This is a genomic window from Streptomyces sp. NPDC059850 (genome assembly GCF_042731515.1).
GTDB lineage: Bacteria > Actinomycetota > Actinomycetes > Streptomycetales > Streptomycetaceae > Streptomyces.
The window spans coordinates 1-224,274 of the sequence record NZ_JBHWJI010000007.1; the positions used below are offsets into that span (position 1 = coordinate 1).

Below are 224,274 nucleotides of genomic sequence, written 5' to 3' on the forward strand. Positions count from 1 at the left end.
CCCGCGCGGTACGCGGCGTCGGCGAGATGCGCGTCGGCCTCCTTGAGCCGCCGCGCGGCGGCCTCGGCGTCGCGTACCGCCTCGGCCGTCCGTGCCAGCAGCGCGGCCTGGCGCTCCAGCCGCGCCGCGCGGTCGGCCACCGTGGCGTCCCCGCCGCGGGCCTCTTCCAGCTCGGCCAGCAGCGCGGCCCGCTCCCGGGCCAGCGCCTCGCGGTGCGACGTACGGGCCGCAGAGCGCCGCTCGGCCTCCTGCCGCTGGGCCAGCCGCCGGGCGTGCTCGCCCTCGGCCCGGTCGAGGGCCGCGCGGGCGTCGCGCCCGTCGGCGGCCGCGGTGCGGGCCCCGGCGTACGCGGTGCGCAACTCGGCCAGGGCGCGGTCCAGTTCGCGCACCGCGCCGCCGTCCGCCCCGGCCTCGGCGCCCGCCAGCGCCTCCTTCAGCCGCTGCGACCGGCTCTCGGCCTCCTCGCGGCCCGCCTCGGCCCGCTGGTACGCCTCCAGCGCGGCCTCCTCCGCCGTACGGTCCACATGCCCGGTCCCGGGGCGCGCCGGGCTCGGGTGCTCACAGCCCCCGCACACCGCGCACGGCTCGCCGGGGCGCAGCCCGGCCGCCAGCTCGGCGGCGATCCCGCGCAGCCGCCGGTCCTTGAGGTCCAGCCAGCCCTCCCGGGCGGCGCCCGACCGCTCCCGGCACCGCAACGCCTCCTCCCGGGCCCGCTCCGCCTGGGCGGCGAGCCGGTCGCGCTCGCGGGCGGCGTCGAGCCGCCGCTCGGCGGGCTCGATGCTCGCGCCGAGCTGTTCGGCCCGGGTGGCGGCCTCGTGCGCGGCCTCGATACGCGCCTGATGCGCGAGCCGCGCGGGCTCCCACCCGGCGAGCCATTCGGCGGCCTCCTCGACGGCCTCGTCATCGGCCCGCGCCTCACGGTCCAGCTCGGCGATCTCCGCGACCACGGCCCGGACCCGAGCCTCCCCCCGCCGAGCCGCCGCCAACGCCCCCAACTCCCCCCGCACCCACTGCTCCACCCGAGCCAGCCACTCAACCCCGGCCTCGGCGAGCGCCCGGCCGCGGCCGCCTGCGGCGTGCGGCACCACGCAGCCCGCCCCGACACCCTCCGGTCCCGCCTGCCCGACGGGCCGGGCTGACGCCCCATCGCCGGAAGCCTGCGGCGGCAGCTCCGCCGCGACGGCCCCTGCCGTACCTTCCCCGCCGAGCGGCTGGGCCTCTCCCCCGTGGGCACGCGGCTCGCCGGACGCACGCCCGTGCGGCACCGCATCGCCCGCCTGCCCGGCAGCGGGCCCGGTCGACGGGCCGTCGCCGGACACCTGCGGCGACACGGCATCTCGCCCGCCCCGCGCGGCGTTGCCGGACCCCGCGACGCCACGCGCGTGCGACACCGCACCACCCGCCTCGGCAGGCGCAGCCCCCCGTTGCCCGACCGACAACCCGTCGCCGGGTTCCTGTTCCGCAGCACCCCGCTCCGGGGGCACAGCCCCCGTGTCGCCGAACGACCTGCCGTCGCCCTGAGCGCCGCCTGCGGCGTGCTCGTGTGCTCCGGTTGTGTCCGCGTGGACCGCGGCCCCGTCACCACGCGACGCGCCGCACGGCTGAGCACCACGGCCCTGCGGCATCGCACCGCCCGAATCGGCAGCCTCCGGTCCCGCCTGCCCGGCGGCGGTCCCGCGCCCGGCGGACCGGGCTGACGCCCCATGGCCGGACGGATGAGCCGCACGCCCGTGCGGCACCGCATCGCCCGCCTCGGCGGCTTGCGGCACCGCCTGCCCGGCGGCCGGGCCGTCCGGCGTGGTGTCGCCGGACCCCGCGACGCCCCGCGCGTGCGGCACCGCGCCGCCCGCCTCGGCAGGCGGCGCGTCATCCGCGCTGGGCTGCGGCCTCGCCTGCCCCGTGGCGTGCTCGGGCGGCGGCTGTCCGGCGGCGTCGCCGTCCGGGCCGGGGGCCTCGTGGCCAGTCGCCGTACGGCCGTCAGGGGCGGGGCGCTGGGGTGGGACGTGGGTCGGGAGGGTGGGGTCGGTGGACAGGTGGGTGCGGGCCTGGCGTTCGGCGGCGGTCGCGCGGTGGTGCGCTTCGGCGGCGGCGGTGCGCAGGTCCAGGGCCGGGGTCACGGCGTCGGCGGCGCGGGCGCGGTCCAACAGGGCGTGGAGGCGGTCGCGTTCGGCGCGGCGCTGCTCCAAGTCGTCGGCGCGGCGGCGCGCCTCGGCGTGGCGGTGCTGCAGCTCGGCGCGCGAACTCTCCGCGTCGGCCGCCCGCCGGGCGGCCTCGTGCACGGTTTCGGCTCCGCGCAGCGCGGACGCAGTGATGTCGCGCCGTTCGCGCGCGCCCGCGCGGGCGATGGCGGCCCACTCCAGGACGGCTCCGGCCAGCCCCGGTTCCCCGGCGGTGGCGTCCGGGAGCGGGTGGGCGTCCAGTTCGGCGGAGCGGCCCGCGGCCTGGGCCATGCGGTGGGCCAGGGCGAGGAGCCGTTCGTCGCCGCCGAGGACCCGCTTCTCGGCGGCCCGCCGCAGCTCGGCGAGGCGTTCCTCGACGGCGGCGAAGCGGCTGGTGTCGAAGAGCCGTCCCAGCAGCTTGGCCCGGGCCGGTTCGTCCGCGCGGAGGAAGCGGGCGAAGTCGCCCTGCGGCAACAGCACCACCTGGCAGAACTGATCCCGGCTCATGCCCAGCAGCTGTTCGATCTCCGCGCCGATCTCCTGGTGCGAGCGGCTGAGCGCCTTCCAGGTGCGGGAGTCGGGGTCGTAGGCGCGCAGCAGGCTCTGCGCCTTCTCGCGGGTCACGCCGGTGCCCCGCTTCTTGGGCCGGGGCTGCTCGGGCCGCCGGGTGATCTCCAGGCGCCGTCCGCCGACGGTGAGTTCGAGGACGACCTCGGTCGGGGTCAGCGGCTCGGCGTGGTCGCTGCGCAGGGAGAGGCCGCTGCCCTGCCGGGCGCCGGGCACCTGCCCGTACAGGCCGTAGCAGACGGCGTCGAGGACGGACGTCTTGCCCGCGCCCGTGGGCCCGTGCAGCAGGAAGAGCCCGGCGGCGGACAGGTCGTCGAAGTCGACCCGCTGCGTGGCCCCGAAGGGGCCGAAGGCGGTGACGGTCAGCTGGTGGAGCCTCATCGCGGGTCGTCCTCCCCCTCCACGCGGACGGTTTCGAGGGCGTCGCCGAGCAGCACGGACTCCCCCGCGTCGGGGCCCCGCCCGCCCCGTACGTGGGCCACGAAGTCCTCGGCGATCTCCCGGTCCGTACGGCCGCGCAGCCGCTGCGCGTAGGAGGCGAGCGGATCCTCGGGCGGCCGCTCCGGGTCGAAGACCAGGGTCAGGACCTGCGGAAAGCGCTCCGCGAGCCGGGCCATCGGCTCGTACGGCCGCGCCGGATCGGTCAGCGTCACCTCGACCCACGCCGACTCGTGCCGGGCGAGATCCGGGTCGGCGAGCAGGTCGTCCAGCCGCCCCCGGAGGCGGGCCAGGGGGCGCGGTACGGGGCAGTCGACGCGCTCGGCGGCGCCGATCGCGCCCTCCGCGTTCAGCTCGACGAGCCACATCGACTTGCGCTGCGTGGCCTCGGAGAAGGAGTACGCGAGCGGCGAGCCCGAGTAGCGGACGCGCTCGGTGAGGGTCTGACAGCCGTGCAGATGACCGAGCGCCACATAGTCGACGCCGTCGAAGACCTCGGCAGGGACGGAGGCGACGCCGCCGACCGTGATGTCCCGTTCGCTGTCGCTGACCGCGCCGCCGGTGACGAAGGCGTGCGCGAGGACGACGGACCGGGTGCCGGGCGGCCGGGCGGCGAGGTCGGCGCGCACCCGGTCCATGGCGGCGCCGAGGACGGCCGGGTGCCCGGCGTCGCGGGCGCCCAACTCCTCGCGTACGAGGCGGGGTTCGAGGTACGGCAGACCGTAGAACGCCACGTCGCCGTGGCGGTCGGCGAGGACGACGGGGGTGCCGCATCCGGCGGGGTCGGTGCGCAGATGGATCCCGGCCCGCTCGATGAGCCCGGCGCCGACGCCCAGCCGGCGCGGGGAGTCATGGTTGCCGGAGATCATGACGGTCGGCACGCCGAGGTCGGCGAGCCGGTGCAGCGCGTCGTCGAAGAGTTCGACGGCGGCCAGCGGCGGTACGGCCCGGTCGTAGACGTCCCCCGCGACGAGAACGGCGTCCACCTCCCGCTCCCGCACGGTCGCCACGAGGTGGTCGAGGAACTCCCGCTGCGCCGCGAGCAGGCTGACGCGGTGGAAGGACCGCCCGAGGTGCCAGTCGGAGGTGTGCAGAATTCTCAACGATCGACTCCGACCCGCACGCTTGTCCTTCCTCCACCCCGGTGATCAGCAACGCGCCCGTACCGGATCAGCGCTACGGGCACCGACCACGTTAACCGCGATCGGTGCCCGGGTCCGCACGGACCTCGCTTTTGTACCCGTGTGTACCTGTGTTACCTGCGCGTCTCACCCCACCGGTGGTCGTCGAAGAGGTCGACGCCCTCGGGGTAGGCGGTGCCGTTGCCGGTGCTGAACCCAGTGCCGTAGCCCCCGCCGACGCCGGTGCCGTAGCCCGTGTCGTACCCGTGGTGGGAGCCGTCGTGAGAACCGGGGTAGGGGCCCTCCCGGTGGCCGTCCACCGGGCGCGGGTCGAGGTAGTACCACTCGGCGGTGGGGCCGGGACCGGCGGCCGCGTCGGCCATCGACTCGGCCATCGGTTCGGGCGCGGGGTCCGGCTCCTTGGCCGCCTTCGGCGCGTTCAGCTCATTCGGCATCAGCAGCTCCACCCGCACACCGGGGGTGGCCCGCTTCTGCGCGACGAACTCCTCGACCTGGTTGCGGCAGGCGTGGTCCAGATGGGTGACGCCCATCAGGTCGAGCCGGATCCGCTCCGTCCCGGCGGCGCCGACGGCTTCGAGCGCGTCGATCAGTTTCGGCAGCCGCAGGAAGGTGGCGTTCCCCTTCATGACCACCTTGGCGGTGTCGCCCTCGACGGAGTGCTCGACGGAGGTCTGCGACATCCGCAGCGCGGCCAGCACGATCCCGGCCGCGAGCCCGATCAGCACCCCTTCGAGCAGCGCGGTGACGACGATGGCGAGCGTGGTGGCGGACATCACGAAGAACTCGCCGCGGTCCTGGTGCCACATCTTCGGGAACTGCTCGGGGGCGAGCAGCTTCCAGCCGCTGTGCACGAGGACACCGGCCAGCACCGAGATCGGGATCAGGGCGAGGACGCTGGGCAGCAGCAGCGCGAAGGCCAGCAGCCACAGGCCGTGCAGCGTACGGGAGAGCCGGGTCTTGGCGCCGGACTGGACGTTGGCCGAGCTGCGGGCCACGACGGCGGTCATGGGGAGCGAGCCGAGGAAGCCGCAGATGGTATTGCCCGCGCCCTGGGCGATCAGCTCCTTGTTGTACTGGGTGCGCTTGCCGTCGTGCATCCGGTCGACAGCGGCGGCCGTGAACAGGCTCTCCGCCGAGGCGATGACGGTGAAGGTGACGATGGCGGTGAGGATCGCGGGATCGGCGAGCCCGGCGAACTGTTCGGGGCCCGGGACCTGGATCGCGGCCAGCAGATTGCCGACCTGGAGCGTCTTCACCTCGACGCCGGGCAGCGCGGCGACACCGATGCCGATGGCGACGGCGACCAGCGCGGCCGGGACCTTGTTGAGCGGCCCCGGCACCTTCTTCCAGACGAAGCTGAGGACGACCGTGGCGATGCCGAGCCCGGCCGCGATGGCCGCCTGCGGGTTCGCCAGGGTGTCGGCGATGAGGCCGGGGACGCCGAGCATGTTCTCGATGGCCGTGCCGGGGGCCGCGTTGTCGGCCAGCGGATACGCCTGGCTGAACATCAGCGGCAGGCCGATTCCCGCGAGCATGCCCTGCACGACGGCGACGGACGTGGCCTGGAACATCCGGCCGAGGCGGACCAGCCCCAGCACGATCTGCAGGATTCCGGAGCCCAGCACGATCACGCCCAGCATGGAGATGCCCTGCGCCTCCACCGTCTCGGCGACGAGCGCGGCGAGCCCGGCGGCGGGCCCGCTCACCTGGAGGGTGGAGCCCGGGGTCATGCCGACGACGAGGCCGCCGATCACGCCGGTGATGATGCCGAGTTCGGCGGGGGCGCCCGAGGCGACGGCGACGCCGATGCACAGGGGCAGGGCCACCAGGAAGACGACGAGCGAGGCGCTGATCTCGGTGCCGAGGTTGGCCCCGGCGAAGGGGCCGCGCCCCTGGGGGCCGTGCCCCTTGGGGGCACGCCCCTTGGGATCACGCCCCTTGGGATCGCGCCCGGCGCCGTCTTCCGTACCGGCGCCGGTACGGCCACCGGGTTCGGCCCCGGTGACGGGGCCAGCACCGGCCCCGCCACCGGGAGTCTTAACCATCCCTTTTAACGGCTCGAAGGTTTGCGTTGCCGGACCGGTTCCGTCATCCGGGGCATATGCGGGGGTATGGGCGGGCCAGTCGTCGACGTATAGCGGCGGCCCGGTCGCTTCCGTGGACGCCCGGCCCCGCGCATGGCGTCCGGTCGTCATGAGTGCACCCGGAAATCGCCGTCCGCTTCGAGTTCCCACAACTCGGCACTGTCGACCTGGTAGAACCAGCCGTGCAGCCGCAGTTGACCATTCTCCAGGCGCCGCCGGGCGGCCGGGTATTCCTTGAGGGTGTCGAGCTGATTACGGACATTCAGCTGGGCCAATTCCGTTACACACGGAGCCCCTTCGGTGGAACCGAGCTTCGGGGTCAGCCCCGGCCGGGCGACGTCGAGCCAGGCGCCCACGCCGGGCATGAGGGACAGATCGGCCCCGGAGGCCAGCGCCCCCATCGCGCCGCAGTGCGAATGGCCGCAGACGATCACGTCCCGGACGCCCAGCACCTCCAGCGCGTATTCGATGGTGGCCACCTCGCCGGACACCACCTGCTTGCCGTGCGGGGGAACGATGTTCCCCGCGTTGCGCAGCTCGAATATCTCACCGGGCCGGGCCCCCGTGATGAGCGCCGGAATAACCCGGGAATCCGCGCAGGTGATGAAAAGGGCTTGCGGAGATTGCCCGTCGGCCAGTTTCCGGTATGCGCCGCTGTCGAAATCTTCCCGGTGCCGGAACGAGCGGGCATGTTCGAGCAGAGTCTGCATCGTGCCTCCCTGACGGGTGATTGTCACCAGATGCCATTCACCGTAGGGAGGCGTGTGTCAGACGAGGGCTAAACGGACACTAGAGCATTGCAAGTTCTTCCCCAATATTCGGGTCCGCACTCGCAACATTACAAAAACCGGGACGCGCATCCGGCGCTGCGGTAGACAGGACCCATGACCGTACGAGCACTGCTGATCGAGGACGACGAGACGATCGCCGAGCCCCTCGTCGAGGGGTTACGGCGATACGGGCTCACCGCCAGTCATGTCGGTACGGGTGCCGCCGGGCTGGAAGGGCCGTACGGGGACATCGTTCTGCTCGACCTGGGACTGCCGGACATGGACGGCATCGACGTCTGCCGTGGCATCCGCCAGGTCTCCGACGTACCCATCATCATGCTCACCGCGCGCGGTGAGGAGGCCGACCGGGTACTCGGGCTGGAGCTGGGAGCGGACGACTACTTGGCGAAACCATTCAGCATGCGGGAGCTGATCGCCCGCATCCGCGCCGTGACCCGCCGCACCCAGCGCGCCGAGACCGCGCCCGGCGCCCCCATGGCGACCGCGGCCAGGCCCACCGTCGCGCCTCCCCCGCCGGTCTTCGAACCGGAACCGGCCCCCGGCCGGCCCCCGGCCCCGGCACCGGCCACCCACCAGACCCTGGAGGGCCAGGAGCCGCTGATCGTGGACCGCAGGACCCGGCAGGTGTGGGTGGGCGGCACCCCGGTGGCCCTCACGCCGAAGGAGTTCGAGCTGCTGGCCCTGCTCACCGAGGACCCCGGCGCCGTGTACTCGCGTCAGCAGATCCTCGATCGGGTGTGGGACCCGCATTTCCACGGGCCGACCAAGACCCTGGACGTGCACGTCGCCACTCTGCGCCGCAAGCTCGGCGATCCGGCGTGGATCCAGACCCTGCGCGGCGTCGGCTTCCGGCTCGCCGTGCACACCGGAGTTCCGGAGGCCGCCCGGCCGTGACCCGTCGTCTGCTGCTCGGCTATCTGAGCCTCGCCGTCCTGGTACTGCTGTGCTTCGAGATCCCGCTCGGCTACATCTACAGCCGGTCCGAGAAGGAGCGGGTCATCTCCGCGGCCGAGGACGAGGCCGAGTCGGTGTCCGCGTACGCGTCCCTGTCCATCATGGCGGGCCGGGAGGAGCGGGAACTGCCGACGCGGGTCATCCACTGCGCCGAGCGCATCGGCGGGGAGGTGCTCATCGTGGCCGCCGACGGCAGAGTGCTCGCCGCCTCCCATCCGCTCCCCGCCGACCAGGCGCGGGACGTGACGTCCCGGCCCGAGATCGCGGCCGCGCTGGGCGGCCGTGACGCGGTCGACGTACGGACCTCCACCATCGGCGGCGTCAGCTACCTCTCCGTCGCCCTTCCCGTGGTCCACGGGAATCAGCTCCAGGGCGCGGTCCGGCTCACCGTTCCCACCGACGCGGTGCACTCCAAGGTGCACCGCGCGTGGCTGCTGCTGGCCCTGGCCGGGCTCGCGATCCTGACCGGGGCCGCCGTGGTGGCGCTGGTCTTCGCCCGCTGGACCAGCCGTCCCATCGTGGAGCTGGAGCGCTTCGCGCACCGGCTGGCCGACGGCAAGGCCCCCACACCCGCCCCGGTGACCTCGGGACCGCCGGAGGTACGCAGCCTGGCGGCCACCTTCAACCAGACCGCCGCCCGGCTGGCCCATCTGCTGGAGGCCCAGCGCGCGTTCGCGGCCGAGGCGTCCCACCAGCTCAAGACGCCGCTCGCGGCGCTGCGGCTGCGCCTGGACAACATGGAACCCGATCTCGCCGAGCACGCCCGCCCCCAGCTCACCGCCGCGACGACCGAGACGGACCGGCTGGCCCGGATGGTCGGGGGGCTGCTGGCGATGGCGCGGATGGAAGAGGGCGCCGTGACCCCGGAGCTGGTCGACCTGGACGAGCTGTGCGCGGAGCGGCTGCGCACCTGGACCCCGATGTTCCAGAAGCACCACGCCCATCTCGTCCTGCGCGGCACCCGGGTCGGGCACGCCCTCGCGGTGCCCGGGGCCGTCGAACAGATCCTGGACAACCTGATCTCCAACGCGCTGCGTTCTTCGCCGCTGGGCAGCACCGTCACCCTCGATCTGCGCGTCCCCGCGCCGGACCGCCGCCATCTGCACCGGGACGGCCGCGCCACGTGGGTCGAGGTGCATGTCATCGACCAGGGCCCGGGCATGACCGCCGAACAGCGCCGCCGGGCCTTCGACCGCTTCTGGCGGGCGCCCGACTCCCCCAAGGGCGGCACCGGCCTCGGTCTGTCGCTGGTCCAGCGGCTGGCCCACGCCAGCGGCGGCGAAGCCACGCTGAACGCGGCCCCCGGCGGCGGGCTGGACGCCGCGGTCCGGCTGCGGTCCCCGGTCAAGTCCGGTGGCCCGGGGCGCCCGGCCAGAATGCAGCTGCGCCGTAAATCCGTCCCGGAGCCCACCGCCGCCGCCCAGGCCCCGGTCTAGCCCCGGATCAGCCTCCGCCGGGGGGTGTCTTCGTATGCCTGGAGGCCTGCTCGCAGGCCTCAGGGGGCCTCTTCGTAAGCCTCGCCGCCCAGTTCCAGACCGGCCGCCCCCGCCGTGGCGTCCGCCAGCCAGCCGCGGAAGGCCGCCACGTCCGCCTCGGGCAGCCCCACCTCGATGGTCACCGCCTCCGCGTACCGGACGTCCCGCACCACCCGGCCCGTCGTGCGCAGATCGTTCTCCAGCTTCCCGGCCCGCTGGTGGTCGACGGTGACCGTGGCCAGCCGGAACCGCCTCCGGGTGACGGTGCCCAGCGCGTCCAGCGCCTCGCCGACCGCGCCGCCGTACGCGCGGATCAGCCCGCCCGCGCCGAGCTTCACCCCGCCGAAGTAGCGGGTGACCACGGCCACCACGTACCGCGTCTCCCGGCGCAGCAGCATCTGCAGCATCGGTACGCCCGCGGTGCCGCCCGGCTCGCCGTCGTCGCCCGCCTTCTGTACGTCGCCGTCGGCGCCGATGACGTAGGCGAAGCAGTTGTGGTTGGCGGTGGGGTGTTCCTTGCGGATCCGCTGGATGACCTCCTGGGCCTCCTGCTCGGTCGCGGCGGGCGCGAGCGTGCAGAGGAAGCGGGACTTGTTGATCTCGACCTCGTGCACGCCCTCGCGCGCGACCGTCCGGTACTGCTCCTGCATCCGGCCACCCTACGCCGCGGCTCCTTCGCGGGAGGTGGCCAGGAGGGCGGCGTGGGCCGCCGCGGTGAGCACCACCGCGGCGAGTGTCCAGGAGATCCAGTCGCCCGGGTTGGGCAGCCACTGCCTGCCCAGCGCGATGGGGTAGATGAGCGCCGCGTAGACGGCGGGGACGGTGTGCCGGACGATCCCCTTCCGGGCGGCGCCGAGGAACAGCGGTGGCGCCAGCAGCCCGGCGGAGAACACCACGGCCACGACCCAGAGCGCGCGGTGCCGCCGACTGGTGTACATGGGGGTGCTGGAGGACGCGGCGGCGGAAATCGGGTTCACGTTCACCTCTCGACAGTCGGTGTACGGGTCATGGGTGTACGGGTCATGGACAGGGGCACGGATCGATCATTTGGCCGATTTCTCACTCCCCGAACTCCAGTTCCGATGAAATGTTCGAGGGCGTCGCTAACCGCCCGGTTCGGCGCGGAGACAGCTGAGTGCGCGCCGCGCGCTCGCGGCTCCGATTCCGTCCAGATCGCGCAACTGCCGGGCGGAGAGACTGGACAGCCGTTCGATACTGTCGACACCGGCCCGCAACAAGGTGTTGGCCAGCCGATGCCCGAATCTGTCGTGTCCCAGAACGTCGAAGAGTTCGCCGCCCTCGCATGAGCAACCGGCCTCCCGGTCCAGCGTTTCCGGCACCTTTTCCCGTACGCGGCACGCGGAGCACACATCGATCACCTGGCCATCCCGGAGCGTCCTGGCCCAGCTCAGCGGGACCATGGCGGCTCGTGCCGCGCTCACGCTGTCGGCCGCGTCGGATGTACAAGTGGCGCCACAAATGTCACAGCGAATGGTGATCAAATGGCTCATGTGAGCATGATGGCAGACCCTCCGCCAACCGGCTTTGCTCCCGGACACTTTGCGGCCGCCGGGCCTCCCTCAGCATTCCCCGGATGTCACGCGTCCCACCCCTGAAACCGTGGTACTCGGCGAAAAGCTGCCCACCGGCACATGCGTTTCTCACGGTGCCTTCATTACAAATGCGACTGTTACCGCGCCCGGAGGGGTGAAAACGTGAGCCGACAGTGGACAGCGCAGAGTCCGGGGGGATGCGCGCGCTGGGCGTAGAAGCGTGAAGAAGCGTCTCGATTCATGCGGATGAGCCGCATGAGACGGCTGAGACGGCGAACGCACGCCCCAGCGGTCACACCCCTTGATGCCTGCCGGTGCTGTCACTGAGCCCTGCCCGGGGCTCACTTGACCGACAACGGGAACGGCTGGGTGATGACGATCAACGCCACTGGGGACGGTTCGGCCGACGAGAGCGGCCACCGGAAACGGGGATGGCGCATATCCGCGGCCGTGGGCCTGGCCGCGGTGCTGACCGGCGGGGGGCTGGTGGCGCTGCAGGCGACCGGAACACCCGCGCCCGGCCAGTCGGAACCGGCCGCCAACGTCGCCTCGCACACCGGGCCGCTGACGTCGGACGAGACCCGGGAGGCGTCCCGGATCGCCGTCGCGGCCGCCACCGAGCGGCAGCCCACACCCCAGGGCGGGAAGAACACCGACAAGACCTCCCAGGACGGGGAGAAGAACGCCGCGGGCGGTTCCGGCGCCGAGGTGCTGGACACCCGCCGTCCGCCGCGCGCCAAGACGGCCGCCTCCGGCCCGGACAGCGAGGCCGAGGTCCAGCTCTACGACTACGCCTCCGACAGCCTGATCACCCGGGTCGTCGACCTGCGCTCCGGAAAGGTCCTCCGCTCGGACCGGCAGCAGAAGGTCCAGCCCGCGCCCACCCTGGCCGAGGTCCGGCAGGCAGTGAAAATCATCCTTGCCGACCCCCGTCTCGGGGACGGGATGCGCGCCGCCTATAAGGCGGAGACGAAGAAGCGGCTGACCTCGCCCTCGCAGCTGAAGATCCAGGGCATGGCGTTCCTCGGGTCCCGTGCCGAGGGCGTCAAGGGCGCCGAGCAGGTGTCGCGGTGCGGCGCCCACCGCTGCGTACAGCTCTTCGTGCGCGTACCGGGCGGCAAGTGGATCGACACCAGCAGGATCGTCATCGATCTCTCGGCCGGGCGCACCGCCGTCATCGGCCTGTGAGGGGAGCTTCGTTCGTGTTCAGTTCGTTTCGGCGTGCCCGTGTGCTCATGGCCGTGGTGGGTCTGCTGACGCTGTGGGTGCCGGGCCCGGCGTCCGCCGCTCCCCGGAAGGCCTCGGCGGAGCCCTCCTGCCCCAAGGCCGACCGCATCGACCAGACGCTCAAGAACGGCGCCCGCTGGCAGATGTGCTGGAACATCGACCGCAGCACCGGCGTGGAGCTGAGCGATGTGACGTACACGCCCAACCGGGGTACCCCGACCCGCGTGCTCAAGAAGGCATCACTCGCCGAGGTGCACGTGCCCTACGACAGCGGTCAGCCGCGCTTCTACGACGTCTCGTCCATCGGCTTCGGCGACCTCGAACAGGGCACGCTCACCAAGCTGTCGAAGGACGACTGCCCCACCGGCAAGCTCGGGAACTACCAGGACACCCCCGTGATGTGCAGCCAGGAGCAGCCGCGGCCGTTCGCGTACAAGAGCTCGGTGGAGAAGGCCGTGCGGCACGGAACCGATCTGACCGTGTTCTCGGTGTCCGAGATCGGCTGGTACGACTACATCATGGAGTGGCACTTCTCCGACGACGGTGCCATCACCCCGCGCGCGGGCGCCACCGGCTCCCTCTCGCCGTTCGCGTTCTCCGACGCCACCAGCGGCTGGCCGACCGGCGTGGGCTCCACCCGGTTCAGCGAGAACCACTCGCACAACATCTTCTGGCGGCTGGACTTCGATGTGAACGGCCAGTCGCAGAACGTCGTCGAGCAGTACGACTTCGAGGGCAGCGGCACACCCAAGCGCACCACCAAGCGCACCGTGCTGTCCAAGGAGACGGGCGCGGACCTGGCGCCCGCCCGCTTCTGGCGGGTGATGAACCCGAAGGCCGAGAACGACGACGGCCACCCCATGTCCTGGGAGATCGACAACGGCGACAGCGACCAGTACCGGGGCCCGGCCGACACCGAGAAGTTCACGCACCACGACGTGTACTTCTCGCAGTACCGGGAGTGCGAGCGGCTGGCCTACGGCAACACCGCGAAGGGCTGCGCCGCCTCGGTGGACAAGTACACCAACGGCGAGAAGATCACCGACCCGGTCGCCTGGGTCAGCGTCGACTACCACCACGTGCCCCGGGACGAGGACGAGGACCCGATGCCCACGCACTGGCAGAGCTTCCGGATCGTCCCCCGGGACGTCACGTCCATGAGCAGGCTGCCGTGACCGGCCGGGCCTGTCCGTGTCCTTCCCCTTCCCTCCCGTCTCTTCCATCCTCGGCAAGGAGTGCACCGTGTTACACCGGCCCATGAGGACGTCCGGAGACGAACGGCGGACCACCACGGCCCGCCACCGCCTCGAGGACCGTCTCCACGCCCTGGCGCGTGCCCATCAGGTGCCCGGAGCCCAACTCGCCGTCCACAGCGGCGGATCCACCCGCGCCCTGCACACCGGGGTGCTGGACTCGATAACCGGGGAGCCGTTCACCGCCGACGCGGCGGTCCCCATCGGCTCCCTCACCAAGTGCTACACCGCCACCGTCGTCATGCTCCTGGTCGCCGACGGCGATGTGGAGCTGGACGACCAGCTCGGCGACCATGTGCCGGAGCTGCGGCGGGCCGGGCCGCCGTGCACCGTACGGCAGGTGCTCAGCCACACCGCCGGGCTCGCGTCCGGGCCCGACTCCGACCATGTCGCGGCGCTCACCACGGCGCGCTATCTCCAGGCCCACTGCAATGACCGCCAGCTGGTGATGGAGCCGGGGACCGACTTCTCGTACTCCAACGCGGGCTATGTCGCGGCGGGTCGGTTGATCGAGACGGTCACCGGGATGAGCTGGCAGGAGGCCGTACGGTCCATCCTGCTGGAGCCGCTGGGCACCGTGCCGTCCTTCATCGGCGCGACCGGTGCGCCACGGCGGCAGGCCGCCCGGGGCCACTCGGCCAACAAGGCGTCGGGCCGGACCCGGCCGGTGCGGCAGAACCTCGCCCCGGCGGAAGCCGCGGCCGGGGCGCTGATGACCAGCGCCCTGGACCTGGTGGCGCTGGCTCTGGCCCATGTCCCCGGCGGCGCGGCCGAGTTGCTGCCGCCGCAGCTGGCCGAGGAGATGCGGCGGCCGGTGCCCGGTGCCGACCCCGGGGTCCTCGCCGACGGCTGGGGGCTGGGGTTCGCGCTCTTCGGGCGGGGCGGGGACACCTGGTTCGGCCACGACGGGAACGCCCAGGGCACGTCCTGCTATCTGCGGGCCGATCCGCGCACCGGCTCCGTGGTCGCCTTCACCAGCAACTCCAACAGCGGCGCCGACATGTGGCACGAACTCTCCGCCGAACTGGAGGAGTTGACCGGCATACGGGTTCCCGGGGCCCCGGCCCGGCCACGTCCCGCCACCCCGCCTCCGGCGTCCCCCATGGCCGCGACGGCGCAGTGTGCCGGGACCTATCTCAACGGCGATGTCGAGTACCAGGTGACGATGAGCGACAGCGGCGCCCTCGCCCTGTCCGTGGACGGTGACGTCCCCGCGCCACTGGTCTGCCACGAGGACCTGACCTGCGACCTGGTGGACCCGTCCTCCGGGCGCCGGATTCCCGGTGGCCGGTTCGTCCGCGATCCGCACACCGGCGCGGTCGACCGCATTCAGCTCTCGGGCCGGATGGCCCGCAAGAGCGCGCTCGTCTGAGATTCCCCACCGAGGTTCCCCACCGCGCTCCCCACCACGGCCGTCTCCCCCATGCCACGGCCGTGCGCGGCGCCTCATCACCCGTGTCCCACCCCTTTCAACCGCTCTGAAGGGCCGCACCGACATGATGGACGACTACGACAACGCATCGGGTCCGGCGTCCGCGCCCCAGGGCGCCCCGGGCCTGCCTCCCTCGGCGTGGAACGCCACGTCCCGGGCCGCTTCCCGCGCGCCGCTGGGCGAGCTGTTCGCGTCCTGGGCGTCCCGTACCCCCGGGGCCGCGGCGCTGGTGGCCGGGGACCGGACGTGGTCGTTCGGTGAGGTCGACGCCTGGGCGAACCGGCTGGCCCACCACCTCATCGGGCGCGGTGTGGGGCCCGAGCGCGTGGTGGCCCTGGTCCTGCCGCGCTCGGCCGAACTGGTCGTGGCCGAGCTGGCCGTCGCCAAGGCCGGGGCCGCGTTCCTGCCGGTGGATCCCGCGCACCCGGAGGAGCGCCGGGCCATGATGCTGGCCGACGCCCGGCCGGTGGTGGTGCTCGACGATCCGGCGCACATCCGGGATGTGACGGGCCCCGAGCACACGCCCGGCGAGGCGGAGCTGCTCGGCCCGCTGCTGCCGGAGCATCCGGCGTACGTCATCTACACCTCGGGCTCCACCGGGGTGCCCAAGGGTGTGCTGGTGCCGCACGCCGGGCTGGGCAACTTCTCGGCCGCGACCGCGGAGCACTACGAGGTCCGGCCGGGCGACCGGGTGCTGCAGTTCTCCTCGCCGAGCTTCGACGCCTCCGTACTGGAGCTGTGCTCCTCCCTGCTCGCCGGGGCGGCCCTGGTGGTGCCCCCGGAGGGTCCGCTGCTCGGCGCCGAACTGGCCGCCGTGCTGCGCGAACACCGGGTGACCCATGCCCTGATCCCCCCGGCGGCGCTGGCGACGGTGCCCGCCGAGGAACCGCACGACGGGCTGCCGGAGTTCCGCACCCTGATCGTGGGCGCGGAGGCGTGCCCCGCGCCGCTGGTGGACCTGTGGGCGCCGGGTCGGCGGATGGTGAACTCGTACGGCCCGACCGAGGCCACCGTCGTGGCCACCTGGACGGACGCCCTGGCGGCGGGCTCCGGCAACCCGCCGATCGGCCGCCCGCTGCCCAACACCCGGGTGTTCGTACTGGACGAGGCGATGCGGCCGGTGCCGGTGGGCTCAGTCGGGGAGCTGTACATCAGCGGCGCGGGAGTGGCCCGGGGCTACCTCGACCGCCCGGGGCTGACGGCCGACCGCTTCGTCGCGGTCCCCTTCGGGCCGCCCGGCGCCCGGATGTACCGCACCGGCGACCTGGCCCGCTGGAACGCCGACGGTGAGGTGGAGTTCCTGGGCCGGACCGACCACCAGGTCAAGGTCCGTGGCTTCCGTATCGAACTGGGCGAGATCGAGGCCGCGCTCGCCCGCCACCCGGACGTCCGGGCCGCGGTGGTCACCGTCCGGGAGGACGAGCCGGGGCTGAAGCGGCTGGTCGCCTATGTGGTGCCCACCAGCGGCGACAAGCGGCCGCAAGGGCCGGAGCTGCGGGCCGCGACGGCCCGGCTGCTGCCCGCCCATATGGTGCCGTCCGCCTATGTCGTCCTGGACGCGTTCCCCCTCACCCCGCACCGCAAGATCGACCGGCAGGCGCTGCCCGCCCCGTCCCCCACCGCTGAGGGGCACTCCCGCCACATCGCGCCGCGCACCCCCGCCGAGGCCGCCCTCGTCCGCGTCTGGACCGAGGTGCTTCCGGTGGACACCGTGGGCGTCGAGGACGACTTCCTGGGGCTGGGCGGCGACTCCATCCTCGGCGTCCGGCTGCTGTCCCGGCTCCGGGCCGAGCTGGGCGTCGAACTGACGCTGCGTGAGCTGCTGGACGCCCGGACCGTGGCCCGGCTGGCCGCCCGGCTGCCGGAGGAGCCCGCCGAGGCGCCGGAGGCGCCGATCCCGCCCGCCCCGCGCGACAAGCCGCTGCCGCTGTCGGCCGCCCAGCGGCGGCTGTGGTTCCTGGACGATCTGACGTCCGGTGGCACCGAGTACAACACCGGGGCCGGGCTGCGGCTGAGCGGTCCGCTCGACCAGGACGCGCTGCGCCGCGCGCTCGGCACCCTGGCCGCCCGCCACGACGCGCTGCGCACCACGTTCGTCACCGTGGACGGGCACGGTGTGCAGCGCATCACCGACCACGGGACCGTCCCGCTCGACCACGCCGACCTCGGCGGGCGGCCCGCGGCCGATCGGGAGGCGGCCGTCGACCGGCTGCTGACCGACGAGCTGAACCGCCCCTACGACCTCGCCGAGGGCCCGCTGACCCGGGCGCTGCTCATCCGGCTCGCCGACGACGACCACGTCCTGCTGCTGGCCCAGCACCACATCGTCACCGACGGCTGGTCGGTCGGCCTCCTGGTGCGCGAACTGACCGCGCTGTACGAGGCGGAGGCCACCGGCAGCGGCCCGGATCTCGCCGAACCCGCCCTGCAGTACCCGGACTTCGCCGTCTGGGAGGAGAACTGCCCCGCCCCGCCCGGGCAGGACGCCGACCTCACGTACTGGCGGACCCGGCTCGCCGGGATGCAGACCCTGGAGCTGCCCACCGACCGCCCCCGCCCCCCGGTGCGCACCACCGCCGGGGCGGTGCACCGGCGCGAGCTGCCCGCTGATCTGGTGGCCGCCCTCGGACGGCTCGGCCGGGAGCGGAACACCACGCTGTTCACCCTGCTCGCGTCGTCCGTCGCGGTCCTGTTCTCCCGCTACTCGGGCCAGCGGGACGTGGCCTTCGGCACCGTGACCAGCGGACGCCACCGCAAGGAGCTGGAGTCAGTCGCCGGGTTCTTCGTCAACACGCTGGTGCTGCGCGCCGACGTCGACGGGGACAGCACCGTCGAGCAGTTCGTGGACGCGATGCGCGAGACGGTGCTGGACGCCTTCAGCCACGACCGGCTGCCGTTCGAGCGGGTCGTCGAGGAACTGGGCGTCAAGCGCGACGCCAGCCGCAACCCGCTGGTGCAGGCGCTGGTCGTGCAGCAGAACGCCATGGTGCCCGCCCGGGAGGCCGGGGGTCTGGGGATCGCCGAGCACTCCCTGCCACGGCCCGCCGCGCGGTTCGACCTGGTGCTGGAATTCCTGCCCCGGGACGACGGCTCGCTCGGCCTCACCGTCGAATACAACTCGGATCTGTTCGACGCCCGGACGATGGAACAGATGGCCGGGCATCTGCTCCGGCTGCTGACCCGCATGGTGGCCGACCCCGGCAGCACCCTGATCGAGCTGCAGATGCTGAGCGACGCCGAGTGGCACAAGCTGCTCGACTCCTGGAACGGCACCGGCCAGCCCGCGACGGACGCCACCCTGCCCGAACTCTTCGCCGCGCAGGCCGCGCGACAGCCCGAGGCCACCGCCGTGACCTGCGGCGGCACCCGGCTCTCCTACGACGAGGTGAACCGGCGCGCCAACCGGCTCGCCCGGCTGCTGATCGACCGGGGCGTCGGCCCCGAGCGGCTGGTGGCGCTGGCCCTGCCGCGCTCGGCCGACCTCGTCGTCGTCCTGCTGGCGGTGCTCAAGGCGGGCGCCGGATATCTGCCGGTGGACCCCGGCTACCCGGCCGAGCGCATCGCGTTCATGCTGGACGACGCCGCGCCCTCGACCATCCTCACCACCGGTGACATCGCGGGCGGCCTGCCCGGCGGAGTCGAGCCGCTGGTGCTGGACGACCCCGGCGTCCGTGCCGAGCTGGAGCGGCGGGCGGACGGCGACATCACCGACGCCGAGCGCACCGGGCCGCTGGACCGCGCCCACCCCGCGTACGTCATCTACACCTCCGGGTCCACCGGCACGCCCAAGGGCGTCGTGGTCACCCACCAGAGCGTGGCGGGCCTGGCCGCCTGGGCCGGGGCCGAGCTGGGCCGGGAGCGGCTGACCGGGGTGGTGGCCTCCACCTCGCTCAACTTCGACGTGTCCGTGTTCGAGATCCTGTGCCCGCTGCTGGCGGGCGGCAGCATCGAGATCGTCCAGGATCTGCTGGCCCTCGCCGACCCCGCCAACCGGCCGAGCGCGACCGGGCTGATCAGCGGCGTCCCCTCGGTGTTCGCCCGGCTCCTCGGCGGGGAGGCCGAGGCAGGACACATCGCCGCCGGGACCGTCGTCCTGGCGGGCGAGGCGCTGCCCGCCCAGACCGTACGGGACATCCGCGCGGCGCTGCCCTCGTGCCGCATCGTCAACATGTACGGGCCGACCGAGGCGACCGTGTACGCCACCGCCTGGTTCTCCCCGGGCGACGACCCCCGGCAGGCGCCGCCCATCGGCAGGCCCGTCGCCGACACCCGCGCCTATGTCCTGGACCCGACGCTGCGGCTGGTGCCGCCCGGGGTGACCGGCGAGCTGTACCTCGGCGGCCACGGCCTCGCCCGGGGCTACCTCAACCGGTCCGGGCTGACCGCCGACCGCTTTCTCGCGGACCCGTTCGGCACGCCGGGCAGCCGCATGTACCGCACCGGCGACCTGGTGCGCTGGGGCAGCGACGGCCAGCTGGAATACATGGGCCGGGCGGACGACCAGGTGAAGATCCGCGGCTTCCGCATCGAACTGGGCGAGGTCGAGACGGCGTTGCTGCGCCACCCCGATGTCGCCGAGGCCGCCGCCGTGGCGAAGGAGACCGGCGGCCACAAGCGGCTGGTCGCCTACGTCGTGCCCGCGCCGGGCGCCACCCCGGACCCGGCCGCGCTGCGCACGTTCCTCCAGGGCAGCCTGCCCGACTACATGGTGCCCGCCTCCGTCCTGGCCATGGAGCGGATGCCGCTCAACCCCAACGGCAAGCTGGACCGAAGCCGTCTCCCCGACCCGGACTGGGGTCAGGCGGCGGCACCGGGCTATGTCGCGCCGCGCACCGCGACCGAGCGGACCCTCGCCTCGGTCTGGGCGCGGATCCTCCATGTGGAACGCATCGGGGTGGAGGACAACTTCTTCTCCCTCGGCGGCGACTCCATCCTCAGCATCCAGGTGGTCTCCCAGGCGCGGCAGGCCGGGCTCTCCGTCACCTCGCGCGATGTCTACCGCCACCAGACCATCGCCGCCCTCGCCCTGCACCTGGACAGCACGGCCGCCCAGCCGCAGCCCGGCGCGGTTCTGGAGACGGCCACCGGGGATCTGCCGCTGACGCCGATCCAGCACTGGCTGTTCGAGGCCGACCCCGAGCGGGCCGGACACTTCAACCAGACGATCTCCCTCATCCTGCCCGAGGACGTGGACGAGGACGCGCTGCGCGGCGCCCTGGAGGCGGTCGTACGCCACCACGACGCGCTGCGCTCCCGCTTCCCCCACGAGGGCGATGTCCGCTACCAGCGGATCGACGACGGCGGGACGACGGAACTGCTGCTCCGCCACACCGGCGACGGCGAACCCCACCTCGGCGCCTTCGACCTGACGGCCGGGCCCCTGCTGCGCGCGGTGCTGGAGAACAACGCCGGTGCGGAGAACGCCGGTGCGGAGGGCACCGCCGCCGGGGGGCGGCCGGTGCTCCACCTCACCGTGCACCACGCCGTGGTGGACGGGGTCTCCTGGCGCATCCTGCTGGAGGACCTGGACAGCGCCTATCGCGCGCTGACCGGTGGCACGGCAGCCGCGCTGCCCGCCGCCTCTTCCCCGCTGCGCCGCTGGGCCCGGCGGCTCAACGACCACGCGCGGGCCGGGGGGTTCGAGGCCGAGGCCGCGTACTGGACGGACCTGGCCGAGCGGTGCGATCCGTCGCTGCCGCTGGACCTGAACGGGGCGAACACCTACGCCTCGGCCCGGTCGGTCACCGTCACGCTCGACCGGGACGAGACCGCCGCGCTGCTCCAGACGCTGCCCGAGGTCTACCGGACGCAGGTCAACGATGTGCTGCTGAGCGCGCTGGCCCGGGTGCTGGGCCGGTGGACCGGGCGCACCGGTGTGCCGGTGGACCTGGAGGGCCACGGCCGCGAGGAGATCTTCGAGGAGGTGGATCTGTCCCGTACGGTCGGCTGGTTCACCACCCGCTTCCCGGTGGCGCTGGACCTTCCCGAGGGTGACTGGGGCGACGTCCTCAAGTCCGTCAAGGAGCAGCTGCGGGCCGTACCGCAGCGCGGCCTCGGGTACGGGGCGCTCGCCCATCTCGCCCGCACCGAGGGGCTTTTGGCCGGTCCCGCCGCCGGGGTCAGCTTCAACTACCTCGGCCAGTTCGAGCTGCCGGGCGACGGCGACGGGCTCTTCCGCGGCCTCCACCGCGAACTGGCCCTGGACTCCGACCCGGAGGCGCTGCGGCCGCATCCGCTGGAGGTCGTCGGCCTGGTCGAGGACCAGACGCTCGCGTTCACCTGGTTCTACTCCGCGAACCTGCACACGGAGGAGACCGTCGCGGGGCTCGCCGGGGAGTTCCTGCGGGCGCTGCGCGCCATCGCCCGGCACGCCGCCGCGCCCGGCGCGGGCGGCCGCACCCCGTCCGACTTCCCGCTCGCCGCCCTCGACCAGGGCACGGTGGACCGGCTGGTGGGCGACGGCAGCGGGGTGGAGGACATCTACCCGCTGACCCCCACCCAGGCGGGCATGCTGTTCCACGGGCTGTCCGAGGACGACCGGCGCGCCTACTTCCAGCAGCTGACCTTCGTCCTCGACGGGGTGCCCGACCCGCGGCGGCTGGCCGCCGCCTGGCAGCGGGTCGCCGACCGTACGCCGGTGCTGCGCAGCCGCGCCGAGTGGGACGGGGTGCCCGAGCCGGTGCAGGTGGTGGAGCGCGGGGCGCGGGTGCCGGTGACCCATCTCGACTGGCGCGGGCTGTCCGCGTCCGAGCGCCGGGAGGAGTCGCGGCGGTTCCTCGCCGAGGACCGGGAGCGGGGTCTCGACCTGGCCGCCGCGCCGCTGATGCGGCTGGCGCTCGCCCGGCTTTCCGACACCGAGGTCCAGGTGGTGTGGACGTTCCACCATCTGATCCTGGACGGCTGGAGCCTGTTCCAGGTGCTGTCGGACGTCTTCGCCTGCCACGCCTCCGGGGCGGGGGCCGCGCTGCCCAGCCGCCGACCGTTCCGTGACTATGTGGCCTGGCTGCGGGAGCCTGACTGGGCGGAAGCCGAGGAGCACTGGCGCTCGCGGCTCGGCGGTCTGGCGGAGCCCACTCCGCTGCCCTTCGACCGGGAGCCCACCGGGACCCATCACGCGGAGTCCACCGGCGAGGTGCGGGTCACGCTGCCCGCCGAGGCTTCCGGACGGCTGGCTGAGCTGGCCAGGGGCGCGGGGCTCACCATGAACACCCTGCTCCAGGGCGCCTGGACGCTGCTGCTCGCCCGGTACACGGGCCGCGAGGACGTCGTCTTCGGGACCACGGTCTCCGGTCGCCCGCCGGAGCTGGCCGGTGTCGAGGCGATGACCGGACTCTTCATCACGACCGTGCCCACCCGGCTGGAGGTGCCCGCCGACGGCACCCTGCTGTCGTGGCTGCGGGAGGTGCAGGAGCGGCAGACCGAGGACCGGCGGTTCGACTTCGTACCGCTCACCCGGCTGCGGTCCATGACCGGGCTCGCCGAGCGGGTGAACCTCTTCGACAGCATCGTGGTGTTCGAGAACTATCCGGTCGGCGGCGATCTCGCCGCCGCGCACGGGCTGGCCCTGCGGGACCTCGAAGGCGTCGAGACGACGAACTACCCGCTGAGCCTGGTGGTCTACCCCGGCGAGGAGATGGCGCTGCGGCTCGGCTACGACCCGTCGCTGTTCGACGCCGCCACGATTCAGCGCATGGCCGAGTACCTGTCGGTGCTGCTGACGAACATGGCCACCGGCCCGGACCGGGCGCCCGCGCGCCTGTCCGTGCTCAGCGACGCCCGACGCGCCCAGGTGCTCCGGGAGTGGAACGACACCGCGACCGCGCTGCCCGAGGGCTCGGTGGCCGCTCTCTTCGCCGAGCAGGCGCGCCGTACGCCGGACGCGCCCGCGCTGGACGGCGACGGCGGCCCGGTGAGCTACCGGGAGCTGGACGCGCGCGCCAACCGGCTGGCCCACCGGCTCGCCGCGCTCGGTACCGGGCCGGAGCGGCCGGTGGCCGTGCTGATGGACCGGTCCGTGGAACTGGTGGTCGCCCAGCTGGCCATCGTCAAGGCGGGCGGGGTGTACGTACCGCTGGACACCCGCGCGCCCGGGGACCGGCTCCGGCTGGTGCTGGCCGAGGCGGCGGCGGACGTCCTGCTGACCGACCGGGCCTGGGAGCGGACGGCGGCGGACCTCGGGCACGACGGGCGGACGCTGCTGGTCGGCCCCGGTGCCGAGAGCGGCGAAGCGCCATCGGGACCGCCCTCGGTGGAGATCTTCCCCGACAACACGGCCTATCTGATGTTCACTTCGGGCTCCACCGGGCGGCCCAAGGGCGTCGCGGTCCGGCACCGCGATGTGGCCGCCCTCGTCCATGACCGCGCCTTCGCGGGCCACGACCGGGTGCTGGTGCACTCCCCGCAGGCGTTCGACGCGTCCACCTACGAGGTGTGGGTGCCGCTGCTGCGCGGCGGCACCGCCGTCCTCGCCCCGGTGGGCGACGTGGACGCGGACGCCGTACGCCACGCGATCACCGGCCACGGGGTGAGCTGCCTGTGGCTGACCGCCGGACTCTTCCGGCTCCTGGCGCAGGAGGCGCCGGAGTGCCTGCGCGGCGCCCGGGAGGTGTGGACCGGCGGCGAGGCGGTGCCGCCCGCGGCGGTGCGCCGGGTGCTCGGCGCCTGCCCGGAGCTGACGGTGGTCGACGGTTACGGGCCCACCGAGACCACGACGTTCGCCACCCGGCGCCCCTTCCGCACCGGTGAGGTGCTGCCCGGGACGCTGCCCATCGGGCGGCCGCTGGACAACACCCGCGCGTACGTCCTGGACGGCGCGCTCCAGCCGCAACCCCCGGGTATTCCGGGCGAGTTGTACATCGCGGGCGCCGGGCTCGCCCGTGGCTACCGGAACCGGCCCGGTCCGACGGCCGAGCGCTATGTCGCCGACCCGTTCGGGCCGCCCGGCTCGCGGATGTACCGCACCGGGGACCTGGTGTCCTGGACCGCGGAGGGCGAACTCGCCTTCGTGGGCCGCTCCGACGACCAGATGAAGGTGCGGGGCTTCCGCATCGAACCGGGCGAGATCGAGGCCGCGCTCACCCGCCATCCGGACATCGCCGAGGCGGTCGTCGCCCTCGCGCGGGACGGGGAGCGGAAGCTGCTGGCCGCCTATCTGGTCCCGGCGCGCGGCGCCGTGGTGCCGGAGCCGGAGGAGCTGCGGTCCCGGCTGGGCCAGGGGCTGCCCGACTACATGGTGCCCTCGGTCTTCATCGCCCTGGCCGAACTGCCGCTCACCGGCAACGGCAAGGTGGACCGGCGCCGCCTCCCGGCACCCGACTGGTCGGCGGCCACGACGGGCGCCGAGTACGTGGCGCCCCGCACCGACGCCGAGCGGATCCTCGCGGAGATCATGGCTCCGCTGCTGGGCCGGGAGCGGATCGGCGTCGAGGACAACTTCTTCATGCTCGGCGGGGACTCGATCCTCAGCATCCAGGTCGCCTCGCGCGCCCGGCAGGCCGGCCTGTCGGTGACGCCCAGGGAACTCTTCAAGCACCCCACCATCGCCGCGCTCGCCACCGTCGCCACCGCCGCCGCCACCGCCCGGCCCGCCGCCGACACGGGCCCGGTGAGCGGCGAACTGCCGCTCACCCCGATCCAGCACTGGTTCCTCGGGACGGACAGCCCCCGGCCCGAGCACTTCAACCAGTCCGTCGTGGTCGAACTCGACCGGGACCCGGACTCCTCGGCGCTGCGTCAGGCCCTGCGGGCGCTGCTGGTCCACCACGACGCGCTGCGGATGCGGTACGAGCGCCGCGCGGACGGCACCGTACGGCAGTACTGCCCGCCGCCGGACGAGACCGGCCCCGACCCGCTGCGCGAGGTGGACCTGTCGGGACTCGGGGAGGACGAGCGGCAGGCCGCCGAGGAGGCCGCCATGGCCGAGGCGAACACCGGTTTCGTCCTGGACCGGGGGCCGCTGCTGGCCGCCCGGCTGCTGCGCCCGGGCACCGGGGCTCCGCCGTCGCTCTTCCTGACCGTGCACCACCTGGTGGTCGACGGCGTCTCCTGGCGCGTGCTGCTGGAGGACCTGGAGACCGCCTACCGCCAGCTGCTCGGCGGCGGCCCCGCCGACCTCGGCGCGCGCACCACCTCCGTACGGGACTGGTCGCGGCGGCTCACCGAGCACACCGCGGCCGGTGGCTTCGACGCCGAACTCCCGCACTGGCAGGCGGTGGCCGCCGACTGCGCCGCCGGGATTCCCATCGACACCGAAGGCGAGGGCGGCAACACCGTCGCGGCCATGCGGTCGGTCACCGTGACGCTGGACCGGGAGCGGACCACCGCGCTGCTCCAGCAGGTGCCCGAGGTCTACCGCACCCGCGTGGACGATGTGCTGCTGTCGGCGCTGGGCCGGGTGCTGGCCGAGTGGACCGGGCGGCGGCGGGTCGCCGTCGACCTGGAGGGGCACGGCCGCGAGGAACACCTGCTGGACGGGGTGGACCTGTCCCGCACCGTCGGCTGGTTCACCACCATGTTCCCGGTCGCCCTCGACATTCCGGGCGGCATTCCTGGCGGCGGCTGGGGCGAGACGCTGAAGTCCGTCAAGGAGCAGCTACGCGCGGTGCCCGCCCAGGGCATCGGCTACGGCGCGCTGCGCCATCTGGCCCCGGGCTCACCGCTCGCGGACGCGGCGGAGCCCCGGATCAGCTTCAACTACCTCGGCCAGTTCGACTGGTCGGACACGTCCGGTTCCACTGGCGACGACGCCCTGGTCCGTACCGTACGCGGCGGTCTGGGCGGGGACGCGGCTCCGGAGTCGGCGCGGGCGCATCTGCTGGACATCGTGGGCCGGGTCGAGCGGCGGTGCCTGGAGATCACCTGGTACTACGGCTCCGGGACGCACTCCGAGGAGACGGTGTCCCGGCTGGCCGAGGAGATGCTGCGCGCCCTGGAGGGCATCGTCGCGCACTGCGCCGACCCCGCCTCGGGCGGCCGTACCCCCTCCGACTTCCCGCTGGCCCGGCTGGACCAGGCCGCGGTGGACCGGGTGGCCGCCGACGGGCGGTCGGTGGAGGACCTCTACCCGCTGACCCCGATGCAGGCCGGGATGCTGTTCCACAGCCTCGTGGACCCGGCGTCCGACGCCTACTTCAACCAGGTGCAGCTGCGGCTGACCGGGGTGACGGACCCGCGGGCGCTGGCCACGGCGTGGCAGCGGACCGCGGACGCCAACCCGATCCTGCGCACCCATCTGGTCTGGGCGGACACCCCGGAGCCGCTTCAGGTCGTCCGGCGCCGGGCCACCCTGCGGATCGCCCACCACGACTGGACCGGACGGTCCGACGCGTGGCGCGAGGCCGAGCTGAGCAGGCTGCTCACCGACGACCGGGCCGAGGGCATCGACCTCGGCAGCGCGCCCCTGATGCGGCTGGCCATGATCCGGCTGTCGGCCGACGAGGTGCGGCTGGTCTGGACGTTCCACCATGTGCTGCTCGACGGCTGGAGCGCGGCGCAGGTCTTCGACGAGGTCTGCGAGCGGTACGCGGCGCTCACCACCGGGCGCGGTGCCGTCGTGCCGACCCGGCGGCCCTTCCGGGAGTACCTGGGCTGGCTCGGTGAGCAGGACACGGCGGAGGCCGAGCGGTTCTGGCGCGGCGCTTTGGAGGGCTTCACCGCCCCGACCGAACTGCCCCGCGACCGGCCGGCGGCCGAGGCGCACCGTACGGCGTCCTCGGGCACGTACCGGGTCTCCCTCGGCGCCGAGGAGTCGGCGCGGCTGCGCAAGGTCGCCCAGCGGGGCGGGCTGACCATGAACACGGTGGTGCAGGGCGCCTGGGGGCTGCTGCTGTCCCGCTACAGCGGGGCGGACGACGTGGCGTTCGGGACCACCGTCTCGGGCCGCCCGGCCGCGCTGCCGGGTGTGGAGTCGATGGTCGGCGTGTTCATCAACACCATCCCGACCCGGGTCCGGGTGGACGGCCGGAGCCCGCTGATGAGCTGGCTGCGGGAACTCCAGACGGCGCAGTCGGAGTCCCGGCGCTTCGAGTTCGTGTCCCTGGCGCAGCTGCAGGGCTGGAGCGAGGTGCCCGGCGGAGTCGGCCTCTTCGACAGCATCGTGGTCTTCGAGAACTACCCCTTCGACAGCGAGGCCATCGCGGCCCACGGCCTCCGCATCCATCAGGAGCGGGACCTGGAGCCGACGAACTACGCGCTCAGCGTCGTGGTGGCGCCCGAGGAGCGGCTTACGATCTCGCTGGACTACGACCCGGCCGCCTTCGACGCCGCAACGGTCGAGCGGCTGGGCGACTGCCTGCACGGGCTGCTGGACCAGATGGCGGCCGACCCGGAACGGCGGCTGGAGGAGCTGCCGCTGATCGGCGAGAGCGAAACCCGCCGCATCCTGGACGAGTTCAGCGGCCGCGTCTCCCCGGCGCCGCGCGCGGTCCTGCCGGAGCTGTTCGAGGCGCGGGCGGCCCGTATGCCGGACGCGGTGGCCGTGCGGGGAGCGGAGACGGAGCTGACGTACCGGGAGCTGAACGAGCGCGCCAACCGGCTCGCCCGGCTGCTGATCGGCGCGGGAGCCGGTCCCGAGCGCTTCGTGGCGCTCTCCCTGCCGCGCACGCCGGAGCTGGTGGTGGCGGTGCTGGCGGTGCTCAAGAGCGGCGCCGGATACCTCCCGGTCGACCCCGCGTACCCGGCGGAGCGCATCGCGTATCTGATCGCCGACATCGCCCCGGACATCGTCCTGACCACCAAGGAGACGGCTCCCCGGATCCCGGACGGACCGGGCCACCGGATCCTGCTGGACGACGCGGAGTCGGAGCGGGCGCTGTGCGCACTGGACGCGCGGGACGTCGTTGACGCCGAGCGCACCGCGCCGCTGGTGCCCGGCCATCCGGCGTACGTCATCCACACCTCCGGGTCGACCGGCACGCCCAAGGGCGTCGTGGCCACCCACCAGGGTGTGGCGGCGCTGGCCGACTGGGCGGGGAAGGAGTTCGGCGCGGACGGGCTGTCCCATGTCGTGGCGTCGACCTCGCTCAACTTCGACGTGTCGGTCTTCGAGATCATCTGCCCGCTGCTGGTGGGCGGTTCGCTGGAGATCGTCCGCGATCTGCTCACCCTGGCCGAGCGTGCCGAGCCGTGGACGGCGTCCCTGATCAGCGCCGTGCCCTCGGCCCTCGGGCAGGTGCTCGGCAAGGGCGGCGTCTCCGTCACGGCCGACGCCGTGGTGCTGGCGGGCGAGGGGCTCGCCGCCCGTACGGTCCAGGAGGTCCGTACGGCCATCCCGGGCTGCCGGGTGGCCAACATCTACGGCCCCACCGAGGCCACCGTCTACGCCACCGCCTGGCACTGCGACCCCGCCGACCCCGGCCGCACCCCGCCGATCGGCTCCCCCATCGCCGCCACCCGGGCGTACGCGCTGGACGCGCGGCTGCGGCCGGTGCCGGTCGGGGTGCCCGGAGAGCTGTACTTGGCCGGAGCGGGCCTGGCCCGGGGGTACTTCGGCCGCCCCGGGCTGACCGCGGACCGCTTCACGGCCGATCCGTTCGGCCCCGCGGGCAGCCGGATGTACCGCACCGGCGACCTGGTGCGGTGGGACGCGGACGGGCAGCTGGAGTACCTCGGCAGGACCGACGACCAGGTCAAGGTGCGGGGTTTCCGCATCGAGCTGGGCGAGGTGGAGGCCGCGCTGGCGCGCCACCCGGAGGTCGCCGAGGCGGCCGCGGCCGTCATCGACACCTCGGGCCACAAGCGGCTGGTGGGTTACGTCGTCCCGGCCCACGGGACCGGGCCGGTCGACGCCGCCGCGATGCGCGCGTTCCTCGCGACGAGCGTGCCGGACCACCTGGTGCCCGCGGCCGTCGTCACGCTGGAGCGGCTGCCGCTGAACCCCAGCGGCAAGCTCGACCGGCGGGCGCTTCCCGCCCCGGACTGGGCCGCCCCCGCCACGGGTCATGTCGCGCCCCGTACGGAGACCGAGAAGGCCCTCGCCGGGATCTGGGCCGAGGTGCTGGGCGTGGAGCGGGTCGGCGTCGACGACAACTACTTCACGCTCGGCGGCGACTCCATCCTCAGCATCCAGATCGTCTCCTCGGCCCGCCGCGCGGGCATCGAGCTGACCCCGCGCCATCTCTTCGTCCACCAGACCGTCGCGGACCTGGCCGCCGCCGCGCGGGACGTCCCCGCCACGGCCGTCGCGGCCGAACAGGGGCCGGTGGTCGGCGAGGTGCCGCTCACCCCCGTACAGCACTGGATGTTCGACACCCTCCCGGACAGCCCCGGCCACTTCACCCAGTCGGTGTCGGCCGAGCTGACCGGGCCGGTGGACGAGCCCGCGCTGCGCGCCGCCCTGGACACCCTGGTCGACCACCACGACGCGCTGCGGCTGCGGTACGAGACCACCGGGCACGATCACTGGCAGCAGCACAGCGTCCCGCCGGGCGGCACCGAGCCGGTGCTCGACGTCCACGACCTGTCCGCGACCGACCCCGCGCTGCGGGAGGCGGCGATGCGGGAGGCGACGCGCCGCGTACGGGCCGGATTCGACCTGGAACAGGGGCCGTTGTTCAAGGCGGTGCTGTTCGTCCTCGGCGACGGGGAGCGCCCGGTGCTCAGCCTGATCGCCCACCATCTGGTCGTGGACGCGGTCTCCTGGCGGATCCTGCTGGAGGATCTGGACACCGCCTACCGGCTGCTCGACGACGGGCAGCCGGGGCGCCTCGGCCGGAAGACCACCTCGTTCCGCGCGTGGTCGCGGCGCCTGAGCGAACACACCGTCGCCGGGGGCTTCGACGCGGAGCGGGACCACTGGACCGCCGCGCACGGCACCCCGGACCTCCCCACGGACGGCGAGGGGCCCAACACCGCCGCCAGCGAGGAGACGGTGACGGTCCGGCTCGGCGCCGAGGAGACCAGGGTCCTGCTCCAGGACGTGCCGGGCGCCTATCTGACCCGGATCAACGACGTCCTGCTGTGCGCGCTGGGACGGGTGCTCGGCCGCTGGACCGGCCAGGACCGGGTGCTGGTCGCCCTGGAGGGACACGGCCGCGAGGAGATCTTCGACGGAGTCGATCTCTCCCGTACGGTCGGCTGGTTCACCAGCATGTTCCCCGTCGCCCTGGACGGCGGCACCGGAACCGGCCTTGAGGAGGCCCTGAAGACCGTCAAGGAGCGGCTGCGGGCCGTCCCCGGGAACGGGCTGAGCTACGGGGCGCTGCGCCATCTCGCCCCGGACGCGCCGCTCGCGGACGCGGCGCGGCCGCAGATCAGCTTCAACTACCTCGGCCAGCTCGACTGGGAACTGCCCGGCGACGGGCTGCTGCACGCCCTGCGCAGCGGGCTGGAGGGCGATATGAGCCCCGAGGCGCCCCGGCCGCATCTCCTCGATGTGGTCGGCCGGGTCGAGCACAAGACGCTCGAACTGACCTGGTCCTACTCGCGGGACCGGCACCATCGCGACACGGTGCTCCGGCTCGCCGAGGAGACCTTGCGTGAGCTGCGCGCGATCATGCGGCTGTGCGCGGAGCCGGAGGCGGGCGGACGCACGCCCTCGGACTTCCCACTGGCCGCCCTGGACCAGGCGACCGTCGACCGGCTGGCGGGCGACGGCCGCGATGTGGCCGACATCTATCCGCTGACGCCCACCCAGAACGGCCTGGTCTTCCATGGGCTGGCCCAGCGCGGCCAGGGACTCTATGTGGAACAGGCGAGCTTCATCCTGGACGGGGTCAGGGACTCCCGGGTCCTCGCCGCCGCCTGGCAGCACGTCGTCGACCGCACGCCGGTGCTGCGCAGCGAGGTGGTGGTCCAGGAGGTGCCCGAGCCGCTGCAGATCGTGCGCCGCAACGCCGCCGTACCGGTCGAGGAGCTGGACTGGAGCGCGTTCACGGAGGACGAGCGCCGGGCCGCGCTGGAGCGGCTGCTCGACCAGGACCGCGCCCGGGGGCTCGACCTCGACGCGGCACCACTGCTGCGCCTCACCCTGGCCCGGCTCTCGCCGACCGAGGTGCAGGTGCTGTGGACCTTCCACCATGTGCTGCTCGACGGCTGGAGTGTCTTCCAGGTGCTGACGGACGTCTTCGCGGCGCATGGCGCCCTGGCCGTGGGGGAACAGCCACGGCTTCAGGCCCGCAGGCCGTTCGCGGACTACGTGGCATGGCTCGGCCGCCAGGACCGCGCGCAGGCCGAAGCGCACTGGCGCCGGACGCTTGCCGGGTTCACCGCACCCACTCCCCTCCCCTACGACCGCAAGCCGACGGCGGACGCCGCCACCCGGTCCTCGAAGTGGCTGTCGCAGCGGCTCGGTGAGCAGGAGACCGCAGCCCTGGAGGACTTCGCCCGGCGGCACCGGCTCACTCTCAATACGATCGTCCAGGGCGCTTGGGGCTTGCTCGTGTCTCGCTTGAGCGGAGACGCGGACGTCTGCTTCGGGGCGACCGTCTCGGGACGGCCGACCGAACTGCCCGGCGCCGACAGCATCACCGGCATCTTCATCAACACCCTGCCGGTGCGCGTCGCCGTGGACGAAGGCGCCGCCACGGTCGACTGGCTGCGCGGCCTCCAGGCCGACCAGGCGGACGCGCGCGGCTTCGGCCATGTCCCGCTCGCCCGGCTCCAGGGCTGGAGCGACGTACCGGGCGGCGCGGACCTCTTCGAGAGCCTGGTGGTGTTCGAGAACTACCCGATCAACAGCTCCGCCGCCGCAGAGCACGGGCTGCGGGTGCGTGAACTCCAGGCCCTGGAGAGCACCAACTACGCGCTGACCGTGGTCGTCTCGCCCGGCTCCGAGATGGCCGTCGAACTCGGCTACGACCCCCGGCACTTCGAGGAGTCCACCGCCGAGGGGCTGGCCGCCCAGCTGACGCAGGTCCTCAGCGCCCTCGCCGAGGCGCCCGACGACCTGCCGCTGGACCGGATCGACACCCTGCCCGCCGCCCTGCGCAAGCGGCTCCTGGAGGACTGGAACGACACCGACCGGCCCGCCGAACAGACCACCCTGGCGCGGCTCTTCGAGGCCGCCGCGGACCGTCACCCCGACGCGCCCGCGGTGCTCGCGCCCAGTGTCCAGCTGACCTACGCGGAGCTGGACACCCGGGCCAACCGCCTCGCCCACCGGCTCATCGCCCAGGGCGTGGGCCCCGGCCGGATCGTGGCCCTGGTGCTGCCCCGGTCGGTGGAGATCGTCGTCGCCCAGCTCGCGGTGGCCAAGGCGGGCGGCGCCCATCTGCCCGTCGACCCCGGCTATCCCGCCGAGCGCGTCGCGCTGATGCTGGAGGACGCCGCGCCACACCTCACCCTCGACAGCCTCGACGAGGCCGAAGCCTTTGATGGCCCCGCGCACCGGCCCACCGACCGGGACCGATCACGCCCTGTCGACCCCGACGACCCGGCCTATGTGATCTACACATCCGGGTCCACCGGCACCCCCAAGGGGGTGGTCGTCACCCACCGGGGGATCGGGAACTTCGCCGCCGCCGAGGCCGAGCACTACGAGGTGCGGGAGGGCGACCGCGTCCTGCAGTTCGCCTCGCCCAGCTTCGACGCCTCCGTCCTGGAGCTGTGCATGGCGCTGCCGCACGGCGCCGCGCTGGTGGTGCCGGAGCCCGGGCCGCTGCTGGGCGAGCACCTGGCGCGCGTCCTGCGCGAGCAGCGCGTCACCCACACCCTCATCCCGCCCGCCGCGCTGGCCACGCTGCCCGACGGGACCGAGAAGGAGCTGCCCGAGCTGCGCACGCTGATCGTGGGCGGGGACGCCTGCGGTCCGGAGCTGACGACCCGGTGGGCCCCGCACCACCGCATGATCAACTCATACGGGCCCACCGAGGCCACCGTCGTCGCCACCTGGTCCGATCCGCTCATCGCGGACGGCGCCCCACCGCCCATCGGGCGGCCCGTCCCCAACACCCGGGTCCGGCTGCTCGACGCGCGGCTGCGCCCGGTGCCCCCGGGGGTGCCCGGCGAGCTGTGGATCAGCGGCCCGTCGCTGGCCCGCGGCTATCTGAACCGCCCCGGGCTGACCGCGGCCCGCTTCGTCGCGGACCCCTTCGGGCCCGTGGGCAGCAGGATGTACCGCACCGGCGACCTCGCCCGCTACGACGCCGAGGGCCGCATCCACCATCTGGGCCGCACCGACCACCAGATCAAGCTGCACGGCTACCGCATCGAGGCCGGTGAGGTGGAGACCGCCCTGACCGGCCACCCCTCGGTCGCCGAGGCCGTGGTGACGGTCCGGGAGGACGAGCCCGGCGTCCGCAGGCTGGTGGCGCACCTGGTGCCCGCGCCCGGTGCGACCGCCCCGGCCGACGCCGAGCTGCGCGCCGAGCTGGGACGTACGCTGCCCGGCTACATGGTGCCGTCCGCGTTCGCCGTCCTGGACCGCCTCCCGCTCACCGAGAACGGCAAGACGGACCGTGCGGCGCTGCCAGCGCCAGGACCGGTCACCACGGCCCCGGCCGTGGGCCACATCGAGCCGAGGACCCCCACCGAGGAGGTCATCGCGGAGATCTGGTCCGAGGTGCTGGGGGTGGAACCGGTCGGCGCCGAGGACGACTTCTTCGCCCTGGGCGGTGACTCCGTCCGCAGCCTGCTAATCGCCTCCCGCGCGGGTGAGGCCTTCGGCCTCGACCTGACGCCACGGGACATCATGACCGCCCACACGGTCTCCGCCCTCGCCGATCTGGTCGAGGAATACATCCTGCGCGAACTCGAAGACGCCGTTTCCGGCGGCAGCGACCACGACGAACGGTGAGGAACGAGAACATGACGTCTTCGAGGAACAGCCGCGCCTCCGCCCTGCCCGAGGACATGCGGGAAGCCCTCCGCCGCCGTCTCGCGGGCAAGGCCGGACGCACCGCGGCGATCCCCCGCGCGGACCGCGCGCAGGCCCTTCCGCTGTCCTTCGCCCAGCAGCGGCTGTGGTTCCTGCACACCCTCCAGCCGGACGAGGCGGGCTACAACAGCGCCGTCGCCCTGCGGCTGACCGGCGCCCTGGACGTGGCCGCGCTCTCCCGGGCGCTCGACGCCCTGGTGGCGCGGCACGAGGCGCTGCGGACCGTCTTCGAGGACGGGGACGGGCAGCCGTCGCAGGTGGTGCGCGAAGCCACCGAGGTTCCGCTGCCGGTCACCGACCTGACGAGCGAGCCCGGGGCGCTGGACGACACGCTGCTCGCCGAGTACTCCCGCCCGTTCGACCTGCGCACCGGGCCCCTGCTGCGGGCGCTGCTGATACGGCTGGCGGACGCGGAACACGTACTCCTGCTGACCGCCCATCACATCGTCACCGACGGCTGGTCCATGGGCATCCTGCTGGACGAGCTGTGCGCCCTGTACGGGGCCGATGGGACCGCGCGGGCCTCGCTGCCGCCGGTGCCGGTGCAGTACCCGGACTTCGCGGTGTGGCAGCGCAACCGGCTCTCCGGGGCCGCGCTGGACAAGCAGCTCGATCACTGGAAGGACCGGCTCACCGGCGCCGTCCCGCTGGAGCTGCCCACCGACCGGCCCCGGCCCTCGGTGCGCACGTCGGCGGGCGCGGTGTACGAGTTCACCGTGGGCCGGGACGTCGCGGCGCGGCTGAAGGAGCTGGCGGCGGAGCGGCGCACCACCCTGTTCACGGTGCTGGTCGCCGCGTGCCAGGGGCTGTTCGCCCGCTGGTCGGGGCAGGACGACATCGCGCTCGGCACGGTCACCTCCGGCCGTGGCCGCACCGAGCTGGAGCGCGCCGTGGGGTTCTTCGTGAACACCGTGGTGCTGCGCTCCGGGGTCGATGTGGCGCGTTCGTACCGCGAGCTGATCGATGAGGCCGGTGCGACGGTCCTCGACGCGTTCGCGCATGACGAGACGCCGTTCGAGCGGCTGGTGGAGGCCGTGGGGGCGCGCCGGGAGGCCGGGCGCAACCCGCTGTTCGACGTCATGGTGCTGCTCCACAGCAACCCCCGGGGCGCGCCGCGTCCGGCCGGGCTGACGGCGGAGTCCGTCGATGTGCCCCGGCAGTCCTCCACCTTCGACCTCAGCGTGGAATTCGTCGAGGAAGATGAGGAGTTGCGGGGGCTGCTGGAGTACAGCACCGAGCTGTTCGACGCGGAGACCGCCGAGCGCATGGCGGGCCATCTGCTGGTGCTGCTGGAGGGGGCGAGCGCCGCGCCGGACCGGCCGCTGCGGGAACTCCCGCTGCTGACGGCGGAGGAGCGGCGGCAGGTGGCGGCGTGGGAGCGGGGTCCCGCTCTGGCCGCCCCGGCGATGACCTTCCCGGCCGTGTTCGAGGCGCAGGCGGCCCGTACCCCGGCGGCCACGGCTCTGGTGGCCGGGGCGGAGACGTACGACTTCGCGGGGCTCAACGCGGCCGCCAACCGGCTGGCGCACCAGCTGATCGGGCAGGGTGTCGGCCCCGAGCGGACCGTGGGGGTGAAGCTGCCGCGCACCGCCGACATGGTCGTGGCGATCCTCGGCGTCCTCAAGGCGGGCGGCGTGTATCTGCCCATCGATCCCGAACTCCCCGAGGAGCGCGTCGCGTTCCTGCTGTCCGACGCCGAACCGATGCTGGTGCTGGACGAGGCGGCGCTGCGCGCGGTCCCCGCCACGCTGCCCGCGACCGACCCCACCGACGCCGACCGGGTCGCCGCGCTGCACCGGGACGGCGCGGCGTACGTCATCTACACCTCGGGCTCCACCGGCCGCCCCAAGGGTGTCGCGGTCTCGCACCGGGCCATGGTGAACCTGCTGGTGGGCCACCGCCACGGCTTCGTGGCGGAGGCGGGCGGCGGTCCGCTGCGGGTCGCGCTGACCGCGTCGTTCTCCTTCGACACCTCGCTGGAGGGGCTGCTGCTGCTGGCGGACGGCCATGAGCTGCACCTCATCGACGAGACCACCCGGCTCGACCCGGCCGCGCTGGTCGACCACATCGCGGCGCACCGGATCGACTTCCTCGACCTCACCCCGTCGTATCTGCGGCAGCTCCTCCCGGCCGGGCTGCTCACCGACGCCCGGCACCGCCCCCGGGTGCTGATGCTGGGCGGCGAGGCCATCGGCCAGACGCTGTGGCGGCAGCTGGCGGAGGTGTCCGGCACCACGGCGTACAACTTCTACGGTCCGACCGAGTGCACCGTCGACGCGCTCGCCGCCCGGATCGGCGGCGCCGGGCGCCCGGTGGTGGGGCGGCCGCTGGGCAATCTGCGCGCCTACGTACTCGACGCCCGGCTCCGGCCGGTGCCCGCCGGAGTCGCGGGCGAGCTGTATCTCGCCGGGGACCAGCTGGCGCGCGGCTATCCGCACCGCCCGGGGCTGACCGCCGAGCGTTTCCTGGCCGATCCGTTCGGGCCCCCGGGCGGCCGGATGTACCGCACCGGCGATGTGGCCCGCTGGACCGCCACCGGGGAGCTGGACTACCTCGGGCGCGCGGATGACCAGGTGAAGATCCGGGGCCACCGGGTCGAACCGGGTGAGATCGAGGCCGCGTTGCTCGATCTGCCGTCCGTCGCCGAGGCGGCCGTGATCGCCGTGACCGACGAACGCGACCACGCGCGGCTGGCCGCCTACTACGTACCGGCCGCCACCGCCACGCCGCCCACCACGCAGGACCTGCGGGCGGCCCTCGGGCGCACTCTGCCGGGCCATATGATTCCGGGCGCCTTCCTCGCCCTCGACGCCATGCCGCTCACCACGAGCGGCAAGCTCGACCGGCGCGCGCTGCCCGCCCCGCACCCCGACACGGACCGGCGGGAGAACGCCTACACGGCGCCGCGCACCCCGGCGGAAGAGGAGCTGGCGCGGATCTGGGCCGAGGTGCTGGGCGCCGAGCAGGTCGGGGTGACGGACAACTTCTTCGAGCTGGGCGGCGACTCGATCCTCAGCATCCAGGCCGTCTCACGGGCGCGCCAGGCCGGGCTGCGGCTCAGCTCCCGGGACATCTTCCTCCACCAGACCATCGCCGACCTGGCCGCCGCCATCGCCCCGCGCGGCGCCGCTGATACGGAGGACACGGCCGCCGAGCCGATGGGCCCGGCCCCGCTGACCCCGATCCAGCACTGGTTCTTCGCCACCCACGGCCCGCTGCGCCACTTCACCATGTCGATGGTGGTGGACCTGCCGTACGACCTGGACGAGACCGCGCTGCACACCGCCCTGGAGGCGGTGGCCGCCCACCACCCGGCGCTACGGACCCGGTTCGTACGGGAGGGCGGCGAGTGGCGCCAGCACGCCGACGCTTCGGTGACGGGGCCGCTGATCCGCCGCCACGATCTGGCGGAGCTGGAAGGGGACGCCGCGCACACCGCGGCCGAGGCGGCCGCCGAGGCCGCGCGCGCCGAACTCGACCTGGCCACAGGCGCATTGCTGCGCGCAGCGCTGATCCTGCGCGGCGCGAAGTCCCGGCCGCGGCTCTTCCTGGCCGTCCACCACCTGGCCGTGGACAGCGTGTCATGGCGCATCCTGCTGGGCGACCTGGAGGCCGCGTACCGGCAGGCCGTGGCCGGGGAGCCGGTGCGGCTCGACCCGGTCGGCACGTCGTTCACCCACTGGGCCCACCGGCTCAGCGGCCACGTCCTCGCCGGGGAGCTGGACGGCGACCTGCCGTACTGGGAGGACGTGGCGCGGGCGGACGGCGCGGGGCTGCCCGTCGACCATCCCGGCCGCGCCACCGCCGGAACCACCCGCACGGTCCGGGTGCGGCTCGACCGCGACACGACGGACGCGCTGCTGCGCCGGGTGCCGGGGGTGTACCGGACGCAGATCAACGACGTGCTGATGAGCGCGCTCGGCCGGGTGCTCGCCGACTGGACCCACACCGACCGGGTGCTGGTGGCCATGGAGGGCCACGGCCGCGAGGAGATCGACGAGAGCGTCGAACTGTCCCGTACCGTCGGCTGGTTCACCACCCAGTACCCGGTGGCGCTCACCGTGCCCGGCGGCGGCTGGGGCGCGGTGCTGAAGTCCGTGAAGGAGCAGCTGCGGGCGCTGCCCCGCCGGGGGCTGAGCTACGAGGCGCTGGCCCATCTGAGCCCGCCGGACTCCCCCGCCCGCGCGCTGCGCGACGCCCCGCTGCCGGGCATCTGCTTCAACTACCACGGCCAGTGGGACTCCGTACCGGGCGACGACGCGTTCACCCTCACCGGTCAGACCCTGGGCCAGGATCTCGACCCCGCTGAGCCCTCGACGTATCCGCTCGATGTGTCGGGCGTGGTGTCCGCCGGGGAGCTGGAGCTGACCTGGCTCTACTCCGACCGCGTCCACGACGAGGGCACGGTGCGCGGGCTCGCGGACGCGATGCTGGCGGCGCTGCGGGAGATCGTCGGCCACTGCGCCGAGCCGGACGCCGGTGGCCGTACGCCATCCGACTTCCCGCTCGCCCGGCTGGACCAGGCGGGCGTGGACCGGCTGGTCGGCGACGGGCGCGGCACCGAGGACGTCTATCCGCTGACCCCGCTCCAGGAGGGCATGCTCTTCCACCGTCTGGTGGGCGACGGACAGGACGTGTATCTCGACCAGGCCACGCTGACCCTGGCCGGGGTGAGCGATCCGCACGCGTTCGCGCTCGCGTGGCAGCAGACGGTCGACCGCACCCCGGTGCTGCGCAGTGGCGTGGTGTGGGAGGACGTCGAGCGGCCGGTGCAGTTCGTACGCCAGCGGGCCGCCGTGCCCGTCACGCATGTGGACGCGCGCGAGCTGCCGGAGGGGCGGCGCGCGGCCGAGCTGGACCGGCTCCGCGCCGACGATCTGGCGCGCGGGCTGGATCTGACGGCACCGCCGCTGATGCGGCTCACCCTGGTCCAACTCCCCGATGACCAGGTGGCGTTGATCTGGACCTCGCACCATCTGATCCTGGACGGCTGGAGCCTGGCCCAGGTCTTCACCGAGGTGTGCGAGCGATACGCGGCGGCGGCCCGGGGAGAGCGCCCGGCGCTGACCGCCCGGCGGCCGTTCCGCGACTATCTGCACTGGCTGGACCGGCAGGACGGGCGGGAGGCCGAGGAGCACTGGCGGGCCCTGCTCGCGGGGGTCACCGCGCCCACGCCGCTGCCGTACGACCGCAAGCCCCTGGAGTCGCATCGGGCCGGTTCCTCGGCGACCGTGGCGGTGGCGCTCGGGGCCGGGGTGTCGGCGGAGCTGCGCGAGGCGGCCCGGCGGCACGGCCTGACCGTCAACACCATCGTGCAGGGCGCCTGGGCGCTGCTGCTGTCCCGGTACTGCGGCGAGAGTGACGTGGTCTTCGGCACCACCGTCTCGGGTCGCCCGGCGGAGCTGGCCGGGGTCGAGTCGATGGTGGGCATGTTCATCAACACCCTGCCCACCCGGGTAGCCGTCGACGGCGCCCGGAACACCGCCGCGTGGCTGCGGGACCTCCAGGTGGCGCAGTCGGAGGCGCGGCGCTTCGAATCCGCGTCGCTGGCCCAGCTGTCGGCCTGGAGCGAGGTCCCGGCCGGTACGCCGCTCTTCGACAGCATGGTGGCGTTCGAGAACTACCCCTTCGACGACTCGTCGGCGCGTGAGGCGGGGCTGCGCATCCTCGACGTCCAGTCGACCGATGCCACGAACTTCCCGCTGAGCCTGCGGGCCCATCTCTCCGACCGGCTCGGCTTCGACCTCGGCTACGACCCGGAGCTGTTCGACGCCGGGACCGCGACCGCCCTCGCCGACCGGCTGTGCCAGCTGCTGACCGGGATCGCGGCCGACCCCGACCGCCCGCTGCGGGCGCTGCCGTGGACGACGGCCGAGGAGCGGCGACGCATCCTGGTGGAGTGGAACGGCTCGGAGCAGGGCACACCGGAGCACACCGTGGTGGACCTGTTCGAGGAGCAGGCCGCCCGGACCCCGGATCTGATCGCCGTCACCTACGGGGCGGAATCGCTGTCGTACGCCGAACTCGACGCGCGTGCGGGCCAGTTGGCCCACCGGCTCATCGCCGGAGGCGCGGCGCGGGAGCGGTATGTGGCGCTGGCCCTGCCCCGCTCGCTGGACATGATCGTGGCGGTCGTGGCCGTGCTGAAGACCGGTGCGGCCTATCTGCCGATCGATCCGGACCAGCCCGCCGGGCGGATCGCCCATATGCTCGCCGACACCGAACCCGTGCTGCTGCTGACCACCGCCGACCTGGCCGAGCGGATCGCGGCGGACACCGCCGTGCCCCGGCTGTGCCTGGACGATCCGGCGGTGGCCGCCGATCTGCGGGACCGCCCGGCCACTCTCCCGGCCGCCGCCCGGCCGCTGCCGGACAGCCCGGCGTACGCCATCTACACCTCGGGCTCGACCGGTAGCCCCAAGGGCGTGGTCATTCCGCACGCCAATGTGGTCCGGCTGTTCTCGCGGACCCGCCAGTGGTTCTCGTTCGACGAGAGCGATGTGTGGACGCTGTTCCACTCCTACGCCTTCGACTTCTCCGTCTGGGAGATCTGGGGGCCGCTGCTGCACGGCGGGCGGCTCGTGGTGGTCCCGTACGCGGTCTCGCGCTCCCCGCAGGAGTTCCTGCGGCTGCTGGCGGACGAGCGGGTGACGGTCCTCAACCAGACGCCGTCGGCGTTCTACGCCCTGATGCGCGCCGACGAAGAGAATCCCGGAGCGCGGCTTTCGCTGCGCCGGGTGATCTTCGGCGGTGAGGCACTGGACCCGCGCCGTCTGGAGGACTGGTACGCGCGACACGCGAACACCGACACCGCGCCCGTGCTGGTCAACATGTACGGGATCACCGAGACCACCGTGCACGTCACCCACACCGCCCTCGACCGCGCCACCGCCGCCCGCGCCACCGGAAGTGGCATCGGCACCGGCATCCCCGACCTGCGGATCTACGTCCTCGACGGCGCGCTCCAGCCGGTGCCGCCGGGTGCGGTCGGCGAGCTGTACGTGGCGGGCGCCGGGCTGGCCCGTGGCTATCTGCGGCGGCCGGGGCTGACCGCGTCCCGGTTCGTCGCCGACCCGTTCGGCCCGCCGGGACACCGGATGTACCGCACCGGCGACCGGGCCCGGTGGAGCGCGGACGGCGAGCTGGAGTATCTGGGCCGCGCCGACGACCAGGTGAAGATCCGTGGCTTCCGGATCGAACCCGGTGAGATCGAGGCCGCCCTGACCGCGCATCCGGCGGTGGCACATGCCGTGGTGATCGCCCGCGAGGACACGCCCGGGGTGCGGCGGCTGGTCGCCTACACCGTGGCGGCTCGCCAGGAGGCCTCGCCACCCGCCGCCGAACTGCGGGAATTCCTGGGGCGGAACCTGCCCGAGCACATGATCCCGGCCGCCTACATCGCCCTGGACACCCTGCCGCTGACCGCCAACGGCAAGCTGGACCGGGCGGCGCTGCCCGCCCCGGGCGCGGACGGCTTCGCCACGAGCGCCGAGCGGATCGCCCCGCGCACCGAGGCGGAGGCCACGGTGGCCAGGGTGTGGGCCGAGGTCCTGGGCGTCGAGGAGGCCGGGGCCGAGGACAACTTCTTCGCCCTGGGCGGCGATTCGATCCTCGCCATCCGGGTGGCGTCCCGGCTGCGTACCGCCTTCGGCACGGACGTCTCGCCACGGTCGCTGTTCACCCATGCCACCGTGGCCGCCCTCGCCACCGCGCTGAGCGCGGCACCGGACGGCGGCGGCGCGCCGCGCGAGGTGATCCCGGCGGTGGCGCGGGGCGGTGACCTGCCGCTGTCGTACGCACAGCAGCGGCTGTGGTTCCTGGACGGCTTCGACGACCGCGACACCGAGTATGTGACCCCGTTCGCGCTGCGGCTGCGCGGGCGGATCGACACCGGCGCCCTGCACACCGCCCTCGACGGCCTGGTGGCCCGGCACGAGCCGCTGCGCACCACGTTCGCCGAGGTGGACGGCCACGGTGTGCAGCGGATCAACGCCCCGTACCGGGTCGAGCTGCCGCGCCACGACCTCACCGCGTTCCCCGCCGCCGAGCGTGAACGGGAGCTGGAGCGGCTGCTGGAGCGCGAGGGCGCCACCGCGTTCGACCTGGCCACCGGGCCGCTGCTGCGGGCGTCGCTGATCCGGCTGGACGACGAGGAACACGTCCTCACGCTGACGATGCATCACATCGTCACGGATGGCTGGTCCACCGCCGTCATCAGCGAGGATCTGAGCGAGCTGTACGCGGCGGCAGTGGCGGGCCGCAGCCCCGAACTGCCCGCGCTGCCGCTGGGTTACGCCGACTACGCGGCCTGGCAGCGCGATCCGCGTGGCGGCGCCGCCACCGTGGAACCGCAGCTGGACCACTGGCGCAAGACCCTCGCCGAGCTGGCCCCGCTGGAGCTGCCCACCGACCGGCCGCGCCCGGCCGTGCAGACCAAGAACGGGGCGCTGCTGGACTTCACCCTGGACGCGGAGCTGGTGGACCGGCTCCGGGAGACCGGGCGGCACGGCGACGGCACCCTCTTCATGACCCTGCTCGCCACCTGCCAGGTGCTGCTGGCGCGCTGGTCGGGGCAGGAGGACATCGCGGTCGGCACCGTGACCTCCGGCCGGGAGCGGCCCGAGCTGGAGCGGCTCGTCGGGATGTTCGTGAACACGCTCGTACTGCGGAGCCGGGTGCGCGCGGACCTCCCGTTCGGCGAACTGCTCCAGGAGGTGCGCGACACCGTCCTCGACGCCTTCGCCCACCAGGACGTGCCGTTCGAGCGGATCGTGGACACGCTCCAGCCGGAGCGGGACACCAGCCGCACCCCGCTGTTCCAGGTGATGGTGGCGCTGCACAACCTGGGCAGTGAGGTGCCGAGCCTGCCCGGGCTCGCCGTGGAGCCCGTACGGATCCCGAGCCGGACCGCCGCGTTCGACCTCGGCTTCGACTTCGTGGAACACCAGGGCGCCCTGACCGGCTTCGTGGAGTACAACACCGATCTGTTCGACGCGGAGACCGTGCGGCGGATGACCCACCAGCTGCGGCTGCTGCTGGAAGCGGTGGCGGACGACCCAGGCCGTCCGGTGGGCGAACTCCCGCTGCTGACCGCGCGGGAGCGGCACACCGTGCTGGAGGAGTGGAACGCCACCGCGCTGCCGGTGGCGGACACCACGTTCCCGCGCCTCTTCGAGGAGCAGGCCGCCCGCACCCCGCACGCCACCGCGCTGGTGGCCTCGGGTGCCCGTTACGACTTCGCGGAGCTGAACACCCGCGCCAACCGGCTGGCCCACCATCTGATCGCCCTCGGGGCCGGTCCCGAGCAGGTGGTCGCGGTCAGGCTGCCGCGCACCGCCGAGCTGATGGTGGCGCAGCTCGCCGTCCTCAAGGCGGGCGGCACGTATCTGTACGTGGATCCCGAACTGCCCGTAGAGCGCGTGCAGTTCATGCTGGAGGACGCGGCACCCGGGACCGTCCTCACCCCCGAGGCGCTGCGCGACGCGCCCCTCGGCGGTCTGCCCGCCACCGACCCCACCGACCGGGACCGGCGCGCCCCGCTGCGCCCCGCGAACACCGCGTACATCAACTACACCTCGGGGTCCACGGGCCGCCCCAAGGGTGTCGCGGTCGAGCACGGCCAGTTGGTCAACCTGTGCCACGACCATCTGGCCGGGCTCATCGCGCCGCACGCGGCCGAGGCGGGCCGTCCGCTGCGCGCCGCGCTGACCGCCGCGTTCTCCTTCGACACGTCCTGGGAGGGCGCCGTGTTCCTGGCGGCGGGCCAGGAAGTGCACTTGATCGACGACGCGGTACGGCTCGACCCGGACGCCCTGGTCGAGCTGATCCGCGCCCGGGAGCTGGACTTCCTCGACCTCACGCCCTCGTATCTGCAGGAGCTGATGGCCACCGGGCTCTTCAGCGGCAACCACACGCCGCGCATCGTGATGGTGGGCGGCGAGGCGCTGGGGGCGGCGCTGTGGCGGGAGCTGCGCGTGGTGCCGGGCGTGGCGGCGTACAACTTCTACGGGCCCACCGAGTGCGCCGTCGACGCGGTGTACGGGCGCCTCGCCGACCTCGGGGACCGGCCGCTCATCGGGCGCCCCGGGCACAATCTGCGGGCGTACGTCCTGGACGCGGCGCTGCGCCCTGTACCCCCCGGGGTGCCGGGCGAACTGCATCTGGCCGGTGCCCAGGTGGTGCGCGGCTATCTCGGCAGGCCGGGGCTGACCGCGCGCCACTTCACCGCCGATCCGTACGGGCCGCCCGGCTCCCGGATGTACCGCACCGGCGACCGGGCCCGGTGGACGGCGGACGGGGTACTGGAATTCCTCGGCCGCACCGACGAGCAGGTCAAGATCCGTGGCTTCCGCATCGAGCCCGGCGAGATCGAGGCCGCCGTACTGGGCCATCCGGCGATCGAGGACGCCGTGGTGGTGGTCCGGGAGGACACCGGCCACCGGCGGCTGGTGTGCTACCTCGTGGCCACGGGCGCGGACGCCGCGCCCGGTGCGGTGGAGCTGCGTACCCTGCTCAAGCGGACCCTGCCCGACTACATGGTCCCGGCGGCCTTCGTGACGCTGGAGCGGATGCCCCGCACCGACGCCGGAAAGGTCGACCGGCGGGCGCTGCCCGCGCCGCCTGTGCGGCCGGATGCGGAGACCGCGCATCTGGCGCCGCGCACCGAGCCGGAGACCGTGCTCGCGCGGGTGTGGTCCGAGGTGCTCGGCACCCCCCGGATCGGCGTGGAGGACAACTTCTTCGCGCTGGGCGGTGATTCGATCCTCAGCATCCAGATCGTCTCCCGCGCCCGCCAGGCCGGGCTGCGGATCACCTCCAAGGACGTCTTCCGCCACCAGACCATCGCGGAACTCGCGCTGAGCATCGGGTCCGCCCCGGCGCGGGACCACGCCCCGGCCGGTCCGCCGACCGGTCCGGCGCCGCTGACCCCGATCCAGCACTGGTACCTGGACGGGCGGCGGCCCGGCGATCCGCACCACTTCACCATGACCCACCGGCTCCAACTCACTGATGAAGCAGATGAGTTGGCCCTCCGCCGGGCGCTGGACGCGCTCGTGGCCCACCACCCGGCGCTGCGCACCCGGTTCCTGGTCATCGACGGCCGGTGGCGGCAGGAGGTCCTGGCCACCGCGCCGGGGCCGCTGCTGGAGCGGCACGAGCTGTCCGGCCTCGGCGACGAGGCGCGGGCGCGCGCCGTACGCGAGGCCACGGTCGCGGCCCAGACCGGGCTGGACATCGCCGAGGGCGCGGTGCTGCGGGCCCTGCTGTTCACCTACGGTCCGCAGCGGCCGCCCGAGCTGCTGCTCACCGTGCACCACCTGGTGGTCGACGGCGTCTCGTGGCGCGTCCTCCTCGGCGATCTGGAGACCGCGTACGACCAGGCCACCGCCGGTGCCACGCCCGTACTGCCCCCGGCGAGCAGCGCCTACGCGCACTGGGCGGCCCGGCTGGCGGAGCACGTACGCTCCGGCGGGCTCGACGGCGACCTGGCGTACTGGGAGCGGGCCGCGCACACCGCGCCCGCCCCGCTCCCCGTCGACCGCGAGGGCGCCAACACCCAGGAGACGGCGGCCACGGTGACCACGCGCCTGTCCCGCGCCGAGACCGAGGCGCTGCTGCGCGATGTCCCGGAGGTCTACCGCACCCAGATCAACGATGTGCTGCTCAGCGCGCTCGGCCGGAGCCTGGCCCGCTGGACCGGCGGCGACATCGCGCTGATCGGGGTGGAGGGCCACGGCCGCGAAGACCTCTTCGACGAGCTGGATCTCTCCCGTACGGTCGGCTGGTTCACCGCCGAGTTCCCGCTCGCGCTGACCGTGGCGCCGGGCGCGGGCTGGCGGGACACGCTGCGGTCCGTCAAGGAGCAGCTGCACGCCGTCCCGCACCGCGGGCTGAGCTACGGCGCGCTGCGCCACCTCTCCCCCAAGGCGGGCGAGCGGCTGCGTGGCGGCCCGGCGCCGCAGATCGGGTTCAACTACCACGGCCAGTGGGATGTCGCCGCCACGGAGGACGCCTCCGGGCTCATCCGGGGCGCGCTGCCCTCGATGGGTAAGGACGCGCCGGACGGCGAGACCCGTACGTATCTGCTGGAGGTCACCGGGGCCGTCCAGGACGGCCGTCTGGAGCTGGGCTGGACCTACCCGAAGCTGATGTACGACGAGGCGACCGTGCGCCGTCTCGCCGAGGATGTGGTCGCCGCGCTGCGGGAGATCGTGGCGCACTGCGCGGAGCCCGGCGCGGGCGGCCGCAGCCCCTCCGACTTCCCGCTCGCCCGGCTCGACCAGCGCCAGGTGGACCTGATCGCGGGCGACGGCCGGGACGTGGAGGACATCTATCCGCTGACCCCGCTGCAGGCGGGCATGCTCTTCCACGGCCTGGTCGACGCCCAGGGCGCCTACTTCGACCAGATCGCGCTGCGCGTCGGCGGCATCGCCGACCCGGACGCGTTCGCCGCCGCCTGGCAGCGGGTCACCGACCGTACGCCGGTGCTGCGCAGCGCGGTCCGCTGGGAGGGGCTTGAGGAGCCCGTCCAGGTCGTACGCCGCCAGGTCGCGCTGCCCACCGCGCGCCACGACTGGCGAGACCTCTCCCCGGACGAGCGGCAGGCCGCGCTGGAGCGGCTGCTCGCCGAGGACCGGGCGGCCGGGATGGAGCTGACGCGTGCGCCGCTGAGCCGGATCGCGATCGCGCGGCAGAGCGACGACGAGGTCATGCTGGTGTGGACCTCGCACCATCTGATGCTCGACGGCTGGTCCACCGGGCAGATCTTCGCCGAGGTGTGCGAGCACTACGCGGCGCTCACCGAGGGCCACACCCTGAGCCCGCCCGCGCGGCGCCCGTTCCGGGACTTCCTGCACTGGCTGCGGGAGCAGGACCAGGAGCGCGCCGAGCACCACTGGCGGGACGTCCTGGCGGGCTTCGAGGCCCGGACCCCGCTGCCGTACGACCGGCCGCCCCGGGAGGCGCACCGCGCCACCTCCGGCGAGCTGACCCGGCTGGAGCTGTCCCGGGAGGTGTCCGCCCGGCTGCGCGAGATGGCCCGTGGCCGTGGGCTGACCGTGAACACGGTCGTGCAGGGCGCCTGGGCGCTGCTGCTGTCCCGGTACGGCGGCGAGAGCGACGTGGTGTTCGGCACCACCGCCTCGGGCCGCCCGGACGGGCTGCCGGGTGTGGAGACGATGGTCGGCATGTTCATCAACACGGTCCCCACCCGGGCCGTGGCCGATGGCGGCCGCGAGGTGGCGGGGTGGCTGCGGGAACTCCAGGACCAGCAGAGCGAGTCCCGCCGCTTCGACTTCGTCTCCCTCGCCCGGATCCAGGCTCTGAGTGAACTTCCCGCCGCCGAGGGGCTGTTCGACTCCATGGTGGTCTTCGAGAACTATCCGTTCGACGAGGAGTCGGCGTCCGGTGCCGGGATCGCCATCCGGGAGGTGCGGGCCGAGGACGCCACCACCTTCCCGCTGTGCCTGCGCGCCTATCTCGGCGACCGGCTCGGGTTCGACATCGCCTACGATCCCGCGCTGTTCGACGCGGCGACGGCGGAGCGCGCGGCCCGCCACCTGGAGACGCTGCTGACCGGCATCGCCGATGGCGCCGGGCGCACCCTGGACGATCTGCGGCTGCTGACCGGCGACGAGGAGCGCCGGGCGGTGCGGGAGTGGAACGACACCGCGCGGCCGCTGCCGCAGGGTTCGCTCGCGGAGCTGTTCGCCGAGCAGGCCGCGCGTACCCCGGACGCCATCGCCGTCACGGATGGCGCCACCGCCCTCAGCTACCGCGATCTCGACGCGTGGTCCGGCCAACTGGCCGTGTCCCTGGCCGAGTCGGGGGTGCGCCACGAGGGCCGGGTGGCGCTGCTCATGGACCGGTCGGCCGAACTGGTCGTGGCGCAGCTCGCGGTCGTCAGGGCGGGCGGGGTGTACGTACCGGTGGACGCCCGCGCGCCGCGCGCACGGCAGCGGACGCTGCTCGCGGCCACCGGCGCGAAGGTCGTGCTGACGGCGGACGACGTGGCCGCCGTACGCGACGGCGAGCGCGTCCCGCCCGCCGTGCCGGTGTGCCGGGACAACCTGGCGTACGTGATGTTCACCTCCGGGTCGACCGGGGAGCCGAAGGCCGTGGGGGTGCGCCACCGCGATGTGGCGGCGCTCGCCTTCCACCGCGCCTTCGGGGGCGGCGGACACGACCGGGTGCCGCTGCACTCCCCGGTGGCGTTCGACGCCGCCACCTACGAGGTGTGGGTGCCGCTGCTGCGCGGCGGCCAGGTGGTGGTGGCCCCGCCGGGCGAGCTGGACGCGGCGGCGCTGCGGCGGCTGGTGGCCGACCACGGGGTGACGGGCCTGTGGCTGACGGCCGGGCTGTTCCGGCTGCTGGCACAGGACGCCCCGGACGCTTTCGCGGGGCTGCGCGAGGTGTGGACCGGTGGCGATGTGGTGCCAGCGGGCGCGGTGCGCCGGGTGCTGGCGGCGTGCCCCGGGCTGACCGTCGTGGACGGCTACGGGCCGACCGAGACGACGACCTTCGCGACCGCGTTCCCGATGTCCCGGGCCGACGGGGTGCCCGATGTGGTGCCGATCGGCGGGCCGCTGGACAACACGCGGGTATACGTCCTGGACGCGCGGCTGCGGATCGTACCGCCGGGTGTCGTCGGTGAACTCTTCGTCGCCGGTGAGGGCGTGGCCCGTGGCTATCTGGGGCGGCCCGGTGCGACGGCGGCGGCCTTCGTCGCCGATCCGTACGGGCCCGCCGGGGAGCGGATGTACCGCACCGGGGACCTGGCGCGGCGGCGGCCGGACGGCACGGTGGAGTTCGTGGGCCGCGCCGACCACCAGGTGAAGGTCCGGGGCTTCCGGATCGAGCCGGGCGAGGTGGAGACCGTGCTGACCGCGCACCCCGGGGTGGCGGACGCGGCGGTGGTGGCCCGGGAGGACCGGCCCGGGGTGAAGCGGCTGGTGGCGTATGTGGTGTCCGGCGGCGAACCGGCCGTGGACCTCGCGGAGTTGCGCACCCGCACGGCGGCCGCCCTCCCCGACTACATGGTGCCGTCCGTGTTCGTCCCGCTGGACGCGCTGCCGCTGAGCCGCAACGGCAAGCTGGACCGCGCGGCGCTGCCCGCGCCCGGCGCCGCCCCGGACCGCGCGGCCTACGTGGCCCCGCGCGACGAGGCCGAGCGGCGTACGGCGCGGATCCTGGCCGAGGTGCTGGGGGCCGAACGGGTCGGTGCCGAGGACGACTTCTTCGTCCTCGGCGGTGACTCCATCCTCAGCATCCGGCTCACCTCGCGGCTGCGGGAGGCGTTCGGGGCGGAGGTGTCGCCCCGGCTGGTGTTCACCCACTCGACGGTGGCCGCCCTGGCCACGGCCCTCACCGAGGCGAGCGGCGCTGGCGGTGGCGGTGGCGGCGCGGAAGGGATGTCCGCGCCGATCGTCCCGGTGTCCCGGGACGGGGAGCTGCCGCTGTCGTATCCGCAGCAGCGCCTGTGGTTCCTGGACTCCTTCGCACCGGACAGCACCGAGTACCTCACCCCGCTGGCGCTGCGGATGCGCGGCCACCTCGACGTGCGGGCGCTGGAGGAGGCGCTGACCGCGCTGGTGGCCCGGCACGAGTCGCTGCGTACCACCTTCGACGCGGTGGACGGGCGCGGCGTGCAGATCGTGCACGAGCCCTCCCCGGTCCGGCTCACCCGCCACGACCTGTCGGGCCTGCCCGTCGACCGGCGGGAGGCGGAGCTGACGGAGCTGCTGGCGCGGGAGCGGGAGCGCCCCTTCGACCTGCGGCGCGGCCCGCTGCTGCGGGTCGGTCTGATCCGGCTCACCGCCGAGGACCACGCCCTCACGCTGACGCTGCATCACATCATTACGGACGGCTGGTCCAACAGTGTGCTGATGGGCGATCTGCGCGAGCTGTACCGGGCGGCGCTGAGCGGCGAGGCGACGCAGCTGCCACCGCTTCCGGTGGGGTACGCCGACTTCGCGGCCTGGCAGCGGGCCGAAGTGTCCGGCCCGTACGCCGATGAGCAACTGGCTTACTGGAAACGGCAGTTGCGCGACACTGAGCCGCTGGAGCTGCCCACCGACCGGCCCCGTCCGGCGGAGCGCAGCGGACACGGCGCGACGGCCGAGTTCGAGGTGTCCGCCGAGGTGAACCGGCGCCTCAAGGAGTACGGACAGGCCCGTGGCACCACCCTCTTCATGACGCTGGTGGCGGCGGCCCAGGTGCTGCTGGCCCGGCTGTCGGGCCAGGAGGACATCGCCGTGGGCACGGTCACCTCGGGGCGGGAGCGCGCCGAGGCCGAGCACCTGATCGGCTTCTTCGTCAACACGCTGGTGCTGCGCTCCTCGGTCGACGCCGAACGTGGCTTCACCGACTTCCTGGCCGCTGTGCGCGGCACCGTCCTGGACGCCTTCGCCCACCAGAGCGTGCCGTTCGAGCGGGTGGTGGACGAGGTGCAGCCCGTCCGCGACACCAGCCGGACACCGCTGTTCCAGGCGATGGTGGTGCTGCAGAACATCCCCGGCGGGCCGCTGGACCTGCCCGGTCTCGCCCTGGAGGACATCGCCCCGGAGACCAGCACCGCGAGCTTCGACCTCACGCTGGAGTTCGCCGAGGCCGAGGGCGGCGTGCTGCGCGGGCTGATCAGTTACAGCACCGACCTGTTCGACGCGCCGACGGCCGAGCGCATCGGCGCGGCCCTCCGTACGCTCCTCACCGGCATCGCCGACGACCCCGACCGGGCGGTGGGCGCGCTGCCGCTCGCCACCCCGGCCGAACTGCGGCGCACCCTCGTCGAGTGGAACGCCACCGGGCGCCCCGTCCCTGCGGCCACGCTGGCCGAGCTGTTCGAGCGGCAGGCGGCGGTCTCCCCGGACGCCACGGCCGTCACGTACGGGGCGGGCTCGCTCACCTTCGCCGAGCTGGAGGTGGCTGCGAACCGGCTGGCGCACCGGCTGATCGGGCGCGGTGTGGGGCCGGAGCAGCGGGTGGCGCTGGTGCTGCCGCGGTCGGTGGAGATGGTGGTGGCGCAGCTGGCGGTGGTGAAGGCGGGCGGCGCGTTCCTGCCGGTCGACCCCCACTACCCGGCGGAGCGGGTGGCGTTCATGCTGCGCGACGCCGAGCCGCTGGTGGTGCTCGACGACCCGGCGTCCGTGTGGGCCGGGGACGGCCCCGCCGAGGCGCCCGTCGTCCCGGCGCTGACACCGGACCATCCGGCGTACGTCATCTACACCTCCGGGTCCACCGGGGTGCCCAAGGCGGTCGTGGTCACCCACGCGGGGCTGGCGAGCTTCTCGTCCGCCGCCGCCGACCACTACGACGTCCGGGCCGGGGACCGGGTCCTGCAGTTCGCCTCGCCGAGCTTCGACGCCTCCGTGCTGGAGCTGTGCATATCCCTGACCAGGGGCGCGGCGCTCGTGGTCGCGGAGGAGGGGCCGCTGCTCGGCGAGCGGCTGGCCCAGGTGCTGACCGAGCAGCGGATCACCCACACGCTCATTCCCCCGGCGGCACTGGCCACCGTGCCGGAAATGGACATGCCGGAGCTGCGCACACTGATCGTCGGAGGTGACGCGTGCTCCCCCGAACTGGTGGACCGCTGGGCACCCGGACGCCGGATGGTCAACTCGTACGGTCCCACCGAGGCCACCGTGGTGAGCACCTGGTCGGGGCCGCTGGCCGCCGGTTCGGGGGCGCCGCCGATCGGCGGGCCGATCCCCAACACCCGCGCCTATGTGCTGGATTCCGCGCTGCGCCCGGTTCCGGTGGGCGTGGCCGGGGAGCTGTACGTGGCCGGGGCCGCCCTGGCACGCGGCTATCTGGGGCGGCCGGGGCTGACGGCCTCCCGCTTCCTGGCCGATCCGTTCGGCCCCGCGGGGGGCCGGATGTACCGCACGGGCGATGTGGTGCGCTGGACGGCCGAGGGCGAGCTGCGGTTCGTCGGCCGGGCCGACGACCAGGTGAAGGTCCGGGGTTTCCGGATCGAGCTGGGCGAGGTGGAGAGCGCGCTGCGGCGCAGCCCCGAGGTGCGCGAGGCGGTGGTGGCCGTACGGAACACCGGGGCCACGCCCGAGCATCCGTCCGGGCTGAAGCGGCTGGTCGGCTATGTGGTCCCGGCGTCGGACGCGGCACCGACCGCGGGCACGCTGCGCGACTTCCTGGGCGGGATCCTGCCGCCCCACATGGTGCCCTCGGCGTTCGCCACCCTGGCGGAACTGCCGCTCACCCCCAACGGAAAGGTCGACCGCCGCGCCCTGCCCGACCCTGATCCCGCACCGGCCCCGGCTGCGGACCATGTCGCGCCGCGCACCCCGATGGAGAGCCGGATCGCGGCGATCTGGGCGGATGTCCTCGGCCTCGACCGGGTCGGCGTGCACGACAACTTCTTCGACCTCGGCGGGGACTCCATCCTGAGCATCCAGGTCGTCTCCCGCGCCCGCCAGTCGGGGCTGCGGGTGACCACCAAGGATCTGTTCAGCCACCAGTCGGTGGCCGCCCTGGCCGCCGTGGCCACGACGGAAGAGGTGGAGGGCAGCGCGGAGCCGGTGACCGGAGACCTTCCGCTCACCCCGATCCAGCGCTGGTTCTTCGCCACCCACACCGTCAATCCGCACCACTTCAACCAGTCCACGCTGCTGGAGCTGGACCAGGACGTGGACGAGGCCGCACTGGAACAAGCCCTGTCCGCTCTCCTCGTCCACCATGACGCGCTGCGGATGCGGTTCACGCGAGACGGCGGCGAAGACGGCGGCGAGTGGCGGCAGTACAACCCGGAGCCCGAAGCGGGGGCCGTCCTCGCCCGGTACGACCTGTCCGGGCTGCCGCCGGGCGGGGCGGATATGGCCATGGAGGAGACGGCCGACGCCCTCCACGCGGGCTTCGACCTCGGCAGCGGTCCGCTGCTGAAGGCCGCGCTCTTCCGGTTCGGCGACGCCCGGCGGCCGTTCCTCTTCCTGACCGCCCACCACCTCGTCATCGACGGAGTGTCCTGGCGGATCGTGCTGGACGACCTGGACACCGCGTACCAGCAGGGCGTGCGCGGCGAGGCGGTCGACCTCGGCACCAAGTCGACCTCGTTCCGGGACTGGGCCCTGCACCTCGCCGAGCAGGTCGGTGACGGCGCCCTGGACCACGAGGCCGACCACTGGGCCACGGCCCTGGACGCGCGGCCGCTGCCGGTCGACCACGAGACGCCCGCCCCGGGTACGGACACCCGGGCGATTCCCGTGGAGATCGACGAGGCGGACACCGAGGCGCTGCTGCGCGCCGCCCCCACCGCGTACCGCACCCGCATCAACGATGTGCTGCTGGCCGCCCTCGCGCTGGCACTGTCCCGCTGGACCGGACAGGACCGGGTCTCCGTCGAACTGGAGGGCCACGGGCGCGAGGACATCATCGAGGGCGCCGATCTCTCCCGTACGGTGGGCTGGTTCACCACGATGTACCCGGTCTCCTTCGACCTGCCCGCCGCCCGGGACACCGCGTCCATCGACTGGCGCCGCCTGGTCAAATCGGTCAGGCGTCATCTGCGGGCCGTCCCCGGCAATGGCTTCGGCTTCGGCGCGCTGCGGACGTTCGGGTCGCCCGAGGTACGGGAGCGGCTGACCGGCACCGGCGCCGGGCCGCAGGTCGTCTTCAACTACCTGGGCCAGTGGGACGCCCGGTCCGCCTCCGCCGAGGCCAAGGACGGCCTGGTCCACGCCGAGCACGGCTCGTTCGGCCAGGACCACGACCCCCGCGAGGGAGGATCGCATCTGCTGGAGGTCGTGGGCGCGGTGCAGAACGGCCGCCTCGGCTTCACCTGGTACTACCGTCCCGGTGTCCACGAGGAGTCGACCGTGGCGGCGGTGGCCGAGGACTTCGCGGACGCGCTGCGCCGTATCGCCCAGGACTGCCGGGGTGGCGCATGAGCGGGGAGCGTGGCGTGCCGTCGGGCCCGGGCGCCGCGTCGTCGGGCCCGGTGGAGGCGCCGCCGTCCGCGCCCCCGCCGGTGCCCCTGTCGCGCAACCGCGGCTACCGGCTGCTGTGGGGCAGCCAGGCGCTGTCGGAGTTCGGGTTCCACGCGACGATGATCGCGTTCCCGCTGCTGGTGCTGGCGCTCACCGGTTCGGGCGCCGCGTCGGGTCTGGTGATGGGCACGATCGCCGCCGCCCAGATGGTGGCCGGGCTGCCCGCCGGGGTCCTGGTCGACCGGTACGACCGTAAGGCGCTGATGCTGGTCTGCGAGGCGGCCCAGGCGGTGTCCGCCATCAGCCTGGTGGTCGCGGTGTGGGCCGACGCGGCCACCGTGCCGCACATGGTCGCGGTCGCGGCGGTGTTCGGGGCCGCCGCCGCCCTCTTCGAACCGGCGGAGAACGCCGCGCTGCCGCTGCTCGTGGACACCACCCAGCTGCCCGCGGCGGTCTCGATGAACACGGCGCGGGCGTCGATGGGGCAGCTCTCGGGCACCGCGACCGGCGGTTTCCTGTTCGCTGTAGGGCGCTTCGTCCCCTTCCTCGCCGACGCCGTCATGCACACCCTCTCCTTCGTGGCGCTGCTCTTCCTGCGGCTGCCGAAACCGGAGCGGCCCGCCGCCCCGCCGGGCAGGCTCGGCCACGAGATGCTGGCCGGTCTGCGGTGGGTGTGGCAGGAGCGCCGCATCCGGGTCACCATCCTGTGCGCGGTCGTGCTGAACCTGTTCTTCAGCGCCTTCTACCTCGTCGTCATCGTGCTCGCCGGAACCCGGGGGGTGCCCTCCGGGGAGGTCGGGGTGATGGCGGCCATGCTCGGAGTGGGCGGCGTCGCGGGCGCGCTCGCCGCGCCCGCACTCCACAGCCGCCTCGGCCCCTACCGCGCCATCGTGGCGGTGTTCTGGGGGCTGACCGTGCTCACCCCGGTCGCCGCCGTCGTGCACAGCGGCTATCTGACCGGGGTGCTGTTCGCCCTGATGGCGCTGTTCCCGCCCACCGCCAACACCGCGATCATGACGGAGCAGTTGCTGCGCACCCCCGACGAGCTGCGCGGCAGGCTCACCAGCGCCCTCGCCCTGGCCTGCGGCGTCGCGGGCGCGGCGGGCCCCGCGCTGGGCGGTCTGCTCACCCAGGCCCTGCCGGGCGACCAGGCGATCCTGGTGTGCTCGGCCGGAATGGCCGCCGCGGCTGTCCTCGCCACCGCCAGCCCGACCCTGCGCGGGCTGTCCACGAACGCCCCGTCCGGCAACCGGCCGACGGGCGCCTAGGCACCACCAACAGATCCGTACGCAACGACAGGAGAACAGCTCATGGACGACAACGCCCGCTACCAGGTGCTCCGCAACGACGAGGACCAGTACTCCCTGTGGCCCGCCGACCTCGACGTCCCCGACGGCTGGCAGACCGTCGGCAAGGAGGGCACCAAGGACGAGTGCTCCGCCTACGTCGACGAGGTGTGGACCGACATGAGGCCCCGCAGCCTGCGCGAGCGCATGACCTCCTGACCGCTCCCCCTCTCGGGGAATCTCCGGGGCGCGGTGTCCGTTTCCGCCCATGGACACAGGACCATGGACACCGAACCATGGACGCCGGACACCGCACCCGCAGGAGGCCCCCATGTACGGCGACGCAGCGACGGTCCGCACGATCCTGCGCGAGCTGGGCGACACCTGGGCCGTCGTCGGCCTGTCCAACAACCAGGCCCGCGCGGCCTACGGCGTGGCCGGGGTGCTCCAGCGCCACGGCAAGCGCGTCGTCCCCGTGCACCCGAAGGCCGAACCGGTCCTCGGCGAGCCCGGCTATGCCACGCTCGCCGAGATCCCGTTCCCGGTCGACGTGGTCGACGTCTTCGTCAACTCCGACCTGGCCGGGCCCATCGCCGACCAGGCGGTGGAGATCGGCGCCAAGGCGGTGTGGTTCCAGCTCGGCGTCATCGACCCGGCGGCGTACGAGCGCACCCGCGCGGCGGGCCTGGAGATGGTCATGGACCGCTGCCCGGCCATCGAGATCCCACGGCTGGGCGGGTAAACGGTTTGGGCGCGGCACGGCCCGGCGGATAGCTTCGCTCCATGATCCGCATACGGGCCGCCCGCCGCGACGGAGGCGCTGCTCGACTGGTTCGCCGGGCAGGGCGTCACCCGGGTCGATCTGCACGCCACGGACGACGCCGAGCGGCTGTACCGGAGCCTCGGCTTCGCCGAGCACTCCACCGCCCTGTCGCTGGACCTGTCCAACCGCCAAGGCTGACCACCGCTACGCGCCGAGCCCCTCCAGGACGACGGCGCCCGGCAGCCCGGCCAGCACCTTGCCCGGCACGATGAGCTTGCCCCGGCGGCTGCCGCTGCCGATGAGCGCGTACGGGATGTCGGCGACGGCGGCGTCCAGCAGCAGCGGCCAGTCGGCGGGCAGCCCGATCGGGGTGATGCCGCCGAACTCCATGCCGCTCTCGCCGGTCGCCGTCTCGATCGGCGCGAACGACGCCTTACGGGCGCCCAGCTGGCGGCGTACCACACCGTTGACGTCCGCGCGGGTGTGGGCGAGGACCAGGCACGCGGCGAGCGTGACCTCGCCGCCCCGCTTCCCGGCCACCACCACGCAGTTGGCGGACTGCTCCAGCAGCCAGGCGCCGTAGTTCTCGACCAGCACGGCGGTGTCGGCCTTGTCCGGGTCGGTGTCCACGTACAGCACCTGCTCCACCGGCCCGGTACCCCGCCAGTCGCGCAGCGCGCCGGCGACCGGGGCGGTCAGCAGGTCCAGGCATTCCACGGCGGGACGGACCTCGTCGAAGGCGTCCATCGGGGCATTCATACGGCTCAAACTAGCAGGCCGGGAGGGGTGTGCGGGCCCGGGTTTCAGCGGGCGGGCGGCACCGAGACAGCCATGGTCATCTCCACCGGTACCTCGCCGTCATTGCGGTAGGTGTGCGGGGTGTTGGCCTCGAAGGCGGCCGAGGTGCCGGTCGGCACGGTGTGCTCCCGGTCCCCGATGACGAGGGTCAGCTCGCCCGCCGTCACCCGCAGCAGCTCGTACGTCCCGGCCGGGTGCGGATCGGACTCGCTGCCGTCGCCGGGCATCAGCCGCCACTCCCACATCTCCAGCGGCCCCCTCGCCTCGGTACCCACCAGCAGAGCGGTGTAGCTGCCCGCCTCGGTGGACCACATCCGCACGGCCTGGTCGGCGGGGACGAAGGTCACCTGGGGGCCCTGTTCGTAGTCGAGCAGCGTCGTGATGCTCACGCCGAGCGCGTCGGCGAGCTTCACGGTGATGCCGACACTGGGGTTCGTACGGGCCTGCTCAATCTGGATGATCATGCCCCGGCTGACCCCGGCGCGGGCCGCGAGGGCGTCGAGGGTGTAGCCGCGTTCGTTGCGCCAGCGCTTGAGGTTGCGGGCGAGCGACTGCGTGAGCTGATCGAGGTCCGTCACAGAATCCAGTCCAGTCCAATATGGTGAATGGCGAAGTCGAGCATAGTGAACTACGGTGGGGTGTACTCCAGCGTCCATCACACTGTACGGCGAGGTCCCTCCATGTCCGCACTCTTCGCTCTCGCCACCAGCCTGATGTGGGGGCTGGCCGACTTCGGCGGAGGGCTGCTCACCCGGCGCACCCCCGCGCTCACGGTGGTCGTCGTCTCGCAGATCATCGCGGTGACCGTGCTCGGCGCGATCGTGGTGGCCACCGGCGGCTGGTCCGAGGCCGGGCCGCAGCTGTGGTTCGCCGCGGCGGCGGGCGTGGTGGGCCCGGCCGCCATGCTCTGCTTCTACCGCGCGCTCGCGCTCGGCCCGATGGGCGTCGTCTCCCCGCTCGGCGCCCTGGGCGGGGTCATGGTGCCGCTCGCGGTCGCGGTCGTACTCGGCGAGCGGCCCGGGCTGCTCCAGCTGGCCGGGATCGTGGTGGCGGTGGCCGGGGTGGTCCTGGCCGGGGGCCCGCAGACCGGCGGCACGCCCGTCCAGCGGCAGACCCTGCTGCTCACCCTGGTCGCCGCGCTGGGCTTCGGCTCGGTGATGGCGCTGATCGCCGAGGCGTCCACCACCCTGACCGGGCTCTTCCTCGCGCTGTTCACGCAGCGGGTGTGCAACGTGGTGGTCGGCGGCACCGCGCTGCTGATCTCGGTTCGGCGCGGCACCCGCGCGCTGCCCGAGGGCGGCATGCGCGTCGTCGTGGCGTCGCTGCCCGCGCTCGCCTTCGTGGGGCTGGCCGACGTCGCCGCCAACGGCACGTACAACCTGGCCGCCCACTCGGGGCCGGTCACCATCGCCGCCGTCCTCGCCTCGCTGTACCCGGTGGTGACCTCGCTCGCCGCCCGCGTCCTGCTGGGCGAGCGGCTGCGCGCGGTGCAGGCGACCGGCGCCGGGCTCGCCCTGGTGGGCAGCGTGCTGCTGACGACGGGCTAACGTGCCGGGAGACGGCGAGAGTTACGAACCCGGAGGAGACAGCGGTGGCGGAGCGGGCACTGATCGCGGGCGTGGGCGGCAAGGAGCCGAAGGTCGATCCGGAGGCGTTCATCGCCCCGACGTCCGTGGTGATCGGCGATGTGTCGGTGGCCACGGGAGCGAGCGTCTGGTACCACGCGGTGCTACGCGGAGACACCGCGCCGATCAGCGTGGGCACGCAGAGCAACATCCAGGACAACTGCACCGTGCACGCCGACCCCGGCTTCCCGGCCACCGTCGGCGAGCGGGTGACCGTGGGCCACAACGCGGTGCTGCACGGCTGCACCGTCGAGGACGACGTCCTGGTCGGCATGGGCGCCACGGTGCTGAACGGCGCGCACATCGGCGCGGGCTCGCTGATCGCGGCCCAGGCGCTGGTCCCGCAGGGGATGCGGGTGCCGCCGGGCTCGCTGGTCGCGGGCGTTCCGGCGAAGGTCAGGCGCGAGCTGACCGACGAGGAGCGGGAGCACGTCCGGCTCAACGCCGACGGCTATGTGGAGCTGGCCCGCCACCACCGCGCCGCGGCGGAGGAGCGGGCCAGTCAAGAGTGAGCGGTAGCGGCTACTCGGCGGCCGGGACGCGCTCCGGCTCGGCCGCCCCGGCTCCGGCCTTGGCGGTCCCGGCCTGAGATCCGGCCTTGACGGCCTCGGGTCCGGCCTTGACGGCCTCGGGTCCGGCCTCGGCCGCCGCCACCGGCTGCTGGGCCTCCCGGGCCGCGTGGGCCTTCTTCGAGCGCCACTTCATCACCAGCATCGAGCCGAGGCCGAAGCACAGCGCGAGGACGAGCCCGAGCCAGGAGAAGCGCTTGAGCCAGTCCTCGGCGACCTTCCCGACCGAGTAGATGACCGCGGTGGTGCCGCCCGCCCAGACGATGCCGCCGAGCACGTTGGCGATGGCGAACTTCCAGTACGGCATGCGCAGCACCCCGGCGAGCGGACCCGCGAAGATGCGCAGCAGCGCTATGAAGCGGCCCACGAAGACCGCCCACATACCCCACTTCTGGAAGGACCGCTCGGCGGTCGCCACCTGGTCGGCGCCGAAGTGCTTGGGGAATTTACGGGCCAGCCAGGCGAGCAGGGGCTGACCGCCCCTGCGGCCGATCAGATAGCCGATCGAGTCGCCGATCACGGCCCCCGCGATGGCGCAGCCACCGAGGATGTAGGGGTTGATGTGGTCCTGGGAGGCGGCCAGCAGCGAGGCGCTGACGAGGACGATCTCTCCCGGGAGCGGAATGCCCAGGCTTTCGAGGCCGATGACCAGGCCGACGAGCAGATACACACTGATCGCCGGTACGGTCTCAAGCCATTCCTCGATGTGCAACGCCGGTTCCCTCCCGTATGCCGATCCCTTGTCGGCGCACGCCCGATCGAGCGCACCCGGGAAGCGTACTCAATCGGCGCGGTCGCCACATTCCACGATGGATGCTCCCGGCCACGTCGGCTCGCGGGAGGGGCCCGTACGGGCGGCGGGAGAGGCTTGTCAGCCCTGCGGCCGCAGCGTCCAGGTGATGGACATCTCCCCGGTGACCGCTCCGTCCTCGCGCGTGATCTCGATCCGTACGGGGAATTCGGGGCGCTCGCCCGCGTCGAGTCCGGCCACCACCTCGGCCGCCGGGCGGCCGAGCCGGGCGGTCGCGGTGACCGGGCCCTTGGCGAGTTTCTTGTAGTCGATCTCGGCCCGCACGGCCAGCGGCACGGCGCGCTGGAGCTGGTCACCGAAGGCGGCGAGCACGACCGCGCCGGACGCGGATTCGGCCAGCGTGAACATCGCCCCCGCGTGCGGTCCGCCGACGTGGTTGTGGAAGTCGGGCTGGTCGGGCAGGCGCACCACGGCGCGTTCGGGCGACGCCTCGACGAACTCCAGGTTCAGGGTGCGCACCATGGGCACGGTGGCCGCGAGCATGTCGCCGATGGAGGGCAGGGTCTCTGACATACCGGGGAAGTTACCACCGGGTAGCAAATCCGGGGAAGGGGCGGCCGTAGCCGCTGTCGGCGACCCCATCTATCGTTATCGGCCATGTGGCCAGGACAGCAGCCGCCCGGGGGCGAGCAGAACCCGCAGGATCAGAACCCCTATCAGCAACCGGGGTACCAACAGCCCAACCCATACCAGCAGCCGGGTTACGGGCAGCAGGGTTACGGACAGCAGGGCAACCAGCAGCCGGGGTACGGGCAGCAGGGACAGCAGCAGCCGAATCCGTATCAGCAGCCACAGCCGGGCTACCCCGGCCAGCCGGGACAGCAGCCGGGTTACGGGCACCCGCAGAACCAGCCCGCACACGGCTGGAATACGCCCTCCGGACCGGCCGGGGCGCCGCAGCCGCCGCCGGACAAGAAGAAGCGCACGGCGACCATCGCGATCGTCGCCGCGGTGGCGGTCGTCGCCGCGGCCGTGATCACGGGCGTCGTCGTCCTGAACCAGGACGACGGCAAGGACGAACAGGCGAAGGACGACAAGAAGCCCTCCGCCCCCGCGTCCTCGTCCGCCCCGGCCGAGGACCCCTCCGCCGGTGGCGACGAGGACAACCCGCGCGCCGGTGGCGACGCGACCGAGGTGAAGCCGGTCATCCCCGGTTGGCAGACGGTCGTCAGCCCCAAGCGGCACGACGCGTTCGACGTGCCCGCGAACTGGGCGGTGAAGAAGCCGGATCTGAGCATCGGTTTCGAGGACGACGAGGGCAACCCGCTCGTCATCATGTCCGCCCCGGCCAAGTACAAGGAAAACGCCTGCACCGTCAAGGACGAGGACGGCGAGGAGAACATCAGCGGCATCGCCGGAGCCGGCACCAAGGGCGCGCAGGGCGCCAAGACCGAGGCCGACGCCTCCAAGGTCGAGGCCGAGAACTGGGTCTTCGCCGGGTTCGACCAGAAGGAGACCGGCACCCGGAAGGTCACCAAGCCCAAGCCGTTCAAGAGCGCCCACGGGCTCAAGGGCTACACCTCCACGGCGACGGTCACCGGCGTCAAGAAGACCGACAAGTGCGTCACGGACGGCAAGGCGGTCACCGTCACCTACACGGACATCAACGGCGACTTCGCGACCTGGGTGCTCTACTCCGCCAAGGGCGTCAAGGACGAGGTCCCGGACGCCACCATCAAGAAAATCATGAGCAGCCTGCGCCCGGTGGAGTCCGAGGGATAGTCATCAGCTGATGGGCGCGGCCGGAATTGGGTTGGACGCCGGGGCCCGCCCCCGGGAATAGTCCGCTGCGTGACCACTCCCCCGGCCTCGCGTCCCCCATCGCTCCGCCCCGCCTGGGCGGGCCGCAACTACACGCTGCTCACCGCCGCCGCGGTGGTGACGGGCCTCGGAAACGCCGGGGCCCTCATCGCGGCGGCGTTCGCGGTCCTGGACGCGGGCGGGGACAGCGGCGACGTCGGGCTCGTCGCCGCGGCCCGCACCCTCCCGCTCGTCGCCTTCCTGCTGATCGGCGGCGCGCTGGCGGACCGGCTGCCGCGGCACCGGGTGATGGTCGCGGCCAACGCCCTCAACTGCGCCTCGCAGGCCGTCTTCGCGGTGCTCGTGCTCACCGGTGAGGCGCGGCTGTGGCAGATGGCCGTGCTCGCCGCGCTCGGCGGCATCGGGCAGGCGTTCTTCGGCCCCGCCTCCGAGGGCATGCTGCTCTCCAGCGTCACCGCCGAACAGTCCGCCCGCGCCTTCGCGTTGTTCCGCGTCGGCACCCACGGCTCGCAGATCGGCGGTGCCGCGCTGGGCGGCGCGCTGGTGGCGATCGTCGGTCCGGGCTGGGTGCTGGCCATCGACGCCGTCGCCTTCGCCGCGGCCGGAGCGCTGCGCGGGCTGCTCGACGTCAGCCACATCGCACCGCGCGAGCCCGGCGGCGGCATGCTGCGCGATCTGCGCGAGGGCTGGCGGGAGTTCATCGGACGGCCGTGGCTGTGGGCCATCGTGGTGCAGTTCTCGGTCGTCAACGCCGTGGTGGCCGCGGCCGAGGCGGTGTTCGGGCCGCTGATCGCCGAGGAACATCTGGGCGGCGCACGGCCCTGGGGAATCGCGCTCGCGGCGTTCGGCGCGGGAACCGTCGTCGGCGGGCTGACGATGATGCGCTGGAGACCACGGCGGCTGCTGCTCGCGGGCAGCCTGTGCGTCCTGCCGTTCGCCCTGCCGTCGGCCGCGCTCGCCGTCCCGCTGTCCGTGCCCTGGCTGTGCGCGGTGATGTTCGTCGCCGGGGCGTCGGTCGAGGTGTTCGGGGTGTCCTGGATGACCGCGCTGCACCAGGAGATCCCCGAGGACAAGCTGTCCCGGGTGGCGGCGTACGACTGGCTGGGCTCCATCGCCATGGTCCCCCTCGCCACCGCCCTCGCGGGCCCGGCCGAGAGCGCCTTCGGGCGGTCGGCCGCGCTGTGGGGCAGCTCGGCGCTGATCCTGCTGCTGACGCTCGCGGTGCTGTGCGTACCGGACGTACGCCAGCTGCGGCGCCGCGAGCCGGAACCGGTGGCGGAGGGGACGCCCGTCACCGAGCCCTTGGCGGCGCCGGAGAAGCTCTGAGGGCCGCTGTACGTGGCGCCCGCTGCCGTACCGTCAGCCGACGCTGAACGCGCCGCCCGGCGGCTCCGGCGACGGCACCGCATCCTCGTCCCGCACCGGCACCTCGTCGCCGATGAACCGCTCCAGCGCCGCCCCGTACTCCACCCGCGCCGGGAACGCGTCGGCCGCGGTACGCCGCGCCAGCGCCCCCACCGGCAACTCGCCCTGCGACGCCACCAGCACCGCGTTCCCGAACCGGCGGCCGCGCAGCACCGCGGGCTCCGCGATCAGGCACACCTCCACGAACACGGCGCGGAACGTGGCCAGTTGGGAGCGGAGGAAGGTGAACGGCGCGCTGTCGGCGAGGTTGGCCATATAGCAGCCCCCGGGGCGCAGTACCCGGGCCGCGGCGCGCGCGTACGCGACCGACGTGAGGTGCGCGGGCACCCGCGAGCCGCCGAACACATCGGCCACGATGACATCGGCGGACGCCTCGGGCGCGGCCTCCAGCGCGGCGCGGGCGTCCGCCCGGCGCACGGTGATGCCCGCGCCGCCCGGCGGCAGCGGCAGTCGTTCGGCGACCAGTTCCAGCAGCCCGCCGTCGGCCTCGATGACCTGCTGCCGGGAGCCGGGCCGGGTGGCGGCCAGATAGCGGGGCAGGGTCAGCGCCCCGCCGCCCAGGTGCAGGGCGTCGAGGGGCGCGCCGGTCCCGCCCGCCTCGTCGAGGACGTGGCCGAGCCGTCGCGCGTACTCGAACTCCAGATGGCCGGGGTCGTCCAGGTCGACGTACGACTGGGGTGCGCCGTCCACCGTGAGCAGCCAGGCGCGCGAGCGGTCGAGGTCCGGCATCAGCTTGGCGGTGCCGTGGTCCACGGCCCGGGTCACGGGTATCGGCTCGTTCACCGTCCCATTGTGCCGTCCCGGCTTCCGCTCGCCCGCCCCGGGCGGGGTGGGCGAGCGGGTGCCGGTCCCTACGGCTGGACGGTGAGCACCGTGCCCGCGCCCACCGTGCGGCCGCCCTCGCGGATCGCGAAGCCGAGCCCCGGCTCCAGCGGCACCGCGCGGCCCAGCTCCACCGCCAGGGTGACGGTGTCACCGGGTCGGGCCACCCCGGCGGCGCCGAGGTCCACCTCGCCGACCACATCGGCCGTACGGAGGTAGAACTGCGGCCGGTAGCCGGTGACCACCGGGGTACGGCGACCGCCCTCGGCCGCCGACAGCACGTACACACTCGCGGTGAAGCGCCGCCGGGGCACGACGCTGCCGGGCGCCGCGACCACATGGCCGCGGCGCACCGCGTCCCGGGCCACCCCGCGCAGCAGCAGCGCCACGTTGTCGCCCGCCTCGGCGGACTCCATGGGTTTGCCGAACGTCTCGACGCCCGTGACGACGGTCGTCACGTCCGCGCCGAGCACCTCGACGCGGTCGCCGACGCGCACCGTGCCGCGCTCGATGGCTCCGGTGACCACCGTGCCGCGGCCGGTGATGGTGAGTACGTTCTCCACCGGCAGCAGGAACGGGGCGTCGGTGTAGCGCACCGGCGTCGGTACGTAGATGTCGACGGCGTCGAGCAGCGCCTCGATCGCGCCGGTCCACCGCGGGTCGCCGTCCAGCGCGCGCAGCCCGGAGACCCGTACGACGGGCGTGGTCTCGCCGGGGTAGCCGTGCGCGGACAGCAGCTCGCGCACCTCCAGCTCGACCAGGTCGGTGAGTTCGGGGTCGCCCGCGTCGGCCTTGTTGAGGGCGACGACGATGTGGTCGACGCCCACCTGCCGGGCGAGCAGCACGTGTTCGGCGGTCTGCGGCATGACACCGTCGAGCGCGGAGACGACGAGGATGGCGCCGTCGAGCTGGGCCGCGCCGGTCACCATGTTCTTGATGAAGTCGGCGTGGCCGGGCATGTCGACGTGCGCGTAGTGCCGGGTGTCGGTCTCGTACTCGACGTGCGCGATGTTGATGGTGATGCCGCGCGCGGCCTCCTCCGGCGCCCGGTCGATGCGGTCGAACGGCACATAGGTGCCGCCGGAGCCGCGCTCGCTGAGGACCTTGGTGATGGCGGCGGTGAGCGTGGTCTTGCCGTGGTCGACGTGGCCCATGGTGCCGATGTTCAGATGCGGCTTGGTGCGCGCGTAGGCCTGCTTGGGCATCCTGGACGTGGCGGACATGCGGCTGTTCCTCCTCGGAACGACAAGGGAAGCGCGGACCCCGGTGCCTGGCCGACCCTCCCCTGCGGGGTCCGTCGGAGTGGTCCGAGGAGGGTCAGCTTCGGGCGCCGTCGAAGATGGCGGCAGCCTTCGGAGCATCCGCGACCGCGGATGTCGTCATGAGGAAGGCATACCGGAACATGCCGTGATCATTGCGCACTGTTCGGTCACCGTCGAATGGTTTTCGTGACGTGCGGGGCCGGTGTGGTGCGTGCGAACCCCTGGGGCGCGCCCGGGTGTATCGGCCGGGCGACAACCAGCCGACGAGCGAACGACATCACAGCGCACCCGTGGCCCGGTCGGTTACGCTCCCCCCGATGCTCGACGTAGCCGTCCCCGCCCCGAAACCGGCCGTGAGCCGCGCCCGCGCCGTGCTGCTCTCGCCGTGGTCACGGCTGGGGCTGCTCGCCGCGCTGCTGGCCGGTGCCGCGACCGCGGTGTGGGTGTGGCAGCCGCACCGGCTGCTGGCGGACGGCTGGCCGCTGCAACTGTCGGGCCCGGCGGCCGTAGTGCTGTTCGCGGCCGCGTACGGGCTGTGCACCGCCGCACTGGTGCCCCGGCCGCTGCTGAACCTGGCGGCGGGTGTGCTCCTCGGCGCCCAGGTCGGCCTCGCGGCGGCCGTCACCGGTACGGTGCTCGGCGCCGGGATCTCGTTCGGCCTGGGCAGACTGCTGGGGCAGGACGCGCTGCGCCCGCTGCTGCGGGGCCGCTGGCTGGGCGCGGCCGACCGGCAGCTCAGTCGGCACGGCTTCCGCTCGATGCTGGCGATCCGGCTCTTCCCGGGTGTGCCGTTCGCCGCCGCGAACTACTGCGCGGCGGTCTCGCGGATGGGCTGGCCCGCGTTCCTGCTGGCGACCGGGCTCGGCTGTGTGCCGAACACGGCGGCGTACGTGGTGGCGGGCGGCCACGCCGCCACACCCACCTCGCCCGTCTTCCTCATCGCACTGGCCTGCATCGCCATACCCGCTCTCGGCGGGGTGGTCGTGGCCTGGCGCAAGCGCGGCCGCTTGCGGCGGGCGTGAGTTGATGACCCACACGGCTAAACCGGCCTTCGGACCGGGCCCTTGGCAGGCCGTTCGCCCAGGGACGCTACGCTGCCACCACAACCGGTTGCCGAACCCCGGCCACCGACCTTCACCTCGGCCGCCCCGCCTGTTCCGGCATGCCCCGGAGCAGCGCATGATCAGCCTTTGGATAGCGTAGACGCAATGTCGTGGTTTGAATCATTCATCCTCGGGCTGGTCCAGGGGCTGACCGAGTTTCTTCCGATCTCCTCCAGCGCCCATCTGCGCCTCACCGCCGCCTTCGCGGGCTGGAACGACCCTGGTCCCGCCTTCACCGCGATCACCCAGATCGGCACCGAGCTGGCGGTGCTCATCTACTTCCGCAAGGACATAGCCCGGATCGTGAGCGCCTGGTTCCGCTCCTTGTTCAACAAGGAGCGGCGCGGCGATCACGATGCCCAGATGGGCTGGCTGGTGATCGTCGGCTCGATCCCGATCGGTGTGCTCGGCCTCACACTCCAGGACGCCATCGAGGGCCCGTTCCGCGATCTGCGGCTCATCGCCACCACCCTCGTCGTCATGGGTGTCGTACTCGGCTTCGCGGACCGGCTCGCCGCCCGCGACGAGACGGGCGGCAAGCACCGTGTCGCCAAGCAGCGCAAGTCGCTGCAGGAGCTGAGCGTCCGGGACGGACTGATCTTCGGCATATGCCAGGCGATGGCGCTCGTCCCCGGTGTCTCCCGGTCCGGCGCGACCATCAGCGGTGGCCTGCTCATGGGCTACACCCGCGAGGCCGCGGCCCGCTACTCCTTCCTCCTCGCCGTCCCGGCCGTCCTGGCCTCCGGACTCTTCGAGCTGAAGGACGCGTCCGAGGGACACACCGAGTGGGGTCCGACGCTCTTCGCGACCGTCATCGCCTTCGTCGTCGGCTACGCCGTCATCGCCTGGTTCATGAAGTTCATCTCGACCAAGAGCTTCATGCCGTTTGTGATCTACCGCATCCTGCTGGGCCTGCTGCTCTTCGCCCTGATCGGCTTCGACGTGCTGAGCGCGCACGCGGCCGAGTCCGCGGGCTGACGTATGAGGGATGGGCCGCCGGCCGAGGAGGGAGGAGGTCCGGCGGCCCCTTCGCTCAGGTCTGGCGCCCCCTGAGCGGTATGTGATGAGTCAACCGCCACGGGACGCGTGGCGGGAGGGTGTGCGATAGATATATGCAAGCACTCTGTTCACGCGGGGTGTGAATACATCACACTCCGTACGACCTCTCCCCTGAGCTGGAGCCCATCAGCTCGACCAGCTCCCCCAGCTCCGAGATCCGCCAGTCCGCCCGCGCCACGTCATCACTGGCAGCCCACAGGTGCCCCCACGGCCCCCGGCGGAGGTGCGCGGCCCGCAGCCCGGCGGCCCGCGCCGCCCGGACGTCGAACACCGGATGGTCGCCCACATACAGCGTCCGGTCCGGCGCGGCCCCGCCGAGCGCGACGACCCGCTCGAAGAACCCCGGATCGGGCTTGGCCACGCCCCACTCGCCGGACGTCGCGATGGCGTCCGCCGGCAGCTCCAACCCGCGCAGCAGCTCCCCCGTGCGCACCGGCTGGTTCCCGGCCACCACGATCCGTACGCCCAGCGCACGCAGCGCCCCGAGCGCGGGCCGCGCGTCCGGATACAGATCGCGCCCCTCCAGCCAGTCCGCCCGCGCCGACGCGTCCCACGCCCGGCGCTCCGCGTCGACGTCCACCCCCGGCTTCGCCAGCCGGATCGCGTCCGAGTCGTCCCGCCCCTGCGCGACCACGGCCCCCACCAGGGCGGACAGCGTATGCCGAGGCACGCCGAGCCAGTCGGCCCACGCGGCCCAGTACCCGTCCTCCCGGACCAGGGTGGAACCGACGTCGAAGGCCACCACCTCGATCACCGCTACGCCTCCTTCTCCCCCGCCGTCCACTCCGCGTACCGGACCCGCTCGATCTCCAGCACCTCGCCGACCGTCCCCCACTCGTTCTTCCCCAGCCGCGCCAGCGGCCGCAGCCTGCCGACCTCCGGATGCCCGTCGACCATCACCCCGTCGTCGACCGCGGCATGCACCACCCGCCCGAACACCACCGTCGAGTCCCCGAGCAGCACGGTGCTGTGCAGCTCGCACTCCAGCGCCACCGGCGACTCCGCCACCCGCGGCGGCCGCACCCGCACGCTCTCCTCCCGCGCGACCCCGACCGCCTCGAACTCGCTCACCCCGCGCGGAAAGTCCGTAGCCGTCCCATTGATCGTCTCGAACATCCGCTCCGGCGCGAGGTTCACCACGAACTCCCCGGTCTCCTCCACATTGCGCAGCGAGTCCTTCCGCCCGACGGAGGTGAACTGCACGACGGGCGGCGACACGCAGGCGACGGTGAAGAAGGAGTGCGGCGCGAGATTCGCGGACTGCGTGTCCGGGTTGATGGTGGACACCCAGGCGATCGGCCGGGGCACGACGACCGAGGTCAGCAGCTTGTAGAACGGGTTCCGGCCGACGGTCTGAGGATCAAAGTCGATACGCATACGCCCCAGTATCCGCTGGCGCCCGCGACGCCCCCTAACGACGATCTGGATTGGCCTATCCACTTTGGTGGTACCGTGGCGGGCATCGAAACGGATAGGCCTATCCGGATCACATCTCCACGAAAGGACTCGCCGTGACCAGCATCGCCATCGTCGGAGCCGGGCCCCAGCTGGGACTGGCCATCGCCCGCACCTTCGGCTCGCGCGGCTTCGACGTCGCCTTGATCTCCCGTAGCCGCGAGAAGCTCGACGACCTCGTGGGCAAGCTCACCGCCGAGGGCGTCACCGCCGCCGCGTTCCCCGCGGACGTACTCGACCGCGACGCGCTCGGCCGGGCGCTCAAAGACGCCGCCACGCGGTTCGGCGGAATCGATGTCCTGGAGTACTCCCCGGTGGGGACGTTCGGCGTCACCACGCTGACCGCTCCGGCCGAGACCGAGCCGTCTCAGGTGGAGTTCGAGATGAACTTCCAGCTCTACGGGGCCATCGCCGCCACCAAGGCCGTGCTGCCCGCGATGCGCGCATCCGGCGCGGGCACCCTGCTCTACACCACCGGCGCGGGCTCCATCGAGCCCGACCCGCGGGTCGCCAACGTCAACGCCGCCGCGGCGGCCCTGCGCAACTGGGCGATCAATCTGCACAACGAGCTGACCGGCACCGGAATCCAGGCCGCCCACATCGGCATCGACGTGTCGATCGGCACCGCCGTGATCCCCGGCCTGCCGACGGCCCGGCCCGAGCAGATCTCCCCCGTCTACTGGGAGCTGCACACGACCCGACGCGACCAGGCCGAGCGCGTCTTCAGCCTCTGACGCCCCTCCCCCAAGGAGCAGTCCGGCATGACCACGATCACCGATCCGTCCTACGTCGACCCAGCGCTGATCAACCCCCGCGCGGTGCGTCTCGTCGAGGCGTTCAAGAGCGCCCTGGCGCGGATGCGTGACGAGGAGGGGCTGACCTTCGACGACCTCAACGCGGCCACCGACCTGCTACAGCGGATCCAGACGGCCACCGGCGCTCCCCTGGCGCTGGTCGCCATGCCGCTGTTCAGCGAGGTCTTCCAGGGCGGCCGGGACGGCTACACACCCTCCGAGGACGTCAACAGCCCCACCTACCTTCCCGGCTCCCCGCATGTCGGCAACCCCGGCACCCTGCCGATGCGGCCCGATGAACCCGGGATCCCGCTGGTCGCCTCCGGCCGCGTCGTGGACGGCCACGGCCAACCGCTCGCGGGCGCCAAGCTGGACGTCTACCACGCGGCCAACAACGGCGACTACTCCGGGCTTCACGACGACGGAGTGCCCCGGCACAACTTGCGCGGACACCTCTTCACGGACGACGACGGCCGCTACGCCTTCACCACCATCACCCCGGTCGCCTACGCCGATCCCCACGTCACGGCGGTCGACGGGGTCACCGAAGCCGTCGCGGCCCTCGGGCGCAGCCTCTACCGCCCGGCCCACATCCACTACGAGATCCATCACGCCGACCTCATCACGCCCTGGCGGGGCGAGATCTACTTCACGGGCGATCCCGTCATCCCCGTCGACTTCGTCGGCGGCACCCTGGCCCCTCCCGCGCTGCAGGCCGACACCCTCACCCTCCTGCACGAAGACCCCGAGGACATCGCCGGACACGGTTTCCAGGGCCCCTACAGGACCATGCGGTTCGACTTCGTCCTCAAGACCCGCACCAGCCCTGACGCCATCGTCCCGAAGGCCGGTCCGGCCTGAGGTCAGCCGCTCTTGCCCGGCGCCGGGGCGGTGGGGCCTCCCGGACCGGCGCGGAGCATGGCCCGGTAGAGGGCGTCGTGTTCGGGCGAGTCGGGCAGGGCGCCACGGGCAGGGGCCTCGAAGGACTGGATCATCAGGGCGACGACGCGCCGCCACGCATCCGGCGCGGCGTCGCCCGTGGCGTTCACGACACCGGCGTTGGCCATGTGCAGGAGCACCAGATCCGAGGGGTCGAAGTCCTCGCGCAGACGCCCCGTCGCCTTGGCCCGGTCGATGAGTTCCACCATGGCCCCGTACGCCTCGTCGCGGCGCTCCTCCAGCGCCTTGGCGGTGGGAAACGTCATGGTCAGTACGTCGGCGAAGCCGTAGTCGGCGGCCTGCATCGCACAGGCCGCCTCGATGTAGCCGACGAAACCGTGCCACGGGTCGGGGTCGTCCAGGGCGACCGCGACCGCGTCGGCGTACGCGTCCATGCGATCGGAGAAGACGGCGGCGACCAGTTCCTCCTTCGCGGGGAAGCGACGGAACATGGTGGCGATCCCCACCCCCGCCTCTCGGGCCACGGAAGCCATGGAGGCGTTCAGCCCCTCCCGCCCGAACACCGTGCGCGCCGCGGCGATGATCCGCTCCCGGTTGCGCTCGGCGTCGCTCCGCAGCGGCGGGGCGGCGGGATCGTCGGAGGGCTGGGCGCCAGGGTTCATGTCGCCCACCCTAGCAATCGGATTGCCCTATCCAGTTAGGCCGCCGCTCGGGGTGGGCTGGTCGGCCTCGATGCGCGGCAGGGCGACCTCTTCGCGCCGCAGGCCAAGCGGCCCGCACGTGGGGGGGCTCTGTCAGTACCTGTAACAGCAGGCTCTCCCCCGCCGCCTTGAGCTGCGGTTACCTCGATGACGGCAACCACCCCCTCGTGACGACCAAGGAGTCACCCCGCATGCCGACGCAGTCCGCACCCCCGGAGCTGGCCGAGATCGCGCCGAAGCTCGTCGAGCTGACCAACGAGGTCCTTTTCGGTGACGTCTGGCAACAGCCCGGACTGTCGCCGCGCGACCGCAGTCTGGTGACCGTGAGCGTGCTGGCCGCTCTCTACCGCGGCGAGCAGCTCGGCTACCACCTGGGCGTCGCTCTCGACAACGGCCTGAGCGTGCGGGAGTTGTCCGAGGCGATCACGCACCTGGCCTTCTACGCGGGCTGGCCCAACGCCATGACGGCGATCACCCAGCTGAAGAAGATCGCCGACGAGCGCGGCGTCTGACCGCCCGGCGCAGCCACCGGTACCGCATCCGCCCCCTCCCCTCCTGACCCGACCAAGGAAACCTGTCGTGGAACACATCACCGAGACCCCCACCGTCAAGGCCCCGCCCGAGCGCTTCACCGGCGACGTCTACCTCAACCCGATCGAGGCGCCCTCCGACCCGGCCCGTCTGGCCTCCGCCCTGGTGCGGTTCACCCCCGGGGCCCGCACCAACTGGCACTCCCACGCCAAGGGGCAGGTCCTGTACATCACCGACGGCGTCGGTCTGGTGGGCACCCGCGACGGCCATGTGGTGAGCGTGAGCGCGGGCGAGACCGTGAAGTGCCCGGCGGGCGAGGAGCATTGGCACGGCGCCACCGACACCACGCTGCTGGCCCACATCGCCATGGTGGTCGGCGACGAGAGTGGCGACGGCACCAGCTGGCTGGAGCCGGTCACCGACGAGCAGTATGCGGCGGCTCTCGCCGCCGTGGGCCGAGCCAAGGGGGGACAAAACTCTCCCTGCCACGGGCGTGATTCGTGATGCCAGACTTCCCACGGGCCGATCCGTCCGTGATGCGAAGGCTTAGGTATGCCAACCGAATCCCCTGAACCCGCTGTTTCCTCCTCCGCGCCCACCCGGCGTACGTTCGTCACCACCAGTACGGCGGTCGGTGGTGTCGTCGTCGCGGGTGGCGTGATCGGAGGGTCGGCGGTCCTCGTCGGCTCCGGAGACGCGGCCGCCCCGGCACCGGCGCCCTCCAGCCGTGTCTCCCTGACGGTCAACGGGACCCGGCGGACCGTCACGGTGGACAACCGCACCTCGCTGCTGGACCTGCTGCGCGAGCACTTCGGTCTGACCGGATCGAAGAAGGGCTGCGACGCGGGTGCCTGTGGGGCGTGCACGGTCCTGGTCGACGGGCGCCGGGTCAACTCCTGTCTGACGCTGGCCGTGCGGCTGGAGGGCGCCGAGGTCACCACGATCGAGGGCCTGGCCGACGGCGACGAGCTGCATCCCCTGCAGCAGGCGTTCATCGACGAGGACGCCTTCCAGTGCGGCTACTGCACCCCAGGTCAGATCATGTCCGGTGTCGGTTGCGTCCAGGAGGGGCACACCGGTTCGCCGGAGGAGATCCGGGAGTGGATGAGCGGCAACATCTGCCGCTGCGGCTGCTACGTGAACATCGTGCGCGCGGTCCAGCGGACCGCGCGCCGGAAGTGAGGCCGGGCCGTCATGCATCCCTTCTCCTACACCCGCGTCTCCGACACCGGGGAAGCCCTCGCCGCCGGTCATCTCGGTGGGCGTTACATCGCCGGAGGCACCACCCTGGTCGACCTGATGCGGGAGACCGTCGAACGCCCCGGGACGCTGGTCGACATCAGCGGTCTGCCGCTGGACGAGGTCACCGTCACCGAGCGCGGTGGGCTGCGTATCGGTGCCCTGGTGACCATGGCCGGGGCGGCGGCGCATCCCAAGGTGCGGACGTTGTACCCGGTCGTGTCCGAGGCGCTGGAGCTGAGCGCGTCGGCCCAGCTGCGGAACATGGCCACCATCGGCGGCAACATCATGCAGCGCACCCGGTGCACGTACTTCCGTGACGTGACCGCCGACTGCGACAAGCGTGTGCCCGGCTCGGGTTGTGCCGCCCGGGAGGGGGTCAACCGCACTCACGCGATCCTCGGCGCCTCCGACCGCTGCGTGGCCACCCATCCTTCCGACGTCGCCGTGGCGTTCGCGGCCCTGGACGCGCGGGTGCGTCTGACGGGACCGGATGGGGAGCGTCAGGTCCCCTTCGCCGACTTCCTGCTGCGGCCCGGCAACACTCCCCAGCGCGAACACGCCCTGCGCAAGGGTGAGTTGATTACAGCGGTCGAGATCCCGGCGCATCCGCGTCCGCTCAGGTCGGGCTATCTGAAGGTGCGTGACCGGCAGTCCTATGAGTTCGCCCTGACCTCGGCGGCGGTCGCCCTGCACATCCGGGGTGGGGTGATCCGTGAGGCGAGGGTGGCCGCCGGTGGCGTGGGGACCGTGCCGTGGAAACTGCCCGAGGTCGAGCAGCACCTCATCGGTGAGCGCCCCTCCGCGCCACTGTGGGCGGCGGCCGCCGGGCGCGCGGCGGCCGGAGCCCGTCCGCTGAAGCACAACCGGTTCAAGGTCGAGCTGCTGAAACGGACCGTCGAACGCCAGCTGCGCATCGTAGGAGGTACGAAGTGAGCCCCCAGCCGCAGGCAGCCGTGGGTGCGCCGCTGTCCCGGGTGGACGGCAGACTGAAGGTCACCGGCAAGGCGCTGTACGCCGCCGAGCACGAGGTCGACGGTGCCGTGCACGCCGTCATCGTCGACGCCTCCGTGGGTCGCGGCCGCGTCACCTCGATCGACACCGGCGACGCCGAAGCCCACCCGGGCGTACTGCGCGTGCTCCACCACCGCAACGCCCCGACGCTGCCGTACCGCGACAACCCCGGCTCCAACAATCCGCCCGGCGGCCGTCGGCTGCGGGTGTTCCAGGACGACCGGGTGCTCTTTCACGGCCAGCCGGTCGCCGTCGTCGTCGCCACCACTCTGGAGGCCGCGCAGCACGGCGCGAGCCTGGTCAAGGTCGGCTACGACGCCCAGCAGCCCTCGACCGACCTCACCGGGGCCGAACCTGGCGATCCGACGAACTACGCGCGCGGCGACGCGGAAGCCGGTCTGCGCTCCTCCGCCGTGCGGCTGGACCTGACGTACCGGCTGGCGCGCAACAACCACAACCCGATGGAGCCGCACGCCACCATCGCCCGCTGGGACGGCGACCAGCTGACCGTGTGGGACAAGACGCAGTGGGTGGTGGGCACGCAGACCGAACTCTCCACGGTGTTCGGCCTGCCCATGGACTCCGTCCGCGTCATCTCGCCGTTCGTCGGCGGGGCCTTCGGCAGCGGGCTGCGCTGCTGGCCCCACGTGGTCGTCGCCGCGCTGGCCGCCCGGGAGACGGGCCGTCCGGTCAAGCTGGTGCTGAGCCGCGGGCAGATGTACTCCGGGACCGGGTTCCGGCCCTCCTACGCGTACCGGCTGCGGCTGGGCAGCGACCGGCGGGGCCGGCTCTCCGCCGCGGTCCACGACATCGACGCCGAGACCTCCTCGTACGAGACGTTCACCGAGGCGGTCCTGCCCGCCGGACAGATGCTCTACAGCATGCCCAACGTGAGCCAGGCGTACCGGACGGTGCCGCTGGACGTGCACACCCCGATCTGGATGCGCGGGCCCGGCTTCGCCACGGCGTCGTTCGTCATCGAGTCGGCCATGGACGAACTCGCGGACACACTCGGCATCGACCCGATCGAACTGCGCAGGCGCAACGAACCGAACGAGGACGAGTCGTCCGGGCTGCCGTTCTCCACCCGCCGTCTGCGCGAGTGCTACACCACCGGCGCCCGCGAGTTCGGCTGGCACCGCCGCGCCTCCCGGCCGCGCTCCCGCCGTGAGGGCGACTGGCTGATCGGCCTGGGCATGGCCGCGGGCGTCTATGACACCGCGCGCAACACCGCCAAGGCCCGGGTCCGCCTGGACGCGGACGGAACCGCCGTGGTCGAGGCCGCCTCCAGCGACATGGGGCCGGGCACCTACACCTCCCAGACCCAGGTCGCCGCCGACGCCCTCGGTCTGACCATGCGCACCGTCACCTTCCGGCTCGGCGACTCCCGCTACCCGCCGACCCCGCCACACGGCGGCTCGATGACCATGGCCAGCGTCGGCTCCGCCGTCCTCGACGGCTGCGACACGGTGCGACGGCAGGCCATCACACTGGCCGTCGAGGACCGTGAGTCGCCGCTGTACGGGGCGGAAGCGGACGACATCGTGGTCCGTGGCGGCCGGCTGCACATGAAGAACAACCCCACGCGCGGCGAGACCTACCGGGCACTGCTGGCCCGCAACAACCGCACCCACCTCGAAGCTCTCGGCTCCTTCACCGGACCGTCAGGCTCGCAGCGGCACTCCTTCTACGCCTACAACGCGACCTTCGCGGAGGTCGCGGTCGACGCGACGCTCGGGCTGGTGCGGGTGCGGCGGATGCTGGGTGTGTACGACGCGGGCCGTATCATCAGCCCCAAGCTGGCCGAGAGCCAGGCGATCGGCGGCATCGTGGGCGGCATCGGCACGGCCCTGCTGGAGCACACCGTCACCGACCACCGCGACGGACGGATCGTCAACGCCAACCTGGCCGACTACCTCGTCCCCGTCAACGCCGACGTCCCCGACGTCAAGGCGATCTACCTGGACGGCGAGGACCCCGAGGCCGACCCGCTCGGCGTCAAGGGCCTCGGCGAGGTCGTCCACGTCGGTGTGGCACCCGCCATCGCCAACGCGGTCCACAACGCCACCGGCCGCCGCGTCCGCCAACTCCCCATCACCGCCGAGGCGCTGCTCTGACCCCCTGGGTCAGGTCGGGGACGCGGAGGCGGGCAGGTCGTGGTCGGCGGCCCAGGAGGCGAGGATGCGCAGCCGCTCGTGGGTGGGCGAACCGGGCGGGGCCGTCCACACGGTCAGATGCTGGTCGGGGTCGGTGTTGGCGGTCAGGGTGTCCCAGTCCAGCACCAGCTCGCCCACGACCGGATGGTTCAGTGTCTTCGTGCCCACCGTGCGGGCGGCGACGCGGTGATCGCCCCACCACTGGGCGAACTGCTTGTCCCGCATGGACAGTTCACCGACCAGCTCGGTCAACCGGGGATCCTCGGGATACCGCGCGGTCTCCATCCGCAGCTGGGTCACGGCGATGTGGGCGGAGGACTCCCAGTCGGCGTACAGGGTGCGCATCGCCGGATCGGTGAAGATGATCCGCGGGTAGTTGCGGTGCTTTTCCGGGACGCGGGAGAAGTCGGTGACCAGGGCGGCGGCCAGCGCGTTCCAGGCGAGGATGTCGCCGCGCCGCCCCTGCACGATGGCCGGGGTGGCGGTGAGGTCGTCCAGGACCCGCTGCAACTGCGGCTGGACCTGCTGCCTGCCGCGCCGCCGGGTGCGCGTGGTGGGTTTGCCCGCGAGCTGGAAGAGGTAGCCCCGCTCGTCGTCGTCCAGGTGCAGTACCCGGGCCAGGACGTCCAGGACCGGCGCCGATGCCTGCATACGGCCCTGTTCGAGACGGGTGTAGTAGTCGGTGCTGATGCTGGCGAGCTGGGCGACTTCCTCACGGCGCAGCCCCGCCACCCGGCGGGGGCGGCCGCTCTCGGGCAGGCCTACCGTGCGCGGGCTCAGCTCGGAGCGGCGCTTTTTGAGGAATTCTCCCAGCTCATTGAGGGGGATGTTGCCGGTCATGCTTCCCAGCATGACACCGATCCCACCCGGGAAAGGGGGGAGGAATTACTCCCAGGATGTTTCCCTCCCGGGATGGTTTTCTCCTCTTTTCGCGCCTGCCCCCGCCTGTGAGGCTCGACCGCGAGCAGCCGTTCGTCCTCGTGGCGGGCTGCCGCACACACCACCCCCGGCACCGAAAGAAGCACCCTCATGCGCGGAGCAGTCATCCACGCCCCCGGCGACGTGCGTCTCGAAACCCTGGACGACCCGAAGATCGCCCACCCGACCGACGCGGTCATCCGCACGGTCGCCACCTGCGTGTGCGGTTCTGACCTGTGGCCCTACCGAGGTCTGGAGCCGATCGGCGACCCGCATCCGATGGGGCACGAGTACGTCGGCGTCGTCGAGGAGGTCGGAGCCAAGGTCACCTCCGTCAAGCCGGGCCAGTTCGTCGTCGGTTCGTTCGCCACCTCCGACAACACCTGCGCGAACTGCCGTGGCGGCTGGCAGTCCAGCTGTCTCCACCGCGAGTTCATGAGCACCTGCCAGGCCGACTACGTCCGCGTCCCCAACGCCCACGGCACCCTCGTCGCCACCGACGGCCACCCGGACGGCGCGTTCGTACCCGGCCTGCTCGCCGTGTCCGACGTGATGGGCACCGGCTGGTACGCGGCCCTCGCCGCCGAGGTCAGGCCCGGCTCCACCGCCGTGGTGGTCGGCGACGGAGCGGTCGGCCTGTGCGGTGTCATCGCCGCCAGGGAACTCGGCGCCGAGCGGATCATCGCCATGAGCCGCCACGCCTCGCGGCAGAAGCTCGCCCTCGAATTCGGCGCCACCGACATCGTCACCGAACGCGGCGACGATGGTGTCGCGCGCGTCAAGGACCTCACCGAAGGCCTCGGCGCGGACTCGGTCCTGGAGTGCGTCGGCACCCCGGAGGCCATGCGGCAGGCCCTGCACACCGCCCGGCCCGGCGGCAACGTCGGCTTCGTCGGCGTCCCCCACGAGGTGGCGGTCGACGGCCAGGAGCTGTTCTTCTCCCACGTCGGCCTGCGCGGCGGACCCGCTCCCGTGCGCCGTTACCTGCCGGAGCTGATCGATCTGGTCCTCTCCGGCCGGATCGACCCCGGGAAGGTCTTCGACCACACCCTCCCCCTGGAGCAGGTCGCCGAGGGCTACCAGGCGATGGACGAGCGCCGCGCCATCAAAACCCTCCTCAAGCCCTGACCCACACGTCCCAGGACGACTTCATGAACATCCGGCTCGCCACCGCCGACCACGTCGCCATCGAACCGCTGCCCGCGTCGGCTCAGCAGCCCCGCCACCACTTCGGAGAACACGGCATGAACCCCACCTATGACTTCAGCGGGCAGGTCGCCCTCGTCACCGGAGCGGGCTCCGGCATGGGTCTGGCCACCGCCCGCGCCTTCGCCGAAGCGGGCGCCGCCGTCGCCCTCACCGACATCGACGAAGCCGCTCTGAACGCGGGCGCGAGGGGGCTCACCGACGAAGGTCACCGCGTCCTCGCCCTCGCCTGCGACGTCAGCGACGAGGAGCAGGTCGCCGCCGCGGTCGACCGCACCGTGGAGACCTTCGGCCGCCTCGACATGGCCTACAACAACGCCGGTATCCAGATCCCGCCCAGCGACGCCGCCGACGAACCCGCCGAGCGGTTCGACCGCGTCAACGCCATCAACCTCCGCGGCGTCTGGGCCAGCATGAAGCACGAACTGCGCCACATGCGCGCCCAGGGCAGCGGTGCCATCGTCAACTGCTCCTCCCTCGGCGGCCTCGTCGGCATTCCCGGCCGCGCCTCCTACCACGCCTCCAAGCACGGAGTCATCGGCCTGACCACCAGCGCCGCCCTCGAATACGCCCCGCGCGGCATCCGTATCAACGCCGTCTGCCCCGGCACCATCGACACCCCCATGGTCAGCGACATGATCGCCAAGGGGGAGCTGGACCGCGCCGAGGCCGAAGCCAACCAGCCCATCAACCGGCTCGGCACCGCGGACGAGATCGCCCAGGCCGTCCTGTGGCTGTGCAGCCCCGGAGCCGGGTTCGTCCTCGGCGTCGCCCTCCCCGTCGACGGCGGCTACGTCGCCCGGTAGCGACCGCCGACCCGGCGGTGGCTTCAGGCGAACGCGGGCAGCAGGAGGGCCATTCCGAGACCGAGCACGCTCACCAGTGTCCGCACAGCGGTCTGTGTCTTCGCGGCCTGCGTCAGGCTCATGCCGAAGGACTCCTTGACCAGCCAGAATCCGGCGTGGTTGACGTAGTTCAGGCCGAGCGAGCCGGAACCGATGGCGATCACGAGGAGGGACTAGAAGGTCACACAGGGATCGGTCGGCTCTGCAGTTGCTCGACCGCGTGGACGAGGGGCGCGAGTCCGGGCACGGATGTCGCCGCGTCGAGGGCCTCGCGCAGGGCCGCGTTGTTGGTGGGGCGGGCCTCGTCCAGCAGGCGCCTGCCCTCGTCGGTGACGTCGGTGTAGATGCCGCGCCGGTCGGTGGCGCACAGGTAGCGGGAGAGCAGGCCGCGGTTCTCCAGCCGGGTGACCAGGCGGGTGGTCGCGCTCTGGCTGAGGACGACGGATTCGGCGACCTGGCGCATCTGCAGGTGGCCGCCCTCGCCGTCGTGCTGTCGGCTGAGGACATCGAGCAAGGCGTACTCACGCGCGCTCAGGTCGTGTGCCGCCTGGAGCGCGCGTTCGATGCGGCCCTCGATGCGCCCGTGCAGCAGCGAGAGCGCGGACCAGCTGTGGGCGAGAGCGGTCATCGCGGGGTCGGTGGCGGTCATGTCGGCTCCCTCGGTCCGGCCGGTCGACTGGGGCCCATCGCGGAACGGCACCCCTTAGTCACGTACGCCACTATAGCGCGCTTGCATATATAAGGCGTGTGCAATTATTGTCGATGCCCGTAAGGCGCTTGCGCGTCTATTCATCGTCTGCACCGTAAGGACACACGTCATGCCGCTCGCACTGCTGGCCCTGGCCATCGGGGCCTTCGGGATCGGGACCACCGAATTCGTGATCATGGGGTTGCTGCCCCAGGTCGCCGGAGACCTCGGGGTGTCCGTGCCGACGGCCGGGCTGCTCGTCACCGGTTATGCGCTCGGCGTCATGATCGGGGCGCCGATCATGACGGCCCTCGGCACCAGGATCTCCCGCAAGAACATGCTCATGCTGCTCATGGGCCTGTTCATCGTGGGCAACGCCATCTCCGCCGTGGCTCCCGTCTTCGCCGTCATGCTCATCGGCCGGGTCGTGGCCTCGCTGGCCCATGGCGCCTTCTTCGGCATCGGCTCCGTGGTCGCCGCCGAGCTGGTGGCCCCGGAGAAGAAGGCCGGGGCGATCTCGCTGATGTTCACCGGGCTGACCGTGGCGAACGTGGTCGGCGTGCCGCTGGGCACGTTCGTCGGCCAGAGCGCGGGCTGGCGCGTCACCTTCCTCATCGTCGCGGCGCTCGGTGTCGTCGGCCTGGCCGGTGTAGCCAAGCTGGTCCCGGATCTGCCCAAGCCCGAGGGCGTACGGCTGCGGCACGAGGTCGCGGCGTTCAAGAACCCCCAGGTGCTGCTGGCCATGGCGATGACCGTGCTCGGCTTCGGCGGCGTCTTCGCCGCGATCACCTACATCGCGCCGATGATGACCGAGGTCAGCGGCTACGCGGACTCCTCCGTCACCTGGCTGATGGTGCTCTTCGGCCTGGGCATGGTGGCCGGGAACCTCACCGGAGGACGGTTCGCCGACCGCCGGCTCATGCCGATGCTCTTCACGGCCCTGGGCGGTCTCGCCGTCGTCCTGGCGCTGTTCACCGTCGCCGCGCCGAACAAGATCGCGGCGGCCGTGGCCGTCTTCCTCATCGGCGCGCTGGGCTTCGCCACCGTCCCGCCGCTCCAGAAGCGGGTCCTGGACTACGCGCACGGCGCCCCCACGCTGGCGTCGGCCGTCAACATCGGCGCCTTCAACCTGGGCAACGCCCTCTCCGCCTGGCTCGGCGGCATCGTGATCTCCGCCGGGTACGGCTACACCGCCCCCAACGCCGTGGGCGCCGTACTCGCCGCCGCCGCTCTCGTCCTCGCGTTCGTCTCACAGCGCCTGGAGCACCGATCCGGCCCCGTCGCCGCCCCGTCTCGGCGGCCCGCCACCGGGCGGGCGGCCACGCCCGACGCCGAAGCCGTCCCTCACTGACCCCCGGCGCGCCGCCACGGCGAGTCGCCCCGCTGACCACCGAGGACGCGGACGTACTCGGGCCGTGCTGACCTCCGGCGAGACCAGCACCCGTAAGGCCTACACCTCCCTCCAGCTCGACGCCCCGACAGCCGACCTGGTGGACCTGGTCAAGCCCGACGACCACGGCTTCGCCACGGCCGCCCTAAGGCGCTCTGAACCCTCCCAGCCATAGAAAGGACATCCCCCCATGACGTCGATTCCGAAGGTGACACTGAACAACGGTGTCGCGATGCCGCAGCTGGGCTTCGGTGTCTTCCAGGTCCCCGACGACCAGACCACCGCCGCGGTCAGCAGCGCCCTGGAGGCCGGATACCGCAGCATCGACACCGCCGCCATCTACGGCAACGAACGCGGAGTCGGCCGTGCGCTGGCCGCCTCCGGCATCCCCCGCGAGGAGTTGTTCGTCACGACCAAGCTGTGGAACGAGGACCAGGGCTACGACGCGACCCTCGCGGCCTTCGAGACCTCCCTGGAGAAGCTCGGCCTGGACCACGTCGACCTCTACCTGATCCACTGGCCCACCCCGGCCCGTGACCGGTACCTCGACACCTGGCGCGCCTTCGAAAAGCTGCTCGCCGACGGCCGGACCCGCGCCATCGGCGTGTCCAATTTCCAGGTGCCCCACCTCCAGCGCCTGCTGGAGCACACCGGCATCACGCCGGTGATCAACCAGGTCGAGCTGCATCCCGCCCTCCAGCAGAGCGAGCTGCGCGCCTTCCACGCGGAGCACCGGATCGCCACCGAGGCATGGAGCCCGCTGGCCCAGGGTGCCGTCCTCGGTGCCCAGCCCCTCGTGGACATCGCCGACACGTACGGCGTCAGCCCCGCCCAGGTGGTGCTGCGCTGGCACCTCCAGACCGGCAACGTGGTCATCCCCAAGTCGGTCACCCCGGAGCGCATCCGGCAGAACCTCGACGTCTTCGGCTTCGAGCTGAGCGACGACGACCTCGCCGCGATCGCCGGCCTCGACACCGGTACGTGCACGGGCCCGGACCCCGACACCCTCAACTGATAACTGATCGACCGACATCAACCGTTCACCGCTCCAGGAGGGCATAGCACCGTGAACATCGACCTTTCCGGCCGGACCGCGCTCGTCACCGGTTCCACCCAGGGCATCGGTTACGCCATCGCCGCCGGTCTCGCCCGCGCCGGAGCGCGCGTCGCCGTCAACGGCAGGCGCGCCGAGACCGTCGAACAGGCCGTACGGAAGCTGCGTACCGAGACGGGCAACGACGCCATCGTCGCCGCCCCCGGGGACCTGGCGGACGAGGACGGCACCCAGGCCGTCCTGGACGCCGTTCCGCAGGTGGACATCCTCGTCAACAACCTCGGAATCTTCGGCGCGACCCCGCCGCTGGAGATCGACGACGCCGAGTGGCGGCGCTACTTCGAGGTCAACGTGCTCTCCGCCGTGCGCCTGATCCGCGCCTACCTGCCCGGCATGAAGGAGCGGGGCTGGGGCCGTGTGCTCTCCCTCGCGAGCGACTCCGCCGTCGTCGTCCCCGCGGAGATGATCCACTACGGCATGACGAAGACCTCGCTGCTCGCGGTCACCCGCGGCTTCGCCAAGGAGGCCGCCGGTACGGGGGTCACCGTCAACTCCGTGATCGCCGGGCCCACGCACACCGGCGGAGTGGAGGACTTCGTCCGCCAGCTCGTCGGCGACGAGCTGCCCTGGGACGAGGCACAGCACCAGTTCATGGTCGAGCACCGCCCCCAGTCCCTGCTCCAGCGCCTCATCGAGCCCGAGGAGATCGCCAACATGGTGGTCTACCTCAGCTCCCCCTACGCCTCCGCCACCACCGGCGGCGCACTGCGGGTCGACGGCGGCTACATCGACTCGATCCTGCCCTGACACCGCCGCAGAAAGAAAGGTGCTCCTCATGAGCCTCACCACGCTGCTGCCCGGCCGCCTCGGATTCGGTACCGCACCGCTGGGCAACATGTTCCGCGCGATCCCGGAGGAGGAGGCCCAGGCGACGCTGCGGGCCGCCTGGGACCAGGGGATCCGCTACTTCGACAGCGCTCCGTTCTACGGCGCGGGCCTCGCCGAGATCCGCCTCGGGGAGATGCTCGCCCAGCACCCACGGGACTCCTTCGTCCTGTCGACGAAGGTCGGCCGGATCATTCACGACGAGGCCGAGGCCCCCTCCGGCCGCGACCTCGGCGAGAAAGGCGGCCTGTTCGAGCACGGTCGGCCGAACAAGGTGACCGACGACTACTCGGCCGACGCCACCAAGCGCTCGATCGAGGACAGCCTCCGGCGGCTGAACACCGACCGGCTGGACATCGTCTGGGTGCACGACATCGCCCAGGATTTCCACGGCGACCGCTGGCTCGCCCAGTTCGAGACCGCCCGCACAGGCGCCTTCCGCGTCCTGGACGACCTGCGTGACCAGGGTGTCATCAAGGCGTGGGGGCTCGGCGTCAACCGTGTCGAGCCGGTCGAGCTGACCCTCGCCCTGGACGAGCCCCGCCCCGACGGCTTCCTGCTCGCAGGCCGCTACACCCTCCTCGACCACCGCCAGGCACTGCAGCGGCTCCTGCCCGCTGCCCAGGAGCAGGGCGTCGACATGGTCGTCGGCGGCCCCTACAGCTCCGGTGTCCTCGCCGGCGGCACCCACTTCGAGTATCAGAAGGCCCCGGCCGACATCGTGGAGAAGGTCCGGCGGATCAACGGCCTCGCCGAGCGGTACGGCGTGACCGTCAAGGCGGCGGCGCTCCAGTTCTCCCTGGCCCACCCTGCCGCCGCGGCCGTCATCCCCGGCGCCACCCGCCCCTCGCGCATCGCCGAGGACCTGGCAGCCCTTCGGGAAGAGATCCCCACCGACTTCTGGGACGAACTCCGGGCGGCCGGCCTGCTCGATCCTGCCGCGCCGTGAGCCCGTGCGCCCATGAGTTCGGAAGCCGGATTCCAACGAAGGCGGCGCCGATCGTCGACGTACGGAGCTGGACTACCGAAACAGGTTGACCATCATCTGATGAAACAATCCAAGAGCCGCGATCGCGACCAGCCACCACGCAGGATCACGCCACGGGCGCTTGGGCCATTCATCATCCTCCATCTCGGATCCTTCCCCTGTTCAGCTCACTCCTGAGCGACAGTCGTACGCCTTGTGAACGCGGTCAACGGCTGTTCCGTCGTATGCGATGCGCCGCGTTCAGGCGGCCTTCCGCAGGGCTGCCCGGCGAGGGAGTGCTGAGACGGTAGGTGTTGCCGTCCTCGTTCACCGTCCGGCCGGTGAAGAGGCTGGGGGCAGCGGTGGGGAGGACCTGATCGGCCACCTACGCGATTGCCAGGTGTGCGACACCTGGGCGAAGAGATGGCTGTGCCGGTCGAGGTAGGCAATCAGTCACGGTCAGCCACGCCTCGTCCAATAGGTTGCACAAATTGGGCCCCCTCCCAATTCTTCCGTCTAGCGAGGTGTCGATACACTTACACACCCTTCAGGAGCCTAGAAGGCGAAATACGAGAATTCACCACATCGGTGCTGGGCCGCACCAGGGGGCCGCGGGGCGGTCAGTTCGTCAGGAGTCTGCGCAGCCACAGCAGTCGCGCGGCGCGGGCGTCGTGGGAGATGGCGGCGTGCGGGGCCATTCCGCTGAAACCGTGGAAGGCGCCGGGCCAGACGTGCAGTTCGGCCGCTCCCCCGGCCTGCCAGAGGCGGGTGGCGTAGTCGACGTCCTCGTCGCGGAAGGTCTCGGCGGATCCCACGTCGATGAACGCGGGCGGCAGCCCGGACAGGTCGGTCGCGCGGGCGGGTGCGGCGTAGGGCGGCACGGCGTCCGTTCCGCGGGCGGCGCCGAGCAGCGCCGTCCACCCGGCCTCGTTGGAGGCCCTGTCCCACACCCCGACCCCGGTCATCTGGCGGGCGGACGGGGTGTCGTTGCGGTCGTCCAGCATCGGGCACATCAGCAGCTGCCCGAACAGGGCCGGACCACCGAGGTCGCGCGCCAGCAGGGCGACGGCCGCCGCGAGGCCGCCACCGGCACTGCCACCGACGACGACGATGCGCTCCGGGTCGACGCCCAGCTCCTCGGCGTGCTCGGCGGTCCACCTCAGGCCCGCGTAGCAGTCCTCGACCGGGCCCGGATACGGCGTGCCGGGTGCCAGCCGGTATTCGACGGACACCACGGCCAGTCCCAGCTCCTCGGCGAGGTCGAGCATCTCGGGCAGGCCCGTACGGTTGTCGCCGACCATCATGCCGCCACCGTGGATGTGGTACAGCGCCGGTGTGGGGGTGGCCGGGGCGGATGGGCGGCAGATCAGCAGCGAGACGTCCGGCGCGTCCGCCGGGCCGGGAACGGACCGCTCCTCGACCCGGAAGGCCCCGTCGCGCTCCAGGTCCTCGGCCGTCACCGGTTCCATCCCGGGCACGTCCTCAGGGGGCGTCGTGCCCGGATCGGCCCCGGACCCGCCGGGCGGCAGCATCTGCGTGATGACCGCGAGGGCCGCGGCGAGTTCCGGATCGAACGGCGGCGGTGGCCCGAGCGGTGCGGTGGCCGCCGGGTCGGGGGAGGTGTTCTGCATGGCCGGCTCCCAGGGTCGCGGAAGGAGGATCCCCCGCCGTCGGCCGCCCCCAGCGAGAGGTCAGCCGTCGCGTGGCGGATTCTACCGGCCGGGTGCCGCCGACATCCTGCTCAGCCGAGGGCGCGGTGAAGGCGGCCACGGGCAACAGCCTTGTATTGCGGCCGTGTGTACGAGCATGAACATCGCATGAGGGCAGCTCGCCATGTGTTGTCCGGGGCGCCGCCGCCCTCCACCGTTGATCAGCATGAACGATCCCAGGATGTCCCGCCGCCTCTTCCACGGCCTGATGGGTGGCAGCGCGCTGAGCGCGGCGGGCGTGGCCGCCGCCGGACCGGCCACCGCGAACGACAAGCCCGGCGAGGCAACGGAGGAGCGGCCCTTCCGTGCCCGCTCGGGCGGCGCCGGGGGCCACCGGCCCAATCTGCTGGTCATCCTGGGCGACGACCTCGGCTGGGCCGATCTGTCGTCCTATGGCGCGCCGCACATCAAGACCCCGCACCTCGACCGCCTCGCCCGGCAGGGGGTGCGCTTCACCGACGCGTACTCCGGCTCGGCGACCTGCTCCCCCACCCGCTTCAGCCTCTACACCGGCCGCTATCCCGGCCGGACGAAGGGCGGACTGGCCGAGCCGGTCGGCGACCGCTCCGAGGGGCTGGACCCGAACCATCCGACGCTCGCCTCGCTGCTCAAGGGCGTCGGTTACGCCACCGCGCTGATCGGGAAGTGGCACTGCGGCTGGCTGCCCGACTACAGCCCCACGAAGTCCGGCTGGGACGAGTTCTTCGGCAACTTCGGCGGCGTCCTGGAGTACTTCTCCAAGCTCGGGCAGCTCGGCGAGTACGACCTGTACGAGGGCGACGCCGAGTACCAGGATCTGCGCTACTACACGACGGTCCTCACCGAACGGGCCGTCGAGTACGTCAGCCGCGACCACGACCGGCCCTGGCTGCTGAACCTCAACTTCACCACTCCCCACTGGCCGTGGCTCGCCGAGGGCGACGCCGCCACCGGAGCGTCCATCGCCGCGAAGATACGGTCGGCGAAGAGCCATGACGAGGTGGTGAGCGCGCTGAACCACTTCGACGGTGGTTCCGTCGCGAAGTACACGGAAATGGTGGAGAGCCTGGACGCCGCGGTGGGCGAAGTCCTCGAGGCCCTGCGCCGCTCGGGTCAGGAGGACGACACCCTGGTGCTGTTCGCCAGCGACAACGGCGGCGAGCGCTTCTCCTACAACTGGCCGCTCAGCGGAGAGAAGTTCGCCCTGCTGGAGGGCGGCATCCGGGTTCCGGCCATCCTGCGGTGGCCGTCCCGGATCGACCCGCACCAGGTCAGCCACGAGCCGAACTTCTCCCCCGACTGGACCGCCACCCTGCTGGAGGTGGGCGGCGCCCGGCCGGACCCGGCCTATCCGCTGGACGGCACGAGCCTGGCCGGTTACCTGCTGCGCGGCGAAGCGCCGCGTGACCGCGACCTCTTCTGGCGGGTGCGGGACAACCGGGCACTGCGGCGCGGCGACTGGAAGTACTACCAGGACGCCGACGGCAAGGACCAGCTGTTCAATCTCGCCCAGGACGTACGGGAACAGGCCGATCTCGCTCCCGACAAGCCGGAACTCCTCGCGGAACTCAAGACCTCCTGGGAAAGGACGGCCGAGAAACTGCTTCCCTATCCGGCGGCCTGAGGACCGGCCTCGCTACGACACGCTTCTACTACAGCGTTTCTACGACACTCTTCTAGGAGACATTGAAGGAAATCTTCTCCAGGACCGGTCCGGCGCCGGAAACCTGTCCCTCGGCAAGTGCCTCGGAATACTGGCCATTCGCCTGGAGCGCACTGAGGGCTTCCGCGGTGAGATTGACGGTAATGCTGATGCCGCCCTCGGAACCCGGGGCTCGGTCAATGCTGATCTGGTTGCTCATGTCCGGGGACGCTACCCGAACTCCCCACCTTCCGAAGGCTTTTGAGCATTGATGGCAAAAGGCGGGGAAGTGGCTCAGCGGCCGGTCCACCTCGGGGTACGTTTTTCGGCGAATGCGCGCGGTCCCTCCCGCGCGTCGTCGGATGTCAGCATGGCCCGGTATGCGGGCAGGTCGCCGTGGCGCAGGTGGGCGTAGCCTTCCTCGATCGTGGAATTCGCCGTGGTCCGGAGGATTTCCTTGATGGCCGCCACCGCCAGTGGCGCCCCGGCGCGGATGTCGCGGGCCAGCCGCAGCGCCGTCTCCAGGAGGTCGGGGCCGTCGACGACGCGGTTGACCAGGCCCCAGCGTTCCGCCTCGGATGCGGGCATGCGGCGTCCGGTCAGCAGGAGGTCGCCCGCCACCGCCTGCGGGAGGCGCCGGGGGAGCCTCAGCACGCCGCCGGAGTCGGGGATCATGCCGAGGGTCACTTCCGGCAGGGCGAACTCGGCGTGGTCGGCGGCGACGATCAGGTCGGCGGCCAGGGCGAGTTCGAAGCCGCCGCCGAGGGCGAGGCCGTTCACCGCCGCGATGACGGGCTTGTCGAGGTCGAAGAGTTCGGTGAGCCCGGCGAAGCCGCCGGGGCCGTGGTCGGCGTCGATGGCTTCTCCCGACGCCGCGGCCTTGAGGTCCCATCCCGCCGAGAAGAACCGCTGCCCGGCGCCGGTGACCACCGCCACCCGCAGCGTCTCGTCCCGGGCCAGCCTGTCGAAGGCGGCGTGGAGCGCGCGGCTCGTGGCCACGTCGATCGCGTTGGCCTTGGGGCGATCCAGGGTCACCAGCAGGATGCCGCCGTCGGCCTCGATACGTACCGGGTCAGCCATGCGCTTCTCCTCGTTCGTCGGTCCCCAGCCTGATCAGCACATCGGCGGCCACGACGCCACCGTGACCGGGAAGGACCAGCAGGGGGTTGATGTCGAGTTCCACGAGGGTGTGCGCGTGGCCGCGCGCGTAGTCGGCCACGGCCGCCACCGTGTCGATGACGGCGTCGACGTCACCCGGCGGCTGGCCACGGAAGCCGGTCAGCAGCGGCCAGACGCGCAGCCGTCGCAGCGCGGCGCGGATCTCGTCGTGCCGTACGGGCAGCAGCAGGGTGGCCGCGTCGTGGAGGAGTTCGACCATCGTGCCGCCCGCGCCGAGGGTGAGCGCCGGGCCGAACTGCGGGTCCCGGTGGACACCGACGATCAGTTCCGCCACCGCGCCCTCGGCCATGCGCTCCACGAGGAAACGGTCCGAGAGCCCCGCCATGGCGGCCACCGCCTCGCGCACCCGCTGTTCCCCGGTCAGCCCGAGGCGCACCCCGCCGACGTCGCTCTTGTGCGCGATCGTCTCCGACAGCGCCTTCACCACCACGGGGAATCCGATGTCCCGGGCCGCCTCGGCGGCGGTCTTAGCCGACGTGGCCACGGAGCCCGGGGGAACGGGAACGCCCCACTCGGCGAGGGTCCGCTTGCCGCGCCACTCGTCGAGAGAGAACGACCCGGGCGGCGGTGCGGGGGTGGCCGGGTCGAGCGGCAGGGCCGTATCGGCCGTCTCCTGGGCCAGCCCGGTCTGGCGCGCCGCGGCGATCGCCGTCAGGCATTCGGCGATGCCCTGCATCGGGGCGACGCCCTCGTCCAGCAGCAGCGTGCGCACCGGCTCCGGCAGCCCTTCCGGCAGCGTACTGACCACACAGGCGGGCGCGCCGGTGTGCCGGCGCGCGGCCAGGCAGGCGTCCAGGGTGGTCTGCCACGCCTCCGGGGAGCAGCGGTCCGCGCGGGGGAAGTCGAGCACCAGGAGATGCATGTCGAAACCGGTGGTGAGGAAGGCGCGGAAGCAGTCGCGCTGGGCGTCGAAGTCGCCCCAGATGTAGGTGTGGTAGTCCAAGGGGTTGGCGACGGACACCCGGTCGCCGAGCACCTCCCGCAGCCGCCGGGCGGTGTCGTCCGCAAACGGTGGCAGTTCGACGTCGTGGTCGTGGGCGAGGTCGGCCAGCAGAGACGCCTCTCCTCCCGAACAACTCGCGGAGGCGATGCGCGCTCCGGTGCTCGGCCCGTGGACGTGCAGATACTTCAGTGTCTCCAGGAAGGTGGCGACCTGGTGCACCCGGGCCATGCCCAGGCGCCGGAAGAAGGCGTCGCAGAGCACATCGGACCCGGCCAGGGAGCTGGTGTGGCTCAGATTGGCCCGGCCGCCCAGTTCGGACCGGCCCGTTTTCAGCACGACGATCGGCACGCGCCGCTGGAGGGCGCGTACGGCGGCCCGGGACAGCCCTGCGGGGTCGTCGATGCCCTCCAGGTGGAGACCGATCGCGGTGATCCGGGGGTCTTCCAGCAGCGCTTCGACCAGTTCGGCCACCCCGGTCACGGCGGCGTTGCCGACCGTCACCAGCCGGGCGAGCGGCAGCGATCTGCGCTGCATGGTGAGGTTCTGGCCGATGTTGCCGCTCTGGGTGATGATGGCGACGCCACGGTCCACCCGCCGCCCGCCGTGCTGGTCGGCCCAGAGCGCGGCGCCGTCGAGGTAGTCGAGCATCCCGATGCAGTTGGGCCCGATCACCGCCATCCGCCCCGCCGCACGGACGAAGTCGCGCTGCCACCGCGCACCGGTCTCCCCGTCCTCGGCGAAGCCCGCCGCGTGGCAGACCGCGCCGCCCGCGTCGCGTGCGGCGAGTTCCGCCAGCACCTCGACGGTGGCATCCCTCGGTATGGCGAGGAACGAGGCGTCCGGTGGGTCGGGCAGCGCGGCGGCGTTCGGGTAGCAGCGCAGGCCTTCGATGCTCGTACGCCGGGGGTGGACCGGCCAGATCGTCCCGGTGAAGCCCGCGCGGCGGCACTGCCGGATCGCGGCGGCGGCGGTGTCGCCGCCGAACACGGCGATGTGGCGCGGGCTCAGCAGGCGCCGGAGGTTGTCCCTGGTGCCCATCGCCGGGTCACGATCCGAGGGGGCGCAGCAGGGACCGGGAGATGATGTGGCGCTGGATTTCGCTGGTGCCGTCCCAGATGCGCTCCACGCGCGCGTCCCGCCAGAACCGTTCGATCGGCAGTTCCGCCATCAGCCCCATGCCGCCGAAGATCTGCACCGCCCGGTCGGTGATGCGGCCCAGCGCTTCCGAGGCGTACAGCTTCGCCATCGCCGCGTCGCGGTCGGTCATGGTGCCCTGGTCGAGTTTCCACGCCGCCCGCAGGGTGAGGAGTTCCGCGGCCTCCAGTTCGGTGGCCATGTCCGCCAGGGGGAAGCCGACGCCCTGGAAGCGGCCGACCGTCTGGCCGAACTGGCTGCGTTCGGCGGCCCATCCCGTGGCGAGGTCCAGGACGCGCCGGGCGCGGCCGACACTGGTGGCGGCGACGCTGAGCCGACTGGCGCCCAGCCACTCCCCCATCAGGTCGAAGCCACGCCCCTCTTCGCCGAGGCGCTGGCCCACGGGGATACGGCAGTCCGAGAACGACAGCTCGCACTGGTGGTAGCCCCGGTGCGATACGCACGCCGAGCCACGGGTGACGGTGAGCCCGGGGGTGTCCAGGTCCACCAGGAACGCCGTGATCGGGTTCTTCCGCCCGCGCCCTGGTTCCGGCGCCGCGTCGGTGGCGCCGGTGGTGGCGAAGAGGATCACGAAGTCCGCCGCGTCGGCGTGGCTGATGAAGTGTTTGGTGCCGTTGAGGACGTAGTCGTCGCCGTCCGCCACCGCGCGGGTGGTCATCGAGCGTACGTCGGATCCGGCGCCGGGTTCGGTCATGGCGAGGCAGTCGTGGCGTTCCCCGCGAATGGTCGGGAGCAGATAGCGCTCGCGTTGCTCCCCTTCGCATGCCCGCAGGATGTTGCTCGGCCGGGCGACGAGCATCTGCAGGGCGTAACCGGCGCGGCCCAGCTCGCGTTCGACGAGGGTCATGCTGGTGGCGTCCAGGCCGCCGCCACCCAGTTCTTCGGGCATGTTGGCCGCGTAGATCCCGGCGTCGAGGGCTTTTCGGCGGATCCGTTCGGCCAGTTCGGGCGGCACTTCGTCGAGCCGCTCGACCTCGTCCTCGTGCGGCTCCAGCTCGGTCGTGACGAACTTGCGCACCGTCTCCACGATCATGCGCTGCTCGTCGGTGAGTTCGAAATCCATGGCGGCTCCTCAGGACGGCGGGGCGGGAGCGGATGGGCTGACGGGAGCGAAGAGGTGTTTCAGTCGCGGCGGCGGATGCCCATCGGGCGGCCCACGGCCTCGGGGCGGGGCAGGGTGGTGTGGGCCTGCTGGATCGCGGCCAGCCGCTGGAGCAGGGGCGTGGGCAGGGGACACGACCTTCCCTGCTCCATGTCGACGTGCACCAGCATCTGTTCGGCCGTGGCCAGCAGGGTGCCGGTGGTGCCGTGGTGCATTTCGTGGAAGATGTGCACGCGCTTGGTGTCGTGGTCGAGTACGCGGAGGGTCAGCCGGATCGGCTCGCCCTCGGCCACTTCGCGGCGGTGGTGCAGATGGGTTTCCACCGTGTAGAGCGAGTGGCCCTCGGCGCGGTACCGCTCGTCGATGCCGATGTAGCGGAAGAACGCGTCCGCGTTGTCCCCGAAGACCAGCAGGTAGCAGGACTCGCTCATGTGGCCGTTGTAGTCCACCCAGGCCGCGTCGACCGTGGTGTGGTGCAGGGACAACGGTGCGGGGATGTCGTCGCTGTGGGCCATACCCGGCTCCTGTTCCTGAGGTCGCTCAGTTGCGGAGGATCTCGCGTTGCACGAAGTCGTAGAGGGTCCGCCGCATCCGCTCGGCGGTCCGGCCGGGGCGGCCGGTGAGCACCTGGATACCCAGTCCGTCGATCAGGGCCGTCAGGGTCGCCGCCAGTTCCTCGGGATCGGCGTCGGTGAAGACGCCCTGGGCCTGGCCTTCGGCGATCGTGCGGGCGACCGTGTCGTGGTAGCGGGCGTAGGAGTCGGTGTGCAGCACCCGCAGTTCTGGGCGCAGCGCGCTTTCGTTCCACACCTGCAGCCAGATCGACCACTCCCGCTGCAGCGCGCCCGGGGTGGGCAGTTGCAGCTCGACCAGGCGCAGCAGCCGCTGATGGGCGTCCTCGATGCCGTGCAGTTCCGCGACCTGGCGGTCGAACGCCTGCTTCACCGAATGGCGCAGTGCCTCGGTGAGCAGGCCGTCGCGGCCGGGGAAGTGGTAGTGGATGGTGGCGGCGCTCGTGCCGCAGGCCTCCGCGACGTCCGACACCCGCACCGCGTGATAGCCGCGCTCGGCGATGAGGCGCCAGGCCGCGTCGAGGATCTGCCGGTACCGGCCGGTGTCGCCGCTGGGTTCCGGTCGCCGCGCGGTGCGCTGCGGTACGGCGGACACGGTGTCCGCCTCGTCGCTGCCGTTGATCAGCCAGTTCACCGTGACGTTGCCGATCTCGGCGATCCGGGTCAGCTCGGCGGGGGTGAACCGCCGGGCGCCGGTCAGCGACTTGGACAGCTTGGTGGGGTCCAGCCCCATGTCGTCGGCGAACGCGCGCTGGCTGCCCGGGTATCCGCGCAGCACCTCACGTACCCGCTGACGCGTCGCGTCCGCAGTGTGCAGCATGCCGCCGACCCTAGGGGTGCGTTGCGAAACCCGCAATAGTCTGACGCATCAATCGCATCGCAACGCGGCGCCCTGGTCCCCCTCTTCCACGGGAGCCTCTTCCATGGGTGCTTCTTCCATGGGCGGCATGAAGGTGCGCAGCCACCGCTCCGTCTGGGCGACGTGGGCCTCGGCGGCACCGGCGGCGGCGCGCGGATCGCGGTCGGCGATCGCGGTGGCCAGCACGCGGTGGTCCTCGTCGCTCTTACGCCGCATCGTCTCGCCCTCGGGGAGGGTGAAGATCTGGTACTTGCGGGAGCGGGCGCGGAAGACCGCGAGCAGGGAGGCGAGGGCGGGGTTCCCGGCGGCGGTGGCGATCTCGGCGTGGAAGCGGTGGTCGAGGTCCGAGGCCTCGGCCGGGTCATCGGTGGCGTCCATGGCCTCGATGAGCGCGAAGAGCGTCCGTACCGTCTCCGGTGTGCTGCGGGCGGCGGCCTGCGCCGCGACATGGGCCTCCAGGACGCGCCGGATCTCGTACATCTCCAGCAGACCGGAGAGCGGCAGCAGCTCCAGGGTGAGCGAGAGGCTGCCTATCATGTCCTCCGGCCTGAGCTGGGAGACATACGTGCCGGAGCCGTGCCTCGGCTCGATCACGCCCAGGGCCGCGAGCATCCGCACGGCCTCGCGCAACGAGCCCCGGGACACGCCGAGTTCCTCGCACAGCTCGCCCTCGGGCGGAACACGCCCTCCGGCGCCGAGGCGTCCGGTGGCGATCATGTGCCGTAGGCCGTGGAACGCCTTGTCGACTGCGGACATCCGATTTCCTCCCAAAACGCAAGTCATCTGATGACCTACGCCGCAGACCCCTTGATCGCACGGAATCTATCCTGCAAGATGCCGAGTCATCATACGTGTTCTGATCCTGATCCCCCTCGGAACACCCGGACCCCGGCAGATCGGGAGTCATGTGAGCGAGACCGATGTCATCGCGGCGCCACGTCCCCTGTTGCTGACCGACGGCAGGCCCGCCGACCGGGCGTGGTCGCTGGACCCCGCCATGAGACACCTGAACCACGGTTCCTTCGGCGCCGTTCCCCTGGTGGCACAGGAGCGGCAGAGGCAGCTGCGCGCGGAGATGGAGCGCTCCCCGGTGGTGTGGTTCCCGGCGCTGCCGCAGCGGGTCGCCGACACCAGGGTGGAGGTCGCCCGCTTTCTGCGGGTGGCCGCCGACGACCTGGCCCTGGTGCCGAACGCGAGCGCCGGGGTCAGCACCGTGTACGCCGCCCTCGACCGGCACCGTGGCGGGGAGATCGTCGTCACCGACCACGGCTACGGGGCCGTCACCATGGGCGCCGAGCGGCTGGCGCGCGACCGCTGGGAGGGCAGGGTCCGCACCGCGCGGGTGCCCCTCGACGCGGACGAGGAGCGGGCGTACGAGGCCGTGTTCGCCGAGGTGTCCGAGGCGACCGACCTCATCGTGCTGGACCAGATCACCTCGGCGACCGCCCGCCGGATGCCGGTGGAGCGGATCGGCGCGGAGGCGCGGCAGCGCGGGATTCCGCTGCTCGTGGACGGGGCGCACGCACCCGGTCTGCTCCCCGCCCCGCTCTCCGGGCTGACCTGCGATGTCTGGGTCGGGAACCTGCACAAGTGGGGGTGCGCGCCACGCGGTACGGCGGCGCTCGTCGCCCATGGTCCGCTGCGTGAGCGGCTCTACCCGCCGATCGACTCATGGGGCGCCGAGGATCCGTACCCCGACCGCTTCGACCAGCAGGGCACGGTGGACGCCACCTGCTATCTGGCGGCGCCGACGGCGCTCGGCTTCATCGAGCACACCTGGGGCTGGCAGCGCGCCCGCCGCTATATGGACCAGCTGGCGGGCTACGCGGCGCAGGTCATCGGTGCCGCGTTCACCGAGCTGACCGGCGCCGACAGCGCCGTCGACGTCGGCATGCCGGTCCCCGGGATGCGGCTGGTGCGGCTGCCCGACGGGCTGGGCCCCACCCGCCTCGAGGCCGACGCGCTGCGCGACCGGGTCGCCCGGGAGCTGGGCGTGGAGGCGGCCTTCACCAGCTTCGGCGGCATCGGCTATCTGCGGGTGTCCGCCCACGTCTACAACACCGCCGCCGACTACGAGTACTTCGCCGAGGCCTGCGTCCCCGTCCTCGGCGAGTGGGCCCGCGCGGCTCGCGGGCGGCACGGCGCCTCGTAGCGGCTCGACACGTACGCCGTGCGCGCACTCGACAGGTACGCCCCCTCCCCCGGGCCGCTCCCAGCGCGGCCCGCATCCAAGGAAGAGGTCAGCACGATGAGGAGAAGGACGGCAGCCCTCGCCCTCGGCACCGCCGCCGCGATGGTCCTGACCGGCTGTTCCACCATGAACCCGGGCGCGAACGGAACGGTCACGCTCAACATGGTCGAGAGCCTGACCAACCCCGCCCGCACCGATCTGCTCAACGGGCTCATAGCCGACTTCGAGAAGCGGAACCCCAAGATCAAGGTCAATCTGATCTCGCCGCCCACCGAGCAGGCCGACCAGAAGATCCAGCAGATGCTCCAGTCCGGCAGCGGCGTGGACGCCCTGGAGGTACGGGACATCACCGTCGGCCCGTGGTCGAACAACGGCTGGCTCCACGACATGAAGAAGGACCTCAAGGGGTGGCAGGGCTGGCAGGCCATGACGGAGAACGCCGTCAAGGCCGCCGAGGACGCCAAGGGCCACACCTATTTCGTCCCCTACGGCTTCTACGGGCTGAGCCTCTTCTACCGCACCGACCTGATCAAGGACGCCGGGTTCAGCGACCCCCCGGCCACCTGGGAGCAGTTGCTGAAGCAGGCGTCCGCCATCAACGACCCGGCGAAGCGGCGCTACGGCTACGCGTTCCGGGGCGGGGCCAACGCCAACAGCAACGCCACGGCCGTCATCGAGGCGTACGTGGCCGACCAGGTCGACCCGTCCAACGGCTACCAGCTGAAGGACGGCCGCACGATCTTCTCCTCGCCCAAGGCCGTGGACGCCCTCCAGACCTACCTGAAGCTCTTCAAACAGGCCTCCCCCAAGTCGTCCGTCTCCTGGGGCTACCCGGAGATGGTCGAGGCCTTCTCCAACGGCTCCACGGCCTTCCTGCTCCAGGATCCGGAGGTGATCGCCACCGTCTCCGAGTCCAAGTCGGTCTCGAAGGGCCAGTGGGACACCGCTCCCCTGGTGGCAGGGCCGAGCGGGAAGACCGTCCAGCCGCTGGCCACCGCCGGGTGGGGCATCGCGAAGGGCAGCAAGCACAAGGCGGAGACCGTCAAGCTGATCAAGTTCCTGTCGCAGGGCAAGGCGTCGACGGACTTCACCAAGAAGAACAGCCTGGTGCCGATCCTCAAGTCGGCCACCGAGGACCCGTTCTACAAGACCGGCCCCTGGTCGTCGTACGTCACCATGACCAAGCACCCCGACACCTATCTCAACGTCAGCCAGCCGCGCGGGGTGGCCTGGTGGCGCGAGTGGGAGCAGAGGTCCGACACCGATGTGCAGAAGATGGTGAGCGGCAAGATGACGCCGAAGGAGCTGCTGGAGGGCTGGGACGCGTACTGGACCGAGAAGTGGGAGCAGGAGAAGTAGGGATGCCCGCCACCTCCGCAACCACCAGGCCGAAGGCGCCGCGGCCGGTCCGGAAGAAGGCCGATCCGCATCCCCGGAGCGGGCAACAGGGCGGCCGCAGACGGGAGTTCACGACCCGCCGGGGACTGCTCATCGCCGCCTATATGGCGCCGGCCGCGATCTTCGTGGCGGTGTTCACGTACTACCCCGTGATCGCGGGCAGCCAGATGGCCTTCCGCCACTGGGACCTGAACGATCTCACCGACACCTCGTGGGTGGGGCTCAAGAACTTCCACGCGGTCTTCGCCGACCCCAACTGGGACACCGTGCTGGGCAATACGGGTCTCTGGGTCATCGGCTCGATCGTGCCGCAGCTGGTCATCGGCTTCGCGCTGGCGCTGTGGCTGCGCCGCCGGTTCCGTTTCCGGGGCGTCTACCAGGCGCTGGTCTTCTTCCCCTGGGCGATCTCCGGGTTCCTCATCGGCATCCTGTTCCGCTGGATGTTCAACAGTGAGTTCGGCGTCGTGAACGATCTGCTGCAGAAGGCGGGGCTGATCGACGAGCCGGTGGCGTGGCTGGCCGATCCGCACAAGGCGATGATCGCCGTACTGATCGCCAACACCTGGTACGGCGTCACCTTCTTCGCCATCATGATCCTGGCCGCGCTCCAGTCGGTCCCCGACGAGCTGTACGAGGCCTCGGCGCTGGACGGGGCCGGGAAGGTGCGCACGCTCTTCCAGATCACCATCCCCTACATCCGGGTCACGCTGGTGCTCACCGTGCTGCTGCGGATCATCTGGATCTTCAACTTCCCCGATCTGATCTTCGGGATGACCGGTGGCGGGCCCAACAACGAGACCCACATCGTGACCACCTGGATGATCAAGATCACTCAGCAGGGGGACTACGGCAAGGCCTCCGCGCTCGGCCTCCTCGTGGTCGCGGGGCTGCTGGTGTTCACGGTGTTCTTCCTGCTGGCCACGCGTGAGAAGAAGCGAGAGGTGGGGCCGTGACCGGCAAAGAGACCTCGGCGGGCCGGGTCGTCCGCATCGTCTTCCTGGGGCTGTGGCTGGCGTTCACCGTCTTCCCGCTGTACTGGATCACCATCACCTCGCTGAAGGCGCCGGGCGACATCTTCGCGTTCCCCATCGCCTACTGGCCCGAGCACTTCTCGCTGGAGAACTACAGCGAGCTGTTCGACAAGGCCGATTTCGGGACCTATCTCACCAACAGCCTGATCGTCGCGGCCGTCGCGGGCGCCGCCGCCACCGCGATCTCGATGCTGTCGGCGTATGTGCTGGCGCGCTTCGAGTTCCGCACCAAGTCCGCGCTGCTGACGGCCGCGCTGGTCACCCAGATGATCCCCGCGTTCATCGCGCTGGGCCCGCTGTATCTGCTCATGACCGACCTGAGGCTGGTCGACAACCGGCTCGGGCTCATTCTCGTCTACGTCGCCGTGTGCATCCCCTTCTGCACGGTGATGCTCCGCGGCTTCTTCGAGAACATCCCCGACGCGCTGGAGGAGGCCGCGATGATCGACGGTCTCTCCCGGTTCTCGGCGCTGTTCCGGGTGCTGCTGCCGGTGATGCGTCCGGGGATCGTGGCGGCGTTCATCTTCAACTTCGTCAACTGCTGGAACGAGCTGTTCCTGTCGGTGACCCTGATGAACAGCGACGCCAACAAGACCGTCCCGACGGCCCTCAACGGCTTCATCTCCAGCTTCAACATCGACTGGGGTTCGATGTCCGCGGCGGCCGTGTTCACGATCCTGCCGACCATGGTGCTCTTCGCCTTCGCGAGCCGCCACATCGTGCGGGGGCTCACCTCCGGCGCCGTGAAGGGGTGAGGCCGCTCCGCTCCGGACATTGATCATTTTGCTCGGTCGAGGGCGCTTTCACCCCGGTGCGGTGAGCAGATTGCCCAGCCGGAAGAGGACATGTTGCGCAGCAGGTGCGGTCTCTGTCTACTTCTCGCATCACACGGCATTCCTGGACGTCGGATCCAGGCGGTGGAGGTGGTCAATGTGGTCATGGACGCGACCTTCTCGGGCGTCCCGGGCAAGGACCCGGCCGGGAAGGGACACCCCGGGACGCTCGGCACGCTGGAAGCGGTCGAGCGCCGGGTGCTGTGGCTGTCCACGGCCATGATCGACCACGCCAACCGGGTCCGGCCGAACCCCACGGGGCTGAAGGTGGGCGGCCACCAGGCGTCCAGCGCGTCGATGGCCTCGATCATGACGGCGCTGTGGTTCCACACGCTGACCGCCGAGGACCGGGTGTCGGTCAAGCCCCATGCCTCGCCGGTGCTGCACGCCGTCAACTATCTGCTGGGCGAGCTGGACGAGTCGTACCTGACGACGCTTCGCGCGTTCGGCGGGCTGCAGAGCTACCCCAGCCGGTCCAAGGACCCCGACCGGGTCGACTACTCCACCGGCTCGGTCGGCATCGGCGCCACCGCTCCCCTGTGGGGCGCGCTCGCCCGGCGCTATGTGGAGGGCCGCTTCGGCGGCGCCGGGACCGGGCGGCAGTACTCCCTGCTCGGTGACGCGGAGCTGGACGAGGGAGCCATCTGGGAGGCGGTCCAGGACCCGGTGGTGTCCTCGCTGGGCGAGGTGACGTGGATCGTCGACCTGAACCGGCAGTCCCTGGACCGGGTGGTGCCCGGCATCGCCGCCGGGCGGCTGCAGGGCATGTTCACGGCCGCCGGGTGGCAGGTGCTCACGCTCAAGTACGGGCATCTGCTGCGCGAGCTGTTCACCCGGCCCGGCGGCGACGCCCTGCGCACCCGTATCGACGCCATGGGCAACCCCGAATACCAGCGGCTGCTGCGCTGCACCGCCGGACAGCTGCGCGAGCGGCTGCCCGGCAGCGGCTCGACCGCCGCCCCGATCGCCGGGCTCATCGCGCATCTGGACGACGCCACGCTGCTCGCCGCGCTGCGCAACCTGGGCGGCCATGACCTCGGCGCCCTCCTGGAGGCGTACGACACCATCGACGACACCCGGCCGACCGTGATCTTCGCGTACACGGTCAAGGGGCACGGGCTGCCCACCGAGGGCCATCCGCAGAACCACTCCTCACTGCTGACGGCCGACCAGATGGGCCCGCTGGCCGAGCGGCTGGGGGCGGACCTGGACCGCCCCTGGGCCCGCTTCCCCGACGGCTCGGCGGAGGCGTCGCTGTGCGCGGCCGCCGCCGAGCGGCTGCGACGGCCGGAGCGCGCGCCGCGGCAGCCGCCCGCCGTTCCGGCCGACCTCGGCCGCCCGGCGCCCACCGGGACCGGCCACACCCAGCAAGCCCTTGGCAGGACACTGCTGGACCTCACCCGCCGGGCCCCCGAGGCGGCGGGCCGGATCGTCACCGTCAGCCCGGACGTCAGCTCGACCACCAACCTGGGCGGCTGGCTGAACAAGGTCGGCGTGTGGTCGGCCACGGAGGGCACCGACTGGTTCGCCGACGACGCCGAGACGATCCTGCACTGGCGGGAGAAGCCGACCGGGCAGCATGTGGAGCTGGGCATCGCCGAGACCAACCTGGTAGGCCTGCTGGGCGAGTTGGGCGCCACCTGGAGCCGCTGGGAGCAGCCGCTGCTGCCCATCGGCGTGGTGTACGACCCGTTCGTCAACCGGGCGCTGGAGCCGTGGTCCTTCGGGATGTACGCGGGCGGGCAGTCCATCCTGGTGGGCACCCCGTCCGGGGTCACCCTCGCCCCGGAGGGCGGCGCACACCAGTCGATCACCACGCCGTCGCTGGGCATCGAACAGCCGGGGTGTGTGTCGTACGAGCCCGCCTTCGCCCTCGACACCGAGTGGTGTCTGCTCGCCGCCCTGGGTAACCTCGGCCGCCCGCAGGGGAGTTCGGCGTATCTGCGGCTGTCGACCCGGCCGGTGGACCAGTCCCTGGCCGCCGTGCCCACCGACCCCGCCGCGCGTGAGCGGCGGCGCCGCCAGGTGGTGGCGGGCGCGTACCGGCTGCGGCGCCACGCCGAGCCGGTGGTGACCCTCGCGGCGATGGGCGCGCTGATCCCCGAGGCCCTGGCCGCGGCCGAACGGCTCGACGCCCTCGGCCACGGTGCCGATGTGGTGTGCGTGACCAGCCCGGATCTGCTGTTCCGCGCCCTCCAGGCCCGGCGCGGCCTGGCCGAGGACCCGGACTGGATCCTCGACCGCGCCTTCCCCGCCGACCGCGCCACCCCGCTGGTCACCGTGCTCGACGGCCACCCGCACACCCTGGCGTTCCTCGCCACCGTGCACCAGGTGCCCGTCACGACGCTGGGTGTGACCCGGTTCGGCCAGTGCGGCGCCCTCGACGACGTCTACCGGTACCACGGCATCGACAGCGACAGCGTCCTGACCGCCGCCCTCGACCTCATCGACTGAGCGCTGCTCACAGGTGGCGCAGCTTGTCCGGGTTGCGGATGACGCGGATCTCCGTGATCCGGCCGTCGGCGACCTCGACGCAGACGACGGTGTCCGGGCGGCCCGCGGCGGTGATGAGCAGGCCCGGGTGGCCGTTGACGTCGACCGCGTGGACGCGGGGGTCGTCCATCGGCTGGGTGATGACGGCGGCGAGGAAGCGGGCGACCTTGTCCGCGCCGTGCTGTGGGCGGATGGCGGCCTTGACCTTGCCGCCGCCGTCGCTCCACGACGTCACATCGGGGGCGAGCAGCTCCATCATCCGGTTCAGGTCGCCGCCGAGACACGCGGCCAGGAACTCATCGGTGACCCGCCGCCGCACCTCGTCCGGTGTGTCGTAGCGCGGCCGCCGGGCCTGGACGTGTGCCCTGGCCCGGTGGCCGACCTGCCGTACGGCCGCCTCGCCGCGCTCCAGCATTCCGGCGATCTCCTTGAACGAGAAGCCGAAGACCTCCTTGAGCACGAAGACCGCCCGCTCCAGCGGCGAGAGGGTGTCGAGGACGACGAGCATGGCGAGCGAGACGGACTCGGCCAGCTCCGCGTCCTCGGCCGCGTCGGGCTCGGTGACCAGCGGCTCGGGCAGCCAGGGCCCGACGTACTGCTCGCGGGTGGCGGCGGCCGAGGTGAGCCGGTTGAGGGCCAGGTTGGTCACCGTACGGGTCAGATACCCGGCCGGGTTGTCCACGGCGGTGGACACCTGGCTGCAGCGCAGCCAGGTGTCCTGCACCAGGTCCTCGGCGTCGGCGACACTGCCGAGCATGCGGTAGGCGATACCGAACAGCATCCGTCGGTGCTGCTCAAAGGTGGTTGTGTCGATCACATCCGGGACGGTACCGCGCAGGCGTCCGAAAAGCCCTGGCCTACCAGGCCGAAGGCGCTGTTGACGCGCGAGCGGTAGTTCTCCAGGGCGACCATGGCGGTGAGTTCGACGAAGGCGGCCTCCCCGAGCCGTTCGAGCAGGGCGGCGGCCAGCTCGTCGGTGACACGGGGCTCGGTCTCGGTCATGGCCTCGGCGTAGTCCAGGACGAGCAGCTCCAGCTCGGTGAAGTCCTCCCGGTGCTCACGCCACTGCGGGACCTTGCCGACCTTGTCCAGGGGCAGCCCGAGGGAGTGGGCCTCCCAGTGGCCGAAGTCCATGCACCACGAGCAGTTGATCTTGGCCGCCGCGGCCATCACGGCGAGGTGCTTGAGCCCCTGGTCGAGCCGGTTCCACTTGGCGACCCCGCGCTCGTGCCGTACGGAGGTGAGCAGCACCCTCGCGTTGTGGCCGAGGGCCAGCCCGGGGTCGAGCACCTTGCCGTAGGTACGCCGGGAGTACCAGGCGCCGAGGCGGTTGAGCAGGGTGTTGGGCGGGGTGAGCGAGATCCGGGCCATGGGGGTCTCCTGTGTCGCTTCGGAAGGCTTCCGGAGGTGTGACAGGGGAGGCCGCCGGAGTGTGACATCGCGGTGCCGCATTCGGTGCTCCGGCGTGTGTTCACCGTCGGCTCGCTGCTCAATGGAAATACGATTCGAGCGTGCCACGGCGCCGGACGTCGAGTGTCGCGCAGTGGAATGAGCCGCCGAACGGGGCGTAGTGCAGCAGGTCGCAGGGGATCGGTTCGAAGCCCCAGCCTTCGAGCGCGCGCAGCATGTCGGTGTGGTGGCGCTCCGCGATCACTCGTTTTTCGTCGACCATGAGGATGTTCATGCTGAGCCACTTTCCGCACATCGAGGTGAGCCTGAGCAGCCGCTCCTCGATGGGGTTGGGCTCGGGGGCGATCAGGACGTCCCAGGAGTTCAGGATGTCGGGCAGGCGGTCCACGTCGATGTACTCGGGGTTGATGAGCACCTTGCCCGGCGACATCAGGAGGAAGGTGGTGTCGATGTGCATCGGTGTGCGGCAGCGGCTCTCGATCTCGTGGACGCGATATCCGGATCCGAGGTGACGGCGCAGCCAGTCGATGCCCAAGCGGTTGGTGACATTGCTCCGCAGTACGAAGAGGTCGCGCCCCGCGCGGACGAAATCGGCCGCGTCGAACACCGGCTCGAACTCGGTGAGGATGTAGCGCATGGGCTCGCCGTCTTCCGGGGTGCGGAATTCCGGCTCGTACAGGGCGTCGGTGAGCTGCGGCTTGGGGGCCGAGGTCCAGCGTGCGCCACGGCGGAAGTAGTCCTTGAGGATCGCGCGGTAGGAGTGGGTCTCGAAATACCGGCACGGCCACGCCATCGGCGTCTCGATGATCTCGTCGCCGATCACGAGCATGCTGTCGCGCGGACACGTGTTGCAGAAGCCACGGGACGACCAGTCGGGGGTGCCGAAGCGCTGCCGGTGGTCGACGGCGTCGGGGCGGGTGACCGTGACGCCGAGGGAGCGCAGGAGAGCGATGAACTCATCGAGTTCCCGCTGCGCCGGTTCGATGAGCACGCGCGGATACTTGATGCCCGAGGCGAGCCCCTGCCACCGGCCCGCCCACCGTGGGATGTTGCAGGACACGACGGGGTGGCTGGAGGGGATCGTGGCGCCGTCCAGGCGCCCGACGATGATCTCCTCCAGCGGATCCCATTCGTTGTGTGAATTGACCGGCGAAACGAGCTGCTCCGCAGGAAGGTCAGGTCTCTGCACTACCGCCATGGTCCATCGCTTCCGCTCACCGACATACAAACGTAAAGTATTCAATACGTTTCGCACGGTGACCAATCGCACTGCTCCACAGCGGTGAGCAGAATCCTCCATTCAGCCTCACCGCAGCAGGGCCGCCAGGGCCGTGGCCGTCTCCGGGTGGCGACCGGCCAGCGCGGCGCCCGCCGGGCGGGGATCCGCCGCCTCCCATGTGCCGTCGCAGCCCAGCAGGTTCGCCACCGCGTCGCACGTCGCGGGGTGGGCGGCCAGCAGCGCACCGCGGCGGCCGCCCTCCGCGCGCGACGCGGACCGGGGCGCTCGCGGCTCCGGCTGGGCCCGCCACGGCGGCACCCAGGTGTCCAGCGCCCCGAGACGGCCGGGGAAGATCCGCCCCGCCTCGCGGATCAGCAGCGGGGCCAGGTCGGCGCCGTCCGCTCGCAGGGTGGTGATCAGGGTCGGCAGCCAGGGCAGGAGCACCGCGTCCGGCAGCCGTCCGAAGGCGTTCGACACCGCCTCCACGACGAAGTCGGTGAGGCCCGGGACGGGCTCCAGGGCGTGGACGAAGCCGCTGAGGTAGCGCGGATAGGCGGGCACCACCAGGGGGTTGCCCAGCAGTTCGTCGCACCTCGTCCGCAGCTCCGCGCGGGAGAGGTGGCCGAGCTGCTGCTGCGCGGCCCAGAGCAGCGCCGTCTTCGACGGCTCCCGGGGATGCGACTGGGCGACGGCCAGCTCCAGTTGGGTGCGGTCGCAGCCCAGCGACAGCGCCAGGCTCTCCATGCTGAACAGGAACCCCAGCGTCGCCGCCACCTGGCGGACGGTGGCGTCCTCGTCGGCGAAGGCCGTCGGCAGCAGGGTGCAGTAGTGCGCGTATCCGGTCTTGGCGAAGGACTCGATCCACGGCGGCAGCACCGGCTCGCTGGTGCGGTAGTACGCCAGCAGCCGCCGCACCCGGCGCAGCACATCGGGTGCCCCGTCGACGCTGCGCTCGGCCGACAGCACCTCCAGCGCGCGGGTGCCCAGCTCGTCGGCGAGTCGGCGGCTGCCCAGGTACAGCGTGGCGTCCTCGACGGCCTGGAGGACGGTGGCCGCGGTGGCCTTCGGGTCGTACGCCGTGCGGCGAAGGCGCTGCTCCAGGACCTGCTCGATGCTGACGCCCTCGTAGCCCAGCTCGATGAGCGCCCGCTCATGGGTGCCGAGCGCCACGTCCCAGGACTCCTGGATCGGCCGCTCCCCCAGCGTCCGCTCGCCCATGATCGGCCGCGCGGTGCCGTGCGGCATCAGAAAGCGCAGCATCCACAGCACGTCGGAGCACGGCTGAAGCTCCGGCCGGGAGGCGATGTCCAGCAGCGCGCGCTGCACACCACGCTGCTGGAGCCTCAGGTTCAGCGGTGCGAGCCGGTCGTGGACATCGCGGGCCAGCGGTGGCAGCGCGTCGTAGCCGACCTTCCCGATCCGGTCGCCGCCCATCATGATCTCGACGAGACGGCGCACATCGCGCCGACCGGGCACGGTGTCCTTCTCGACGCAGGTGACGGCCGCGTCCTGGAAGTCGTACGGCGTGGGCCTGGTCCGGTCGCGCATCCCGGCCAGCAGGATCGACGTCTCGAACACGGCGATGGCGTCGGCGGTGGAGGCGAGGTAGCCGTTGCGGCGGGCGGCGCGCACGATCTCCACCGACCAGCCGACCAGTTCGGCCTCGTCCAGCCGGTCCAGGACGGGTGGTCGCCGCAGAAAGCCGGTCAGCTTGTCGGAGGGCGGATCCGCCGGTGCCAGGGCCGCCGAGGGGGCCGTCTTCCGGGGCTTCGGCTTCTTCGTCCCCGCCTGTCCCGCCAGGCGGTACGGCTCCACCCGGGTGCGCTTGACGTTCTTCGCCCAGACCGTCGCGGCGATCGACACCGACCCGGCGGCGAGGCCGAACTGCGCCTCGATCGCCGCGTGGCTGGAGGGGATCAGGCCGTACTGCCAGGTGGTGGCGGTACGCGGGCTGATCCGGTACGTGTCGGCGCCGTCGACGCCGAACTCCTCGACGCGGCTGGCCGCGTGGAAGGCGCCGCACACGTAGAGGCAGTCGGCGGGATCGGTGCCGGTCGCGGCCAGGTGCTCGCGCATCCTGGTCCACATGTAACGCTCGCGGTCCTCGTCCACGCGCACCCGGTGCGTATCGCCGGGGGCGAGGCGCCGGAAGAGGCTGCCGATCAGGAACATGGCCTGGCGGTAGGTGTCGTGGTCGCTGTCGCCGAGCGGCAGCTCGACGTACTGATGCCACCACTCCGACCAGTGCCGCACCTTGCCGTGGCGCAGCAGGTGTTCCTCCAGCTCGGCGAAGCGCGGCCGCAGGTCGCCGATCTCCACGCCGACCGCGTCCCCGTGCAGCGCGGCCTCTTCCTCGGTGGCGGGAGCCTCCGGGTCGGCCGATTCCCCGGTGTCGGTGCCGCGCTGGTCCCACTGGAAGACATGGTCCGAGGAGCGGTCGACGAGGACCAGCTCGACGCCCGGGGTGTCCAGCGCGTACGCGATCGCCTGGTACTCGGCCGAGGCCTCGGTGACCGGTGCGACGACCGACAGCGGGGACCATTCGGGCGGGAAGCCGTCGACGTCGGTGGCGAACGCCTGGACCGCCACCGGGAGCCTGCAGTTGCGCAGTTCGGTCAGCAGTGGCGCCATGTCCTCGCACAGCTCCAGGTACACGACCTTCGGCTGCTTCTGGCGCAGACGGCGGGCCATCGCGATCGCCGAGGCGGGCGAGTGGTGGCAGACGGGGAAGATCTCCAGCGGCTCGCCGACCGCGCGGTCTACGTCGTCGACGAGGCCGAGGAGGATGCCTTCCAGGGCGTCCGGGCCGTCGGCGAACGTCGCGGCGGCCTCGCCCAGTCGCGCGCGCAGCGCCTCGAAGGGCCCGTCGTGCGAACCTTCGTGTGTCACCTGGTGTGCCCCCTGGTGCGTGCCGCTCATGACAGGGTGGCGATCGCGTCGCGGCCGCCCTCCAGGAACTCCGGCCAGGATCCCCCCTCGTCCTTGCTGCGCGGCTCCACGACACCGTGCAGGTATTTGTTGAGGATGGCCAGATCCTCGGGCTCGCGCCGGGCCAGCGACCCGACGAGCGAGGTGGCGAGGGTGTGGGCGGTCAGGGCGCGCTCGCCGAAGAAGTTGCTGTGCAGGATCGCGTCCTCGAGCACCCCGATCTGTTCGGCGGTGGACAGCGCGGACTCCAGCTTCTCGTCGTCGCTGCCCGCCGAGGCCGCCGAGGCGCGCAGATCGGCGAAGCTCCGCAGCAGTACGTCGAGCAGTGTCGGCGGCACGTCCAGCTCGATCTGGTGGCGGCGCAGCAGTTCCTCGGTGCGGAAGCGGACGATCTCCGCCTCGCTCTTCTTGTTCGTCATCACCGGGATGCGGACGAAGTTGAACCTGCGCTTGAGGGCCGAGGACAGGTCGTTGACGCCCCGGTCGCGGCTGTTGGCGGTGGCGATGACCGAGAAGCCGGGCTTGGCGAAGACGATGCCGTCGCTGTCCAGTTCGGGGACAGAGATGTACTTCTCGGAGAGGATCGAGATCAGCGCGTCCTGGACGTCGCTGGTCGAGCGGGTGAGTTCCTCGAACCGGCCGATCGCGCCGGTCTCCATCGCGGTCATGATCGGCGAGGGGATCATCGACTCCCGCGACTGGCCCTTGGCGATCACCATGGACACGTTCCAGGAGTATTTGATGTGGTCCTCGGTGGTGCCCGCCGTGCCCTGCACGACCAGCGTGGAGTTGCGGGAGATCGCGGCGGACAGCAGCTCGGCCAGCCAGCTCTTCCCGGTGCCAGGGTCTCCGATGAGCAGCAGGCCCCGGTCGGAGGCGAGCGTGACGATGGAGCGCTCGACGAAGCTGCGGTCGCCGAACCACTTCTGCGCGATCTCCCGGTCCAGGCCGTCGGAGCGCTCGGAGCCCAGGATGAACAGGCGGATCATCTTCGGGGACAGCCGCCAGGAGAAGGGCTTGGGGCTGTCGTCGATGGACTCCAGCCAGTCCAGCTCCTCGGCGTACTTGATCTCGGCGGGGGCGCGCAACAGGTCGGACATCACAGGGCCTTTCTAGGTGAGGAACGTCTTGAGTTCGTGGACGAGCTTGGTGATATGGCCGGACAGCACCGGCGCGCCGAGGTCCTTGAAGCGCTCCCGGAACCACGGGTTGACACTGCCGCGTCCGGAGCTGGTCACCGAGCCGACCGGGATGAATTTGGCTCCCGAGCGGTGAATGGCGGCCATGCTCTCGAAGAGCGGTTCGGTCTGCCATTCGTAGAAGTCGGAGATCCACACGACGACGGTGTTGCGGGGCTCGGCGATCTTCGGCTGCGCCAGGGCCATGGCGACCGTGCCGTCGGTGCCGCCCCCGAGGTTGGTGCGCAGCAGGGTTTCGAAGGGGTCGTGCACCCACGGCGTCAGGTCGAGCGCCTGGGTGTCGTACGCGATGAGGTGGACGTCCACCTTGGGGAGCCCGGCGAAGATGGACGCCAGGATGGTGCAGTTCACCATGGAGTCGACCATCGAGCCCGACTGGTCCACGACGACGATCAGCCGCTGGGGCGTGGTCTTGCGGGCGGTGTGCCGGTAGTAGAGGCGGTCGACGTACAGCCGCTCCTCCTCCGGGCTCCAGTTGGTGAGGTTCTTCCAGATGGTGCGGTCGAGGTCGAGGTTGCGGAACACCCGCTTGGGCGGGACGGAGCGGTCCAGGGCGCCGACCGTGGCCTTCTCGACCTGGGTGCGCAGCACTTCGCCGACCTCGTCGACGAACCGCTTGATCAGCGCCTTGGCGTTGGCCAGGGCCACGCCCGAGAGGTTGCCCTTGTCCCGCAGCAGCTGCTCGATGAGCGACATGCTCGGGGTCAGCCGCGCGGCGAGCTGGGAGTCGGCCAGCACCTCGCGCAGACGCATCCGCTTGACGAGGTCGGCTTCCAGGGCGCCGAGTTCGGGGCCGATGTCCGGGCCGATCTCCGGGATGAGCTTGCCGAGGTCGGGCGTCGTACCCGGGCCGCCGGTGCCGGTCGGGCTGACGCCCGGGCCCGCCGCCCGCCCGCCGGACTTTCCGCCGGACGGTTTCCCGCCGGGGCCCGAGCGCAGCTCGCCGGGCTCGCAGCCGAGGGCGCGCTCCAGCCAGCCCGCGTCGGACTGCCAGCGGGCCAGCTGTCCGGCGGTGACCGTGCCGGAGGCGCGGGCGAACACGTTGAGCAGGACCTTCGAGGTCAGCGCCGCGCGCCGTACTTCGGCGGCCCGGTCGCGTGCTCCGTCATCGCCGGGTTCGGGGGTCATCAGACCGTCGAACTCGGCGGCCAGCTCCGGGTGGCGCTGCACGATCGAGTCGACGGAGGCCTGTGGGTCCAGCAGGGCGGGCGGCAGCCCGATGTCCTCCACGACGGCGAGGCTCGCCGATTCCAGGGTGGCCTGCTCCTCGGGGTCGAAGAGTCGGGCGAGGAGCCGCCAGTACAGGAGCTGACGGCGGTTGCCGTGGGGGTCCTGGAGGTCCTGGAGGTCCGTACCGGGGTCGTGATCGGTGGTGTGCTCCGTCATTTCCGCAGCAGCCTCCCGGCCCGCTCCCGCAGCGCGGTCACGGCGTCGGTGGCGGCCTTCTCGGCCTTGACCCCGGCCTTGTCGGTCGTGCGCCCGGCCCATTGCCCGGCGTGGATGGCGACGGTGTTCTTCCGTACGGTCTTCTCGACGGCCAGGGGCTGGAGGCGGTACGCCCCCGCGTCCCAGCGGAGCAGACCGATGCACGCGCTCGACGCCGCGACGGCCTCGGGTGTGAGCGGACCGGCGGTCGGGATGCGGTCGGTGTCGACGGCCAGCGGGTGCCCGGCGACGGTGAACGTCAGCGTGCCGTCGCCCTTCTGGGCGGCGTAGCCCTCCAGGAAGACGGGGACGGCGATGCGCGCCGGATGCCGGTCCAGGGGCGCGGTCGGCGCGTCGGTGGCGGTGGCCAGGGCGACGCGGGCGCTGGCGAAGGGGTCGGCGGGCTCGCCCGGCTGTGCGTGCTCGTCGCTCCAGATCAGGTCGCCGTCGGCGGTGACCGGCATGTCGGTGAGGTTCACCGACCGGCCCTCGCTGACGGCGTCCAGGAGCGACATGGCGGGCCGGAGCAGCTGCCAGATGCCGACGCCGACGACCGTATCGGGCTTGGGCACCGACACGCTGGCCCGCAGCAGGCGGGGCGCGGCGCCGTCGGCGGGCTCGAACACGGCGTGGACCTGGGCCTGTGCCGCGGTGGCGTGCTCCTGCACATCGACGCCGAGGGGCAGGAGGCGGCCGGTGGCCGTGCCGGTCGCGGACGCGGCGGCCGCACCGGGCAGCGTCAGCAGCAGCGCCCGCGCCCACAGGTCGGCCCATCGGCGCGCCGGGACACGGTCCAGGGAAGCGCCGGGGCAGGAGGCGGCGAGTTCGGTGGCGAAGCCGTCGAGCAGCGTCGCCAGGCGCCGCAGGGCCGGGTCGGGCAGCATCGCGGAGACGATCTGCGCCGAGCCGGACACCACATCGTGGTCGATGCCCTGCCATCCGCATCGTGCCAGGTCGGAGAGGTAGGAGCGGGCGGCGGCGAGCAGGTTCGCCGCTTCCTGCCCGCCGGGCGCGGGCGACGCGGGGGGCTCCGCGCCGCGCGGCCGGGCGGTCGCCTCCCAGGCCCGGGTCATCAGCGCGTCGTGGACGGACCCGAGAAGTGCGGTGCGGGCGGCGGCGAGGGCGACGAAGTGGTCTTCGCCCGCGGCTCCGGCCGCCGCCTTCTCGGCCGCCTCGGCGACCCTGGCGGCCAGCGGCGTCCCGGCGACGGCATCGGCGAGATCCGTCAGCGCGGCGGAACGGTCGGGGTGGGGGCGGAGCAGACCGGCGACGAGTGCCTGGTCGAAGGCGTCGACGGCGGCCAGGGCTGCATCGAGGTCGGCGATGGGTTCGGCGAGCAGATCGGCGCGCATCACGCCACCGCCCTGGTCGACGGGAACCACTGCATCTCCGGCAACGGCGCGGTGGCCGGGGCGAGTTCCAGATAGGCCAGGTGGCGCAGGAACCGGCTGAAGACCACCGCGGCGGCCTGGGTGTCCCCCTGCGGTGGGTGGGTCTCCATCATGGCGACGGCGATGGCCAGCCCGGCGGGCTCCCCGTCCGCGCCCTCCACCCGCAGATAGCGGGCGACGCGCTCGGCGCCGTACTGCAGCACCGCCTCGCTGATCAGGGCCATGATGTGCTTGCAGTACGAGCCGTGCGCACCGCCGCAGGGGCGGTTGTTGTTGGTGCTGCACGCGTACGCGTAGGTGGTGGCCGCGACCGACGAGACGTAGACCCGCCCGATGTCCGAGCCGCTGGACACCACACCCTGCAGACGTCCGTCGGCCAGCTCGACGAACGGGACCTTGGCGAGCTTGCGCGGCCGTGCGGGCGGGATCACCCGTGCCGTGCTCGACCTCTCCCAATCTGACAACGCGCCATCTCCTCTGCGCACAGGGGTATTTCCGCACCCGAGCGGCGCGGCACGAATGAACATACGTGCGCCCACTGACAACGCCCGCTCCGGTACGTTGCTCGGCACCGGCCGGGCAGCCGAGCGGCCGGATCGCCAAGGGATCGGGGAACATCGTGAGCACACAGCAGCCCTGCGTCGTCCTGGTGTACCAGCGGACGACGCTGCCCTGGGTCTTCGAGAGCGCCGAGCGCGCCGGGATCCGCCTCATCCTGGTCCCCCGCCCCGACGAGACCGTGGACCCGGACCGGCTGCCCCCGGCCGTGGCCGACGTACTGCGCCTGGACATCGACGGGGACCGCGCGGGCGCCCTGGCCACGCTGCGGAAGCTGCACGAGACCACCCCGTTCCAGGGCATCTGCACCCTGTACGACCCGGCCGTGCCGTTCGTGGCGGAGGCCGCCGGGACCCTCGGGCTGCCCGGCATCGGACGGGACGCGGCGCTCGGCGCGCAGGACAAGCGGGTGATGCGGGAACGGCTGGCCTCGGCGGGGCTCAATGCGCCCCGCTTCGTCGCCATGAAAGACGCCTCCGCCTGGGAGGACGCCGCCCACCTGGACTTTCCCGTGGTGGTCAAGCCCGCGCACGGCTTCTCCAGCCTCGGTGTCACCAAGGCGGAACGCCCGGACGAGCTGCGGGCCGTGGTCGACGAGGTCTGGCAGGTCTGCCAGGACACGCTGGGCGAGGGCCTGATCGTGGAGGAGTATCTCGACGGGCCCGAGTTCGCCGTGGAATCCCTCGCCCACCACGGGGAGGTGACGGTGTGCGCCATCGGCTACAAGGGCGAGCCCGAGGGCCCGTACTTCGAGGAGAGCGTCTACCGCGCCCCGGCCGTCCTGCCCGAGGCGGTACGGGACGCCATCCGGCGCGAGGTCACCGCCGCGCACACCGCCCTCGGCATCACCGACGGCCCCACCCACACCGAACTGCGGCTGCGCGGCGGACGGCCGTATCTGCTGGAGCTGGGGGCCCGCATCGGCGGTTCCGGGGTCTCCGGGTACATCGTGCGGAACGTCACCGGGCTGGACTTCGCCGCGGACGCGCTGCGGATCGCCACCGGGCAGCCGCCGCGCTCGTTCCGCCCCGGCCACTCCCCCGCCGCCACGGGCGCCGCGGCCAACTACATCGTGCCGTGCGGCGGTTCGGGGCGGATCACCGCCATCCACGGCCTGGACGAGCTGCGCGCCGACCCCCGGGTGGACCACGTCGTGCAGATGCTCTTCCCCGGCGATGTGGTGCGGCCCTACCCGGACTTCACCGGGTACCCGGCGTTCGTCCTGTCCCGGCACGCCACGACCGCCGAGGCCGAGGAGTTCCACCGGGCACTGGAGACCGCCATCCGCGTCGAGTACGCGCCCGTCTGACGCGTCCCTAGGCCTGGGTGACCGGGGCCTGCCACAGGGCGACGATGGCGTCGATGAGGCCGGTGGCGGTGGCGTGCCACGTCGTGCGGGAGGTGGGGGCGGCGTCGGCGAGGGCGCGTTCCCGCTCGGCGGTCATCTGTGTGATGAGGTGGCGCGTCATGGCCGCCCGTTCGGCGTGCACCTCGGCGGGCAGGTCCGGCAGGCAGCGGCTCATTCCGTCCTGCAGCGGGTGCAGCGACGGCGCGGCGGCGAAGGCCTCCGCGGTGGTGACGGCCTGAAGCGCGGGGTCGGCCGTGACCTGGGCGATGAACCGCGCGTACCAGCTTGGGTGGCCCAGAGCGGCCAGGTGCTCGGTGGTCGGGCGGACCACGCAGGCCACCCAGTCCCGCAGCTCGGTGGAGTCGCCGATGTCGGCCAGCATCCCCGCGCGGATCCGCTCCATCTGCTCGGCGTGGCGCCGGACGATCGCGCGGACCAGGTCGGTCTTGGTGCCGAAGTGGTAATTGACCGCGGCGTTGTTGCCCTGTCCGGCGGCCGCGCTGATCTGGCGGTTGGCGACCGCGTGCACGCCGTACTCGGCGAACAGCCGCTCCGCCGCCGTCAGCAGCGCCTCCCGTGTCGCGCTGACCCGCTCGTCCTGCCTCGTTCTCGCTGCCATCATCACCACCGCGTCCCCGCTCCGCACACCACCGCATTAAAGCCAACGCTTTAAAGCATACCCCGTGGCGCGCCGGGCGGCGTCGCGAGCCCCGCCGGAGGCCGCCATACGGCCACCGGCAGGGCTCCTCGCCACCTCAGCGGCAGGTGCGTCCGGTGTTGACGCACCGCACCATCTGGTTCATCACGCGCTCGTCGAAGACGTTGATGAAGTCACCGTGGTCGGTGACCGGCTTGTGCAGCTGCTCGGGGAACCCGTCCACCGCGTAGAACGGCCGGGTCTTGCCGTTGTCCTTCACGCTCGGCGCGTCCACGTCGTACACCAGGCGCTGCACCAGCTGCGGAATCGCCACGAAGCCCTTCGGGCAGCGGCCCTCGGCGTCCGTGAACGCCACGTGGGAGCGGTGGTTGGCGCTATCGGCGTTCTTGCCGTCCCAGCAGCTCTGGAACTTCGACGTACGCACCACATCGCTGCCCTGCGGGCAGATCGGGTACTTGTCCTTCAGCTGCCGGTTCTCGAACCCGGTGCAGCTCCAGGCGGCGTTGGCGTTCGCCGTGCCGTTGCTGAAAGCCTTCGCGTCGCCGGTGATGATGCGCAGGAACTTGGGCATCGCCACGACCTTGCCGCGCGGGTTGCCCGCGTACTCCAGGGTGACCTTCTTGGCGGTCAGGATGCGGCCGGTGTTGCCCTCCGCGCCACCGCCCTGCCGGTCCGCGTCGAACTCACGGGTGCCGTCCTGGAGGCGCAGCACCGGCCAGTAGTACGAGGACTTGTCGCCCTGGTTCTTGCAGCTGGTGCGGCCACGGGCGAAGGCGTTGTTGTCGGCGAACGCGTTGTTGGCCTGGTTGCCGACGTAGTCGTGGGTGTGGTGGGCGCCGTTGGACACGCCCGGCGCGACGATGACGTTGTCGGTGTTGTAGAGCTTGTTGGCGTTGACGCCGCACGCGGTGACGAAGAGGCCCTTGGAGGCGTTCCGCGCCGGGCGCGGTGTGCGCACGTTGGGCTGGACGCTGGTGATGTCCACGAAGTCCGCGGCGGCCGGGCCGTTGCCGTTCTGGCCCTGATCGCCGCCCTGGTTGCCGCCCTGCTCGCCACCCTCGTTGCCGCCCTCGTCGCCGCCCTGGTTATCGCCCTGCCCGCCACCTTGCTGGTTGCCGGTGGCCTTGAGCGTGCAGGGGGCGAGTCCCTTAAGGCCCTGCGGGGTGGCGGCCACTCGGCCGATGGCGATGGAGATGCGGTCGATGGCCGCCGTGCGCTTGTCCTTCAGCGGCCCCATGATCGCGTTCTGCGCGAAGTTGGCGTCCTGCTGGATCGCCCGCTGGGAACCGGCCAGCCGCTGGTACGCCTCGGCCACCTGCTTGTCCAGCAGGGCGAGTTCCCGGTCCACCTCGGCCCTGGCCCGCTGGGGCACCGCGCTCAGGCGCTGGCCGACGTCGGGGCAGTCGATGGTGGAGGCCTGGGCGGATAACGCCCGGTCGCGGTTGCCACTTGGCCGCGAATCGCCCGCGTCGGCCGAGGCGTACAGGTTGACCGTCACCAGGCCGCCCGCCCCCAGGGCCAGTGCGGCGGTGGCGACGATCGCCCGTCTCGCGGTCTTCGACCGTCTACGCGTGTTGCGTCGCATGGAACTCCTCTGTCATGTCGGACGCGTTCGACGGAAGGCTATAGCCATGCGGCCGGGCCGGAGCGCCGGGGTGGATCACGTCATCGATCCGTCATATGTCCCCGAGTTCGGTGGCTCCCCGGGGGTCAGGCGGCCACCTTGGCCAGGAACGCGGCCACGTTGGCCACCATCCGCTCGACCTTCTCCTCCACGGTCAGCGACTCATGGAGTCGCGCGCCCGCGCCCGCGTCCTTCTTGCCGCGCACATACAGCGAGCAGGCGAGGTCGCCGCATATGTACGTACCGACCGAGTTGCCCCGCTGCCGGGCCTTCCCCGCCTTCGGCGCGACCATCAGGGAGACGCCACCGGTGTGGGAGGTCAGACAGAGCGAGCACATGCCGCGCGGCGTCTGCCAGGAGGCGGGGGTGGGGCAGCGCAGCGCCAGGGCCGTCGGGCGGTCGTCCAGCGTGGTGACGAGGTAGGCACGGTCGTAGGCCTGCGGATCGCGCCACCCGAGGTAGTCCAGGTCGTCCCAGGGCCGGTCGGCCAGATCACGGGGTACGGACAGGCGTTTCGCCTCGCCCTTGGTGCAGTTGACGAAGGCGGAACGGATCTCTTGCTCGGTCAGTGGCTTCATGAGCGGGAGGCTAAGTTGCCTAAAGGTCTTAGGCAACTGGATAATGCCTGTGCCACCGCAGGTGACAGGGGCGACGGAGAGGGAGGGCATGGCATACGCAGGGCTGACCGCGGAACGTCTGACCCGGGCCGGGGCGGAGCTGGCCGACGAGGTGGGCTTCGAGCAGGTGACCGTATCGGAGCTGGCCAGGCGGTTCGACGTCAAGGTCGCGAGCCTGTACTCGCACCTGAAGAACTCCCGCGACCTCAAGACCAGGATCGCCCTGCTCGCCCTGGAGGAACTCGCCGACCGGGCCGCCGACGCCCTGGCCGGGCGGGCCGGGAAGGACGCGCTGATCGCCTTCGGCCACGTCTACCGCGACTACGCCCGCGAGCATCCCGGCCGCTACGCCGCCGCCCAGTTCCGGCTCGACCCGGAGGCGGCGGCCGCCAGCGCGGGCGGCAGGCACTCGCAGATGACGCGGGCGATCCTGCGCGGCTACGACCTGACCGAGCCGGACCAGACCCATGCGGTCCGGCTGCTCGGCAGCGTCTTCCACGGCTTCGTCAGCCTGGAGCTGGCGGGCGGGTTCAGCCACAGCGCCCCCGATTCGGCGGAGTCCTGGACCCGGGTCCTGGACTCGCTCGACGCCCTGCTGCGCAACTGGCCCGCGCCCTGATCACCCGCCGAAAGCACACGGGCGCCACTCGCTGAATAGCCCATTCGCTCCCCTGCGCGCTTTCCCGCCGAGCGTCGGCCGTCACTCCGGTGACCTGCGTAAACGATCAAGCGAAGCGGTGGCCGTGGCCTCGTGCGGTCACGCCTCGTGTTGCGGCGGTGGCGGACTGTCGGTTGTCTCATGAGCGGAACACCTCTCAGGTGCCGCGCGATCAGGACGGCCACTGCTCCGTTGGAGGATCTTCATGCGTTACGTACCCGCCGGTGCAGGCATCGGCCTGGTTCTCTGTGCCCTCGCGCTGCAGGGCCCGGCCGCCGCCGCCGATGACTCGGAGCTTCGTATCAGCCCGAAGAAGAGCGCTCCGGGCTCCACGATCACCGTCAGCACGACCGCCTGCGGCTCGGACGTGACCTATGGCAAGGGCTCCGCGGGCGGAGAGGAGTTCCACCTGCTCGGCGAGGGCCACAAGGGTGTGCTCACCGGCCACTTCCGGATTCCGAAGGATGCCGACTCCGGCCGCCACGACGTCATCGTGAAGTGTCCGCCGAGCATCAAGATCACGGACACGGTCAAGGTCAAGCGCAGCCACCCCAGTGGCGGGGTCGACGCCGGATTCGGGCCTGCCGCGATCGGCGAGAACAAGCCGACCCTCCTCGGTGGCACCGTCCTGGCCATCACGGCCGGAAGTGTGCTCATGATGCGCCGCCACCGAAGCGTCCGCCGCTAGTCCCGGGCGGATCAGTCGGAAACCGGTGGTGGCATGGGACGCGGACGTGGCCGTCGTCGGGGCGGGCGCGGCCGGGCTGACGCTGGCCTACCGGCTCGCCGCCCTGCCCGCCCCGCCCCGGGTGCTGCTGGTCGAGGCGCCGGACGGGCCGCTGCGGCCGCCGGAGCGGACGTGGTGCTGGTGGGAGGAGCCGGGCGGTGAGTTCGACGGGGCGCTGGCGGCCCGCTGGAGCCGGGTCAGGGTGCGCGGCGCCGATGGCCACCCGGTGGACCGCGAGATCGCGCCCTTCGTCTACAAGATGCTGCGGTCGCGCGACTTCGAGCGCTGGGTGGCCGCCCGGCTCGCCGCGGCACCCTCGGTGCGGCGGGTCGAGGCGGTGGTGGACGAGGTACGCGACGACGCGGGCGGCGCCGTGGTGCGGGGCGCCCGCGCCGGGCGCCGCCCGGTGGAGTGGCGTACCCGGTGGGCCTTCGACTCCCGCCCGGCGGCCGCCCTGCCACCGGCCCGTACGACGCTGCTCCAGCACTTCCGGGGCTGGTTCATCCGCTGCGCCGCCCCGGCCCTGGACCCCTCGGTGGCCGAGCTGATGGACTTCCGCACCCCACGGCCGGACCGTGGCCTGTCCTTCGGCTATGTGCTGCCGCTGAGCGACCGTGAGGCGCTGGTGGAGTACACCGAGTTCTCGCCCGGGGTGCTGGACGACGCCGCGTACGACGCGGCCCTGCGCCACTACACCGGCACCGTGCTGCGGCTGCCGCCCTTCCGGGTGCTCTCCACGGAGCAGGGCGTCATCCCCATGACAGATGCCCGCTTCCCCCGCCGCGCGGGCGCCGCCGTCTTCCGGATCGGCGCCGCGGGCGGCGCCACCCGCCCGGCCACCGGCTACACGTTCGCCGCGGTGCAGCGCCAGTCCCGCGCGGTGGCGGCGGCCTTCGCCACGGGCCGCCACCCGGCGCCGCCCGCCCCGTATCCGTCCCGCGCGCTCGCCATGGACGCGGCGATGCTGCGCGCCCTGGCCACCGGCCGGGTGGCCGGAGCCGAGGTCTTCACCGGTCTCTTCCGCCACGTCCCCGCCGCCCGTCTGCTGCGTTTCCTCGACGGCCGGACCGGCGTGGCGGAGGACGTCATGGTCGGCGTGCGGACACCGGTGGTTCCCATGCTGCGGACGGTGGCCGAACTGCCCTGGCTACGACGGCGGCCCGACCGGTCAAGGCCGCCCGCGCCACGTCCCACAGCACGGTGACCGGCGTGGCTGGGCGTCGGCGGGGGCGGGACCGGCGGGCCGAGGTGTTGCCGGTGGCGGCGGGGCGGGCCCGGGTCCCGGCCGGGGATGCGCCACGGGTGGCGGTGGTGGGCGGCGGGATCGCGGGACTCGCGGCGGCGACCGGACTGGCCGAGCGCGGGGTCGCGGTGGTGCTGTACGAACGCCACGCGATGCTCGGCGGGCGGCTGGCCGGATGGCCGACGACACTCGCGGACGGGTCGGTGGCGACGATGAGCCGCGGGTTCCACGCCTTCTTCCGGCAGTACTACAACCTGCGCGGGCTGCTGCGCCGGATCGACCCGGCCTTGAGCGTGTTCACCGGGCTGCCGGACTATCCGCTGTGGCACAGCTCGGGCCTGCGGGACGGTTTCGCGGGTGTCCCGCGCACCCCGCCGTGGTCCGCGCTCGGCTTCGTCGCGCGCAGCCCGTCGTTCGGCTGGCGGGACCTGGCGGGCATGGATCCGGTGGCCGCGCTGCCGCTGTTCGACGTCCGGCTGCCACGTGTCCACGAGCGGCTGGACACGCTGAGCGCGGCGGAGTTCCTGGACGCGGTCGGCTTTCCGGCGGCCGCCCGCCACCTGGCGTTCGAGGTGTTCTCCCGCAGCTTCTTCGTGGATCCGGGTGAGCTGTCGGCGGCCGAGCTGGCGGTGATGTTCCACATCTACTTCCTCGGGTCGAGCGAGGGGCTGCTGTTCGACGTGGTGCGCGAGCCGTTTCCGTACGCGCTGTGGGAGCCGCTGCGGCGCTATCTGGAGGGCCACGGCACACGGGTGCGGCTGGGCAGCCGCGTGGAGTCGGTGCGGCCGCTGGACGGCGGGCGGGTGGCGGTGGACGGGGAGGCGTACGACGGGGTCGTGCTCGCCCTGGACACGGCGGGGCTGCGCGGGCTGGTCGCGAACTCCCCGGGCCTCGGCGACCCGGGGTGGCGGGCCCGGATCGCGGCGCTGCGGACGGCGCCGCCGTTCCTGGTCTCCCGGCTGTGGCTCGACACCCCTACGGCCACCGGCCGCCCCGGTTTCCTCGGTACGAGCGGTTACGGCCCGCTCGACAACGTCAGCGTGGTGTCCCGCTGGGAGGGCGAGGCGGCCCGGTGGGCTGGGGCCACGGGTGGATCGGTGCTGGAGCTGCACGCGTACGCGGTCGACCCGGCCGCCGAACGGGCCATCGTGGAACGTGAGTTGAGGGAGGAGCTGGGCCGGGTCTACCCCGAGACCCGGGATGCCGACGTGGTCGACGTACGCCACGAGTGGCACGCCGACTGCCCGGCCTTCCCGGTCGGTGGCTACCGCGACCGGCCCACGGTGCGCACACCCGATCCGGCGGTGGTGCTGGCCGGGGACCTGGTCCGCACCGATCTGCCGGTCGCGCTGATGGAACGGGCCGCCACCACCGGGTTCCTGGCCGCCAACGCGCTGCTCGCCCGCTGGGGCGTGAGCGGCCAGCGGCTGTGGACGGTCCCCCGCCACGGCCGCACGGCGGTGCTGCGCGGGGTGCACCGGCTGACGGAGCTGACGCTGACCGCCCGTCAGCCCGGGAAGCGGCCCGACTCCCGCAGGGCCCAGCGGCGTTCGGCGTAGGCGAGGTCGTCGCGCCACAGACGGCCGGACGCGGCGCGCATCAGGGGGCGCAGCAGGGGCGCGGCCGCGCGGGCGACGGCGAAGCCGGGGCGGTCGGATGTGGCGAGGACGGCCTCGATGACGGCGGTGCGGGGGCGGCCGTGGTGGTCGGCGGTCAGCGGGGTGGCGTGGGTTTCGACGACGGAGCCGCGGCCCTCGCCGTCGGTGATGCGCATGACGACGGTGCGGGGTCCGGGTGCGGAGAAGGCGGCGCGGACGGGGACGACGACGCGGCCCGCGAGTTTGAAGGACACCTGGACGGCGAGGGCGTCTTCTGCCCCGTCCGGCTGCTCGTCCGGCTGCTCGACGGTGAGGTCGACGAAGGAGTACGGGTGGAGCCACGCGCCGTGCCACGGGTCGAGGCGGTTGGCCACGACATCGGCCGGTTCGCAGGTGCCGGTGACGTCGTGGACGGCGGCGACCGTGGACCCCGCCGCCGGGCGGGGCGGCAGCACCGGGCGTTCCAGCGGCTCCTCGCCACCGGCCGCGTCGAGCCGTACCCAGGCGAGGACACCGTCGTCGTGGGCGGGCAGCGGGGACCAGCCCCTGGCGGTGTCCTCGTACGGGGCGAGGCCGTGCCAGTGGCAGATCAGCCTGCCCCGGCTGACCACCGCGTCCTTCAGCGGCGCCCCGAGGTGCGGGCACGCGCCGGGCCCGGCGCGGAGCCGTCCGGTGGCGTCCCGCCACGCGACCACCTCGGTGTGGGCGACGGTCCGGCCGAAGGGGCGGCCGGGGGTGATGGCGGCGGACGCGCCGAGCACGTACCAGTTGCCCGACGGGCGGTCCTGCGCCCGTTTCAGGGCCGCGGCGATCAGGGCGGGCCTGGCCTCCCGCCAGGTGTCCCGCTGCCGGTCCCAGGCGACGGCGCGGCGGCGCAGGGACAGCGGAAGGCGGTGGCGTACGGGTGGCGTCATGCGGCCTCCTCGACGGGGAGCGGGCCGCCGTGCGGGGTGTGTCCCGTACGCGCGGTACGGGTGGCGAGCAGCCGGGCGGCGCCGACCCGCACCAGCCCGTCGAGCGCCACCGCGGCCCGTACCCGCCGCCGCACCGCCGACCGCCGGTGCAGCACCGCGTAGCCGTCGCGCTCCACGGCGGTGACGATGCCTCCGTAGAGCACATACGCGGTACGGATGCAGGGCCGCGCCACCGGGTCGAGCATCGGGATACCGGGCAGCGCCCGGCGGTAGTAACCGCGGGTCAGCGCGGCGAAGTCGCGCAGCGCGGCGGTGATGTGCCGGTCCGTCCGCCCGGTGCGGCGGCTCCACCGCAGCCGTTCCCGGTCCACTCCGTGGGCGGCCAGCAGATCGGCGGGCACATAGATCCGGCCACGGTCCAGGTCCTCCCCCACGTCCCGCAGGAAGTTGGTGAGCTGGAAGGCGATCCCGAGCGCCGCCGCGTGCGGTTCTGCAGCCTCGCGGGGCACGACGTGGCCGAGTACGGGCAGCATCTGGAGGCCGATCACCGCGGCCGAACCGTGGGTGTAGTGGCGCAGGTCCGCGAAGGTGGGGTAGTCGGTGACGGTCAGATCGGCCCGCATCGAGGCCATGAAGTCGGTGAAGTGGCGGTGGTCGATGCGGTAGGTGGCGGCGGTGTGCGCCAGGGCCCGTACGACGGGTTCGTCGGCACGGCCGGTGCGCAGGGCCCGGCGCAACTCGGTGTCGAGCCGGTCCAGGCAGTCCGCGCGCCGGGCTGGGGCTGGTTGGAGATCGTCCACGATGTCGTCGGCCCAGCGGGCGAATCCGTAGAGCGCGTGCACGGCGGGGCGCCGGGCGGCGGGCAGGAGCCGGGTGGCCAGGAAGTACGTCCTGCCGTGGCGGGCGTTGAGCAGGCGGCACCGCAGATAGTCGGCGCGCAGCGCCGGGTCGTGGATTCCGGCGGCGTCGAGTTCGTCTCCGGTCATGGGGTTCCTTGCCGCTGGAGGGCCCTCGGCCGGGTGCGGGTGCGGCGGGGGCCGGGGCGGGAGTGGTGGCCGGTGATGCGGGCGGCGGCCAGCTTTCCGGAGATCAGCACGGTCGGGACGCCCACCCCGGGGGTGGTGCCGCAGCCCGCCAGCACCACGTTGTCGTGGCCGCGTACGAGGTTGGCCGGGCGGAAGGGGCCGGTCTGGCCGAAGGTGTGGGCGAGCGAGAACGGGCTGCCCGCGGCATGCCCCTGGGCAGTCCAGTCGGCCGGGGTGACCAGGCATTCCTCTTCGACGGCCGCGCCGAGCCCGGTCAGGCCGCGGCGCTCCAGTTCGGCGAGGACGCGGTCCCGGTAGCGCGGGCCCAGGGTGCGCCACGCGGTGGCGCCGGGCCCGATGTCGGTGTTGGGGCAGGGCGCGAGGATGTAGTGGACGTGGCGGCCGGGCGGGGCGAGGCCGGGGTCGTGGGTGGTGGGCCGGGTGATGAGGAACGAGGGGTCGCTCATCAGCCGCCCGGACACGGTCAGTTCCTCGAACGTGGCGCGCCACGCGCCACCGAAGGAGAGGGTGTGGTGGGCCAGCTCCGGCCAGGTGCGGTCGGTGCCGGTGTGCAGGACGACGGCCGAGGGCGAGCGCCGCGCTGGCAGCGGGCGGCGCGGGGTGCGACCCAACAGCCGGTAGGCCTCGGTCAGTTCGCAGCTGAGGACGAGGGCGTCGCAGGGAACGCGGCCGTGCGTGGTGATGACGGCGGTGACCCGCCCGGCCCGCCGCTCCAGCCGGGTGACCCGCTGCCCGTAACGCAGGTCGGCACCGGCGTCGGCGGCCGCGGCGGCCAGCGCGCGGGGCACGGCGTGCATGCCGCCACGGGGGAAGTACACGCCCGCGACGGTGTCCATGTACGCGATGACGGCGTACGCGGCGAGCGCGCGGGCCGGTGGCACGCCCGCGTAGAGGGCCTGGAAGGAGAACACCCGGCGCAGCCGTTCGTCGCGGAGGAAACGGCCGATGCCGGGGTCGAGCCGCCCGAAGCCGCCGAGCGCGGCCAGCCGGGCCAGATCGGGGTGGAGCAGCTGGAGCGGCGAGTCGAAGTTGGCGTCGATGAAGCGGGCCATCTGGGCCCGGTGCAGCGCTTCCAGCCAGGCCCGCAGCCGCCGGTATCCGGCCGCTTCACGCGGCCCGGCGAAGGCGCGTACGGACTCCTCCATCGCGTCCGCGCCGGTGTGCACGTCGAGGCTGCTGCCATCGGCGAACCGGGCCCGGTAGGCGGGGTGCAGCCCGACCAGTTCGAGCCGGTCGGACACCTCCTCCCCCACGGCGGCCAGCGCCTCGGCCAGCAGATGCGGCATGGTGAGCACGGTGGGGCCGGTGTCGAAGCGGTAGCCACCCCGCTCCAGGCGTCCGGCCCGCCCACCGGGCCCGGTGTCGCGCTCCACGACCGTCACCCGCCGCCCGGCGCCGAGCAGATGCAGGGTCGCGGCGAGCCCGGACAGCCCCGCCCCGACGACAACGACATGCCCGGTAGCCCCGGCGACACCCCTCATGCTCCACCACCGCTCTTGCCCCCGGCCCGGCGGCCCGCAACTGTGTCGGCGAGCAGTCCGGCCCACGGGGCGGGGCCCGGTCGCGGAGTGACGGCCGGTAGCAGGGCGGGAGCCTGCCGCTGAGCACAGGCCGGGCGTGCGCCGGGCGGCCGGGCCGCGCGGCGGCCCGCGGCGGAGGGGGGCAGATCGCCGCATGCCCGGCTCGAGACACGCGGGGCGCGCCACGTGGCGCGCCCGGCCCCGGCCACCGTGGCGGACGCCATCCGGCCGGGGTCGGCGCGCGGCTCCTCGCCGCCCCCCGGGCAGGCGGCACGGGCGGGAGTCGCCGCACCACGGAGCGGGCCCGGGGCGGGCGGCCGGGCTGCGCGGTGGCCCGCCACGGAGAAACGCAGGGCGCCGCATGCCCGGCCCGGAGCGCGCCACGTGGCGCGGTGGGGTCCGGCCGCCATTCGGCCGGGGTCGGCACACGGCCCCGCGCCGCCACCCGGGCAGGCTGCGTGGGCGGAAGGCGACACACCATGCACCAGGCGAGCGCCGCGCCACCGGGTGGCGCGGTGGGGCCCAGGCGCCATCCGGCCGGGGGCGGCGCACGGCCCCTCGCTGCCACCCGGGCAGGCGGCACGGGCGGGAGTCGCCGCACCACGGACCGGGCCCCGGGCGGGCGGCCGGGCGGCGCGGTGGGGGCCGGGCGGCTTCCGGCACCGGGGGTCGGTGCCGTCCGGGTGGGGTGCGGTGGCCTCTTGTCGCCGGTGCATGGTTTCAGTCTTCTGACGGCCGGGCCGCGCACCCGCGCCCGGGGCCGTACGGCCGAACGAATTCGACCGTGCGGGCCCCTACCGCCTCACCGCCCCGGCTCCGGCAGACCGGGGCCGGTGCAGTGCACATCGGCGGCCGGGAGGTGGCCGTCGACCAGATACGTGGCGGCCGCCCGGTCGACGCAGGGGTTGCCGCGGCTGGCGAACACCCCGTGGGAGTAGTCCTGGTGGAGTGTCACCAGCCGGGAGCCCGGCAGCCGGTGGCGGAGCCGGTGTGCGCCCTCGATGGGGGTGACGGGGTCGTGTGCGGAGGCGATGAGCAGGGCGGGCGGAGCGCCGGGGCCGCCGAGCGGGGTGCGGTGGGCCGGGCGGTGGTGCCAGTAGGCGCAGGTGGACGCCTCGATCCCGGTGAGGACCGGCTGCGGGTCGAGCCGTCGCATACGGCGCACATCGGCCACCACCTGGCGGGGTGCGGGGGCGTGGCCGTCCGCGCACTTCACGATGCGGTTGGCGGCTTCGTAGTTGCGCGATTCCGCGCCGTCGAAGGGGGCGTCCGGGCGGAGGAGCGCGGTGTCGCCGTCGCGCAGGGTCGCCCGGATTCCGTCGGCGAGGTCCGTCCAGCGCTCGGTGCGGCCGAGCGCGTGGTAGACGGCGCGGTCGAACTCGGCCGGGCCGACACCGCCGGTCAGCCGGGCCCGCGCGCGGCGGTAGGCGTCGCGTACCGCGTCCGTACGGTGGCCGAGCCCGAAACGGTCCGCGTGGCGCGCCGCCCAGCCGAAGAACACCTCGCGCTGGCGCAGCAGCGCCCGGGCCTGCGTCAGATCGAAGTCGTACCACTCCTCGGGGCCGACGACGCTGTCGAGCACCATGCGGCCCACCCGGCCGGGGAACCGGGCGGCGTAGGCGGCGCCGAGGTAGCTGCCGTAGCTGACGCCCAGGTAGCCGGTGCGCGGCTCGCCGAGCGCCGCGCGGAGGGCGTCCATGTCGTGTGCGGTCTGCTCCGTCGACAGGTGGCGGAGGGCGTGGCCCGCTCCCCTGGCGCAGTCGTCCGCCATGCGCCGCAGGGCGGCGAGGTGGGCCCGCTCGGCGGCGCGGCCGGTGGGCACGGGGTCGGCGCCGGGGGTGTCGAAGTGGCCGCCCATGGGGCCGCAGTCGGCGGGGGCGCTGTGGCCGACACCGCGCGGATCGAAGCCGATGATGTCGTACGAACGCCGCACGCTCTCGGGCAACTTGGCCCGCTTGGTGACGGCGTACGGCAGGCCGGAGCCGCCGGGTCCGCCGGGGTTGACCATGAGGATGCCGCGCCGCTCGGCCGGGGTTCCGGAGGCCCGTACGCGGGAGACGGCGATCCGGATGTGCTCGCCACCCGGGTGGCGCCAGTCCAGCGGCACGGTCAGCCGCGCGCAGGTGACGCGCGCGGGCGCGGGCGGGTCGGGTACGGAGGCCGGGCAGCCGCCGAAACGCAGTGGCGGGGCGGGAACCCCGGCGCGGGCCGGGGTGGACGGGAGAAGGGCGGCGGCGCTTGCCGCGAGCGCGCACCACAGGACGGTGCGCCGTACAGCCGGATTCATGTGTCTCGCAATCAGCTCAGCTCAGAGGATCCGGTCGGATCATCAGATGACAATGAAAACGATTATCGATATCGTCTAGGCGGTCAAGACGGGTGCCCCTGCCGCCAAGGGCGCGGCCCGGCCTGCCCGGAAACCCAACCGCACGGCGACGAAGGAGAGTTGTGGCTCATCTGCTGATGGTGGAGAGCTGGGTCGGATCGATGAGCAGGCTGCTGCCACGGGCGATCCGCGAGAGCGGGCACGAGTTCACCTTCCTCACCCGTGACCTGCACCACTACCTGCGCTCCGCACCCGAGGGCACCGCCCACCCGCTGCTGGCTGCCCGCCATGTGCTGACCGCCGACACCAACGACCCCGGCACCCTGCTGCCGGAGGCCGAGCGGCTGCACACGGCCCTCGGCTTCGACGGGGTCATCACCTCGTGCGACTACTACCTGCCGGTGGCGGCGCGCATCGCGGACCGCCTGGACCTCCCCGGCCCCTCGGCCGAGGCGGTGGAGACCGCCTGCCGCAAGGACGCCACCCGGCGCGCCCTCGACGCCGCCGGACTGCCCGGACCCCGGTTCGCGGTCCGCTCCGGCTGGGCCGAGGTGGCCGACGCGGCCCGCGACATCGGCTATCCGCTGGTGGTGAAGCCCGTGGACCTGTGCGCCGGGATGTACGTACGGCGCGTCGACGACGAGGCCGCGCTGCGGGACGCGTGGCGCGCGCTCGACGGCTTCCCGGTCAACGCCCGGGGGCAGCGCCGCTCCCCCGCCGTGCTGCTCGAAGAGCTGCTCGACGGCCCGGAGGTCAGCGTCGAGACCGTGTCGTACGACGGCACCACCGAGGTCATCGGGGTGACCGACAAGAGCGTCGGCGGGGCGCCCGCGTTCATCGAGACCGGCCACATGTTCCCCGCCACCCTCGCGCCCGCCGACGACCGGGCGGCGCGCGAGACCGCGCTGTTCGCCCTGAAGGCGCTCGGCCTGGACGGCGTCGTGGCGCACACCGAGATCAAGCTGACCGCCGCCGGGCCACGCGTGGTGGAGGTCAACCCGCGCCCCCCGGGCAACCGCATCACCGAACTCATCCGCCACGTCACCGGGATCGACCTCGCCACCGCATGCGTGGACGTCGCCCTCGGCCACCGCCCCGACCTGCGGGGCTGGGACACCGGGCTGCGCAGCGCCGCCATCGGCTTCCTGGTGCCGGACACCACGGGCACACTGGCCGCGATCGACGGCGGCGACACCGTACGGGAGGCGCCGGACGTCCTGGAGGTCCAGCTCACCGAGCCCGGCGCGGCCGTCACGGCGGCCGGGAACAACAACGCGTACCTCGGCCACGTCATGGCGGGCGACCCCGAGGGGCCCGGCGCCCGCGACCGGGTCGAAGCGCTGCTGTCCGGACTGCGCCCGCGGCTGGTGGCCCGGTGACCGCGCGCCCGGGCCCGCTCACCGCCGCACCGCCGTGTGCCTCGTACGAGGACCTGGTCGACCGGGTGCTGGACGGCGCCTTCGGGCCCGATCCGCGCACCCAGCGGATCGCCGTGGCCTTCACCACGCGCCAGGCCGTACGCCACGACGGCCGCAGCGGCGGCTACCGCAACGAGGTGCTGAGCCTGCGGCTGGGCGAGGCCGTCGGATCGTGCGCGGTCGAGCCGGGCGCGCTGCCCGACGAGGCCATCGACGACTGCGTCGGCGCGGACGTGGCGCGGCTGCTGCGCCACGAGCTGACACCGGTCCGTATCGCCGCCCTCGACGCCTATCTCCTGCGAACGCTGCCGCACACCTCGCCAGCGTCCGGTGCACATCCCCAGCCGCTGGCCGCCGGAAGCTCGCTGGAGAAGTCCCGTGCCCGCGCCGAGGCCGTCACCGGGCTGCTCGGCCCGGCGCCGGGCCAAACCGTGCTGGTCGTCGGGGTCGTCAACTCCCTTCTGGAAGCCTTGCGTTCACGCGGCCTCGGCTATGTGGCGTGCGACCTCAAGGGCGGTACGACGGAATGGGGCGAGCCGGTCGTCACCGACGCGCTGGCCCAGCTGGACCGCTGCGACGCCGTGCTCGCCTCCGGTATGACACTCGGCAACGGCAGCTTCGAGCCGCTGCGCGAACACGCGCTGCGCCACGGGAAGCCGCTGGTGATGTTCGCCCAGACCGGCAGCGCGATCCTGCCGCGGTTCCTGGGCGCCGGGGTCAGCGCGGTGTGCGCCGAGCCGTACCCCTTCTTCTGGCTCGACGGCGGCCCCGGGCTCATTCACTGTTATGGGGGTTCCGCATGACCACGGCCGTCCAGCACACCACCGCAAACCCCGAACTCCTCGCCCTGCTCGGCCGCACCCCGCTCGCCCGGGTCACCACCGATCTGCCCTGCCCCCACCCCGGTTTCTGGGCCAAGCTCGAAGGGCTCGGCGCCGGTGGCATGAAGGCCCGCGCCGCGGTGTCCATGCTGCTCGGCGCCCGGGAGCGCGGGGAACTGCGGCCCGGCGCGCCGGTGGTGGAGTCCACCTCCGGCACCCTGGGCGTCGGCCTCGCCTTCGCGGGCCAGGCGCTCGGCCACCCCATCGTGCTGGTGTGCGACACCGAGCTGGAACCGTCGATGCGGCGGTTGCTGCGTACCTACGGCGCCCAGCTGGAACTCGTCGACCGCCCGGCGCCCGAGGGCGGCTGGCAGGCCGCGCGCCTGGCCCGGCTGCGCGCGCTGCGGACCCTGCTGCCGGACGCGTACTGGCCCGACCAGTACAACAACCCCGACAACACGGCCGGTTACGCCTCCCTCGCCCATGAACTGACCGCCCAGCTCGACCACCTCGACATCCTGGTGTGCAGCGTCGGCACCGGCGGCCACAGCGCGGGCCTCGTCCGCCCGCTGCGCGCTCGCTGGCCCGGGCTGCGGCTCATCGGCGTGGACGCCACCGGCTCGACCATCTTCGGCCAGCCCGCCCGGCCCCGGCTCATGCGGGGTCTGGGCAGCAGCATCCATCCGCGCAACGTGGCGTACGGCGCCTTCGACGAAGTGCACTGGATCGGCCCGGCCGAAGCGGCGGACTCCTGCCGCAGGCTGGCCCGGGGCAGCTTCGTCAGCGGCGGCTGGAGCACCGGCGCGGTCGCGCTGGTGGCCGCCTGGGCCGCCCGTGTCCACCCGGGCGCCGTCGTCGCCACCGTCTTCCCCGACGGGCCGCACCGCTACCTCGGCACCGTCTACGACGACGACTTCACCACCGCCCACGGCGTCGACCTGACCGCCGCCGCCACCCGCCCCGTGCAGATCGCCCACCCGCGCGCCGCCGAGGCCACCGGCTGGGCCCGCTGCACCACCGTCACCGACCCGCTGACCGGCGGGACCCCGACCCGGGAAGAGAGCCCGTGAACGTCAGCCAACGCACCGTGACGCTCCACCTCGCCGAGCCACTGCGCATCTCCCGCTCCACCATGGCCGCGCGCGACGCCGTGTGGCTGCGGATCGAACACGCCGGGCAGCGCGGCCACGGGGAGGCCGTCAGCAGCGCGTACTACGGCCTGGACACCGCCACGCTCCAGCGGCTGCTGCACGAAGCGGCCCTGGAGCTGGGCCGGTTCGCCGACCCGGAGAGCGCGCTGCGGGCCCTGTGGGAGGAGCAACCGGGCCGCCGTCCCGCCGCGGTGACGGCGGCCGTCGAATCCGCCCTCCTCGACCTGTGCGGCAAGCGCGCGGGACACCCCGTCCACCGGCTCGTCGGCGCCACCGCCGAGCCGTACGCCGCCACCGCCCGCACGATCGGCATCGCCTCGGCCGAGCGCGCGGCGGTGCGGGCCCGGTGCCTGGCCGACAGCGGGTTCTCCGTCATCAAGGTCAAAGCCGGTACCCCGGACCCCGAGGACGACCTGGCCCGGATACGGGCCGTACGGGCCGCCGCACCCCACGCCCGGCTGCTGCTCGACCCCAACGGCGCCTGGACCACCGCCCAGGCACGCGAACTGCTGCCCCGCTGCGTCGAGTTGGGCGTCGAGGCCGTCGAGCAGCCCATCGCGCCGGGCGCCCCCGAGGCGCTGGCCCGGCTCGCCGCGCACGCGCCGCTCCCGGTCATCGCCGACGAGGACGCGGTGGCGTACGAGGACGTCCGCCGCCTCGCCGGGCGGGTCCAGGGCGTCAACGTCAAGCTCGCCAAGTGCGGTGGTGTCCACGCCGCGCTGCGGATCGCCTCGCTCATCGAGGGCAGCGGCACCGCGCTGATGCTCGGCTGCCTGACCGCCAGCACCCTCGGGATCGCCCCCGCCGTCCACCTCGCGGGCCACGCCCGCTGGACCGACCTGGACGGACACCTGCTGCTGGCCCGCGACCCGTGGACCGGCATCGGCGGAACCGACGGCGTGGTGCGGGCCAGTGGCCACCCCGGACTCGGCGTACGGCCGCTCGCCACCGCCGAGGAGACGGGAGAGGAGGGCCGCCGTGAAAACGTGGCGTGAGCTGCGCGGCTTCCCGCTCGCCATCCGGTTGCTGCTGGTCAACCAGCTCGGCGTCAACACCGGCTTCTATCTGCTCATCCCGTATCTCGCCACCCACCTCGGCGAGGATCTGGGCATGTCGGCGGCGGTCGTCGGCATCGTCCTGGGGGTGCGCAACCTCAGCCAGCAGGGCCTGTTCCTGATCGGCGGATCGGCCGCGGACCGGCTGGGCGCGCGGAACGTCATCATCGCCGGATGTGCCGTACGCACCGCGGGTTTCGCCCTGTTCGCGCTCGGCGACGGACTGCCGGTGCTGCTGGCCGCGTCCGTGCTCAGCGGCCTCGCGGGGGCGCTGTTCAACCCGGCCGTGCGCGCGTATCTCGCCCGGGAGGCGGGCGGGCGCAGGGCGGAGGCGTTCGCCCTGTTCAACGTGTTCGCCACCACCGGCGCCCTCATCGGGCCACTGCTCGGCAGCGCCCTGCTGCTCGTGGACTTCCGCGCCTCGGCGCTCACCGCCGCCGCCATCTTCGCGGTGCTGACCGTGGCGCAGGCGCTGGTGCTGCCCGCCCGGGAGGTCGAGCCGTCGTCCGGCGGTGTCCTCGCGGACTGGCGGGAAGTGGTGGGAAACCGCGCCTTCCTGGCGTTCGCCCTGGCCATGGTCGGCATGTTCACCCTGGAGAACCAGCTGTATCTGCTGCTGCCCGCCGGGGCGCGCCGGGCCACCGGCTGGGACGGCGCGGCCGGGCTGGTGTTCCTCGTCGGCACGGTGGCCAACCTGGCGCTGCAACTGCGCGTCACCCGCGCCCTGAAGCGGCGTGGAAGCCGGGGCCGGTGGATCGGCGTGGGCCTCGCGCTGATGGGGCTGGCGTTCGTACCGCCGATGCTGGTGGCGGGGGCCTCGCCCGGTGGCCGTGGCACGGCGGTGCTGTACGCGCTGCCGGTGCTGGCGGGTGCGCTGCTGCTCTACCTCGGGGTGATGGCCGCCCAGCCGTTCGTGATGGACCTGATCCCGGGCTTCGGGCGGCCGGAGCTGACCGGCACCTACTTCGGGGTGTTCTACGTGGTGTCCGGCATCGCCGCTGCCGTGGGCAACACGGCGGTCGGCTGGGCCATGGACACCGGGGAGGGCGGCGCCGCGTGGCTGCCGTGGGCCTGCTGCCTGTGCTTCGGCCTCGCCTCGGCGGGCGGCGTCGCCTGGCTGCACCGTACGGGCGCGCTGCCCGCCCGTACCGAGCCCGTGGTGGTGGCGGCGGCGTGAGCGGGGACAGGAGCTGCGACATGGGATCCGGCAATCTGCTCACCGACAGCCCCGCGCTGTACGAGGCCCGGTTCCCGGACCCCGAACGGCTGGCCGGGCGCTGGGCCGAGGACACCCTGCGGCGGTACCGCGCGGGGCCGCGCGTCCTGGACCTCGGCTGCGGCACCGGGCGCGACGCCGCGCATCTGCACCGCGCGGGCCGCACGGTGACCGGCACCGACCTGTCCACCGCCATGCTCGACTACGCGCGCGAGCGGCATCCCGGGCCGGAGTACCGCCGGGCCGATCTGCGCGGCTTCGCACTCGGCACGTTCGACGCCGTCGTGTGCCTGGACAGCGCCCTGCTGTACTGCCACACCAACGACGAACTCGACGGCTTCCTCGCCTCCTGCCACCGCGCTCTGGCACCCGGTGGCCTGCTCGTCGCGGAGATGCGCAACGGCGCCTACTTCCTGGGCCGCACCGACCTCCTGGACACCCCGGCCGTCAACGCGTTCACCTGGCGGGGAACCGGCTACCGGTCCACCACCACCCTCCGCGTCGACCGGACCGCGCAACTGCTGCGCCGCACCCGGGTGTGGACCGCCGACGACGGTTCGCCACCGGTCGAGCAGCGCTCCGCGTGGCGGCTGCTGTTCCCCCAGGAGCTGCGCCACTTCCTGGCCGCACACGGTTTCACCGTCCTCGCCCTGTACGACGGGCCGGGCCCGCGCACCGAACCGCCGTGGCGGGACGGCGACACCCCCGGCGCCACGGCCGACGCCACGGCCGACGCCGACCGGCTGCACCTCATCGCCCGCCGGGAAAACCCCTGACCGCCTCCCCTCAGCCAAGGACACCGCATGCATGACGACCCCGCGCCCCGCCTCCGTCACCCGAGCCTCCGCCACCCGGGCCTCCACCGCCGTGGCTTCCTCGCCGCCTCGGGCGCGGCCTCGCTCGGCGCGCTCGCCCTCACCGGATGTGGCGGCGCCCCCTCCGGCGCGCCCGGACCGGGCGAGGGCAAGCCGAAGCGCGGCGGGCGGCTGCGCGCCGCGTTCGCCGGTGGCGGGGCGAGCGAGAGCCTCGATCCGCATCTGGGCGCCCTGTTCGCCGACGCCGCCCGCGCCAAGGCGCTCTACGACAAGCTCGCCGACTACGACGCGAACCTCGTGGCCCGGCCGCGCCTCGCCGCGTCGTGGGAGCCGAACGCGGGCCTGGACCGCTGGAAGGTCACGCTCAGGGATGCCGCCTTCCACGACGGAAAGCCGGTGACCGCAGGCGATGTCCTCTACAGCTACCGCCGCATCGCCTCCCCGGCGAAGGCCTTCCGCGCCAAGGCGTCGCTGGAGCCCATCGATCTGAAGGCCAGCCGGGCGCTGGACCGGCGGACGGTCGAGTTCGTCCTCAAGCGCCCGACCGCCGAATTCCCCAATGTGCTCGCCGCGTTCGGCGCGTACATCGTCCCCGAGGGCGCCGAGGACTTCGATCGGACGCCGGTCGGCAGCGGGCCCTTCCGCCTCGTCTCGTTCTCCCCCGGCCGCTCCACCGTGCTGCGGCGCAACGACGCCTACTGGGACGGCGCGCCCTACCTCGACCGGCTGGAATTCATCGTCGCGAACGACGAGTCCGCGCGCGTCAACTCCCTCCTCGGCGGCCAGGTGGAATACGCCCACGAGCTGAACCCCGCCACGGCGCGCGCCCACGAGGGGACCGGCCAGATCGAGATCGTCCGGCTGAAGGGCAGCGCCATGCAGGCGTTCGCCATGAAGACCGACCGCCCGCCCTTCGACGACCAGCGGGTCCGCGAGGCGTTCTTCCTCATCGCCGACCGGAAGGAGCTGGTGGACGGCGCCCTGTCCGGGGCGGGCGAGATCGGCAACGACCTCTTCGGCAAGGGTTACGCGTACTACGCCGACGGCCTGCCGCAACGCGAACAGGACCTCGGACGCGCCCGCGAACTGCTCAAGCGGGCGGGCGCGGAAGACCTCAGGGTCACCCTCGACACCTCGGCCGTCGCCGCCGGATTCACCGAGGCCGCCGGGATCTTCCGCGACCAGGCCGCCAAGGCCGGGGTCACCATCACGGTGCGCAACGGCAGCAAGGACTCGTACTGGAACGACATCCTCGACTCCGGCACCCTGTGCAGCTACCGCTCCGGCGCCATGCCCATCGAATCCCATATCTCCCAGCGGCTGCTCACCGGCTCCACCACCAACGCCACCCACTGGCAGCACAAGGACTTCGACGCCCTCTACCAGCAGGCCCAGTCCACCAGGGACGCCAAGCAGCGGGCGGCCGTGTACGCGCGCATGCAGCGCCGTCTGTACGCCGAAGGGGGCTTCCTGGTCTGGGGGTTCGCCGACTGGATCATCGGTACGGCCCGCACGGTCGGCGGCGTGGCGCGCGACGCACCGGCCAACACGCTGGACTGGGCCCGGTTCGACAAGGTCTGGCTGCGGTGACGGGTCTGCGCTCCTGGCTCGCCCGGCGGCTGCTGCTCGGCGCGGCGCAGACCGTGGCCGTGGTGCTGCTGGTGTTCGCGCTCGCCGAGGCACTGCCGGGCGACGCGGCCGTGGCGCTGGCCGGGGACCAGCCCGACCCGGCGCGGATCGCCGCCATCCGGGACGCCATGGACCTGGACCGCCCCGCGTACGCGCGGCTGCTGGACTGGGCGTCCGGGCTGCTCCACGGCGACCTGGGCACCTCGCTGGTCTCCGGCCGCCCCGTCACCTCGTACGTCACCGATGGCATCCCGCCGACACTGCTCCTCGCCGGGCTCACGCTGCTGCTCCTGGTGCCGCTGGGTGTCGGCCTCGGTGTGCTCGCGGCCCGCCACGAGGGGCGCCGTACGGACCGGGTCATCAGCTCGGTGGCGCTCGGGGTGTACGCCGTCCCCGAATTCGCCCTCGGCACACTCCTGGTGACCGTGTTCGCGCTGCGCCTGGGCTGGTTTCCGCCGACCGCCGTGGGCTACGGCACCGATCTGCTCGCCCACCCCGCCACCCTGGTGCTGCCCGTGCTGGTGCTGCTGTCCCGGCCGGTGTGCTCGCTGGCCCGGCTGGTGCGCGCCGGGATGATCGACGCGCTGGCCTCGCCGTACGCCGCCCAGGCCCGCCGGTACGGCGTCTCCGGCGTCCGGGTCCGCTACGCGCACGCGCTGCCGAACGCGGTCGCCCCGGCCGCCCAGCACCTGGCCCGCACCGTGGACTGGCTGCTGTGCGGGGTCATCGTCGTGGAGGGCCTCTTCGTGATCCCGGGGCTGGGAACCGTCCTGCTGAACGCGGTCGCCGAGCGCGACATGCCCGTCGTCCAGGGGCTCGCGGTGGTGTTCGGGCTCATCACCGTCGTCCTCAACACCGGCGCCGATCTGGTGGCCCACCGGTTCGCGCCCCGGGCGGAGGTGGCGGCGTGAGGACCCACCCCGGCAAGCGGGGGCGCTACGCGGTCGCGGTCGTGCTCACCGGTGTGCCGCTCGCCCTGGCCCTGTTCGGGCCGCTCTTCGCGGGCGAGGCCGGGCCGCGCGGCGTGTCCTTCACGCTCGGCGGCGGCCACTGGCTCGGCACCGACTTCACCGGCCGCGATGTGGGGCGGCAGATCCTGCTCGGCGGACGCCCGGTGGTCCTGGTCTCGTTCGCCGCGACGGCCCTCACCTATCTGATCGCCCTGCCGGTCGGGCTGCTGGCCGCGCTGACCCATCGGCGGCGGCTGGACGACCTGCTGATGCGTCCCCTCGATGTGCTGCTCGCGGTGCCGTCGCTGCTGCTGCTCCTGCTGGTGGCCACCGCCGTCCCGCCGGGCGCCGTGGGGCTCGCCCTGCTGGTGGCGCTCGCCACCATCCCGGACGCCGCCCGGACCGTACGCGCCGCCGCGGCCGAGGCCGCCTCGCGCCCCGCCGTGGAGGCGCTGCGCATGCAGGGCGAGACATGGTGGCGGATCGGCTTCGGCTATGTCGGCCGGTCGGTGCTGCGCACCCTCGCCACCGACGCCGGTATCCGGCTCACCGGAGTGCTGTATCTGGTGGCCACGGCCGCGTTCCTGGGCATCGGCGTCGCGCCGGATGCCGCGGACTGGGCCGTCATGGTGGACCGCAACCGCACCGGGCTGTTCGTCCAGCCCTGGGCGGCCGTGGTGCCCGCGCTGCTGATCGTCGCCCTGACCACGGGATGCAACCTGCTGGGCGACGCCGTACTGGAACGCCGTCAACGACCGGAGAAGCCAGAGAAGGGGGAACGGACATGAACGCGGTCGCGGAGATCGAGGACTTGCGCGTCGAGACCGGCGGCCGGGCCATCGTCGACGGGGTGAGCCTGCGGGCACTGCCCGGGAAGGTCATCGCGCTGGTGGGCTCGTCCGGCAGTGGCAAGACCACCACGGGCCTCGCGCTGCTCGGCGAGTACCCGCCGGGGGCGAAGGTCACCGGCCGGGTCCGGGTGGCCGACGGCCTGGCCGGATACGTGCCCCAGCACCCGGCGGCCGTCCTCAACCCGGCCCGCCGGGTCGGCGCGCTGCTCGGTGACATCGCGCGCGGCCAGGTGCGGCAGCTGCCGCGCTCCGAGCGCCGCGCGGGGTCACGCGAACGTGTTCTCACCGCCCTGGCGCAAGCCCAACTCCCGGACGGGGGAGCGATGTTGCGCCGCTATCCGCATCAGCTGTCGGGCGGCCAGCAGCAACGTGTCGTCCTCGCGCAGGCGCTGCTCCTGGGGGCTCGGGTGGTGGTCGCGGACGAACCGACCACCGGGCAGGACCCGGTGGCGAAGCGGCGCATCGTCGAGCGGCTGTCCTCGGTGGCCGCGCAGGGCATCGCGGTGGTGCTGCTCAGCCACGACCTCGACGTGGTGCGGACCCTGGCCGACGAGGTGGCGGTGATGCGCGACGGGAAGGTGGTGGAGGCGGGACCGGCCGAGCGGGTGTGGCACTCCCCCGCCCACGCCTGGACCCGCGAACTCCTCGCGGCACACGGATCCACGACCGTGGCCACGGGACCCGCGACCGTGGCCACGAAGCCCTCGACCGTGGCACACGCGCCCGCGACCGGCGCCACGGCCCCCGCGCCACCCGGCGACGCCGTCCTGCGGGTGCGCGGGCTGACCGCCCGCCACGGCTCGGCCCCTGTGCTCCGTATCGGCGAACTCACCGTGCGCACCGGCACCTGTCTGGCCGTCCTCGGCCCCTCGGGCAGCGGCAAGACCACCCTCGGCCGCTGCCTGGCCGGACTCCACCGGGACCACGACGGGCAGGTGCTGCTCGACGGGACGCCACTGCCGCGCAGCCTGCGCGTCCGCACCCGGGAGCAGACCGCCGCCGTCCAGTACGTGTTCCAGGACCCGCGGGCCGCCTTCGACGAACACCGGCCGGTGCTGGACCAGGTGGCGCGCACGGCGGTACGGCTCAGGGGCGCGGCCCCGGCCGCCGCGCGGGCCGAGGCGCGGGCAGCCCTGGCCCGCCTCGGCCTGGCGGACGAGCTGATACAGCGACTCCCCGGGCAGCTGTCCGGGGGGGAACTCCAGCGCGCGGCGCTGGCCCGCGCCCTGCTCGCCCGGCCCCGGGTGCTGGTGTGCGACGAGATCACCTCGGGCCTGGACACCGTCACCCGGCGCGGCCTCCTCGATCTGCTCGCCGCGCTGCTGCGCGACCGCGACGACCTGGCGCTGATCCTCATCACCCACGACACGGACACCGCTTCGCTCGCCACGCGGACCGTGGTCCTGGACGCGGGCGAGGTGGTCGAGCACTAGTTTTGGTTATCATTTTCATCTAGCTGCTACGGTGGCAGCCACAACCCTGGACACGACCCCGGAGAGGACCCATGTCCGCCCACTGCCAACTCACCGGCCGGAAGCCCGGCTTCGGCAACCATGTCTCGCACTCCCACCGCCGCACCAAGCGCCGGTTCGACCCCAACATCCAGCGCAAGCGCTACTGGCTGGCCAGCGAGGGCCGCCATGTGCGGCTCACCCTCAGCGCCAGGGCCGTCAAGACCGTCGACAGCATCGGCGTCGAGGCCGCCGTGGCCCGCATCCGCGCCCGGGGAGGAAAGGTCTGATGGCCAAGAAGAGCAAGATCGCCAAGAATGAGCAGCGGCGCGCGATCGTCGCCCGCTACGCCAAGCGTCGCGCCCAGCTGAAGGCGCTCATCGCCGCTCCGCACACCCCGGAGGAGGAACGCCTGGCCGCCGAGCGGGAGCTGCGCCGCCAGCCGCGCGACGCCAGCGCCACCCGCGTACGCAACCGGGACTCCGTCGACGGCCGCCCCCGTGGCCATCTGCGCGCCTTCGGTCTGTCCCGCATCCGGCTGCGCGAGATGGCGCACGCGGGCGAGCTGCCCGGGGTGACCAAGAGCAGCTGGTGACGCCGCCCGTACACACGCCGCCACCCCCGGCCGGGCCGGGGGTGGCGGCGTACGCGTGAGCCATCAGCGAGGCATCAGCCCGCACCGGCCGTGGCCTCGGGCTGGGCCTGCGGCGCGGGGCTGGGGCGCCCCGCCGGGCGGGTGGCGGCGGACACGGCCACCATCACCACGGTGTTGAGGACCAGCGCGATGACGCCCACGTTCAGATCCTTGATCGCTTGCGGGAATCCCGGCAGCAGACTGCCGACCGTGGCGCCGGAGAGGGTGACGGCGGCGACCGTGACCACTCCGACGACGATGCCCGCGGCCGCTCCCTGCTTGGTGACCGGATTCCGCTTGGCCAGACTCGCCAGCAGGGCGGGGAAGAGCTGGGTCACCAGGGCGTAGCCCATGAGCAGCAGCGACACGATCGAACTGCCGCCGTTGAAGGTGAAGTAGAGGGACACCAGCGCGAGCGCGGGGACCAGCCACTGCGCCAGGCGGGTCACCTGGCGGTCACTGCTCTGCGGGCGGGCGAGGCGGTAGACGTTCTTCGCCAGGCAGGTCGCGGACGTCATGAGGAGCAGCGATCCGGGGACCAGCGCGGTGAGCAGCCCCGCGCCGCCGACGATGCCCACGAACCACGAGGGGAACGTGGCGGTGGTGATGCGCAGCAGCGAGAGGTCCGCGTCGGCGCCCTTGAGGCCGGGCACGACGAGGATGGCGGTGAAGCCGACGAAGAAGACGAAGAGCAGGATGAGCTGGTAGAGCGGCATGAAGATGGCGTTGCGGCGGAAGACACGTTCGTTCTGCGCGCTGTAGGCGGCGCTGAAGGTGTGCGGCCACATGTAGAAGCCGAGCGCCGAGAGCAGCACGGTGGAGGAGAACCACGAGGTGCTCATGCCGCTGGAGGGCAGCGTGAGGAAGCCCGCCTGGCTCTTGTCGACCGCCTGGAACATGTTCTCGAAGCCGCCGAAGTAGTGGATCGGCAGATAGATGCCCAGGATCAGGACGACCGCGAGGATGGTCACGTCCTTCATGACGGCGGTCCACGCGGAACCGTGGATGCCCGAGATGGTGACGTAGACGGTCAGGGCGACCGTGCCGATCACGATGGCCCAGTGGGAGGGGATGCGGCCGTCGGAGGAGACGGACACGATGATCCCGAGCCCCTTCAGCTGCAGGACGAGGTACGGCACCATCGCGATGACACCGACGAGGGCCACGAGGGCGCCGAGCAGCGGGCTCTCGAACTTGGCCACGAAGAAGTCGGACTGCGAGATCAGCCGGTGCTGCTTGGCGTACCGCCACACGGCCGGGAGCAGCCAGTAGGACAGCACATAGGCGAGTGAGGCGTAACAGAGGATGTAGTACGCCGGGGCGCCCTTGCCGTACGCCCAGCCCGAGGCGCCGAGGAAGGTGAAGGTCGTGTAGATCTCGCCGGCCAGCAGCAGGAAGACGAAGATCGTGCCGAAGCCGCGGCCGCCGACCGACCACTGTTCGAGGTCCATGTCCCTGCCGCGGCGGGCGCGCAGCCCCAGCAGCAGCGAGGCGGCGAGGAAGAGGCCGATGACGGCGAGGGCGATCACGAGGTGGTCTCCTCACGGTTGGCGGGGTCGAGCCGGTAGATGACGGCCATGGTCACCGAGATCAGCACGACCCACAGGACCAGCCAGAAGAGGATGAACGGCATACCGAGGACGTAGGGCGTCACCCGGTTGACGAAGAAGATCCCCCCGAGGATCCCGAGAAACGGGATCGCGCCGAGCAGATGGATGGGTTTCACGTCAAGAACCTCCTGGGGCGGGCCGCACTCCACAGACGGGGCGGGGCTCCTCTGGGGATGACACGAGCGTGGGACGGTCCCGCCGGGGTGCTGGGGGTGCTGCCACCGGGGGACGGCTCGGCCCATGGGAGGGGGTGGTCACCTCTCCCCATCCAGGCCATTCCACTTCGCGGAAAACTTTTTTCAACTTGGGAGATGTATAGGTCCGCCGCGAAGCCATGTCAACGCTTCGCACGGACCGGATGGATCAAACATTTTGTTGAAGCGGGCCCATCGCCATCAACCGCCGCCAGGGGCTTGACGCCAGCACGCCTCGCGGGTTGTTATTCCGCTAAGCAAAAAACACTATCCGCATCGTGGAAGTTGCGGACACTCTCCTTCCTGGGATGTGAGACATGAGCGACCACCGCCTCCCGTACACGGTCAACCTGTCGATCCTGTTCACCGAGCTGCCCCTGCTGGAGCGCCCGGCCGCGGCGAAGGCCGCCGGGTTCGACGCCGTCGAGTTCTGGTGGCCCCACACCGTGGCGGTGCCGGAGGACAAGGACATCGACGCCTTCATCCAGGCGGTGCGGGACGCCGGGGTCCGGCTGACCGGGCTGAACTTCTTCGCCGGGGACATGCCCGGCGGTGACCGCGGCCTGGTGTCCTGGCCCGCCCGCGGCACGGAGTTCCGCGACAACATCGACGTGACCGTCGCCATCGGCGAACAGCTGGGCTGCCGCGCGTTCAACGCCCTCTACGGCAACCGCGTCGAGGGAGCCGACCCGGCCGAGCAGGACGCCCTCGCCACCGAGAACCTGGCGCTCGCCGCCGAGGCCGCCGGGCGCATCGGCGGCACGGTCCTGGTGGAGCCGGTCAGCGGCGCCCCCGCGTATCCGCTGCTCACCGCGGCGGACGCGCTCGGCGTCATCGACCGGGTCGAGCGCGCGTCCGGCGCCCGCAACCTCCGCTTCCTCGCCGACCTCTACCACCTGGCCGTCAACGGCGACGACGTGGCGCGGGTGATCGCCGACCACGCCGGACGCGTCGGCCACGTCCAGATCGCCGACGCGCCCGGCAGGGGCGCCCCGGGCACCGGCGGGCTGGACCTCGACGGGCAGCTGACCGCGCTGGAGAAGGCGGGCTACGACGGCTGGGTGGGTCTGGAGTACAAGGCCCAGGGCCCGACCGCCGACAGCTTCGACTGGCTCCCGCGCGAGCGGCGCGGCAGCTCTACCCACGCCTGACCCGGTGTCCGAACAACCGCCACGATACGAAGGAGCGCCACGATGACCGCCACACCACGGAAGATCGCCTTCATCGGCCTGGGCATCATGGGCGGCCCGATGGCCGCCAACCTGGTCAGGGCCGGGCACACCGTCACCGGCTACAACCGGAGCCGCCCCGCCGTCGACAAGCTCACCGCGGCCGGTGGCCACGGCGCGGACAGCATCGCCCAGGCGGTGCGCGACGCCGAGGTCGTCATCACCATGGTCCCGGCCGACCCGCAGGTGAAGGAGGTCGTCCTCGGCGAGGACGGCGTCCTGGCCCACGCCGCGCCGGGCACCCTGCTGATCGACATGAGCAGCATCACCCCGCAGACCTCCCTGGAGGTCGAGGCCGCCGCCGAGCAGAAGGGCGTCCGCACGCTGGACGCCCCGGTCTCCGGCGGTGAGGCCGGAGCGGTCGAGGGCGTGCTGTCCATCATGGTCGGCGGCGAGCCGGACGACTTCGCCGAGGCGGGGCCCGTGTTCGAGGCGCTGGGCACCACCATCGTGCACGTCGGCCCGCACGGCTCCGGCCAGACGGTCAAGGCCGCCAACCAGCTGATGGTCGCCGTCCACCTCGAGGCGCTGGCCGAGGCCGTGGTGTTCCTGGAGAACGCCGGGGTGGACCTGGGGGCGGCGCTGGAGGTGCTGGGCGGCGGCCTGGCCGGGTCGACCGTGCTGGCCCGCAAGCGGGACGCCGTACTGAACCGTCAGTTCCAGCCCGGTTTCCGCATCGATCTGCACCACAAGGACATGGGCATCGTCACCGACGCCGCCCGGGCGGTCGGCGCACCGCTGCCCGTCGGCTCCGTCGTCGCCCAGCTGGTCGCCTCCGCCCGCGCCTGCGGCGACGGCGGCCTGGACCACTCCGCACTGCTGCGCGGCGTCGAGCGCCTGGCCGGCCGCGACATCCACTGAACCCCCGGAACCACAGGAGCAACCCCATGGCGCGTATGACAGCGGCCCAGGCGGCGGTGGAAATCCTCAAGCGCGAGGGCACCACCCACGTCTTCGGTCTCCCCGGAGCGGCGATCAACCCCTTCTACGCCGCGATGCGCGGCAACGGCGGCCTCACCCACGTCCTGGCCCGGCACGTCGAGGGCGCCTCGCACATGGCCGAGGGCTACACCCGGGCCAAGTCCGGGAACATCGGGGTCTGTGTGGGCACCAGCGGCCCCGCGGGCACCGACATGATCACCGGCCTGTACTCGGCGAGCGCCGATTCGATCCCGATCCTGTGCATCACCGGGCAGGCGGCGGTGGCCAAGCTGCACAAGGAGGACTTCCAGGCGGTCGACATCGCCTCGATCGCGGCGCCGCTGACCAAGATGGCGATGACCGTGCTGGAGCCCGCCCAGGTGCCGGGCGCGTTCCAGCAGGCGTTCCACCTCATGCGGTCCGGCCGCCCCGGACCGGTCCTGATCGACCTGCCCATCGACGTCCAGATGGCCGAGATCGAGTTCGACCCGGACACCTACGAGCCGCTGCCGATCCACAAACCGGCCGCCACCCGGGCGCAGATCGACAAGGCGATCGGGCTGCTCCAGGCCGCCGAGCGGCCGCTGCTGGTGGCGGGCGGCGGCATCATCAACGCCGACGCGGCCGATCTGCTGGTGGAGTTCGCCGAGCTGACCGGGGTGCCCGTGGTGCCCACCCTGATGGGCTGGGGGTCCATCCCCGACGACCATCCGCTGATGGCGGGCATGGTCGGCCTCCAGACCTCCCACCGCTACGGCAACGCCACCCTGCTGGAGTCGGACTTCGTCCTCGGCGTCGGCAACCGCTGGGCCAACCGCCACACCGGCGGCGTCGACACGTACACCAAGGACCGCACCTTCGTCCACGTCGACATCGAGCCCACCCAGATCGGCCGGGTGTTCGCGCCCGACTACGGCATCGTCTCCGACGCCGGGGCCGCCCTGCGGCTGTTCGTCGAGGCCGCCCGGATACTCAAGGCGGCGGGCACCCTCAGGGACCGCGCCGACTGGGCCGACAGCTGCCGCCGCCGCAAGGGCTCGATGCTGCGCAAGACCCACTTCGACCAGGTGCCGGTCAAACCGCAGCGGGTCTACGAGGAGATGAACCGGGCGTTCGGGCCGGACACCCGCTATGTCTCCACGATCGGCCTCTCCCAGATCCAGGCCGCCCAGATGCTGCACGTCTACCGCCCCCGGCACTGGATCAACGCCGGTCAGGCCGGGCCACTGGGCTGGACCGTCCCGGCCGCGCTGGGCGTGGCGACGGCCGACCCGGACGCCACCGTCGTCGCCCTCTCCGGCGACTACGACTTCCAGTTCATGATCGAAGAACTCGCGGTCGGGGCCCAGTTCCAGATCCCGTACCTCCATGTCGTCGTCAACAACGCCTATCTGGGGCTGATCCGCCAGGCCCAGCGCGGTTTCGACATGGACTACTGCGTCCAGCTCTCCTTCGACAACATCAACGCCCCCGAGGTCGGCGGCTACGGCGTCGACCACGTGAAGGTCGCCGAAGGGCTCGGTTGCAAGGCCATCCGGGTCTTCGAACCCGACCGCATCGCGCCCGCCCTGGAAGAGGCCAGGAAGCTCATGGCCGAACACCGGGTGCCGGTCGTCGTCGAGGTCATCCTGGAGCGCGTCACCAACGTGTCCATGGGCACCGAACTCGACAACGTCAACGAGTTCGAGGAGCTGGCCACCAGCCCCGAACACGCCCCCACGGCGGTCCGCACCGCCCTCGGATGACCCCCCGGGCGGCCCCGCCCGGCACCCTCAAGCTCCTCCCGGCGGCGTGATCCACGCGGTCGAAGCCGCGCCGCCGGGAGGCTTCCAGGCAACGGCTCCCGAGCCGGCCCCCGAGCCGAATCGGAGCCGACTCCCGAGCCCAGGAGAGACATGACGGACTTCACCCTGCTGCCCGACCTCGCCGCCCGCGCGCTCGGCGGCGGCGTCATCGCGGCCAACGACGAGTTCTTCGCCGAGAAGGAGAACCTGCTCCGCCCCGCGGCACCGGTCTTCCAGCCCCACACCTTCGGCCACAAGGGCCAGATCATGGACGGCTGGGAGACCCGGCGGCGCCGCCCCGAATTCGAGGACGGGGACCACGACTGGGCGATCGTCCGCCTCGGCACCCCCGGCGTGATCCACGGCGTCGTCGTCGACACGGCCCACTTCACCGGCAACTACCCCGAACACTGCTCTCTCGAGGCGTGCGCGGTCGAAGGCCATCCCACGCCCGAGGAGATCGCGGACGCCGAGTGGGTGAGCATCGTCCCCAAGAGCGCCCTGGGCGGCGACAGCGAGCACCGCTTCGCCGTGGACGTGGAGCAGCGCTTCACCCATGTCCGGCTGAACATCCACCCGGACGGAGGGGTGGCGCGGCTGCGCGTCCACGGACAGGTGGTGCCGGATCCGCGCTTCCTTAACCCCGCCGCCTTCGACCTGGCGGCCGTGGAGAACGGCGGCGAGGTCATCGACGCCAGCAACCGGTTCTACTCCCCGCCCAACAACGTCCTCGCCCCCGGGCTGCCCCGGGTCATGGGCGACGGCTGGGAGACCCGCAGGCGCCGCGACGACGGCAACGACTGGATCGTGGCACAGCTCGCCACCCGCGGCCGTATCACCCACGCGACCATCGACACCTCGTACTTCATCGGCAACTCCCCCGGCTCGGCCCGGCTGCGCGGTATCGACGCCACCGCCGGGGACCTGGACGCCGCCGGCGCGTGGTTCGACCTGCTGCCGCGCACCCGGTTGCAGCGGGACACCCCGCACCGCTTCCGGCTCACCACCACCCAGCCGGTCACCCACGTCCGGCTGGACATCCACCCGGACGGCGGCCTGGCCCGTCTCCGGCTCTTCGGCGCGCCCACCCCGGACGGCCTGGCCGCGCTCGGGCTGCGCTGGTTCGACGCGCTGCCCGCGGACCAGGCGACGGCCGTCCTCGGCGCCGAGTGCGGCGCCCCGGCGGACCGGGCGCGGGAGTTCGCGGCCGCGCGGCCCTTCGCCGACGAGGCCGGGCTGCGGAAGGCGCTGGAGGGTGCCGACCCGCTCTTCGCCGCCCGGGTACGGAGCCTGCTGGGCGTGAACCCGGCCTGAGCCGGACGGGGTTCACCAGGTCACGGGCAGTTCGTAGACGCCGTAGACCGAACCGTCGTGCTTGAAGGGGATCTTCTCCAGATCGGTGGCCAGCCGGAGGGTGGGGATGCGGCGGTAGAGCGTGCTGTAGACGACCTGCAGCTCCATCCGGGCCAGCGGCTGGCCAAGGCACTGGTGCACCCCGAAGCCGAACGCCACATGGCGGCGGGCGTCGCGCTCGATGTCCAGCCGGTCGGGGTCGGGGAAGACCTCGGGGTCCCGGTTGGCGATGTCGTTGGCCAGGATGATCCCCTCCCCGGCCCGGATCACCTGGCCCGCGACCTCGATGTCGTCCAGCGCCACCCGGCGCCGCCCGCTGTGCGTGATGTTGAGGTAGCGCAGCAGCTCCTCCACCGCCGAGGCGATGAGCTTCGGATCGTCCGACTCCCGCAGCAGGGCGAGCTGTCCGGGATTCTCCAGCAGGGCGAGGGTGCCCAGCGCGATCATGTTCGCGGTGGTCTCGTGGCCCGCGAGCAGGAGTAGTACGCCGGTCTGCGCCGCCTGCTCGCGGGTCAGCTCGCCCGCCGTGACCCGTCCGGCCAGCCCGGACAGCAGGTCGTCCACGGGGTGGGCGATCTTCTCGCCCATCAGGCCGTCCAGGTAGCCGAGCAGCGCCGCGTGGGCGGCCGACCGCCTTTCGGGCGTCACCTCACGGTTGATGAGGACGTTGCTGTTCTCCTGGAAGAAGTCGTGGTCGGCGTACGGCACGCCCAGCAGCTCGCAGATCACCAGCGAGGGCACCGGCAGGGCGAACTCCCGTACCAGGTCGGCCGGAGCTGGTCCGGCCAGCAGCTCGTCGATCAGCCCGTCCACGATCTTCTGCACGGCCGGACGCATCGCCGCCACCCGCTTGATGGCGAACGGTGCCGTGACCATCCGCCGGAGCCGGGCGTGTTCGGGGTCGTCCATGAGGATGAAGCTGAAGCCGGTACCGCCCGGGGGCAGCGGGGCCGAGCTGGGATAGCCGGGCCGGGCGGCGTCGGCGCTGACCCGCGCGTCGCCCAGCAGGGCCCGCTGCTCGGCGTGCCGGGTCACCAGCCACGGTGTGCTGCCGTCCCACAGCCGGACTCTCGCGAGCGGCCCCTCCTCCGTCGCCTCCCGCAGCGCGGGAGGCGGGTCGAACGGGCAGCCCGCCGCCCTGGCCATCGGAAATTCCGCAAGCGTCATGCCTGTCCCTTCCTCTGCTGTGTCACAGCCTTCCCGGTCCGGTACATTAAGTCAACCAGCTGATTTAAATTTGTCCCAGACGGAGGCTCCGCCATGTCCGACGCCCTGCCCAGACCCGCCGCCGGAGCCTCCGGACCGCCGCGGGCGAACACCGTCGTGGCGGTCCTGGCCTTCGCCGGGATCGTGGTCTCGCTGATGCAGACCCTGGTGATCCCGCTGATCCCCAAGCTCCCCGGCCTGCTGAACGCCTCGGCCTCGGACGCCACCTGGGCGGTGACCGCCACCCTGCTCGCGGCCGCCGTCGCGACACCGGTGATCGGGCGGCTGGGAGACATGTACGGCAAGCGCCGCATGCTCCTGATCAGCCTGGGCCTGCTGGTGGCCGGGTCGGTCGTCGGCGCCCTCAGCGACTCCCTCGCCCCGATGGTCGTCGGACGCGCCCTGCAGGGCCTGGCGGCCGGGGTCATACCGCTCGGCATCAGCATCATGCGCGACGAACTGCCCGCCGAACGGCTCGGTGCGGCCACCGCCCTGATGAGCGCCTCGCTCGGGGTCGGCGGCGCCCTGGGCCTGCCCGCCGCCGCGCTGCTGGCCGAACGCGCCGACTGGCATGTGCTGTTCTGGACCGCCGCCGGATTCGGCGTCCTCGCCACCGTGCTCGTCGCCAGGCTCGTCCCCGAATCCGCGGTGCGCAGCGGCGGACGGTTCGACGTGGCGGGGGCGGCCGGTCTCTCGGTCGCGCTGGTCTGCCTGCTGCTGGCGATCTCCAAGGGGGCCGCCTGGGGCTGGTCCAGCGGGCTCACCCTCGGTCTTTTCCTCGCCTCGGCGGTCACGCTGGCGCTGTGGGGCCGGTGGGAACTGCGGTCCGCGCGGCCGCTGGTGGACCTGCGCACCACCGCGCGGCGTCAGGTGCTGCTCACCAACCTCGCCTCCGCGGTGTTCGGCTTCTCCATGTTCGCGATGTCCCTGCTGATGCCGCAGCTGCTCCAGATGCCGAAGGCCACCGGTTTCGGCCTCGGGGAGACGATGCTGACCGTCGGCCTCGTCATGGCGCCGTCGGGTCTGGTGATGATGGCCATGGCGCCGCTGTCGGCCCGTATCTCCAAGAACCAGGGACCCAAGGTGACGCTGATGATCGGCGCCGTCGTGGTCTCCTCGGGTTACGCCCTCAACATCGTGCTGATGTCGGCCATCTGGCACCTCGTCCTGGTGTCCTGTGTCATCGGCGCCGGTATCGGGCTCGCCTACGGCTCCATGCCCGCGCTCGTCATGGCGGCCGTGCCGGTGACGGAGACGGCCGCGGCCAACAGCCTCAACACTCTGATGCGGTCCATCGGCACCTCGATCTCCAGCGCGGTGGCGGGCGTCGTCCTGGCCGAGATGACCACCACACTGGGCCCCGTCACCCTCCCTGCCCAGGACGGCTTCCGGGTGGTCATGGCCATCGGTGCCGGAGCGGCCCTGCTCGCCTTCGTCCTCGCCGCTTTCCTGCCCCGGCAGCGCCCTGCGACTCCGGTGGCGGCGGCGCCCGCGACGGCCACGCATGGGGCCACGCGCGCCGGGTAGACGGATCCGCGACCAGCCCCCTGTCCAGCAGTCTCATCACCCGAGGAGAGCCCCCATGCTGATGGCCCACCCCGCCGTGTTGCGCAATCTCGTCGAGCAGTACGAGACCCTGCAGGCCCTGCACGCCGACGTGGGCAGCCCGAAGGTGCGCCAGCGCATGGACGACGTCGCGTACACGCTGTGCGTCTCCACCGGGACCCGGGATGTGGACACCGCCCTGATCGCCGCCCGGCACCAGCTCCCCGGCGCCCGCGTCCAGGACGATTCCGTGCTGACGATGTGACGCCACGTGCGTGACGTGATGCCCCGGGGCGCGATGCGGTACGTCCCGGGGCCGCGTACCGTCAGCGGCCGACGTCGTCCTCGGCGAGGACACGGGACATGGTGCGTTCCGCCAGGGCCGTGATCGTCACAAAGGGATTGACGCCGATGGAGCCCGGGACGAGCGCTCCGTCGGTCACATAGAGCCGCTGGTAACCGGCCACCCGGCCGTAGGTGTCCGTGGCGCGGCCCAGGACGCAGCCGCCCAGCGGGTGGTAGCAGAAGTCACCGGCGAAGGCGCGGGTGTCGCCGAAGAGGTCGTAGCGGTAGATGGTGGCGTTGGCCGCGTTGACCCGGTCGAAGAGGGATTTCGCGGCGGCGATGCCCGGGGCGCTCTGGGCGGCGGTCCAGTTCAGTACGGCGGCGTCCTTGGCGGCGTCGTAGGTGAAGGTGCCGCGCTGCGGGTTCTTGGTGATGGCCAGGTAGAGGCTGGCCCAGGTCTCGGTCCCGGCGGGCAGCGGGGCGATCTCGGCGAAGACCGGGTTGGCCGTGTTGGACCAGTCGTCGATGGCCGTCACCGGGATCGTGGACTGATGGGCCCCGGTGGGGTTCCAGATGTGGTTGGCGCGGCCCAGCATGACGTTGCCGTTGCCGCCCCAGCCCCGGCCGACCTCCGCGTTCAGCGCGGGCAGCGCGCCGGTCTCGCGGGCGCGCAGCAGGAGTTCGGTCGTCCCCAGGCTGCCCGCGCCGAGGAAGAGGGAGCGGCAGGCGATCTCGTCCGTCGCGGTGACGGCGCCGGTGGTGTCGACGCGGTCGACGGTGACGACGTACGTACCGTCGGCGGCCCGCCGCACCGCCCGGGCGCGGCTGAGGGTGTGGATGGTGACGTTCCCGGTGCCCAGCGCCGCCGCCAGGTAGGTCTTGTCGAGGCTGCGCTTGCCGTGGTTGTTGCCGTAGATGACCTCCTGGCCGAGCGCGGACTTGGTGGCGGTCCCGGCGGCCTCGCGCCGCATGTAGTCGAAGTCGTAGACGCTGGGCACGAAGACGGTCTTCAGCCCCGCCGCGCTCGCCTGGGCGCGGGCGACCCGGGCGTACTGGTACCACTCCGTGGTCTCGAACCAGTCGGAGGGGATGGCGGCGGTGCCGAGCATGCGGTTGGCGCGCGGGAAGTACGTGCCGTACATGGCGTCCGCGTCGACGCCCGGCAGCACCTCCTGGAAGTACGCGCGCGGCGGGGTGACCGCGATACCGCCGTTGACCAGCGATCCGCCGCCGACCCCGCGGCCGACGTAGACGGACATGTTCGGGTGCCGGACGCGGTCCAGGACCCCGGGATAGGGGGTGATGTCCTTGTTGATGACGTCCAGCCACAGGAACGTGGACAGCGGCGCCTCGGTCCTGCGCTTGAACCACATGGAGCGGTGGTCGGGGGCGGTCATCGAGCAGAACACCGAACCGCCTGACCCCGGCGCCTCCCAGAGCCGGCCCATCTCGATGACCAGGGTGCGGATGCCCGCCTCGCCCAGCCGGAGGGCGGCGACCGCCGCGCCGTAGCCGGATCCGATGACGAGGGCGGGCGCGTAGTCGGCGCTCCGGGCGGCGGCCGCCGGGGTGAGGCCGATTCTGGTGAGACCGAGGGCGGCGGCCGTCTGGAGGGCCGCCAGCCCCAGAAAGTGACGACGCGTCAGTTTTCCTTCCATGGCCGCATCATGGGCGGAATCGGCCACTCCGCCCATCCTGCGCGCACATGGTCTTTTGACTCTACGTCAGATTTTTTGCGGGTGCTTCCTCGGCCGACTCGGGCGCCTCGGGTGTCCGCTTCCGCCGGACCTCGCGCACCATGGCGACACCGAGCACCACCGCCGCGGCGAGCAGCGACAGAATCATCTGCTCACGGCCGGTCGGATCGGTGAACATGTAGCCGATCACGAAAACGATCATGCCGATGGTGACCCAGGTCAGATACGGGTACGCCCACATCTTCACCGTCAGCCGCTCCGGCGTCTCACGCTCCAGGGTCCTGCGCATCCGCAGCTGCGAGAAACAGATCACCAGCCAGACGAGGAGCGCCACCGCGCCCGAGGAGTTCAGCAGGAACTGGAACACGGTGTCGGGGTAGGCGTAGTTGAAGAACACCGCCACGAAGCCGAAGACGACCGAGGCGAGGATCGCGGTGGCCGGGACACCGCGCCCGGTGGTGCGGCTGAAGCTCTTCGGCGCGTCCCCGCGGCCGCCGAGCGAGAACGCCATCCGGGAGGCCGTGTACAGGCCGGAGTTGAGACAGGAGAGCACGGCGGTCAGCACGATCACGTCCATCAGCTGACCGGCGTGGGCGATGCCGATGTGGTCCAGCACGGCCACGTACGGGCTCTTCTTCACCTCGGGGGAATCCCAGGGCAGCAGTGTCACCACGATGGCGATCGAACCGAGGTAGAAGACCGCGATCCGCCAGATCACACTGTTGGTGGCGCGGGCGACCGCCTTGCGCGGATTGGTGGACTCCGCCGCCGCGAGGGTGACGATCTCACTGCCCATGAAGGAGAACACGACCATCAGCACCCCGGTGAGCACGGCACCGGGGCCATTGGGCAGGAAGCCGCCGTGGCCGGTCAGATTCGCGGCACCGATCGCACCGTCGGGGCCGCCCGGCAGCAGGCCGAACACCGCCAGCCCGCCGATCACGATGAACGCGGCGATCGCGACCACCTTGATGCCCGCGAACCAGAACTCGAACTCTCCGTAGGAACCCACGGAGAACAGGTTCGTCGCGGTCAGCACCACCATCACGATGAGCGCCCACGCCCACTGCGGCACCGCGGGCACCCAGCCGGTGAGGATGGCGGCCCCGGCCGTGGCCTCCACCGCCAGCACCACGACCCAGAAGAACCAGTACAGCCAGCCGATCGTGAACCCCGCCCAGCGGCCGAGCGCCCGGTCCGCGTACGACGAGAACGAACCGGAGACCGGATCGGCGGCGGCCATCTCGCCGAGCATCCGCATCACCAGCACGACGAGGGTGCCGACCAGGGCGTACGACAGCAGAATGCCGGGCCCGGCCGCGGCGATCCCCGCCCCGGAGCCGACGAACAGCCCGGCCCCGATCACCCCGCCGATGGCGATCATCGACAGATGGCGGTTCTTCAGCCCGGCCTGCAGACCGGAGCCGGAATCGGAACCGGAACCGCCGGGCGGGGCCGCGCCCGGCGGCGAGTCGGCGCCGGGGGCGCGGGCGTCCGTGGTGATCGGCTTATGGGCGCTCATGATCGTTCCTCGTCTCTCATGACGGCGGGATCGGCAGCACGAAAAGCGGCCCTGAACAGGGCCGAAGCCTTGATGGAGGCGGATGTGGGGTGGGTTGCGGTTCAGTGAAACCTAGGTGTCCGACCACACCCCGACCATCGACAGGTGTCACGCATCGAGGCCCCCGGTTTCATACACATGTAATAAAGCGCGGCCACCCCGACCTGTGTCTGCGAGACCACCAGTGGACTGGGCGCCAGCATCAGCCACACCGCGGTGGCGAGCAGCCCGATCGCGAAGGTGGTGATCGGACTGCCCGCCGGGGCCTGGGTGGACCGGACGCGGCGGCGCTGTACGCGAGTGTCCCGCCGTACTGGACGAGCGCGATCTGCTGGAGGGAAACGCCAAGCTCCAGGGCAGCGAGGCCGCTACCGGCCTCGGGGAACATCGGCACAGCGGTTATCGGTGAGAACGATCATGGTCCGGGTCGGCGCGAGTGTGCTGACGCGGTTCTCGTACTCGCGGCGGGCCTTGCGCTGTGCCGGGACTGCGGGGACGCCCTGGTCGAGCGCGGCCCGCTCGGCGGGCTCCAGTTCGGTCGTACGGAGGAAGTCGGCGACCTTGCCCGGCATGTCGAGGGTGACCGCGGTCTCGGGCGCCGGGGTGTCCTGGCGGTCGGCGGTGTGCTCGGGCATGAGGTCGGCGACGGCGGTGCGGATGGCGCCGCGGCTGACGTGGTGGTCGCGGGCCAGGGCGGCGATGGACTGGCCGCCCACGTACGCGGGGAGAGGCGGTCGCGGTGGAGGACGTCGAGCACGTCGAGGATGTGCCTTGGTACCGCGCGCGAGGCGGAACATCCCGGAGATGTACACGGTGTCGCCCGGCCGCCGTTGCGGGCGATCTCGCGAGAGACGGTCGATGGCGACCTGCCCAGCCGCCCGGCCAACTGCCGGGCAGACTCTCCGGCGGCGATGCCGCGAGAAGCTGAACGATCCATTCGTTTACCGACATGCGCCGCCAAGTGGAGGCGTCACGGATGTTGACCATTGCGCGCCAGTGTCAACGTTCCGGCTTCGGGTCAGGCCGGCGGGTCGGGGCGTATCTGGCGAGCATGGTCTGGACGGCCTGTTCGACGGCGTCGTGGATGTCGGAGGCTGCGGGGTTCCAGTCGGTCAGCAGCATGCGGGGCCACAGGACGTAGTTGGCGATCATGCCGAGGAACTGGTTCGCGGCGCTCGCCGCGTCCGGGACATCAGCGTTGCCCGCCTCGTGCTCGGATTCCAAGTAGTGCTGAACGGAGGTGAAGTAGGGCAGTTTGCCGAGCTGGAACTGGATCCGTCCCAGTTCGGGGAAACGAGGCAGTTCGGCGATGACGATCCGGAACAGGGCTGTCATGCCGGGCTGGCCGACCAGGTCGGCATAGCGGTGGCCGATGGCTGTCAGTCCGGAGCGCAGATCTCCGGTCTGTGGCCGCGCGGCGGCGTCGCCGGCGTCACGCTGCCAGGACTCGGTGACGATGGCCTCGAAGAGGGCCGCCTTGGTGGGGAACCGCTTGAACAGGGTGGACTTCGAGACCCCGGCAGCTTCGGCGATCCGGGCCAGTGAGGTGCCGTCGTAGCCGCGATCCAAAAACAGTTCTGTGGCTGCGGTGGTGATCGCCTCGCGTTTCTGCTGAGCGAGTCTGCGGTGGTGTGCGGAGAGTTCTGCTGCCATGCGGACAGTATGCCGCAGACCCGAGGCGAGTCACTTGACTCGCCTCGGTAGTCCTGCTTACGGTACGAGAGCAAGGTGAGTCGAGTGACTCGCATCCTGTCTGTGGCGCCGGGTGAATTCCGGTTGCCGCGCGGTGGAGGAGCAGTTCATGACGATCGATAAGATCGCTTTGGTGACCGGTGCGAATCGCGGCCTCGGACGTAGCGCGGCCATCGCCCTGGCCACACGCGGGGCGCGGGTCTTGGTCACCCACCGCGGCGATGCGGCCGGGGCTGAGAAGACGGTGGAACAGGTGCAGGCGGTGGGTGGGACTGCCGCTGTTCTCCGGCTCGACATCAGCGACGTCTCCTCGTTCGCGTCCTTCACCTCCGAACTGAGCGAGCAGCTGGAGCGCTGGGGTACTTCGCGGCTCGACATCTTGGTCAACAACGCGGGAGTGGGGATCTTCGGACCGCTGGAGGACGTCACGATCGACGACTTCGACACGGTGATGGGCACCAACGTCCGGGGCACGTTCTTCCTCATCCAGTCACTTGTGCCGCTGCTGACCGGAGGAGGCCGCGTCATCAACGTCTCGACGTCACTGACCCGCCACACCAGCCCCGCCACCTCGGTCTACTCCGCCTCGAAGGCCGCCGTCGAAGCCTTGAGCCGTACCCTCGCCGCAGAACTCGGCCCGCGTGGAATCCGGGTCAACTCCATCGCCCCGGGACCGACCGCCACCGATTTCAACGGTGGAGCGATGCGGGACGACGCCGAGATGCGCAAGGTTCTGGCCGGACAGACCGCGCTCGGCCGCGTCGGCGAACCTGAGGAGATCGGCGACGCCATCGCCACGCTGGCCTCCGAGGGCCTGCGCTGGGTCACCGCCCAGCGCGTTGAGGTCTCCGGCGGCGCCCTCCTCTGAGTGACCGGGCCGGCCCATGCGGTGAAGCTGTAGCTGGGCGACGGCGGCGTCGATGTACTTCGTCGTCCAGAGCACGATGGCGTTGAGGACCAGGCCGAGCGCGCCGGGCTGGTCCTCCATGCCGTCCCGGTACGCCTGCTGGATGGTGCCGCGCTTGCCGTGGCACACGTCCCGGGCCAGCTTGAGGCGGGATTCCCGCACGGTGAGCTGCCGGTTCATCTGGCAGCGGTAGGTGTCGTCGACCGGGTCGGCCACGCGCAGCAGGTGCTCGGCCTTCGCGATGCGCCCGTACTCCGCAAACGCCGCACCCAGCGGGGACGGGCGCCCCTCGCGGCCGAACATCCGCAGCAGGTCGTAGGCACGCACCTGGTTGGTGACCAGGGAACCGGCGACCTTCACCACCGCTGGTCGTCCAGGTCGCGGAACCGCGGGCTGAAGTGGTAGCCGAGTATCTTGAACAGGCCGAACGCCATATCGGAGTACGAGGCGTTGTCGGTCGCCACCATCTCCGGCCTCACCCCGCCGTCCAGGTTCAGCAGCGCGTCCACCGAGGTGGACAGGTCCTTCAACCGGGTGGTGCCGTCCCCGAGGTGCACGTAGGCGTCCAGGAAGCCGGTCCAGGCGTTCACCTCGAACAGCAGGTCCGGCAGGTCGACCTTCGGCAGGGCATGTCCAGGCTCAGTCCGGCCAGCACGTCCTCCTCCACGGCCTCCGACTCGGCACCGTCCAGCAGACGGGCGCGCAGCGCCCTGCGGCAAGTCCGGGTTGGCGTACACCGCCTTGCGCCACGGGGGCGGCACCAGCTTGTCGTCCACCTCGCGCGGCAGCAGCGGCTTGACGCCCACCTCCGCCGCGCCAGCGCCGGAAGACCGCGGCCTCCGGCCAGGACCCGTTTGCCCGCGCTCGCCGCGTCCAGCGCCTTCGACGCAGCGAGGCTCAGAGCAACCCACGGGACGTCGCACAGAAACGGCCCCGGCGGCCCGCCCAAGCGGCTGGGCTGTGTGGTCGCGACGACGATGATGCTCAACCACAGCACCATGAGGTCCGTGCCGGTGCCGACGGGGACATGAATCGCTTGGCACACTATTTATCCCGGCGGTCACCACGGCCCAGGTGCTCGGAGAGGACGGTGGCCAGCTCAACGCTGTGCAGATAGCTGTAGCCCTGGGTGCGGACGGTGTCCAGGCCCAGCCCCTCGCACTGGATGTTGACCGAGACGCCCTCGAACCGCTCGGTCAGGTCGCGCGGGGCGGCCAGCGGATCGTCGGTGCCCGCGAGGTTCACCCAGCGCCGCACGCCCGGGGGGCGCTGGCCCCGGCCGTCGACGGGCGCGGGTTCCAGCCGGTTGAAGACCAGGTCGAGGCCGAACGGCGCGCCCAGGGTCACCAGCAGGTCCACCGAGAGGTCAGGCCGTTCGCACAGCGCCTCGTAGGCGACCAGGCAGCCCAGGGAGTGGGCGATGACCACGTCCGGCCGCCGCGCGGCGATGGCCTCGGCGACGATGTGCCGCGCCTGGGCCCGCTGCGCGGGGTCGTGCAGATAGACGTACAGCTCCCTGCCCATGCCGGGCAGCAGGGCGTTCGGCATGCCCACGGCCCGTACGAGGGCGTCCGCGAGGCGGCGCAGCCGTCCCCGGCCGTTGCCGTTGCCGTTGCCGCCATTACCGCTGTCGCCGTTGTCGGTCTTCCCGCCCGTGGTGCGCAAGGCGCCGCCGTAGTAGGCGACGCGCACGTCGAAGGGCGCCGAGGATCCGGTGTGGCCGATCCGCTCCGCGCCGTCGCGCAGGGCCAGGAGCCATTGGTGCGACAGCTCCGTGGGGTTGTGCTGACCATGGCCGAAGCCATGGACGCCCAGCACCCGGGGGACGGGGGTGAACGGCTGACCGGCGGGGGTGCGGTCGTCCAGATGCCAGGCCCGGGGAGCGCCCTTCTCGTTCACCGCGACGGCCAGCGGGCGCCCGTCGGCGGTCATGGTGGCGGTGAACGCCTCGATGGGGCCCAGGCCTTCGGGCACGCCGACTTCCACGTGCGCCGAACCGTTCAGCAGCCACACGGTGCAGTACTGCCGGGAGCCGCGCAGCAGGGCCCGTTGGCCTCGCCAGTCGATGAACCGCAGCTGCGGAAGGGGCTGGTACGGCCCCTGCGCGACGGGCACCGCCAAGGGCGCTGCTACGCCCGGGGCCACGGAGGCGCGCATCAGCGGCCGAGTGCCCGATCCCATGAAGTAGAGCGCCGGTGCGGGCCGGGCCTCGGCAGCCATCGCCGTCACCCTGCCCGGGCCCGGGCAGGAGCCCAGAACGACCGGCTTCGACCACAGCCGCCGGGGCGTCGGCTCGCACGCGGGGTCGAGGCCCTGTGCCTCCAGGATCTGTGCCGCGACGGACGAGGCCGCCAGGCGGTACAGCGTCCGGTCCCGGCCGTCGGTGAGGGAGTCCAGCAGTCCGCGTACGGGCGCCAGGGCCTCCCGTACCTCGTAGAGCGAGGGCGGTCCGCAGCGCCGCTGGATCTCGGTGTCCGTCAGCGCGTCGTTCCCGGCCGCCGCCAGCGTGGTGAGCACCGGCACGGTCCAGGGGTTACGGGCATCGGCCAGCAGCAGGGCCACGACGTCGGCGCTGGTGCGGGGCACGCCGGAACCCACCCAGCGCGCGTCCTCGGGGTCCTCCAGCGGTTCGCCGCGCGAGGCGATGAATCCGGCGTATGCGCGGGCGATGAGGACCTGTTCGGCGACCGGGCTCCGCTCGACGAGCACCCTGGCGGCGGCCTCGCCGAACGCCTCGCGCACGGGGGCGGCGGAGGCGGCGCGGTAGGCGGGGGCGGTGGCCAGCACGCGGTCGCACATCTCGCGCAGGGTGCGGTGCTGGAGTTCCGGGGAGGGGGTGAGGGCGATGCGGGTGTGCTGTTCGCTGCCCATCAGGGTGAACATCGCGCGGCCCGATCGGGTGGCGACCACCAGTCGGCAGGCCGCGGAGTCGAGGAGCGGGCGCAGCAGTCCGGCCACGACGGCCTCCGGTTCGCGCGCCTCGTCCAGGGCGTCGACCACGATGACGGGCGGGACCGTGAGCTGCTGTAGCCATGTGACCAGCTGGTCGGGCGTGCCCGGCACCGGGGCGCCGGGCACGGTGATCTCCCGTGCGACGGCCCGCGTCAGCTCGGCGGCGTCGCGTCCGGCCGCGGAGACCGCCACCGGCGTGGGGCGGCCGGGCAAGCGCCGCATCCGGGTGGCCAGCGCGGCCAGCAGGGTCGTCTTACCGCTCCAGGGCTCCCCGGTGACCAGGGCGAGCCCGCCCCCGGACCGGTTGTCGATCCAGTGGGTGAGCTGCCGCAGGGCCGGTGTCTCGGGTGGTTCCGCCGGGCCCTGGTCGAGGAGGGGCAGCAGGGACGGGCGGTAGCGGGGGTTGGGCAGGAAGTCGTCGTTGTCCCGCTGCGACAGCACGACGCTGTTCGAGGTGCGCCCGTCGGTGAGTTCGTGGGCGAGGTCCAGCACGTCCCCGAAGGAGATGAACTGCTCGTAGCGGGCACGCCTGGTGCGACCGGCCGCGAAGTGGCGCAGTGACGCGGCGAGCGCGAGGGTGAGGTCCCAGGCGGGGGCCCGCTCGGGCGGCCCGGAGATGAGGACGGCGTCGAAGCCGAAGACCGGGACGAGGGCGTTCCGTACGGCCGGGCAGTCGTCCGCGATCATCAGGCGCCGCCCCCGCGTCTGATCGGTGGGCAGCGATCTGAACAGCGTCCCGCTTTCCGCCGACTGGCCCGCCACATGGACGATCAGGGCGTCCGCGTCGGTGAGTCCGGCCGAGGTCTCCTCGACCGTACGCCGGAACTCCCGTGCCGTGACGTCCATGGCGAGCCGGGTGCGGCAGCCGAACTCCTCGAAGGCCTCGGCGAGACCTCGGCAGGCGGGCTCCAGCGAGGGGTCGGCGGCGGCGCCGAAGCCGAAGCTGAGCACGTGGCGCCGCCCCGGCGGCCGGGCCGCGCCGGTCGGTGCCTCGCCGCCGCCGACGACCACCTCGGCGGACTCCAGGACCCGGCCGCGCACGACGCCTTCGGTGTCCCCGGTGAGCAGATGGGACCGGCCGCCGTCGGTCAGCAGCGCCAGCGCGCTCACCCGCTCGGCCACCGGCACGGTGGGCAGGAAGGAGGCGCCGCTGTCGAGGTCCAACAGGTTGATCCCGCCCGGGGCGAGGACCGCCACGACCTGCTGGCCCATGAGTTCATGGCAGGCCAGCACGGGCGGCCGGATCTGGGTGATGTCCCCCCGGAAGACCCATTCCCAGACGTTCGGGCCCCCCTCGGGCGCCTGGTCCACGGCGGCGCCGAGGTCGGTGGCGGCCAGTGCGCCGTCGGCGGACAGCGTCACGGCGAGGCTGCGGCCGGAGGCCGTGGTGGCGCAGGCGAGGGCGGTGATGCCGAACGCGCCCCGGTGGGTGACCAGACGGCCGTGGCCGGTGGCCAGGTCCCAGATCCACAGCTCGCCGCCGGAGGTCGTCACGGCCACGTCCCGGCCGCCCACCCGGGCGCACTCCACGAAGACCGGCCCGTCGGCCGCTCCCCCGCTCCCGGCCGGGTGGCCGCCGATCAGCGCCGCGTGGATCCGCGCGGCGTACGGGGCGAGTTCGCCGCCAAGACCGCCCAGCACCGACGCGGCCACGGTGGCGAACGCGCGGCCACCGGCCAGTTCGAGCGGGCCCCTCGGGTCGGCGGCCAGCACCCGGAAGTCGAGGGAGCCGCCGAAGGGCACGGCGAGCGCCTCGGGGGCCTGGATGAGGGTGGTGAGCACCTGGTAGGCGTCGGTGCGGGTGAGCCCGGGGGCCAGTTCGTCGCGTACGCCGTCGCGGAACGCGTACACCACCTGGTCCGGGTCCTCCCCCCGGCGGCGGGCGGCGGCGCGCACCAGCAGGTCGGAGAGGAACACCTCGGCGAGGTGGGCGGGTCCGGTGGCGGGCAGCAGATGCTGCTGGAGCCAGCGCATCAGCGGCAGGGTGAGCGGGGCGGCGGACAGCAGGTACGCCAGGTTCAGCGCCTCGGTGGTGGCCCAGGTGCGGAACTCCTCGACCCGTTCCGGGGCCGCGGTGTCGTCCGGGAGGCGGTGCGCGGCGTCGGCGGCCGCCTCGGGGCGTCCGTACCAGGGCTCCCGGCCGAGGTCGACGGCCGTGCCGGGCCGCCAGGTGGTGCGGCTGCCGGACAGCGCCTGGGCCCAGGGGCGTAACCATTCGGGGTCCAGGGTGACCAGCGGCGCGAGGTCGGCGGCCGCTCCGGCGTGGACGGCGGCGGGGCCCTCGGGCCGTACGGTCAGCCGGGCGGGGCCGGTGGCGCGCAGCTCGGCGCGGACCGGGGGCAGCCAGGTGCGGTGCCACAGGTCGGGCGGCAGCATCTGGACGACGGCCAGGGGCGACCGGCGCGCCCACTCCCGTACGGTCGCGGTCATGTCGGGGGTGCCCCACAGGTCGCCGACTCCGTCGGTGAGGACGAGGATCAGCCTGCGGCCGGAGGGGTCGTGCAGCTCGGCGGGGTTACGGCCCTCCGCCGCCTGGTCGGCGCCGTCCTCACCGGCGGTTCCGTAGCGCAGGACGAGGGCGGGGTCGTCGGCGTCGAACCGCCACAGGCGTACGTCCCGGAAGGCGCCGTGTCCCTCGACGAGTTCGCGGAAGTCGTCCACGGTACGGCGCCACACGGACATCGACACGCTGTCGTCCACCACCAGCGCCAGCTCCAGCCAGCGTTCGCAGGCGTGGCACAGCGCGGGGACCGGGCGGCGGGCACGGGCGGAGCGGTCGGCGGTCAGCGGCTCGTCCAGGATGCGCCGCCCGGGCGCCCGGACCCGCCGCTTGAGCGGGCGCAGCGCGCGGGCCAGCTCCAGCCGCCGGGGCAGCGCGGGCGGGCGGCGCACCGGGAGGGCCTTGGCCCGGGTGCCGGGTTCGCCGCGCCCGCCGGGGGTGCCGCCGCCGTCCCCGGAGCCGTCCGCCGCGGCTGCGTCGGGGGTGTGGAGCGGGGTGGGCGAGTCCGGGGGCGGCGGGGGCGGTTCCGGCGCGGCGGCGGGTTCGCCGGGCGGCTGGGCGCCGGGCGGCGGCGGGGCCGGTGGCGCGGGCGGCGGGGCGGGCTGATCACCGGGCGGCGGGTCCGGGGGCGCGGCGGCGGGCGGCCGGGCGGGGGTGATCTGCCCGGCCAGCCACAGCAGTTCGGCGACCTCGCGCACCGTCAGGTCCTCGTCGCCGCTGCATCGCCTCGCCAGGGCGAGCGCCTCGGTGATGTCCGTCATGCGGTGTCGTTCAGCGGGCGCAGCAGTTCGCGCAGGACCGTGGGCCATTCGGGGTCGCCGGTGTGGTCGGCGGTGTGCTCCAGCCGGAGGGTGTTGAGCAACTGGTCGGTGGCGAGGAGCTTGCGGCCCTCCTCCAGGTCCTTCGCGAAGGCCGTCAGCCGTTCCTCGGAGGCGCGCAGCACCTCCGCGCCGAGGTGGGCTGCGACGATGCGGTCCAGCTTCTGCCGGGACGGCGGCCGGATGTCCAGCCGGACGCAGCGGCGGACGAAGGCGGGCGGGAACTCGCGCTCGCCGTTGCTGGTGAGGACGACGACGGGGAACTCGGCGCAGCGCACCCGCCCGTGCCGGACCGGTTCGCGGCGCAGTCCGTCGTCGGTCATCACGCGGATGTCGCAGGCGGGGTACCGCTGGAGTTCGGGGATGGTGAACTGCCCGTCCTCCAGCACCGAGAGGAGGTCGTTGGGCAGGTCGACGTCGCCCTTGTCGAGTTCGTCGATGAGCAGGACGCGGGGGCGGTCGGACGGGAGCAGCGCGGTGCCGAGGGGGCCGAGCCGCAGATAGGTCCCGATGTCGTGGTCGCGCTTTTGGCCCTGCTCGCCGTGGTCGCGCTTCTCGTCCTGGAGGCGGCCGATGGCGTCGTACGCGTACAGCCCGTCGGCGAGGGTGGTGCGGCTGGTGACGGACCAGTGGAGGACGCGGCCGAGGCCCAGTTCATGGGCGATGCCGTGGGCGAGGGTGGACTTCCCGGTGCCGGGTTTGCCGGTGACCAGGAGCGGGCGGCGCAGATGGATGGCGGCGTTGACCATCCGGGCCTCTTCGGGCTCGGCGCGGTAGGTGGTGGCCACGCCGGTGCGGCCGGTGCCCTCGGCGGTGTGCCCGTCGCAGCAGGGTTCGGCCGCCGCGCCCGGGTCCTCGCCGGTTTCGGGGCGGACGCCGTCGAAGCGGCGCCAGGGCGGGGGTTCGGGCAGGGTCCAGTCGGTGCGGCGGACGCCGTCCCCGTAGTAGATCCACCAGGCGGGCGGCGTGGGCCGTTCGGGATCGGTGGTGACGGGCGGCTGCCGGTCGTCCGCGTTCATCGCTTGCCTCCTTGGTGGGCCCGCGGGCCCCCGAGTCGTCTGAGCCGTTCGGGGTGCCAGCCGGGGTTGTCCCACAGCACCGCGATCCCCGCGCCGTCGTGGGCCTCCTCCGGGCACCGCGCCGCCTGTCGGCGCAGGGCCAGTACGGTGCCGGGCAGCCCGGCCAGGCCCCCGTCCGCGACGACGAGTTTGGCCACCCGCGTGGGCCGCCCGGGCGAGGCGGCGCCGTTCGGGCCGGGCCGCCACCACACGGCGGCGGGCACGCCCTCCTGGATGGCGCACAGCAGGGCGTCCGGGACGGCGGCCAGGTGCGGGTAGGGGTAGGTGAGGAAGAGGCAGCTGATGTCCTCGCGGTCGGCCAGTTGCCCGGCGAGCGCCTGGAGGGCGGCGGCGTCACCGATCAGGGGCGCCTGCTCCGGGTCGGCCGGGCCGCATCGTCCGGTCTCCTCGGGCGGGGTGCCGTCGCCGTGCAGCCAGTGCGGTCCGGGCGGCGGGCCCTCGTCGGCGGGCGGCTCGCCCAGCCGCTCCCAGCGCGCCAGCCACTGGGCGGTGGACCAGCCGTCCCGCAGCCGGTCCAGGGAGCGGACGACGACCGGCACGCAGCGGCCGATGGGGCGGGGCACGGCCAGCTCGCCGCCGCCGCGCAGGTTCCACTCGTCGACCGGCCAGCCCAGCGCCTCCCAGGGCAGCAGGAATTCGAAGAGCAGGCACTCGGGGGCGAGATGCTGGACGAAGGGCTGGAGCCGGGAGATGAGCCGCTCGGCCGCGGCGGGGATCGCCTCCGCCGGGTGCGGGGTGTCGTCCTGGAGCTTGATGCCCAGGCAGCGCTCCCCCCGGTAGAGCCAGGCGGCGAGCCGGTAGCGGTCGCCGCCGGGGTCGCAGCGCTCGGCGCGGACCAGACAGCTGGTGTACGGGGGCGAGGGGGCATCGGCCGCGGACGTGGCGGCGCCGCGCTCCTCGGTGAGCCGGTCGGCGGGCATCCGGCCGGTGCGGCGGCCGGCCGCGGTGTCGATCCAGGCGCGCAGTTCACCGCGTACGGGATCCTCCGCGCGGGCGGCGAGGTGTTCCAGGAAGACCAGCAGCGGCGGGACCCGGGTGTCGGGGCTGTTGCGCGCGTCCAGGTCGTCGACGAGGGCGGTCACGCTGCGGGCCTGCTCGGCGGCGAGCAGACCGTCCTTGGCCACCGGGACGCCGAGGGACGAGGCGGCGGCCCACAGCACCTCGCACAGCTGGTCCGGGTCGGTGGGGCAGCGGGGGTCGTCCAGCAGCGCGTCGAGGTCCCGGCGCTCGTCGGCGCCGAGCAGCCCGGGGACGACGGCGGGCAGCGGGGCCGGGGCGCCACCGGGGAGGGCGTCGTAGGCGTCCCGCAGCGCGGTGACCCAGGGCTGCGCGCCGTAGTCCTGCTCCAGCGCGTCGAACAGCCGCCGCATGACGGCGGGCAGGTGCACCCGGTGCTCGAACACGGCGAACAGCTGCGGCCCCAGCGCGACCCCGTGGTCGGCGGGCCACACGACGTCGATCTGGGCGCGGGCGAGCAGCATCCGGGCGCGGGCGGCGGTCTCCAGGCGTCCGGCCAGCTCCGTCACGAGGACGGGGCACCACTGGAGGCGCGCTCGTTCGGCCAGGATCTCTCGCTCCGGCCCGATCGGAAGTGCCACGCTCATCGTCGCCTCAGGGTGCGAGGGAGGCGATCAGGCCGGTCAGCCACCGCACCGGAACGCCCTCGTTGCTGTAGACGTGCCCGGCGCCGTCCGGGGCCGGGAGGTGGCCGCCCGCGCGGTGCACGGCCACCACCCGCCACCGCTCGTCGAAGGCCGGGGAGCCGGAGGAGCCGGGCAGGGTGTCGGTGAAGTAGAGCAGCCGGTGTTCGTCGGCGTAGCTGACCACGTTGTGGTAGAGCGCGATCTTCTTGGGGGCGCCGCCGGGGTGCTGGACGATGTTGACCCGCTTCGGCGCCGACACCCCGGGCGGGGCGAGGGTGAGCGCGCCCCACCGCTCGGTCAGCGGCTCCCGGGCGCGGACGACGGTGAGGTCGTGGCGCTCGGAGGTGGCGAAGCCGAGGTCCGGGGCGAGGGCGTACGACGTCCCGCCGTCGATCTCGCCGTCCAGCCCCTCCTGGTAGCCGAGGACGAGGCGGGCGCTCTCGGCGGCCGCCTTGTCGGGGAGGACATGGCCCGCGGTGACGACGAGGTCGCCCGCCGCCAGGAAGCCGGTGCCCAGCGCTTCCACGTCGTTCCGCAACAGCCCGACGGCGCCCGCCGCCCGCAGCCCGCTCTCCAGGAACGCCAGTGGCAGCAGGGTGCTCTGAGCGCCCATCAGCTTCTCGGCGCCGTCGGCGGACCCCACCCCGGGCGGGGCGGGGGTGGCGGCGGGCGCCGCCGGGACGTCGAGCGCGCGGGCCAGCGCCCGGCGCAGCAGCTCGTCGTCCGGGAACTCGCCGACCATGACGGTGAGCAGGCCCGCGCGCTTGCCCCGGTTGTCCGCCTCGCGCAGCGTCGCGTGCCACAGGTCCAGCGCGCCGCCCCCGAAGTCCACCATGCCCGTGGGGATTCCGGACATCTGCATCAGCCGCCGGACGGTTCTCGCCTCCGGGTACAGCTCGGTCAGCCGGGCGATCAACGCGGCCTGTTCAGGCCCCCCTTGCACCAACGTGACCTCCCGGAAGTGTCCGATGAGCGGAAAGCTTAGCGCCGCATCGACACCGATATTCCGTTTGTCCACAAGATGGCATCACGACCCGCTCCGCTCCCCCGGGAGCGCTTCGTCCCTGTCCTCAATGTGACATCCCGTGGGCCCGGACGGCGGGCAGCGGTCCGTCGTAGCGTTCGACCTCGACCCGGGCGAGCTGGCCGGTGCAGCCCTGGGCGAGCCGGGAGGTGCCGGTGTCGCGGGTCACCGCGTTGGGGTTGCCGTGGACGCAGGTGGCCACCTCGGGGGCGGAGGGGTCGAACCAGGCGCCGGTGGCCAGTTGGACCACGCCCGGCCGCACCGCGTCGCTGAGCACGGCCCCGGCCAGGCAGCTGCCCACGGCGCTGCGGACGCGCACCACGTCGCCGTCGCGCACCCCGCGCGCCGCCGCGTCGCCGGGGTGCATCCGGGCCGGTTCGCGGCCGCGGACCTTGGAGGAGGCGCTGAGTTCGCCCTGGTCGAGCTGGCTGTGCAGCCGGGTGGGCGGGTTGTTGGCGACCAGGTGCAGGGGGTACGCGCCCGGGGCCGCGGCGCCATCGGGATCGGGTGGCTCCGGCGGCAGCCAGGCGGGGTGGCCCGGGCAGTCGTCGTAGCCGTACGAGGCGATGGTGGCCGAGTACAGCTCGATGCGGCCGCTCGGCGTGGCCAGCGCCGCGCCCTCGGGGTCGGCGCGGAACCCGGCGTACAGGGTGCGCTGTTCGCGCAGGGACCGCAGCGGGACGCGGCCCGCGCGCCAGAAGGTCTTGAAGTCCTCCTCGGGCGCGTACTCCGGCGGCAGGCCCCGGCGCCAGCTCTCGTAGAGGTGTTCCAGCCAGCCGCGCGCGTCGCGGCCCTCGGTGAAGGCGTGGCCGACGCCGAGTTCGGCGGCGAGGTCGCTGAGGATCCGGTAGTCGTCGCGGGCCTCGCCGACCGGGTCGGCGACGCGGTGCATGGCGATGAGCGCGGTGTCCTGTTTGGCGCCGCCGATGTCCTCGCGCTCCAGGGTGGTGGTGGCGGGCAGCACGATGTCGGCGTGGCGGGCGGTGGCCGTCCAGTGCGGCTCGTGGACCACGACCGTGTCCGGGCGGGCGAAGGCGCGGCGCAGCCGTCCGAGGTCCTGGTGGTGGTGGAACGGGTTGCCACCGGCCCAGTGGACGAGCCGGATGTCGGGGTAGGTGTAGCGGCCCCCGTCGTACGCGTACTCCTCGCCCGGGTGCAGCAGCAGATCGGCGATCCGGGCGACGGGGATGAAGTCGGGGACCGGATTGGTGCCCTGGTCCAGGGTGGGCAGCTTGTACGGGAGCGTCCCGGCGCCGGTGCCGCCGGTGGCGCCGTACCCATGGGCGAAACCGCCGCCCGGCAGCCCGATCTGGCCGAGCAGGCAGGCCAGCGCGATGCCCGTCCACAGCGGCTGCTCGCCCCGGTGGGCGCGCTGGAGCGACCAGCTGAGGGAGACCATGGTGCGCCGCTCGGTCAGCTCCCGGGCGAGGGCGGCGATCCGGGCGGCCGGGATGCCGCAGATCTCCTCGGCCCAGCGCGGGGTCTTGGCGGCGGAGCCGTCCCGGCCGAGGACGTAGCGGGCGAAGGCGTCGAAGCCCTCGCAGTGGCGGCGGCAGAAGTCCGCGTCGTACCGGCCCTCCTCGATCAGCACATGGCACAGCGCCAGCATCAGCGCGGTGTCGGTGCCGGGGACGGGGGCCAGCCACTCGGCGTCCAGCTCGTCGGCGAGATCGTCGCGCAGGGGGCTGACCAGGATGAAGCGGGCGCCCCGGCCATGGGCCGCGCGCAGCAGGTCGGCCGTCCGGTGGCGGCTGATGCCGCCCGCGTTGACCTGCGTGTTCTTGGCGGGCATCCCGCCGAAGCAGAGAAAGAGACCGGTGTGCTCGGCCAGCACGGACAGCGGGGTGGGGTTGCTGATCGGGGCGTCGTCGCCCACCACATGGCGCAGCAGGGTGGTGGCGGCGCCGAGGCTGTAGGTGTTGACGGAGCGGGTATAGCCGCCGAGGCAGTTGAGGAACCGGTGGATCTGGCTCTGCGCGTGGTGGAAGCGGCCCGCGCTGCCCCAGCCGTACGAGCCGCCGAAGATCGCCCGGTTTCCGTGGTCTGTGCGGACCCGGCCGAGTTCGCGGGCCAGCAGCGGGATCACCTCGTCCCAGGGGACGGGCACATGGTCGTCGCCGCCACGGGCCGGGTCGGGGCCCGGGCCGTGCTCCAGCCAGCCGCGGCGTACGTAGGGGGTGAGCACCCGGTCGCGGGGGCCGAGCGCGGCGGGCACGTTGCGCAGCAGCGCGGCGGGGTGGGGGTCGCGGGGGTCGGGAGTGACGTCGAGGCCGCCGTCGGGGCGGACGACGGCCTCGAAGGCGCCGTAGTGCGAGCTGTGGGGGTGGCCACGGGGCGTGTGGCCCGGGTGCGGACGTGTGCCGTCGCCGTCTCGTTCGTGGGACGGCTCGCCGCCGTCGTGGGACGTATCGTCGCCGCCCTGGGACGTGTCGTCGGCTCTGCTGCTCGCTGCCGTGCTCATGCGGTGATCTCGCCTTTCGTGTCGGTCCTTCCCTTTCTCCCCTTCCTCTGATCGCCCCGCTCACTCCCCCTCGGCCGGTCCGGGGTCCGCCATCAGCCGGACGGCCCAGGGAAAACGGGGGGGGCGAGCCCGGCGGGCCGACTGCTGAGCGTTATCGTCGATCCCGTTCCGCGTATGCCGATATTCAGCCACCGATGGCATACTTGAACGCGCGACCAAATGGGTTCACTCCCCGCCAGGGGCGCGGCGGTGGAGGCCGTCATCTGCCCATGGCGGAAGTCCGAGGGCAAGGGTGAGATGACCACATGACGCGACCGGACACGCCGCCGTACGAGCAGCCCGTCCGGTCGGACGACCTCATCGACGAGGCGTCCACAGCCAGGGCCACTGTCGACGGGCACGGCATCGTCACCCAGTGGAACGAGGGGGCCGCAGGGCTGCTCGGATACCGGCCCGAGGAGATCGTGGGCAGATCGGCCGCCGTTCTCCTCGCCGACGAGGGAAATCCGCGGCCCGTGGCCGAAACCCTGCGCGACCTGAGTCCGCCCGACCGGTTCCGTGGCCGGGTGGCGCTGCTGCACCGCGACGGCTCCCGGGTGACGGCCGGACTGCTGGCCCACCGCGTCACCGCGCCCGCCGCCACCGACGCCACCGACGCCGCGGCTCACGCCGCTGACGCCCCCGATGACGCTCCCCGTGACGTCACCGAATGGCTCGTCGTCTCCCCGCTCCCCCGGCCGGAACGGCCGCTGGCGGACGAGGAGTTGCTGAGGCACTGCTTCGCCCAGGGGCCGTGCACGATGGCGGTGTACGACACCGGGCTGCGGCTGCGCTGGGCGAACCAGGACATGGAACGGGTGCTCGGCCTCACCCAGGAGGAGATCCGCGGGCTGCGGGTCCCGGAGATCACCCCCGGGCCCGAGGCGGAGGAGACCGAGGAGCGGATGCGCCGGGTGCTGGAGACCGGCGAGGAGCAGCACATCGAGCTGTTCCTGCGGATGCCCGGCCACGACCGCCCGGTCGCCTGGTCGACCTCGCTGGCCCCGCTGCGGGACGCCGAGGGCCGGGTGGCGGCCGTGATGCTGTCCGCGCACGACCGGACCCCGCAGCACACCACCCGGCGCCGTCTGCTGCTGCTCAACGAGGCGAGCAACCGGATCGGCTCCACGCTGGACATCGAGCGGACCGCGCAGGAGCTGGCCGATGTGGCCGTCCCGGAGCTGGCCGACTTCGTGACCCTCGATCTGCTGCCCTCGGTGCACGGCGGCAGCGAACCCCGCCCGGGCCCCCTCACCAGCCATGTCATGCTGCGGCGGGTCGCCGCCCGGTCGGTGTTCGCGGGCACCCCGGAGGCCGTGGTCGAGGTGGGGAAGGTGGCCGCGTACCCGGACTTCTCCCCCGCCGCCGAATGCCTGAAGGCGGAGCGGGGGCTGCTGAACCGGGTGACGGACCCGGCGGTCTCCCGGTGGGCGGCGCAGGCCCCGGACCGGGCCGAGATGATCCATCAGTTCGGCTTCCACTCCACGATGGCCATCCCGCTGCGCGCCCGCGGCACCACCCTCGGCGTGGCCACGTTCTCCCGGCACCAGCGCCCCGAGCCGTTCGAGGAGGACGACCTGCTGCTCGCCGAGGAGATGACGGCCCGGGCGGCGGTCTGCATCGACAACGCCCGCCGCTACACCCGGGAGCGCAACACGGCGCTGGCCCTGCAGCGCAGCCTGCTGCCGAGGACCCTGCCGCACAGCGCGGCCGTCGAGGTCGCCTCCCGCTATCTGCCCGCGGGCCCGCAGGCCGGGGTGGGCGGCGACTGGTTCGATGTGATCCCGCTGTCCGGGGCGCGGGTCGCGCTGGTGGTGGGCGATGTGGTCGGCCACGGGGTGCAGGCGTCGGCGACCATGGGACGGCTGCGTACGGCGGTCCGTACCCTCGCCGATGTCGATCTGGCCCCCGACGAGCTGCTGACCCATCTCGACGACATGGTCAACCATCTGTCCGCGGAGGCGGAGACCGCCCAGGGCCCGGCGGCCGCGGGGGCCATCAGCGGGGACATCGGCGCCACCTGTCTGTACGCGGTCTACGACCCGGTCTCCCGGCGCTGTTCGATCGCCCGCGCGGGCCATCCGCCGCCGGCCGTGGTGTCCCCGGACGGTTCGGTGGACCTGCTCGACCTGCCCGGCGGCCCGCCGCTGGGGCTCGGCAGCCTGCCGTTCGAGACGGTCGAGGTGGAGCTGGCCGAGGGCAGTCTGCTCGCGCTGTACACCGACGGCCTGATCGAGTCCCGCGACCAGGACGTCGACCGGGCGCTGGACACGCTGCGCTCCGCGCTGGCCCAGCCCGCAGACTCGCTGGACGCCCTCTGCGACGTCGTGATCAGCAAGATGCTGCCCAGCCGCCCGGAGGACGACGTGGCGCTGCTACTCGCCCGCACCCGGGCCCTGGACGCCGACCACGTGGCGACCTGGGATCTGCCCGCCGACCCCTCGCTGGTGGCGCAGGCCCGCCGGGACGTCTCCGCGCAGCTGGCGGCGTGGGGGCTGGAGGATGCCGTGTTCACCACCGAGCTGGTGGTCAGCGAGCTGATCACCAACGCCATCCGGCACGCCAAGGCGCCGATCCAGCTGCGGCTGATCCACGACCGCACCCTCATCTGCGAGGTGTCCGACGGCAGCGGCACCGCGCCGCATCTGCGCCGGGCCCGCACCTTCGACGAGGGCGGCCGTGGCCTGCTGCTGGTGGCGCAGCTGACCCAGAGCTGGGGTACCCGGCAGACCGGCAGCGGCAAGACGATCTGGGCGGAGCAGTCCCTCTCCCCCACCGACTGCTGACCGCGACCGGGGCGCCACGTCCGTACACTTCACTACAATCGGGGCAAGCAGCCCTGGTCGTCATGGACTTGAGGCCGCACCATGGCATGCGGCGTCCGGCTTCCGGCGGACGCCGCTGCCCGCCGCCGTGGCGGGGCGGCCTGCATCATTCGCGGCGGAACGAAAGGCCGCAATCCATGCGAACTGAAGCCACGCGCCCGGGCGACCCCCTGGCCGCGCTGAGCCCCGCCGAGTCGGCCCGGCTGATGGCCGTCATACGGGACGCCGCGCTGAGCCGGGGCAGGCTCCCGCTGCCCGCGCGCCCGGTGATCGGCCAGTCCTGGGACCGGATGCTGCGGCTCGGCCTCGACCCGGACCGCGGCGACGACCGGGGGCTGCTCAGCCTGGACGAGCTGGAGCGGCGCAGGCAGGCGACGCGGCTGGCCGATGTGCTGCCGACCCTGCACAGCGGGCTGCTGGAGGCGGCGGAGGCGGCCCAGCACATCATGATCATCGCGGATGCCGACGGCCGGGTGCTGTGGATCGACGGCCACCGGGGCATCCGCCGCCACGCGGAGGGGATCGCCCTCACCGAGGGCGCTCACTGGGCCGAGGAGACGGCGGGGACCAGCGGGATCGGCACCGCGCTCGCCGTGCGGGCCCCGGTGCGGGTGCACTCCGCGGAGCACTTCGTCCGCGCCTTCCACACCTGGAGCTGCGCCGCCGCGCCGGTGCGCGACCCCCGGGACGGGCAGCTGCTCGGCGTCATCGACATCAGCGGGCCCGCGCCGACGGCCCACCCCACCGTGCTCTCCCTGGTCACGGCGACCGCCCGGTGGGCCGAGGGCGAACTGCGGCTGGCCCACAGCCGTGAGCTGGACGCGCTGCGCGCCCTCGCCGCGCCCGTCCTCGCGCGCATCCCGGGCAAGGCCGCCGTGGTGGACCGGCACGGCTGGGTCGCCGCCGTCACCGGCATCAGTCCCCGGGACCACCGGCTGCCGCTGCCCAAGGCGGCGCGGGAGGCGCCGTACGGGCCGGTCTGGCTGCCCGCGCTGGGTACGTGCGCGGTGGAACCGCTGCCCGGCGGCCATCTGCTGCGGGTGCTCGACGGCGAGGACGGCGACCCGGCGGCGCCCGCCGGTCCGGGCCACCTGGTGCTGGACGTACGCGACCGGCACCACTGGTCGCTGACCTTCTCGGGCCCCTCCGGCACCTGGACGCACGGGCTCAGCGCGCGCCACGCCGAACTGCTGCTGGTGCTCGCCGCGCACCCCGAGGGGCGCACCGCGGCGCAGCTCGCCGACGACCTGTTCGGCGATCCGACGCGTACGGTCACGGTGCGGGCGGCGATGTCCCGGCTGCGCGGACGGCTCGGGGCGGTGCTCACGCACCGCCCCTACCGGTTCGCGGACCGGATCCGCGTCGAGGTGCGGGGGCCGGACCGGCGGCAGGATCTCCTGCCGTTCAGCGTGGCCCCGGCGGTCGCCCGGCTGCGGACCGCGCCCGTCTTCTAGCGCGTACGTCCTAGCGGGTGCCTCTAGCGGGTGCCCGCGACCTCCTCCGGGCTCAGCACCTCGGCGAGGCGCTCGGCGGGCAGCAGGCCCTTCTCCAGGACGAGTTCGGCCACGCCGCGCCCGGTGGCCAGGGCCTCCTTGGCGATGCTGGTGGCCGCGTTGTAGCCGATGTACGGGTTGAGGGCGGTGACCAGGCCGATGGAGTTCTCGACGGTGGCGCGCAGCTCGTCGGCGTTGGCGGTGATGCCGGAGACGCACCGGTCGGCGAGGACCAGGCAGGCGGCGCGCAGGTGGGTGACGCTCTCCGAGAGGGAGTGCAGGATGATCGGTTCGAAGGCGTTGAGCTGGAGCTGTCCGGCCTCGGCGGCCATGGTGATGGCCACGTCGTTGCCGATCACCTCGAACGCCACCTGGTTGACGACCTCGGGGATGACCGGGTTGACCTTGCCGGGCATGATGCTCGAACCGGCCTGCACCGGCGGCAGGTTGATCTCATTCAGCCCGGCGCGCGGGCCGGAGGAGAGCAGCCGCAGATCGTTGCAGCTCTTGGAGAGCTTGACCGCGATGCGCTTGAGGACGCCCGACAGATGGACGAACGCCCCGCAGTCCTGGGTGGCCTCCACCAGGTTGGCCGCGGTGATCAGCGGCAGCCCGGTGATGTCCTCCAGATGCCCGCGAGCGGCCTCCGCGTAGCCCTTGGGGGCGTTGAGGCCGGTGCCGATCGCGGTCGCGCCGAGGTTGATCTCGTGCACCAGGCCGGAGGCCTCCAGCAGTCGGCTCTGGTCCTCCTCCAGCATCACCGCGTACGAGGAGAACTCCTGGCCGAGCGTCATCGGCACCGCGTCCTGGAGCTGGGTGCGGCCCATCTTCAGGATGTCGCGGAACTCCTCGGCCTTGGCGGCGAAGGCCAGCCGCAGCGTCTCCATGGCCGAGTGCAGCTCACGGACGGCGATGATCGTGGAGACGTTGACGGCGGTCGGGTAGACGTCGTTGGTGGACTGGCTGAGGTTGACGTCCTCGTTGGGGTGGAGGATGCCGTACTCGCCCTTTTCGTGGCCGAGGATCTCCAGGGCCCGGTTGGCGATGACCTCGTTGGCGTTCATGTTCGTCGAGGTACCGGCGCCGCCCTGGATCACATCCACGGTGAACTGGTCGTGCAGTTCACCTCGGCGTATCTCCTGGCAGGCCGCGGCGATGGCGTCGGCCTTGAGCGAGGAGAGCAGGCCCAGGTCCTCGTTGGCACGGGCCGCTGCCTCCTTGACGGCCGCCAGGGCGCTGATCAGGTGCGGGTAGGCGGCGATGGAGGTACCGGTGATCGGGAAGTTCTCGCAGGCGCGCAGGGTGTGGATGCCCCAGTACGCGTCGGCGGGGACGTCGCGGTCGCCGAGCAGGTCGTGTTCGCGGCGTGAGCCGGGGTCAGCGGTCATGGCTGTGCGTGTTCCTTGGAAGTGAGGGGGAACGGGCGGATCAGGCGGCGGGCAGGGCGAAGGCGTCGGTGGCCTGGAGACGGCCGACCGTGGAGTCGCCGCCGACGACCGGGGCGGTGGCGAACTCGGCGAGGACGTCCGGGTCTATGCCGCAGTGGGCGAGGGCGGCCGCCGCCACCGGCATCCGGGCGCGGTCGGCGCCGTCGGCGATCTTGACGACGACGGCCCGGCCGTCGGACAGCCCGGCCAGCTGCACGCCCTCGAAGCCGTCCTTGGCGAGCAGCCCGGGGACCTTGCGCATCAGCCGGGCGACGTCCCGGTCGTCGCCGGACGCCATCTCGGGGTAGGCGCGCATGGCGTCCGCGACCCGGCCCTCCGGGGTGTCCGGGGCGGCCGAGGCGATGGCGGCGGCGGCGCGGGCGAGGCCGAGCGGGGAGACGGAGAACAGCGGCGCGCCGCAGCCGTCGATGGTCACCTGGGCGACTCGCTGTCCGGTCAGCTCCTCCACGGTCTCGGCGATCACCTGCTGGAGCGGGTGGGCCGGGTCGAGGTAGTCCTCCAGCGACCAGCCGCGCAGCTTCGCCGTGTAGAGCATCGCGGCGTGCTTGCCGGAGCAGTTCTGCGCCAGCCGGGAGGGCTTGCGGTCGGCGCGCAGCCACGCCTCGCGCATGGCGGAGCCGTACGGCAGGTCGGGGGTGTTGCGCAGCTCGTCCTCGGTGAGACCGGCCTCGTCCAGGATGCGCCGGGTCCCGGCCAGATGGGTGTCCTGGCCGGAGTGGCTGGCGGCGGTGAGCGAGAGCAGCGCGCCGTCCAGCGGCAGCCCGGCACGCAGCAGCGCGACGGCCTGTACGGGCTTGAGCGCGGAGCGCGGGTAGAACGCGGCGTCGATGTCGCCGGTCTGGAACGCGACCTTGCCGTCGGCGGCCAGCACGACCGCCGACCCATGGTGCACGCCCTCGATCACACCAGCGCGTACGACATGGGCGACCGGCACATGGCGGGGTTCGCGGATGACGGGGGGCTCGGCCGGGGTGGGGCGAGCGTCGTCGGTGTGCGGCCGGGGGGTGTGATTCATGGTGGTGGTGTTGCTCCGGTCGTCGGGGTGGTTCACGGGTTGGTTCATCGGCCGGGTCCGGGGCCCCGGACCCGGGCCGGTCTATTCCTTGGTCGCCGCCGCCTCGTCGCGGACGGATTGCACCCGGCCCCTGGTACAGAACCAGCCGATGACCAGGGCCAGCGCGATACCGGGGAGCGCCATGACGGTGAGTCGGCTGGGTCCGCCGTCGGCCCACATCAGGACCATGACGGAGAAGAGGAAGCCGAGGGTGACGATCTCGGTGTACGGCGAGCCGGGGAGCCGGTAGCCGGGCCGGGTGACGTGACCGGCCTTGGCGCGGCGCCAGAAGAGCAGATGGCAGATCATGATGATCGCCCAGGTGGAGAGGATGCCGAGCGCCGCGAAGTTGAGCACGATCTCGAACGCTTCCTTGGGCACGACGAAGTTGAGGCCGACGCCCAGCACACAGACCGCGGAGGTGAGGAGGATGCCGCCGTAGGGCACCTGGGTGCGGCTCATCTTGCCGGTGAACTTGGGCGCGGAGCCCGCCATGGCCATCGAGCGCAGGATGCGGCCGGTGGAGTAGAGGCCGGAGTTGAGGCTGGACATCGCGGCGGTCAGCACGACGAGGTTCATCACATCGCTGGCCGCGGGCACCCCGAGCTTGGAGAGCACGGTGACGAAGGGGCTCTCGTCGCCGGAGTAGGCGCCGGAGGGCATCAGCATGGAGAGCAGCACCACGGAGCCGACGTAGAAGACGGCGACGCGCCACATGATGGAGTTGATCGCCTTGGGCATGATCTTCTCCGGCTCCAGGGTCTCGCCCGCGGCGACGCCGACGAGTTCGACGGAGGCGTAGGCGAAGACGACGCCCTGGATGACCAGCAGCATGGGCAGCGCACCGTGCGGGAACAGGCCGCCGTGCTCGGTGATCATGCTGGGCCCGGTGGCCTGACCGTCCACCGGGTGCCGGCTGACCAGCAGGAAGATGCCGATCGCCATGAAGAGGACGAGCGCGCCGACCTTGATGATGGCGAACCAGAACTCCAGCTCACCGAAGATCTTCACGGAGATGAGGTTCACCGTCAGCACGACGGCGAGCGCGATCAGCGCGATCACCCACTGCGGTATGTCGGAGAACATGCCCCAGTAGTGGGTGTACGTCGCGACGGCGGTGATGTCGGCGATGCCGGTGGTGGACCAGTTGAGGAAGTACATCCAGCCCGCGACGTAGGCGCCCTTCTCGCCGAGGAACTCCCGGGCGTAGGAGACGAACGCGCCCGAGGACGGCCGGTGCAGCACCAGCTCGCCGAGTGCCCGCACCACCAGGAAGGCGAAGAGGCCGCAGACCGCGTACGCCAGGGCCAGCGAGGGCCCGGCGTCCTTCAGGCGCCCTCCGGCGCCGAGGAACAGCCCGGTGCCGATGGCACCGCCGATGGCGATCATGTTGACATGCCGGGCCTTGAGGGACTTGCTGTAGCCGGCGTCACCGGCATCGACATGCTGGGGCTGATCGGGCCCTTCGCCGTGGCGTTCTTCCTGCCGGAGGGACTGCTCGCTCACGCCTGCTGTCCGCCTTCCGTTGGTATGCGTCACGCGCCGTCCGCCGAAGCGGGGCGCACGATGGAGGTCAGGGTGGTCTCGACCCGTTCGAGGTGGTGGGTCATCGCCGCCACCGCGTCGTGTTCGGACCCGTCGGCGAGCGCCTCGACGATCGCCCGGTGTTCACGGTTGGACTGCTCCCGGCGGCCGCCGAGTTCGTTGAGGAACGCCGACTGCCGTGCCAGGGCATCGCGGATCTCCTCGATGACCCTGCGGAAGACGGGGTTCTGCGCCGCCTGGGCGACGGCGAGATGGAACGTGGTGTCCATCGCCACCCAGGCGGTGGTGTCGGTCTCCCGCTCCATCCGGTCCAGCAGATGGGAGAGGTGGTCGAGATCCTCGACGGAGCGGCGCAGTGCCGCGTAGCCCGCGACGGGGATCTCGATGTGCCGACGCACCTCCAGCAGATCGCTCGCGGCGTAGTCCCCGAAGGTGGGGTCCTGCACCGGACCGCTGGAGATGACGAACGTGCCCTTGCCGGTGCGCGAGGCGGTGAGCCCCATGGTCTGCAGGGCCCGCAGGGCCTCGCGGAGCACCGGGCGGCTCACCTCCAGGCGACGGCACAGCTCGGCCTCGGAGGGGAGTTTGTCCCCCACCGCGTAGTCGCCGCGCTCGATGGCACCCCGGAGGTGACTGAGGACCGCTTCCATGGCACTCACGCGGCGAGGAAACGATTCAGCGCCTGTCTGGCTGTCTGACAAGTTCACCCGAGGATCCTCAGCTGTGCGCCAAAGCGTTGTCAAGGCTTCTGATGCGGCGAATGATTCGGCCGCGTCGCGAATGAATCCAGCCAGCCTGTGCCCTGTTTGTCCCCATATGGACTTTTCGCCCGCCAGGTCGGAGACTGCGGTTGGAGGACTGCTGATGGCCGCACGCACGGCGACGAGGATGAAGACGACGAGGACACGGATCACGGCGCTCGATACCCATGACATCCGCTTTCCCACGTCGCGCTGGCTCCATGGGTCGGACGCCAGCCACCCCGACCCGGACTACTCGACCGCGTACGTGATCGTCCGCACCGACGCCGGGGACGGGCTGGAGGGGCACGGCTTCTGCTTCACCATCGGCCGCGGCAACGAGGTCGAGGTCGCGGCCATCGACGCGCTGCGCCCCCGGCTGGTCGGCGCCGAGCTGCCCGGTCTGCCCGCCGGTCTGGCCGACGTCTACCGGGCGCTCGCCGACGACGGGCAGCTGCGCTGGCTGGGCCCGGAGAAGGGCGTCACCCACATGGCCGTCGCGGCGGTGATGAACGCCCTGTGGGACCTCACCGCCAAGCGGGCCGGGAAGCCGCTGTGGAAGCTGCTGTCCGATCTGACCCCGGAGGAACTGGTCGCCCTCGCCGACTTCCGCTACCTCGCCGACGCGCTCACCCCCGACGCCGCCCTGCGGATCCTGCGCCGCGCCGCCCCCGGCAAGGCCGGGCGCGAGGCCCGGCTGCGGGCCGAGGGCTATCCGGCGTACCTCACCTCCTGCGGCTGGCTCGGCTACGAAGACGACCGGCTCGCCCGCGCGGCGCGGGCGGCCGTCGCCGACGGCTTCACCCAGATCAAGCTGAAGGTCGGCGCCGACCCCGGCGACGACCTCCGGCGCTGCCGGATCGCCCGCGAGGCCATCGGCCCCGGCATCCGGCTGGCGCTCGACGCCAACCAGCGCTGGGAGGTCGGCGAGGCGGTCGAGCGGACCCGGGCGCTGGCCCCGTTCGACCCGTACTGGATCGAGGAGCCGACCAGCCCGGACGAGATCATCGGGCTGGCCGCGATCCGTCGCGCCGTCGCACCCGTGAAGGTCGCGGCGGGCGAGCACGTGGCGAACCGGGTCATCTTCAAACAGCTGCTGCAGGCGGACGCGCTCGATGTGCTGCAGCTGGACGCCTGCCGGGTCGGTGGCGTCAACGAAAACCTCGCGATCCTGCTGCTGGCGGCGGAGTTCGGGGTGCCGGTGTGGCCGCACGCTGGCGGCGTGGGGCTGTCCGAACTGGTCCGGCACCTGGCCATGTTCGACTACGTCGCGGTCTCGGGTACCCGGCGGGACCGGGCCGTCGAATACACCGACCATTTGCATGAGCACTTCCTCGACCCGGCGATCGTCACCGCGGGCCACTACCGGGCCCCCACGACCCCCGGCTTCAGCTCGGCCCTGCGCCCCGAGGCGCTGCGGACGTACTCGTACCCGGGCGGCGCGGCCTGGGCGTAGCCGCCTCCGCGGTGGCTTGTCCCCTGCCCGCCCCTTCCCGAACCGGGGCGCTGCCCCGTCCCCCGGTCCTCAAGCGCCGGACGGGCTGAGTTCAGCCCGCCCGGCGCTTGAAACCAAGCCCAAAGGCCACCCGGCGCATGACGACCAGGCCCCGGGACGTACCACCCCGCGCCCCCAACCCGCCCGGCCATCGAGAACCAGGCCCGGCGCGGCGCCGTCCCGCACCCCCAGCCCGTCCGGCGTTTGAGGACCGGGGCACGGGGCAGCGCCCCGGATCGGGAAGGGGCGGGGTGGGGGAAAGGCACCGGCCCCGGTGGGGCGGTTGCGCGGCGTGGCCCGCCCGGTGTGCGGGTCCGGCGGTCGTATGGTCACAGCCGGGGAGGTCTTCGCCAGCCGTTCCGCGACCTGGAGCCGGGAGCACGATGCGCACGACGCGCCACCGCCTCGCCACCGCCGCCGTGGCCCTCGTGCTGGTCTGCGGCCCTGCCGCCACCGGCTGCTCGGACGAAGGCGGCGGCGGGCGGCGGGTCGGCGTCGTGGTGCCGTTCCTCACCTCGCCGTTCTGGGAGGCGTACGACCGCGACATCCCCCGGCAGGCCGCCAAGGCGGGCGTCCGCGTGCTGCCGACCGTGAACTCCAACAACGACGCGAGCCGCCAGGTCGGCGACATCCGCAATCTGCTCGCCCAAAACATCGACGGCCTGGTCGTCTCCCCCATCGACTCCGCCGCGATCGTCACCGGTCTGAAGGCCGCGCAGCGGCGCGGCGTCCCGGTCGTGGCCGTCGACGTGGCCCCCGACCGGGGCAAGGTGGCGATCGTGGTGCGGGCCGACAACCGGGCGTACGGCGAGAAGGCGTGCCGGAGCCTCGGCCGGGCCGTAGGCGGACGCGGCAAGGTGGTGCAGATCGAGGGCGACCTGGCGTCGGTCAACGGCCGCGACCGCACCGCCTCGTTCGACCAGTGCATGCGGCGCCACTACCCGCACATCCGGATCCTCGACATCGCCGCCGGATGGCAGGCGGACAAGGCGGCGGCCGGACTGGAGGCGCTCTACAGCGCCAATCGCGACATCAAGGGCATCTATCTGCAGGCCGGGGGCGTATACCTCGCCCCCACGCTGCGTACGCTGCAGCGCCACCGGGCGCTGCACCCGGCGGGCCACCGGGGCCATATCGCGATCGTCTCCAACGACGGGATCCCGCAGGAGCTGGACGCCATCCGCAAGGGGTGGATCGACGCGACCGTCTCGCAGCCCACCGACCTCTACGCCCGGTACGCCATGGTCTACATCAAGCAGGCCATGGCGGGGAGGTCGTTCCGGAAGGGGCGGACCGATCACGGCAGCACCATCGTCGAGGTGCGGCCCGGCATCCTGGAGGATCAGCTTCCGGCGCCGCTGGTGACCCGGGCCAATGTGAACGACCCGGGGCTCTGGGGCAACAGCGAATGACCACTGAACGGCCACCGCTGTGCGAGGCGCGCGGGATCACCAAGCGGTACGGGCCGACGGTGGCCCTGCGGGAGGCGGGGATCACCGTACGGGCAGGCGAGACCCACGCCCTGGTCGGGCGCAACGGCGCGGGCAAGTCCACGCTGGTCGCCGTGGTTACCGGGCTGGAGCGGCCGGACGCGGGCACGGTGTGGTTCGAGGGCGAGCCCGCCCCCGCCGCCGCGGACCGGGCGGCCTGGCAGCGCCGGGTGGCCTGCGTCTACCAGCAGTCCATGATCATCAACGAGCTGACGGTCGCGGAGAACCTGTTCCTGGGCCATCAGCCGGTCCTCCCCCGCACCTCGGTCATCAGCTGGCGGCGGACCCGCCGCCGGGCCCGGGCGCTGCTGGACGCTTGGGGCGTGCCCGTGCACGAGGGCGCGCGGGCCGGGGATCTGAGCGTCGAGGACGCCAAGCTGGTGGAGATCGCGCGGGCGCTCTCCCGGGGCACCCGCTTCGTCATCCTGGACGAGCCCACGGCGCAGCTCGACAGCCGGGCGACGGCGCGGCTGTTCGCGCGGATGCGGCGGCTCCAGGACGCGGGAGTCACGTTCCTGCACATCTCGCACCATCTGCGCGAGGTGTACGAGATCTGCCAGGCCGTCACCGTCTTCCGGGACGCCCGCAGGATCGTCACCGCGCCGGTCGGCGAGTTGCCCACCCGGGCCCTGATCGAGGAGATGACCGGCGAACCGGCCGCCCCCGCCCGGCCGGGCAAGCCTCCCCCACCCGTCCCCGGGGGCGAGGTGGCGGTACGGGTCGAGCGGCTGAGCGGCGCGTACTTCCACGACGTCAGCCTCACCGTCGGGGCCGGTGAGGTGGTGGGGCTGGCCGGGCTCGCGGGCTCCGGCAGCCATCAGCTCGGCGAGGCGCTGGCCGGGCTGCACCGGCCGACCGCCGGGCGGATCGAGGTCTTCGGCCGTCCGCTGCGGCTCGGCAGCGTCACCTCGGCGCTCGCCGCCGGGGTCGGCTGTCTGCCGCGCGACCGGCGTGCGCAGGGGCTGATCCCGCTGCTGTCGGTGGCCGACAACATCACGCTGCCCATCGGCGACCGGCTCGGCCCCCGGGGGCTGATCCGGCCGTCCGCCCGGGACGCGGTGGCCCGCCGCGCCATCGAACGGCTCGGCATCACCACCCGGGGCCCGGCCCAGCGGGTGACCGCGCTGTCCGGCGGCAACCAGCAGAAGGCCGTCATGGCCCGGGCGCTGGCCACGGATCCCCGGGTGCTGGTGCTGATCGATCCGACGGCGGGGGTGGACGTACGGTCCCAGCGCGATCTGCTGGAGACCGCGCTGCGGGCCCGGGCCGAGGGGCGCGCGGTGCTGATCGTCTCCGATCAGCTGGGGGATCTGCGGGCCTGTGACCGGGTGGTGGTGATGGTGGGCGGCTTCATCACCGTCACCCACCGGGCGGGCTGGACGGACCGGGAACTCGTCGCCTCGATCGAAGGGGTCACCCTCGGCCATGAATGACCTCATCCACGAACAACCTCGCTCATGAATGACCTCGCCGCGCCGCAGGCGACCCGCGCCCGGCGCCTCGTCCCGGTCCGGATCCGCGATCTGGCGCTGCTGCCCGCCGTCGTCCTGCTGCTGATCATCGGCGCGGTCGGCAACCCCGACTTCCTCGACCGGGACAACCTGGTCAACATCCTGGGCGCGTCCTCCGCGCTCGGGCTGCTGGTGCTCGCCGAGGCGATGATCCTGATCAGCGGCCGGATGGACCTCTCGCTGGAGTCGATCGCGGGCCTGGCCCCCGCCCTCGGCTTCCTGGTCGTCATCCCGGCCGCCTCCGCGGGCTTCGGCACCGGGCTGCCCACCTGGGTCGGGCTGCTGCTCATCCCGCTGGCGGGGGCGGCCATCGGGGCGGTGAACGGCGCGCTGATCGTGGGGCTCGGGCTCAACGGGTTCATCGTGACCCTGGCGATGAACATCGTGCTGCGCGGCGTCCTCATCGGCCTGGTCTCCGGCAGGACGCTGTTCGACGCGCCGGACGCGTTCTTCGCGCTCGGCGCGCGGGAGTGGCTGGGGGTACCGGTCTCGGCGTGGGTGACCGCGCTGTGCTTCGCGCTGGCCGGGTTCGTCCTGCGCTACCACCGGCTCGGCCGCGCGGTGTACGCGATCGGCGGCAACGCTCCCGCCGCCCGGGCGGCGGGCATCCGCACCGCGCGGGTCGGCTGGACGGTGCTGGTGGTCGGCGGGGCGCTGGCGGGGCTGGCCGGTCTGGTCATCGCGGGGCGGGTCGGCGCGGTGGGCGCCAACCAGGGCAGCGGTCTGATCTTCACGGTGTTCGCGGCCGCGGTGATCGGCGGGATCAGTCTCCGCGGCGGCCGGGGTTCCCTGCTCGGCGCGCTGCTGGGCACCCTGTTGCTGGGGATGCTGGAGAATCTGCTCACCCTCGCCCAGGTGTCGTCCTTCTGGATCCAGGCGATCTACGGCGGGATCATCCTGCTCGCACTGGTCGTCGCACGGCTGACGACCGGGGAGGCCCAGGAGTCATAGTATTAAGGGAAATGTCTCCGCAGATGGGACGGGTGCGATGGCCATCCCCGAGGGAATCGCGCCGACCGAAGCGCATGTCCCGTTCGACATGGCCGATGCGGCGACGGCCCTGCTCGACGCCACGGGGACCGTCGTCGGCTGGACCACGGCCGCGGAACGGCTGCTGGGCTATCCGGCGCCGGAGGTGCTGAAGCGGCCCGCCGCGATGCTGCTGGCCGCGCCGGAGGACGCCGCGAAGGCGGTGTCCATCGCCGAGCAGTGCGGTGAGCACGGCGGCTGGGGCGGGCTGCTGGAGGTCCGGCACAGGTGCGGCCACCGGCTCGCGGTGGGCCTGCGGGTCTCGCCGGTGGCCGGGCTGAGCGACCGCACCTGCTGGCTGATCTCGGCGATCGACGTGGCGACGATCCCGACCTGGGCGGTCAGCGGATCGCTGCTCCAGGCGTTCCTGACCCGCTCCCCCATCGGGATGGCCGTGCTCAGCCCGGACCTGCGGTACGTATGGATGAACGACACCCTGGAGCGCTACGGCGGCGTCCCGCGCGACCAGCGGCTGGGCCGACGGATGGCGGACTCGCTGCCGGGCCTGGACACCGAGGCGCTGGAAGCGAAGATGCGCCAGGTGCTGGAGACCGGCGTCCCGGTGATCGACTACGAGTACCGGGGCTGGACCATGGCCGAGCCGCACCACGAGCACGCGTACTCGACCTCCTTCTTCCGCCTCGACAACGCGGACGGCCATCCGGTCGGCGTCTGCTACATGGGCATCGACGTCACCGACCGCTGGCGGGCCCGGGAGCGCCTCGCCCTGCTCAGCGAGGCCAGCGAGCACATCGGCAGCACCCTGGACGTGATGCGCACCGCGCAGGAGCTGGCCGAGTTCGCGGTGCCCCGGCTCGCCGACTTCGTCACCGTCGACCTGCTGGACTCCGTCCTGCGCGGCGAGGAGCCCCCGGCGCAGCGGACCCGGCACCTCCCCCCGTTCCGGCGGGCGGGCCAGGCCTCCATCCACGAGGGCTGCCCGGAGTCCATCGCGACCCCGGGGGACGCGGTCGCCATCTCCCCGGCGTCGCCGTTCGCGTGCAGCTTCCTGGAGGGCGAGGCGATCCTCGACCCGGAGCTGGACGCCTCGCTGGACGCGTGGACCGGCGACGACCCGGCCCGGACGCGGAAGGTCCACGAGTTCGGGATGCGCTCCCTGATGGTGGTCCCGATCTGCGCGCGCGGCACCATCCTGGGCGTGGCCTCGTTCGTCCGCACCCGGCATCCGGACCCCTTCGAGGAGGACGATCTGGTGCTCGCCGAGGAGCTGGTGACGCGGGCCGCGCTGTGCGTGGACAACGCCCGCCGCTACAGCCGCGAGCACACCGCGGCCCTCGCGCTGCAGCGCAGCCTGCTGCCGCACGACCTGTCCGGCGGGCAGGCCCTGGAGGTGGCCTCGCGCTATCTGCCCACCGACGCGCGCAACGGGGTCGGCGGCGACTGGTTCGACGTCATCCCGCTGTCCGGGGCCCGGGTGGCGCTGGTGGTCGGCGACGTGGTCGGGCACGGCATCACCGCGGCGGCCACGATGGGGCGGCTGCGCACCGCCGTGCACACGCTCGCCGACATGGACCTGCCGCCCGAGGAGCTGCTGGCCCACCTGGACGACCTGGTCATCCGGCTCACCGAGGAGGAGTCGGGGCAGGAGGGGGTGGGCACGGCGGTGCTGGGCGCCACCTGTCTGTACGCGGTGTACGACCCGGTCACCCGGCGGTGCACGATGGCCCGGGCCGGGCATCCGCCGCCCGCGGTGGTGGACCCCGGCGGCTCGGTCTCCTATCCGCCGCTGCCCGCCGGTCCCCCGCTGGGGCTCGGTTCGCTGCCGTTCGAGTCGGCGGAGCTGGAGCTGCCCGCGGGCAGTCTGATCGCGCTGTTCACGGACGGCCTCATCGAGACCTGCGACCAGGACATCGACGTCGGGCTCGGGCGGCTGAGCAACGCCCTGGCGCAGCCCGGGCTGCCGCTGGAGGAGCTGTGCTCGACGGTCGTCGACGCCCTGCTGACCCGTCCGCAGTCGGACGACGTGGCGCTGCTGCTGGCCCGTACGAACGCGCTTGGCGCAGGCCACGTCGTCTCCTGGGACCTGCCCTCCGACCCGGCCGTGGTCGCCAACGCGCGTTCGCTCGCCGTCCACCAGCTCGCCGAATGGGGTCTGGAGGAGCTGGTGATGACGACCGAGCTGATCGTCAGCGAGCTGGTCACCAACGCGATACGGCACGGCACCGGCCCCATCCGGCTGCGGCTGATCCGGCATGACGTGCTGATCTGCGAGGTCGCGGACGCCAGCAACACCTCGCCGCGGCTGCGCCACGCCCGGACCACCGACGAGGGCGGCCGCGGGCTGTTCCTCGTCGCGCAGATGACCCGCCGCTGGGGCACCCGCTACGCCGAGGGCGGCAAGCTCATCTGGGCCGAGCAGGACCTTCCGGGTGCGGCATGAGGCACGCTCCGGCGCGTCCCCGCCCTATCCATGATCGGCTTCCTCGCGCACACTGGTCCCATGCCAACGGGAGGGGGGCATCCGGCGTGCAGGGCGAGGTGCGGAGGCGGTGGCTGGCCTCCCGTTGGGGGCGCGGCGGGGCCGCGGTGGTCGCGGGCGCGCTGCCCGCGCTGGCGTTTCCCGCGCCGTCGCTGTGGTGGTTCGCGTACGTCGCCCTGGTGCCCTGGCTGCTGCTGATCCGCTCGGCGCCCACGCTGCGGCGGGCGGCGTACGACGGCTGGCTGGGCGGGGCCGGGTTCCTGCTCGCGGCGCACCACTGGCTGATGCCGAGTCTGCATGTGTTCATCGTGCTGCTGGCGCTGCTGCTGGGCGTGTTGTGGGTGCCGTTCGGCGCGGTGACGCACCGGCTGCTGCACGGCTCTCCGGGGCCGGGCCGGGCGGGCGCCGCGCTGGTGGTGCTGCCGTCCGCGTGGCTGCTGGCCGAGCTGGTCCGGTCCTGGCAGTACCTCGGCGGGCCGTGGGCGCTGCTGGGGGCGAGCCAGTGGCAGGTTCCCGCCGCGCTGCGGCTGGTGTCGGTGGGCGGGGTGTGGCTGGTCGGCTTTCTGCTGGTCCTGGTGAACGTCGCGCTCGTCCTGCTGGTCGCGCTGCCCCGGGCCCGTACCGTCGCGGTGGCCGGGCTCACCGCGTGCGGTGCGGCGGCGGCCGGGGTGTGGGCGTGGGCGCCGGTGCCGCAGGAGAGCGGGACCGCGCGGATCGCGGTGGTGCAGCCGGGCGTGATCAAGGGGCCGGAGCCGCGTCTTGAGCGCAGCGTCGAGCTGACCCGGCAGCTGGCCGCCCGCCGTCCGGATCTCGTGGTGTGGGGCGAGTCCAGCGTCGGCACGGATCTCGGCGACCGGCCGCGGCTGGCGAGGCGGCTGGGCGGGCTGTCCCGTTCGGTGGGCGCGGATCTGCTGGTCAACGTGGACGCGCGGCGCAGTGATATGCCGGGCATCTACAAGAGTTCGGTGCTGATCGGGCCGGACGGTCCGACCGGCGCCCGCTACGACAAGATGCGGCTGGTGCCGTTCGGCGAGTACATCCCGGCCCGGCCGCTGCTGGGCTGGGCCACCTCGGTGGGCAAGGCGGCAGGTGAGGACCGGCATCGCGGAGCCGAGCAGACGGTGATGCGGCTGCCGGGGGGCCTGCGGATCGGTCCTGAGGTCTGCTTCGAGTCGGCGTTCCCTGACATGAGCCGCAATCTGGCGCGGCACGGGGCGCAGGTGCTGGTCGTCCAGTCGGCGACGTCGACGTTCCAGCAGAGCTGGGCGCCCGAGCAGCACGCCACGCTGGCCGCGCTGCGCGCCGCGGAGACCTGGCGGCCGATGGTGCACGCGACGCTGACCGGCACGAGCGCGGTCTTCGGCCCGCGCGGCGAGCCGGTGGGCGAGCGGATGGGTACGGACGCCAGCGCGGCGGAGGTCTACTCGGTGCCGCTGGCGGAGGGCACCAGCCCGTACGCGCGGACCGGGCCCTGGACGGTGTACGCGGCGCTGGGCGCGCTCGCGGTGTACGGGGCGACGGAAGCGGTCCGGGCGGTCAGGCGCCGTTCACCGCGTCGGTGATCACCCGCTCGCACAGTTCATGGGTGCGCAGCGCGTCCGAGGCGTCGAGCCGCCTGCCGGTGCGCACGGCGTCCAGGAACGCGTCGGTGATCTGCTCGATGCCGCGCTGCCGGGCGACCGGCACCCAGTCGCCGCGGCGGCGCACGCTCGGCTGCCCCTTGTGGTCCGTGATCTCGGCGAGGTTGGCGACCTGCCGCTTGGTGTCCTGCCCCGAGACCTCCAGGACCTCCTCGGTGGAGCCGCTCATCCGGTTCATCACGCCGAGCGCGGTGAACCCGTCGCCGGACAGCTGGAGCACGACGTGGTGCAGCAGCCCGTCGCACATCCTGGTCCGCACGTCGATGTGGTCGACCGGGCCGGGGGCGAGGAAGCGCAGGGTGTCGACGACGTGGATGAAGTCGTCCAGGACGAGGGTGCGCGGGTCCTCGGGGAGGCCGACGCGGTTCTTCTGCATCAGGATCAGATCGCGCGGATGGTCCCGGCACTGCGCGTACCCGGGGGCGTAGCGCCGGTTGAAGCCGACCATCAGGCTCACCTCGCGGTCCTCGGCCAGCCGCACCAGCCGCTCGCTCTGCCCGAGTTCGTAGGCGAGCGGCTTGTCGACGTACGTGGGCACCCCGGCGTCCAGCAGCCGGGTGACGAGCCCGGCGTGCTCGGCGGTCGGGGCGTGCACGAACGCGGCGTCGAGGTCCGCGGCGAGCAGTGAGTCGAGGCCGGTGTGGCGCTGGGCCTGAGGCACCCGGTGGGTGTCGGCGACCCGCTGGAGGGTGGCGGGGGTGCGGGTGTGCAGATGGGGCTCAAGACCGGGCCGCGCCATGAGCACGGGCAGATAGGCCTTCTGTGCGATGTCGCCGAGACCGATGCAGCCGACCCTCACGATGCCTCCTGGTGTTCGGTGGCCGTGTCCACCCTATGCGGCCTCCCGGGCGACGGGGGCCGGGGGCCGGGGGCCGCCAGTCGGCGATCCCGTCGAAGCCGCGCAGCAGCAGCCCGGGGGCGAGGCGGGTGGCGGCGGCGAGGGCGGTGTTACGGAGGGCCACGGCGGGGGCGCTCGTGAGGGAGAGCGCGCGGGCGGAGCGCGCGGAGCGGCGTACGACGTCCATGGTGCGCGGCAGCCGGGCGCGGGTGTACGCGGCGAGCGCGGCGGCCGGGTCGGCGGCTCTGGCCGGTGCCAGGTCGTGGGCGAGGACGACGGCGTCCTCGATGGCCTGATTGCCGCCTTGCCCCAGGGTGGGGGCCATGGCGTGGGCCGCGTCGCCGAGGAGGGCGGTCCTGCCCCGGTGGTAGGCGGGCAGCGGTTCGGTCATGTGCAGGACGTCATGGCGCAGGACGGCGCCCGGTTCGGTGGCCGCGAGGATGTCGGGGACGGGCCGGTGCCAGTCGCCGAAGAGCCGGAGCAGTTCGGCCTTCTCGCCGCCCGGGGCGCGTCCGCCGGGCGCGGTGAAGGCCGCCGCGTACGCGTAGACCCTGCCGTCCCGCAGCGGCTGGCTGCCCCAGAGCAGCCCCCGGCCCCAGGTCTCATGGGGTGCGAAGGGGCGCCCGGGGGCGGGGACGACGAGGCGCCAGGTGGTGAATCCGGCGTAGCGGGGCCCGGGGTGGCCGGGGAACAGCGCGCGGCGGACCGCCGAGTGGACGCCGTCGGCGCCGACCACGAGATCGGCCTCGTACTCCCCGTCCGCCGTGGCCACCCGGGCCGGGCGGCGGGCGTCGCCGGGGTCGGTCAGCTCGGCGGGGGCGCCGGTGCGTACGCGTCCCCCGGGCAGCCGGGAGGCGAGCAGTTCGACGAGGGTGGCGCGGTGGAGCAGCACCACAGGGCCGCCGAACCGCTCGGCCGCCGCCGCGCTGTCCATCCGGGCCAGCCAGCGCCCGCCGGGGGCGCGCAGCCCGCCGCCGCCCTGCCAGGCGGCCAGGGCGCGGATGTCGTCGCCGAGGCCGATGGTGTCGAGGGCGCGCTGCGCGTTGGGCGCCAGGGCGATCCCGGCGCCCACGGGGTCGAGGGTGGCGGCGCGCTCCAGGACGGTGACGGACCAGCCGCGTTGGTGGAGGGCCGCGGCGGCGGTGAGCCCGCCGACTCCGGCACCGATGACGACGGCACGGGGCTGTTCCATGATTCCTCCCGTTGCACTACAGGTGTAGTGGTGCCGAGGCTACTACACCTGTAGTGCGGGCGGTAGGTTGGCCGTATGACCGCTGCTCACACCTCCGCCCGCGCCGCCGCACCGGGCGGATCCCGCGCCGAGCTGATCGCCGACACCGCCCTCGCCCTGCTGGCCGAGCGCGGTATGCGCGGGCTGACGCACCGCGCGGTGGACGAGGCGGCCGGACTCCCCCCGGGCTCGACGTCGAACCACGCCCGCACCCGCGCCGCCCTGCTCAAGGCGGCCGTCCGGCGGCTGGCCGAGCGGGAGGCGCAGGTGCTGCGGCCCGGCGAGATGCCCCACCCGGGCGACGCCACTCTCGACGGCGGCCGCCGCCACGGTGGGGACGCCGATCCGCTCCCCGCGCTGGCCGACGCGCTCGCGCTCGCGCTGCACCGCTCGCTCACCCAAGCGCCCGACCTGCTGATCGCGCGGTACGAACTGGCGCTGGAGGCGACCCGCCGCCCCGAGCTGCGCGAGTTCTACGACGCGACGGGACGCGGCTTCCGCGAGCCGCTGGAGGCCCTGATGGCCGCCGTGGGCTCCGCCGAACCACGGCGGCACGCCCAGTCGCTGGTCGCCTGGTGCGAAGGGCAGATGTTCAGCTGCGCGGCCGGGGCCGACCATGCCGCGATCCCCGAACGCGCGGCGCTGCGCACCGGGTTCGAGGAGCTGCTGCGCGGCATGCTGAACCGATAATCCGTGGCACGGCGGAAAACGGTGCCTCATGATGCTCGCCATGACGACTACCGAACGCCGCGACGCGCCCCGCACCGCCGATGAACGCACCAGCCTGGAGGGGTGGCTGGACTTCCACCGCGCGACCCTGGCACTCAAGTGCGAGGGGCTGGACGACAAGCAGCTGCGCGAGGTCGCCGCGCCACCGTCCGGGCTCACCCTGCTCGGGCTCGTACGGCATATGGCCGAGGTCGAGCGGAGCTGGTTCCGGCGGGTGCTGGACGGTCAGGACGCGCCGCCGATCTGGTACAGCGAGGAGGACCCGGACGGCGACTTCCGGGTCACCGAGGCGGACACCGGCGAGGCCGCCTTCGCGATCTGGCGGGACGAGATCGCCGAGGCCCGCGCGGCCGCCGCCACGCACTCCCTGGACGAGGTCGTCAGCCGCCGCGACCACGGCCACGGGGACTACAACCTGCGCTGGATCTACCTCCACATGATCGAGGAGTACGCCCGCCACAACGGCCACGCCGACCTCATCCGCGAGCGCGTCGACGGCGTCACAGGCGACTGATCACAACGGTCCGTCAGAGCGCGAGCCGCTGCCCCAGCCGGGCGATCGCGGCCCGCACCCGGTCGCCGTACGGATCGTCGCCCAGGGTGCCCGCGCTCGCCCGGGCCAGCGCCAGCTGACTGCGTGCCGCCGCCTCCTGGCCGAGCTTCGCGTAGTCGGTGGCCAGGTTGAGGTGGAGGGCCGGGTAGAGGGCGCGCAGGGCGGGGGCGGCGGTGCGGGCGCCGGGCCGGTCCGCCGCGGCCAGGGCCAGCAGGTCCCACAGCAGCTCATCGGCCGGATCGTCCTGGGTGTCGGCCAGATAGTGGGCGAGGGCGCAGCGGTGGAACGCGTCCCCGCCGCCCGCGATCTCCCGCCACAGCGCGGCCAGCCGGTTGCGCGCCTCCTCGCGGTCACCGCCCCGGTGCAGTATGACCGCCTGCCCGATCCGGGTCAGCACGGCGTCGTCCTCCGGCGCCTCCCGCCGTACGTCCGCCATCCGGTCCTCCCGCCTGCACACCGCGCGGGGTCCCCCGCGTGCGGCCGACGCTAACGGCGGGGCGGGTGAACGCCCGTCAGGCGGGCCCATCGGGTCAGTCCGGCGGGTCAGTCCGGCGGCCCGTACCGCTCGGCCAGTTCGGTGACGGCGCGGGCGACGGCGGCCCGCAGCTCGGGCGGGCCCAGCACCTCGGCGTCGGTGCCCAGCCGCAGCATGTCGTGGACGGCGACGGGCAGCGACTCCACGGGCAGCACCACCCGCGCCCGCCCCCGGTCGTCGGGCGGGCCCGCCCCGGCGGCCGCCACCGCGCCGACCGCGCCGAACTGCATCGGCAGCAGCCGCAAGCCCCGCTCGGTCAGCAGCAGTTCGGCCTCGCCCCGGAAGCGCATGGCCTCCAGGGCGCTCGCCGACTCCTGCCAGGAGGCGGCGAGATCGAACCCGGCGGGGCGCTCGAAGGCATCCGTCAGCACCTCGGCGGACAGGATCCGCGCCACCCGGTAGCTGCGGATGGTGTCCTCCACCCTGGCCACCAGGTACCAGATGCCGCCCTTCAGGACGAGGCCGAGCGCGTGCAGATCCCGGTGCACCTCGCCGCGCCAGCGCCGGTAGCGCACCCGCAGCACCCGGCTCCGCCATACGGCCTCGGCCGCCGCCGCGAGGTACGGCACCGGCTCGGCGTCCCGGAACCAGCCGGGCGCGTCGAGGTGGAAGCGCTCCTGGATGCGGCGCGACCGCTCGTCCAGCTCGGGCGGCAGCGCGGCGCGCAGCTTGAGCTGGGCGGTGGTGAGGTCCGCGCCGAGGCCCAGTTCGGCGGCCGGTCCTGGCATTCCGGCGAGGAAGAGCGAATCGGCCTCGTCGCCGGTGAGCCCGGTCAGCCGGGTGCGGTAGCCGTCCAGCAGCCGGTAGCCGCCCGCCGGGCCCCGCTCGGCGTACACCGGCACGCCGGACGCGCTCAGCGCGTCGATGTCGCGGTAGACGGTACGGACCGACACCTCCAGCTCCGCGGCGATCTCCGGCGCGGTCATCCGGCCCCGGTTCTGCAGCAGAAGGAGCAGGGAGAGCAGGCGGTCGGCACGCATACGGTCCATTGTGGCGCCGTACCTGACAGAAGGTGTCAGGTACGGCGGGCAGAGTCCTCTCCACCAGCGCACGCATCAGCGCACGGACACCTCCGAAGGGACCCGCCATGACAGGGCCAGCCACGACCGGGCACGCCACCGGTACGTTCACCTTCACCGACTGGCAGGAGAAGCCGGTCGGGGAGGCCGAGGGCGGGGCGAAGCTCGCCCACGCCACCGTGACCAACGGCTACTCGGGCGCGCTTGAGGCGTCCGGCACCGCCTGTCAGTACGCCATCGTCTACCTCCCCGACAAGACCGGCGGGTTTACCGGCCATGAGCTGGTGGACGGGCGGCTCGGCGGCCGCCGGGGCAGCTTCGTCCTCGCCCAGCACGGCACCTTCGGCGAGGACGGCACCGTGCGGTGCGCCTTCGAGGTGGTGCCGGGCTCGGGCACCGGCGAGTTGTCCGGGCTCACCGGTGCGGGCTCGTTCACGGCCCCGCAGGGCGTCAAGGCCGTCCCGTACGCCTTCGACTACGCGCTGGGCTGAGCCGGTGCGAGGTCCGGGATGCGCCAGTCGATCGGCGTATGCCCCTGGGCCTTCACCGCCTCGTCGATCTGGGTGAAGGGGCGCGATCCGAAGAACTTCTTCGCCGACAGCGGCGAGGGGTGCGCCCCCTTCACCACCACATGCCGCTCCTCGTCGATCAGCGGCAGCTTCTTCTGGGCGTAGTTCCCCCACAAGACGAACACGGCCGGGTCGGGGCGGGCGGCCACCGCGCGGATCACCGCGTCGGTGAACTTCTCCCACCCCTTGCTCTTGTGGGAGTTGGCCTCGCCGCCCCGGACCGTCAGCACCGCGTTGAGCAGCAGCACGCCCTGCCGGGCCCACGGCATCAGATAGCCGTTGTCCGGGACGGGGTGGCCCAGCTCGTCCCGCATCTCCTTGTAGATGTTCCGCAGCGACGGCGGGGTCTTGACGCCCGGCCGCACCGAGAAGCACAGCCCGTGCCCCTGGCCCTCGCCGTGGTACGGGTCCTGCCCGAGGACCAGCACCTTCACCTGGTCGTACGGCGTGGCCTCCAGGGCGGCGAAGACCTCCTCGCGCGGCGGGTACACCGGCCCCTTGGCCCGCTCCTCCTCGACGAACTCTGTCAGCTCCTTGAAGTAGGGCTTCTCCAGCTCCTCGCCGAGGACACCGCGCCAGGACTCGGGCAGCACGTAGGCCACGTCAACAACCTCCGGTCGTGTTCCGTTTACGGGCACGAACCTACCGGCGGCCACTGACAGCGCCGCCCGCCGGGGCGGCGCTGGTCAGTTACGGGTGGGTCAGCCGGGTGGGTCAGCCGACGCCCGCGTTGAGGAAGACGCCGCCGTCCACGACGAGCGTCTGGCCGGTGATCCACGCGGCCTGCTCGGAGGTGAGGAACGCGGCCGCGCCCCCGATGTCCTCCGGTACGCCGAGCCGCCCCAGCGGATACGCCGCGGCGGCCTCCTCCTCCCGCCCCTCGTACAGGGCGGTGGCGAACTTGGTCTTCACCACGGCGGGGGCGATCGCGTTGACCCGCACGCCCGGCGCGAACTCGTGGGCGAGCTGCGCCGTGAGGTTGATCATCGCGGCCTTGGACACGCCGTACGCGGCGATGAACGGCGAGGGCGTCATCCCGGCGACCGAGGAGATGTTGACGATCGCGCCGCCGTTCTCCTTCTGCCACGCCTTCCAGGTCTGCTGGGCGAAGCCGAGCGCCGAGACGACGTTGGTCTCGAAGACCTTGCGTATCACCGCGAGGTCGAGATCGGCGATGGGCGAGTACACCGGGTTCGTACCGGCGTTGTTGACGAGGTAGTCGACGCGCCCGAACGCCTCCATCGCGCGCTCGACGGCCGCCGCCTGGTGCGCCTCGTCATGGGCCTTGCCGGGGACGCCGATCACCCGGTCGGCACCCAGCCGCTCGACGGCCTCCTTCAGGGCGTCCTCGTTGCGGCCGGTGATGCACACCCGGTCACCGCGCGCCACCATCGCCTCGGCGATGCCGTAGCCGATGCCCCGGCTGGCCCCGGTGACGAGCGCGGCCTTGCCGCTGTCCTGAACAATCTCTTTGGTCATGGGATTCGTTAAGCTCCTGATCAGTTGAGCGGGCCGCCGGCCACGTACATCACCTGGCCGGAGACGAACCCGGCCGCGTCCCCGGTGAAGAACGCGACGGCGTTCGCGATGTCGTCCGGCTGCCCGACGCGCTGCACCGGGATCTGGCTCGCGGCCGCCTTCTGGAAGTCGTCGAAGCCCATGCCGACGCGCTCGGCGGTCGCGGCGGTCATGTCGGTGGCGATGAAACCGGGCGCCACGGCGTTGGCGGTGACGCCGAACTTGCCCAGCTCGATGGCGAGGGTCTTGGTGAAGCCCTGCATACCGGCCTTGGCGGCGGCGTAGTTGACCTGGCCCCGGTTGCCGAGCGCCGAGCTGCTGGAGAGGTTGACGATACGTCCGAACCCGGCGTCCACCATGTGCTTCTGACAGGCGCGGGACATCAGGAACGCGCCCCGCAGATGCACGTTCATGACCGTGTCCCAGTCGGACTCGCTCATCTTGAAGAGCAGGTTGTCGCGGAGCACACCGGCGTTGTTCACCAGGATCGTCGGCGCGCCCAGCTCTTCGGCGACCCGCGCGACCGCGGCCTCCACCTGCTGCGCGTCGGATACGTCGCATCCCACGGCGATGGCCTTGCCGCCCGCCGCGGTGATCTTCTCCACGGCGCTCGCGCAGGACGCCTCGTCGATGTCGAGCACGGCGACGGCGCGCCCCTCCTCGGCCAGCCGCGCGGCGGTCGCCGCGCCGATGCCGCGGGCCCCGCCCGTCACGATGGCGACACGCTGCTCATTGGTGGACATGCGGGTTCTCCTCGCCTCGGGTGGCGGCTCACCGTCCCGGCGTCCGGGACTCCCGGCACCCGGGGGTGAGCAACCGCTTAGTCGCTTCTGCGGACGAGACGCTATGAGGCCCGCCGCCCACTGTCAACGACCCGCTGTGATGCCCTTGCTCACCCTCGCCCGTCAGCGCACCAGCAGGTCGAGCAGCCGCTCGACCTCCGCCTCCGCGTCCGTGGTCAGCCCGGTGTGCACCGGCCCCGGCTGGACGACCGTCGAGCGCGGCGCGACCAGCCAGCGGAATCGCCGCCCCGGGTCGTCACCGGCCGCCTGACCGGCCCGTTCTCCCCCACGGCAGACACCCTCCACGGCGTGCAGCGCGGCCCGTACGCCCGCCACGTCCGCCGACGGGTCGAGCGCGAGCAGCCGGGTCTCGTCCAGATGGGTGCGGGCCGCGACGAACGACGTCGCGCGGCAGTACACGACGACGCCCGCGTTGATCAGCTCACCGCGCTCCACCCGGGGTACGACCCGCACCAGCGCGTACTCGAACACATCCCGGCCATGGTGCAGCCCGCTCACTTCGCTGCCTTTCCGTCGACCCATACCCGCAGCCAGTCGGGAGCCTTCGACGGCCCGGCACCGGAGCGCTCCCCGAGCGTGATCCTTTCACCGACCGCCGCGGCCCGCTCCAGCAGCGCGCGCACATAGGCGCGGCGCACCGCGTCCGGGCTGTCGAAGCCGGGCTCGTCCGTCAGCCACTCGTCGGGGATGTCGGCGGTGACCTCGGTCAGCAGCTCCTCGGTGACCCGCGGCGCGAGCGCGGCCCCGGCCGCCGCCACATCCGGGGCGAACGGGGCGAGCACATGGTCGGAGGCGTCGTACGGCTTGGCGGCGGCCGCGTCCAGACCGCGCCAGCTGTGGTGCCAGATCATCGTGGCGCCGTGGTCGATGAGCCACAGCCTGCCGTGCCACACCAGCAGATTGGGGTTGCGCCAGGACCGGTCGACGTTCCCGATGAGCGCGTCGAACCACACCACCTCCCCGGCCTCCGCCGCGCCCACCTCGAAGGCCAGCGGATCGAAGCCGAGCGAGCCGGGCAGATAGTCCATCCCCAGGTTGAGCCCGCCACTGGCCTTCAGCAGCTCCTGCACCTCCTCGTCCGGCTCACCCAGCCCGATCACCGGATCGAGCTGCATCCGCACCAGCTCCGGCACCCGCAACCCCAGGCGGCGGCCCAGCTGCCCGCAGATGACCTCGGCGACGAGGGTCTTCCGGCCCTGGCCCGCGCCGGTGAACTTCATGACGTACGTACCAAGATCGTCGGCCTCGACGATGCCGGGAAGCGACCCGCCCTCGCGCAAGGGCGTGACATAGCGGGTGGCCGTGACTTCAGGGAGCATCCGCCCAGGCTACTGACCGCCCTCCTGATCACCGCAAAGCCTTTTCCGGGCGGGCCGTCCCACAAGGGCCCGGCCAACAAGACGCCCGGCGGTTGAACATGTGAGCGCCGGGCCGCGTATGGAATCGAAACGTCCCTGGATCAGGAGGCACCACCATGACGCAGCCGGAAACCACCGGATGGGGCACCACCCGTCGCGCCGTCGTCTCCGCTGCCGGAGCGGCCGGGCTGGCCGTCGCACTCACGGCTTGCGGTAAGGATGACGGCGGGTCGGGCGACTCGCAGAGCGCCGGTTCCGCACAGGAGTCGGCCGGGGCCGGGGAGTCGGGCGCGGGAGGCGACGCGTCGGCGGGCGGGGGCGGGATGGAGCTGGCCAAGACCTCCCAGATACCGGAGGGCGGCGGCATGGTCTTCAAGAATCACAAGGTCGTCGTGACCCAGCCCTCCGCGGGGCAGTTCAAGGCGTTCTCCTCGATCTGCACCCACCAGGGGTGCTCGGTCGGCGACGTGTCGGACGGCACCATCAACTGCCCGTGCCACCAGAGCAAGTTCGACATCAGCGACGGCAGCCCGAAGGGCGGACCGGCCACGAAGGCGCTGCCCGGCGCCAAGATCACGGTGGAGGGCACCTCGATCAAGATGGTCTGACCGCCTGCCAGCAGGCGAGGACGTCCTCGGTCGAGGTGACGGTCGCGACGAGGGCGAGGGTGTGGCGGACCATCGCCGGGGTGTACGAGGCGGGCACCCCGGCGATGGCGTCCTCGGGCACCACGGCCGTATAGCCGAGGTTGACCGCGTCGAAGACGGCGTTCGGTATCGCCACATTGGCCGACACGCCGACGATGACCAGGGTCCGGCAGCCCAGATTGCGCAGCAGCGCGTCCACACCGGTCCCGGCGAGCGGCGACAGGCCGTGCAGCCGCCGCACCACCAGATCCTCCGGGCCGACCGGAACCGGTTCGGCGATCCGTACCGCGTCGCTCCCGACGAGCTGCCGCACCGGCAGCCGCTCGGCGGCCCGGAACAGCCGCGCGTTACGGTTCGCGCCGCGCCCGTCGGCGCGTCGCTCGGCCACCGCGTGCAGCACCTGTACGCGCGTGTCGTGGGCGGCCGACACCAGCCGGGCGACACGCCCGAGCGCGCCGGACTCCCGGGCCTCGGCGGCGAGTTCGGGCAGCGCGCCGTCCGGACCCACCACGCCGCGCTGGCACTCCACGGTGAGCAGGGCGCAGCCCTCGGGCCGGAGCAGTGCGGACAGCGGCACGGCGGCCTCCTGGCTACTCGCGCTGGGCTTCTCGCGCCGGGCTTCGCACACCGGACGCGCCGGAAGCCGGGAGCGTAACGGCCATTGCCTATGGAGGGAAGAGTCGCGATTCTGTGCGGATGACCGTCACCCAGCGGCGGGGACGCCGCATCATGATGACCGCGGCCGAGCTGGACGCCTTCCTCACCGAACAGCGCACCTGCCGGGTCGCGACCGTGTCCGCGGACGGGCGGCCGCATATCAGCGCGCTGTGGTTCGGCTGGGACGGCACGGCCCTGTGGCTGTACTCCCTGACCCGCAGCCGCCGCTGGGCCGAGCTGCGCAGCGATCCCCGGCTCTCGGTGATCGTCGACGACGGGCACGACTACGGTGAGCTGCGCGGCGTCGAGCTGAGCGGCGAGGCCGTCTTCGTCGGCGAGGCCCCGCGCTCGGGCGCGCCGTGTCCCGAACTCGACGCGCCGGAGCGGATGTTCGCGGCGAAGTACTTCGGCCTGGACGCCATGCCGCACGACGGGCGCCACGCGTGGCTGCGGCTGACCCCGGACACGGTCAGCTCCTGGGACTTCCGCAAGCTGCCCCAGGGCTGAGCGCGGCCTTTGTCGTTCAGTCGACGATCTTCTCCCCCACCGACCGCAGCACCTCCACCGCCGCGCGGATGGAGGGCCTGCGGTCGGCGTCGGCGCGCCAGATCGCGTAGACGTGCCGGCGCATCGAGGGCGGGCTCACCGGCACCATCCGCACCCCCTCGGGCACCGGGCCACGGCCGAGCCGGGGGATGACGCCGATCCCGAGCCCGGTGGCGATCAGCGCGAGCTGGGTCTGGTGCTCCCGCGCGGTGTGCCGGATGTGCGGCTCGATGCCCTTGCCGCGCAGGGTCACCATCAGCCAGTCGTAGCAGAAGCCGCCCTCGGGCCAGGAGATCCACTCGTCGTCGACGAAGTCCTCCGGCTCGACAGCGCAGCGGTCGGCGAAGGGGTGGTCCGCGGGCATCGCCACGTCCACCAGGTCGTCCAGCAGCGCCGCCTTGACCAGCCCGTCCGGCACCGGCAGCGGCTTGTTGTACCAGTCGAGGACGACCGCCAGGTCGATGTCGCCGCGCACCACCGCGGGCACCGACTCGTCCGGCTCCATCTCCTGCAACCGGGCGCGCAGCTCCGGATGTTCGGCCCGCATCCGCTCCAGCGCGGCGGGGAAGAGACCGCGGACGGCGGTCGGGAAGGCGCCCAGCAGCAGCTCGCCGACCGCGTGTCCGCGCTGCGCTTCCAGGTCCGACTGGGCCAGCTCCACCTGGGACAGGATCCGCGCCGCGTGGTCGGAGAGCAGCCGCCCGGCATCGGTGAGCCGCACCCCGCGGCCGTTCTTGGCGAGCAGCTGCTGCCCGGTCTCCCGCTCCAGCTTCGACAGCTGCTGGGAGACGGCCGAGGTCGTGACGTGCAGTCCTTCGGCCGCACCGCTCACGGAGCCGTGCCGGGCCACGGCGTACAGGGTGCGCAGGCGATCCAGATTCATGTAAGCGATGCTACGCGATGCAACGCATACATTACCGATTGTTCTAAGAGGTTGTAATCCACAAGCGTATCCCCGCCGGGGCAGGCCTCAGTCCACCCGGCCCGCCGGGGCCGGGCCCCTCGCCACCGCCGAGGCCACCGCGTCGGCGACCCCCGGCACCTCGTCGAGGCGCAGCGGAGAGACCGTCACCCGCAGGCCCGGGCCCGATGCCACCCGGAACCGGGCACCCGGGGCGACGGCCCAGCCCGCGGACAGGAGGCGGGCCACCGCACCCGTCTCGTCGGGCACCGGGACCCAGGCGTTCATCCCGCTGCGCCCGTGCGCGGCGAGGCCCCGCTCCCGCAGGGCCCCCACCAGGGCGTCGCGGCGCGCGTCGTACGACGCCGCGACGGCCGCCGCGTCCACCGCGCCGGTGCGCCACAGCCGCGTCACGGTGTCCTGCAGCAGATGGCTGACCCAGCCGGGGCCGAGCCGCTGCCGACCGCGCAGGCGGTCCAGGGTGACGGAGTCGCCGGTGAGCACCGCGAGGCGCAGATCGGGGCCGTACGCCTTGGCGGTGGAGCGGACCAGGGCCCAGTGGTCCGTGGTCCCCGCGAGCGGACGCAGGGGCAGGTCCACGATGCCGTGGCCGTGATCGTCCTCGATGAGCAGCACACCGGGGTGACCGGCGAGGACGGCGCGCAACTCACGGGCGCGCGCCGCGCTCACCGCCGCGCCCGTCGGGTTCTGCGCCCGGTCGGTGACGACGAGCGCCCGCGCCCCCTGGCGCAGCGCCCGCTCCACCTCCTCCGGCAGCGGCCCGTCGTCGTCGAGCCCGACGGATACGGTGCGCAGCCCGAGCGCCGGGACGAGGTCGAGCAGGCTGCCCCAGCCGGGGTCCTCGACGGCGACCGCGTCACCGGGCCGCAGATGCGCGGCGAGGACGCGCTCGATGGCGTCGAGCGCGCCGGAGGTGACGGCGACGGGCCCGTCCGGCACGCCGTCCGCGTCGAAGGCGGCCCGCGCCGACTCGCCGATGCCGGGGGCGACGCCCGGCGCGCCGTACAGCGTGGGGCGCCCGGCGGCGCGCGCGGCGGCCTCCGCGAGGGCCGGACCGAGCGGCGGCAGCAGGGCGGGGTCGGGGTTGCCGGTCGCGAGATCGCGCGCGCCCGGGGCCTCGACCCGGAGCCATTCACGGGGCGTGCTCGCGGGGCGCGCCCGCACCCGGGTCCCCCGGCGGCCCGCCGTCTCGACCACTCCGCGCTCACGCAGCACGCGATAGGCGGCCGCGACGGTGTTCGGATTGACGCCCAGCCGCGTGGCCAACTCCCGCTGCGGCGGCAGGGATTGACCCGGCGACAGGGCCCCGGCGCCGACCGCCCGCTCCACACTGGCCGCGATCTCCGCCGCACCGCGCCCCTCGATCGGATATTCTCCTAGCACAAAACACAGTATGCACTAGTGCAATGGGAGTGCGCAAATGAGTGCGACCACCGAACCGGACGAGACCACCGAGCCGGGCGACACCGTCTACCCCGCGACCGACCGCACCATCCCGACCCGCGCCCGGCAGCGCGCCTCGTACGACAAGGACGTGGTGCACGCGATCCTCGACGAGGGGTACATCTGCCATCTGGGCTTCATACGCGACGGCGCCCCGGTCGTCCTGCCGACCCTCTACGCCCGCTCCGGGAGCCGCCTCTACGTCCACGGCTCGACCGGCTCGCGCCCCCTGCGGATGGCGGGCGCCGAGGACCCGGGGCTGCCGGTGTGCCTGACGGTCACCCACCTGGACGGCCTGGTGCTCGCCCGCTCGGCGTTCCACCACTCGCTCAACTACCGCTCGGTGGTGGTGCACGGCACCGCCCACCAGGTGCGGGACGAGGCCGAGCGCGCGGCCGCGCTCGACGCGCTGGTGGACCATGCGGTGCCGGGCCGGGCCGCCGACTCCCGCCCCGCGAACGCGAAGGAGCTGGCCGCCACCGCCGTACTCCGCCTCGACCTCGACGAGGTCTCCGCCAAGATGCGCACCGGCGGCCCCAACGACGAGCCGGAGGACATGGCGCTCCCGTACTGGACCGGCGTGGTCCCGGTCGCCCGGACGTACGGCGCGCCGGTCCCCGCGGCCGGCCTGGCGCCCGACACGCCCGTACCCGGGTATGTCACGTCGCTGAGCTGACCCGGTACATGGCCCACCCCGGCGGGCGGCGGGCTACGAGGCCGGATCCCCGGGGCGGTCCTCCGGGGGTTCGTCCGCCGTCGCCCGGCGCCGCCCCCGCTCGGCCGCGGCGGGCGCGGGCTCGGCGGGCGGCGACCCCGCCGCCACCGGCTCCGCCCCCGCCGCCTTCGGCGCCGACGTCTGCGCGATCAGCGCCCCGCCCAGGACGAGCACACCGCCGACGACCTGGACCGCGCCCAGGTGTTCGTCCAGCAGCACCCAGGCCAGCACCGTCGCGACGACCGCCTCCAGGCAGGCCACCACCCCGGCCACCTGCGGCGACAGTCGGCGCACCGACAGCACCCCGGTCAGATACGCGACCACCGTGGCGACCAGCACGATCCAGCACAGCAGCAGCACCGCGGGGACCCGCGTGCCCGCGAGGTCCGCCTGCCCGGTGAGCACCGGCCAGTGGGTCTCCCACGGCCGGGCGATCACCGTCATCGTCGCGGCGCCGATCAGCAGCCCGTAGGCGATGACGCCGAGCGGATCGGCCGCGTCCTGCCCCTGGCTGCCGTGGTCGGACAGGACGAAGTAGCCGACCTGGCAGCACGCGGCGCCGAGCGCTAGCAGCAGCCCCAGCGCGTCGAAGCTCAGCCCGGACCACACCTCCACCACGCACGCGAGCCCGCCCATGGCGAGCACGACGCCGACCGCCGCCGACCGGCTCACCGGCCGCCGCTGGACGAACCGGACCCAGCCCAGCACCAGCGCGGGCGCGAGGTACTCGACGAGCAGCGCGACCCCGACCGGGATGCTGGAGAGCGCGGCGAAGTAGAAGGCCTGGACGCCCGCCACGGCCAGCAGGCCGAACCCCAGGAGCAGTCCGGGGCGCCGCAGCGGCAGCCGCCGGTGGCGCCAGACCAGGGGCAGCATGACGAGGGCCGCGCCCGCCACCCGCAACCAGGTGACCTGCAGCGGTTCGAGCCCCGCCTCGATCAGCGGTTTGGCGGCGACGCCCGAGCCGCCGAACGCGAGCGCCGAGACCAGGGCGAGCCCCAGACCGACGCCCCTGCCCTGATCATGGTGCTGGCCTCGCGTGCTGTGCATCGGGCCATCATGTCAGCCCGATGTCAGGACCGTCACCCCGTTGGTAGCTGACACCTTTCCCCGTCCAGCGCCGTGACCAGCAGATCCACATCCACCCCGGCCCGCCGCAGCACCTCCGCGGCCCGGCACTCCCGGTCGTAGGTCAGCGCGGCGAGGAGGTCGGGGCCCTCGGCGAGTAACGCGCCGCGCGCCGCGGCGCGCCGGACCGCCGCCGCCATCGCGGACGCGGCCGCCGGGGACCAGCCGGGCAGCCCGTCCCCGGCGCCGTTCGCGGACGTCTCGACCGTGCCGCTCCACCGGAGTCCGTAGCCGATGGTGCGCTGCACCAAGTAGCCGAGCAGCCGCGCCACTTGGGGCGGGCCACCGGCGAACGCGCCCCACACCCGCGGGTCGTTCTCCACCAGGGTGTGCAGCAGATGGGCCGTGTCGAGCTGCTGGTCCGCGTCGCGTACGGCGCGCCGACGGGCCCCCGTGACCACGGCGGTCAGCCGCTCGCTCAGCCGGTTCTCGAACCCGGCACCGGCCGGACCGGCGGAGGCGGAAAGGGTAGGACTTCGCACGCTCTCACCCCATCAGTCCCTTGAGGCCAAAGCATCCTCGGCGGGAAGCATGTGCGTATCCCACCGTAGTTGGGCCCCGATGACCGGAAATCATCCTCGGGGAGGAGAGAACCCGGCCTTCTTCCGGACTCCGAATCCCCTCGAAACCCCCGTGGCACGCAACCGCCGCCACCCCGGGAGCCGTCCCCCACTCACAACCGCGTCTTTCCGCCACACAGTGCCGCCAAGGAGTCCGATGACCGCCCGGCCGCTGCTCTTCCTGGACATCGACGGTGTCCTCAACCCGGTCCTGCCGACCGACGGGTTCACCGCCTACGACATACTCGACTTCACCGTGCTGCTCTCCGCCACCCACGCCGACTGGCTGCGCGAGCTGTCCGCCTCCTACGAACTTGTCTGGGCCACGACCTGGGAGCACGAGGCCAACCGCCATATCGCGCCACTCCTCGAACTGCCCCGGCTCCCGGTCGTGGAGTTCACCGGCTACCGGCCGCGGCCGGACGATCCGAAGCTGCCGATCCTCGACCTCTTCGCGGGCCGCAAGTGGGCGCCGATCCTGCGGTACGCCGCGGGCCGCCCGTTCGCCTGGGTCGATGACGTGATGCCGGAGCGGCTGGTGTCCCGGTCCAGACTGCGCCGCGACCGGCTGCTGCTGCCGGTCGACCCCGCGCACGGGCTGCGGCGGGAACACGTCGACCGGCTGCTGGAGCACCCGCCCCGGGCGCGCCGCCTGCCGAGGCTGCGGCGGCGCTCCGGCCGGGAAGGACGGGAACCGCGAGCTGACAGTTCGTCAGTATTGAATGTTCCGGGCCGCGCGGCTACGGTGCGCGACACGCCACGCTCCCGGCGCCCGGTCCAGTAGACGGCGCGCCGGACACCCGCCGCCGGACCCCCGGAAGGGACGGACGCTCCATGGCCGAGGTCAGCGCGCAGACCCGCATCGAGGCACCGGCCGGGGCGGTGTGGGCGCAGCTCACGGACTTCTCCTCGTACGGCGACTGGAACGTCACCCACACCGGATTCCCCCAGGGCGCCCCCGCCTCGCTCGAGGCCGCCGCGACCTACCAGGAGAACATGCGGCTGATGGGCTTCCCGGCCGAAGTGACCTGGACCGTCGAGGAGTACGAGCCCGGACGGGTGCTCGCCACCCGGGGCAAGGGCCCGATGGGCGTGAACCTCGGCATGCGCTACGCGCTGACGCCGGACGGGGACGCGACGACGGTCCGTATCGACGGCGACTTCACGGGTGCGGCGGTGTCCCTGATGGCCGGAAAGCTCAAGGACTCGGCGACCACGGCGCTGAACGAGTCACTGCGCAAGCTCGCCGCGCTGGTCGCGTAGCCCCGCCACCCCGCTCCCCCCTCACTCAGCCCTCGTCGGCCTCGTCCTCCTGCTCGGCGAGGATCAGATACAGCCGCTTGCGCGAGTCGTTGATGACCGACAGCGCCTTCTGCTGCTGCTCCGGGCTGCCCGTCTTCCAGACCTGCGCGAACGCCTCCATCAGACCGAATCCGGCCTGCCGGACCTCCTGCATGGCCTCCCAGTCGATGCCGCGCCCGGCCTCTTCCCACGGCGCCTGCGGCCCCGCCTCGGCCTCGGTGCTCCCGGCCTCGGTGAGCGCGTACAGCTTCTTGCCGCCGTCGCTCTCGCTGCTGATCATCCCCTCGTCCTCGAGGAGCTGCAGCGTCGGATAGACCGAACCGGGGCTCGGCTTCCACGCTCCCCCGCTGCGCTCGGCGATCTCCTGGATCATCTCGTAGCCGTGCATGGGACGGTCCTTCAGCAGCGCGAGGATCGAGGCGCGCACATCGCCGCGCCGCGCCCGGCCACGCCGTCCGCCGCCGCCACGCCCCCGGCCGCCGAACGGAGGCCCCCCGAAGGGGGGTCCGCCGAAGCCGCCGAAGCCGCCCGGGCCAGGCCCGAACGGCCCGAAGGCCGCACGCCGCTCCTCGAACTCACCACCCCGGTCGCGCCGACCGGCTCCGCGGTGTTCCTGCCCACGGAAATACCTCATCGTGACGCTCCTTCCATCGTCGATCCATCACGATGGCTCAACGATATATCGGAACCGATCGGATGACAATGCCCCGACCGCGGCCTACGGTCGGGGCCATGCGCATGCGAATCGTCGACGCCTTCACCGACCGCCCCTTCGCCGGTAACCCGGCGGGAGTCGTCCTCCTGGACGGCGGCGCCTTCCCGGGCGACGCCTGGCTCCAGGACGTCGCCGCCGAGGTCAACCTCTCCGAGACCGCCTTCGCCCACCCGCTCCCCGAGGGGGCCGGGGCCGACTGGGCGCTGCGCTGGTTCACCCCGGCCACCGAGGTCGCCATGTGCGGGCACGCCACGCTCGCCACCGCTCATGTGCTGCGTACGACGGGCGCCGCGACCGGCACCGTACGGTTCGCCACGCTCAGCGGGGTGCTGTCCGCGACCGGCGACGCCGACGGCACGATCACCCTGGATTTCCCGACCGCCCCGCTGACCGAGGTCCCGGTCGCGGACGAGGTGACCGGCGCGCTCGGCGCCACGGTCCGCTCCGCCCGGGACACCGGCCCGCAGGTGGGCGATCTGCTGGTGGAGCTGGCCGACGAGCAGGCCGTACGGTCCCTCACCCCCGACCTCGCGGCGCTCGGGCGGCTCGTCAAGCGGGCCGTCATCGCGACCGCGCTCCCCGAGGACCCGGCCCGCGGCTATGACTTCGTCTCGCGCGTCTTCGCGCCCGGCGTCGGCATCGACGAGGACCCGGTGACCGGCAGCGCGCACACGGCGCTCGCGCCCTACTGGTCCGCCCGGCTCGGCCGCGACGAGCTGACCGGACTCCAGGCCTCCGCCCGCACCGGGCTGGTCCGCACCGCGCTGCGCGGCGACCGTACGCTGCTGACCGGCCGGGCCGTCACCGTCATCGACGGCGAGCTGCTGGTCTGAAACCGCCCGCGAGGAGGGCGGCGACTCAGGCGGTGGGCAGCCAGCCCACCTTGCCCGCCAGCAGGGCGTAGCCGACGAACGCCACGATGTCGATCAGCGCATGCGCGGCGATCAGCGGCCCGACCCGCCCCCACCTGCGGTAGAGCAGGACGAAGATGACGCCCATCGCCAGGTTGCCGAAGAAGCCGCCGATCCCCTGGTACAGGTGGTACGAACCGCGCAGCACCGAGCTGGCCAGCAGCGCGGCCATCGGGGTCCAGCCCAACTGCCCGAGCCTGCGCAGCAGATAACCGACCACGATCACCTCCTCCAGTACGGAGTTCTGCACGGCGGAGATGATGAGCACGGGCAGCTTCCACCACACGTCGGGCAGCGACTCGGGCACGACCGTCAGATTGCCGCCCGCCGCCCGCGCGCCCAGGTAGAGCAACAGCCCGGTGCCGCCGATGCCCGCCGCCACCACGGCGCCCCACGCCAGGTCGGAGCGGGGCCGGGTGCGGTCGAAGCCGATCGCCCGCAGCCCGGCGCCCTCCCGCAGCAGCAGATGCGCCACCAGCGCGACCGGCACCAGCGCGGTCGCGATCCCGAACAGCTGCCAGGCGAGATCCAGCCATGGACGGCCGGGCGCCTGGGAGGCGTTGAGGGTGGCCGCCTGGTCCTTGAGCCCGCCGGGCTTGGTCACCGAACCGATAAAGCTGATCAGCGCGGACAGGGCGCTGGCACCGAGCGACAGCGCCAGCACGAGCAGCGTCTCGTTGCGCAGAATCCGTCGCGGCAGGTCACCCTCGATCGCGGGCAGCTCCGCCCCACGCGCCCCTGACTCCACTCCTGCCTCCCACTTCCGCTCTTCATACCGCATCGGCGCGCCCGCCCCGCTAAGGTCGCGAAAACACATCCGAGATCGCGCACGAGCAGGCTGGGCCGGGCGCCATCCGCAGGCGCGCCGTCCCTCCCGCCGGCGTCATCTTCCAGGAGAGACAGATCGCATGGGACGCCACAGCCAGCCAGAAGAATCCGACGATCCCGACTACTCCGGCATATTCGATGCCATGGACCGCGCCGACCACACCGGTCACACGGACCACAGCGAGCGCATCGATCACTCCGCACCGGACAATACGGGGTCCAGACCCGGCGCGTCCTCCCGACGCCGGACCATGGCGATCTCCACAGCGCTGGTGCTCGCCGTCGCGACCGGTGCCGTAGTGGTCTTACGCGGCGGGCTGCTGCCGTCCGCCGAGTCCTGCCGGAGCGATGCGGTACGGCTCTCCGTGGCCGCGTCCCCGGACATCGCCCCGGGATTGCGCGCCGTGGCCGACCGCGCCCGGAAGGCGGGCATCCGGTCCGATGGCCGCTGTCTGGACGTGAAGGTCACCAGCCGCCCGGCGTACGAGGTGGCGAACGCGCTCGGCAGGGCGGACCGCACTCCGGGGTTCCAGGTGTGGGTGCCGGACTCCAGCGTCTGGGTCGAGCGCGCGACCACCTCCCCGGTCAGCGCCGCGCCCCTGGACACGCTCGGCGGGATCGCCTCCTCTCCGGTCACGGTCGCCACCACGGCCACGGTCTCCGGGCGGCTGGGCTGGCCGGAGAAGACGTACGACTGGGCGCAGCTGGCCGAGGCGGGAAGCGGCGGCGGCAGCCCGCGGCTGGGCACGGCCGATCCGGCGCGCAGCGCCACCGGGCTGCTCGCCCTCGCCCGGATCAACGGGTCCATCGCGAAGGCGGGCGCGGGCGACGGGAAGGCCGCGACCGATACGCGAGCCGCGGCCAACGCCAAACTGCTGTCCCAGCGGGCCGCCACGACCGACGCCGACCTGCTGAAGACGCTGCCCCGGCGCGACCAGGCGGTGGTCCTGTCCGAGCAGGCCGCTTTCGCGCACAACGCGGCGGCAGGTGACGCGTCCCGCCTCGACCTGTTCTATCCGAAGGACGGCACGGCCGAGCTGGACTACCCGTACACGGTGCTGAACGACCGCGAGCTGACCACCGTACGGGCGCGGGCCGCCACCCGCTTCATGACGCTGCTCACCGACCCGAACGGCCGCCGGACCCTGCGGAAAGACGGCTTCCGGACGGCGGACGGCAAGGTCAGCGAGCCGGTGGCGCGGGCCGCGGGCGGCCGCACTCCGCAGCCGTACGCGGTGACGCCCGCCCCCGGGCCGTCCGCCCGGGAGGTGGAGGCGGCCCTGGGGATGTGGACGATCACCGTGCAGAGCGCCCGGCTGAACACGGTCGTCGACGCCTCGGCCTCGATGAGCGACCCGGTGCCGGGGCGGGCCGGGCAGAGCCGGATGGACGTCACCAAGGCGTCGCTGCGCCAAGCCCTGACCCGGTTCAACTCCCAGGACGAGATCGGGCTGTGGGAGTTCTCGACCGGGCTGGACGACGACCGGGACTACCGGGAGCTGGTCCCGGCCCGCCGCCTCGGCGCGCGAACCCCGGACGGAACCGGCCAGCGCGACGCGCTGACCGCCGCCTTCGACACGCTGAAGCCGCTCCCCGAGGGCTCGACCGGGCTGTACGACACCACGCTCGCCGCCTACCGGCAGGCCCAGGACACCTTCGTACCGGGCAAGTTCAACGCGGTGGTGATCCTCACCGACGGCGCCAACCAGGATCCGGGCAGCATCTCGCGCGCCGCCCTGGTGAAGGAGCTGAAGCGGCTGGTCGACCCGGACCGCCCGGTGCCCCTCATCGCCATCGCGGTCGGCCCGGACGCCGACCAGGCCGCCTGCCAGGAGATCGCCCGCGCGACCGGCGGATCGGCGCAGCGGGTCAACGACCCCGCGCAGATCAACACGGCCATGCTCAAGGCGATCGTCGCCGCCGGAGAGGCGGGCGCGAACTGATCCGAGGTCACGCCGACAGGTCGGCGGGCCAGGTATGGACGGGCGCGTCGGTCCGCATCAGGGCGCAGTAGCGGCGGGTCATCGCGGCGAGCGCGGCGTCCCGCCCCAGCCCGGTGTCCCGCGCCCGGTGGTACGTCGCGGCCTGCCAGGACGCGCCGTTGACCCGCAGGGCGCAGCGCTGCTCGATCACCCCGAGGTAGCGGTCGCGGTCGGCGGGCTCGACGCCCCAGGCGTCCAGCCCGGCGGCGGCCAGCGGCAGCAGCTCGTCGAGCACCAGCCGGACGGCGGGGGTGCGCGCCAGGGACGAGGAACGGCCGGGCTTCGGCCATTGCAGAACGGTGTCGATGCCATGGCGGCACGCGGCGTCGAAGTTGGCCGCGGCGGCGCTGAACGGCAGCCGGGTCCACACCGGGCGGGGCTCCTCGGCGAGCGCTCTGACCAGCCCGTAGTAGAAGGCGGCGTTGGCGATGACATCGGTGACGGTGGGGCCCGCGGGCAGCACCCGGTTCTCCACCCGCAAATGCGGAACGCCGTCCACGACTTGGTAGACGGGCCGGTTCCAGCGGTAGATCGTGCCGTTGTGCAGCACCAGCTCCTGGAGGTCGGGCACGCCGCCCTCGTCCAGGATCCGCAGCGGCTCCTCGTCGGCGCCGGTGGACAGCAGCGGCGGGAAGTAGCGCAGGTTCTCCTCGAAGAGCTGGTACGCGTCGGTGATCCAGCGCTCACCGAACCAGGTGCGCGGCCGCACCCCCTGCGTCGCGTATTCCGGTGCGCGTACGTCGGTGGCCTGCAGGAACAGCGGCGGTCGGGACTCGCGCCAGACCTCACGGCCGAAGACGAAGGGGGAGTTGGCGCCGATGGCGATCTGCACGGCGGCCACGGCCTGCGCCGCGTTCCACACGGCGGCGAAGCGTCCGGGGGTGACCTGGAGGTGCAGTTGCACGGAGGTGCAGGCGGCCTCGGGGGCGATGGTGGCGCTGGCGTAGCTGATGCGCTCCCGGCCCTCGATATCGATGAGGAAATCCTCGCCTCGGGCGGCCAGCATCTGTTCGTTGAGAAGTTTGTAGCGGTCGTCGTAGGACAGGTTGGCCGAACCGAGATCCCGGGCGGCCAGGGTCGGCAGAATTCCGATCATCACGATCTCGGAGGACACCTCGCGCGCCTTGCGGTCGGCATATGACAGTCCCGTTCGCAGCTCTTCCGAGAGCTGGTCGAGAACCCGCCCGTGCAAACGATGCGGCACGATGTTCACTTCAAGATTGCACTGTCCGAGTTCGGTCTGGAAATCGTGACTCGCGATGCGCTCCAGAACCTCTGTGTTCATCATCCTCGGCAGCCCGTCGGCGCCTGCGAGATTCAGCTCGATCTCCAGCCCCATGAGATTCTTCGGGCGGTCGAATCGCTTGTCGGCCAGGAGCCGGGACAGCGCGTCGAGGCCCTCCCGCAACCGTCCGCGCTGCCGCTGCCGACCCGACGGATCGAACTCACCGGCTACGACCTTCTCCCCCATCGGAGCTACCTCCTTGAGTGGATCATCCGGCGCCCGCACCGCGCACACCACGCTCGATGATGCCCGCCAATGTGATCGATAACGCCCCGCGTACCCCGCCCAGCCGGTAGGCTCTCAACAGTGGCGCATTGCCCCAGGAAAATGGAGCGGTGGGATCCAGCCTACCGCGGCGGACGTAAACCGCCAGGTCATATCCGTGCATCCGGCACCGAATCGGGGGAAATCCCCGCGCCCACGCGGACCGGAAATCACCTTGTGGGCAATATCGGGGACAGCTAGCCGAAACACGGCCGGAACATGTGTCGTATAAACTCGCTTTACGAGGCAGAGAGATAACGCCCGGACATCTCGTCCCGGCCCCCTCTGACCCGCGTACCGAGCTACGTACACCGACAGCGCGCGTCCATACTCTGGCCCGCTATCGCTCCACCGTGTCTCCGAAGTGAGAGGCGACCCACCATGCCGCTGCTCGTGCCCCCGGCCCCCGCGCCCGCCCTGCGCAGCGTCCTCACGGCCCTTGGTTCCCCCACCGCTGTCCGTGAGGTCCGTACCCCGGCACTCAGCTCCCTGTCCGGCCCCTTCGAACCCGAACTCCCGCTCCCCGTCCACGTTCTGGACGGCATCACCACCCCCGTCGGCCCGCCGCGGGTCAGACTCACCGGCTGGCGCTTCATGCTCCGGGACGACGACCGCACGGTGGCCGCCGCCGAGGCCAGGCTCACCGCCGACGGCTGGGCCTTCTCGCACTTCTCCGAGGGTCCTTACGTGGCCTCGGCCGAACTCGCCCTGCGCCAGGCCGAGTCACTGCCCGCCGCGTACCAGCCACGGTTCCTGTCGATCCCCGAGCTGTACATGGTGGCGCTGTGGCTGCACGGCGACCCCGCCGCGGACGCCGCCGAGGGCGGTATCGAGGCCGGGGACCTGCTGGTGCCGCTGGCCCCGGCGCCGCCGGGCATCGCGGCCCACCACCCGCACCCCGCGGCCGATCTGCTGCCCGTCCTCACCCATCGGCTGACCCCGGCCCCGCTGCTGGGTTCCCCTGCCTGACCTGCCCCTTCCATGACGGATGGCGCGCCCCGTGGCCCGACGGGCCACGGGGCGCCGCGCTACGGGCGGGTAACAGTCCCGCCGGGGTCAACCGTCCGGTCGGGTGATGCGTCATCATCTAGCGAGACCGGTGCCGCGAAATCCCTGCGGAATCCTTGCCGCGGGGCAACACTGGAGCAACCAACCGACACTCAACGGGGGGCGGCCTACATGAACGCCGCAGCGAGCAGCAGGACATACACCTCACCGCAGCGAAAGAACCTCGCCATGTGCCAGCATCAACCAGCGTGCCCGTCAGCCGACTCCGCCGACCGGGAGGCCGCCCATCTCGTGGCGCACCATCCGGAGCAGGGCTGGAGCCTGCTGTGCAACGGTGTCCTGCTCTTCGAGGACACCGGTGAGCTGCTGCCGGACGGGCGCGTCATCGCCCCGTGCCGACCGCTCGCCACCGAGCACGTCGTGACCGCCGCCTAGGACTGACCACCTCAGCGGCGATTGGCAATTATCAGGGGCCGGCCCGGCGAGCACCCGCCGCACCGGCCCCATCGTTGTGTTCAGCTCTCGTACGACTCCATCGGCGGGCAGGAGCAGACGAGGTTCCGGTCCCCGAACGCCCCGTCGACCCGCCGCACCGGCGGCCAGTACTTGTCGGCGGCCGAGACCCCGGCCGGGAAGACCGCCTCTTGCCTGGTGTACGCGTGGTCCCACGCCCCGCTCAGCGCGGCGGCCGTATGCGGCGCGTTCCCCAGCGGGTTGTCGTCCTTGGTCCACTCGCCCGAGCCGACCTTGTCGATCTCCGCGCGAATCTCGATCATCGCCTCGCAGAACCGGTCCAGTTCCGCCAGGTCCTCGCTCTCCGTCGGCTCGATCATCAGCGTCCCGGCGACCGGGAACGACATCGTCGGCGCGTGGAACCCGTAGTCGATCAGGCGCTTGGCCACATCGTCGACCGTGACCCCGGTCGCCTTGGTGAGCGGCCGCAGATCCACCACGCACTCGTGCGCCACCAGCCCGCCGGGCCCGGTGTAGAGCACCTGGTAGTGCGGTTCCAGCCGCTTGGCGATGTAGTTGGCGCCGAGCACCGCGGCCTGCGTCGCGTGGCGCAGCCCCTCGGCGCCCATCAGCCGGACGTACGCCCAGGAGATCGGCAGGATGCCCGCCGAACCCCACGGCGCGGCCGACACCGGGCCGACCCCGGTGGCCGGGCCCGCGGCGGGCTGCAGCGGGTGGTTGGGCAGGTACGGCGCGAGGTGCGCGCGCACCGCGACCGGGCCGACGCCCGGACCGCCGCCGCCGTGGGGGATGCAGAACGTCTTGTGCAGGTTCAGATGGGAGACGTCGCCGCCGAACCGGCCGGGCTCGGCCAGCCCCACCAGCGCGTTGAGGTTGGCGCCGTCCACGTACACCTGGCCGCCCGCGTCGTGCACGGCCGCGCAGATCTCGGTGATGTGCTCCTCGAACACCCCGTGGGTGGACGGGTAGGTGACCATGAGGACGGCCAGCTGCTCGCCGTACTGCTCGATCTTGGCGCGCAGGTCGGCGGCGTCCACCTCACCGTCCTCGCCGGTCTTGACGACGACGACCTTCATGCCCGCCATGACCGCGCTGGCCGCGTTGGTGCCGTGCGCGGAGGACGGGATCAGGCACACCGTGCGCTGCGGTTCGCCGTTCGCCCGGTGGTACGCCCGCACGGCCAGCAGCCCGGCCAGCTCGCCCTGCGATCCGGCGTTCGGCTGGAGGGAGACCTTGTCGTAGCCGGTGACCTCGGCCAGCCGCTCCTCCAGCTCGCGGATCAGCGTCAGATAGCCGTGGGCCTGCTCGACCGGCGCGAAGGGGTGCAGCGCGCCGAACTCCGGCCAGGTGACCGACTCCATCTCGGTGGTCGCGTTGAGCTTCATGGTGCAGGAGCCGAGCGGGATCATGCCCCGGTCCAGGGCGTAGTCCCGGTCGGCCAGCCGCCGCAGGTAGCGCAGCATGGCGGTCTCGGAGCGGTACTGGTGGAAGACCGGGTGGGTCAGGTACGTGTCCGCGCGCAGCAGCTCCGCGGGCAGCGCGTCGGCCGCCGAGCCGTCCAGCTCGTCGATGTCGGGAGCGCCGCTTCCGTCTCCGCCGTCGACACCGAAGGCGGACCACACGGCGGCCAGCTGGGCGCGGCCGGTGGTCTCGTCGCACGCGATGCCCACGTGGTCCGCGTCGGTCAGCCGGAGGTTGACCCCCGCCTCCCGGGCGGCGGCGACGACATCGGCCGCCTTGCCGGGGACGCGCGCGGTGAGGGTGTCGAAGAAGGCGCCGTGCGCCACCTCGACGCCGCCCGCCCGCAGCCCCTCGGCGAGGACGGTGGCGTAGCGGTGGGTGCGGCGGGCGATACCCGCGAGCCCGTCCGGGCCGTGGTAGACCGCGTACATTCCGGCCATCACGGCGAGCAGGACCTGCGCGGTGCAGATGTTGCTGGTGGCCTTCTCGCGGCGGATGTGCTGCTCACGGGTCTGCAGCGCCAGCCGGTACGCCTTGTCCCCGTCGGCGTCCACCGACACCCCGACCAGTCGGCCGGGCAGGCTGCGGGCGTGGGCGGCGCGTACGGCCATGAACCCGGCGTGCGGGCCGCCGAAGCCCATGGGCACGCCGAACCGCTGGGTGCTGCCGACCGCGATGTCCGCGCCCAGCTCACCGGGCGAGGTGAGCAGGGTGAGCGCGAGCAGGTCGGCGGCGACGGTGACGATCGCACCCAGCTCATGGGCCCGCTCGATGACCGGACGTGGATCGCGGACCGCGCCGGAGGCGCCCGGGTACTGGAGCAGCACACCGAAGACACCGCGCTCGGCGATCTCGTCCGGGATGCCGTCGGTCAGGTCGGCGACCACGACCTCGACGCCGGTCGGCTCGGCGCGGGTCTCGATGACCGCGACGGTCTGCGGCAGACAGTCGGCGTCGACCAGGAAGACGCCCTCCTTGACCTTGCCGACGCGCCGCGACAGCGCCATGGCCTCGGCGGCGGCCGTGGCCTCGTCCAGCAGCGAGGAACCGGCGGTGTCCAGGCCGGTCAGATCGGCGACGACGGTCTGGAAGTTGAGCAGCGCCTCCAGACGGCCCTGGGAGATCTCCGGCTGGTACGGGGTGTAGGCCGTGTACCAGGCGGGGTTCTCCATGACGTTGCGCAGGATCACCGGCGGGGTGAAGGTGCCGTAGTAGCCGAGTCCGATCATGGACGGCAGCACCTGGTTGCGGTCGGCGAGCGCGCGCAGCTCGGCGAGGACCTCCGCCTCGCTGCGAGCGGGCGGCAGCCGCAGCGCCTCGGCGCTCTTTATGACCTCGGGTACGGCGGCGGCGGTCAGCTCGTCGAGGGAACCGAACCCGACCTGGGCGAGCATCTTGGCCTGCGCTCCGGCGTCGGGGCCGATATGCCGCTGCTCGAATGGAGTACCGCGCTCCAGATCGGCGAGCGAGATGCGGTGGGTGGTCATCAGCGGGGGCCTCCTGGTCAGCACGACCGGCGAGGGGCACCGCGGCGCGGGTGCCCGGACGGCCTCCCCCTCTGTCATCTCAACCTGAGAGCTTCACCGGTCCGCGTGTGGCCTGACCGGCTTTCACCGTCGGTGAGGAGGGGTTCCGGAGCTGTGCTCCCCGTGGCCCACCCTGCTTTCCAGAGTGACCTCACCCGCGCGGTACGTGTGCCTGAGAGATTCCGGGGAGGATTTGCTCCTTCGGCGCCCCCGACACCATTGTCGGAGGACTCTCCCGCACGGGGTCTGCAGCCACAGCCAGCGTACCAGCGCGTCTACGGGCGGGAGGGGTTGGTCGCCAGGTGCTCGCGGATGCTCGAGTGGCCGCGTACGGGGATGTGGCTTTTGGTAGGTATCACTGGATCACCGCCACCTGATCGTCGTCACCTGTGGGAGAGAGCGTGCAGACGGACATCGACCCGCGGACCCTGATCGGCCGCAAGGCATTCGACCGCGAGGGCGCCAAGATCGGCACCGTGGACGAGGTCTACCTCGACGACGCGACCGGCGAGCCCGAGTGGGCGGCGGTACGCACCGGCCTGTTCAGCCGGGACGTCTTCGTACCGCTCGAACCGAGCGAGGTCGTCGGCGACGCGCTGCGGGTGCCGTACGACCGGGCGCTGATCAAGGACGCCCCGGACCTCGGCGTCGGCCGCCACCTCTCCCCGGAGCAGGAGCTGCAGCTGTACCACCATTACGGCCTGGACGTCACCGGCTGACCCCGGCCCTGGCCCCGCCGGGCCCACCCGGCACTCCGGCCGACGCCTCCGCCGCTTCCGGGGGCCGCACCAGCGGCAGCGGCTCGCCCGGCTCCAGCTCCGGGTCGTCCACCGCGAACGTACGCACCCGGCCGGGCCCCGACCAGGGCAGCTCGAACCGTATGGTCACCCGCCCCACCCCGCTCCCCTGCACCCAGCCCGCCCCGAACTCGGTGTGCCGCACATCGGCCCCCGGCAGCCAGGCCCGAGGCCTCTCGGCGGCCTCAGCGGGCTCTGAGACGCCTGGGCTCTCCGGCTCCGGCGCCTCGGAGCCGGGAGGCCTCCCCAGGGCCTCCACGGCGTCGTGAGCGGCCTGCGCGGCCTGCGCGGCCCGGGCCTCGTGGGCGGCCTGCGCGGCCTGGGCCTCGTGGGCGGCCTGCGCGGCCTGGGCGAACAGATCCTCCTGCGTGTAGTCCGCGAGCCCCGATACGCCCACCCCCAGCAGCCGCACCCCCGCCGTGGTGTCCACGCCGTCGATCAGCCGCGCCGCGGCCTCCTTGACCACGCCCGGGTCGTCGGTGGGCCCGCGCAGGGTCTCCGAACGGGTCAGCGTCGAGAAGTCGTACCGCCGGACCTTGATCACGACCGTACGGCCCGAACGGCCCGCCTCCCGCAGCCGCCGCACACAGCGGTCGGCCAGCCGCGCCACCTCCAGCTGCACCCGGGTGCGGTCGGTCAGGTCGACGTCGAACGTGTCCTCCACCGAGATGGACTTGGCGTCCCGCTCGGCGACCACCGGCCGCTCGTCCCGCCCGCTGGCCATCAGGTACAGCGATGTGCCGTGGGCCCGGCCCAGCAGCCGGACCAGCTCCGCCTCGCCCGCCTCCCGCGTCTCGGCGACGGTGTGGATACCGCCCCGGCGCAGCGCCTCCGCGGTGGCCGGGCCGACGCCCGGCAGGGTGCGCACCGGCATCGGGTCCAGCAGCTCCCGCTCGGTGCCGGGCTCGATGACCGCCATACCGTCCGGCTTGGCCTGCTCGGAGGCGATCTTGGCGAGCATCTTGGAGCCCGCCAGCCCCACCGAGCCGGTCAGCCCGGTCACGGCCCGGATATCGGCCCGCAGCCGCTCCCCCACGGCCCGCGCCGCCTCCACCCGGGCCTCGGTGCCGCCCGCCTCCAGGTCCACGAAGGCCTCGTCCAGGCTCAGCGGCTCCACCAGCGGCGACAGCTCCCGCAGCAGCCCCATGACCTGGTCGCTGACCTGCCGGTAGAGGGAGAAGCGGGGGGTCAGATACGCCGCGTTCGGACAGAGCCTGCGGGCCTGCGCCATCGCCATGGCCGAGTGCACCCCGAACACCCGGGCCTCGTACGACGCCGTGGACACCACCCCGCGCGGCCCGAGGCCCCCCACGATCACCGGTTTTCCGCGCAGGCTGGGCTTGGATGCCTGCTCCGCCGAAGCGTAGAAGGCATCCATGTCCAGATGGAGAATCGTCGGCGCACCCCTCACATGTCCGATGCTGCCGCACGCCACTGACAATCGGCGCCCGGCGCGGGGTGGGAGCGCTCTCAGCCCGCCCGGTTGCGGCGCCGGGCGAGTTCGTCGGCGGGGTTGTGGCCGACCAGCGTCTCGCCGGTGTCCACCCGCTCGCCGTGCAGCTGGGACAGCGCGCTCTCCACGTCCCGCCAGACCACGCCCACGGCGATCCCGAAAACGCCCTGGCCGCCCTGGAGGAGGTCCACGACCTCGTCCGGCGAGGTGCACTCGTACACCGTCGCGCCGTCGCTCATCAGCGTCATCTGGGCCAGATCGTCCAGGCCCCGGGTGCGCAGGTGCTGGACGGCGGCGCGGATGTTCTGCAGGGACACACCGGTGTCCAGCAGCCGCTTCACGATCTTGAGGACGACCACGTCCCGGAAGTTGTACAGCCGCTGGCTGCCCGACCCGTACGCGGGCCGCACGCTGGGCTCCACCAGGCCGGTGCGCGCCCAGTAGTCCAGCTGGCGGTAGGTGATGCCCGCGGCCGCACACGCGGTGGGCCCGCGGTAGCCGACCGTCTCCGTACCCCCCGCGGCGGGCTCGCGTGGTGCCGTGGGCTGTGGTGCGACCCGAGCCTTCAGTACCGGATCGGCCGGTGCGCCCCCCTGGAGCGCATACGGACCGCCGGCTGCCGTGCCGTCGCCGGTGCTTCTCACGCCGACCTCCGTCCTCGACCTGCCTTCTCGAAGGTAGGCAGTCACCCGGGGTGCGTCAACGATCGCCACACTCGGCACGCCGAGTGATAATCACCCTGAGAGTGGTTTCCCGTGTCCCTCGTCCGGGAAAGGCTACTCGAATGCGCTAGCGAGGACCGGCAGACCGCGTCACTGGCTGCTGCTTCCGAAGTCCTCGGGCGAGATCTGGTCGAGGAACTCGCGGAACTTCTCCACCTCGTCCTCCTGCTCGTCCGGGATGGCGATACCGGCGTCGTCGAGCACGCCGTCGCTGCCGTAGATCGGCGTCCCGGTGCGCAGCGCGAGCGCTATGGCGTCGGACGGCCGCGCGCTGACCTCGACACCGCTGGCGAAGACCAGCTCGGCGTAGAAGACCCCCTCCCGCAGGTCCGTGATCCGGACCTCCGTGAGCGTCTGGCCGACCGCTTCGAGTACGTCTTTGAAAAGGTCGTGGGTCAGCGGGCGTGCCGGAGCCATGCCCTGCTGTGCGAAGGCGATCGCGGTCGCCTCCCCTGGTCCGATCCAGATAGGGAGGTAGCGATCGCCTCCCACTTCACGCAGGAGCACGATCGGTTGGTTGGAGGGCATTTCCACCCGGACACCCACGACGTCGAGCTCGTTCACACAGCAACCCTAGGACGTGCCCGGCCGGTTTGGATAGTCGGGGCCGGATCGGTCAGTGGGCGGCGGCCCGCAGCGCCGACTGGACCAGGGCCGCGTGCAGCCGGACGGAGAGCGTCGCCAGCTCCCGCGCACTGGCCTCCGCATGCGCTCTGGTCTGCGGATTCCGGTGCAGCCGCAGCGGTGCGACCACCTGCTCGACCAGCCCGGCCTCGCGCTCGGCGGCCGCTTTCATGATCCGCAAATGACGTGGTTCGAGGCCGAAGCGGCCCAGCTCGGCGAGCAACCGGGCGACCGTCACCGCCTCGACGTCATAGCCGCCGTCCCCGCCGTGCGCGATCAGGCCGTACGACTCCCAGTCGGCCAGCTCTGCCTCGCTGACCTCGGCGGATGCCAGCAGCTCGGCCCGGCCCAGCCGGGCCACCGTGGGGCCTTCAGGGGGCGCCACGGCCCCCTGACCGCCCCCCGGCTCCAGCAGCTCACGCGGCCGCGCTCCCGGCGAAACGGCAGGAAGCTGCGGCCGCTCACCCCGCTCCAGGGCCTCCAGGTGCTCCCGGATGACCTTGAGTGGCAGGTAGTGGTCACGCTGCATGCGGAGGATGAGAGCGAGCCGCTCCACATCCTCCTGACTGAACTTGCGGTAGCCCGACGGCGTACGCCGCGGCTCCACCAGCCCTTCGGCCTCCAAGAAGCGGATCTTGGAGATGGTGACCTCGGGGAACTCGTCCCGCAGCAGATTCAGCACGGCGCCGATGCTCATTGACCGGCTGCCCGGACCGCCCGGACCGCCCGCGGGGGCGGTGCCGGTACCGGCACCGCCCGACGGTGTCTGAAGCATGGACGGACCTCCCCTGACGGGTCAGATGCCGACGCCCCGCTGGCTCGGGTAGAAGACCAGCCGGTACTTACCGATCTGCACCTCGTCGCCGCTGGTCAGGACCACCGGCGCGTCGATCTGCTCCCGGTTGACGTACGTCCCGTTGAGGCTGCCGACATCGGAGACCGTGAAGCTGCCGTCCTGGCCGCGCCGGAACTCCACATGGCGGCGGGAGACCGTCACGTCATCCAGGAAGATGTCGCTCTGCGGGTGGCGGCCGGCCGTGGTCAGATCGCTGTCCAGCAGGAAGCGACTGCCCGAGTTCGGCCCTCGGCGGACCACCAGCAGCGCCGAGCCCAGCGGCAGCGCCTCCACGGCGGCCTGGGCCTCCGGGCTGAGCGACGGCAGCGGCGTCTGCCCGGTCACCTCGGAGTCATACGCCTCGATGCCGGAGATGGAGATCGTGGAGGTGGTCTCCGAGGCACGCTCCGAGGGCGCCTGGCCCCGCAGCGGCGCGCCGCAGTTGGAGCAGAACCGGCTGTCCTCCGCGTTCCGATGCCCGCACCTCGTACAAACAGGCACTCCGGGACCTCCACCACTCCGCGAGGCCGATGGGTCCTCGAAACCTATGCGCCCGGCCGCCGAGGGGTCAACAGAAGACGCGCCCTGGCCGCCCGAAATGTCACCGCCCTGGCCGCCGATCTGATCCCGGAACAGCGGGCGCTCCTCGCTCCCCCCTCCGCTCTCGTCCGCAGCACGCCGTGCGCGGTGGCGGGCGGTGCCGCTCCCGCCATCCTGGCGTGCACTCTTCCCGAACAACTTCCCGAACAACTTCACGGGCGATTCCCCTTGACTGAAACAGACCCGCCCGTGGGGCAGGACAAACCCTCGATGCACACACCAGCAGACGGTCCGGACATCCTCACAACGTCCGTGACCACCAGACAGTTTCCATCACGCGCGACTCTTCTGGTGCGTCGACCCCCCGCATCCACATGGTCTCGCCGAGAGACCCTCATATCGAACCGCCTCACCGTGATGACGACCGAGCGTAGTCAGGGCGCTTCCCTGACCGCAAGGCGTCCACAACGATCTTCTTCTCCCGCTGGACGGACACGGTGGCCTGCTCCTTCTCCAGACTCTGCACCACTCCGCCCGGAATGTTCAGCGCCGGCTCCAGATCCTCCGGCTTGCCGATCACCTTCACGACGTACGGCTGCGTCACTTTCCGTCCATCGATCGCGACCGATCCGCCCTCGTCCGAGAAGTAGGAGTTGGCGACCACCCGTACGGAGCCGATCTGGATCGCCTCGGCGCCCGCCGCGCGCAGCTCCTGCACCGTGTCGAGCAGCATGTCGGCCTCCACGGAGCCCCGGGAGTCGTCGATGGTGATCGTGATCCCCGGCCCCTGCGCGCCGACCGTGCCCGCGAGCACGCCCAGCTGCTGCTCCTTCTGGAGCGTCTGCTTACGGGCCTCCTCGGCCTGGTCCGAGCTGTTCTCCAGCTCGGTGCGCTGATTCTCCAGGCGGCGCTTCTCGTCCTGCAGCCGCTGGGTACGCGCGTCCAGCTCGTCCAGGATCCGCACCAGGTCCTCCTGGCGGGCCCCGCGCAGCACGCTGTTCTCGTTGGTCGAGCGCACCTGGATGGCCAGGCCAAGCCCCAGCCCGAACAGCAGCACGGCGACGATCAGCTGCGCCCGGGTCACCCGGGGCGGCCATACGCCCTTCAGCAGGCGCTGCCGACCGGTCAGCGCCTCTTCCTCCGTGCCCCCGGGCTTCCCGCCGCCGGGCACGTACCCGGCGGGCGGCCCGCCCTCGGCCGGACGCCGCCCGTTGGGCACCGGCCCGGAGGGATGACCGCCAGCGCCCGGCCCCCGAGGCGGTACGCCCTGGGGTCCTTGGCCCCGGGGTGCCTGCCCCCGAGGAACCGGACCCCGGGGCGGTGCGCCCCGGGATGCCGGGCCCTGGGGCACCGGGCCCTGGCGCGGTGCCCCCTTGGGGGGCTGACTCTGGGGTGCCTGCCCCCCGGACCCCGAGCCCCGGGGCGGTGCGCCCTTGGGACTCTGGCCCTGGGGCCCCGGACCGCGGGGCGGAGCGTTCTGCGGCAGCGGCGCCCTGAGGCCGGGCCGGGGGCCGCCCGGCCCACCCGCCCCGGGGCGCGCCGCCTGGGGCGCCGGGGGCTGCAACGGGGCTGCCTTGCGCTTCTCGTCCGCCTCGGGCTGCTCGGGCTTCCCGCCCGCCTCCGCGCGCTTCTCCGGCGGCTTGGGCCCCGACGGTCCCGCCACCCCGCCCTGCGGCTGCGGCCTACCAGCCCGCTCAGACGCACCCTGCTGTCCCGGCTTCGCGGGCTGCCCGGACGCGCCAGGCGTCTCGGAGCCGCTCGGCCGCGCCGAATCGCCGGACCGCTCGGACGCACCGGGTCGCTGGGGTGCGCCTTGCTGTTTCGGCTTCGCGGACTGCTCGGGTCCACCCTGCTGCTGCGGGCCAACGGACCGTCCAGGCGCTCCAGACCGCTCGGGTGCGCTCCCCTGCACCTCATCACCCGGCCGCTCGGACGCAGCCGGGCGCTCGGGCGATGCCTGCGTCCGCGGCTTCGCGGACTGCTCGGGGCCGCTCGGCCGCGCCGAAGCGCCGGGCCGCCCGGAGTCTCGCGGGCTCTCCGCCGTCGCCCGCTCTTCGCGCGCGTCGGCTGACGGGGACTTCTCCGCCGCCTCCGGCCGCTGGGGCCGCTCGGTCTCCGGGCCATCCGGGGACCCGCCGGGCTGCTCAGGCGCGGCAGGCCGCTCTGGTTCGCTCCGCTGCGCCGAAGCGCCGGGCCGCTCGGAGTCACGCGGCGTCTCCGCCGTGTCCCGCTCCTCGGCCGACGCGGCCGACTGGCCCTTCTCGGCCTGCTCAGGCCGCTCCGGCTCGCGCGGCGGCTCAGGCTGCTCGGCCTGCTGAGGCGGGTTCTGGGGCTGCCCAGACGTCCCGGCTCGCTCCGGCTTCTCGGGGGTGTCGTCAGTCGTCATCGGCCTCACGCCCGGAACACATGCCGACGGATCGCGGCAGCGTTGGAGAAGATGCGGATACCGAGGACGACCACGACCCCGGTGGACAGCTGGGCGCCGACGCCGAGCTTGTCACCGAGGAAGACGATGAGCGCGGCCACCACCACGTTGGACAGGAACGAGACGACGAAGACCTTGTCGTCGAAGATCCCGTCCAGCATCGCCCGGAAGCCACCGAACACGGCGTCGAGCGCCGCCACGACGGCGATCGGCAGATAGGGCTCGACCACCGTCGGCACCACGGGTCGGACCACCAGTCCGACCACGACTCCCACGATGAGGCCCAATACGGCGATCACGATGTGCCCTTCCCTGTTTCGGTGCCACCCTTACCGGCGCCGCCGGTTATGGGTTCTGCGCTGCGTACGATCAGGCTCGGCGCGGCCGGAAGCCGGACCGTGTCCTGGGCGGTAATGCTCGTGCGGATGTCGTAGTTCTCCTGCAGCACATGCAGGTACTGCCCATCGGCACTGTCCTGGAAAGCGGTGCTCAGCCGCTGCCCGTCCCCCACCGCGAGCACGGTGTACGGCGGCGCCAGCGGCTTGTTGTCGACCAGTATGGCGTCTCCCGCGGCCCTGATCGCCGAGAGCGCCGTCAGCCGCTGTCCGTTGATCGCGACGGCCTCCGCGCCGGACTCCCACAGGCCGTTGACGACACGCTGCATGTCGTGGTCGCGTACCCGCCCCGTATCGGAGAAGTCGTTGCTCTCCCGGGGGCCGCCGCCGCTCCCCGACGTGGACTCCTTGGCGTCGTCGACCGTCAGCTTGACGCCGGGACCGGACACCGCGGTCGCCCCCGAGAGCAGCGCCACCAGATCGCCCTTGGCTCCCCCGTGCTTCTGCAGCGCCTGCCGCTGCTTCTCCCCCACATCGCCGCGGAGCTGGTCCACGCCCTTGGCGAGCCCGTCCGCCTTCGCGTTCCCCGACTCGATGCGGTCGATGAGTTCGCTTCGCTCCTTGGCCAGCGTCGGTGCCGATATCCGGGCCTCGGCGGCCCCGATGGTGACCACGACCGCCACCATCACCAGGCCCAGGGCCATCGTCAACCGGCCGCGCAGGGTGCGCGGCAGGCGGGACCTGCCGGTCTCGCCACGCCGCGCGGCCGCCTCGGCGTAGCCGTCGTCGAGGCTGTGGTCCATCACATTGGTCAGCAGCGACATGGACGCGTCGGGACGCGGACGCGGGCTCGGTGTTGCTGTGCTCCGAACGGGGGGCTGCTGCGACATGCCGCACATCGTCGCACGTCGGCGGCGCCGTCTCCCAATGGCCCCACCGGCGTGCCGGATCCGGGCCGGGGAGGCGGCGCCCCAACGTGTTCAAACGGGTTCAAGAGCCGCCGGAAGACCCCAGGATCAGCGCCCCGCGCTGTCCACGACACCGGCCCACTCGTCGAGCAGCGCCTGCGCGGACGCGTCGTCCGGGCCCTCCGCCCACAGGTGGGTGACGGCCTCGGCCGGGTCGGGCAGCACCATCACCCAGCGGCCGTCGGCCTCCACCACCCGCACTCCGTCGGTGGTGTCCACGGACCGGTCCCCGGCGGCCTCCACCACATGCCGCATGACCAGGCCCTTGACCGCCCAGGGGGTGGCCAGGTCGCGCTTCTGCACATGGGCCCGCGGAATCCGCGCGTCGATCTGGCTGAGCGTCAGCTGGGTGCGCGCCACCAGTCCGATGAGCCGGACGAAGGCGGCCGTACCGTCGAAGACGCTGCTGAACTCGGGGATGATGAAGCCACCGCGGCCGTCGCCGCCGAAGATCGTCGTCTCGGACCGGGCGACCCGGGTCAAGTCGTCCGCCGCGGTCGTCGTCCACTCCACCTGGGTGCCGTGGTACGCCGCGACCTGCTCGGCGATCCGGGTCGTGGTCACCGGCAGCGCCACCCGCCCGCTGCGCCGCTCCGCGGCCACCAGGTCCAGCATCACCAGCAGCGCCCGGTCGTCCTCCACGATGCGGCCGCGCTCGTCCACGAGGGAGAACCGCTCGCCGACGGGGTCGAAGCGGACGCCGAAGGCCGCGCGGGCCGACGCGACGATCTCGCCGAGCCGGGCGAGCCCGGAGCGGCGGCCGTCGGCGGTCTCGGTGGGGCGCGACTCGTTCAGCCCCGGGTTGATCGTCAGCGCGTCCACCCCGAGCCGCCCCAGCAGGCTGGGGAGGACGAGCCCGGAGCTGCCGTTCGCCGCGTCCACCACGACCTTGAGACCGGACTCGGCGATCCCGCTGACGTCCTGGGCCCGCAGCAGGGAGCCGGTGTACGAGTCGAAGACGCTCGACGGGAAGCTCAGGTCGCCGATCTCGCCGGGGAACGCCCGGCGGTACTCCTGGCGCGCGTACACCCGGTCCAGCTTGCGCTGACCGCCCGCGGACAGGTCGGCGCCGCGCTCGTCGAAGAACATGATGTCCACGGAGTCGGGGACGCCGGGGGACGTACGGATCATGATGCCGCCCGCGCTGCCCCGGGCCGTCTGCTGGCGGGCCACCGGCAGCGGCACGTTCTCCAGGTCCCGCACGTCGATGGCGCTGGTCTGCAGGGCGGAGATCATGGCCCGCTTCAGGGCGCGGGCGCCACGGGAGTGGTCGCGGGCCGTGGTGACCGTCGAGCCCTTCTTGAGGGTCGTGGCATACGCACCGGCCAGCCGCACCGCCAGCTCGGGGGTGATCTCCACATTGAGGATCCCGGATACGCCCCGGGCCCCGAAGAGATGGGCCTGTCCCCGGGACTCCCAGATGACCGAGGTGTTGACGAACGCGCCCGCCTCGATGGTCTTGAACGGATAGACCCGCACGTTCCCCTGGACGATCGATTCCTCGCCGATCAGGCACTCATCGCCGATCACCGCGCCGTCCTCGATACGGGAGGCACGCATGATGTCGGTGTTCTTGCCGATCACACAGCCGCGCAGATTGCTCTGCTGACCCACATAGACGTTGTCGTGGACGACGGCCTTGTGCAGGAAGGCACCGGTCTTCACGACGACGTTGGAGCCGACGACGGTGTGCTCCCGGATCTCGGCACCGGCTTCCACCTTGGCGTAGTCACCGATGTAGAGCGGGCCGCGGAGCACGGACTCGGGATGCACCTCCGCGCCTTCGGCGACCCAGACTCCGGGCGAGATCTCGAAACCGTCGAGTTCGACGTCGACCTTCCCCTCCAGGACGTCGGCCTGGGCCTTCACATAGCTCTCATGGGTACCGACGTCCTCCCAGTAGCCCTCGGCGATATAGCCGAAGATGGGCTTGCCCTCCTTCATGAGCTGCGGGAAGACATCTCCGGACCAGTCGACGGGAACATCCGGCTCGACGTAGTCGAAGACTTCGGGCTCCATGACATAGATGCCGGTGTTGACCGTGTCCGAGAAGACCTGACCCCAGGTGGGCTTTTCGAGGAAGCGCTCGACCTGGCCCGCCTCGTCGACGATGGTGATTCCAAATTCAAGCGGATTGGGGACGCGGGTCAGGCAGACCGTGACCAGCGCGCCCTTTTCCTTATGAAAATTGATCAGCTCGGTGAGGTCGAAATCGGTCAGGGCATCACCCGAGATCACCAGAAAGGCATCGTCCTTGAGCGCCTCTTCCGCGTTCTTGACGCTGCCCGCGGTGCCGAGCGGCTTCTCCTCGTTGGCGTAGGTCAGCTCCATGCCGAGCTCCTCGCCGTCCCCGAAGTAGTTCTTGACCAGAGACGCGAGGAACTGCACGGTCACCACGGTCTCGGACAGGCCATGCCGCTTGAGCAGCCGCAGCACATGCTCCATGATCGGCCTGTTGGCCACGGGCAGCAGCGGTTTGGGCATGGTCGCGGTCATCGGGCGCAGACGAGTTCCCTCGCCCCCTGCCATTACGACGGCCTTCATGTCGGAAGCGTCCTCCTCGAAAGAGACGACGGTCATGCCGACCGCGCACGCCCGATGGCCCAAGAAATCGCTACGGGCACCCGGTGCTGGGTTGCCCACGACGGCGAACTCAGTCGGCCGCGGCGTCCGCCTTCACCAGCCGGCGGACCTGAACCACGTAGAGGACTCCTGCCCACCAATAGAGTGTTGTACCCCATCCGGCGAACGCCCATCCGAAAATAGCGGCGGTCGTGTGAAGCGGACCGCTTCCATCACTCAGAAGGAGCAAGGGGAAGGCGTACATGAGGTTGAACGTCGCCGCCTTGCCGAGGAAGTTCACCTGGGGCGGCGGATAGCCGTGCCGCCGCAGGATCCACACCATCGCGACGAGCAGCACCTCGCGGCCGAGGAGAACGATGGGCAGCCAGAGCGGGAGGATGTCCCGCCAGGTGAGGCCGATGAGCGTGGACAGAATGTAGAGCCGGTCGGCGGCGGGGTCCAGGAGGCGGCCGAGGCTGCTGATCTGGTTCCAGCGGCGTGCCAGCATGCCGTCCAGGTAGTCGCTCACCCCGCTGAGCAACAGCACCAGCAGCGCCCACAGGTCACTGTTGGGCCCGCCGAACTCGGGCCTCAGGATCAGCCACAGGAAAAGCGGTACGCCGAAGAGGCGAGCGGTGCTGAGGATGTTCGGGATGGTGAGTACACGATCCGTCTGGACCCGTGTCTCCTGAACCTCCACCCGGGGGCCTCCTGTGAGGGAATCAGCCGATGATGCCCCATGACTCTACCGGTAGTGACGGCGGGGCCCCTCACCGGGGAGGTAGTGACATATACGAAAAAGGCCCTGTTGGGAGCTTGAAGCTCCCAACAGGGCCTTTTCCAATGATTGTTCGGCGGCGTCCTACTCTCCCACAGGGTCCCCCCTGCAGTACCATCGGCGCTGAAAGGCTTAGCTTCCGGGTTCGGAATGTAACCGGGC

Annotated in this window: 166 protein-coding genes, 1 rRNA gene, 4 pseudogenes and 1 riboswitch; of the genes and pseudogenes, 82 read left to right on the forward strand and 89 right to left on the reverse strand. The window is 72.6% G+C overall.

Going from position 1 to position 224,274, the window contains the following annotated elements:
• The 4 genes from ACFV9T_RS07700 to ACFV9T_RS07715 all read right to left on the reverse strand — a co-directional run.
• Positions 1–3,107, reverse strand: a 3,107-nt coding sequence (locus ACFV9T_RS07700; protein ID WP_385437426.1) for an AAA family ATPase, incomplete at its 3' end; no start/stop codon positions are given.
• A complete protein-coding gene (locus tag ACFV9T_RS07705) occupies positions 3,104–4,267 on the reverse strand; it encodes an exonuclease SbcCD subunit D (RefSeq protein ID WP_385437428.1) in 1,164 nt (387 codons plus the stop codon). The genes ACFV9T_RS07705 and ACFV9T_RS07700, both read right to left, overlap by 4 nt.
• Positions 4,268–4,419: 152 nt before the next feature.
• On the reverse strand, positions 4,420–6,351 hold the full coding sequence (locus ACFV9T_RS07710; protein ID WP_385437430.1) for a SulP family inorganic anion transporter: 1,932 nt from the start codon (positions 6,349–6,351) through the stop codon (positions 4,420–4,422).
• A 146-nt stretch (positions 6,352–6,497) separates the two neighbouring features.
• Positions 6,498–7,100: a carbonic anhydrase gene (locus ACFV9T_RS07715; RefSeq protein WP_385437431.1), complete on the reverse strand. Its 603-nt coding sequence runs from the start codon at positions 7,098–7,100 to the stop codon at positions 6,498–6,500.
• Between the two features lie 174 nt (positions 7,101–7,274).
• Between ACFV9T_RS07715 and ACFV9T_RS07720 the strand changes: the two genes are divergently transcribed.
• Complete coding sequence (locus ACFV9T_RS07720; protein WP_385437433.1) at positions 7,275–8,075, forward strand: response regulator transcription factor; 801 nt, start codon at positions 7,275–7,277, stop codon at positions 8,073–8,075.
• Entirely contained in the window at positions 8,072–9,571 is a 1,500-nt protein-coding gene (locus tag ACFV9T_RS07725; protein WP_385437434.1) for an ATP-binding protein, read from the forward strand. Before ACFV9T_RS07720 ends, ACFV9T_RS07725 begins: the two co-directional genes overlap by 4 nt.
• A 59-nt stretch (positions 9,572–9,630) precedes the next feature.
• Here the strand turns inward: ACFV9T_RS07725 and ACFV9T_RS07730 are convergent, their stop codons facing one another.
• The 3 genes from ACFV9T_RS07730 to ACFV9T_RS07740 all read right to left on the reverse strand — a co-directional run bounded on the left by ACFV9T_RS07730 (position 9,631) and on the right by ACFV9T_RS07740 (position 11,052).
• Positions 9,631–10,260, reverse strand: coding sequence for a YigZ family protein (locus tag ACFV9T_RS07730; protein WP_385437435.1), 630 nt, complete (start codon positions 10,258–10,260; stop codon positions 9,631–9,633).
• A 9-nt stretch (positions 10,261–10,269) separates the two neighbouring features.
• Positions 10,270–10,587 carry a hypothetical protein gene (locus ACFV9T_RS07735; RefSeq protein ID WP_385437436.1) on the reverse strand — a complete coding sequence of 106 codons (318 nt, stop codon included), beginning with the start codon at positions 10,585–10,587 and terminating at the stop codon, positions 10,270–10,272.
• 126 nt (positions 10,588–10,713) lie between these two features.
• Positions 10,714–11,052 (reverse strand): helix-hairpin-helix domain-containing protein, encoded by a 339-nt coding sequence (locus ACFV9T_RS07740; RefSeq protein ID WP_385437437.1) that lies wholly within the window; start codon positions 11,050–11,052, stop codon positions 10,714–10,716.
• A 456-nt stretch (positions 11,053–11,508) separates the two neighbouring features.
• On the opposite strand from ACFV9T_RS07740, the gene ACFV9T_RS07745 reads away from it, so the two are divergent.
• The 9 genes and pseudogenes from ACFV9T_RS07745 to ACFV9T_RS07785 form a co-directional block, all read left to right on the forward strand.
• Entirely contained in the window at positions 11,509–12,351 is an 843-nt protein-coding gene (locus tag ACFV9T_RS07745; protein ID WP_385437439.1) for a hypothetical protein, read from the forward strand.
• 14 nt (positions 12,352–12,365) lie between these two features.
• Entirely contained in the window at positions 12,366–13,565 is a 1,200-nt protein-coding gene (locus ACFV9T_RS07750) for a copper amine oxidase (RefSeq protein WP_385437441.1), read from the forward strand.
• Positions 13,566–13,647: 82 nt separating this feature from the next.
• Positions 13,648–15,015, forward strand: a complete 1,368-nt coding sequence (locus ACFV9T_RS07755) for a serine hydrolase domain-containing protein (protein ID WP_385437443.1) — start codon at positions 13,648–13,650, stop codon at positions 15,013–15,015.
• A gap of 124 nt (positions 15,016–15,139) precedes the next feature.
• Positions 15,140–33,805 carry a non-ribosomal peptide synthase/polyketide synthase gene (locus ACFV9T_RS07760; RefSeq protein ID WP_385437444.1) on the forward strand — a complete coding sequence of 6,222 codons (18,666 nt, stop codon included), beginning with the start codon at positions 15,140–15,142 and terminating at the stop codon, positions 33,803–33,805.
• Positions 33,806–33,816: 11 nt separating this feature from the next.
• Positions 33,817–53,784 carry a non-ribosomal peptide synthase/polyketide synthase gene (locus ACFV9T_RS07765; protein WP_385437445.1) on the forward strand — a complete coding sequence of 6,656 codons (19,968 nt, stop codon included), beginning with the start codon at positions 33,817–33,819 and terminating at the stop codon, positions 53,782–53,784.
• Complete coding sequence (locus ACFV9T_RS07770; protein ID WP_385437447.1) at positions 53,781–55,091, forward strand: MFS transporter; 1,311 nt, start codon at positions 53,781–53,783, stop codon at positions 55,089–55,091. The genes ACFV9T_RS07765 and ACFV9T_RS07770 overlap by 4 nt, the downstream gene beginning before the upstream one ends.
• 42 nt (positions 55,092–55,133) lie before the next feature.
• On the forward strand, positions 55,134–55,328 hold the full coding sequence (locus tag ACFV9T_RS07775; RefSeq protein ID WP_385437448.1) for an MbtH family protein: 195 nt from the start codon (positions 55,134–55,136) through the stop codon (positions 55,326–55,328).
• 112 nt (positions 55,329–55,440) lie between these two features.
• Positions 55,441–55,851 (forward strand): CoA-binding protein, encoded by a 411-nt coding sequence (locus ACFV9T_RS07780; RefSeq protein WP_385437450.1) that lies wholly within the window; start codon positions 55,441–55,443, stop codon positions 55,849–55,851.
• 63 nt (positions 55,852–55,914) lie between these two features.
• Positions 55,915–56,070, forward strand: a pseudogene (locus tag ACFV9T_RS07785) (GNAT family N-acetyltransferase); the annotation flags it as partial.
• 6 nt (positions 56,071–56,076) lie between these two features.
• Here ACFV9T_RS07785 and ACFV9T_RS07790 read toward each other — a convergent pair.
• Both ACFV9T_RS07790 and ACFV9T_RS07795 read right to left on the reverse strand, forming a co-directional pair.
• Entirely contained in the window at positions 56,077–56,631 is a 555-nt protein-coding gene (locus ACFV9T_RS07790) for a YbaK/EbsC family protein (protein WP_385437451.1), read from the reverse strand.
• Between the two features lie 44 nt (positions 56,632–56,675).
• Positions 56,676–57,248: a helix-turn-helix domain-containing protein gene (locus ACFV9T_RS07795; RefSeq protein WP_385437452.1), complete on the reverse strand. Its 573-nt coding sequence runs from the start codon at positions 57,246–57,248 to the stop codon at positions 56,676–56,678.
• 102 nt (positions 57,249–57,350) lie between these two features.
• Here ACFV9T_RS07795 and ACFV9T_RS07800 point away from each other — a divergent pair, with 102 nt between their 5' ends.
• Together ACFV9T_RS07800 and ACFV9T_RS07805 are read left to right on the forward strand one after the other, a co-directional pair.
• Entirely contained in the window at positions 57,351–58,217 is an 867-nt protein-coding gene (locus tag ACFV9T_RS07800; protein WP_385437453.1) for an EamA family transporter, read from the forward strand.
• A 44-nt stretch (positions 58,218–58,261) separates the two neighbouring features.
• Positions 58,262–58,807 (forward strand): gamma carbonic anhydrase family protein, encoded by a 546-nt coding sequence (locus ACFV9T_RS07805; RefSeq protein WP_385437454.1) that lies wholly within the window; start codon positions 58,262–58,264, stop codon positions 58,805–58,807.
• A 10-nt stretch (positions 58,808–58,817) separates the two neighbouring features.
• Here ACFV9T_RS07805 and ACFV9T_RS07810 read toward each other — a convergent pair whose 3' ends face one another.
• Positions 58,818–59,576 carry a DedA family protein gene (locus tag ACFV9T_RS07810; RefSeq protein ID WP_385437455.1) on the reverse strand — a complete coding sequence of 253 codons (759 nt, stop codon included), beginning with the start codon at positions 59,574–59,576 and terminating at the stop codon, positions 58,818–58,820.
• Between the two features lie 159 nt (positions 59,577–59,735).
• Positions 59,736–60,188, reverse strand: a complete 453-nt coding sequence (locus tag ACFV9T_RS07815; protein ID WP_385437456.1) for a DUF4442 domain-containing protein — start codon at positions 60,186–60,188, stop codon at positions 59,736–59,738.
• Positions 60,189–60,272: 84 nt separating this feature from the next.
• Here ACFV9T_RS07815 and ACFV9T_RS07820 point away from each other — a divergent pair, with 84 nt between their 5' ends.
• Positions 60,273–61,397, forward strand: coding sequence for a hypothetical protein (locus tag ACFV9T_RS07820; RefSeq protein WP_385437458.1), 1,125 nt, complete (start codon positions 60,273–60,275; stop codon positions 61,395–61,397).
• Between the two features lie 69 nt (positions 61,398–61,466).
• Positions 61,467–62,762 carry an MFS transporter gene (locus tag ACFV9T_RS07825; RefSeq protein WP_385437459.1) on the forward strand — a complete coding sequence of 432 codons (1,296 nt, stop codon included), beginning with the start codon at positions 61,467–61,469 and terminating at the stop codon, positions 62,760–62,762.
• 33 nt (positions 62,763–62,795) lie between these two features.
• On the opposite strand, the gene ACFV9T_RS07830 is transcribed toward ACFV9T_RS07825, so the two are convergent.
• Both ACFV9T_RS07830 and tuf read right to left on the reverse strand, forming a co-directional pair.
• Complete coding sequence (locus ACFV9T_RS07830; protein WP_385437461.1) at positions 62,796–63,644, reverse strand: spermidine synthase; 849 nt, start codon at positions 63,642–63,644, stop codon at positions 62,796–62,798.
• 68 nt (positions 63,645–63,712) lie between these two features.
• Entirely contained in the window at positions 63,713–64,888 is a 1,176-nt protein-coding gene (gene tuf, locus ACFV9T_RS07835; RefSeq protein ID WP_385437635.1) for an elongation factor Tu, read from the reverse strand.
• Positions 64,889–65,262: 374 nt separating this feature from the next.
• Here tuf and ACFV9T_RS07840 point away from each other — a divergent pair, with 374 nt between their 5' ends.
• On the forward strand, positions 65,263–65,967 hold the full coding sequence (locus ACFV9T_RS07840; RefSeq protein ID WP_385437462.1) for a TVP38/TMEM64 family protein: 705 nt from the start codon (positions 65,263–65,265) through the stop codon (positions 65,965–65,967).
• Between the two features lie 186 nt (positions 65,968–66,153).
• Positions 66,154–67,026, forward strand: coding sequence for an undecaprenyl-diphosphate phosphatase (locus ACFV9T_RS07845; protein ID WP_385437463.1), 873 nt, complete (start codon positions 66,154–66,156; stop codon positions 67,024–67,026).
• A gap of 169 nt (positions 67,027–67,195) precedes the next feature.
• Here ACFV9T_RS07845 and ACFV9T_RS07850 read toward each other — a convergent pair whose 3' ends face one another.
• Both ACFV9T_RS07850 and ACFV9T_RS07855 read right to left on the reverse strand, forming a co-directional pair.
• Positions 67,196–67,861 carry an HAD family hydrolase gene (locus tag ACFV9T_RS07850; protein ID WP_385437465.1) on the reverse strand — a complete coding sequence of 222 codons (666 nt, stop codon included), beginning with the start codon at positions 67,859–67,861 and terminating at the stop codon, positions 67,196–67,198.
• Positions 67,862–67,863: 2 nt separating this feature from the next.
• On the reverse strand, positions 67,864–68,484 hold the full coding sequence (locus ACFV9T_RS07855; protein ID WP_385437467.1) for a flavin reductase family protein: 621 nt from the start codon (positions 68,482–68,484) through the stop codon (positions 67,864–67,866).
• A 134-nt stretch (positions 68,485–68,618) separates the two neighbouring features.
• Between ACFV9T_RS07855 and ACFV9T_RS07860 the strand changes: the two genes are divergently transcribed.
• Both ACFV9T_RS07860 and ACFV9T_RS07865 read left to right on the forward strand, forming a co-directional pair.
• Entirely contained in the window at positions 68,619–69,296 is a 678-nt protein-coding gene (locus ACFV9T_RS07860; protein WP_385437468.1) for an SDR family NAD(P)-dependent oxidoreductase, read from the forward strand.
• 27 nt (positions 69,297–69,323) lie between these two features.
• The gene (locus tag ACFV9T_RS07865; protein ID WP_385437469.1) at positions 69,324–70,217 is read left to right on the forward strand and encodes a hypothetical protein; all 894 of its coding nucleotides are present in this window, start codon (positions 69,324–69,326) and stop codon (positions 70,215–70,217) included.
• 2 nt (positions 70,218–70,219) lie between these two features.
• Here the strand turns inward: ACFV9T_RS07865 and ACFV9T_RS07870 are convergent, their stop codons facing one another.
• Positions 70,220–70,918 (reverse strand): TetR/AcrR family transcriptional regulator, encoded by a 699-nt coding sequence (locus tag ACFV9T_RS07870; RefSeq protein WP_385437470.1) that lies wholly within the window; start codon positions 70,916–70,918, stop codon positions 70,220–70,222.
• A gap of 230 nt (positions 70,919–71,148) precedes the next feature.
• Here ACFV9T_RS07870 and ACFV9T_RS07875 point away from each other — a divergent pair, with 230 nt between their 5' ends.
• The 5 genes from ACFV9T_RS07875 to ACFV9T_RS07895 all read left to right on the forward strand — a co-directional run bounded on the left by ACFV9T_RS07875 (position 71,149) and on the right by ACFV9T_RS07895 (position 75,858).
• Positions 71,149–71,469 carry a carboxymuconolactone decarboxylase family protein gene (locus ACFV9T_RS07875; RefSeq protein WP_385437471.1) on the forward strand — a complete coding sequence of 107 codons (321 nt, stop codon included), beginning with the start codon at positions 71,149–71,151 and terminating at the stop codon, positions 71,467–71,469.
• Between the two features lie 67 nt (positions 71,470–71,536).
• Positions 71,537–71,992 (forward strand): cupin domain-containing protein, encoded by a 456-nt coding sequence (locus ACFV9T_RS07880; protein ID WP_385437472.1) that lies wholly within the window; start codon positions 71,537–71,539, stop codon positions 71,990–71,992.
• A 48-nt stretch (positions 71,993–72,040) separates the two neighbouring features.
• Positions 72,041–72,670 carry a (2Fe-2S)-binding protein gene (locus ACFV9T_RS07885; protein ID WP_385437474.1) on the forward strand — a complete coding sequence of 210 codons (630 nt, stop codon included), beginning with the start codon at positions 72,041–72,043 and terminating at the stop codon, positions 72,668–72,670.
• Positions 72,671–72,682: 12 nt separating this feature from the next.
• On the forward strand, positions 72,683–73,663 hold the full coding sequence (locus tag ACFV9T_RS07890; RefSeq protein WP_385437475.1) for an FAD binding domain-containing protein: 981 nt from the start codon (positions 72,683–72,685) through the stop codon (positions 73,661–73,663).
• Positions 73,660–75,858 carry a xanthine dehydrogenase family protein molybdopterin-binding subunit gene (locus tag ACFV9T_RS07895; protein WP_385437477.1) on the forward strand — a complete coding sequence of 733 codons (2,199 nt, stop codon included), beginning with the start codon at positions 73,660–73,662 and terminating at the stop codon, positions 75,856–75,858. The genes ACFV9T_RS07890 and ACFV9T_RS07895 overlap by 4 nt, the downstream gene beginning before the upstream one ends.
• 9 nt (positions 75,859–75,867) lie before the next feature.
• Here the strand turns inward: ACFV9T_RS07895 and ACFV9T_RS07900 are convergent, their stop codons facing one another.
• Positions 75,868–76,749: a helix-turn-helix domain-containing protein gene (locus tag ACFV9T_RS07900; protein WP_385437478.1), complete on the reverse strand. Its 882-nt coding sequence runs from the start codon at positions 76,747–76,749 to the stop codon at positions 75,868–75,870.
• Between the two features lie 177 nt (positions 76,750–76,926).
• Between ACFV9T_RS07900 and ACFV9T_RS07905 the strand changes: the two genes are divergently transcribed.
• Entirely contained in the window at positions 76,927–77,943 is a 1,017-nt protein-coding gene (locus tag ACFV9T_RS07905) for a zinc-dependent alcohol dehydrogenase family protein (RefSeq protein WP_385437480.1), read from the forward strand.
• A gap of 116 nt (positions 77,944–78,059) precedes the next feature.
• Positions 78,060–78,827 carry a glucose 1-dehydrogenase gene (locus ACFV9T_RS07910; protein WP_385437636.1) on the forward strand — a complete coding sequence of 256 codons (768 nt, stop codon included), beginning with the start codon at positions 78,060–78,062 and terminating at the stop codon, positions 78,825–78,827.
• 23 nt (positions 78,828–78,850) lie between these two features.
• Here the strand turns inward: ACFV9T_RS07910 and ACFV9T_RS07915 are convergent, their stop codons facing one another.
• Both ACFV9T_RS07915 and ACFV9T_RS07920 read right to left on the reverse strand, forming a co-directional pair.
• Positions 78,851–79,030 (reverse strand): hypothetical protein, encoded by a 180-nt coding sequence (locus tag ACFV9T_RS07915; RefSeq protein WP_385437481.1) that lies wholly within the window; start codon positions 79,028–79,030, stop codon positions 78,851–78,853.
• A gap of 17 nt (positions 79,031–79,047) precedes the next feature.
• Positions 79,048–79,515 (reverse strand): MarR family winged helix-turn-helix transcriptional regulator, encoded by a 468-nt coding sequence (locus ACFV9T_RS07920; RefSeq protein ID WP_385437483.1) that lies wholly within the window; start codon positions 79,513–79,515, stop codon positions 79,048–79,050.
• Between the two features lie 169 nt (positions 79,516–79,684).
• Here ACFV9T_RS07920 and ACFV9T_RS07925 point away from each other — a divergent pair, with 169 nt between their 5' ends.
• The 5 genes and pseudogenes from ACFV9T_RS07925 (at position 79,685) to ACFV9T_RS07945 (ending at position 83,832) form a co-directional block, all read left to right on the forward strand.
• Complete coding sequence (locus tag ACFV9T_RS07925) at positions 79,685–80,905, forward strand: MFS transporter (RefSeq protein ID WP_385437484.1); 1,221 nt, start codon at positions 79,685–79,687, stop codon at positions 80,903–80,905.
• A 58-nt stretch (positions 80,906–80,963) separates the two neighbouring features.
• A pseudogene (locus ACFV9T_RS07930) lies at positions 80,964–81,062 on the forward strand (heme-binding protein); the annotation flags it as partial.
• A 72-nt stretch (positions 81,063–81,134) separates the two neighbouring features.
• The gene (locus ACFV9T_RS07935; RefSeq protein ID WP_385437485.1) at positions 81,135–81,959 is read left to right on the forward strand and encodes an aldo/keto reductase; all 825 of its coding nucleotides are present in this window, start codon (positions 81,135–81,137) and stop codon (positions 81,957–81,959) included.
• Between the two features lie 51 nt (positions 81,960–82,010).
• Positions 82,011–82,805, forward strand: a complete 795-nt coding sequence (locus tag ACFV9T_RS07940) for an SDR family NAD(P)-dependent oxidoreductase (RefSeq protein ID WP_385437486.1) — start codon at positions 82,011–82,013, stop codon at positions 82,803–82,805.
• Between the two features lie 28 nt (positions 82,806–82,833).
• Complete coding sequence (locus ACFV9T_RS07945; protein WP_385437487.1) at positions 82,834–83,832, forward strand: aldo/keto reductase; 999 nt, start codon at positions 82,834–82,836, stop codon at positions 83,830–83,832.
• A 638-nt stretch (positions 83,833–84,470) separates the two neighbouring features.
• Here ACFV9T_RS07945 and ACFV9T_RS07950 read toward each other — a convergent pair.
• Positions 84,471–85,481 carry an alpha/beta hydrolase gene (locus tag ACFV9T_RS07950; RefSeq protein ID WP_385437488.1) on the reverse strand — a complete coding sequence of 337 codons (1,011 nt, stop codon included), beginning with the start codon at positions 85,479–85,481 and terminating at the stop codon, positions 84,471–84,473.
• 244 nt (positions 85,482–85,725) lie between these two features.
• Here ACFV9T_RS07950 and ACFV9T_RS07955 point away from each other — a divergent pair, with 244 nt between their 5' ends.
• Positions 85,726–87,162 carry a sulfatase gene (locus ACFV9T_RS07955; RefSeq protein WP_385437489.1) on the forward strand — a complete coding sequence of 479 codons (1,437 nt, stop codon included), beginning with the start codon at positions 85,726–85,728 and terminating at the stop codon, positions 87,160–87,162.
• 52 nt (positions 87,163–87,214) lie between these two features.
• Here the strand turns inward: ACFV9T_RS07955 and ACFV9T_RS07960 are convergent, their stop codons facing one another.
• The 7 genes from ACFV9T_RS07960 to ACFV9T_RS07990 form a co-directional block, all read right to left on the reverse strand.
• Positions 87,215–87,400 carry a hypothetical protein gene (locus tag ACFV9T_RS07960; protein ID WP_385437490.1) on the reverse strand — a complete coding sequence of 62 codons (186 nt, stop codon included), beginning with the start codon at positions 87,398–87,400 and terminating at the stop codon, positions 87,215–87,217.
• Positions 87,401–87,474: 74 nt separating this feature from the next.
• The gene (locus ACFV9T_RS07965) at positions 87,475–88,260 is read right to left on the reverse strand and encodes a carnitinyl-CoA dehydratase (RefSeq protein ID WP_385437491.1); all 786 of its coding nucleotides are present in this window, start codon (positions 88,258–88,260) and stop codon (positions 87,475–87,477) included.
• Positions 88,253–90,340 carry an acetate--CoA ligase family protein gene (locus ACFV9T_RS07970; RefSeq protein WP_385437492.1) on the reverse strand — a complete coding sequence of 696 codons (2,088 nt, stop codon included), beginning with the start codon at positions 90,338–90,340 and terminating at the stop codon, positions 88,253–88,255. Before ACFV9T_RS07970 ends, ACFV9T_RS07965 begins: the two co-directional genes overlap by 8 nt.
• 7 nt (positions 90,341–90,347) lie before the next feature.
• Positions 90,348–91,520 carry an acyl-CoA dehydrogenase family protein gene (locus tag ACFV9T_RS07975; protein ID WP_385437494.1) on the reverse strand — a complete coding sequence of 391 codons (1,173 nt, stop codon included), beginning with the start codon at positions 91,518–91,520 and terminating at the stop codon, positions 90,348–90,350.
• A gap of 59 nt (positions 91,521–91,579) precedes the next feature.
• Entirely contained in the window at positions 91,580–92,074 is a 495-nt protein-coding gene (locus tag ACFV9T_RS07980) for a thioesterase family protein (protein ID WP_385437496.1), read from the reverse strand.
• 25 nt (positions 92,075–92,099) lie between these two features.
• Complete coding sequence (locus ACFV9T_RS07985; RefSeq protein WP_385437497.1) at positions 92,100–92,951, reverse strand: TetR family transcriptional regulator C-terminal domain-containing protein; 852 nt, start codon at positions 92,949–92,951, stop codon at positions 92,100–92,102.
• A 48-nt stretch (positions 92,952–92,999) separates the two neighbouring features.
• On the reverse strand, positions 93,000–93,746 hold the full coding sequence (locus ACFV9T_RS07990) for a FadR/GntR family transcriptional regulator (RefSeq protein ID WP_385437498.1): 747 nt from the start codon (positions 93,744–93,746) through the stop codon (positions 93,000–93,002).
• A gap of 151 nt (positions 93,747–93,897) precedes the next feature.
• Between ACFV9T_RS07990 and ACFV9T_RS07995 the strand changes: the two genes are divergently transcribed.
• From ACFV9T_RS07995 to ACFV9T_RS08015, 5 genes are all read left to right on the forward strand, one after another.
• Entirely contained in the window at positions 93,898–95,142 is a 1,245-nt protein-coding gene (locus ACFV9T_RS07995) for an aminotransferase class V-fold PLP-dependent enzyme (RefSeq protein WP_385437499.1), read from the forward strand.
• Positions 95,143–95,238: 96 nt separating this feature from the next.
• Positions 95,239–96,540: an ABC transporter substrate-binding protein gene (locus ACFV9T_RS08000; RefSeq protein ID WP_385437500.1), complete on the forward strand. Its 1,302-nt coding sequence runs from the start codon at positions 95,239–95,241 to the stop codon at positions 96,538–96,540.
• A gap of 2 nt (positions 96,541–96,542) precedes the next feature.
• Positions 96,543–97,532 (forward strand): carbohydrate ABC transporter permease, encoded by a 990-nt coding sequence (locus ACFV9T_RS08005; RefSeq protein WP_385437501.1) that lies wholly within the window; start codon positions 96,543–96,545, stop codon positions 97,530–97,532.
• Complete coding sequence (locus tag ACFV9T_RS08010) at positions 97,529–98,365, forward strand: carbohydrate ABC transporter permease (protein WP_385437502.1); 837 nt, start codon at positions 97,529–97,531, stop codon at positions 98,363–98,365. The genes ACFV9T_RS08005 and ACFV9T_RS08010 overlap by 4 nt, the downstream gene beginning before the upstream one ends.
• A 297-nt stretch (positions 98,366–98,662) precedes the next feature.
• Positions 98,663–100,897, forward strand: coding sequence for a pyruvate dehydrogenase (locus ACFV9T_RS08015; RefSeq protein ID WP_385437637.1), 2,235 nt, complete (start codon positions 98,663–98,665; stop codon positions 100,895–100,897).
• Positions 100,898–100,904: 7 nt separating this feature from the next.
• Here ACFV9T_RS08015 and ACFV9T_RS08020 read toward each other — a convergent pair whose 3' ends face one another.
• From ACFV9T_RS08020 to ACFV9T_RS08055, 8 genes are all read right to left on the reverse strand, one after another.
• Entirely contained in the window at positions 100,905–101,753 is an 849-nt protein-coding gene (locus tag ACFV9T_RS08020; protein WP_385437504.1) for an RNA polymerase sigma-70 factor, read from the reverse strand.
• Positions 101,750–102,307, reverse strand: a complete 558-nt coding sequence (locus ACFV9T_RS08025) for a carboxymuconolactone decarboxylase family protein (protein ID WP_385437505.1) — start codon at positions 102,305–102,307, stop codon at positions 101,750–101,752. The genes ACFV9T_RS08020 and ACFV9T_RS08025 overlap by 4 nt, the downstream gene beginning before the upstream one ends.
• Before the next feature lie 118 nt (positions 102,308–102,425).
• Positions 102,426–103,544 (reverse strand): amidinotransferase, encoded by a 1,119-nt coding sequence (locus ACFV9T_RS08030; protein WP_385437506.1) that lies wholly within the window; start codon positions 103,542–103,544, stop codon positions 102,426–102,428.
• 108 nt (positions 103,545–103,652) lie between these two features.
• Entirely contained in the window at positions 103,653–106,484 is a 2,832-nt protein-coding gene (locus ACFV9T_RS08035) for a hypothetical protein (RefSeq protein ID WP_385437507.1), read from the reverse strand.
• On the reverse strand, positions 106,481–107,593 hold the full coding sequence (locus ACFV9T_RS08040; RefSeq protein WP_385437508.1) for an AAA family ATPase: 1,113 nt from the start codon (positions 107,591–107,593) through the stop codon (positions 106,481–106,483). The genes ACFV9T_RS08035 and ACFV9T_RS08040 overlap by 4 nt, the downstream gene beginning before the upstream one ends.
• A gap of 12 nt (positions 107,594–107,605) precedes the next feature.
• Complete coding sequence (locus tag ACFV9T_RS08045; protein ID WP_385437509.1) at positions 107,606–109,078, reverse strand: VWA domain-containing protein; 1,473 nt, start codon at positions 109,076–109,078, stop codon at positions 107,606–107,608.
• Positions 109,075–110,499 carry a hypothetical protein gene (locus ACFV9T_RS08050; protein WP_385437510.1) on the reverse strand — a complete coding sequence of 475 codons (1,425 nt, stop codon included), beginning with the start codon at positions 110,497–110,499 and terminating at the stop codon, positions 109,075–109,077. Before ACFV9T_RS08050 ends, ACFV9T_RS08045 begins: the two co-directional genes overlap by 4 nt.
• On the reverse strand, positions 110,469–110,972 hold the full coding sequence (locus ACFV9T_RS08055) for a hypothetical protein (RefSeq protein ID WP_385437511.1): 504 nt from the start codon (positions 110,970–110,972) through the stop codon (positions 110,469–110,471). Before ACFV9T_RS08055 ends, ACFV9T_RS08050 begins: the two co-directional genes overlap by 31 nt.
• Before the next feature lie 155 nt (positions 110,973–111,127).
• Here ACFV9T_RS08055 and ACFV9T_RS08060 point away from each other — a divergent pair, with 155 nt between their 5' ends.
• A complete protein-coding gene (locus tag ACFV9T_RS08060) occupies positions 111,128–112,375 on the forward strand; it encodes an ATP-grasp domain-containing protein (protein WP_385437512.1) in 1,248 nt (415 codons plus the stop codon).
• Positions 112,376–112,382: 7 nt separating this feature from the next.
• Here ACFV9T_RS08060 and ACFV9T_RS08065 read toward each other — a convergent pair whose 3' ends face one another.
• The 3 genes from ACFV9T_RS08065 to ACFV9T_RS08075 all read right to left on the reverse strand — a co-directional run bounded on the left by ACFV9T_RS08065 (position 112,383) and on the right by ACFV9T_RS08075 (position 115,274).
• Positions 112,383–113,033 carry a TetR/AcrR family transcriptional regulator gene (locus tag ACFV9T_RS08065; protein WP_385437638.1) on the reverse strand — a complete coding sequence of 217 codons (651 nt, stop codon included), beginning with the start codon at positions 113,031–113,033 and terminating at the stop codon, positions 112,383–112,385.
• Positions 113,034–113,169: 136 nt separating this feature from the next.
• On the reverse strand, positions 113,170–114,657 hold the full coding sequence (locus ACFV9T_RS08070) for a DUF1996 domain-containing protein (protein WP_385437514.1): 1,488 nt from the start codon (positions 114,655–114,657) through the stop codon (positions 113,170–113,172).
• A 125-nt stretch (positions 114,658–114,782) separates the two neighbouring features.
• A complete protein-coding gene (locus ACFV9T_RS08075) occupies positions 114,783–115,274 on the reverse strand; it encodes an FBP domain-containing protein (RefSeq protein WP_385437515.1) in 492 nt (163 codons plus the stop codon).
• A gap of 88 nt (positions 115,275–115,362) precedes the next feature.
• Here ACFV9T_RS08075 and ACFV9T_RS08080 point away from each other — a divergent pair, with 88 nt between their 5' ends.
• The 4 genes from ACFV9T_RS08080 to ACFV9T_RS08095 all read left to right on the forward strand — a co-directional run bounded on the left by ACFV9T_RS08080 (position 115,363) and on the right by ACFV9T_RS08095 (position 119,500).
• The gene (locus ACFV9T_RS08080; protein ID WP_385437516.1) at positions 115,363–115,932 is read left to right on the forward strand and encodes a TetR/AcrR family transcriptional regulator; all 570 of its coding nucleotides are present in this window, start codon (positions 115,363–115,365) and stop codon (positions 115,930–115,932) included.
• Between the two features lie 244 nt (positions 115,933–116,176).
• Positions 116,177–116,659, forward strand: a complete 483-nt coding sequence (locus tag ACFV9T_RS08085) for a sortase (RefSeq protein WP_385437517.1) — start codon at positions 116,177–116,179, stop codon at positions 116,657–116,659.
• Between the two features lie 28 nt (positions 116,660–116,687).
• Positions 116,688–117,902, forward strand: coding sequence for a lycopene cyclase family protein (locus tag ACFV9T_RS08090; RefSeq protein ID WP_385437518.1), 1,215 nt, complete (start codon positions 116,688–116,690; stop codon positions 117,900–117,902).
• Positions 117,899–119,500, forward strand: a complete 1,602-nt coding sequence (locus ACFV9T_RS08095; RefSeq protein WP_385437520.1) for an FAD-dependent oxidoreductase — start codon at positions 117,899–117,901, stop codon at positions 119,498–119,500. The genes ACFV9T_RS08090 and ACFV9T_RS08095 overlap by 4 nt, the downstream gene beginning before the upstream one ends.
• Here ACFV9T_RS08095 and ACFV9T_RS08100 read toward each other — a convergent pair.
• The 4 genes from ACFV9T_RS08100 to ACFV9T_RS08115 form a co-directional block, all read right to left on the reverse strand.
• The gene (locus ACFV9T_RS08100; RefSeq protein WP_385437521.1) at positions 119,449–120,453 is read right to left on the reverse strand and encodes a DUF5914 domain-containing protein; all 1,005 of its coding nucleotides are present in this window, start codon (positions 120,451–120,453) and stop codon (positions 119,449–119,451) included. The two genes, ACFV9T_RS08095 and ACFV9T_RS08100, sit on opposite strands and share 52 nt — an antisense overlap.
• The gene (locus ACFV9T_RS08105; RefSeq protein WP_385437522.1) at positions 120,450–121,439 is read right to left on the reverse strand and encodes a phytoene/squalene synthase family protein; all 990 of its coding nucleotides are present in this window, start codon (positions 121,437–121,439) and stop codon (positions 120,450–120,452) included. The genes ACFV9T_RS08100 and ACFV9T_RS08105 overlap by 4 nt, the downstream gene beginning before the upstream one ends.
• The gene (gene crtI / locus ACFV9T_RS08110; RefSeq protein WP_385437523.1) at positions 121,436–122,980 is read right to left on the reverse strand and encodes a phytoene desaturase family protein; all 1,545 of its coding nucleotides are present in this window, start codon (positions 122,978–122,980) and stop codon (positions 121,436–121,438) included. Before crtI ends, ACFV9T_RS08105 begins: the two co-directional genes overlap by 4 nt.
• An 841-nt stretch (positions 122,981–123,821) precedes the next feature.
• Positions 123,822–125,306: an alpha/beta hydrolase gene (locus ACFV9T_RS08115; RefSeq protein ID WP_385437524.1), complete on the reverse strand. Its 1,485-nt coding sequence runs from the start codon at positions 125,304–125,306 to the stop codon at positions 123,822–123,824.
• Positions 125,307–125,467: 161 nt separating this feature from the next.
• Here ACFV9T_RS08115 and ACFV9T_RS08120 point away from each other — a divergent pair, with 161 nt between their 5' ends.
• The 12 genes from ACFV9T_RS08120 to rpsN all read left to right on the forward strand — a co-directional run bounded on the left by ACFV9T_RS08120 (position 125,468) and on the right by rpsN (position 137,297).
• Complete coding sequence (locus tag ACFV9T_RS08120; protein ID WP_385437525.1) at positions 125,468–126,724, forward strand: ATP-grasp domain-containing protein; 1,257 nt, start codon at positions 125,468–125,470, stop codon at positions 126,722–126,724.
• A complete protein-coding gene (locus tag ACFV9T_RS08125) occupies positions 126,721–127,566 on the forward strand; it encodes a Rossmann-like domain-containing protein (RefSeq protein ID WP_385437527.1) in 846 nt (281 codons plus the stop codon). The genes ACFV9T_RS08120 and ACFV9T_RS08125 overlap by 4 nt, the downstream gene beginning before the upstream one ends.
• Positions 127,563–128,654, forward strand: coding sequence for a PLP-dependent cysteine synthase family protein (locus tag ACFV9T_RS08130; RefSeq protein WP_385437528.1), 1,092 nt, complete (start codon positions 127,563–127,565; stop codon positions 128,652–128,654). The genes ACFV9T_RS08125 and ACFV9T_RS08130 overlap by 4 nt, the downstream gene beginning before the upstream one ends.
• Positions 128,651–129,730: a dipeptide epimerase gene (locus ACFV9T_RS08135; protein WP_385437530.1), complete on the forward strand. Its 1,080-nt coding sequence runs from the start codon at positions 128,651–128,653 to the stop codon at positions 129,728–129,730. Before ACFV9T_RS08130 ends, ACFV9T_RS08135 begins: the two co-directional genes overlap by 4 nt.
• Entirely contained in the window at positions 129,714–130,967 is a 1,254-nt protein-coding gene (locus ACFV9T_RS08140) for an MFS transporter (protein WP_385437531.1), read from the forward strand. The genes ACFV9T_RS08135 and ACFV9T_RS08140 overlap by 17 nt, the downstream gene beginning before the upstream one ends.
• A 20-nt stretch (positions 130,968–130,987) precedes the next feature.
• The gene (locus ACFV9T_RS08145; protein WP_385437533.1) at positions 130,988–131,782 is read left to right on the forward strand and encodes a class I SAM-dependent DNA methyltransferase; all 795 of its coding nucleotides are present in this window, start codon (positions 130,988–130,990) and stop codon (positions 131,780–131,782) included.
• A 27-nt stretch (positions 131,783–131,809) separates the two neighbouring features.
• Entirely contained in the window at positions 131,810–133,411 is a 1,602-nt protein-coding gene (locus ACFV9T_RS08150; protein ID WP_385437535.1) for an ABC transporter substrate-binding protein, read from the forward strand.
• Complete coding sequence (locus tag ACFV9T_RS08155) at positions 133,408–134,361, forward strand: ABC transporter permease (protein ID WP_385437536.1); 954 nt, start codon at positions 133,408–133,410, stop codon at positions 134,359–134,361. Before ACFV9T_RS08150 ends, ACFV9T_RS08155 begins: the two co-directional genes overlap by 4 nt.
• Positions 134,358–135,188, forward strand: coding sequence for an ABC transporter permease (locus ACFV9T_RS08160; RefSeq protein ID WP_385437537.1), 831 nt, complete (start codon positions 134,358–134,360; stop codon positions 135,186–135,188). Before ACFV9T_RS08155 ends, ACFV9T_RS08160 begins: the two co-directional genes overlap by 4 nt.
• Positions 135,185–136,684 carry an ABC transporter ATP-binding protein gene (locus ACFV9T_RS08165; protein ID WP_385437539.1) on the forward strand — a complete coding sequence of 500 codons (1,500 nt, stop codon included), beginning with the start codon at positions 135,185–135,187 and terminating at the stop codon, positions 136,682–136,684. The genes ACFV9T_RS08160 and ACFV9T_RS08165 overlap by 4 nt, the downstream gene beginning before the upstream one ends.
• Positions 136,685–136,755: 71 nt before the next feature.
• Complete coding sequence (gene rpmB / locus ACFV9T_RS08170) at positions 136,756–136,992, forward strand: 50S ribosomal protein L28 (protein ID WP_385437540.1); 237 nt, start codon at positions 136,756–136,758, stop codon at positions 136,990–136,992.
• Entirely contained in the window at positions 136,992–137,297 is a 306-nt protein-coding gene (rpsN, locus tag ACFV9T_RS08175; RefSeq protein ID WP_385437541.1) for a 30S ribosomal protein S14, read from the forward strand. Before rpmB ends, rpsN begins: the two co-directional genes overlap by 1 nt.
• Before the next feature lie 74 nt (positions 137,298–137,371).
• Here the strand turns inward: rpsN and ACFV9T_RS08180 are convergent, their stop codons facing one another.
• Both ACFV9T_RS08180 and ACFV9T_RS08185 read right to left on the reverse strand, forming a co-directional pair.
• Entirely contained in the window at positions 137,372–138,865 is a 1,494-nt protein-coding gene (locus ACFV9T_RS08180; RefSeq protein WP_385437542.1) for a sodium:solute symporter, read from the reverse strand.
• Positions 138,862–139,062, reverse strand: coding sequence for a DUF3311 domain-containing protein (locus ACFV9T_RS08185; RefSeq protein ID WP_385437544.1), 201 nt, complete (start codon positions 139,060–139,062; stop codon positions 138,862–138,864). Before ACFV9T_RS08185 ends, ACFV9T_RS08180 begins: the two co-directional genes overlap by 4 nt.
• Positions 139,063–139,457: 395 nt before the next feature.
• On the opposite strand from ACFV9T_RS08185, the gene ACFV9T_RS08190 reads away from it, so the two are divergent.
• The 4 genes from ACFV9T_RS08190 to alc all read left to right on the forward strand — a co-directional run bounded on the left by ACFV9T_RS08190 (position 139,458) and on the right by alc (position 144,388).
• Positions 139,458–140,291 carry a hydroxypyruvate isomerase family protein gene (locus tag ACFV9T_RS08190; protein ID WP_385437545.1) on the forward strand — a complete coding sequence of 278 codons (834 nt, stop codon included), beginning with the start codon at positions 139,458–139,460 and terminating at the stop codon, positions 140,289–140,291.
• 42 nt (positions 140,292–140,333) lie between these two features.
• Positions 140,334–141,230: a 2-hydroxy-3-oxopropionate reductase gene (locus tag ACFV9T_RS08195; RefSeq protein WP_385437547.1), complete on the forward strand. Its 897-nt coding sequence runs from the start codon at positions 140,334–140,336 to the stop codon at positions 141,228–141,230.
• A gap of 26 nt (positions 141,231–141,256) precedes the next feature.
• Positions 141,257–143,035 carry a glyoxylate carboligase gene (gene gcl, locus ACFV9T_RS08200; protein ID WP_385437548.1) on the forward strand — a complete coding sequence of 593 codons (1,779 nt, stop codon included), beginning with the start codon at positions 141,257–141,259 and terminating at the stop codon, positions 143,033–143,035.
• A gap of 150 nt (positions 143,036–143,185) precedes the next feature.
• On the forward strand, positions 143,186–144,388 hold the full coding sequence (gene alc, locus ACFV9T_RS08205) for an allantoicase (RefSeq protein WP_385437550.1): 1,203 nt from the start codon (positions 143,186–143,188) through the stop codon (positions 144,386–144,388).
• Between the two features lie 12 nt (positions 144,389–144,400).
• Here the strand turns inward: alc and ACFV9T_RS08210 are convergent, their stop codons facing one another.
• Positions 144,401–145,594: a cytochrome P450 gene (locus ACFV9T_RS08210; protein WP_385437551.1), complete on the reverse strand. Its 1,194-nt coding sequence runs from the start codon at positions 145,592–145,594 to the stop codon at positions 144,401–144,403.
• Between the two features lie 93 nt (positions 145,595–145,687).
• On the opposite strand from ACFV9T_RS08210, the gene ACFV9T_RS08215 reads away from it, so the two are divergent.
• Positions 145,688–147,160, forward strand: a complete 1,473-nt coding sequence (locus ACFV9T_RS08215; RefSeq protein ID WP_385437552.1) for an MFS transporter — start codon at positions 145,688–145,690, stop codon at positions 147,158–147,160.
• Positions 147,161–147,215: 55 nt separating this feature from the next.
• Complete coding sequence (locus tag ACFV9T_RS08220) at positions 147,216–147,443, forward strand: DUF5133 domain-containing protein (protein WP_385437553.1); 228 nt, start codon at positions 147,216–147,218, stop codon at positions 147,441–147,443.
• Between the two features lie 61 nt (positions 147,444–147,504).
• Here ACFV9T_RS08220 and ACFV9T_RS08225 read toward each other — a convergent pair whose 3' ends face one another.
• From ACFV9T_RS08225 to ACFV9T_RS08245, 5 genes and pseudogenes are all read right to left on the reverse strand, one after another.
• Positions 147,505–149,121, reverse strand: coding sequence for a GMC oxidoreductase (locus ACFV9T_RS08225; protein ID WP_385437554.1), 1,617 nt, complete (start codon positions 149,119–149,121; stop codon positions 147,505–147,507).
• Between the two features lie 61 nt (positions 149,122–149,182).
• Positions 149,183–150,682, reverse strand: coding sequence for an amino acid permease (locus ACFV9T_RS08230; protein WP_385437555.1), 1,500 nt, complete (start codon positions 150,680–150,682; stop codon positions 149,183–149,185).
• Positions 150,683–151,089: 407 nt separating this feature from the next.
• On the reverse strand, positions 151,090–151,437 hold the full coding sequence (locus tag ACFV9T_RS08235; RefSeq protein WP_385437648.1) for a hypothetical protein: 348 nt from the start codon (positions 151,435–151,437) through the stop codon (positions 151,090–151,092).
• A gap of 125 nt (positions 151,438–151,562) precedes the next feature.
• Positions 151,563–151,658: pseudogene (locus ACFV9T_RS08240) on the reverse strand (helix-turn-helix domain-containing protein); the annotation flags it as partial.
• 62 nt (positions 151,659–151,720) lie between these two features.
• Positions 151,721–152,374, reverse strand: coding sequence for a TetR/AcrR family transcriptional regulator (locus ACFV9T_RS08245; protein ID WP_385437556.1), 654 nt, complete (start codon positions 152,372–152,374; stop codon positions 151,721–151,723).
• Between the two features lie 148 nt (positions 152,375–152,522).
• Here ACFV9T_RS08245 and ACFV9T_RS08250 point away from each other — a divergent pair, with 148 nt between their 5' ends.
• Positions 152,523–153,281, forward strand: coding sequence for an SDR family NAD(P)-dependent oxidoreductase (locus tag ACFV9T_RS08250; RefSeq protein WP_385437640.1), 759 nt, complete (start codon positions 152,523–152,525; stop codon positions 153,279–153,281).
• Between the two features lie 27 nt (positions 153,282–153,308).
• Here ACFV9T_RS08250 and ACFV9T_RS08255 read toward each other — a convergent pair.
• From ACFV9T_RS08255 to ACFV9T_RS08280, 6 genes and pseudogenes are all read right to left on the reverse strand, one after another.
• A pseudogene (locus tag ACFV9T_RS08255) lies at positions 153,309–153,826 on the reverse strand (Tn3 family transposase); the annotation flags it as partial.
• Between the two features lie 538 nt (positions 153,827–154,364).
• Positions 154,365–159,533 (reverse strand): SAV_2336 N-terminal domain-related protein, encoded by a 5,169-nt coding sequence (locus ACFV9T_RS08260; RefSeq protein WP_385437558.1) that lies wholly within the window; start codon positions 159,531–159,533, stop codon positions 154,365–154,367.
• Complete coding sequence (locus tag ACFV9T_RS08265) at positions 159,530–160,609, reverse strand: AAA family ATPase (protein WP_385437559.1); 1,080 nt, start codon at positions 160,607–160,609, stop codon at positions 159,530–159,532. Before ACFV9T_RS08265 ends, ACFV9T_RS08260 begins: the two co-directional genes overlap by 4 nt.
• Entirely contained in the window at positions 160,606–162,273 is a 1,668-nt protein-coding gene (locus ACFV9T_RS08270; RefSeq protein ID WP_385437560.1) for a hypothetical protein, read from the reverse strand. Before ACFV9T_RS08270 ends, ACFV9T_RS08265 begins: the two co-directional genes overlap by 4 nt.
• A gap of 7 nt (positions 162,274–162,280) precedes the next feature.
• The gene (locus tag ACFV9T_RS08275; protein ID WP_385437561.1) at positions 162,281–163,255 is read right to left on the reverse strand and encodes a trypsin-like serine peptidase; all 975 of its coding nucleotides are present in this window, start codon (positions 163,253–163,255) and stop codon (positions 162,281–162,283) included.
• A gap of 127 nt (positions 163,256–163,382) precedes the next feature.
• The gene (locus tag ACFV9T_RS08280; RefSeq protein ID WP_385437562.1) at positions 163,383–165,797 is read right to left on the reverse strand and encodes a molybdopterin-dependent oxidoreductase; all 2,415 of its coding nucleotides are present in this window, start codon (positions 165,795–165,797) and stop codon (positions 163,383–163,385) included.
• A 305-nt stretch (positions 165,798–166,102) separates the two neighbouring features.
• Here ACFV9T_RS08280 and ACFV9T_RS08285 point away from each other — a divergent pair, with 305 nt between their 5' ends.
• Positions 166,103–168,622 (forward strand): SpoIIE family protein phosphatase, encoded by a 2,520-nt coding sequence (locus ACFV9T_RS08285; protein WP_385437563.1) that lies wholly within the window; start codon positions 166,103–166,105, stop codon positions 168,620–168,622.
• A gap of 176 nt (positions 168,623–168,798) precedes the next feature.
• Positions 168,799–170,115 (forward strand): GAF domain-containing protein, encoded by a 1,317-nt coding sequence (locus tag ACFV9T_RS08290; protein ID WP_385437565.1) that lies wholly within the window; start codon positions 168,799–168,801, stop codon positions 170,113–170,115.
• A gap of 23 nt (positions 170,116–170,138) precedes the next feature.
• On the opposite strand, the gene aspA is transcribed toward ACFV9T_RS08290, so the two are convergent.
• The 4 genes from aspA to ACFV9T_RS08310 form a co-directional block, all read right to left on the reverse strand.
• On the reverse strand, positions 170,139–171,542 hold the full coding sequence (gene aspA, locus ACFV9T_RS08295; protein WP_385437566.1) for an aspartate ammonia-lyase: 1,404 nt from the start codon (positions 171,540–171,542) through the stop codon (positions 170,139–170,141).
• Positions 171,543–171,582: 40 nt separating this feature from the next.
• Positions 171,583–172,617: an asparaginase gene (locus ACFV9T_RS08300; protein ID WP_385437641.1), complete on the reverse strand. Its 1,035-nt coding sequence runs from the start codon at positions 172,615–172,617 to the stop codon at positions 171,583–171,585.
• Positions 172,618–172,698: 81 nt separating this feature from the next.
• Positions 172,699–174,162: an amino acid permease gene (locus tag ACFV9T_RS08305; protein ID WP_385437567.1), complete on the reverse strand. Its 1,464-nt coding sequence runs from the start codon at positions 174,160–174,162 to the stop codon at positions 172,699–172,701.
• Positions 174,163–174,191: 29 nt separating this feature from the next.
• Complete coding sequence (locus ACFV9T_RS08310; protein WP_385437642.1) at positions 174,192–174,851, reverse strand: FadR/GntR family transcriptional regulator; 660 nt, start codon at positions 174,849–174,851, stop codon at positions 174,192–174,194.
• 238 nt (positions 174,852–175,089) lie between these two features.
• Between ACFV9T_RS08310 and ACFV9T_RS08315 the strand changes: the two genes are divergently transcribed.
• The 6 genes from ACFV9T_RS08315 to lnt all read left to right on the forward strand — a co-directional run bounded on the left by ACFV9T_RS08315 (position 175,090) and on the right by lnt (position 184,468).
• Complete coding sequence (locus tag ACFV9T_RS08315) at positions 175,090–176,397, forward strand: enolase C-terminal domain-like protein (RefSeq protein ID WP_385437643.1); 1,308 nt, start codon at positions 175,090–175,092, stop codon at positions 176,395–176,397.
• A 422-nt stretch (positions 176,398–176,819) separates the two neighbouring features.
• Complete coding sequence (locus ACFV9T_RS08320) at positions 176,820–177,848, forward strand: sugar ABC transporter substrate-binding protein (RefSeq protein WP_385437569.1); 1,029 nt, start codon at positions 176,820–176,822, stop codon at positions 177,846–177,848.
• Positions 177,845–179,359, forward strand: coding sequence for a sugar ABC transporter ATP-binding protein (locus ACFV9T_RS08325; RefSeq protein ID WP_385437570.1), 1,515 nt, complete (start codon positions 177,845–177,847; stop codon positions 179,357–179,359). Before ACFV9T_RS08320 ends, ACFV9T_RS08325 begins: the two co-directional genes overlap by 4 nt.
• Before the next feature lie 24 nt (positions 179,360–179,383).
• Positions 179,384–180,388, forward strand: a complete 1,005-nt coding sequence (locus tag ACFV9T_RS08330; RefSeq protein ID WP_385437571.1) for an ABC transporter permease — start codon at positions 179,384–179,386, stop codon at positions 180,386–180,388.
• 37 nt (positions 180,389–180,425) lie between these two features.
• Positions 180,426–182,867: a SpoIIE family protein phosphatase gene (locus tag ACFV9T_RS08335; protein WP_385437572.1), complete on the forward strand. Its 2,442-nt coding sequence runs from the start codon at positions 180,426–180,428 to the stop codon at positions 182,865–182,867.
• Positions 182,864–184,468, forward strand: coding sequence for an apolipoprotein N-acyltransferase (lnt, locus tag ACFV9T_RS08340; RefSeq protein ID WP_385437574.1), 1,605 nt, complete (start codon positions 182,864–182,866; stop codon positions 184,466–184,468). The genes ACFV9T_RS08335 and lnt overlap by 4 nt, the downstream gene beginning before the upstream one ends.
• On the opposite strand, the gene ACFV9T_RS08345 is transcribed toward lnt, so the two are convergent.
• Both ACFV9T_RS08345 and ACFV9T_RS08350 read right to left on the reverse strand, forming a co-directional pair.
• Positions 184,443–185,345: a Gfo/Idh/MocA family protein gene (locus ACFV9T_RS08345; RefSeq protein ID WP_385437575.1), complete on the reverse strand. Its 903-nt coding sequence runs from the start codon at positions 185,343–185,345 to the stop codon at positions 184,443–184,445. The two genes, lnt and ACFV9T_RS08345, sit on opposite strands and share 26 nt — an antisense overlap.
• A complete protein-coding gene (locus tag ACFV9T_RS08350) occupies positions 185,266–186,576 on the reverse strand; it encodes an FAD-dependent monooxygenase (protein ID WP_385437576.1) in 1,311 nt (436 codons plus the stop codon). Before ACFV9T_RS08350 ends, ACFV9T_RS08345 begins: the two co-directional genes overlap by 80 nt.
• 75 nt (positions 186,577–186,651) lie before the next feature.
• Between ACFV9T_RS08350 and ACFV9T_RS08355 the strand changes: the two genes are divergently transcribed.
• Positions 186,652–187,305 carry a TetR/AcrR family transcriptional regulator gene (locus ACFV9T_RS08355; protein ID WP_385437578.1) on the forward strand — a complete coding sequence of 218 codons (654 nt, stop codon included), beginning with the start codon at positions 186,652–186,654 and terminating at the stop codon, positions 187,303–187,305.
• Positions 187,306–187,345: 40 nt separating this feature from the next.
• Entirely contained in the window at positions 187,346–187,858 is a 513-nt protein-coding gene (locus ACFV9T_RS08360) for a DinB family protein (protein WP_385437580.1), read from the forward strand.
• A 13-nt stretch (positions 187,859–187,871) separates the two neighbouring features.
• Here the strand turns inward: ACFV9T_RS08360 and ACFV9T_RS08365 are convergent, their stop codons facing one another.
• Both ACFV9T_RS08365 and ACFV9T_RS08370 read right to left on the reverse strand, forming a co-directional pair.
• The gene (locus ACFV9T_RS08365; RefSeq protein ID WP_385437581.1) at positions 187,872–188,333 is read right to left on the reverse strand and encodes a hypothetical protein; all 462 of its coding nucleotides are present in this window, start codon (positions 188,331–188,333) and stop codon (positions 187,872–187,874) included.
• A 107-nt stretch (positions 188,334–188,440) separates the two neighbouring features.
• The gene (locus ACFV9T_RS08370) at positions 188,441–189,421 is read right to left on the reverse strand and encodes a helix-turn-helix transcriptional regulator (protein ID WP_385437583.1); all 981 of its coding nucleotides are present in this window, start codon (positions 189,419–189,421) and stop codon (positions 188,441–188,443) included.
• 98 nt (positions 189,422–189,519) lie between these two features.
• Here ACFV9T_RS08370 and ACFV9T_RS08375 point away from each other — a divergent pair, with 98 nt between their 5' ends.
• Positions 189,520–189,942: a DUF3224 domain-containing protein gene (locus ACFV9T_RS08375; protein WP_385437584.1), complete on the forward strand. Its 423-nt coding sequence runs from the start codon at positions 189,520–189,522 to the stop codon at positions 189,940–189,942.
• On the opposite strand, the gene ACFV9T_RS08380 is transcribed toward ACFV9T_RS08375, so the two are convergent.
• From ACFV9T_RS08380 to ACFV9T_RS08400, 5 genes are all read right to left on the reverse strand, one after another.
• Complete coding sequence (locus tag ACFV9T_RS08380; protein WP_385437585.1) at positions 189,927–190,622, reverse strand: uracil-DNA glycosylase; 696 nt, start codon at positions 190,620–190,622, stop codon at positions 189,927–189,929. The genes ACFV9T_RS08375 and ACFV9T_RS08380 overlap by 16 nt on opposite strands.
• Positions 190,623–190,734: 112 nt before the next feature.
• Entirely contained in the window at positions 190,735–191,499 is a 765-nt protein-coding gene (locus tag ACFV9T_RS08385) for an SDR family oxidoreductase (RefSeq protein WP_385437586.1), read from the reverse strand.
• Positions 191,500–191,519: 20 nt separating this feature from the next.
• Positions 191,520–192,281, reverse strand: a complete 762-nt coding sequence (gene fabG / locus ACFV9T_RS08390) for a 3-oxoacyl-ACP reductase FabG (protein ID WP_385437588.1) — start codon at positions 192,279–192,281, stop codon at positions 191,520–191,522.
• A 162-nt stretch (positions 192,282–192,443) separates the two neighbouring features.
• Positions 192,444–192,863 (reverse strand): DUF3037 domain-containing protein, encoded by a 420-nt coding sequence (locus tag ACFV9T_RS08395; RefSeq protein WP_385437590.1) that lies wholly within the window; start codon positions 192,861–192,863, stop codon positions 192,444–192,446.
• A complete protein-coding gene (locus ACFV9T_RS08400; protein WP_385437592.1) occupies positions 192,836–193,660 on the reverse strand; it encodes a HipA family kinase in 825 nt (274 codons plus the stop codon). The genes ACFV9T_RS08395 and ACFV9T_RS08400 overlap by 28 nt, the downstream gene beginning before the upstream one ends.
• A 155-nt stretch (positions 193,661–193,815) precedes the next feature.
• On the opposite strand from ACFV9T_RS08400, the gene ACFV9T_RS08405 reads away from it, so the two are divergent.
• Entirely contained in the window at positions 193,816–194,307 is a 492-nt protein-coding gene (locus ACFV9T_RS08405; RefSeq protein ID WP_385437594.1) for a Rieske (2Fe-2S) protein, read from the forward strand.
• On the opposite strand, the gene ACFV9T_RS08410 is transcribed toward ACFV9T_RS08405, so the two are convergent.
• Positions 194,294–194,923: a cysteine hydrolase family protein gene (locus tag ACFV9T_RS08410; protein WP_385437596.1), complete on the reverse strand. Its 630-nt coding sequence runs from the start codon at positions 194,921–194,923 to the stop codon at positions 194,294–194,296. The two genes, ACFV9T_RS08405 and ACFV9T_RS08410, sit on opposite strands and share 14 nt — an antisense overlap.
• Before the next feature lie 119 nt (positions 194,924–195,042).
• Here ACFV9T_RS08410 and ACFV9T_RS08415 point away from each other — a divergent pair, with 119 nt between their 5' ends.
• Positions 195,043–195,510: a pyridoxamine 5'-phosphate oxidase family protein gene (locus ACFV9T_RS08415; RefSeq protein ID WP_385437598.1), complete on the forward strand. Its 468-nt coding sequence runs from the start codon at positions 195,043–195,045 to the stop codon at positions 195,508–195,510.
• A gap of 16 nt (positions 195,511–195,526) precedes the next feature.
• Here ACFV9T_RS08415 and ACFV9T_RS08420 read toward each other — a convergent pair whose 3' ends face one another.
• Positions 195,527–196,432 carry a LysR substrate-binding domain-containing protein gene (locus ACFV9T_RS08420; protein ID WP_385437600.1) on the reverse strand — a complete coding sequence of 302 codons (906 nt, stop codon included), beginning with the start codon at positions 196,430–196,432 and terminating at the stop codon, positions 195,527–195,529.
• Positions 196,433–196,519: 87 nt separating this feature from the next.
• A complete protein-coding gene (locus ACFV9T_RS08425) occupies positions 196,520–197,854 on the reverse strand; it encodes an aminotransferase class I/II-fold pyridoxal phosphate-dependent enzyme (RefSeq protein ID WP_385437602.1) in 1,335 nt (444 codons plus the stop codon).
• A 37-nt stretch (positions 197,855–197,891) separates the two neighbouring features.
• On the opposite strand from ACFV9T_RS08425, the gene ACFV9T_RS08430 reads away from it, so the two are divergent.
• Complete coding sequence (locus tag ACFV9T_RS08430; RefSeq protein WP_385437604.1) at positions 197,892–198,590, forward strand: pyridoxamine 5'-phosphate oxidase family protein; 699 nt, start codon at positions 197,892–197,894, stop codon at positions 198,588–198,590.
• Between the two features lie 33 nt (positions 198,591–198,623).
• On the opposite strand, the gene ACFV9T_RS08435 is transcribed toward ACFV9T_RS08430, so the two are convergent.
• Positions 198,624–199,679 (reverse strand): DMT family transporter, encoded by a 1,056-nt coding sequence (locus tag ACFV9T_RS08435; protein WP_385437606.1) that lies wholly within the window; start codon positions 199,677–199,679, stop codon positions 198,624–198,626.
• Between the two features lie 32 nt (positions 199,680–199,711).
• Positions 199,712–200,239: a Clp protease N-terminal domain-containing protein gene (locus ACFV9T_RS08440; RefSeq protein ID WP_385437608.1), complete on the reverse strand. Its 528-nt coding sequence runs from the start codon at positions 200,237–200,239 to the stop codon at positions 199,712–199,714.
• A 235-nt stretch (positions 200,240–200,474) separates the two neighbouring features.
• On the opposite strand from ACFV9T_RS08440, the gene ACFV9T_RS08445 reads away from it, so the two are divergent.
• Complete coding sequence (locus ACFV9T_RS08445; protein WP_385437610.1) at positions 200,475–201,101, forward strand: HAD domain-containing protein; 627 nt, start codon at positions 200,475–200,477, stop codon at positions 201,099–201,101.
• Between the two features lie 50 nt (positions 201,102–201,151).
• Positions 201,152–201,580 carry an SRPBCC family protein gene (locus tag ACFV9T_RS08450; protein ID WP_385437612.1) on the forward strand — a complete coding sequence of 143 codons (429 nt, stop codon included), beginning with the start codon at positions 201,152–201,154 and terminating at the stop codon, positions 201,578–201,580.
• A 25-nt stretch (positions 201,581–201,605) separates the two neighbouring features.
• On the opposite strand, the gene ACFV9T_RS08455 is transcribed toward ACFV9T_RS08450, so the two are convergent.
• Positions 201,606–202,253 (reverse strand): PadR family transcriptional regulator, encoded by a 648-nt coding sequence (locus ACFV9T_RS08455; RefSeq protein WP_385437614.1) that lies wholly within the window; start codon positions 202,251–202,253, stop codon positions 201,606–201,608.
• Positions 202,254–202,351: 98 nt separating this feature from the next.
• Here ACFV9T_RS08455 and ACFV9T_RS08460 point away from each other — a divergent pair, with 98 nt between their 5' ends.
• Positions 202,352–203,167, forward strand: a complete 816-nt coding sequence (locus ACFV9T_RS08460) for a PhzF family phenazine biosynthesis protein (RefSeq protein ID WP_385437616.1) — start codon at positions 202,352–202,354, stop codon at positions 203,165–203,167.
• A 25-nt stretch (positions 203,168–203,192) separates the two neighbouring features.
• On the opposite strand, the gene ACFV9T_RS08465 is transcribed toward ACFV9T_RS08460, so the two are convergent.
• Positions 203,193–204,026 carry a CPBP family intramembrane glutamic endopeptidase gene (locus ACFV9T_RS08465; protein WP_385437618.1) on the reverse strand — a complete coding sequence of 278 codons (834 nt, stop codon included), beginning with the start codon at positions 204,024–204,026 and terminating at the stop codon, positions 203,193–203,195.
• A gap of 190 nt (positions 204,027–204,216) precedes the next feature.
• Between ACFV9T_RS08465 and ACFV9T_RS08470 the strand changes: the two genes are divergently transcribed.
• The gene (locus ACFV9T_RS08470; protein WP_385437645.1) at positions 204,217–206,016 is read left to right on the forward strand and encodes a substrate-binding and VWA domain-containing protein; all 1,800 of its coding nucleotides are present in this window, start codon (positions 204,217–204,219) and stop codon (positions 206,014–206,016) included.
• A gap of 7 nt (positions 206,017–206,023) precedes the next feature.
• Here ACFV9T_RS08470 and ACFV9T_RS08475 read toward each other — a convergent pair whose 3' ends face one another.
• Positions 206,024–207,526: a glutamate--cysteine ligase gene (locus tag ACFV9T_RS08475; RefSeq protein WP_385437620.1), complete on the reverse strand. Its 1,503-nt coding sequence runs from the start codon at positions 207,524–207,526 to the stop codon at positions 206,024–206,026.
• 459 nt (positions 207,527–207,985) lie between these two features.
• Between ACFV9T_RS08475 and ACFV9T_RS08480 the strand changes: the two genes are divergently transcribed.
• Positions 207,986–208,573: a hypothetical protein gene (locus ACFV9T_RS08480; protein ID WP_385437621.1), complete on the forward strand. Its 588-nt coding sequence runs from the start codon at positions 207,986–207,988 to the stop codon at positions 208,571–208,573.
• A 267-nt stretch (positions 208,574–208,840) separates the two neighbouring features.
• Positions 208,841–209,047, forward strand: coding sequence for a DUF5999 family protein (locus tag ACFV9T_RS08485; RefSeq protein WP_385437646.1), 207 nt, complete (start codon positions 208,841–208,843; stop codon positions 209,045–209,047).
• 80 nt (positions 209,048–209,127) lie between these two features.
• Here ACFV9T_RS08485 and gcvP read toward each other — a convergent pair whose 3' ends face one another.
• Positions 209,128–212,034 (reverse strand): aminomethyl-transferring glycine dehydrogenase, encoded by a 2,907-nt coding sequence (gcvP, locus tag ACFV9T_RS08490; protein WP_385437622.1) that lies wholly within the window; start codon positions 212,032–212,034, stop codon positions 209,128–209,130.
• Positions 212,035–212,223: 189 nt separating this feature from the next.
• Positions 212,224–212,321: riboswitch (glycine riboswitch) on the reverse strand.
• Positions 212,322–212,474: 153 nt separating this feature from the next.
• Here gcvP and ACFV9T_RS08495 point away from each other — a divergent pair.
• Positions 212,475–212,792 (forward strand): PRC-barrel domain-containing protein, encoded by a 318-nt coding sequence (locus ACFV9T_RS08495; RefSeq protein WP_039936641.1) that lies wholly within the window; start codon positions 212,475–212,477, stop codon positions 212,790–212,792.
• Here the strand turns inward: ACFV9T_RS08495 and ACFV9T_RS08500 are convergent.
• The 11 genes from ACFV9T_RS08500 to rrf form a co-directional block, all read right to left on the reverse strand.
• The gene (locus tag ACFV9T_RS08500) at positions 212,782–214,281 is read right to left on the reverse strand and encodes a DNA polymerase IV (protein WP_385437624.1); all 1,500 of its coding nucleotides are present in this window, start codon (positions 214,279–214,281) and stop codon (positions 212,782–212,784) included. The two genes, ACFV9T_RS08495 and ACFV9T_RS08500, sit on opposite strands and share 11 nt — an antisense overlap.
• A 59-nt stretch (positions 214,282–214,340) precedes the next feature.
• Positions 214,341–214,967, reverse strand: coding sequence for a MerR family transcriptional regulator (locus tag ACFV9T_RS08505; protein WP_385437625.1), 627 nt, complete (start codon positions 214,965–214,967; stop codon positions 214,341–214,343).
• A 168-nt stretch (positions 214,968–215,135) separates the two neighbouring features.
• Positions 215,136–215,609: a bifunctional nuclease family protein gene (locus ACFV9T_RS08510; protein ID WP_009713203.1), complete on the reverse strand. Its 474-nt coding sequence runs from the start codon at positions 215,607–215,609 to the stop codon at positions 215,136–215,138.
• 52 nt (positions 215,610–215,661) lie between these two features.
• Positions 215,662–216,444, reverse strand: coding sequence for a MerR family transcriptional regulator (locus ACFV9T_RS08515; protein ID WP_385437626.1), 783 nt, complete (start codon positions 216,442–216,444; stop codon positions 215,662–215,664).
• 21 nt (positions 216,445–216,465) lie between these two features.
• On the reverse strand, positions 216,466–217,320 hold the full coding sequence (locus ACFV9T_RS08520) for an FHA domain-containing protein (protein ID WP_385437627.1): 855 nt from the start codon (positions 217,318–217,320) through the stop codon (positions 216,466–216,468).
• A gap of 133 nt (positions 217,321–217,453) precedes the next feature.
• Positions 217,454–218,263 (reverse strand): DUF881 domain-containing protein, encoded by an 810-nt coding sequence (locus ACFV9T_RS08525; RefSeq protein ID WP_385437629.1) that lies wholly within the window; start codon positions 218,261–218,263, stop codon positions 217,454–217,456.
• Positions 218,264–219,435: 1,172 nt separating this feature from the next.
• The gene (locus tag ACFV9T_RS08530) at positions 219,436–219,768 is read right to left on the reverse strand and encodes a small basic family protein (protein WP_014058688.1); all 333 of its coding nucleotides are present in this window, start codon (positions 219,766–219,768) and stop codon (positions 219,436–219,438) included.
• Positions 219,765–220,703 carry a DUF881 domain-containing protein gene (locus ACFV9T_RS08535; protein WP_385437630.1) on the reverse strand — a complete coding sequence of 313 codons (939 nt, stop codon included), beginning with the start codon at positions 220,701–220,703 and terminating at the stop codon, positions 219,765–219,767. The genes ACFV9T_RS08530 and ACFV9T_RS08535 overlap by 4 nt, the downstream gene beginning before the upstream one ends.
• Before the next feature lie 117 nt (positions 220,704–220,820).
• Positions 220,821–223,316 carry a sugar phosphate nucleotidyltransferase gene (locus ACFV9T_RS08540; RefSeq protein ID WP_385437632.1) on the reverse strand — a complete coding sequence of 832 codons (2,496 nt, stop codon included), beginning with the start codon at positions 223,314–223,316 and terminating at the stop codon, positions 220,821–220,823.
• 109 nt (positions 223,317–223,425) lie between these two features.
• Entirely contained in the window at positions 223,426–224,034 is a 609-nt protein-coding gene (locus tag ACFV9T_RS08545) for a CDP-alcohol phosphatidyltransferase family protein (RefSeq protein WP_385437633.1), read from the reverse strand.
• 149 nt (positions 224,035–224,183) lie between these two features.
• Positions 224,184–224,274, reverse strand: a 5S ribosomal RNA gene (gene rrf / locus ACFV9T_RS08550); the annotation flags it as partial.

Excerpts from the sequence above, each read along its gene's own strand:
- ACFV9T_RS07710 (WP_385437430.1), bottom strand. The coding sequence starts at position 6,351 with ATGGTTAAGACTCCCGGTGGCGGGGCCGGTGCTGGCCCCGTCACCGGG.
- ACFV9T_RS07715 (WP_385437431.1), bottom strand. The coding sequence starts at position 7,100 with ATGCAGACTCTGCTCGAACATGCCCGCTCGTTCCGGCACCGGGAAGAT.
- ACFV9T_RS07720 (WP_385437433.1), top strand. The coding sequence starts at position 7,275 with ATGACCGTACGAGCACTGCTGATCGAGGACGACGAGACGATCGCCGAG.
- ACFV9T_RS07730 (WP_385437435.1), bottom strand. The coding sequence starts at position 10,260 with ATGCAGGAGCAGTACCGGACGGTCGCGCGCGAGGGCGTGCACGAGGTC.
- ACFV9T_RS07755 (WP_385437443.1), top strand. The coding sequence starts at position 13,648 with ATGAGGACGTCCGGAGACGAACGGCGGACCACCACGGCCCGCCACCGC.
- ACFV9T_RS07760 (WP_385437444.1), top strand. The coding sequence starts at position 15,140 with ATGATGGACGACTACGACAACGCATCGGGTCCGGCGTCCGCGCCCCAG.
- ACFV9T_RS07765 (WP_385437445.1), top strand. The coding sequence starts at position 33,817 with ATGACGTCTTCGAGGAACAGCCGCGCCTCCGCCCTGCCCGAGGACATG.
- ACFV9T_RS07770 (WP_385437447.1), top strand. The coding sequence starts at position 53,781 with ATGAGCGGGGAGCGTGGCGTGCCGTCGGGCCCGGGCGCCGCGTCGTCG.
- ACFV9T_RS07775 (WP_385437448.1), top strand. The coding sequence starts at position 55,134 with ATGGACGACAACGCCCGCTACCAGGTGCTCCGCAACGACGAGGACCAG.
- ACFV9T_RS07780 (WP_385437450.1), top strand. The coding sequence starts at position 55,441 with ATGTACGGCGACGCAGCGACGGTCCGCACGATCCTGCGCGAGCTGGGC.
- ACFV9T_RS07790 (WP_385437451.1), bottom strand. The coding sequence starts at position 56,631 with ATGAATGCCCCGATGGACGCCTTCGACGAGGTCCGTCCCGCCGTGGAA.
- ACFV9T_RS07800 (WP_385437453.1), top strand. The coding sequence starts at position 57,351 with ATGTCCGCACTCTTCGCTCTCGCCACCAGCCTGATGTGGGGGCTGGCC.
- ACFV9T_RS07815 (WP_385437456.1), bottom strand. The coding sequence starts at position 60,188 with ATGTCAGAGACCCTGCCCTCCATCGGCGACATGCTCGCGGCCACCGTG.
- ACFV9T_RS07820 (WP_385437458.1), top strand. The coding sequence starts at position 60,273 with ATGTGGCCAGGACAGCAGCCGCCCGGGGGCGAGCAGAACCCGCAGGAT.
- tuf (WP_385437635.1), bottom strand. The coding sequence starts at position 64,888 with ATGCCCAAGCAGGCCTACGCGCGCACCAAGCCGCATCTGAACATCGGC.
- ACFV9T_RS07840 (WP_385437462.1), top strand. The coding sequence starts at position 65,263 with ATGCTCGACGTAGCCGTCCCCGCCCCGAAACCGGCCGTGAGCCGCGCC.
- ACFV9T_RS07845 (WP_385437463.1), top strand. The coding sequence starts at position 66,154 with ATGTCGTGGTTTGAATCATTCATCCTCGGGCTGGTCCAGGGGCTGACC.
- ACFV9T_RS07855 (WP_385437467.1), bottom strand. The coding sequence starts at position 68,484 with ATGCGTATCGACTTTGATCCTCAGACCGTCGGCCGGAACCCGTTCTAC.
- ACFV9T_RS07865 (WP_385437469.1), top strand. The coding sequence starts at position 69,324 with ATGACCACGATCACCGATCCGTCCTACGTCGACCCAGCGCTGATCAAC.
- ACFV9T_RS07870 (WP_385437470.1), bottom strand. The coding sequence starts at position 70,918 with ATGAACCCTGGCGCCCAGCCCTCCGACGATCCCGCCGCCCCGCCGCTG.
- ACFV9T_RS07875 (WP_385437471.1), top strand. The coding sequence starts at position 71,149 with ATGCCGACGCAGTCCGCACCCCCGGAGCTGGCCGAGATCGCGCCGAAG.
- ACFV9T_RS07885 (WP_385437474.1), top strand. The coding sequence starts at position 72,041 with ATGCCAACCGAATCCCCTGAACCCGCTGTTTCCTCCTCCGCGCCCACC.
- ACFV9T_RS07890 (WP_385437475.1), top strand. The coding sequence starts at position 72,683 with ATGCATCCCTTCTCCTACACCCGCGTCTCCGACACCGGGGAAGCCCTC.
- ACFV9T_RS07900 (WP_385437478.1), bottom strand. The coding sequence starts at position 76,749 with ATGCTGGGAAGCATGACCGGCAACATCCCCCTCAATGAGCTGGGAGAA.
- ACFV9T_RS07905 (WP_385437480.1), top strand. The coding sequence starts at position 76,927 with ATGCGCGGAGCAGTCATCCACGCCCCCGGCGACGTGCGTCTCGAAACC.
- ACFV9T_RS07910 (WP_385437636.1), top strand. The coding sequence starts at position 78,060 with ATGAACCCCACCTATGACTTCAGCGGGCAGGTCGCCCTCGTCACCGGA.
- ACFV9T_RS07920 (WP_385437483.1), bottom strand. The coding sequence starts at position 79,515 with ATGACCGCCACCGACCCCGCGATGACCGCTCTCGCCCACAGCTGGTCC.
- ACFV9T_RS07925 (WP_385437484.1), top strand. The coding sequence starts at position 79,685 with ATGCCGCTCGCACTGCTGGCCCTGGCCATCGGGGCCTTCGGGATCGGG.
- ACFV9T_RS07935 (WP_385437485.1), top strand. The coding sequence starts at position 81,135 with ATGACGTCGATTCCGAAGGTGACACTGAACAACGGTGTCGCGATGCCG.
- ACFV9T_RS07945 (WP_385437487.1), top strand. The coding sequence starts at position 82,834 with ATGAGCCTCACCACGCTGCTGCCCGGCCGCCTCGGATTCGGTACCGCA.
- ACFV9T_RS07950 (WP_385437488.1), bottom strand. The coding sequence starts at position 85,481 with ATGCAGAACACCTCCCCCGACCCGGCGGCCACCGCACCGCTCGGGCCA.
- ACFV9T_RS07955 (WP_385437489.1), top strand. The coding sequence starts at position 85,726 with ATGAACGATCCCAGGATGTCCCGCCGCCTCTTCCACGGCCTGATGGGT.
- ACFV9T_RS07960 (WP_385437490.1), bottom strand. The coding sequence starts at position 87,400 with ATGAGCAACCAGATCAGCATTGACCGAGCCCCGGGTTCCGAGGGCGGC.
- ACFV9T_RS07965 (WP_385437491.1), bottom strand. The coding sequence starts at position 88,260 with ATGGCTGACCCGGTACGTATCGAGGCCGACGGCGGCATCCTGCTGGTG.
- ACFV9T_RS07970 (WP_385437492.1), bottom strand. The coding sequence starts at position 90,340 with ATGGGCACCAGGGACAACCTCCGGCGCCTGCTGAGCCCGCGCCACATC.
- ACFV9T_RS07975 (WP_385437494.1), bottom strand. The coding sequence starts at position 91,520 with ATGGATTTCGAACTCACCGACGAGCAGCGCATGATCGTGGAGACGGTG.
- ACFV9T_RS07980 (WP_385437496.1), bottom strand. The coding sequence starts at position 92,074 with ATGGCCCACAGCGACGACATCCCCGCACCGTTGTCCCTGCACCACACC.
- ACFV9T_RS07985 (WP_385437497.1), bottom strand. The coding sequence starts at position 92,951 with ATGCTGCACACTGCGGACGCGACGCGTCAGCGGGTACGTGAGGTGCTG.
- ACFV9T_RS07990 (WP_385437498.1), bottom strand. The coding sequence starts at position 93,746 with ATGTCCGCAGTCGACAAGGCGTTCCACGGCCTACGGCACATGATCGCC.
- ACFV9T_RS08000 (WP_385437500.1), top strand. The coding sequence starts at position 95,239 with ATGAGGAGAAGGACGGCAGCCCTCGCCCTCGGCACCGCCGCCGCGATG.
- ACFV9T_RS08005 (WP_385437501.1), top strand. The coding sequence starts at position 96,543 with ATGCCCGCCACCTCCGCAACCACCAGGCCGAAGGCGCCGCGGCCGGTC.
- ACFV9T_RS08015 (WP_385437637.1), top strand. The coding sequence starts at position 98,663 with ATGATCGACCACGCCAACCGGGTCCGGCCGAACCCCACGGGGCTGAAG.
- ACFV9T_RS08025 (WP_385437505.1), bottom strand. The coding sequence starts at position 102,307 with ATGGCCCGGATCTCGCTCACCCCGCCCAACACCCTGCTCAACCGCCTC.
- ACFV9T_RS08030 (WP_385437506.1), bottom strand. The coding sequence starts at position 103,544 with ATGGCGGTAGTGCAGAGACCTGACCTTCCTGCGGAGCAGCTCGTTTCG.
- ACFV9T_RS08035 (WP_385437507.1), bottom strand. The coding sequence starts at position 106,484 with ATGAGCGGCACGCACCAGGGGGCACACCAGGTGACACACGAAGGTTCG.
- ACFV9T_RS08040 (WP_385437508.1), bottom strand. The coding sequence starts at position 107,593 with ATGTCCGACCTGTTGCGCGCCCCCGCCGAGATCAAGTACGCCGAGGAG.
- ACFV9T_RS08045 (WP_385437509.1), bottom strand. The coding sequence starts at position 109,078 with ATGACGGAGCACACCACCGATCACGACCCCGGTACGGACCTCCAGGAC.
- ACFV9T_RS08065 (WP_385437638.1), bottom strand. The coding sequence starts at position 113,033 with ATGGCAGCGAGAACGAGGCAGGACGAGCGGGTCAGCGCGACACGGGAG.
- ACFV9T_RS08070 (WP_385437514.1), bottom strand. The coding sequence starts at position 114,657 with ATGCGACGCAACACGCGTAGACGGTCGAAGACCGCGAGACGGGCGATC.
- ACFV9T_RS08075 (WP_385437515.1), bottom strand. The coding sequence starts at position 115,274 with ATGAAGCCACTGACCGAGCAAGAGATCCGTTCCGCCTTCGTCAACTGC.
- ACFV9T_RS08080 (WP_385437516.1), top strand. The coding sequence starts at position 115,363 with ATGGCATACGCAGGGCTGACCGCGGAACGTCTGACCCGGGCCGGGGCG.
- ACFV9T_RS08085 (WP_385437517.1), top strand. The coding sequence starts at position 116,177 with ATGCGTTACGTACCCGCCGGTGCAGGCATCGGCCTGGTTCTCTGTGCC.
- ACFV9T_RS08100 (WP_385437521.1), bottom strand. The coding sequence starts at position 120,453 with ATGACGCCACCCGTACGCCACCGCCTTCCGCTGTCCCTGCGCCGCCGC.
- ACFV9T_RS08105 (WP_385437522.1), bottom strand. The coding sequence starts at position 121,439 with ATGACCGGAGACGAACTCGACGCCGCCGGAATCCACGACCCGGCGCTG.
- crtI (WP_385437523.1), bottom strand. The coding sequence starts at position 122,980 with ATGAGGGGTGTCGCCGGGGCTACCGGGCATGTCGTTGTCGTCGGGGCG.
- ACFV9T_RS08115 (WP_385437524.1), bottom strand. The coding sequence starts at position 125,306 with ATGAATCCGGCTGTACGGCGCACCGTCCTGTGGTGCGCGCTCGCGGCA.
- ACFV9T_RS08130 (WP_385437528.1), top strand. The coding sequence starts at position 127,563 with ATGACCACGGCCGTCCAGCACACCACCGCAAACCCCGAACTCCTCGCC.
- ACFV9T_RS08145 (WP_385437533.1), top strand. The coding sequence starts at position 130,988 with ATGGGATCCGGCAATCTGCTCACCGACAGCCCCGCGCTGTACGAGGCC.
- ACFV9T_RS08150 (WP_385437535.1), top strand. The coding sequence starts at position 131,810 with ATGCATGACGACCCCGCGCCCCGCCTCCGTCACCCGAGCCTCCGCCAC.
- ACFV9T_RS08165 (WP_385437539.1), top strand. The coding sequence starts at position 135,185 with ATGAACGCGGTCGCGGAGATCGAGGACTTGCGCGTCGAGACCGGCGGC.
- rpmB (WP_385437540.1), top strand. The coding sequence starts at position 136,756 with ATGTCCGCCCACTGCCAACTCACCGGCCGGAAGCCCGGCTTCGGCAAC.
- rpsN (WP_385437541.1), top strand. The coding sequence starts at position 136,992 with ATGGCCAAGAAGAGCAAGATCGCCAAGAATGAGCAGCGGCGCGCGATC.
- ACFV9T_RS08190 (WP_385437545.1), top strand. The coding sequence starts at position 139,458 with ATGAGCGACCACCGCCTCCCGTACACGGTCAACCTGTCGATCCTGTTC.
- ACFV9T_RS08195 (WP_385437547.1), top strand. The coding sequence starts at position 140,334 with ATGACCGCCACACCACGGAAGATCGCCTTCATCGGCCTGGGCATCATG.
- gcl (WP_385437548.1), top strand. The coding sequence starts at position 141,257 with ATGGCGCGTATGACAGCGGCCCAGGCGGCGGTGGAAATCCTCAAGCGC.
- alc (WP_385437550.1), top strand. The coding sequence starts at position 143,186 with ATGACGGACTTCACCCTGCTGCCCGACCTCGCCGCCCGCGCGCTCGGC.
- ACFV9T_RS08210 (WP_385437551.1), bottom strand. The coding sequence starts at position 145,594 with ATGACGCTTGCGGAATTTCCGATGGCCAGGGCGGCGGGCTGCCCGTTC.
- ACFV9T_RS08215 (WP_385437552.1), top strand. The coding sequence starts at position 145,688 with ATGTCCGACGCCCTGCCCAGACCCGCCGCCGGAGCCTCCGGACCGCCG.
- ACFV9T_RS08220 (WP_385437553.1), top strand. The coding sequence starts at position 147,216 with ATGCTGATGGCCCACCCCGCCGTGTTGCGCAATCTCGTCGAGCAGTAC.
- ACFV9T_RS08225 (WP_385437554.1), bottom strand. The coding sequence starts at position 149,121 with ATGGAAGGAAAACTGACGCGTCGTCACTTTCTGGGGCTGGCGGCCCTC.
- ACFV9T_RS08230 (WP_385437555.1), bottom strand. The coding sequence starts at position 150,682 with ATGAGCGCCCATAAGCCGATCACCACGGACGCCCGCGCCCCCGGCGCC.
- ACFV9T_RS08245 (WP_385437556.1), bottom strand. The coding sequence starts at position 152,374 with ATGGCAGCAGAACTCTCCGCACACCACCGCAGACTCGCTCAGCAGAAA.
- ACFV9T_RS08250 (WP_385437640.1), top strand. The coding sequence starts at position 152,523 with ATGACGATCGATAAGATCGCTTTGGTGACCGGTGCGAATCGCGGCCTC.
- ACFV9T_RS08260 (WP_385437558.1), bottom strand. The coding sequence starts at position 159,533 with ATGACGGACATCACCGAGGCGCTCGCCCTGGCGAGGCGATGCAGCGGC.
- ACFV9T_RS08265 (WP_385437559.1), bottom strand. The coding sequence starts at position 160,609 with ATGAACGCGGACGACCGGCAGCCGCCCGTCACCACCGATCCCGAACGG.
- ACFV9T_RS08270 (WP_385437560.1), bottom strand. The coding sequence starts at position 162,273 with ATGAGCGTGGCACTTCCGATCGGGCCGGAGCGAGAGATCCTGGCCGAA.
- ACFV9T_RS08280 (WP_385437562.1), bottom strand. The coding sequence starts at position 165,797 with ATGAGCACGGCAGCGAGCAGCAGAGCCGACGACACGTCCCAGGGCGGC.
- ACFV9T_RS08285 (WP_385437563.1), top strand. The coding sequence starts at position 166,103 with ATGACGCGACCGGACACGCCGCCGTACGAGCAGCCCGTCCGGTCGGAC.
- ACFV9T_RS08290 (WP_385437565.1), top strand. The coding sequence starts at position 168,799 with ATGCGAACTGAAGCCACGCGCCCGGGCGACCCCCTGGCCGCGCTGAGC.
- aspA (WP_385437566.1), bottom strand. The coding sequence starts at position 171,542 with ATGACCGCTGACCCCGGCTCACGCCGCGAACACGACCTGCTCGGCGAC.
- ACFV9T_RS08300 (WP_385437641.1), bottom strand. The coding sequence starts at position 172,617 with ATGAATCACACCCCCCGGCCGCACACCGACGACGCTCGCCCCACCCCG.
- ACFV9T_RS08310 (WP_385437642.1), bottom strand. The coding sequence starts at position 174,851 with ATGGAAGCGGTCCTCAGTCACCTCCGGGGTGCCATCGAGCGCGGCGAC.
- ACFV9T_RS08315 (WP_385437643.1), top strand. The coding sequence starts at position 175,090 with ATGAAGACGACGAGGACACGGATCACGGCGCTCGATACCCATGACATC.
- ACFV9T_RS08320 (WP_385437569.1), top strand. The coding sequence starts at position 176,820 with ATGCGCACGACGCGCCACCGCCTCGCCACCGCCGCCGTGGCCCTCGTG.
- ACFV9T_RS08325 (WP_385437570.1), top strand. The coding sequence starts at position 177,845 with ATGACCACTGAACGGCCACCGCTGTGCGAGGCGCGCGGGATCACCAAG.
- ACFV9T_RS08330 (WP_385437571.1), top strand. The coding sequence starts at position 179,384 with ATGAATGACCTCGCCGCGCCGCAGGCGACCCGCGCCCGGCGCCTCGTC.
- ACFV9T_RS08335 (WP_385437572.1), top strand. The coding sequence starts at position 180,426 with ATGGCCATCCCCGAGGGAATCGCGCCGACCGAAGCGCATGTCCCGTTC.
- lnt (WP_385437574.1), top strand. The coding sequence starts at position 182,864 with ATGAGGCACGCTCCGGCGCGTCCCCGCCCTATCCATGATCGGCTTCCT.
- ACFV9T_RS08350 (WP_385437576.1), bottom strand. The coding sequence starts at position 186,576 with ATGGAACAGCCCCGTGCCGTCGTCATCGGTGCCGGAGTCGGCGGGCTC.
- ACFV9T_RS08355 (WP_385437578.1), top strand. The coding sequence starts at position 186,652 with ATGACCGCTGCTCACACCTCCGCCCGCGCCGCCGCACCGGGCGGATCC.
- ACFV9T_RS08360 (WP_385437580.1), top strand. The coding sequence starts at position 187,346 with ATGACGACTACCGAACGCCGCGACGCGCCCCGCACCGCCGATGAACGC.
- ACFV9T_RS08365 (WP_385437581.1), bottom strand. The coding sequence starts at position 188,333 with ATGGCGGACGTACGGCGGGAGGCGCCGGAGGACGACGCCGTGCTGACC.
- ACFV9T_RS08370 (WP_385437583.1), bottom strand. The coding sequence starts at position 189,421 with ATGGACCGTATGCGTGCCGACCGCCTGCTCTCCCTGCTCCTTCTGCTG.
- ACFV9T_RS08375 (WP_385437584.1), top strand. The coding sequence starts at position 189,520 with ATGACAGGGCCAGCCACGACCGGGCACGCCACCGGTACGTTCACCTTC.
- ACFV9T_RS08385 (WP_385437586.1), bottom strand. The coding sequence starts at position 191,499 with ATGACCAAAGAGATTGTTCAGGACAGCGGCAAGGCCGCGCTCGTCACC.
- fabG (WP_385437588.1), bottom strand. The coding sequence starts at position 192,281 with ATGTCCACCAATGAGCAGCGTGTCGCCATCGTGACGGGCGGGGCCCGC.
- ACFV9T_RS08395 (WP_385437590.1), bottom strand. The coding sequence starts at position 192,863 with ATGGGTCGACGGAAAGGCAGCGAAGTGAGCGGGCTGCACCATGGCCGG.
- ACFV9T_RS08400 (WP_385437592.1), bottom strand. The coding sequence starts at position 193,660 with ATGCTCCCTGAAGTCACGGCCACCCGCTATGTCACGCCCTTGCGCGAG.
- ACFV9T_RS08405 (WP_385437594.1), top strand. The coding sequence starts at position 193,816 with ATGACGCAGCCGGAAACCACCGGATGGGGCACCACCCGTCGCGCCGTC.
- ACFV9T_RS08415 (WP_385437598.1), top strand. The coding sequence starts at position 195,043 with ATGACCGTCACCCAGCGGCGGGGACGCCGCATCATGATGACCGCGGCC.
- ACFV9T_RS08420 (WP_385437600.1), bottom strand. The coding sequence starts at position 196,432 with ATGAATCTGGATCGCCTGCGCACCCTGTACGCCGTGGCCCGGCACGGC.
- ACFV9T_RS08430 (WP_385437604.1), top strand. The coding sequence starts at position 197,892 with ATGAGTGCGACCACCGAACCGGACGAGACCACCGAGCCGGGCGACACC.
- ACFV9T_RS08435 (WP_385437606.1), bottom strand. The coding sequence starts at position 199,679 with ATGCACAGCACGCGAGGCCAGCACCATGATCAGGGCAGGGGCGTCGGT.
- ACFV9T_RS08445 (WP_385437610.1), top strand. The coding sequence starts at position 200,475 with ATGACCGCCCGGCCGCTGCTCTTCCTGGACATCGACGGTGTCCTCAAC.
- ACFV9T_RS08450 (WP_385437612.1), top strand. The coding sequence starts at position 201,152 with ATGGCCGAGGTCAGCGCGCAGACCCGCATCGAGGCACCGGCCGGGGCG.
- ACFV9T_RS08455 (WP_385437614.1), bottom strand. The coding sequence starts at position 202,253 with ATGAGGTATTTCCGTGGGCAGGAACACCGCGGAGCCGGTCGGCGCGAC.
- ACFV9T_RS08460 (WP_385437616.1), top strand. The coding sequence starts at position 202,352 with ATGCGCATGCGAATCGTCGACGCCTTCACCGACCGCCCCTTCGCCGGT.
- ACFV9T_RS08465 (WP_385437618.1), bottom strand. The coding sequence starts at position 204,026 with ATGCGGTATGAAGAGCGGAAGTGGGAGGCAGGAGTGGAGTCAGGGGCG.
- ACFV9T_RS08470 (WP_385437645.1), top strand. The coding sequence starts at position 204,217 with ATGGACCGCGCCGACCACACCGGTCACACGGACCACAGCGAGCGCATC.
- ACFV9T_RS08475 (WP_385437620.1), bottom strand. The coding sequence starts at position 207,526 with ATGGGGGAGAAGGTCGTAGCCGGTGAGTTCGATCCGTCGGGTCGGCAG.
- ACFV9T_RS08480 (WP_385437621.1), top strand. The coding sequence starts at position 207,986 with ATGCCGCTGCTCGTGCCCCCGGCCCCCGCGCCCGCCCTGCGCAGCGTC.
- ACFV9T_RS08485 (WP_385437646.1), top strand. The coding sequence starts at position 208,841 with ATGTGCCAGCATCAACCAGCGTGCCCGTCAGCCGACTCCGCCGACCGG.
- gcvP (WP_385437622.1), bottom strand. The coding sequence starts at position 212,034 with ATGACCACCCACCGCATCTCGCTCGCCGATCTGGAGCGCGGTACTCCA.
- ACFV9T_RS08515 (WP_385437626.1), bottom strand. The coding sequence starts at position 216,444 with ATGCTTCAGACACCGTCGGGCGGTGCCGGTACCGGCACCGCCCCCGCG.
- ACFV9T_RS08535 (WP_385437630.1), bottom strand. The coding sequence starts at position 220,703 with ATGTGCGGCATGTCGCAGCAGCCCCCCGTTCGGAGCACAGCAACACCG.
- ACFV9T_RS08540 (WP_385437632.1), bottom strand. The coding sequence starts at position 223,316 with ATGAAGGCCGTCGTAATGGCAGGGGGCGAGGGAACTCGTCTGCGCCCG.